Annotated in this window: 207 protein-coding genes, 12 pseudogenes and 1 riboswitch (1 of these 220 only partly in view); of the genes and pseudogenes, 129 read left to right on the forward strand and 90 right to left on the reverse strand. The window is 70.0% G+C overall.

Translation table 11 applies throughout. From position 1 onward, the window contains the following. Positions 1 to 461: 461 nt before the first annotated feature. From ACH4TV_RS12475 to ACH4TV_RS12485, 3 genes are all read right to left on the reverse strand, one after another. Positions 462 to 830, reverse strand: coding sequence for a DUF805 domain-containing protein (locus ACH4TV_RS12475; protein ID WP_398397079.1), 369 nt, complete (start codon positions 828 to 830; stop codon positions 462 to 464). Between the two features lie 564 nt (positions 831 to 1394). Further along, positions 1395 to 2312, reverse strand: coding sequence for an NADP-dependent oxidoreductase (locus ACH4TV_RS12480; protein WP_398397081.1), 918 nt, complete (start codon positions 2310 to 2312; stop codon positions 1395 to 1397). A gap of 342 nt (positions 2313 to 2654) precedes the next feature. Beyond that, complete coding sequence (locus tag ACH4TV_RS12485; protein ID WP_398397083.1) at positions 2655 to 4136, reverse strand: aldehyde dehydrogenase; 1482 nt, start codon at positions 4134 to 4136, stop codon at positions 2655 to 2657. 105 nt (positions 4137 to 4241) lie between these two features. Here ACH4TV_RS12485 and ACH4TV_RS12490 point away from each other — a divergent pair, with 105 nt between their 5' ends. Then, positions 4242 to 4862, forward strand: coding sequence for a TetR/AcrR family transcriptional regulator (locus tag ACH4TV_RS12490; protein ID WP_398397085.1), 621 nt, complete (start codon positions 4242 to 4244; stop codon positions 4860 to 4862). Positions 4863 to 5286: 424 nt separating this feature from the next. Here the strand turns inward: ACH4TV_RS12490 and ACH4TV_RS12495 are convergent, their stop codons facing one another. Next, the gene (locus tag ACH4TV_RS12495) at positions 5287 to 5961 is read right to left on the reverse strand and encodes an SDR family NAD(P)-dependent oxidoreductase (protein WP_398397087.1); all 675 of its coding nucleotides are present in this window, start codon (positions 5959 to 5961) and stop codon (positions 5287 to 5289) included. A 164-nt stretch (positions 5962 to 6125) separates the two neighbouring features. Here ACH4TV_RS12495 and ACH4TV_RS12500 point away from each other — a divergent pair, with 164 nt between their 5' ends. Both ACH4TV_RS12500 and ACH4TV_RS12505 read left to right on the forward strand, forming a co-directional pair. Beyond that, positions 6126 to 6845, forward strand: a complete 720-nt coding sequence (locus tag ACH4TV_RS12500) for a TetR/AcrR family transcriptional regulator (protein ID WP_398397089.1) — start codon at positions 6126 to 6128, stop codon at positions 6843 to 6845. Between the two features lie 97 nt (positions 6846 to 6942). Then, complete coding sequence (locus tag ACH4TV_RS12505) at positions 6943 to 7830, forward strand: LysR family transcriptional regulator (RefSeq protein ID WP_398397092.1); 888 nt, start codon at positions 6943 to 6945, stop codon at positions 7828 to 7830. On the opposite strand, the gene ACH4TV_RS12510 is transcribed toward ACH4TV_RS12505, so the two are convergent. The 6 genes from ACH4TV_RS12510 to ACH4TV_RS12535 form a co-directional block, all read right to left on the reverse strand. After that, on the reverse strand, positions 7767 to 8519 hold the full coding sequence (locus ACH4TV_RS12510) for an SDR family NAD(P)-dependent oxidoreductase (protein WP_398397094.1): 753 nt from the start codon (positions 8517 to 8519) through the stop codon (positions 7767 to 7769). The genes ACH4TV_RS12505 and ACH4TV_RS12510 overlap by 64 nt on opposite strands. A 94-nt stretch (positions 8520 to 8613) precedes the next feature. After that, entirely contained in the window at positions 8614 to 9531 is a 918-nt protein-coding gene (locus tag ACH4TV_RS12515) for a hypothetical protein (RefSeq protein ID WP_398397096.1), read from the reverse strand. Continuing rightward, on the reverse strand, positions 9528 to 11627 hold the full coding sequence (locus tag ACH4TV_RS12520) for a PEP/pyruvate-binding domain-containing protein (protein ID WP_398397097.1): 2100 nt from the start codon (positions 11625 to 11627) through the stop codon (positions 9528 to 9530). Before ACH4TV_RS12520 ends, ACH4TV_RS12515 begins: the two co-directional genes overlap by 4 nt. 3 nt (positions 11628 to 11630) lie before the next feature. Further along, a complete protein-coding gene (locus tag ACH4TV_RS12525; RefSeq protein ID WP_398397099.1) occupies positions 11631 to 12326 on the reverse strand; it encodes a DedA family protein in 696 nt (231 codons plus the stop codon). Between the two features lie 5 nt (positions 12327 to 12331). Further along, complete coding sequence (locus ACH4TV_RS12530) at positions 12332 to 13168, reverse strand: hypothetical protein (RefSeq protein WP_398397101.1); 837 nt, start codon at positions 13166 to 13168, stop codon at positions 12332 to 12334. A gap of 380 nt (positions 13169 to 13548) precedes the next feature. Continuing rightward, complete coding sequence (locus ACH4TV_RS12535; protein ID WP_398397103.1) at positions 13549 to 14814, reverse strand: cellulase-like family protein; 1266 nt, start codon at positions 14812 to 14814, stop codon at positions 13549 to 13551. Positions 14815 to 14890: 76 nt separating this feature from the next. Here ACH4TV_RS12535 and ACH4TV_RS12540 point away from each other — a divergent pair, with 76 nt between their 5' ends. After that, positions 14891 to 16927, forward strand: a complete 2037-nt coding sequence (locus tag ACH4TV_RS12540) for a glycoside hydrolase family 2 protein (protein WP_398397105.1) — start codon at positions 14891 to 14893, stop codon at positions 16925 to 16927. A gap of 122 nt (positions 16928 to 17049) precedes the next feature. Here ACH4TV_RS12540 and ACH4TV_RS12545 read toward each other — a convergent pair. From ACH4TV_RS12545 to ACH4TV_RS12560, 4 genes and pseudogenes are all read right to left on the reverse strand, one after another. Next, positions 17050 to 17210, reverse strand: a pseudogene (locus ACH4TV_RS12545) (beta-galactosidase); the annotation flags it as partial. A gap of 34 nt (positions 17211 to 17244) precedes the next feature. Further along, positions 17245 to 18177, reverse strand: coding sequence for a carbohydrate ABC transporter permease (locus ACH4TV_RS12550; protein ID WP_398397107.1), 933 nt, complete (start codon positions 18175 to 18177; stop codon positions 17245 to 17247). Beyond that, positions 18174 to 19079, reverse strand: coding sequence for a carbohydrate ABC transporter permease (locus ACH4TV_RS12555; protein ID WP_398397109.1), 906 nt, complete (start codon positions 19077 to 19079; stop codon positions 18174 to 18176). The genes ACH4TV_RS12550 and ACH4TV_RS12555 overlap by 4 nt, the downstream gene beginning before the upstream one ends. Positions 19080 to 19143: 64 nt before the next feature. Beyond that, positions 19144 to 20493 carry an ABC transporter substrate-binding protein gene (locus tag ACH4TV_RS12560; RefSeq protein WP_398397111.1) on the reverse strand — a complete coding sequence of 450 codons (1350 nt, stop codon included), beginning with the start codon at positions 20491 to 20493 and terminating at the stop codon, positions 19144 to 19146. A gap of 168 nt (positions 20494 to 20661) precedes the next feature. Here ACH4TV_RS12560 and ACH4TV_RS12565 point away from each other — a divergent pair, with 168 nt between their 5' ends. The 6 genes from ACH4TV_RS12565 (at position 20662) to ACH4TV_RS12590 (ending at position 25907) form a co-directional block, all read left to right on the forward strand. After that, positions 20662 to 21405: an SDR family NAD(P)-dependent oxidoreductase gene (locus tag ACH4TV_RS12565; protein WP_398397113.1), complete on the forward strand. Its 744-nt coding sequence runs from the start codon at positions 20662 to 20664 to the stop codon at positions 21403 to 21405. Between the two features lie 70 nt (positions 21406 to 21475). Beyond that, positions 21476 to 22216, forward strand: coding sequence for a FadR/GntR family transcriptional regulator (locus tag ACH4TV_RS12570; RefSeq protein WP_398397115.1), 741 nt, complete (start codon positions 21476 to 21478; stop codon positions 22214 to 22216). Continuing rightward, on the forward strand, positions 22213 to 23358 hold the full coding sequence (gene dgoD / locus ACH4TV_RS12575) for a galactonate dehydratase (RefSeq protein WP_398397117.1): 1146 nt from the start codon (positions 22213 to 22215) through the stop codon (positions 23356 to 23358). Before ACH4TV_RS12570 ends, dgoD begins: the two co-directional genes overlap by 4 nt. 49 nt (positions 23359 to 23407) lie before the next feature. Continuing rightward, entirely contained in the window at positions 23408 to 24043 is a 636-nt protein-coding gene (locus ACH4TV_RS12580; protein WP_398397119.1) for a bifunctional 4-hydroxy-2-oxoglutarate aldolase/2-dehydro-3-deoxy-phosphogluconate aldolase, read from the forward strand. Further along, positions 24040 to 25005, forward strand: coding sequence for a sugar kinase (locus tag ACH4TV_RS12585; protein ID WP_398397121.1), 966 nt, complete (start codon positions 24040 to 24042; stop codon positions 25003 to 25005). Before ACH4TV_RS12580 ends, ACH4TV_RS12585 begins: the two co-directional genes overlap by 4 nt. Before the next feature lie 14 nt (positions 25006 to 25019). Beyond that, positions 25020 to 25907, forward strand: coding sequence for an SMP-30/gluconolactonase/LRE family protein (locus ACH4TV_RS12590; protein ID WP_398397123.1), 888 nt, complete (start codon positions 25020 to 25022; stop codon positions 25905 to 25907). A 25-nt stretch (positions 25908 to 25932) separates the two neighbouring features. Here ACH4TV_RS12590 and ACH4TV_RS12595 read toward each other — a convergent pair whose 3' ends face one another. The 4 genes from ACH4TV_RS12595 to ACH4TV_RS12610 are packed head-to-tail and all read right to left on the reverse strand — an operon-like array spanning position 25933 to position 31208. Continuing rightward, the gene (locus tag ACH4TV_RS12595) at positions 25933 to 27948 is read right to left on the reverse strand and encodes a beta-galactosidase (protein ID WP_398397125.1); all 2016 of its coding nucleotides are present in this window, start codon (positions 27946 to 27948) and stop codon (positions 25933 to 25935) included. A 50-nt stretch (positions 27949 to 27998) separates the two neighbouring features. Continuing rightward, entirely contained in the window at positions 27999 to 28883 is an 885-nt protein-coding gene (locus tag ACH4TV_RS12600; protein ID WP_398397127.1) for a carbohydrate ABC transporter permease, read from the reverse strand. Continuing rightward, positions 28880 to 29860 (reverse strand): carbohydrate ABC transporter permease, encoded by a 981-nt coding sequence (locus ACH4TV_RS12605; protein ID WP_398397129.1) that lies wholly within the window; start codon positions 29858 to 29860, stop codon positions 28880 to 28882. Before ACH4TV_RS12605 ends, ACH4TV_RS12600 begins: the two co-directional genes overlap by 4 nt. Before the next feature lie 37 nt (positions 29861 to 29897). Further along, positions 29898 to 31208, reverse strand: a complete 1311-nt coding sequence (locus tag ACH4TV_RS12610) for an ABC transporter substrate-binding protein (protein WP_398397131.1) — start codon at positions 31206 to 31208, stop codon at positions 29898 to 29900. Between the two features lie 530 nt (positions 31209 to 31738). Here ACH4TV_RS12610 and ACH4TV_RS12615 point away from each other — a divergent pair. From ACH4TV_RS12615 to ACH4TV_RS12625, 3 genes are all read left to right on the forward strand, one after another. Next, the gene (locus ACH4TV_RS12615) at positions 31739 to 32776 is read left to right on the forward strand and encodes a LacI family DNA-binding transcriptional regulator (protein ID WP_398397133.1); all 1038 of its coding nucleotides are present in this window, start codon (positions 31739 to 31741) and stop codon (positions 32774 to 32776) included. 241 nt (positions 32777 to 33017) lie between these two features. Next, positions 33018 to 35078, forward strand: coding sequence for an RICIN domain-containing protein (locus ACH4TV_RS12620; RefSeq protein ID WP_398397135.1), 2061 nt, complete (start codon positions 33018 to 33020; stop codon positions 35076 to 35078). A gap of 117 nt (positions 35079 to 35195) precedes the next feature. Continuing rightward, a complete protein-coding gene (locus tag ACH4TV_RS12625) occupies positions 35196 to 37322 on the forward strand; it encodes a glycoside hydrolase family 2 protein (protein WP_398397137.1) in 2127 nt (708 codons plus the stop codon). A gap of 329 nt (positions 37323 to 37651) precedes the next feature. On the opposite strand, the gene ACH4TV_RS12630 is transcribed toward ACH4TV_RS12625, so the two are convergent. From ACH4TV_RS12630 to ACH4TV_RS12640, 3 genes are all read right to left on the reverse strand, one after another. Next, positions 37652 to 38668, reverse strand: coding sequence for a zinc-binding dehydrogenase (locus tag ACH4TV_RS12630; protein WP_398397139.1), 1017 nt, complete (start codon positions 38666 to 38668; stop codon positions 37652 to 37654). A 14-nt stretch (positions 38669 to 38682) separates the two neighbouring features. Continuing rightward, positions 38683 to 39543, reverse strand: coding sequence for a fumarylacetoacetate hydrolase family protein (locus ACH4TV_RS12635; protein WP_398397141.1), 861 nt, complete (start codon positions 39541 to 39543; stop codon positions 38683 to 38685). Positions 39544 to 39635: 92 nt separating this feature from the next. Next, a complete protein-coding gene (locus tag ACH4TV_RS12640; RefSeq protein ID WP_398397143.1) occupies positions 39636 to 40466 on the reverse strand; it encodes an IclR family transcriptional regulator in 831 nt (276 codons plus the stop codon). Positions 40467 to 40515: 49 nt separating this feature from the next. On the opposite strand from ACH4TV_RS12640, the gene ACH4TV_RS12645 reads away from it, so the two are divergent. Continuing rightward, positions 40516 to 42228, forward strand: coding sequence for an IlvD/Edd family dehydratase (locus tag ACH4TV_RS12645; RefSeq protein WP_398397145.1), 1713 nt, complete (start codon positions 40516 to 40518; stop codon positions 42226 to 42228). Between the two features lie 54 nt (positions 42229 to 42282). Here the strand turns inward: ACH4TV_RS12645 and ACH4TV_RS12650 are convergent, their stop codons facing one another. After that, positions 42283 to 42807, reverse strand: a complete 525-nt coding sequence (locus ACH4TV_RS12650; RefSeq protein ID WP_398397147.1) for a GNAT family N-acetyltransferase — start codon at positions 42805 to 42807, stop codon at positions 42283 to 42285. Between the two features lie 55 nt (positions 42808 to 42862). On the opposite strand from ACH4TV_RS12650, the gene ACH4TV_RS12655 reads away from it, so the two are divergent. The 7 genes from ACH4TV_RS12655 (at position 42863) to ACH4TV_RS12685 (ending at position 47776) form a co-directional block, all read left to right on the forward strand. Continuing rightward, entirely contained in the window at positions 42863 to 43441 is a 579-nt protein-coding gene (locus tag ACH4TV_RS12655) for a helix-turn-helix domain-containing protein (RefSeq protein ID WP_398397149.1), read from the forward strand. Between the two features lie 86 nt (positions 43442 to 43527). Further along, the gene (gene paaA, locus ACH4TV_RS12660; RefSeq protein ID WP_398397151.1) at positions 43528 to 44496 is read left to right on the forward strand and encodes a 1,2-phenylacetyl-CoA epoxidase subunit PaaA; all 969 of its coding nucleotides are present in this window, start codon (positions 43528 to 43530) and stop codon (positions 44494 to 44496) included. Continuing rightward, a complete protein-coding gene (gene paaB, locus ACH4TV_RS12665) occupies positions 44493 to 44789 on the forward strand; it encodes a 1,2-phenylacetyl-CoA epoxidase subunit PaaB (protein WP_398397153.1) in 297 nt (98 codons plus the stop codon). The genes paaA and paaB overlap by 4 nt, the downstream gene beginning before the upstream one ends. 22 nt (positions 44790 to 44811) lie before the next feature. Continuing rightward, positions 44812 to 45693, forward strand: coding sequence for a 1,2-phenylacetyl-CoA epoxidase subunit PaaC (gene paaC, locus ACH4TV_RS12670; RefSeq protein ID WP_398397155.1), 882 nt, complete (start codon positions 44812 to 44814; stop codon positions 45691 to 45693). Next, positions 45687 to 46199: a 1,2-phenylacetyl-CoA epoxidase subunit PaaD gene (gene paaD, locus ACH4TV_RS12675; RefSeq protein WP_398397157.1), complete on the forward strand. Its 513-nt coding sequence runs from the start codon at positions 45687 to 45689 to the stop codon at positions 46197 to 46199. Before paaC ends, paaD begins: the two co-directional genes overlap by 7 nt. Continuing rightward, on the forward strand, positions 46199 to 47305 hold the full coding sequence (gene paaE, locus ACH4TV_RS12680; RefSeq protein ID WP_398397159.1) for a 1,2-phenylacetyl-CoA epoxidase subunit PaaE: 1107 nt from the start codon (positions 46199 to 46201) through the stop codon (positions 47303 to 47305). The genes paaD and paaE overlap by 1 nt, the downstream gene beginning before the upstream one ends. Before the next feature lie 72 nt (positions 47306 to 47377). Next, positions 47378 to 47776: a ferredoxin gene (locus ACH4TV_RS12685; protein WP_398397161.1), complete on the forward strand. Its 399-nt coding sequence runs from the start codon at positions 47378 to 47380 to the stop codon at positions 47774 to 47776. A 49-nt stretch (positions 47777 to 47825) separates the two neighbouring features. Here ACH4TV_RS12685 and ACH4TV_RS12690 read toward each other — a convergent pair whose 3' ends face one another. Further along, positions 47826 to 48410, reverse strand: a complete 585-nt coding sequence (locus tag ACH4TV_RS12690; protein ID WP_398397163.1) for a histidine phosphatase family protein — start codon at positions 48408 to 48410, stop codon at positions 47826 to 47828. A gap of 157 nt (positions 48411 to 48567) precedes the next feature. Beyond that, positions 48568 to 48650: riboswitch (cobalamin riboswitch) on the forward strand. 60 nt (positions 48651 to 48710) lie between these two features. On the opposite strand from ACH4TV_RS12690, the gene ACH4TV_RS12695 reads away from it, so the two are divergent. The 3 genes from ACH4TV_RS12695 to ACH4TV_RS12705 all read left to right on the forward strand — a co-directional run bounded on the left by ACH4TV_RS12695 (position 48711) and on the right by ACH4TV_RS12705 (position 51082). Beyond that, positions 48711 to 48932: a CbtB-domain containing protein gene (locus tag ACH4TV_RS12695; protein WP_398397165.1), complete on the forward strand. Its 222-nt coding sequence runs from the start codon at positions 48711 to 48713 to the stop codon at positions 48930 to 48932. A 25-nt stretch (positions 48933 to 48957) separates the two neighbouring features. Further along, positions 48958 to 49734: a CbtA family protein gene (locus ACH4TV_RS12700; protein WP_398397167.1), complete on the forward strand. Its 777-nt coding sequence runs from the start codon at positions 48958 to 48960 to the stop codon at positions 49732 to 49734. 169 nt (positions 49735 to 49903) lie between these two features. Then, positions 49904 to 51082 carry an acyl-CoA dehydrogenase family protein gene (locus tag ACH4TV_RS12705; RefSeq protein ID WP_398397168.1) on the forward strand — a complete coding sequence of 393 codons (1179 nt, stop codon included), beginning with the start codon at positions 49904 to 49906 and terminating at the stop codon, positions 51080 to 51082. On the opposite strand, the gene ACH4TV_RS12710 is transcribed toward ACH4TV_RS12705, so the two are convergent. After that, complete coding sequence (locus tag ACH4TV_RS12710; protein ID WP_398397170.1) at positions 51079 to 51729, reverse strand: CBS domain-containing protein; 651 nt, start codon at positions 51727 to 51729, stop codon at positions 51079 to 51081. The genes ACH4TV_RS12705 and ACH4TV_RS12710 overlap by 4 nt on opposite strands. 50 nt (positions 51730 to 51779) lie before the next feature. Next, positions 51780 to 52244, reverse strand: a complete 465-nt coding sequence (locus ACH4TV_RS12715; protein ID WP_398397172.1) for a cyclic nucleotide-binding domain-containing protein — start codon at positions 52242 to 52244, stop codon at positions 51780 to 51782. Between the two features lie 223 nt (positions 52245 to 52467). Between ACH4TV_RS12715 and ACH4TV_RS12720 the strand changes: the two genes are divergently transcribed. The 4 genes from ACH4TV_RS12720 to pflA all read left to right on the forward strand — a co-directional run bounded on the left by ACH4TV_RS12720 (position 52468) and on the right by pflA (position 57382). Beyond that, positions 52468 to 53376, forward strand: a complete 909-nt coding sequence (locus ACH4TV_RS12720) for a universal stress protein (protein ID WP_398397174.1) — start codon at positions 52468 to 52470, stop codon at positions 53374 to 53376. A 53-nt stretch (positions 53377 to 53429) separates the two neighbouring features. Continuing rightward, positions 53430 to 54230 (forward strand): universal stress protein, encoded by an 801-nt coding sequence (locus ACH4TV_RS12725; protein WP_398397177.1) that lies wholly within the window; start codon positions 53430 to 53432, stop codon positions 54228 to 54230. Between the two features lie 150 nt (positions 54231 to 54380). Continuing rightward, complete coding sequence (gene pflB, locus ACH4TV_RS12730) at positions 54381 to 56639, forward strand: formate C-acetyltransferase (protein WP_398397179.1); 2259 nt, start codon at positions 54381 to 54383, stop codon at positions 56637 to 56639. Beyond that, positions 56636 to 57382, forward strand: coding sequence for a pyruvate formate-lyase-activating protein (pflA, locus tag ACH4TV_RS12735; RefSeq protein WP_398397180.1), 747 nt, complete (start codon positions 56636 to 56638; stop codon positions 57380 to 57382). The genes pflB and pflA overlap by 4 nt, the downstream gene beginning before the upstream one ends. Here the strand turns inward: pflA and ACH4TV_RS12740 are convergent. After that, positions 57376 to 59097: a SulP family inorganic anion transporter gene (locus tag ACH4TV_RS12740; protein ID WP_398397182.1), complete on the reverse strand. Its 1722-nt coding sequence runs from the start codon at positions 59095 to 59097 to the stop codon at positions 57376 to 57378. The two genes, pflA and ACH4TV_RS12740, sit on opposite strands and share 7 nt — an antisense overlap. A 210-nt stretch (positions 59098 to 59307) precedes the next feature. On the opposite strand from ACH4TV_RS12740, the gene ACH4TV_RS12745 reads away from it, so the two are divergent. The 4 genes from ACH4TV_RS12745 (at position 59308) to ACH4TV_RS12760 (ending at position 62947) form a co-directional block, all read left to right on the forward strand. After that, complete coding sequence (locus tag ACH4TV_RS12745; RefSeq protein ID WP_398397775.1) at positions 59308 to 59937, forward strand: hypothetical protein; 630 nt, start codon at positions 59308 to 59310, stop codon at positions 59935 to 59937. A 160-nt stretch (positions 59938 to 60097) separates the two neighbouring features. Beyond that, a complete protein-coding gene (locus ACH4TV_RS12750) occupies positions 60098 to 61003 on the forward strand; it encodes a universal stress protein (protein WP_398397184.1) in 906 nt (301 codons plus the stop codon). Between the two features lie 22 nt (positions 61004 to 61025). Next, positions 61026 to 62048, forward strand: a complete 1023-nt coding sequence (gene adhP, locus ACH4TV_RS12755) for an alcohol dehydrogenase AdhP (protein ID WP_398397186.1) — start codon at positions 61026 to 61028, stop codon at positions 62046 to 62048. A gap of 5 nt (positions 62049 to 62053) precedes the next feature. After that, positions 62054 to 62947: a universal stress protein gene (locus ACH4TV_RS12760; protein WP_398397188.1), complete on the forward strand. Its 894-nt coding sequence runs from the start codon at positions 62054 to 62056 to the stop codon at positions 62945 to 62947. A 14-nt stretch (positions 62948 to 62961) separates the two neighbouring features. Here ACH4TV_RS12760 and ppk2 read toward each other — a convergent pair whose 3' ends face one another. After that, a complete protein-coding gene (gene ppk2 / locus ACH4TV_RS12765; RefSeq protein WP_398397190.1) occupies positions 62962 to 63768 on the reverse strand; it encodes a polyphosphate kinase 2 in 807 nt (268 codons plus the stop codon). A gap of 47 nt (positions 63769 to 63815) precedes the next feature. Between ppk2 and ACH4TV_RS12770 the strand changes: the two genes are divergently transcribed. The 4 genes from ACH4TV_RS12770 (at position 63816) to ACH4TV_RS12785 (ending at position 70369) form a co-directional block, all read left to right on the forward strand. Next, positions 63816 to 66200 carry a phosphoketolase gene (locus ACH4TV_RS12770; protein WP_398397777.1) on the forward strand — a complete coding sequence of 795 codons (2385 nt, stop codon included), beginning with the start codon at positions 63816 to 63818 and terminating at the stop codon, positions 66198 to 66200. 208 nt (positions 66201 to 66408) lie between these two features. After that, positions 66409 to 69102, forward strand: a complete 2694-nt coding sequence (locus ACH4TV_RS12775; RefSeq protein WP_398397192.1) for a GNAT family N-acetyltransferase — start codon at positions 66409 to 66411, stop codon at positions 69100 to 69102. 13 nt (positions 69103 to 69115) lie between these two features. Then, complete coding sequence (locus ACH4TV_RS12780) at positions 69116 to 69850, forward strand: CBS domain-containing protein (protein ID WP_398397194.1); 735 nt, start codon at positions 69116 to 69118, stop codon at positions 69848 to 69850. 21 nt (positions 69851 to 69871) lie between these two features. Next, positions 69872 to 70369 (forward strand): flavodoxin domain-containing protein, encoded by a 498-nt coding sequence (locus ACH4TV_RS12785; protein ID WP_398397195.1) that lies wholly within the window; start codon positions 69872 to 69874, stop codon positions 70367 to 70369. Between the two features lie 71 nt (positions 70370 to 70440). Here ACH4TV_RS12785 and ACH4TV_RS12790 read toward each other — a convergent pair whose 3' ends face one another. Together ACH4TV_RS12790 and ACH4TV_RS12795 are read right to left on the reverse strand one after the other, a co-directional pair. Further along, positions 70441 to 70908: a universal stress protein gene (locus ACH4TV_RS12790; RefSeq protein ID WP_398397197.1), complete on the reverse strand. Its 468-nt coding sequence runs from the start codon at positions 70906 to 70908 to the stop codon at positions 70441 to 70443. 299 nt (positions 70909 to 71207) lie between these two features. Continuing rightward, positions 71208 to 71579, reverse strand: a complete 372-nt coding sequence (locus ACH4TV_RS12795) for an STAS domain-containing protein (protein WP_398397199.1) — start codon at positions 71577 to 71579, stop codon at positions 71208 to 71210. 278 nt (positions 71580 to 71857) lie between these two features. On the opposite strand from ACH4TV_RS12795, the gene ACH4TV_RS12800 reads away from it, so the two are divergent. From ACH4TV_RS12800 to ACH4TV_RS12830, 7 genes are all read left to right on the forward strand, one after another. After that, on the forward strand, positions 71858 to 72925 hold the full coding sequence (locus ACH4TV_RS12800; protein WP_398397201.1) for a zinc-dependent alcohol dehydrogenase family protein: 1068 nt from the start codon (positions 71858 to 71860) through the stop codon (positions 72923 to 72925). A 19-nt stretch (positions 72926 to 72944) separates the two neighbouring features. After that, positions 72945 to 73619 (forward strand): pyridoxamine 5'-phosphate oxidase family protein, encoded by a 675-nt coding sequence (locus tag ACH4TV_RS12805; protein WP_398397203.1) that lies wholly within the window; start codon positions 72945 to 72947, stop codon positions 73617 to 73619. A 15-nt stretch (positions 73620 to 73634) separates the two neighbouring features. Next, positions 73635 to 74075, forward strand: coding sequence for a pyridoxamine 5'-phosphate oxidase family protein (locus ACH4TV_RS12810; RefSeq protein WP_398397205.1), 441 nt, complete (start codon positions 73635 to 73637; stop codon positions 74073 to 74075). Positions 74076 to 74223: 148 nt separating this feature from the next. Then, positions 74224 to 75054, forward strand: coding sequence for a universal stress protein (locus ACH4TV_RS12815; protein WP_398397207.1), 831 nt, complete (start codon positions 74224 to 74226; stop codon positions 75052 to 75054). A 328-nt stretch (positions 75055 to 75382) separates the two neighbouring features. After that, positions 75383 to 76261 carry a universal stress protein gene (locus ACH4TV_RS12820; protein ID WP_398397209.1) on the forward strand — a complete coding sequence of 293 codons (879 nt, stop codon included), beginning with the start codon at positions 75383 to 75385 and terminating at the stop codon, positions 76259 to 76261. Positions 76262 to 76308: 47 nt separating this feature from the next. Then, complete coding sequence (locus ACH4TV_RS12825) at positions 76309 to 77061, forward strand: HAD family hydrolase (protein WP_398397779.1); 753 nt, start codon at positions 76309 to 76311, stop codon at positions 77059 to 77061. Beyond that, complete coding sequence (locus tag ACH4TV_RS12830; protein WP_398397211.1) at positions 77058 to 79445, forward strand: glycoside hydrolase family 65 protein; 2388 nt, start codon at positions 77058 to 77060, stop codon at positions 79443 to 79445. The genes ACH4TV_RS12825 and ACH4TV_RS12830 overlap by 4 nt, the downstream gene beginning before the upstream one ends. 9 nt (positions 79446 to 79454) lie before the next feature. Here ACH4TV_RS12830 and ACH4TV_RS12835 read toward each other — a convergent pair whose 3' ends face one another. Continuing rightward, complete coding sequence (locus ACH4TV_RS12835; protein ID WP_398397214.1) at positions 79455 to 80111, reverse strand: hypothetical protein; 657 nt, start codon at positions 80109 to 80111, stop codon at positions 79455 to 79457. A 243-nt stretch (positions 80112 to 80354) separates the two neighbouring features. On the opposite strand from ACH4TV_RS12835, the gene ACH4TV_RS12840 reads away from it, so the two are divergent. After that, positions 80355 to 81248, forward strand: coding sequence for a universal stress protein (locus ACH4TV_RS12840; RefSeq protein ID WP_398397216.1), 894 nt, complete (start codon positions 80355 to 80357; stop codon positions 81246 to 81248). Positions 81249 to 81254: 6 nt separating this feature from the next. Here the strand turns inward: ACH4TV_RS12840 and ACH4TV_RS12845 are convergent, their stop codons facing one another. The 5 genes from ACH4TV_RS12845 to ppdK all read right to left on the reverse strand — a co-directional run bounded on the left by ACH4TV_RS12845 (position 81255) and on the right by ppdK (position 86893). After that, positions 81255 to 81719 carry a pyridoxamine 5'-phosphate oxidase family protein gene (locus tag ACH4TV_RS12845; RefSeq protein WP_398397218.1) on the reverse strand — a complete coding sequence of 155 codons (465 nt, stop codon included), beginning with the start codon at positions 81717 to 81719 and terminating at the stop codon, positions 81255 to 81257. A 177-nt stretch (positions 81720 to 81896) separates the two neighbouring features. Further along, on the reverse strand, positions 81897 to 82619 hold the full coding sequence (locus ACH4TV_RS12850; protein ID WP_398397220.1) for an oleate hydratase: 723 nt from the start codon (positions 82617 to 82619) through the stop codon (positions 81897 to 81899). Positions 82620 to 82834: 215 nt separating this feature from the next. Further along, positions 82835 to 83560 carry a CBS domain-containing protein gene (locus ACH4TV_RS12855; protein ID WP_398397223.1) on the reverse strand — a complete coding sequence of 242 codons (726 nt, stop codon included), beginning with the start codon at positions 83558 to 83560 and terminating at the stop codon, positions 82835 to 82837. Between the two features lie 116 nt (positions 83561 to 83676). Continuing rightward, positions 83677 to 84090 (reverse strand): hypothetical protein, encoded by a 414-nt coding sequence (locus ACH4TV_RS12860; RefSeq protein WP_398397225.1) that lies wholly within the window; start codon positions 84088 to 84090, stop codon positions 83677 to 83679. A 115-nt stretch (positions 84091 to 84205) separates the two neighbouring features. After that, positions 84206 to 86893 carry a pyruvate, phosphate dikinase gene (ppdK, locus tag ACH4TV_RS12865; RefSeq protein ID WP_398397227.1) on the reverse strand — a complete coding sequence of 896 codons (2688 nt, stop codon included), beginning with the start codon at positions 86891 to 86893 and terminating at the stop codon, positions 84206 to 84208. A 224-nt stretch (positions 86894 to 87117) separates the two neighbouring features. Between ppdK and ACH4TV_RS12870 the strand changes: the two genes are divergently transcribed. The 3 genes from ACH4TV_RS12870 (at position 87118) to ACH4TV_RS12880 (ending at position 90892) form a co-directional block, all read left to right on the forward strand. Beyond that, a complete protein-coding gene (locus tag ACH4TV_RS12870; protein WP_398397781.1) occupies positions 87118 to 87813 on the forward strand; it encodes a response regulator in 696 nt (231 codons plus the stop codon). Positions 87814 to 87947: 134 nt separating this feature from the next. Beyond that, positions 87948 to 88976: a type I glyceraldehyde-3-phosphate dehydrogenase gene (gap, locus tag ACH4TV_RS12875; RefSeq protein WP_398397229.1), complete on the forward strand. Its 1029-nt coding sequence runs from the start codon at positions 87948 to 87950 to the stop codon at positions 88974 to 88976. A gap of 131 nt (positions 88977 to 89107) precedes the next feature. Then, positions 89108 to 90892, forward strand: coding sequence for a GAF domain-containing protein (locus ACH4TV_RS12880; RefSeq protein WP_398397230.1), 1785 nt, complete (start codon positions 89108 to 89110; stop codon positions 90890 to 90892). 18 nt (positions 90893 to 90910) lie between these two features. Here the strand turns inward: ACH4TV_RS12880 and ACH4TV_RS12885 are convergent, their stop codons facing one another. Together ACH4TV_RS12885 and ACH4TV_RS12890 are read right to left on the reverse strand one after the other, a co-directional pair. Further along, the gene (locus ACH4TV_RS12885; RefSeq protein WP_398397233.1) at positions 90911 to 92089 is read right to left on the reverse strand and encodes an MFS transporter; all 1179 of its coding nucleotides are present in this window, start codon (positions 92087 to 92089) and stop codon (positions 90911 to 90913) included. 100 nt (positions 92090 to 92189) lie between these two features. Continuing rightward, positions 92190 to 93392 carry a globin domain-containing protein gene (locus ACH4TV_RS12890; protein WP_398397235.1) on the reverse strand — a complete coding sequence of 401 codons (1203 nt, stop codon included), beginning with the start codon at positions 93390 to 93392 and terminating at the stop codon, positions 92190 to 92192. A gap of 256 nt (positions 93393 to 93648) precedes the next feature. Here ACH4TV_RS12890 and ACH4TV_RS12895 point away from each other — a divergent pair. Next, positions 93649 to 93963 (forward strand): annotated as a pseudogene (locus tag ACH4TV_RS12895) (hypothetical protein); the annotation flags it as partial. 705 nt (positions 93964 to 94668) lie between these two features. Here the strand turns inward: ACH4TV_RS12895 and ACH4TV_RS12900 are convergent. Beyond that, the gene (locus ACH4TV_RS12900) at positions 94669 to 94881 is read right to left on the reverse strand and encodes a hypothetical protein (RefSeq protein WP_398397796.1); all 213 of its coding nucleotides are present in this window, start codon (positions 94879 to 94881) and stop codon (positions 94669 to 94671) included. A 232-nt stretch (positions 94882 to 95113) separates the two neighbouring features. On the opposite strand from ACH4TV_RS12900, the pseudogene ACH4TV_RS12905 reads away from it, so the two are divergent. The 3 genes and pseudogenes from ACH4TV_RS12905 to ACH4TV_RS12915 all read left to right on the forward strand — a co-directional run. Continuing rightward, positions 95114 to 95593: pseudogene (locus ACH4TV_RS12905) on the forward strand (TetR/AcrR family transcriptional regulator); the annotation flags it as partial. 443 nt (positions 95594 to 96036) lie between these two features. Further along, positions 96037 to 96915 (forward strand): alpha/beta fold hydrolase, encoded by an 879-nt coding sequence (locus ACH4TV_RS12910; RefSeq protein WP_398397237.1) that lies wholly within the window; start codon positions 96037 to 96039, stop codon positions 96913 to 96915. A gap of 104 nt (positions 96916 to 97019) precedes the next feature. Further along, complete coding sequence (locus ACH4TV_RS12915) at positions 97020 to 98696, forward strand: CocE/NonD family hydrolase (RefSeq protein ID WP_398397239.1); 1677 nt, start codon at positions 97020 to 97022, stop codon at positions 98694 to 98696. Positions 98697 to 98987: 291 nt separating this feature from the next. Here the strand turns inward: ACH4TV_RS12915 and ACH4TV_RS12920 are convergent, their stop codons facing one another. Beyond that, positions 98988 to 99779 (reverse strand): IclR family transcriptional regulator, encoded by a 792-nt coding sequence (locus tag ACH4TV_RS12920; protein ID WP_398397241.1) that lies wholly within the window; start codon positions 99777 to 99779, stop codon positions 98988 to 98990. 118 nt (positions 99780 to 99897) lie between these two features. Between ACH4TV_RS12920 and ACH4TV_RS12925 the strand changes: the two genes are divergently transcribed. The 5 genes and pseudogenes from ACH4TV_RS12925 to ACH4TV_RS12945 all read left to right on the forward strand — a co-directional run bounded on the left by ACH4TV_RS12925 (position 99898) and on the right by ACH4TV_RS12945 (position 104337). Then, the gene (locus tag ACH4TV_RS12925) at positions 99898 to 100851 is read left to right on the forward strand and encodes a 5-dehydro-4-deoxyglucarate dehydratase (protein ID WP_398397242.1); all 954 of its coding nucleotides are present in this window, start codon (positions 99898 to 99900) and stop codon (positions 100849 to 100851) included. A gap of 38 nt (positions 100852 to 100889) precedes the next feature. Further along, positions 100890 to 101033 (forward strand): annotated as a pseudogene (locus ACH4TV_RS12930) (glucarate dehydratase); the annotation flags it as partial. Between the two features lie 202 nt (positions 101034 to 101235). Further along, a complete protein-coding gene (locus ACH4TV_RS12935; RefSeq protein ID WP_398397245.1) occupies positions 101236 to 102255 on the forward strand; it encodes a tripartite tricarboxylate transporter substrate binding protein in 1020 nt (339 codons plus the stop codon). A 3-nt stretch (positions 102256 to 102258) separates the two neighbouring features. Further along, a complete protein-coding gene (locus ACH4TV_RS12940; protein WP_398397248.1) occupies positions 102259 to 102696 on the forward strand; it encodes a tripartite tricarboxylate transporter TctB family protein in 438 nt (145 codons plus the stop codon). A gap of 24 nt (positions 102697 to 102720) precedes the next feature. Continuing rightward, complete coding sequence (locus ACH4TV_RS12945) at positions 102721 to 104337, forward strand: tripartite tricarboxylate transporter permease (RefSeq protein ID WP_398397250.1); 1617 nt, start codon at positions 102721 to 102723, stop codon at positions 104335 to 104337. A 66-nt stretch (positions 104338 to 104403) separates the two neighbouring features. Here ACH4TV_RS12945 and ACH4TV_RS12950 read toward each other — a convergent pair whose 3' ends face one another. Beyond that, positions 104404 to 104646, reverse strand: coding sequence for a hypothetical protein (locus ACH4TV_RS12950; RefSeq protein WP_398397252.1), 243 nt, complete (start codon positions 104644 to 104646; stop codon positions 104404 to 104406). Positions 104647 to 105107: 461 nt separating this feature from the next. On the opposite strand from ACH4TV_RS12950, the gene ACH4TV_RS12955 reads away from it, so the two are divergent. After that, a complete protein-coding gene (locus tag ACH4TV_RS12955) occupies positions 105108 to 105434 on the forward strand; it encodes a hypothetical protein (RefSeq protein ID WP_398397798.1) in 327 nt (108 codons plus the stop codon). A 17-nt stretch (positions 105435 to 105451) separates the two neighbouring features. Here the strand turns inward: ACH4TV_RS12955 and ACH4TV_RS12960 are convergent. Both ACH4TV_RS12960 and ACH4TV_RS12965 read right to left on the reverse strand, forming a co-directional pair. Continuing rightward, a pseudogene (locus ACH4TV_RS12960) lies at positions 105452 to 105589 on the reverse strand (protocatechuate 3,4-dioxygenase); the annotation flags it as partial. Positions 105590 to 105601: 12 nt separating this feature from the next. Further along, positions 105602 to 105868 (reverse strand): hypothetical protein, encoded by a 267-nt coding sequence (locus ACH4TV_RS12965; protein ID WP_398397800.1) that lies wholly within the window; start codon positions 105866 to 105868, stop codon positions 105602 to 105604. Between ACH4TV_RS12965 and ACH4TV_RS12970 the strand changes: the two genes are divergently transcribed. Further along, a complete protein-coding gene (locus ACH4TV_RS12970; protein WP_398397783.1) occupies positions 105791 to 106234 on the forward strand; it encodes an aldehyde dehydrogenase family protein in 444 nt (147 codons plus the stop codon). The genes ACH4TV_RS12965 and ACH4TV_RS12970 overlap by 78 nt on opposite strands. Here ACH4TV_RS12970 and ACH4TV_RS12975 read toward each other — a convergent pair. Further along, complete coding sequence (locus tag ACH4TV_RS12975) at positions 106173 to 107117, reverse strand: superoxide dismutase (protein ID WP_398397255.1); 945 nt, start codon at positions 107115 to 107117, stop codon at positions 106173 to 106175. The two genes, ACH4TV_RS12970 and ACH4TV_RS12975, sit on opposite strands and share 62 nt — an antisense overlap. 365 nt (positions 107118 to 107482) lie before the next feature. Between ACH4TV_RS12975 and ACH4TV_RS12980 the strand changes: the two genes are divergently transcribed. From ACH4TV_RS12980 to ACH4TV_RS12990, 3 genes are all read left to right on the forward strand, one after another. Further along, positions 107483 to 109087 (forward strand): aldehyde dehydrogenase family protein, encoded by a 1605-nt coding sequence (locus ACH4TV_RS12980; protein ID WP_398397258.1) that lies wholly within the window; start codon positions 107483 to 107485, stop codon positions 109085 to 109087. 300 nt (positions 109088 to 109387) lie between these two features. Next, complete coding sequence (locus ACH4TV_RS12985; protein ID WP_398397260.1) at positions 109388 to 110194, forward strand: SGNH/GDSL hydrolase family protein; 807 nt, start codon at positions 109388 to 109390, stop codon at positions 110192 to 110194. Positions 110195 to 110594: 400 nt separating this feature from the next. After that, complete coding sequence (locus tag ACH4TV_RS12990) at positions 110595 to 110978, forward strand: hypothetical protein (RefSeq protein ID WP_398397262.1); 384 nt, start codon at positions 110595 to 110597, stop codon at positions 110976 to 110978. Between the two features lie 162 nt (positions 110979 to 111140). Here the strand turns inward: ACH4TV_RS12990 and ACH4TV_RS12995 are convergent, their stop codons facing one another. Then, on the reverse strand, positions 111141 to 111716 hold the full coding sequence (locus ACH4TV_RS12995; RefSeq protein WP_398397264.1) for a PadR family transcriptional regulator: 576 nt from the start codon (positions 111714 to 111716) through the stop codon (positions 111141 to 111143). Between the two features lie 126 nt (positions 111717 to 111842). On the opposite strand from ACH4TV_RS12995, the gene ACH4TV_RS13000 reads away from it, so the two are divergent. Together ACH4TV_RS13000 and ACH4TV_RS13005 are read left to right on the forward strand one after the other, a co-directional pair. Continuing rightward, positions 111843 to 112235, forward strand: coding sequence for a nuclear transport factor 2 family protein (locus tag ACH4TV_RS13000; protein WP_398397266.1), 393 nt, complete (start codon positions 111843 to 111845; stop codon positions 112233 to 112235). A gap of 251 nt (positions 112236 to 112486) precedes the next feature. Further along, complete coding sequence (locus ACH4TV_RS13005) at positions 112487 to 112693, forward strand: hypothetical protein (protein ID WP_398397802.1); 207 nt, start codon at positions 112487 to 112489, stop codon at positions 112691 to 112693. Here ACH4TV_RS13005 and ACH4TV_RS13010 read toward each other — a convergent pair. Further along, positions 112669 to 112764 (reverse strand): annotated as a pseudogene (locus tag ACH4TV_RS13010) (hypothetical protein); the annotation flags it as partial. The gene ACH4TV_RS13005 and the pseudogene ACH4TV_RS13010 sit on opposite strands and share 25 nt — an antisense overlap. 133 nt (positions 112765 to 112897) lie before the next feature. Between ACH4TV_RS13010 and ACH4TV_RS13015 the strand changes: the two are divergent. Continuing rightward, positions 112898 to 113128, forward strand: coding sequence for a DUF6308 family protein (locus ACH4TV_RS13015; RefSeq protein WP_398397785.1), 231 nt, complete (start codon positions 112898 to 112900; stop codon positions 113126 to 113128). 346 nt (positions 113129 to 113474) lie between these two features. Here ACH4TV_RS13015 and ACH4TV_RS13020 read toward each other — a convergent pair whose 3' ends face one another. Next, on the reverse strand, positions 113475 to 114104 hold the full coding sequence (locus ACH4TV_RS13020; protein WP_398397268.1) for a TetR family transcriptional regulator: 630 nt from the start codon (positions 114102 to 114104) through the stop codon (positions 113475 to 113477). A 122-nt stretch (positions 114105 to 114226) separates the two neighbouring features. Here ACH4TV_RS13020 and ACH4TV_RS13025 point away from each other — a divergent pair, with 122 nt between their 5' ends. The 6 genes and pseudogenes from ACH4TV_RS13025 to dnaB all read left to right on the forward strand — a co-directional run. Then, a complete protein-coding gene (locus tag ACH4TV_RS13025; protein ID WP_398397269.1) occupies positions 114227 to 115219 on the forward strand; it encodes an aldo/keto reductase in 993 nt (330 codons plus the stop codon). A gap of 93 nt (positions 115220 to 115312) precedes the next feature. Next, entirely contained in the window at positions 115313 to 115723 is a 411-nt protein-coding gene (locus ACH4TV_RS13030) for a transposase (RefSeq protein ID WP_398397787.1), read from the forward strand. Positions 115724 to 116498: 775 nt separating this feature from the next. Continuing rightward, positions 116499 to 116975, forward strand: coding sequence for a hypothetical protein (locus ACH4TV_RS13035; RefSeq protein WP_398397271.1), 477 nt, complete (start codon positions 116499 to 116501; stop codon positions 116973 to 116975). 149 nt (positions 116976 to 117124) lie between these two features. Beyond that, positions 117125 to 117280: a hypothetical protein gene (locus tag ACH4TV_RS13040; RefSeq protein ID WP_398397273.1), complete on the forward strand. Its 156-nt coding sequence runs from the start codon at positions 117125 to 117127 to the stop codon at positions 117278 to 117280. Then, positions 117277 to 117846, forward strand: a complete 570-nt coding sequence (locus ACH4TV_RS13045) for a DciA family protein (RefSeq protein WP_398397275.1) — start codon at positions 117277 to 117279, stop codon at positions 117844 to 117846. Before ACH4TV_RS13040 ends, ACH4TV_RS13045 begins: the two co-directional genes overlap by 4 nt. Positions 117847 to 117991: 145 nt before the next feature. Continuing rightward, a pseudogene (dnaB, locus tag ACH4TV_RS13050) lies at positions 117992 to 119302 on the forward strand (replicative DNA helicase); the annotation flags it as partial. Between the two features lie 24 nt (positions 119303 to 119326). Here dnaB and ACH4TV_RS13055 read toward each other — a convergent pair. Continuing rightward, positions 119327 to 120787 carry a PLP-dependent aminotransferase family protein gene (locus tag ACH4TV_RS13055; RefSeq protein ID WP_398397278.1) on the reverse strand — a complete coding sequence of 487 codons (1461 nt, stop codon included), beginning with the start codon at positions 120785 to 120787 and terminating at the stop codon, positions 119327 to 119329. Positions 120788 to 120902: 115 nt separating this feature from the next. On the opposite strand from ACH4TV_RS13055, the gene ACH4TV_RS13060 reads away from it, so the two are divergent. From ACH4TV_RS13060 to ACH4TV_RS13070, 3 genes are all read left to right on the forward strand, one after another. Continuing rightward, positions 120903 to 121496, forward strand: coding sequence for a TIGR03086 family metal-binding protein (locus tag ACH4TV_RS13060; RefSeq protein WP_398397280.1), 594 nt, complete (start codon positions 120903 to 120905; stop codon positions 121494 to 121496). Then, entirely contained in the window at positions 121490 to 121969 is a 480-nt protein-coding gene (locus ACH4TV_RS13065) for a hypothetical protein (protein ID WP_398397282.1), read from the forward strand. Before ACH4TV_RS13060 ends, ACH4TV_RS13065 begins: the two co-directional genes overlap by 7 nt. Before the next feature lie 102 nt (positions 121970 to 122071). Next, entirely contained in the window at positions 122072 to 122194 is a 123-nt protein-coding gene (locus tag ACH4TV_RS13070; protein ID WP_398397283.1) for a hypothetical protein, read from the forward strand. Here ACH4TV_RS13070 and ACH4TV_RS13075 read toward each other — a convergent pair. The 5 genes from ACH4TV_RS13075 to ACH4TV_RS13095 form a co-directional block, all read right to left on the reverse strand. Beyond that, a complete protein-coding gene (locus ACH4TV_RS13075) occupies positions 122170 to 123156 on the reverse strand; it encodes an aldo/keto reductase (RefSeq protein WP_398397285.1) in 987 nt (328 codons plus the stop codon). The two genes, ACH4TV_RS13070 and ACH4TV_RS13075, sit on opposite strands and share 25 nt — an antisense overlap. 224 nt (positions 123157 to 123380) lie before the next feature. Then, positions 123381 to 124340 (reverse strand): amidohydrolase family protein, encoded by a 960-nt coding sequence (locus ACH4TV_RS13080; protein WP_398397288.1) that lies wholly within the window; start codon positions 124338 to 124340, stop codon positions 123381 to 123383. A 56-nt stretch (positions 124341 to 124396) separates the two neighbouring features. Continuing rightward, positions 124397 to 125983, reverse strand: coding sequence for a Na+/H+ antiporter (locus tag ACH4TV_RS13085; protein ID WP_398397290.1), 1587 nt, complete (start codon positions 125981 to 125983; stop codon positions 124397 to 124399). Positions 125984 to 126123: 140 nt separating this feature from the next. Further along, positions 126124 to 127140 carry a zinc-dependent alcohol dehydrogenase family protein gene (locus ACH4TV_RS13090; protein ID WP_398397292.1) on the reverse strand — a complete coding sequence of 339 codons (1017 nt, stop codon included), beginning with the start codon at positions 127138 to 127140 and terminating at the stop codon, positions 126124 to 126126. Positions 127141 to 127201: 61 nt separating this feature from the next. After that, entirely contained in the window at positions 127202 to 127534 is a 333-nt protein-coding gene (locus ACH4TV_RS13095; RefSeq protein ID WP_398397294.1) for a carboxymuconolactone decarboxylase family protein, read from the reverse strand. A gap of 278 nt (positions 127535 to 127812) precedes the next feature. Between ACH4TV_RS13095 and ACH4TV_RS13100 the strand changes: the two genes are divergently transcribed. Then, on the forward strand, positions 127813 to 128685 hold the full coding sequence (locus tag ACH4TV_RS13100; protein ID WP_398397297.1) for a helix-turn-helix domain-containing protein: 873 nt from the start codon (positions 127813 to 127815) through the stop codon (positions 128683 to 128685). A 123-nt stretch (positions 128686 to 128808) separates the two neighbouring features. After that, on the forward strand, positions 128809 to 129678 hold the full coding sequence (locus tag ACH4TV_RS13105) for a helix-turn-helix transcriptional regulator (protein ID WP_398397299.1): 870 nt from the start codon (positions 128809 to 128811) through the stop codon (positions 129676 to 129678). A 76-nt stretch (positions 129679 to 129754) separates the two neighbouring features. On the opposite strand, the gene ACH4TV_RS13110 is transcribed toward ACH4TV_RS13105, so the two are convergent. Continuing rightward, a complete protein-coding gene (locus ACH4TV_RS13110; protein WP_398397301.1) occupies positions 129755 to 130948 on the reverse strand; it encodes an FAD-dependent monooxygenase in 1194 nt (397 codons plus the stop codon). Positions 130949 to 131128: 180 nt separating this feature from the next. Between ACH4TV_RS13110 and ACH4TV_RS13115 the strand changes: the two genes are divergently transcribed. Next, a complete protein-coding gene (locus tag ACH4TV_RS13115; protein WP_398397303.1) occupies positions 131129 to 131908 on the forward strand; it encodes an IclR family transcriptional regulator in 780 nt (259 codons plus the stop codon). Positions 131909 to 132057: 149 nt separating this feature from the next. On the opposite strand, the gene ACH4TV_RS13120 is transcribed toward ACH4TV_RS13115, so the two are convergent. The 8 genes from ACH4TV_RS13120 to ACH4TV_RS13155 all read right to left on the reverse strand — a co-directional run bounded on the left by ACH4TV_RS13120 (position 132058) and on the right by ACH4TV_RS13155 (position 138229). Then, positions 132058 to 132990, reverse strand: a complete 933-nt coding sequence (locus ACH4TV_RS13120) for an NADP-dependent oxidoreductase (RefSeq protein ID WP_398397305.1) — start codon at positions 132988 to 132990, stop codon at positions 132058 to 132060. A gap of 230 nt (positions 132991 to 133220) precedes the next feature. After that, positions 133221 to 134090: a helix-turn-helix domain-containing protein gene (locus tag ACH4TV_RS13125; protein ID WP_398397307.1), complete on the reverse strand. Its 870-nt coding sequence runs from the start codon at positions 134088 to 134090 to the stop codon at positions 133221 to 133223. Between the two features lie 193 nt (positions 134091 to 134283). Then, complete coding sequence (locus ACH4TV_RS13130) at positions 134284 to 134982, reverse strand: type 1 glutamine amidotransferase domain-containing protein (RefSeq protein ID WP_398397309.1); 699 nt, start codon at positions 134980 to 134982, stop codon at positions 134284 to 134286. Between the two features lie 24 nt (positions 134983 to 135006). Continuing rightward, positions 135007 to 135399 carry a nuclear transport factor 2 family protein gene (locus ACH4TV_RS13135; protein ID WP_398397311.1) on the reverse strand — a complete coding sequence of 131 codons (393 nt, stop codon included), beginning with the start codon at positions 135397 to 135399 and terminating at the stop codon, positions 135007 to 135009. Positions 135400 to 135454: 55 nt separating this feature from the next. Further along, positions 135455 to 136054 carry a flavodoxin family protein gene (locus tag ACH4TV_RS13140; protein ID WP_398397312.1) on the reverse strand — a complete coding sequence of 200 codons (600 nt, stop codon included), beginning with the start codon at positions 136052 to 136054 and terminating at the stop codon, positions 135455 to 135457. Positions 136055 to 136249: 195 nt separating this feature from the next. Beyond that, on the reverse strand, positions 136250 to 137161 hold the full coding sequence (locus ACH4TV_RS13145; RefSeq protein ID WP_398397314.1) for an alpha/beta hydrolase: 912 nt from the start codon (positions 137159 to 137161) through the stop codon (positions 136250 to 136252). Between the two features lie 251 nt (positions 137162 to 137412). Then, positions 137413 to 138009 carry a TetR/AcrR family transcriptional regulator gene (locus ACH4TV_RS13150; protein WP_398397316.1) on the reverse strand — a complete coding sequence of 199 codons (597 nt, stop codon included), beginning with the start codon at positions 138007 to 138009 and terminating at the stop codon, positions 137413 to 137415. A gap of 43 nt (positions 138010 to 138052) precedes the next feature. Continuing rightward, positions 138053 to 138229: a hypothetical protein gene (locus ACH4TV_RS13155; protein WP_398397318.1), complete on the reverse strand. Its 177-nt coding sequence runs from the start codon at positions 138227 to 138229 to the stop codon at positions 138053 to 138055. Between ACH4TV_RS13155 and ACH4TV_RS13160 the strand changes: the two genes are divergently transcribed. From ACH4TV_RS13160 to ACH4TV_RS13180, 5 genes are all read left to right on the forward strand, one after another. Further along, positions 138228 to 139022, forward strand: a complete 795-nt coding sequence (locus ACH4TV_RS13160) for an alpha/beta fold hydrolase (protein ID WP_398397320.1) — start codon at positions 138228 to 138230, stop codon at positions 139020 to 139022. The two genes, ACH4TV_RS13155 and ACH4TV_RS13160, sit on opposite strands and share 2 nt — an antisense overlap. A gap of 179 nt (positions 139023 to 139201) precedes the next feature. Beyond that, entirely contained in the window at positions 139202 to 139996 is a 795-nt protein-coding gene (locus ACH4TV_RS13165) for an SDR family NAD(P)-dependent oxidoreductase (RefSeq protein WP_398397322.1), read from the forward strand. 48 nt (positions 139997 to 140044) lie between these two features. Further along, positions 140045 to 140437, forward strand: a complete 393-nt coding sequence (locus tag ACH4TV_RS13170; protein ID WP_398397324.1) for a pyridoxamine 5'-phosphate oxidase family protein — start codon at positions 140045 to 140047, stop codon at positions 140435 to 140437. Positions 140438 to 140490: 53 nt separating this feature from the next. Continuing rightward, complete coding sequence (locus ACH4TV_RS13175; protein ID WP_398397325.1) at positions 140491 to 141438, forward strand: zinc-binding alcohol dehydrogenase family protein; 948 nt, start codon at positions 140491 to 140493, stop codon at positions 141436 to 141438. Between the two features lie 230 nt (positions 141439 to 141668). Further along, positions 141669 to 142247 (forward strand): TetR/AcrR family transcriptional regulator, encoded by a 579-nt coding sequence (locus ACH4TV_RS13180; protein WP_398397327.1) that lies wholly within the window; start codon positions 141669 to 141671, stop codon positions 142245 to 142247. Positions 142248 to 142294: 47 nt separating this feature from the next. Here ACH4TV_RS13180 and ACH4TV_RS13185 read toward each other — a convergent pair whose 3' ends face one another. After that, positions 142295 to 143995, reverse strand: a complete 1701-nt coding sequence (locus ACH4TV_RS13185; protein WP_398397329.1) for an FAD-dependent monooxygenase — start codon at positions 143993 to 143995, stop codon at positions 142295 to 142297. A 420-nt stretch (positions 143996 to 144415) separates the two neighbouring features. Here ACH4TV_RS13185 and ACH4TV_RS13190 point away from each other — a divergent pair, with 420 nt between their 5' ends. The 10 genes from ACH4TV_RS13190 to ACH4TV_RS13235 all read left to right on the forward strand — a co-directional run bounded on the left by ACH4TV_RS13190 (position 144416) and on the right by ACH4TV_RS13235 (position 155108). Next, a complete protein-coding gene (locus ACH4TV_RS13190; protein WP_398397331.1) occupies positions 144416 to 145063 on the forward strand; it encodes a VOC family protein in 648 nt (215 codons plus the stop codon). Further along, the gene (locus tag ACH4TV_RS13195) at positions 145060 to 145899 is read left to right on the forward strand and encodes a fumarylacetoacetate hydrolase family protein (RefSeq protein WP_398397333.1); all 840 of its coding nucleotides are present in this window, start codon (positions 145060 to 145062) and stop codon (positions 145897 to 145899) included. The genes ACH4TV_RS13190 and ACH4TV_RS13195 overlap by 4 nt, the downstream gene beginning before the upstream one ends. 110 nt (positions 145900 to 146009) lie before the next feature. Continuing rightward, positions 146010 to 146753: a methyltransferase domain-containing protein gene (locus ACH4TV_RS13200; RefSeq protein WP_398397335.1), complete on the forward strand. Its 744-nt coding sequence runs from the start codon at positions 146010 to 146012 to the stop codon at positions 146751 to 146753. A 79-nt stretch (positions 146754 to 146832) separates the two neighbouring features. After that, positions 146833 to 147825 carry a hypothetical protein gene (locus tag ACH4TV_RS13205; RefSeq protein WP_398397337.1) on the forward strand — a complete coding sequence of 331 codons (993 nt, stop codon included), beginning with the start codon at positions 146833 to 146835 and terminating at the stop codon, positions 147823 to 147825. Then, on the forward strand, positions 147822 to 148922 hold the full coding sequence (locus ACH4TV_RS13210) for a zinc-binding dehydrogenase (protein ID WP_398397339.1): 1101 nt from the start codon (positions 147822 to 147824) through the stop codon (positions 148920 to 148922). Before ACH4TV_RS13205 ends, ACH4TV_RS13210 begins: the two co-directional genes overlap by 4 nt. Before the next feature lie 67 nt (positions 148923 to 148989). Further along, entirely contained in the window at positions 148990 to 149886 is an 897-nt protein-coding gene (locus ACH4TV_RS13215) for an SDR family oxidoreductase (RefSeq protein WP_398397341.1), read from the forward strand. A gap of 137 nt (positions 149887 to 150023) precedes the next feature. After that, entirely contained in the window at positions 150024 to 150668 is a 645-nt protein-coding gene (locus ACH4TV_RS13220) for a (2Fe-2S)-binding protein (RefSeq protein ID WP_398397343.1), read from the forward strand. 5 nt (positions 150669 to 150673) lie between these two features. Beyond that, positions 150674 to 151654, forward strand: a complete 981-nt coding sequence (locus tag ACH4TV_RS13225; protein WP_398397344.1) for an FAD binding domain-containing protein — start codon at positions 150674 to 150676, stop codon at positions 151652 to 151654. After that, positions 151651 to 153837 carry a xanthine dehydrogenase family protein molybdopterin-binding subunit gene (locus tag ACH4TV_RS13230; RefSeq protein ID WP_398397346.1) on the forward strand — a complete coding sequence of 729 codons (2187 nt, stop codon included), beginning with the start codon at positions 151651 to 151653 and terminating at the stop codon, positions 153835 to 153837. Before ACH4TV_RS13225 ends, ACH4TV_RS13230 begins: the two co-directional genes overlap by 4 nt. Before the next feature lie 131 nt (positions 153838 to 153968). After that, the gene (locus tag ACH4TV_RS13235) at positions 153969 to 155108 is read left to right on the forward strand and encodes an XdhC family protein (RefSeq protein WP_398397348.1); all 1140 of its coding nucleotides are present in this window, start codon (positions 153969 to 153971) and stop codon (positions 155106 to 155108) included. Positions 155109 to 155156: 48 nt separating this feature from the next. On the opposite strand, the gene ACH4TV_RS13240 is transcribed toward ACH4TV_RS13235, so the two are convergent. The 4 genes from ACH4TV_RS13240 to ACH4TV_RS13255 form a co-directional block, all read right to left on the reverse strand. Continuing rightward, positions 155157 to 155822, reverse strand: a complete 666-nt coding sequence (locus ACH4TV_RS13240; RefSeq protein ID WP_398397350.1) for a response regulator — start codon at positions 155820 to 155822, stop codon at positions 155157 to 155159. After that, the gene (locus tag ACH4TV_RS13245) at positions 155819 to 157090 is read right to left on the reverse strand and encodes a sensor histidine kinase (RefSeq protein WP_398397352.1); all 1272 of its coding nucleotides are present in this window, start codon (positions 157088 to 157090) and stop codon (positions 155819 to 155821) included. The genes ACH4TV_RS13240 and ACH4TV_RS13245 overlap by 4 nt, the downstream gene beginning before the upstream one ends. Before the next feature lie 64 nt (positions 157091 to 157154). Beyond that, entirely contained in the window at positions 157155 to 158000 is an 846-nt protein-coding gene (locus ACH4TV_RS13250) for an ABC transporter permease subunit (RefSeq protein WP_398397354.1), read from the reverse strand. Then, complete coding sequence (locus tag ACH4TV_RS13255; RefSeq protein WP_398397356.1) at positions 157997 to 158935, reverse strand: ABC transporter ATP-binding protein; 939 nt, start codon at positions 158933 to 158935, stop codon at positions 157997 to 157999. The genes ACH4TV_RS13250 and ACH4TV_RS13255 overlap by 4 nt, the downstream gene beginning before the upstream one ends. A gap of 435 nt (positions 158936 to 159370) precedes the next feature. On the opposite strand from ACH4TV_RS13255, the gene ACH4TV_RS13260 reads away from it, so the two are divergent. Further along, positions 159371 to 161797: an MFS transporter gene (locus ACH4TV_RS13260; RefSeq protein WP_398397788.1), complete on the forward strand. Its 2427-nt coding sequence runs from the start codon at positions 159371 to 159373 to the stop codon at positions 161795 to 161797. Positions 161798 to 162099: 302 nt separating this feature from the next. On the opposite strand, the gene ACH4TV_RS13265 is transcribed toward ACH4TV_RS13260, so the two are convergent. From ACH4TV_RS13265 to ACH4TV_RS13275, 3 genes are all read right to left on the reverse strand, one after another. Further along, entirely contained in the window at positions 162100 to 163074 is a 975-nt protein-coding gene (locus ACH4TV_RS13265; protein ID WP_398397358.1) for an Lrp/AsnC family transcriptional regulator, read from the reverse strand. 112 nt (positions 163075 to 163186) lie between these two features. Then, on the reverse strand, positions 163187 to 163642 hold the full coding sequence (locus ACH4TV_RS13270) for a MarR family winged helix-turn-helix transcriptional regulator (protein WP_398397359.1): 456 nt from the start codon (positions 163640 to 163642) through the stop codon (positions 163187 to 163189). 91 nt (positions 163643 to 163733) lie between these two features. After that, positions 163734 to 164189 carry a MarR family winged helix-turn-helix transcriptional regulator gene (locus ACH4TV_RS13275; protein WP_398397361.1) on the reverse strand — a complete coding sequence of 152 codons (456 nt, stop codon included), beginning with the start codon at positions 164187 to 164189 and terminating at the stop codon, positions 163734 to 163736. Between the two features lie 72 nt (positions 164190 to 164261). Between ACH4TV_RS13275 and ACH4TV_RS13280 the strand changes: the two genes are divergently transcribed. The 5 genes from ACH4TV_RS13280 to ACH4TV_RS13300 all read left to right on the forward strand — a co-directional run bounded on the left by ACH4TV_RS13280 (position 164262) and on the right by ACH4TV_RS13300 (position 168162). Next, positions 164262 to 165053, forward strand: a complete 792-nt coding sequence (locus ACH4TV_RS13280) for an SDR family NAD(P)-dependent oxidoreductase (protein WP_398397363.1) — start codon at positions 164262 to 164264, stop codon at positions 165051 to 165053. Between the two features lie 213 nt (positions 165054 to 165266). Then, positions 165267 to 166457, forward strand: a complete 1191-nt coding sequence (locus tag ACH4TV_RS13285) for an amidohydrolase family protein (RefSeq protein ID WP_398397365.1) — start codon at positions 165267 to 165269, stop codon at positions 166455 to 166457. 60 nt (positions 166458 to 166517) lie between these two features. Continuing rightward, the gene (locus tag ACH4TV_RS13290) at positions 166518 to 167438 is read left to right on the forward strand and encodes an NADP-dependent oxidoreductase (RefSeq protein ID WP_398397367.1); all 921 of its coding nucleotides are present in this window, start codon (positions 166518 to 166520) and stop codon (positions 167436 to 167438) included. A 2-nt stretch (positions 167439 to 167440) separates the two neighbouring features. Continuing rightward, positions 167441 to 167719, forward strand: coding sequence for an aldehyde dehydrogenase family protein (locus ACH4TV_RS13295; protein ID WP_398397369.1), 279 nt, complete (start codon positions 167441 to 167443; stop codon positions 167717 to 167719). Positions 167720 to 167775: 56 nt separating this feature from the next. Continuing rightward, the gene (locus tag ACH4TV_RS13300) at positions 167776 to 168162 is read left to right on the forward strand and encodes a fumarylacetoacetate hydrolase family protein (RefSeq protein ID WP_398397371.1); all 387 of its coding nucleotides are present in this window, start codon (positions 167776 to 167778) and stop codon (positions 168160 to 168162) included. Here ACH4TV_RS13300 and ACH4TV_RS13305 read toward each other — a convergent pair. Then, a complete protein-coding gene (locus tag ACH4TV_RS13305; protein WP_398397373.1) occupies positions 168108 to 168479 on the reverse strand; it encodes an antibiotic biosynthesis monooxygenase family protein in 372 nt (123 codons plus the stop codon). The genes ACH4TV_RS13300 and ACH4TV_RS13305 overlap by 55 nt on opposite strands. 140 nt (positions 168480 to 168619) lie before the next feature. Further along, on the reverse strand, positions 168620 to 169414 hold the full coding sequence (locus tag ACH4TV_RS13310; protein WP_398397375.1) for an alpha/beta fold hydrolase: 795 nt from the start codon (positions 169412 to 169414) through the stop codon (positions 168620 to 168622). Positions 169415 to 170030: 616 nt separating this feature from the next. On the opposite strand from ACH4TV_RS13310, the gene ACH4TV_RS13315 reads away from it, so the two are divergent. The 5 genes from ACH4TV_RS13315 to ACH4TV_RS13335 all read left to right on the forward strand — a co-directional run bounded on the left by ACH4TV_RS13315 (position 170031) and on the right by ACH4TV_RS13335 (position 175004). Continuing rightward, the gene (locus ACH4TV_RS13315; protein WP_398397377.1) at positions 170031 to 171182 is read left to right on the forward strand and encodes an amidohydrolase family protein; all 1152 of its coding nucleotides are present in this window, start codon (positions 170031 to 170033) and stop codon (positions 171180 to 171182) included. Positions 171183 to 171352: 170 nt separating this feature from the next. Then, a complete protein-coding gene (locus ACH4TV_RS13320; protein WP_398397379.1) occupies positions 171353 to 171565 on the forward strand; it encodes a hypothetical protein in 213 nt (70 codons plus the stop codon). A gap of 47 nt (positions 171566 to 171612) precedes the next feature. Further along, the gene (locus tag ACH4TV_RS13325) at positions 171613 to 172317 is read left to right on the forward strand and encodes a response regulator (protein WP_398397381.1); all 705 of its coding nucleotides are present in this window, start codon (positions 171613 to 171615) and stop codon (positions 172315 to 172317) included. Positions 172318 to 172339: 22 nt separating this feature from the next. Beyond that, positions 172340 to 173470, forward strand: coding sequence for a sensor histidine kinase (locus tag ACH4TV_RS13330; protein WP_398397382.1), 1131 nt, complete (start codon positions 172340 to 172342; stop codon positions 173468 to 173470). Positions 173471 to 173939: 469 nt separating this feature from the next. Next, on the forward strand, positions 173940 to 175004 hold the full coding sequence (locus tag ACH4TV_RS13335; RefSeq protein ID WP_398397384.1) for a zinc-binding alcohol dehydrogenase family protein: 1065 nt from the start codon (positions 173940 to 173942) through the stop codon (positions 175002 to 175004). Between the two features lie 169 nt (positions 175005 to 175173). Here ACH4TV_RS13335 and ACH4TV_RS13340 read toward each other — a convergent pair whose 3' ends face one another. After that, entirely contained in the window at positions 175174 to 175617 is a 444-nt protein-coding gene (locus tag ACH4TV_RS13340) for an FCD domain-containing protein (RefSeq protein ID WP_398397385.1), read from the reverse strand. A 169-nt stretch (positions 175618 to 175786) separates the two neighbouring features. On the opposite strand from ACH4TV_RS13340, the gene ACH4TV_RS13345 reads away from it, so the two are divergent. From ACH4TV_RS13345 to ACH4TV_RS13355, 3 genes are all read left to right on the forward strand, one after another. Continuing rightward, positions 175787 to 175993: a nuclear transport factor 2 family protein gene (locus ACH4TV_RS13345; RefSeq protein WP_398397386.1), complete on the forward strand. Its 207-nt coding sequence runs from the start codon at positions 175787 to 175789 to the stop codon at positions 175991 to 175993. A gap of 191 nt (positions 175994 to 176184) precedes the next feature. After that, the gene (locus ACH4TV_RS13350) at positions 176185 to 176376 is read left to right on the forward strand and encodes a hypothetical protein (protein WP_398397387.1); all 192 of its coding nucleotides are present in this window, start codon (positions 176185 to 176187) and stop codon (positions 176374 to 176376) included. Beyond that, complete coding sequence (locus ACH4TV_RS13355) at positions 176373 to 177476, forward strand: hypothetical protein (protein ID WP_398397388.1); 1104 nt, start codon at positions 176373 to 176375, stop codon at positions 177474 to 177476. Before ACH4TV_RS13350 ends, ACH4TV_RS13355 begins: the two co-directional genes overlap by 4 nt. 379 nt (positions 177477 to 177855) lie before the next feature. On the opposite strand, the gene ACH4TV_RS13360 is transcribed toward ACH4TV_RS13355, so the two are convergent. Further along, positions 177856 to 178689, reverse strand: a complete 834-nt coding sequence (locus tag ACH4TV_RS13360; protein ID WP_398397389.1) for a PIG-L family deacetylase — start codon at positions 178687 to 178689, stop codon at positions 177856 to 177858. A gap of 560 nt (positions 178690 to 179249) precedes the next feature. Then, positions 179250 to 181592 carry an MMPL family transporter gene (locus ACH4TV_RS13365; protein ID WP_398397390.1) on the reverse strand — a complete coding sequence of 781 codons (2343 nt, stop codon included), beginning with the start codon at positions 181590 to 181592 and terminating at the stop codon, positions 179250 to 179252. A 163-nt stretch (positions 181593 to 181755) separates the two neighbouring features. On the opposite strand from ACH4TV_RS13365, the gene ACH4TV_RS13370 reads away from it, so the two are divergent. The 6 genes from ACH4TV_RS13370 (at position 181756) to ACH4TV_RS13395 (ending at position 190729) form a co-directional block, all read left to right on the forward strand. Beyond that, positions 181756 to 182403 carry a TetR/AcrR family transcriptional regulator gene (locus ACH4TV_RS13370; protein ID WP_398397392.1) on the forward strand — a complete coding sequence of 216 codons (648 nt, stop codon included), beginning with the start codon at positions 181756 to 181758 and terminating at the stop codon, positions 182401 to 182403. Positions 182404 to 183132: 729 nt separating this feature from the next. Beyond that, positions 183133 to 184431, forward strand: a complete 1299-nt coding sequence (locus ACH4TV_RS13375) for an SNG1 family protein (RefSeq protein WP_398397394.1) — start codon at positions 183133 to 183135, stop codon at positions 184429 to 184431. Positions 184432 to 184497: 66 nt separating this feature from the next. Then, positions 184498 to 185067: a TetR/AcrR family transcriptional regulator gene (locus tag ACH4TV_RS13380; RefSeq protein ID WP_398397396.1), complete on the forward strand. Its 570-nt coding sequence runs from the start codon at positions 184498 to 184500 to the stop codon at positions 185065 to 185067. Between the two features lie 679 nt (positions 185068 to 185746). Beyond that, positions 185747 to 186646, forward strand: a complete 900-nt coding sequence (locus tag ACH4TV_RS13385) for an oxygenase MpaB family protein (protein WP_398397398.1) — start codon at positions 185747 to 185749, stop codon at positions 186644 to 186646. A 57-nt stretch (positions 186647 to 186703) separates the two neighbouring features. Then, positions 186704 to 188935, forward strand: coding sequence for a tetratricopeptide repeat protein (locus ACH4TV_RS13390; protein WP_398397400.1), 2232 nt, complete (start codon positions 186704 to 186706; stop codon positions 188933 to 188935). Between the two features lie 180 nt (positions 188936 to 189115). Then, positions 189116 to 190729, forward strand: coding sequence for a phytoene desaturase family protein (locus ACH4TV_RS13395; RefSeq protein ID WP_398397402.1), 1614 nt, complete (start codon positions 189116 to 189118; stop codon positions 190727 to 190729). Between the two features lie 30 nt (positions 190730 to 190759). Here the strand turns inward: ACH4TV_RS13395 and ACH4TV_RS13400 are convergent, their stop codons facing one another. After that, complete coding sequence (locus ACH4TV_RS13400; RefSeq protein WP_398397403.1) at positions 190760 to 192544, reverse strand: serine hydrolase; 1785 nt, start codon at positions 192542 to 192544, stop codon at positions 190760 to 190762. An 84-nt stretch (positions 192545 to 192628) separates the two neighbouring features. Between ACH4TV_RS13400 and ACH4TV_RS13405 the strand changes: the two genes are divergently transcribed. Both ACH4TV_RS13405 and ACH4TV_RS13410 read left to right on the forward strand, forming a co-directional pair. Further along, the gene (locus ACH4TV_RS13405) at positions 192629 to 193741 is read left to right on the forward strand and encodes a nitronate monooxygenase (RefSeq protein WP_398397405.1); all 1113 of its coding nucleotides are present in this window, start codon (positions 192629 to 192631) and stop codon (positions 193739 to 193741) included. Then, positions 193738 to 195330, forward strand: coding sequence for an acyl-CoA synthetase (locus ACH4TV_RS13410; protein WP_398397407.1), 1593 nt, complete (start codon positions 193738 to 193740; stop codon positions 195328 to 195330). The genes ACH4TV_RS13405 and ACH4TV_RS13410 overlap by 4 nt, the downstream gene beginning before the upstream one ends. 73 nt (positions 195331 to 195403) lie before the next feature. On the opposite strand, the pseudogene ACH4TV_RS13415 reads toward ACH4TV_RS13410, so the two are convergent. Further along, a pseudogene (locus ACH4TV_RS13415) lies at positions 195404 to 196294 on the reverse strand (penicillin acylase family protein); the annotation flags it as partial. Between the two features lie 272 nt (positions 196295 to 196566). Between ACH4TV_RS13415 and ACH4TV_RS13420 the strand changes: the two are divergent. The 4 genes and pseudogenes from ACH4TV_RS13420 to ACH4TV_RS13435 all read left to right on the forward strand — a co-directional run. After that, positions 196567 to 196752, forward strand: a complete 186-nt coding sequence (locus tag ACH4TV_RS13420; RefSeq protein ID WP_398397408.1) for a hypothetical protein — start codon at positions 196567 to 196569, stop codon at positions 196750 to 196752. Between the two features lie 36 nt (positions 196753 to 196788). After that, complete coding sequence (locus ACH4TV_RS13425) at positions 196789 to 196992, forward strand: hypothetical protein (RefSeq protein ID WP_398397410.1); 204 nt, start codon at positions 196789 to 196791, stop codon at positions 196990 to 196992. Next, positions 196993 to 197316 carry a transposase gene (locus tag ACH4TV_RS13430; protein WP_398397412.1) on the forward strand — a complete coding sequence of 108 codons (324 nt, stop codon included), beginning with the start codon at positions 196993 to 196995 and terminating at the stop codon, positions 197314 to 197316. It abuts the gene before it with no gap. Between the two features lie 340 nt (positions 197317 to 197656). Continuing rightward, positions 197657 to 198426 (forward strand): annotated as a pseudogene (locus tag ACH4TV_RS13435) (transposase); the annotation flags it as partial. A 217-nt stretch (positions 198427 to 198643) separates the two neighbouring features. Here ACH4TV_RS13435 and ACH4TV_RS13440 read toward each other — a convergent pair. Continuing rightward, positions 198644 to 199390, reverse strand: a complete 747-nt coding sequence (locus tag ACH4TV_RS13440; protein ID WP_398397414.1) for a DUF1963 domain-containing protein — start codon at positions 199388 to 199390, stop codon at positions 198644 to 198646. A gap of 126 nt (positions 199391 to 199516) precedes the next feature. On the opposite strand from ACH4TV_RS13440, the pseudogene ACH4TV_RS13445 reads away from it, so the two are divergent. Continuing rightward, positions 199517 to 200327: pseudogene (locus ACH4TV_RS13445) on the forward strand (transposase); the annotation flags it as partial. 7 nt (positions 200328 to 200334) lie between these two features. Here ACH4TV_RS13445 and ACH4TV_RS13450 read toward each other — a convergent pair. Further along, a pseudogene (locus ACH4TV_RS13450) lies at positions 200335 to 200766 on the reverse strand (DDE-type integrase/transposase/recombinase); the annotation flags it as partial. 5 nt (positions 200767 to 200771) lie between these two features. Between ACH4TV_RS13450 and ACH4TV_RS13455 the strand changes: the two are divergent. Continuing rightward, positions 200772 to 200996 (forward strand): hypothetical protein, encoded by a 225-nt coding sequence (locus ACH4TV_RS13455; protein ID WP_398397416.1) that lies wholly within the window; start codon positions 200772 to 200774, stop codon positions 200994 to 200996. 576 nt (positions 200997 to 201572) lie between these two features. Here ACH4TV_RS13455 and ACH4TV_RS13460 read toward each other — a convergent pair. The 3 genes and pseudogenes from ACH4TV_RS13460 to ACH4TV_RS13470 all read right to left on the reverse strand — a co-directional run. After that, a complete protein-coding gene (locus ACH4TV_RS13460) occupies positions 201573 to 201854 on the reverse strand; it encodes a hypothetical protein (RefSeq protein WP_398397418.1) in 282 nt (93 codons plus the stop codon). 333 nt (positions 201855 to 202187) lie between these two features. Next, positions 202188 to 202310, reverse strand: coding sequence for a hypothetical protein (locus tag ACH4TV_RS13465; RefSeq protein WP_398397419.1), 123 nt, complete (start codon positions 202308 to 202310; stop codon positions 202188 to 202190). Between the two features lie 269 nt (positions 202311 to 202579). Beyond that, positions 202580 to 204128, reverse strand: a pseudogene (locus ACH4TV_RS13470) (penicillin acylase family protein); the annotation flags it as partial. 112 nt (positions 204129 to 204240) lie between these two features. Here ACH4TV_RS13470 and ACH4TV_RS13475 point away from each other — a divergent pair. After that, complete coding sequence (locus ACH4TV_RS13475; RefSeq protein WP_398397421.1) at positions 204241 to 205740, forward strand: acyl-CoA synthetase; 1500 nt, start codon at positions 204241 to 204243, stop codon at positions 205738 to 205740. A gap of 45 nt (positions 205741 to 205785) precedes the next feature. Here ACH4TV_RS13475 and ACH4TV_RS13480 read toward each other — a convergent pair whose 3' ends face one another. The 3 genes from ACH4TV_RS13480 to ACH4TV_RS13490 form a co-directional block, all read right to left on the reverse strand. Then, a complete protein-coding gene (locus tag ACH4TV_RS13480; RefSeq protein WP_398397423.1) occupies positions 205786 to 206364 on the reverse strand; it encodes a cysteine hydrolase family protein in 579 nt (192 codons plus the stop codon). A 108-nt stretch (positions 206365 to 206472) separates the two neighbouring features. Continuing rightward, positions 206473 to 208551 (reverse strand): sulfatase, encoded by a 2079-nt coding sequence (locus ACH4TV_RS13485; protein WP_398397424.1) that lies wholly within the window; start codon positions 208549 to 208551, stop codon positions 206473 to 206475. Positions 208552 to 208723: 172 nt separating this feature from the next. Further along, positions 208724 to 210343, reverse strand: coding sequence for an acyl-CoA synthetase (locus tag ACH4TV_RS13490; protein ID WP_398397426.1), 1620 nt, complete (start codon positions 210341 to 210343; stop codon positions 208724 to 208726). A gap of 194 nt (positions 210344 to 210537) precedes the next feature. Between ACH4TV_RS13490 and ACH4TV_RS13495 the strand changes: the two genes are divergently transcribed. The 6 genes from ACH4TV_RS13495 to ACH4TV_RS13520 all read left to right on the forward strand — a co-directional run bounded on the left by ACH4TV_RS13495 (position 210538) and on the right by ACH4TV_RS13520 (position 215760). Beyond that, the gene (locus ACH4TV_RS13495) at positions 210538 to 211338 is read left to right on the forward strand and encodes a crotonase/enoyl-CoA hydratase family protein (protein ID WP_398397428.1); all 801 of its coding nucleotides are present in this window, start codon (positions 210538 to 210540) and stop codon (positions 211336 to 211338) included. Positions 211339 to 211582: 244 nt separating this feature from the next. Then, positions 211583 to 212545 (forward strand): Zn-ribbon domain-containing OB-fold protein, encoded by a 963-nt coding sequence (locus ACH4TV_RS13500; protein WP_398397430.1) that lies wholly within the window; start codon positions 211583 to 211585, stop codon positions 212543 to 212545. Further along, positions 212542 to 213600: a thiolase domain-containing protein gene (locus ACH4TV_RS13505; RefSeq protein WP_398397432.1), complete on the forward strand. Its 1059-nt coding sequence runs from the start codon at positions 212542 to 212544 to the stop codon at positions 213598 to 213600. Before ACH4TV_RS13500 ends, ACH4TV_RS13505 begins: the two co-directional genes overlap by 4 nt. Next, the gene (locus ACH4TV_RS13510) at positions 213590 to 214756 is read left to right on the forward strand and encodes a thiolase domain-containing protein (RefSeq protein ID WP_398397433.1); all 1167 of its coding nucleotides are present in this window, start codon (positions 213590 to 213592) and stop codon (positions 214754 to 214756) included. The genes ACH4TV_RS13505 and ACH4TV_RS13510 overlap by 11 nt, the downstream gene beginning before the upstream one ends. 84 nt (positions 214757 to 214840) lie before the next feature. Further along, a complete protein-coding gene (locus tag ACH4TV_RS13515) occupies positions 214841 to 215083 on the forward strand; it encodes a DUF397 domain-containing protein (RefSeq protein WP_398397435.1) in 243 nt (80 codons plus the stop codon). Between the two features lie 179 nt (positions 215084 to 215262). Continuing rightward, positions 215263 to 215760, forward strand: a complete 498-nt coding sequence (locus ACH4TV_RS13520) for a hypothetical protein (RefSeq protein WP_398397437.1) — start codon at positions 215263 to 215265, stop codon at positions 215758 to 215760. A gap of 68 nt (positions 215761 to 215828) precedes the next feature. On the opposite strand, the gene ACH4TV_RS13525 is transcribed toward ACH4TV_RS13520, so the two are convergent. After that, positions 215829 to 217808 (reverse strand): N-acetylmuramoyl-L-alanine amidase, encoded by a 1980-nt coding sequence (locus ACH4TV_RS13525; RefSeq protein ID WP_398397439.1) that lies wholly within the window; start codon positions 217806 to 217808, stop codon positions 215829 to 215831. A 215-nt stretch (positions 217809 to 218023) separates the two neighbouring features. After that, positions 218024 to 219169: an aminoglycoside phosphotransferase family protein gene (locus ACH4TV_RS13530; RefSeq protein WP_398397441.1), complete on the reverse strand. Its 1146-nt coding sequence runs from the start codon at positions 219167 to 219169 to the stop codon at positions 218024 to 218026. Between the two features lie 233 nt (positions 219170 to 219402). On the opposite strand from ACH4TV_RS13530, the gene ACH4TV_RS13535 reads away from it, so the two are divergent. Beyond that, the gene (locus tag ACH4TV_RS13535; protein WP_398397442.1) at positions 219403 to 220899 is read left to right on the forward strand and encodes a hypothetical protein; all 1497 of its coding nucleotides are present in this window, start codon (positions 219403 to 219405) and stop codon (positions 220897 to 220899) included. Between the two features lie 38 nt (positions 220900 to 220937). Here ACH4TV_RS13535 and ACH4TV_RS13540 read toward each other — a convergent pair whose 3' ends face one another. Then, complete coding sequence (locus ACH4TV_RS13540) at positions 220938 to 222380, reverse strand: PP2C family protein-serine/threonine phosphatase (protein WP_398397444.1); 1443 nt, start codon at positions 222378 to 222380, stop codon at positions 220938 to 220940. A 486-nt stretch (positions 222381 to 222866) separates the two neighbouring features. On the opposite strand from ACH4TV_RS13540, the gene ACH4TV_RS13545 reads away from it, so the two are divergent. Next, a complete protein-coding gene (locus tag ACH4TV_RS13545; protein ID WP_398397446.1) occupies positions 222867 to 223307 on the forward strand; it encodes an SsgA family sporulation/cell division regulator in 441 nt (146 codons plus the stop codon). Between the two features lie 14 nt (positions 223308 to 223321). Here the strand turns inward: ACH4TV_RS13545 and ACH4TV_RS13550 are convergent, their stop codons facing one another. Both ACH4TV_RS13550 and ACH4TV_RS13555 read right to left on the reverse strand, forming a co-directional pair. Beyond that, positions 223322 to 224437, reverse strand: coding sequence for a chemotaxis protein (locus ACH4TV_RS13550; RefSeq protein WP_398397448.1), 1116 nt, complete (start codon positions 224435 to 224437; stop codon positions 223322 to 223324). Positions 224438 to 224493: 56 nt separating this feature from the next. Next, positions 224494 to 226080, reverse strand: coding sequence for an alpha/beta hydrolase (locus ACH4TV_RS13555; protein ID WP_398397449.1), 1587 nt, complete (start codon positions 226078 to 226080; stop codon positions 224494 to 224496). Positions 226081 to 226307: 227 nt separating this feature from the next. On the opposite strand from ACH4TV_RS13555, the gene ACH4TV_RS13560 reads away from it, so the two are divergent. Beyond that, positions 226308 to 227198 carry a GNAT family N-acetyltransferase gene (locus tag ACH4TV_RS13560; protein ID WP_398397451.1) on the forward strand — a complete coding sequence of 297 codons (891 nt, stop codon included), beginning with the start codon at positions 226308 to 226310 and terminating at the stop codon, positions 227196 to 227198. A 20-nt stretch (positions 227199 to 227218) separates the two neighbouring features. Here ACH4TV_RS13560 and ACH4TV_RS13565 read toward each other — a convergent pair whose 3' ends face one another. Continuing rightward, positions 227219 to 227263, reverse strand: the final stretch of a protein-coding gene (locus ACH4TV_RS13565; RefSeq protein WP_398397453.1) for a nucleoside deaminase. The gene runs 447 nt beyond the window's last position; the window shows 45 of its 492 coding nt (coding positions 448-492); its start codon lies off the right edge, out of view — the gene reads right to left on this strand; the stop codon is at positions 227219 to 227221.

Genomic DNA, 227263 nt, shown 5'->3' on the forward strand with positions numbered 1-227263 from the left:
TTAACCCTTAGCGTTTTTTTTTTTGTCCTCCCATTCGGCGGTGTTAAAACCCGGGCGCGCTATGGCCCCCCCCCGGGGGGGCCCCCCCCGGGGGGGGGCACCCCCGCCCGACAGACCGTTACCGTACGGCTCCGGCCAGCCGTTCGATCTCGTCGAGGTCGTCACTGGTCGGGTAGGCGTGCCCGTAGTGGACCGCGGTCTTCGCCGCGCCGCAGACGCTGTGGCCCGGCACGACGTTGTTGTTGAAGAGCTTGTCGATGTGTTCGTCAGCGATGTCTTCGAGCCCGGCCGCTTCGGAGGCCCCTGGCGTTCGCGACCAGTGCGTCGTTCCGGCGGCCGTTGTCGTGCACGGTGCCGTACGACCGGTCGAGGTCCGTGGGGCTCGACGCGTCGTTCTGGTGGGCGCAGCGGCAGCCGCTCGGTGTCCACGGTCCGCGCGGCCTCGAAGCCACGTGACCGGCTCAGCCGACGGGCTGGCCGACAGCCTTGGGGGAGGGGCCGTACTGGTTGGTGCCCGGGGTGCTGTCCACTGTCATGCCGACGAGGTAGAGGATGGGGCCGACGGCCGGGATCAGGGCGATGAGCATTCTCCAGCCGGACTTGCCCGTGTCGTGCAACCGGCGGACGGAGACGCTCAGCATCGGCACGATGAACGGCATCAGCAAGACGCTGAGCAACGGAACCTCGATCGCGAAACTGACTCGGGTGATCACGGCGGCGGCGCCCATGTACAGCGCCGAGAACCACCAGTACTCCGCGCGCCGTGCACGGCCGGAGAGCGTGGCGAACTTGAAGGTGAGGCACGTGCGTGCAGCATCGGTGAACGACATTCTGATCACAGCGGTCCTTTCGCGGAAGCGATCCGGATAGGGCGATCCGTTTAGTCGTGGTAGCGTAACACGGAAAGTGGATAAGGTGTTCCGATTACTGGGGATGGAGTTACCACTTGACCGAGGTCCTGGAGCTCCGCCGCAACTGATCCACGCGCCGACGCCGGCTTCGCCCTCGATGCCTGGTGCCGCAGCCGACGTTGCTACGACCAGGCGACGAGCACACCTTGCTCCCGAGGCCGCCGGCGCAAGCCTGTCGCCGGCCACGCCGGTGCGGACTGGCGCGATGGCGGCCGGCGCCGGACCGCCAGGTGCTCGATCTCCGGCAACGTGAAGTCCTGCCTGTTTCTCTACCGGTCGGCCATGCTGCGAGAGCTGTTCACGACGCGCCCTTCTCGCACCCGTCCGAGCGTCGGCGACGGGGATTTCTCGTGGCGCTGGTACTCCGTCACCGGCGGGCGACCGGCGGGGGTCCGCCGACGGGTGACTCCGCGACGTCCTTCGCCAGGCACGACGAGTCTGTGGACGCCGCGGAAACCCGGCGGGCCGGTTACACCCTGTCCGTTACCGCACTTTCAGGACGGTCTTGCCCAGGGCGTGGCCGGCTTCGACAGCGGCGAGAGCCGTCGCTGCCTCGGCGAGGGGCACGACCTTGGTGACGTGGGGGTCGAGGGCGCCGGATGCGACCAGTTCGGCGAGAGCGGAGAGCGCCTCCCCGTTCTGCTCCACCTGGAAGTAGCCGCCGCCGAGTTCGGACGCTGCTGTCGGATCCACAGCGGTGATGATCCCGGACTTGTCCGCGGCGAGATGGGCGACGGCGTACAGGGCTTCGCCGCCGACCAGGTCGAGGATGGCGTCCACGCCGAGCGGGGCGATTGCGGCAACCCGGTCGGCTACTCCTTCGCCGTAGGTGACGTGGGTGGCTCCGAGGGAGGAGACGAGCTCCGCCTTACCCGGACTGGCGGTGCCGATCACGGTGGCGCCCAGGTTGCGGGCGATCTGTACGGCGGCAACGCCGACACCGCCACCCGCCCCGTTCACCAGGACGGTGGCATCGGGCTTGAGGTTCAGCAGGCCTATGCCCTGGTGGGCGGTGGCCGCCGAGACCGACAGGGTCGCGGCGTCGGTGAACGACACGGAGGCCGGCTTGTGTGCTGCGGCCTGGACCGGCAGCAGCGCGTATTCGGCGTAGCCGCCGGCAAACGGCAGGGCCCCGAAGACCTCGTCTCCGATGGCGAACCCCTCGACCCCGTCGCCGATCTCTTCGACGACACCGGAGACCTCCGTGCCAAGGGTCGCCGGCAGCGTCAGAGGAAGGACCTCCCGCACGTAGCCGGCGCGCAGCTTCCAGTCGACCGGGTTCACCCCGGCCGCATGCACCGCGACCAGAAGCTGACCCGGCCCTGGAACGGGCCTGGGCAGGTCGACGAAGGTCTGTGTCTCTGGACCGCCGTATTCGGTGAAGATGTATGCCTTGGGCATGATGGCTCCTTGTTCTGTTCGATGTCGGGGCAATGCTTGGGAGAAGGGGCGGCCGCTTGGGCGTGGCCGTCGGGAGGCCCTCCGGGCCGAGGGCATCGCGGCCCACGGCGGCGTCACGGCGATGATCATCGTGGTCCGCCTCGACCTGGTCCGGCTGCTGCCGGTAGGGCGGCGGTGGAGGAATTCCCGGCGGCCGAGCCGCCGTTCGGAACTCGTCTCGGGTTTCTCGAACGCTCGCCGGGCGCGCCGGAGGCCCTCCGGACTGAGGAGCCTTCGGTGTGGTGGCGTGCGGTTGGCCGGGGCCCGTCTCCGTGTTGTCGGGCCTGGGGCGTTCGGATGACGCTAGAGCGTCCGGATCGGTTCGCCGTCGAGGAAGATCGTGTGCGTGTTGTAGAACGCGTCGAGGCCTTCGGGGCCGAGTTCGCGCCCGTATCCCGACTGCTTGACGCCGCCGAACGGCACCGCGAGATCGAGGGTGAGGCCGTTGTTGATCGAGACCGTGCCGCTGCGGATCTTGCGGGCGACCTCGAGCGCGTGCTGCTCGTCGCTGCCGTAGACGGCGGCGTTGAGTCCGAACTCGGTGTGGTTGGCCAGCCGGATCGCTTCGGCCTCGTCGCGGTAGGTGAGCACCGTGGTCACCGGGCCGAAGATCTCCTCCTGTGCGACCCGGGAGTTGGGCGACACGTCGGTGATGATGGTCGGTGAGACGTAGTAGCCCTTGTCGAACCCGGGCGCGCGGCCACCGCCGACGGCGATTGTCCCGCCTTCCTGTCGGGCCGTCTCGAAGAAGCCGAGGACCTTGTCGTAGTGCGCCTTGTTGATCATCGGGCCGACCATCGTGTCCGGGTCGTGCGGATCGCCGACCGTGACCCCTGCGAACGCTTCGGCCAGCGCCCCGACGATCTGGTCCTTGCGGCTTTCCGGAACGATCAGCCGGCTCGGGACCATGCAGGCCGCGCCGTTGTTGTTGCAGACATTGACCGGCAGCGTGGCGACGACCCGGTCGAGGTCCGCGTCCGGCAGGATCAACGCCGGTGACTTGCCGCCGAGTTCGAGCGTGACCTGCTTGAGCGTGGGCGCCGCGGCAGCGGCGATCTTGCGCCCGACGCCCGTCGATCCGGTGAACGTCACCTTGTCCACGCCCGGGTGGCTGACGAGCTCCTGGCTCTGCTCGGGACCGGCGGTCAGGACGTTGATCACGCCGGCCGGCAGTCCGACCTTGAGTGCCGCGTCCGCGATGTAGCCGGCGCTCAGGGGGGAGAAGTCGGACGGCTTCATGATGATCGTGCAGCCGGCCAGGAGGGCCGCGGGAATCTTGAAGGCGGCAAGGCCGAGCGGCGCGTTCCACGGCACGATCGCGGCCACGACACCGACGGGCCGCTTCTCTATGCGCGCGGTGACGCCGGACAGGCCGGTGCGGACCTCCTGGAGTTCGGTGGAGTCGGAAAGGCTCGCGTAGTAGCGCAGCAGGCCGGCGAAGGCCTGCGGGTTTCCGCGTGCGGCGCCGATGGCCAGCCCGGTCTCGGCCATCACCAACTCGGCGATGGCGTCCGTGTGCTGCTCGATCTCGTCGGCGAGCGCGAGCATGTAGTCGGCTCGCTCCTTCAAGGACAGCTGGGGCCACGGCCCCTCGTCGAACGCCGTCCGTGCGGCCTGCACGGCGGCATCCACGTCGGCACTGGCAGCCAGTGCGACCCTGCCGAAGGGCTCTTCCGTCGCCGGGTTGATCAGCGACTCCGAGCGGCCGTCCGAGCTCGGGCGCCACTCGTTGTCGATGAACAGGTCCCGCTCGACCACGGGGGCCGGATGACTCTGCAGTGCCATGGAGAACTCCTGTAGGTAGCAGCAGTTTGGACTTTTTCATCCAGTAAATTGTACGTCTGCATCCAAAATAACAGATGATTCCGTCCAGAACGGTAGGCTGGGTGCATGAGCACTCCAGAGGGCCTCACGCGCAAGGGACTGGCCACCCGCGCCCGCATCGTGGAAGCCGCCGCGGAGCTCGTCCTGGAACGGGGCGTCAACGCGACGACACTCGAGGACATCCGGGCCGCGACAAGGACGAGCAGGAGCCAGCTCTTCCACTACTTCCCCGAAGGGAAGCCCGACCTCGTCAGCGCGCTGTCGCAGTGGCAGGGGGCGCGGGTGTTCGACGCGCAACGGCCCTACCTGGACGAACTCGACTCCTGGGAGTCGTGGCAGAAATGGAGCCAGGCGATCGCGGCCTTCTATAGTGAGCAGCCCTGCTGGGGCTGCCCCATCGGTTCGATGGTCAATGAGCTCGTCGGCAGCCACGACCAGGTCGCCGCGTCGGTCGAGAACGTGTGGGCCGAATGGCAGCGCCTGTTCCAGGCCGGGGCCGAGCGCATGATCGCCGCGGGCCTGCTCCGGGCCGGCACCGACCCTCAGCGGCTCGGCCGCTCGATCCTCGCAATCCTGCAGGGCGGCCTGCTGATGACCAAGACGACCCGTACCGAAGAGCCGCTCCTCGACGCACTCGACGCGATCTTCCTCACTCTGCGAGCACACGCCGTCGATCCCCCACGCTGAGGACGACGAACCCCAAGCGGCGATCGGGCTCCGGCCGGCCCCGCCTGCCGCGCACGCCCGTTGTGCGTCGTGAACCGGAAACGCCCTCGAGTGCTCGGAGCGGATCAGTCGGTACCGAGCCGAGGCCGGGTTCTCGCGTCAGCCCAGGTCCATGCGGTCGAGAACGAATCGGTAGCGGGCATCACCACGCTCCGGGCGCGTGAGCGCCTCCTGGGCACGGGGCGATTGGCGTGTAGCTCATGGAAGTCGGCGAATACGCCGCTCACCCACGGCGGGAGCTGAGCTGCTTGCGGGACTCGGTGGCCTGGATGACGTCGGGAGCCGCGAGCTCGGCGGGAACCCTCGTCCGGATCGCGCCGCCGCAATGGGAAGCGCGGTGGCGCGATCCGGCTCTGATGGACGAGGGCAAGGCCCTGGCGCGGTCTCAGAGACTGAAGACGAGTTCGGCCTGGTCGCGCTTGGTGGTGTGCAACTCCCAGTAGACGGGGGAGATCTCCTCGGGCTGGGCGGTCGGGAAACCGGGGACGGCCGGTGTGCCGATCGACACGTCGATGCCGATGTGGGCGGCCTGGACGCCGGTGCCGTCCAGCTCCTTGTGCAGGTTGATCGCCCAGTTGCGCAGCGCGGCGGCTGCCGCGTTGACGTTGCCGACCTGCGGCACGGGATCGATGGAGCCCGCGCCGGTGGTGAAGAGGAGCGTGCCCGCGCCGGCCTCCCGCATCGCGGGCAGCACCGCCTTGGTGGCGGCGATGGCACCGTACAACTGGAACTCGATCTCGTGCTGTACGTCAGCCGGTTCGGCCGCGACCGGGGTGGCCAGCGCGGTGGCGAAGCCCGCGACCGGGGAGTACTCCAGGACGTCGACGCTGCCGAACTTCGCGGCGGCGTCCTTGAGGGACTGGGTGAGGGCGCCGCGGTCGAGGACGTCCGCGGGGAAGGCGGCGGCGGTGATGCCCTCGGCGGTGAGCTTGCCGACGAGATCGTCGAGCTTGTCGCGGTTGCGGGAGATCAGGGCGACGTCCAAGCCCTGGGAGCCGAAGGTGCGGGCGATGGCCAGACCCAGCTGGGGGCCGGCTCCGATGATGGCGATGCTGGTCACAGCGATCCCTTTCCTGCCTGAAGGCTGGTCGAAAATGCTGGTCAAAAGAAGCAGACATTCGGATAGGCCTATCCATATCAAGATCCGGATAGGTCCTTCCGGTCCGCTGTCGCCACCGTACCACCAAAAGTGGATAAGGTAATCCGGTTGCTAGACTCCCCGGTATGACCTCTGGCGCCCAGCATCCCGACGGCCCCGCCGCCCAGCCCCTGCGCAGCGACGCCGAGCGCAACCGTGAGCGGATCATCGCTGCCGCGCGCAAGGTTTTCGCACGTGATGGCCTGGGTGCCTCGATGGCCTCCGTGGCCCGCGAGGCGGGGGTGGGAATCGCCACCATGTTCCGTCGCTTCCCCGCCAAGGAGGAGCTGGTCGACGCCGTCTTCTTCGACCGTATGGACGCCTACGCCGATGCGGTCGCCGTTGCCCTGGACGACCCCGATCCCTGGCACGGTTTCGTCGGCTACATCGAGACCGCCTGCGCGATGCAGGCCGCCGACAGCGGCTTCGCCGATGTCCTGACCACGACCTTCCCCGCTGCGAAGGCCCTGGAGCGGCGCCGTAACGAGGCCTACGAGGGCATGGTCGAACTCATCGGCCGGGCCAAGGCGGCCGGCCGGCTGCGCGAGGACTTCGACTCCTCGGACCTGGTGCTGCTGCACATGGCCAACGCCGGTGTCGTCAACGCCACCGGCGACGCCGCCCCCGACGCCTGGCGGCGCGTCGTCGCCCTGCTGGTCCAGTCGTTCGAGACGCCTGCCCGTGGCCCGCTGCCCGCCTCGCCCGAGCATGACGCCCTCTACAGGGCCATGCTCCGCGCCGGTCCGGCGGTTGTTGCGGCGCCGGAGTCGGAGTCAGAGGCGGATGCGGTTGAGGGGAGCAACTGACTTGGGGTGCGCAGGGTTGAGGCGTTCCGATTGAAGTAGTATCAAGTGGAACGAGCATCCCACTTGGGCTCGGGCAACTGATGGGTGGCTTGCAGCAATGGAACGGCCGGAAACACGCGAGCTCGAGTACTTCGTCGCGGTCGCCGAGGAACTGCACTTCGGGCGGGCCGCGGAACGGCTCGGGATCGCGCAGCCGCCGTTGTCCAGGGCGATCGGCAGACTGGAACGCCGGATGGGCGTTCAATTGCTCACGCGTACCAGTCGTCGGGTTCTTCTCACGGAGGCAGGCGCGGAGTTCCTGGCCGAAAGCCGGAAAGCGTTGACCGCGGTGGACGTCGCGGTGTCCCGCGCCCAACGCGGCGGCCGCTCGCACCGGCTGGTGGTGGCCGCGCGACAGGGCACCGGGTCCGGGCTGCTGGCCAGGGTGGTGTGCGCTTATCGTCGCCTGCCCGGTGCGGCCGAGGTCGAGGTCGTGTTCAGCCGGGACCAGGTCGATCTGGTGCGAAACGGCGCGGCGGACATCGCGTTGATGTGCGGCCACGTCCCTCTTGACGGACTGGAATTCTCCGAGCTCGCCGAGGCGCCGACGGTCGCGCTGCTGCCGCTGGACCATTCCCTCGCGGCGAAACGGGCTGTTTCGGTTGCCGATGCCATGCAGGACGAGCTTTTCCGGCCGCTGTGGCCAAAGGACGCGCGGGAGATCGCGCTCGACGAGATCATCGAGCAGGTCGCGATGGGCGAACTGATCGTGACGTTGGGGGCGAGCGCGACCGACCGGATCGGATCCGCCGTCGTGGCCGTTCCCGTTGCCGACTCGCCACCGACACGGGTGATCCTTACCTGGCGGCAGGACGTCCCGGCCGCGACGCGCGACGCGTTCGTGCGTACCGCCCAGAGCGTGGCGGCCGGGATGTGGCCCTCTCAGCCGAAGACGCCCAGCTGGGTGGCGCCACCGTCGACGACCAACTCGAAGCCAGTGATGTAGGTGCTCTCGTCCGACGCCAGGAACAGGATCGCGTCGGCCTGCTCCTCCGGCCGCCCCCACCGGCTCAACGGGACCTGAGACGCGAAGTTCGCCATGAACTCGCGCCTGGTGTCGTCATCGGCCCCCTTCCCGATGCCGGGAGTGTCCGTGGTGCCCGGTGCCAGCGTGTTGACCCGGATCTTCCGCCCCTTGAGCTCGGCTGCCCATCCCCGGGCGAACGAGCGGACCGCGGCCTTCGACGCGCCGTAGACGCTGAACCCCGGCGCCGAGGTGCTTCCCGACACCGAGCCGACCAGCACGATCGACGCCCCGTCGTTGAGCAGCGGAAGGGCCTTCTGGACGGTCTTCAGCGTGCCTTTGACGTTGATGTCGAAGGTCTTGTCGAAGTGCTCGTCGGTGACGTCTTCGAGCTTCGCGACTTCGGCGGTCCCGACGTTCGCGACCAGCACGTCGATCCGGTGGCCGTCGCCACGCACGGTGTCGTACAGCCGGTCGAGGTCCGCGGGGTTCGACGCGTCGCCCTGGACGGCGATCGCGCCCACCTTCGCCGCAGCGGCTTCCAGCTCCTGCTGCTTGCGGCCGGTCATGTAGACCACCGCGCCCTCTTCGATGAATCGCTGCGCCGTGGCGAGTCCGATACCTGAGCTGCCGCCGGTGATGACAGCGACCTTGTTACTGAGCCTGTTCATGCCCTGAGTCCAACACCACTGACCTGCGGGAACAATGACGGTTTCGGTATCGCAGCGGTACCCGGCCGGTATCGGTTGTGCGTGGTCGTGGTGTTCAGCTCCGGTGTTCGTCCTGTCCTTCGCCCAGGACGACGGCGCTGGTGCGGTGGGTGTTGGCGTCCTGGAGGCAGCCGCGCAGCCGCAGCACGTCGTGCGATGTCAGGGCGGGGCGGATGACGCCGGTGTAGATGCCGTCGTCCATGCGGTTCAGGGTGGCGTTGTCGTTTCGGGCGGCGGTGGAGCGGCGGCAGGTCTCCCACAGGTCGGTCGCGGCGAGCTGGACAGCCGGGGCGCTCTGGTCGCCATGGGTCTGGACGCGGAAGACCATGGTCGTGCTCGCCGCGTCCGGCGCCTTTTCGGCCCGGGTCTGGGTCGCGTCCGCCAGGGCGGACCACAGCAGGGGTACCAGGAGCAGGCCGCCGACGGCCACCGCGACGGCGAGTGCCTTGCGGCCGGTGCGGGCCGGCGGTACGGCCGGGAGGCTCTCCAGGGGAGCGGTCGCGGTGAGCGGCGGGGCGGTCAGGGCCGCCAGGCGTCCGGCCAGGCGGCGTTCCGCGCCGGGTCGTGCGGTGGCTCCGGCCACTTTCTGGATGACCAGGGCGATCCCGGACAGGGCCGCGCCGGCCACCATGAGGACGGGGACGAAGACGAACGTGCGCTGTGTGCCGTTCAGTTCCGTCCGGTCGACGGCGGCCAGCCAGTTGAAGTGGTTCGGTACCGGGTCACGGGTCTGTTCGAGACGCTTGCGCACCTCCTCGACGCGGGCGTCGGAACGCTCCAGCCGGTCCTCCAGCCGGCTCAGGCGGGTGAGCAGCACGACGGTGGCGAGGAAGACCTCGATGACGATGAGCAGGGCGGCGGAGATCAGGGCCCGCTGCCATTCCCAGCGGGTCAGGTAGAGCACGGTGTAGTAGCCGGCGTAGACGGCCGACAGGCCGCCGAAGGTGTAGCCGATCAGTCTGATGGTCTTCATGCCGCCGACTCCTCACGGATCGATGTGGACTGCGGTGCCGCGCCGGTGCTGTCGTCGGCGCTCACCTCTCCTGTTCCGCCGTCCACGGTCAGCGGCGTGCCGGCGGGGAAGCGGTCGACCGCCCCTGGTACGCCCACCGCGGTGGGCACCCGGTATTCGCGGGCCAGCACGGCGAGGTGGGACAGGGCGCTGCCGGTTTCCGCGACGAGCCCGGCCAAGCCCGGCAGCAGCGGTGCCAGGGCCGGGTCCAGGGAACGGACCACGAGGACGGGGTGGTCGGGACGGTCGCCGTGGCCGTCCCACGCCGTACCCGCGCCGAAGCCGCCGCCGGCACCCTGGCCCTCGCCCGAGGCCCGGTGTCCGGGCGGGAGTTGGGCCACGGGACGGCCGTCCGCCAGGCGGAACGCGGTGGGCAGCACACCGGTGTCCTCCCGGGGCAGGCGCTCGTCGAGATCGGCCGGCAACCCCTTGCCGTCCGCCGCGTCGACCAGTTCCCCCCAGCGCAGCAGCACCAGTCGGGAGGACCCGAACCCGCACTCACCGGCGTCGACGCGTTGCGCGAGTTCCCGCACCATCTGCGCCTGCATCTCCTGCACCCAGCGGATGCGCAGCCGTAGTCCTTCCCGTACGGGCAAGGCGCCCACGCCCCGCGGCGCTGTCGTCCACCCGGTCTGTGCGGGCAGCGGAGGGCGGTCGCCGAGGGTGGGCGGCAGCAGGGCCAGCAGAACAGGGTGACGTTCCAGGAGCTGATCGTCGCTCAGGCCCCGCCTGCGGCCCTCCGTCAGTTCCGCGAGCGCTTCGCCCGCCGCGGTGGCGCCGCTGCCCGTGCCGAGCAGCGCGCCGGCCAGGGACTCCTGGGCGTGCAGGGACGACAGGACGTGCCGGCCCCACGCGACGGCGTCCAGCAGCTGACCGCTGAGCATCTCCCCGGGCGCAGGGAAGTCGGCCAGCTGCCGGTCCACGTCCGCCATCAGGTCGACGGCCAGCAGCGGCAGCGCCGAACGCAGCCGCCCGATCCGCCAGGCCGCGCCCGCCCGGCGGGCCCCCGGTGCCGGGTTGACGAAGTCCAGGACCGGGTGCGTAGACGGGATGGCGCCCAGCAGCCGCAGATCGGCGGCAGCCCGTCCGCCCACGGTGGTCACCACAGGCAGCTTGCGCAGCTGACGCCGGGACGCGGCGCCGGCGATGTCGAGGGCGAGGGTGAGGCCGTGGGACATCGGAGCCACCCACAGGTCCTCCTCCAGCGGCTGGAGCACCCCGGGCAGGGTCTCGGCGACCGGACCAGGGCCCAACAGGCGTGCACCATGCGGCGGTCGAGTCGCCATCGCGGTGATGGGCCGGGCCTGGAACAGCCACAGCTTTCCGTCGGCGTCGAAGCCGAACTCCATGTCCTGGGGTCTGTCGAACGCCCGCTCGGTCTTCTTGGCCAGGTCCACCAGCCTCACCCGCCGCCGGTGGGACAGGAGCCGGTGGCCGCGTGCTTCGGCCGGCTCGGTGCGCACCAGGCGGGCGAGGCGGGTCAGTTGATAGCGCACGCCCTGGGTGCTGCCGTCGACGAGTTGGTGCGGTCCGCCGGGCACCGCGCTGACGAGGATCCGGTCGGTGCGGCCCTCGACCGGGTCGGCGCCGAACATCACGCCCCCGACGGCGGATTGGAGCATCGGCTGCACCAGCACCGCCATTCCGTCACCGTCCGGGATGTCCTCCGGTGGGCGCAGCGGTCGTACCCTCCCGGCGGAGTCGAGGACGATCTGCACGGCGATGGTGAACTCCTCCCAGCCCCGCACATCCAGCACCGACTCGAACCGCCCCGCCATCGAGGAGTCCTCGGTGTCCTCGTGCGCGGAGGAGGAACGTACGACCAACGCCCGCTCCTCCGGGCCGGCCAGCGCCCGCCAGGCGGAACGCACCGCGTCCTCCCCGGTGGCCGCCCAGGGCGCCCGGCCGGCGGGCACCAGGACGAACCCCGGCAGCACGGGCAGCCCCGCCACGGCAGCACGGGCCAGATTGGCGGCCTTCGCGCCGGTGGCGGCCGCGTCCTCGGCTTGTTCGGCGTCCAGCGGTACGACCGCCAGTTCCGCACCCTCGAATCCCATGGGTCACTGCTCCTTCGAAGAGGTGATGAGGTGGATCGGCTCCTGTTCACGGAGCCGAAGGGCGGCGGCGGAGGCTACTGCGGCCGACGGCGCCCGCGCACCGGCGCGGCGACGCCTGAGCAGCCACACGAGACCGAGCAGTGCCACAGCCACGGCGGCGAGCACCGTCGCGCCGATCAGTCCGGCCTCGTGCAGGAAGTCGGTGGCGGCGGCGCCGGCGAAGTAGCCCAGAAGCACGTTGCCGATGCCCCAGATCAGCGAGGCCACCGTGCTGAAGAGGAAGAACCGGCGGTACGGCATGCCGGACGCCCCGGCGGCGAAGGGCAGGAAGGTCCGTACGAATCCGATGAACCGGCCCGCCACGACCGACGCCCCGCCGTGACGCGTCAGGAAGTCCTGGGCCTGCCCGATCCGGCTGCCGGGCCGTATTCGCTGGGTCAGCCGGGAGTTCGGGCGTCGCCCGTACCAGCGCCCCAGGGCGTAGCCGAGGCTGTCGCCGGTCATGCCACCGGTCACGACGAGGGCTGCGAGGAGCACAGGGTCGAGATCGCCTCGGCCCGCGATCGCGGACGCGAGGAGGATGACGGTCTCGCCGGGCAGCAGCACACCGATGAAGGCGCCGGTCTCGCCGGCCGTCACGGCGAACACGACGATGTACGTCCACCATCCGGCCGCCTCGATCAGGGCACCGATGTCCATGGCCGTCAGCCCGCTCGTCGCAGCGGGGCGGGTTCCGGGGTGTTCGTCGGCTCCGGCGTCCGGGTGCGTGTCCGCAACGGCAGCACCCGTTCCCGCGAATCCCCGGCGGCCAAGGCGTTCGCGCTCCCGTGGGCCTGCTTCTCCTTCTCGTGCGGGAGGTGTCCTGCGGTACACCACGCCAGAAGAGGTACGACCACGGCCGGCAGCGCAGCGAGCCAGGCGCTGCCCCCGGTCGACGCCGCCGCGACCGCCGCGAGCAGCGCGGTCAGCAGTACAGCTACCCGCGGCCAGATCTTCGAGGTGGCGGCGCTCACCGCCGGCACCATCAGCACGTACCAACCCGCCCGTACACCGGGCAGCGCCAGGTAGTCACCGAGCAGGGACGTCTCGTGCACCGGCCATCCCCGCGCGACGGCGAAGATGCCCAGACCGGCCGTGCCTGACAACCACAACGCGATGGCGAGACGCATGTAGACCCGCTGTTCCCGTCGGGCCAGCCAGAGCAGACTCAGCACCGCCAGGGGCAACGGGGCGAGGGCGAGGATCCAGGTCAGTGGCTGTGCCACAGCGTGGACGAACGCCGCTCCTTGTTCCGCTGCTTCGGTCCCGTAGGGGCGGAGACGGTCGGCGGCGGACGACGTCCAGCCGACCTCGGCGAAGGACCCCTCCTCGCGGACGGACACGGCGAGGAGGCCGGAATACACGAGCAGCGTCGCCGCCAGGCCCGCCGACGCGCGCCGCATGTTCCGCCGGACGTGCGCCGCCTTCGGCGTGGTCGGGCCGAGAACCGGCGCGCGCCGGGAGCCGCGGCTGCGGAGACCGCAGGCGGCGACGCAACTCACCGGGCCCCTCCGGCGTCGTGCGCCAAGCTCCTCGGGCGCTGCGTCCTGGCCGCTTCCCACAGCGGCATGACGCGTCGTTCGGTCTTCTTCCTCGCCGCGCTCGGCTGTGGGGAAGCGTCATCCCGAAGCGATACGGACTGGATCACGGCAGCCTCCTGACCAGTCGGGGGCGCGTCATCCGGGAGCGCGTCGACTGTTCCTTCTCGTTGATCAGGAGAAGTGGGAAGGTCGGTCCATTTATTTCTCGCACCGAGTGTGACGTGTGTCACGCGGCTGGGAGGGGCGGCGAACGTGCGCCTCGCCGAGGCCCTCGGCGCCTGGACGCAACCCCGTCCCGTCCAGGCGCCGGCGTGGACGTCCGCGTCCCCGCGGGGGCGTGTTCAGCCCCCGGTGACACGGGCGTTGACCCGTCGCATCCAGTCCCGGTCGGTGTGCCACATGGGGTGGTGCGGGGCTGCGTTGGAGGTCAGGACGACGCCCTGGAATCCCGCCGCGAGGCAGCGGTCGACGACGAACTCGGCGAGGTCCTTGCCGACGGCGTCCTCCTCGAAGCGTGTCAGGAGCGGGGTGTATCCCACGACGCCTTCACCGAGGACGGCGGGGACACCGCGGCGCCGGGCGAACTCGGCGACGGAGTCGACCCACCCGGCCAGCGTCTCCCGCATGGCGTCCCGGTGCGTCGCGTAGTTCTCGTAGAGCCACAGGTCCCAGCGGTCGGGGTCCACCCAGTCGTGTGCGTAGAACAGTTCGCGCGGGATCCCCGTGGCGGCCAGCCGCCAGGGCTCGTCCGGCTGGTAGTCGGCGAAGGCGGGCGCGTCGGGGCGCAGCATGGAGGCCAGTTCGGGGGTGGGCCAGGCGGCCGTCTCGGGCGCCGCCTCGGTGCCGTGGCCGAGTCCCACCGCCTCGTACAGCGCGCCGAGCACGCCGTAGACGTAGAAGTGGAAGTGCGCGATCTGGGCCTGCTCCGGCAGGTCGTCGAGCTCGTCGGGCCAGGGCTCACCCAGCGAGTAGGTGACGGGGATGTCGGGGTGGCGCGCCTGCAGCAGCTTCACCGCGCGTTCGAGAGGGCCACGCAGCCGGGCGTAGTGGCCGGGGGTGCCGTCGGCCGGCACCAGGTCGCAGTTGTCGACCTCGTTGTGCACCTCGACGTAGGCGACGCTGTCGGTCAGACCCCGCTCGGCGAGGAAGTCCAGCAGTCCCGCCAGCCCCTCGGCCACCGCCTCGGCGCGGTCCGGGCCGGGGACCGCGGCCAGGGCGCGGTGCCAGGCGTCGGTGTCGGCGAAGCTGGGGGACTGCTGGTACTCCCAGGACGACACGATCACCTTGCAGTCGTGGCGGGCGGCCGCCTCGAACAGCTCGACGAGGCGTCGGCGGCCGTCCAGCGGATAGCCGCCGCGCACGTTGTACCAGCGGGTGCGCTGCCCGAACTGCTCACCCAGGCCTCGGACTTGGAGCGAGTCCGGCTCGTCGACGCGCCCGGAGAACAGGAGGAAAGGCATCGCGCAGATGCGCACGGTGTTGAAGCCCCGCTCGACCGTCTCGGCGAACGCGCGGTCCAGGTCGGCGAACGCCTCGCCGGGGCCTGCCTGTGTGTACCAGCTGAAGTCCCACAGGGTGATGGCCATTGTCTGCTGCTGTGTGGTCATGGGAGCACGCTAGCTCAATTCATTATTTATGAATAATGCTTGACAGGGGTGGCGGGACTGCTCAGGCTCATGTGCCATGACCGAATCCATCCGTCCGTCCCGGCGTACCGTCGTGACGGCACTCAGCGCCGCCGCCGTCGTCGTCGCTCTGCCCGCCTGGCCCGAGACCGCGCACGCGGCGACCGCCACGGCAGGCCCGGTGCTCGACACCCATCCGGCCACCGAGCCCTCCGGCACCCATGTGCGTGACGTCGGCGGCACCAACGTCGTCTTCCAGTACGGCGCGGTCCTCCCCGCCTTCGACGGCTGGCGCACCCATGAGCCCACCCGCGACTACCTGTCCCTCGACAGGAAGTGGCGCTTCCGCTTCGACCCGGCCGGTCAGGGCCTCGGCGAGGGCTGGCAGTCCGCGCACCACGACGACCGGACGTGGGGCCGCATCGACGTCCCGTCCGCCTGGGACCTGCTGGACACCCCCGGATTCGGCTCGGAGGACGGCCCCTTCGCCCAGGGCACCGCGTTCAACGACGGCTATGCCTGGTACCGCACCACCGTCGACGTACCCGCGTCCTGGCGTGCCCGGCACGTACGCATCGCGTTCCTCGCCGCCGGGTACAGCGCCGAGGTCTGGCTCGACGGCAGGCATCTCGGCAAGCACGAGGGCGCCAACTCCCCCTTCGCACTTCCGGTTGCGGGGGCGCTGAGGCCGGGAACGCGTCAGACGATCGCCGTCCGCGTCTTCCGCAAGGCCAGCTACACCGACTACACGGCCTCGCCGCCCCAGCCGGTCACGGACGACCACGAACTGCCGTACAAACCCGTCGACTACTGGCCCTACGCGGGCCTGACCCGGTCGGCCTGGATCGAGGCGGTCCCGCAAGTCACCGTGGCCAAACTGCTCGCCGTCGGCGCGGATGGGCGCCTTGAGGCACGCGCGGTCGTCGAGAACCACGGCGCCACCGACTTCGACGGCCGCCTCACCCTGGATCCCGGCCGGGGGAGCGGTGGCCGGCCCGTCGTGGTCGCCGCCCGGATCGCGGCCCGGTCGGTAGGCGTCGTACGCGTCTCGGTCCCGATACCCAAGGCCCCGCGCTGGAGTCCCGCCTCGCCGCACACGCTTACCGCCCGCGCCACCCTGGCCGCCGGGAGGCACGCGGGCCCACGGGTGGACACGCTGTCCACCCGCTACGGCGTGCGCGAACTGACCATCGCCGACGCCCAGTTGAAGCTGAACAACAAGCCGCTGTTCCTCAAGGGGCTCAACTGGCACGAGGAGACCGCCGCGCACGGCAGGGCGATGACGCCGGCCGAGTACGACCGGGAACTGGGTCATGTGAAGGCGGTGGGCGCCAACCTCATCCGCAACTGCGTCTACAACCGCCACCCGTACGTCTACGACTGGGCGGACGAGCACGGCGTACTGGTGATGGACGACATCGACACGATGTGGCTCAACACCGCCCAGGAGAAGCTCCAGACCGAGCGCTACGGCCTCGCCCGCGCCCTTGCCCTGACCATGGCGTGGAACCAGCACAACCACCCCTCGGTGATCCTCTGGTGCCTCCAGAACGAGTCGGAGATCGACGCCGCCGGCGCCCCGGTCTACCGCGCCTGGCTCGCCGACCTCAAGGCGGCCGTGAAGGCGGTCGACCTCACCGCCCGCCCCGTCACCTGGGCCTCCAACACCAGCAACGACCCCGCCTTCGACCTCGCCGACGTCATCGGATTCAACGAGTACTTCGGCTACTTCTACGGCAAGGACGCCGACCTCGGCCCCACGCTGGACACGGTCCACGCGAGGTACCCCGACAAGCCGATCCTGATCACCGAGAACGGCACCTGGTCCGAGGCAGGCACCCACGGCCCCGACACCACGCAGGGCACGGAGGAATGGCAGGCGGCGAGCTTCACCGCCCACTGGGACCAGGTGACCGCGCGCAGCGACTTCGTCGCCGGGTTCACCTACTGGGTCCTCAAGGACTACAAGCAGCGGGCCGGGTACAACCAGGCCTACAACGGCATTTCCGTCATGGGTCTGCTCACCTTCGAGGAGGAACGGCCCAAGCTCGTCTACGACGTGTTCCGGAAGGCGGTCATGCCCGCGGGCAGGTGATGCCAGGCAGGTGATACCGAAGGGGAGGGGCGATCTGCCCCTCCCCCTTGTGTTGGCGGCGAGTACCTCGCCCTGGGTCAGGGCGTCGGTCATCGGCTCGGAGAGCCTGGTTTCCTCCTCAGCACGAGGGCGACCTCGGCAGCGGAACGGGTGCCGGCGATCTGCGGCACGGAGGCCAACTCGCGGCCCAGTTCGCGTACTTCGCGGACGGTGCGGGGATGTCGGTGCCGCCGTGCGGGAGCATCGCCGAGTGGTACTTCTCGGCGCCGCCCCGGGACTGGCGGCAGTCGCCCGACCACCTGGAAGCCCCTGGCGGCTCAGCCCTTGACGCTGCCCTCGGTCAGACCGCTGCGCCAGAAGCGCTGCAGGGCGACCATGGCGATCATCAGCGGGACGACGGAGACGAAGGCGCCCCCAACGGTCAGCTGATAGAGCTGCGGTTGGCGGTCGGCGAAGGACTGCCACGACGTCAGGCCGAGGGTGATGGGGTACAGCTTGGAGTCGGAGAGCATGACCAGCGGCAGGAAGTAGTTGTTCCAGATGCCGACGAACTGGAAGAGGAAGATCGTCACCAGGGCGGGGGTCATGATGCGCAGAGCAACCACCCTGAAGATGCGGATCTCTCCCGCGCCGTCGATGCGGGCCGCCTCCAACAGCTCGTCCGGTATGGATGCCGCGGCGTAGATCCGGCACAGGTACACACCGAAGGGGCTGACGAAGCTCGGCAGCAGTACGGCCCAGTAGGTGTTGGCCAGGCCTGCCTCGCTGAACAGCAGGTACATGGGCAGCGCCAGCGCCGTGGCAGGGATCAGGACGCCACCCAGCACGATGTTGAAGATCGTGTCGCGGCCGGTGAAGGAGAACTTGGCCAGCGCGTAGCCGGACATCGCGGCCAGAAGCGTCGCCACGCCCGCGCCGACGCCTGCGTACAGCACGCTGTTGGCGGCCCAGCGCAGATAGATCGCATCGTCGTAGGTGACCACCTGGTGCAGGTTGCTCAGGAACTGGGGATGGGAGAACCACAACCCGAAGCTGCCGAACAGGTCGCCGGTGGACTTGGTGGACGCCACGACCAGCCAGTACACCGGGAGCAGGAAGTACCCGGCGGCCGCCACCAGCAGGCCGGTGACCAGGATGCGACTGCGAGTGGTGATCCCGGTGATGCCGCCGCGCGGCCTCGTACCGCCGTCGTCGGAGGCCGGCTTCTCCCCCCTCGGCGGGACTGTGCGGGCCGGTGTCTGGAGACTCACGCGTCCCCACCTCTCTTGTTGATCAGCCGCAGAAAACCGAAGGAGAGCACGAACGCGGCGAGGGCGAGCAGCACTGCCTCGGCAGCGGCGAGGTGGTAGTTGTTGTTGGTGAACGCCTCGTTGTAGGCGCTGAGATTGGGGGTGTAGGCGCTGTCGATACTCGATGAGACGGGCTTGAGCACCAGCGGTTCTGCGAACAGCTGCAGCGTGCCGATGATGGTGAAGACCGTGGTGAGGATCAGCGCCGGGCGCAGCAGCGGCAGTTTGACGTGCCGGACCGTCATCCACGCACTGGCGCCGTCGATGCGGGCGGCCTCGTACAGCTCCGCGGGGATGGTGCGCAACTGGGCGACGAGAACCAGCACGTTGTAGCCGGCGAACTGCCACGTGACGATGTTCGCGATGGACCACAGGACCGTGTTTCCGCCCAGCAGGTCGACCGACACCCCCAGATGGCGCATGCCGTCCACAAGAGGGCTGACTCCCGGTACGTACAGGAAGCCCCACAGGATGGACGCGATGACGCCCGGCACGCCGTAGGGCAGGAAGAAGGCGGCGCGGAAGAACCGCACGCCTCTGGCCGAGGCGCTGTCCAGCAGCAGCGCGAGCCCGGCGGACAACGCGACCATCACCGGCACCTGGACGGCCGCGAACACCAGCACGCGACCGATGCTGCGCACAAAGGCCTGATCGGACAGCGCGTCGGAGTAGTTGCGCAGCGCTACGAAGACGGTACGGCTGCCGCCGAGCCCCAGGGCTCCGGTGTGCTCGACGTCCATGACGCTCTGGTAGACGGCGTAGCCGATGGGGAGGGCGAAGGTCAGCAGGAACAGCAGGAGGAACGGCGCGACGAAGACGACGGGCGCCAGATTTCTGCGGCGGCGGGGCGCTCGGGTGGGCATCAGGGTTCTTTCTGGAGTCCGGAGGGGAGAACGGCAGCGGCCGTGTCGCGCCCTCCGGAGGTGGTCACTGGCCGGTGGAAACCTTCAGACCCTTCCCCTTCAGGTCCTCGACGGTCTGCTTCTGCGCCTGCTTGACCGCGGAGACGAACGTGCCCTTGCCGGCCAGGGCGGCCTGGAAGCCGTCGTTGAGGTGCTGGTAGGTGGCGTCGATCGTCGGTATCCACTTCCATGAGTTGTCGATGCTCTTGTCCGCCTCTGCGAAGACCTCGTTGTACTTCTGGCCTCCGTAGAACGGTGACGGCTTGTCCAGGGAGGAGCCCTTGTACCCGTCGGCCGCCGCGGGCCAGCCGTATCCGCCCTGCAGCAGCAGGTCGACGCTCGCGGGGTCGGTGTTGAGCCATTCGGCGAACTTCAGGGCCTCGGGGATGTGCTTGGCGCCCTTGAGGACAGCCGTGGAGGATCCTCCCCAGTTCGCGGACACGTTCGCGCCCTTTGTCCACTGCGGCATGGGCGCGACCGCCCATTTGCCGGTGGTCCGAGGAGCGTTTCCGCTGATGATGGCGTCGCCCCACTGGGCGCTGACCCACGAGGTGATGCCGCCGGTCTGCAGGTCCTTGTACCAGCCGTTGGCGAAGTCGGGTTCGGTCTTGATCACTTTCTTGCTGCGCAGGTCGTCCCAGAAGGCGGCGACCTTGAGGGTCTGCGGGGAGTCGATGTTCACCGTCCAGGTGTCGCCGTTCACGCCGAACCACTTGGCGCCGGCCTGCCATGCGAGCGCGGTGAACCAGGCGGAGTTGCCGGCGGGGAAAGTGCTGATGTACGCCTTCGGGTCGGCATCGTGGATCTTCTGCGCGGCCTGGGCGAACTCGTCCCAGGTGGCGGGCGGTGTGATGCCCCACTTCTTGAACAGGTCGGCGCGGTAGAACAGGCCCATCGGACCGGACGCCTGGGGGATCGCGTAGACAGCCTTGTCGAAGACTCCCTGCTGCCACTGCCAGTCCACGAACTTCGGCCGGGCCTTGTCCGCGCCGTACTGGGACAGGTTCACCAGGCCGTTGTCCAGCAGGAACGAGGGGATCTCCTGGTATTCCACCTGTGCCAGGTCGGGCGCGTTGCCGCTCTTGAGTGCGGCGCGCATCTTGGCGTAGCCGCCGCTGCTGCCCGCCGGGATCTTCTCCAGTTTGACCTGGATGTCCGGGTGGGTGGCGTTCCACTTGTCGACAGCCTTGTCGACACCGGGAACCCATGACCAGAAGCGCAGGTCGACCTTCTGGCCGGGCTTGACAGGTGCCTGGACCGCGGGGTCCTTCGAACCTGTCGAACCCCCGCAGGCGGAGATGAGCAGGGAGGCGGCGGCAAGGGTCACTGCGAGTGCGCCCCGGCTTCTGCGGAGGTGTGTGGTGCGGCGGCTCATGGGAGGAGGTCCTTCCTGGCTTCGTACTGGGGGTGCCTGGTGCATGCCGGTCAGTCTTGGAGCGGTGTCGCCACCCCGTCAAGATATATTCATAATTAATTGAAACAGCTATGGTGGGTGCGTAGACAGCCACGAGGGGAGACACACGCGATGACGGAATGCCGCAGGATGAGCGGGCGCGTGGCGGTGATCACCGGCGCCGCCCACGGGATCGGCGCGGCCACCGCTCACCGACTCGCGGCCGAGGGGGCCCTGGTGGTCGTCACGGACGTGGACGACACCGCGGGCAAGGAGGTCGCGGCCGCCATCACCGGCCAGGGGGGCCGCGCGGAGTACGTACGCTGCGATGTCACCTCGGCTGCCGACTGGGAGCACCTGGCCCGCCACGTCGAGCAGCACCACGGACGGCTGGACGTGCTGCACAGCAACGCCTTCGCCCAGGTCAACAAGCCCGCCCACGAGTTGAGCGAGGCCGAGTGGGACGGTCAGATGGCTGTGCTGCTCAAGCCGGCCTGGCGCGGGATGAAGACCTTCGCGGCCATGCTGCGCGAGGCGTCGGGCTCCGTCGTCCTCACCTCCTCGGTGCACGCGGTCATGGGCCTGCCCGGCCACGCCGCCTACGCCGCCGCGAAGGGCGCGCTGTGCTCACTGGGCCGGCAACTGGCCGTCGAGTACGGGCCGGACATCCGGGTCAACACCGTGCTGCCCGGGCCCATCCTCACCGCCGCCTGGGACGGCATCCCGGAGGCCGACCGGGCACGCAGTGTGGCCGCCACGGCCGCGAGGCGCTTCGGGCAGCCGGAGGAGGTGGCCGCGGCTGTCGCCTTCCTGGCATCGGCGGACGCCTCCTATGTGACCGGGGCGAGCCTGGTCGTTGATGGAGGATGGAGTGTCATGAAGGAGTCCTCGTGAGAGGCACGCACCCCGCGACGGGCCGTGCGCGGTCTCGGCGAACAGGACCGGAACGGAAACGGAGAACACGGTGATCCATCCCGGTAGGGGGCTGCACGGCCAGGCAGTTGAGGAACTGGGCCGACGCATCATCCGCGGCGACTACCCCCCGGGCTCCGTGGTGGACCCGACCAACTTCGAAACAGAACTGGGCGTCAGCAAGACCGTGGTCCGCGAGGCCATGCGCGTCCTCGCGTCCAAGGGGCTGCTGGAGTCACGGCAGAAACGCGGTACGACCATCCGGCCCCGCGCCGACTGGAACCTGCTCGACAGCGACCTGTTGCGCTGGCAGGGCAGCAGCGCGCCGACCGACGGCTTCCTGGAGGACCTCGCCGAGGTCCGCGCCATCGTCGAACCCGCCGGCGCCCGGCTCGCCGCGGCCCGCCGTACCCCGGCCGACCTGGACGCCATGCGGCAGGCACTGGCCGCGATGGCGGAGGCGGGTACCGACGCGGCGGCGATGGTCGAGGCGGACCTGGCCTTCCACCGCGCGCTGCTGGACGCCGCCCACAACGAACTGCTCAGCCGTATGGAGGTCGTCATCGAGGCCGGCCTGCGCGTCCGCGACCGGATCGTGCACGGCGCCCAGCACTTCTCCGACTCCATCCCCGTGCACCAGGAACTGGTCGACGCTGTCGAAGCGGGCGACCCGGACGCGGCCGTGGCGGCCGTCGAGTCCCTCCTGGCACAGGCCACCGACGATCTGGCGGCCGTAAGGGCGCGGACCGAGCAGGACGTCGCGACCGACACGCTGCCGAAGGAACTTCCTTGAAGATAACCGGACTTGAGACGTTCCTCGTGGCTCCGCGCTGGCTGTTCCTGCGCGTCGCCACCGACGAGGGCGTCACCGGCTGGGGCGAACCCGTCGTCGAGGGCCGCGCCGACACCGTACGCGCCGCCGTCCACGAACTCGCGGACTACCTCGTCGGCCGGGACCCGCTGCGCATCGAGGACCACTGGCAGGTGCTCACCAAGGGTGGTTTCTACCGTGGCGGGCCCATCCTCTCCAGCGCCGTCGCCGGCATCGACCAGGCCCTCTGGGACATCGCCGGCAAGACCTACGGCGTCCCGGTGCACCGCCTCCTCGGCGGCCCGGTTCGCGACCGCGTCCGGATGTACGCCTGGATCGGCGGGGACCGCCCCAGCGAGGTCGCGGAGCTGGCCGAGGAGCAGATGAAGGCGGGTTTCACCGCCGTGAAGATGAACGGCTCGGCCGAACTCGCCCCGATCGACACCCCGGCCCGCACCGCCGAGGTCGTCGCACGCGTCGCCGCCGTCCGCGAGGTGCTGGGCGACGAACGGGACATCGCCGTCGACTTCCACGGCCGCGCCTCCACCGCCATGTCACGCCGCCTCCTGCCCCAACTGGAGCCGCTGCACCCGCTGTTCGTCGAGGAACCTGTCGCGCCGGAACACTCCGCCAACCTGCGCAGCCTGGTGGAGTCCACGAGCGTTCCCCTCGCCACCGGCGAACGCCTCTACTCCCGCTGGGACTTCCGCGACGTCCTCGCCAGCGGCATCGCCGTCGCCCAGCCCGACCTGTCGCACGCCGGCGGCATCTCCGAGGTCCGCCGTATCGCGGCCATGGCCGAGACGTACGACGTCACCATGGCCCCCCACTGCCCCCTCGGCCCGATCGCCCTGGCCGCGAGCCTCCAGATCGCCTTCTCCGTACCGAACTTCCTCATCCAGGAACAGAGCATGGGCATCCACTACAACCAGGGGTCCGACCTGCTGGAGTACGTGATGGATCCCGAGCCCTTCCGGTTCCAGAACGGCTACGCCGTCGCAAGCCCCCGCCCTGGCCTTGGCGTCGAGATCGACGAGAAGGCGGTACGCCACGCCGCCGAGACCGGACACCGCTGGCGCAACCCCGTATGGCGGGGAGCCGACGGGGCGTTCACCGAGTGGTGACCGACCGTCAGGCCGCCCCGCACCCCACGCACAAGGAGAGCCCGCTCCCATGAACCTGGCGGAATCGAACCTGGTGGAATCGCTCCGAGCCCACCGCCTGTTGGCGATCGTCCGAGGCAAGGACCCCGCCGCGGCACTGCGCACCGTACGCACCCTCGCCGAGGAGGGCATCGCCGCCATCGAGGTGTCGCTCACCACCGCCGACGCCCTGACCGTCATACGTCAGGCCCGCAGCGAACTGGGCCCCGACGCCCTCCTCGGCGCCGGTACCGTGCGCTCGGCCGCGGACGCCGCCCGTGCTGTCGACGCCGGTGCGTCGTACCTCGTCACCCCGGCCCTGGTCGACGGACTGGAACAGTACGGCGTACCCGTGCTGATGGGCGCCCTGACGCCGAGCGAGATCGAAGCCGCCCTCGCCCGGGGCGCCGCCGGAATCAAACTCTTCCCCGGCTCCTTCGGCGGCCCCGGCTATCTGAAGGCCCTGCGCGACCCGTTCCCCGAGGTGCCCTTCGTGCCCGTCGGCGGAGTCGACGCGCAGGCCGCCCGCGACTACCTGGACCGGGGCGCCATCGCCGTCGGCGTCGGCTCACCCCTCGTCGGGGACGCGGCCGACGGCGGCGACCTGGACCAACTCCGCACCCGCGCGGCCGAGTTCCGCAAGGTAGTGGCGGGGGAGACGCCGTGACGGCCCTGGATCCACCCGAGGTCGTGACCTTCGGCGAGACCATGGCGGCGCTGCGGGCCCAGGGCGCGCTGCGGCTCGGCGGCAACCTCGGGCTGTCGGTGGCGGGAGCCGAGTCCAACGTCGCCATCGGTCTCGCCCGGCTCGGGCACCGGGTGCGCTGGGCGGGCCGGGTCGGTGCGGACGAACTCGGCGCGCTGGTACTGCGCACACTGCGCGCCGAGGGCGTCGACACCACGTACGCGGTCACCGACGACTCCGGCCGCCCGACAGGGCTGCTGCTGACCGAACCCCGCCTGGGCACGCTCACCCGCGTCAGCTACTACCGCGCCGGTTCCGCCGGTTCGGCCGTCTCACCGGCCGACGTCCTGCCCGCGCTGGCCTCCGGATCCCGCATCCTGCACCTGACCGGCATCACACCGGCGCTGAGTCCGTCGGCGGCCGAGGCCACCCTCGCCGCCGCCAGGGCAGCCCGCGAGGCCGGCATCACCGTGTGCCTCGACGTCAACTACCGCACCCGGCTGTGGTCCACCGACCGCGCCCGCACAGCTCTCCGGCCACTGCTGGCCCACACCGACCTGCTCATAGCCTCCGAGGACGAGCTGCCGCTGGTGCTGGAACGATCCGGCGCGGACGAATCCGAGGCCGTGAAGAGCATCCTGGCCGCAGGTGTCGCCGAGGTGGTCGTCAAGCGCGGCGCACGCGGCGCGACCAGCTTCACCGCCGACGGGGCGACCGACCGCGCGGCGCGACAGGTGGACGCCGTCGATCTGGTCGGCGCGGGCGACGCCTTCGTGGCCGGCTACCTGTCCGGCGTCCTCGACGGCGCGGACATCCCGGCCCGGCTGCACCGGGCCGTCACCACCGCGGCCTTCGCCGTCGCGACCCGGGGCGACTGGGAGGGCCTGCCGACGCGGGGCGAACTCGGCCTGCTCGACGAGCCCGACGGTACGACCATTCGCTGACCAGGAGACCGAACATGACATCAACGGCAGTGCCTGCGGCGGTCCTTGTCGACGGAGGCTACGAACTCGCCGAGGGCGGCCGCTGGTTCGACGACAGGTATGTGTACGTCGACATACTCAGCGGCCGGCTCTTCGAACTTCGCGACGGCACCGGACCCACGACCCCGCGCCAACTGGCCGCACTCGACGTGCCGTTGGGTGCCGTCGCACCGGTCGCAGACACTCCGGGCGCCTGGATCGCCGCCGCGGGCACCGGCATCGCACTGCTCACCGCGGACGGCGCCCTGGAATGGCTGGACCGGCCCGAGGACCGTACGCCGGTCCCCAGCCGGATGAACGACGGTGTCGCCGACCCCGCCGGCCGTTTCTGGGCGGGCAGCATGGCTTACGACGGCACTCCCGGCGCCGGCTCGCTCTACCGGACGGACGCCGACGGCACGGTCGTACGCGTCCTCGACGGCCTGACCATCGTCAACGGTCCGGCGTTCACCGCCGACGGCACGACCATGTACGTCGCCGACACGGCCGTCGGCACCATCTTCCGCTTCCAAGTCGACCCCGCCTCCGGCGACCTCGTCGGCGCCCCGGAGATCTTCGCCCGACTGCGCGACGGCGAAGGCAGCCCCGACGGGATGACCGTCGACCAGGAGGGCTGCCTGTGGGTCGCGATGTGGGGCGCCGGCGCGGTCCGCCGCTACCACCCCGACGGTCATCTGCTCCACACCCTGACCGTGCCCGCGCCGCATCCCACGTCGGTGTGTCTGCACCCTGGCGACAACCGTCTTTACGTCACCACGGCCCGCTACGGGGTGACGAACCCGACCGCGGCTTCGGGCGCGGTGCTGAGCGTTCCCGTACCGGTCGTAGGAACAGCGGCTTGCTCCTGGCGTGTTGGGCACTGACGTACTCTCCCCACCGGCAGGTGGATCAGCGGGGCTCGCGGACGACGGCGACGCCTCCCGGTGGGACGGTGACGGTTCCGGTGACCGGTGTGCCGGTGAGGAGTTCGACGCCTTCGGCAGGTGCTTCGGCGCCCTTTCCGGTGTGGTCGATGAGGAACAGGAAGTCGGCCTCCGTGCCCCGGCGCCGGACGACCTCGATCCCGGCGGGTGCGTCCCGCTCCGGTGTGACGCCGGCCTCCTGGCGGATACGGTCGAGCAGGGCTGCGAGTGTGTCCTGGTCGGGGTGGGTGCCCAGATACCAGGCGGTGCCGTCGCCGTGCCGGTGGCGGGTGACGGCGGGGTGGCCGGCCAGGGGGCCGTCGGCGTGGGAGACGACGGCCTGTGCGCCGGTCAGCCGTATGCGCTCCGACCACAGGTCGGCCGTGGCGCCCGAGGCCACGTCGCCGGTCAGGCCGGTCGTCTCGCCCGGAAGCAGCGGGAAGAGCTCGTCGGTGACCACGCCGAGGACGTCGCGGAACGCGCCGGGGTAACCGCCCAGATACACGTGGGTGTTCTCGTCGACCATGCCGCTGTGGAAGCCGACGGCCAGCGTGCCCCCGCGTTCGGCGAACCGGGCGAGGTTCGCCGCGGCTGCCTCCGTGATCAGGTACAGCGAGGGTGCCAGGACGAGTTCGTAGCGGTCGAGTTCGGGGTCGTCGGGGCGTACGAAGTCGACGGCGACGCCGGCCCGCCACAGGGGGGTGTACCAGTCCCGGACCAGGTCCTGGTAGCGCAGCTCGCCGCTGGGCTGGGAGGGCAGTTCCAGTGCCCAGCGGGCGTCCCAGTCCCACACGATCGCCACCTGTGCCGTGCTGCTGGAGTCCCGCACTTCGGCCAACGCCCTCAGGTCCGCGCCGAGTTGTACGACGTCCCGCCAGATCTGGCTGTCGGTGCCGGCGTGCGGCAGCATCGCCGAGTGCCACTGCTCGGCGCCCGCCTTCGCCGCCCGCCACTGGAAGAACGCGATGCCGTCGGCGCCGTGAGCCACGTGCGCGAGCGCGTTGCGGCGCATCTCCCCGGGCTGCTTGGCGCGGTTGACGGGCTGCCAGTTGACGGCACCGGTCGAGTGCTCCATGAGGAACCACGGGCCGCCCGCGAGCGAGCGCATCAGGTCGCCGTGGAGGGCGATGTCGACCTCGGCCTCCGGGTCGTCGGACAGCAGGTAGTGGTCGTTGGAGAGGATGTCCAACTCCGGTGCCCAGCGCCAGTAGTCGAGGGCGTCGATGGTGCGCAGGACCAGGAAGTTGGTGGTCGCGGGGATCTCCGGAGCGGCCCGGCGCAGCACCTCGCGTTCGGCGGTGCACAGGGAGAGCAGTTCGTCGGAGCAGAAGCGGCGCCAGTCCAGCTGGTGGGTGGGGTTCGGGGGAGCCGCGGTGGCGCGGGGCGGCAGGATCTGGTCCCAGTCGTAGTACCACTGGCTCCAGAACGTGGTGCCCCAGGCGTGGTTGAGGGCGTCCAGGTCGTCCTCATAACGGGCGCGCAGCCAGGTGCGGAACGCGGCGGCGCTGGTGTCGCAGTAGCAGGCGTCGTTGTGGCAGCCGTATTCGTTGTGGATGTGCCACATGGCGATGGCCGGGTGGGTGGCGTAGCGCTCGGCGAGGGCTCCGGCGATCCGGAGTGCTGCTCGGCGGTAGGCGGGGCTGGACGGGCAGAAGGTCTGGCGGCTGCCGTACGACAGTGTGCGGCCGTCCCGGTCGACGGGCAGTGCCTCCGGGTGCGCCTTGAAGAACCATGCCGGCGGGCAGGCGGTCGGGGTCGCCAGGTCGGCGGCGATGCCGTTCTCGTGGAGCAGGTCGAGGATCTTGTCCATGCGGGCGAAGTCGTAGACGCCCTCGGCCGGTTCGAGCAGCGCCCAGGAGAAGATGCCGACGCTGACCATGGTCACCCCGGCCTCGCCCATCAGGCGCATGTCCTCGGCCCAGACCTCCTCCGGCCACTGCTCGGGGTTGTAGTCACCTCCGTAGGCGATGCCGGGAATGCGAAGACGGCGTGCGGTACTCACTGGTGATGCTCCGGAAGGGGTGTTGTAGGGGAGGGGCAAGTGGGGGTGTGTCAGCCCTTGTTGGCGCCCAGCGTGAGGCCGCTGACGAACTGGCGCTGGAGCACGAAGTAGACGATCAGGGTGGGGATCGCGGTGAGCAGGGCACCGGCGGCGACCAGGTTGGGGTCGGTGAAGTACGCCCCGGTCAGGTTGTTCAGTGCCGAGGTGATCGGCATGTTCTCGCCGGTGGAGATGAGGACCAGGGCCCAGAAGAAGTCGTTGTAGATCCAGATGGACAGCAGCGTGCCCAAGGCGGCCATCGCCGGCCGGCACAGCGGCAGCACGATCTGCCAGTACATGCGCCACACCGAGGCGCCGTCGACCAGGGCGGCCTCGGTCAGTTCGTGCGGGAGCGAGCGCATGTAGTTGGCGAGCACGAACGCGCAGAAGCCGGACTGGAACGCGACGTGGATGAGGACCAGACCGAGCGCGGAGTCGTACAGCTTGCCGGACATGGTGATGCCGGGCAGGTCGATGAGCAGGTACAGGCGGTACAGCGGGGTGATGATGACCTGCTGCGGCAGCAGGTTGCCCGCGGTGAAGACCAGCAGCAGGGCGAGGTTGAGGCGGAAGTCGAAGCGGCTGACGTAGAAGGCGACCATCGACGACAGGAACAGGGTCACCAGCACCGCCGGCACGGCGATGATCATCGTGTTGACGAAGTAGTGCCCCATGTCCGACTGCGTGAACGCGTCCGTGAAGTTGTCGAAGCTCAGCTTGTCGGGCCAGGAGACATACCCCTTCTCGCTGGTCTCCGCGTACGGTCGCATCGCCGAGTACATCGCCCACAGCAGCGGTGCGAGCCAGGCCAGCGCCGCGCCCCCGAGGAAGAGGTGCAGCAGAACCCGGGCCGGGCGCAGGGGCGTACGGACCTTGGTCATGACGGTGGTGCTCATGCGCGCCGCTCCTTCCGGAAGGTGGACACCAGGTACGGGATGATCACGACGAGGGAGATCAGCAGCAGTACGACGGCGATGGCGGAGCCGTATCCGATGCGGCTGGACTCGCCGATGATGTTGTTGGTGACCAGGATCGAGAGCAACTCGGTGCCCTCGGCGCCCTTGTTGAAGACGAAGACCAGGTCGAAGGCGCGCAGGGCCTCGATGATGGTGACGACCAGGACGATGGTGTTGGTGGGGCGCAGGGTCGGGAAGATGACGTTCTTGAACGTCTGCCACTCGTTGGCGCCGTCGAGCGAGGACGCCTCGCGCAGGGACGGGTCCACGCCCTTGAGGCCGGCCAGATACAGGATCATCATGTAGCCGGTGTGGCGCCAGGACGCGGCGACGAGGATGGCCCAGAGGTTGAGGTCCGGGTCGCCGATCCAGTCGATGTACTTGCCCGGCTCGTTGGCCCCGATGATGCTGTTGATCAGGCCGGTGTCGGGGTTGTAGACGAGCTGCCAGACGAAGCCGATGACCGCCATGGACAGCACGACGGGCAGGAAGAACGCCGTCTGGTAGACGCGGCTGAACCGGATCTTCTTGTCCAGTTGCACGGCCAGGAACAGGCCGAGTGGCGTGGGGATCGCGATCAGGACGAGGAACCAGATCACGTTGTGCTGAACGGCCGGCCAGAACTGCGGGTTCTGCTCGAAGAGTTCCTTGAAGTTCTGGAGCCCGACCCACTGGATCGAGTCGAAGCCGATGCCGTCCCAGGTGGTGAAGGCGAGGGCGATGGAGGCGAGGGCGGTGACCCAGACGAGGGCCACGTGCAGGATTGTCGGCACGCCGGCCATCAGGCCGAGCGCGATCCGGTCGCGGCGGGTCAACAGGCGCTGGTGGCCCTGCGGAACCCGCCTCTTCGGTGTCGGGGCGCCCGGAGGCGGCACCGCGGCCGCCTCCGGGATCTTCGTGGTCGTTTCGGAGCTCATGGTGTCGGTGTTCATCCGCTTCAGAAGGGGGACGGGCTCAGCCGGACGCGAAGATCGTCTTCTTCTGGCGCTCGATCGAGGACAGCAGGCTGTCGATGCCCTTGGGGTCGCGGATGAACTTCTGCAGCGCGGGCTGCATCACCGTGGCGGTGAAGTCCGGCCGGCTGTCACGGTCCATGAACTGGGTGAGGTGCTTCGCCTGGCTGATCATCTCGTAGCCCTTCTTCTGCAGGGCGCTGTAGCCGGAGGTGTCGGCCTTCGTGGAGGCGGCGATGAGGCTCGGGTCGGCCCTCAGGTAGATCTCCTCGGCCTGGGCCGTACCCAGGAATTCGAGCAGCTTGGCGGACCCGGCACGGTTCTTGGGCTTCTTGCTGAGCATGATGCCGTCGGTCGGCGCCTCCACGGTGTCCTGCCCGTGCGCCGGGTCGATCTCGGGGAAGGCGAAGAAGTCGAGGTCGTCCAGGTCCGCCTTGTCGCTGAACTGCTGGGCCACGAACATGCCGAGCATGTACATACCCGCCTTCTTCGAGGCGAGCGTCTGGGCCGCGTCCTGCCAGGTGCGGCCCGTCGAGCCCTCCTGGTGGTAGGGGAGGGTCTCGGCCCAGGTGTCGAAGACCTTGCGGACCTTCGCGTCGGTCCACGATGCCCTGCCCGCCATCAGCTCGACGTGGAAGTCGTAGCCGTTGAGGCGGAAGTTGATCTGGTCGAAGGAGCCCATCGCCGGCCAGGCGTCCTTGTCGCCGTACGCGATCGGGACGAGGCCGTCCTTCTTCATCTGCTTGCACAGGGCGACGTACGCGTCCCACGTGGTGGGGACCTCGTAGCCGTACTGCTGGAAGACGCTCTTGCGGTAGAAGACCGCCCACGGGGACGTGGTGAGGGGCACCAGGTAGTACTTGCCGTCCTGACCCTTGCTCAGGTCATGCATGGCGCTGGGGAAGTTGGCCCCGATCGTCTTCCACACGTCGTCGATCGGGGAGGCGAGCCCCTTGGCCGCGAAGAACTGCATCCGGTAGCCGGCGAACCACTGGAACACGTCGTCAGGCGTGCCCTGGAGGTAGGTGTTTATCTGCTCCTGGAACGTGTTGTGGTCCTTGGTGTTGATGTCGACCGCGATCCCGGACTGCTTCGTGAAGGCCGCGTAGATGTCGCCGTACCCCTGCTTCGGGACGGCGTCGGACGCGTTGGAGCCCACCGTGACGGTCTTGGGGTCCGACGAGGCGGAACTGCCGGCGCAGGCACTCAGCAGAGGGATGCCGGCACCCAGTACGGCGGCTCCGCCGAGTCCGCGGAGTACGGTGCGGCGGCTGTTTCCAGGCATGGACAGGCCGGGGGAGGAACGGTGCATTTCGGCTCCTACTGGGCTGGCGGTGCCCGGGTATGGCACGTCAGCCGGACGGGGGTATGACGGAGAGTGGGTCGTCGAGGGACCGCTTGAGGGTCGGTCGAGAACCGGAATCCAACACAATCGAACAAACGCGATCGTCGGACGCCAGGAAGCGTGAACGCTCCGTGGACTCGCTGTCAAGACTTTCCGTCCGGAAATCGATGATGGCCAGGGTCTGGCCGCGAGCCCCACGCTCCGGTAACCGGACCGGACGGGCGGGGCCGGCATGGCCGGCCATCGAACCGTCCAGGTCCCCTTAATGGCCGCTTGAGCTGCAGGAATGCATGCCGGGCATGCCTTCCTCGGAAGCCTCCGGCATCTCGCTCCGCGAGGTCGCTGCCCTCGACGGCGGTCGCACCGGAGGCAAGTGGTGCTGCGAGAACTCTTGACGTGCGCTCGCCGGATGCGTAGACATTGACCGCGCGGTCAGACCGCGCGGTCATGTAAGTGACCTCGTTCGATGGAGAACACACGGCCATGGGGAGACCTTCATGACAACAGGGCTGGAGCGCGGTGCCGGCTCCTCCGCGCCGCGAAGTGAGGACGTGGCCAGGCTGGCCGGCGTCTCACGCAAGACGGTCTCCCGGGTCCTCAACAACGAGCCGTACGTCTCCGAGGAGTCCCGACGACGCGTCCTGGCGGCCGCCGAGGAACTCGGCTACCGGCTGAACCACGCTGCCAGGGCGCTCGCCTCCGGCCGTACCCGCTCCATCGGTGTGGTCGCTCTGGGGACGGCCGGGTACGGAACCGCCTCGCTGCTCGTGGGCATCGAACAAGCCGTACGGGACGCCGGTTACGCGCTTCGCGTGCTCAACACACCGGACGGCGACCCGCGAAGCATCGCCGCCGCGCTGGAATCCCTCCTGGAGCAGGGCGTGGACGGCATCGTCGTCTCCGAACCCATTGTCGAAGGTGAGGTCCCGCTCGGGGTCGACGTGCCGGTCCTGTTCCTCGGAGCACCACCCGCCTTCAGCGCCGCCCGGACCCTGACCGCCGGCGTGGGAGCCCATCAGCTGGCACGCGCGGCCACCGATCACCTCCTGGACCTGGGACATCCGACGGTCCATCACCTCGCCGGGCCACGGCGGTGGTACGCCACCACCGACCGCATCGCGGGATGGCGGGCGGCGCTCGCGGCCCGGGGCGCGCATGAACCACCCGTACTGAACGGCGACTGGTCGGCGGCCTCCGGGTACGCCGCAGGTCGCGCGCTGGCCGCGGACGGCTCGGTGACCGCGGTGTTCGCCGGGGGCGACGAGATGGCCATCGGCGTGATCCACGCCCTGCAGGAAGCCGGCTGCCGGGTCCCGCAGGACATCAGCGTCGTCGGTTTCGACGGAAACCCCGTCTTCGCCTACGTCTCCCCGCCGCTGACCACCGTCCGTCAGCCCTTCGAGGCCGCGTCACGGGAAGGAATCCGGCTCCTCCTGCACGCCATCGAGAAGCCCGACACCGCCTTGCCGCCGGCGAACGACCCACCCGTCGAACTGATCGTCCGCGGCTCGACGGCGCCTCCGCCCTCCCCCTGACCAACCCACCCCGCACCACTGCTCCGGCGCACCCACACGCCGGGGCGCCCCACCCCTTCTGTTCCGCCTCTTCTGTTCCGCGCCTGTCGCGCTGCGCCCCCGCGCTCGCGAGCCGCGCCCGGCGGCGTCGTCCGGTGATTCCTCCCGGACGACGCGCCCAACGAACTCCGCCGCGTCACTCCGGGCCGTTCCGAGCCGGCGGACACCGAAACACACCTTCCCCTTTCCCCTGGGAGCCGCAATGTCCCCGACGCAGACAGGCGCCAGATCCGGCGCCGCTCCGCGTTCCCGTCCCCTCTCCCTCGTGTCCCTGGCCTTCGTCCTGCTCGTCGCGGCGATGACCATGGTCCTTCCCACCGGCCGGGCGGACGCCCTGTCCCGCCCCTCGCAGACCATGTACACGCCGCCGTCGGACGCGCCCTCACCCGGGTCGTTCTATCCGCGGGCGATGCGTCTGCAGTACAACGGCGCGGCCAACGGCACGATGCTCGCCACCTTCGAGCAGTACACCACCGGCACACCGGTGCTCCCGATCTACCGCAGCACCGACAACGGCAACTCCTGGACGAAGATCTCCGAGGTCGCCGACACCCAGAACGGCTGGGGCATGCGCTGGCAGCCCGAGCTGTTCGAACTGCCCACGGCGATGGGCGGCTTCCCGGCAGGAACCATCCTCGCCGCCGGAGCTTCCGTCCCCGCCGACCGCTCGGCCATCAAGATCGATGTCTATGCCAGCACCGACCGCGGACAGAACTGGAGCTTCGTCAGCAACATCGCCACCGGCGGCCCGGCCTTCGACCAGAACGGCAATGGCAACACTCCCGTGTGGGAGCCGTTCTTCCTCGTCTCCGGCGGCAAGCTGATCGTCTACTACTCCGACCAGCGCGACCCCGACCACGGGCAGAAGATCGTCCACCAGGTCTCCACGGACATCCGCACCTGGGGCCCGGTCGTGGACGACGTGGCGATGCCCACCTTCAGCCAGCGCCCGGGTATGGCCACCGTCGCGAAGCTGCCCAACGGCAACTACATCATGACGTACGAGTACGGCGGCTCCCCTGCCGGCAACTTCGCCGTCTACTACAAGATCTCCGCCGACCCGGAGGCGTTCGGCTCCGTCACGGGCGTTTCACTGAGATCGACGGACGGCCTGGTCCCCACCAGCACTCCCTACGTCACCTGGCTGCCCACCGGCGGACCGAACGGCACCCTCGTCGTCGGCGCCTACAGCACGGCCGACCTGTTCCTCAACACCCAGAACGGCGCCGCGAACGCCTGGACACGCATCAGCTCCAACGTCGTCGGCGGATACAGCCGGGGCATGCTCCCACTGACCGACGGCCACAGCCTGCTGGTGCTCAGCGGGGGAAGCGGCGGCAGCAACGTCCGTAACCCTGTCACGTACAGCACCATCGACCTGGGCGGCGGCATCTCCGACGGCGCCACCTACACCCTGTCCAACGCGGGCAGCGACCTGAACCTCACCATCGTCGGCGGCTCCACCACCAACGGCGCCGCAGCGACCCAGCAGACCACGACCAACGCCACCGACCAGCGGTGGCGCTTCGTCCAGCAGGCGTCCGGCTACTTCAAGATCTTCAACGTGGCCAGTGGCAAGGTCCTCGGGGTGGAGAACCAGTCCACCGCCAACGGCGCCAGGATCCTGCAGTGGGACGACAACGGCACCCTCGACCACGAATGGGCCGTCGCCCCCCACCCTGCCGGTGGCTACACCGTCACCAACCGCGTCACCGGCAAGCTGCTGGAGATCCCCAGCGCCTCCACCGCCCCCGGCACCACCGCCGTCCAGTGGAGCGGCACCAGCTGCGGCTGCCAGCGCTGGGACTTCACCCAGACCGCTCTGCCTCCCCTGGGCACCGGCCAGTACATCCTCGTCAACAAGAACAGCGGCAAGTACCTCGACATCCCCCAGGGCTCCACCGCCACCAACACCGCGGTCAACCAGTGGCGCAACTCCGCCTGTGTGTGCCAGCTGTTCACCTTCCAGTCCGCGGGCAGTGGCGCCTGGAACATCAAGAACGTCAACAGCAGTCTCAACCTCGACATCCGCAACTCCGCCGGCACGGCAGGGGCGGCCGTCGTCCAGAACACCGCCTCCAGCGCCGACTCCCAGAAGTGGACCCTCACCGACGCCGGTGACGGCTACTACCGGCTCCGGAACGTGAACAGCACCCTTGTCGCCGGTGTCGCCGAGTCCTCCACCGCCGACGGTGCCGGCGTCGTCCAGTGGAACAGCGTCGCGGTCGACGACCAGCTCTGGAAGATCGTCCGCATCAACTGACCAGGACAACTGACCAGGAAAGGCAGAGCAAACCACCATCCCGCCTGCCGGGTTCGCGGGCCAAGCCGACGAGCCCGGCAGGCAGTGTCCTGCACAGTTGAGGAAGTGAGTTCTGACATGGCAGGTTTCCCCACTCGCCGGCAGCTGCTGAGCGGGACGACTGGAGGAGTGCTGGTCTCGTTGGCAGGGATTCCGCAGACCAATGCCGCCTTCGCGGCCACGACGTACACGGCACCGGATCCGCGTGTGTGGATCCACCTCAACAACGGGTGGCGATTCATCAGAGCGGACGCCACAGGGGCGGAGGCAATCGGATTCAACGACTCCGAATGGACGTCGGTGAACACGCCCCACACCTGGAACGCCGTCGACGGTGCCGACGGCGGCAACAACTACTACCGCGGAGTGGGCTGGTACCGCCGCCACTACGCCGTGCCGTCCGAACTGGCCGGGAAGCGGCTGTACCTGCAGTTCGCCGGGGTCAACCAGGTCGCCGACGTCTGGGTCAACGGCACGTACCTCGGGCAGCACGAGGGCGGGTACTCCCGCTTCAGGTTCGACGCCACCGCCGCGCTGGTCCCGGGAGGGGACAACGTGATCGCGGTGAAGGTGACCAACGCCCGCGACACCGACATCGCCCCGGTGGGCGCGGACTACACTTTCCAGGGCGGCATCTACCGCAACGTGAGCCTGTGGGCCGTCGACGACCTTCATGTGCGGATGACGGACTACGCGGGCCCCGGAATCTACCTGCGGCAGAGCAACGTGACCGCGGCGTCGGCCACGGTGACCGTGACGACGAAGCTGTGGAACGACAGCAGCACCACCAGATCAGTGGTCGTCCGCAGCGTCGTCGCCGACAAGAGCGGGGCCGTCGTCGCGGAGACCAGCAGCACCGCGCAGACCGTCCCCGCAGCCACCGGCGCGGAGATCCGGCAGACCGTCCGCATCGACAACCCACGCCTGTGGAACGGCCTGGCGGATCCCTACCTCCACAACGCGAGCGTCGAGATCCATGACGTCACCGCGGGCGCGGACAGGATCGCGGACGTGGTGACCGAGCGCCTGGGCCTTCGCTCCATCGCCGTCGACGCCGACACCGGCTTCCACCTCAACGGCAGCCATCTCGGCCTGCACGGCGTCAACCTGCACCAGGAGCGGACCGGTAAGGGCTGGGCGATATCCGACGCCGATCACACACAGGACTTCGACCTCATCCAGGAGATCGGCGCCAACGCCATCAGGATGGCGCATTACCAGCACGACCAGAAGGACTACAACCTCGCCGACGAACGCGGGCTGCTCCTGTGGGCGGAGATCCCGCTCGTCGACATCGTCACCGACTCGGCCGCCTTCACCACCGGCACCCAGACCCAGCTGCGGGAGCTGATCCGGCAGAACTACAACCACCCGTCGATCGTCTTCTGGGGCATCGGCAACGAGCAGCTCGACTACGACGGCACCGCCACGAACAAGCTGCTCGCGTCACTGGCCGGCATCGTCGAATCCGAGGACCCGGACCGTCTCTCCACCTACGCGGTGCGCGGCGAAGACCCCGACAACGCGCAGGCGGGGCTGCACACGCAGACAACAGGCTTCAACAAGTACTACGGCTGGTACTACGGTTCGAAGGACGGCGAACTCGGTGCCTGGGCCGACAACCTGCACGCGAACTCCCCGTCCCGCAGGATCTGCATGTCCGAGTACGGTGTCGGCGCCAACCCCGCCCAGCACGCCCTGAACCCGCCCAAGCCCGCACCCGGTGGTTCCTGGCATCCGGAGGAGTACCAGGCGCTGTTCCACGAGGCGGCCTGGAAGCAGCTCGCCGCCCGTCCGTACATCTGGGGCTCGTTCGTCTGGGCCATGTTCGACTTCGCCTCCGACGGCCGCAACGAAGGAGGCCGTCCGGGAATCAACGACAAGGGCCTGGTCACCCGTGACCGGCAGATCCGCAAGGACGCCTTCCACTGGTACAAGGCCAACTGGGCGAGTACTCCGACCCTTTACCTCACCAGCCGTCGCTGGACGCAGCGAACCGATGCCACCACCGAGCTGAAGGTCTACTCCAACGCGGACGAGGTCACCGCGACCCTCAACGGCACCTCCCTGTCCACTGTGAGCAGCGGCGACCGCATTTTCAGGTGGGCCGGCGTCACTCTGAAGCCGGGCCGGAACACGGTGGTGGTGACCGCGACCATCAACGGCTCCACGTACACCGACAGCGTCGACTGGACCCTCGCCTGAGAACCTCGTCCCGCGCCGTCCGTCATGCCCTCTGGGGAACGTCAGACGCCCCGAGGCTTGCGGCTGTTGCCCGGATGGTGGGGTGGCGGTAGAGCTGGCGGAGGGCGAGGGTGGTGAGGTCGTCGGCGGGGGCTGTGTCCGCGTTCGGCGGGCGGTGGGTGCGGGGAGGCGTGCCGCGTCGAGTCTGCCGTTGGGAGGGAGCGGGAGGGTTTCGAGTGCGGTGACGGTGGCCCGTTGACGGACGGTGGCCTGTTCTCCTCCGGAGGAGAGGACGACGTACGCGTCGATTTCGACGGCATCACCGCACCCTGACCACACCCCGCACGGCCTCAGCCCAGGCGCGGGTCGACATGGATCTTCGGCCCAGGACCCGCGCCCACCGGGCGCTCACCCGCGAGGACGGCCCCGACCTCGTGCAGGCCCACCGTCGCGGCGACGAGCGGCCTGGGGTCGACCGAACCCTCGGCGTACGCCCGGATGGTGGCGTCGAGACCGGGGGAGGCGGACAGCACGCCGACCGCGGTGACGTCCTTGAGGACGAGGGTGCGCGTGTCGACACGGCTCGGGACACCGGACAGGCCTATGTAGACGACACGGCCAGCCGGTTCCACCAACTCAAGGGCCAGTTCGGGAAGATGGGCCGCGTTGGAGGCGTCGACGACAGCGTCGTACGGGAGATCCGGGACGGAGTCCTCCCGCCAGGCGTGCTCGAAGCCCAGCTCCCGGGCGAAGGCGAGTGAGGCGTCCGTCGCCCCCATCAGGTGGACCTCCGCGCCGGCGGCGCGGGCGAACAGGGCAACCAGGAGCCCGATCGTCCCGGGGCCGAGGACCAACGCCCGGTCTCCGGGGCGCAGTTCGGCGGCCCGGGCGGCGCGCAGGGCGTTGCCGCCCGGCTCCACCAGGGCCCCGAGCACCGCGTCGACGGTGTCGGGCAGCTCGTGCAACGACGAGACAGGGACGGCGAGTTGCTCGGCCAGCGCGCCGGCCCGGCCGCCCCGGATGCCGACCTCCTGCCGCTGCTCGCACACGTGCTGGTGGCCCCGCAGACAGCGGCGGCAGGCGCCGCAGCCCAGCATGGTGTCGCCCATGACCCGGCGGCCGACCCAGGCGGGGTCGACGCCCTCGCCGACCGCCGCCACACGCCCCGCCCACTCGTGGCCGAGGCGCATCGGATAGGAGGAGTGGCCCTGGTGCAGATAGGCCATCGCACCGGTGCAGAACTCCATGTCGGTGCCGCACACCCCGACCCGCTCGACGTCGACGACGGCCTCGCCGGGGGCCGCCACCGGAACAGGGACCTCCTGGACCTCGTACTTCCCCGGGGCCGTCAGGACGAACGCGCGCATGAGGCGACGGGTGCTCACCGGGGGCCGAGGACGTGCTGGCGCTGCGTGCCGAGGTGATGGATGCCGAGCTCCATCACGTCCCCCGGCCGCAGCCACACGGGCGGGTCGAAGCCCATGCCGACGCCGGGCGGGGTACCGGTGTTGATCAGGTCGCCGGGTTCCAGGACGAGGAACTGGCTGAGGTAGTGCACGATGACGTACGGGTCGAAGATCATCGTCTTGGTGTTGCCGTTCTGGCGGCGCACCCCGTTGACGTCGAGCCACATGTCCAGCGCGCGGACGTCGTCGATCTCGTCGGTCGTGGCCAGCCAGGGACCCGCCGGGTTGAAGGTCTCGGCGGACTTGCCCTTCGCCCACTGCCCGCCCCGCTCCAGTTGGAAGGCGCGTTCGCTGACGTCGTTGACGACGACGTATCCGGCGATGGCGTCGCGTGCCTCCTCGACCGAGTCCAGGTAGCTGGTGCGGCGGCCGATCACGATGCCGAGCTCCACCTCCCAGTCGGTCTTGGCGGACCCGCGCGGGATGCGCACATCGTCGTTCGGGCCGACAAGGGTGTTGGGCGACTTGGTGAACAGGATCGGCTCGTCCGGTACGGCCATCCCGGCCTCGGCCGCGTGGTCACGATAGTTGAGGCCGATGCACAGGATCTGGTGCGGGCGGGCGATCGGGGCACCGATCCGCTCCCCGGCGAAGCGGGACACCTGGCCGGCGGCCGTCCGTTCGTCCACGACGGGACGGACACGGTCGAGGCCGCCCGACCCGAAGAACGCCTCGTCGAAGTCCGTGACGACGTCGGAGAGGTCGACGTACGTCTCGTCGTCGATGCGGGCGACGGGCTTCTCGGCGCCTGCGGCACCGATACGCATGAGGTACACGGGGTCAGTCTCCAGTTCGGCCGGCGGGTCGGTCAGTCAGTCGGTCGGTCAGTAAGTCAGTCAGCCAGTAGAGGTTCATGGCCTGCTCGCGCTCATCGGTGCGGCTCCGCCAACGGGCCGAGCAGCGCCCGGATCTCGTCGACCGCGTCGACAAGGGTGCGCAGGGGCGTCCGGTATGTCAGCGCGCTGACACTCACGGCACCCGAGGGCGTCGTCGGCGAGGTCGCGTACACGGGCAGGGAGAGGCAGTTGACGCCTGGCTCGTTCTCCTGGTCGTCGATCGCGTAGCCCCGGTCGCGGGTGGTCCGCAGGTCGCCGTGCAGGGCGGCGGGCGTGCACAGGGTTGCCGGTGTCCGGCGTTCGAGCGGTGTGTCGCCGATCCACGCCTCGACGTCCGCCAGGGAGGTCAGCCGGGGGGCCAGCAGGACCTTTCCGACGCCGGTGGCGTGGGCGGGGTTTCGGCCGCCCACCTCCGACGTCAGCCGGACGGCGCCGGTGGGCGGGTCGACCTTGGCGCGGTAGACGACCTCGCGGCCGTCGAGGACCGCGTAGTGCGCCGTCTCGCCGAACCGGTGGGCCAGCGCTTCGAGTACAGGACGTATACGGACCTGCTCGGGACGCGCCTCGTGGTGGGCGAAAGCCATCCGCAGGAACTCGTCGCCGAGGACATAGCGGCCGCGGGTGCCCTGATCGGCCAGCCCGGCCCGGCGCAGGGCGCCCAGCGCCCGGTGCACGGTGGGTTTGGGGCTGCCGATCACCCGGGTCAGTTCCTCAAGACCCACGCCGTCGGGATACCGGGCGAGCTCCTTGAGCACGGCGAGCACCCGGTCCGAGCCCACGAGACGCGCGGCGTCACCATCGCCTCCGGCGACTTCCCCGGTCACGGGGGCTGACGAGCCGTCGTGGATCTGCATATGCTTCATGGCGTTCCGAAGAGTAGACCGTTGTGCCGATTATTGGAAAGGGTCGACGGTGGAGCTTCGCAGTGCACAGTGGTACGAGGGGCAGGGGCGCAACGCCTACATCCACCGGGCCTGGATGCGCCGGGGCGCACCGGACGACGCGTTCACGGGCCGGCCGCAGATCGCCATCGCCAACACCGCCTCGGACCTGACCCCCTGCAACGCACACCTCAACGAGGTGGCGGCCTCGGTCCGCAACGGCGTCTACGAAGCGGGCGGCATCCCGCTCGACCTGCCCGTGGTGTCGCTCGGCGAGACCCAGGTGCGGCCCACGGCCATGCTCTGGCGCAACATGGCGGCGATGGCCACGGAGGAGATGCTGCGGGCCAACCCGATCGACGGCGTCGTCCTGCTGGGCGGCTGCGACAAGACCATCCCGTCGCTGCTCATGGCCGCCGCCTCGGTGGACCTGCCCGCCGTCGTCGTGCCCGGCGGGCCGATGCTGACGGGGACTTTCCGCGGTACACCGCTGGGCTGCGGCACCGACGTGTGGCGGCTGTCGGAGGAGGTACGGGCCGGCACGCTCTCCCAGGACCAGTTCACCCGCTCCGAGTCGGCGATGATCCGCAGCCGCGGACACTGCAACACCATGGGCACCGCCTCGACGATGGCTCTGGTCGCCGAGGCGCTGGGCACGGTCGTCCCCGGTGTGGCCGGCACCCCTGCTCCGGACAGCCGGCTGCTCGAAGCCGCCCACGGCACCGGCAAGTTGGTGGTCGACATGGTCGCCGCGGACCGCAGGCCGGGCACCTTCCTGACCAAGGCGTCCTTCCACAACGCGATCGTCGCTCTGGCCGCCATCGGCGGTTCCACCAACGCGGTTGTGCACCTGCTGGCGATCGCGGGCCGACTCGGGATCGACCTGTCGCTCGACGACTTCGACCGCATCGGCTCCCGCGTCCCGGTCCTGGTCGACCTCCAGCCGGCCGGCCGCTTCCTCATGGAGGACTTCCACCGCGCCGGCGGCCTGTCCGCCGTCCTGCGCGAGGTACGCGACCTGCTCGACCCCGACGCCCTGACCGTCACCGGCGAACCGCTGGTCGGCCACCTCGACGACGCGCCGATCTGGGACGCCGAGGTGATCCGCACGCGCGCGAAGCCGCTGGTCGCCGAGGGTGGCATCGCCGTCCTGCGCGGCAACCTGGCCCCCCGCGGCGCGCTCATCAAGCCCGCGGCGGCTTCCCCGCACCTGCTGCGCCACCGTGGCCGGGCGGTCGTCTTCGACTCGATCGAGGACTTCCACGCCCGCATCGACGACCCCGACCTCGACGTGGACGCCGACTCCGTGCTCGTCCTGCGCGGCTGCGGCCCCAAGGGCTACCCGGGGATGCCCGAGGTGTCCAACATGCCGCTGCCGAAGAAACTCCTCGAACAGGGCGTCCGTGACATGGTCCGCGTCTGCGACGGCCGGATGAGCGGCACCGCCTACGGCACCGTCGTCCTCCACGTGACCCCGGAGGCCGCGGCCGGCGGCCCCCTCGCCCTCGTACGCACCGGAGACGTCATCGACCTCGACGTCGAGGCCCGGCGCCTCGACGTCGACGTACCCGACGGTGAACTCGCCCGCAGGACGGCCAACGAGGCCACCGTGACCGGCTTCGCCAACCCTCGGCGCGGCTGGGAACGCCTGTACGTCGACCATGTCCAGCAGGCCGACACGGGCGCCGACCTGGACTTCCTGGTCGGCTCCAGCGGCTCGGAGGTGAGCCGGGAATCGCACTGACGCGAGCCCCGCGCGAGACGTGACGTCTACGGCATCAGCGGCGGACGGGACCCCCTACTGACCGTCGTCCGCCGTCAGGGTCCGTTGCAGCAGGAGGGTGTCGATCCAGCGGTCGTGCTTGTAGCCGACGTGGGTGAGCCGCCCGGCGTCCGTGAAGCCGAAGCGGCGGTGCAGGGCCGCCGAGGCATCGCTGCCGGTGTCGGCGATCACGGCGATCATCTGTCGCATGCCGGCCCGGGCCGACTCCGTCACCAGCGCGCCGAGCAGGGCGGCGCCCAGGCCCCGGCCGGTGGCCTCGGGCGCGAGATAGATCGTGTCCTCCACCGTGTACCGGTAGGCGGGCTTGGGGCGCCAGGGCCCCGCGTACGCGAAACCGGCCACGGTGCCGGAGATCTCGGCGACGAGGAAGGGCAGCCCGCGCCCGGCGAGATCGTCCAGCCGCAGCTGCCAGTGGGCAACGCTGGGCGGGGTCTCCTCGAAGGTGGCCACGGTGTGGAGTACGTAGTGCGTGTAGATGTCGGCCGCGGCCTTCAGGTCCTCGGGTGTCGCGGGCCGGATGGCCGCCTCGGGCGCTGTCACGTTCGGCTCGTTTCTCGAATTCCTCTATAGCGAAATGAATGACTATTATAGTGTAATGCTAGATCTCGTGGAGCTGGGCAGACGCGTTCAGGGGCTGCGGCACGACCGGGACCTGACCCTTCAGCGACTGGCCGACGCGGCCGAGGTGAGCGTGAGCATGCTGTCCTCGGTCGAGCGCGGACAGAAGGCGCCCACCGTCGTCGTCCTCGCCCGCATCGCCGACGGACTCGGTGTTCCGCTCGCCCACCTGGTGGACCCGCCCGGCGACAGCCGGGTCGTCGTGCGCCGCGCCGCCGACCAGGACGTTGTCGACGAGCCGGGCGGATGGCGGCGGACGATCCTGTCGCCGGTCGTGCCCGGAGTGAACTTCGAGTGGATCCGCACCACCCTGCCTCCCGGGTGCGACGCCGGCGCGTTCCCCGCGTACGCGCCCGGATCCCACGAGTTCGTCGCGATCGAGTCGGGGACCCTGCGGCTGACGCTCGCGGAGCGGACCGTGGACCTCCATGCGGGAGACTCCGTGTACTTCGCCTCCGACGTCACGCACGCCTACGCCAACCCGGACCCGACGGCGCCCTGCACCTACCACGTCGCCGCGCTCGTCATGCGGGCCCGGACGCGCCGGGCGCCCTGATCCGAACTCCGCCCGACGCCTTGTGCGGGCGGAGAAAAGTCGTCACACTGATACCGAACGAATGGTCGGTTGGGGAGCGGGTATCGATGACGACGACACACTCCGCCGCCGAGGGGCTGCTCCAGGAGCACTTCGAGGCGACGATCGCGCGGGACCGGCGGATCGAGCCGCGCGACTGGATGCCCGAGGGCTACCGGAAGACGCTGATCCGCCAGATCGCCCAGCACGCGCACTCGGAGATCATCGGCATGCAGCCGGAGGGCGAGTGGATCACGCGCGCGCCCTCACTGCGCCGCAAGGCCATCCTCTTCGCGAAGGTCCAGGACGAGGCCGGGCACGGGCTGTACCTGTACTCGGCCGCCGAGACGCTCGGCGCCGACCGCGCGGACCTCACCGAGCGGCTCATCGAGGGCCGCCAGAAGTACTCGTCGATCTTCAACTACCCGACGCCGAGCTTCGCCGACGTCGGCGTGATCGGCTGGTTCGTGGACGGCGCCGCGATCTGCAACCAGGTACCCCTGTGCCGGAGTTCGTACGGCCCGTACGCACGCGCGATGGTGCGGATCTGCAAGGAGGAGTCGTTCCACCAGCGGCAGGGTTACGAACTGCTGATGACGATGATGCGCGGTACGGAGGAACAGCAGGCGATGGTCCAGGACGCCGTCGACCGCTGGTGGTGGCCCTCCCTGATGATGTTCGGCCCGCCCGACGACGCCTCGCCCAACTCCGCGCAGTCCATGGCCTGGAAGATCAAGCGGCACACCAACGACGAACTGCGTCAGCGCTTCGTCGACATGACCGTCCCGCAGGCCGAGAAGATCGGCGTGACCCTGCCCGACCCGGAACTGCGCTGGAACGAGGAGCGCGGACACCACGACTTCGGCACCCCCGACTGGGACGAGCTGATGCGCGTCATCAAGGGCGGCGGCCCCTGCAACACCGAACGGGTAGCACGGCGTCGGACCGCCCACGAGGACGGCGCCTGGGTGCGCGAGGCGGCCACCGCACACGCCGCCAAACAGCGCGCCCGGGCCGCGAAGGAGACAGTGGCATGAGCAACGACCTGTCCAACGAGTGGCCGCTGTACGAGGTGTTCGTCCGGGGCAAGCGCGGCCTGAACCACGTACACGTGGGCTCGCTGCACGCGGCCGACGACCGGATGGCGCTCACCCACGCGCGCGACCTGTACACGCGGCGCAACGAAGGCGTGAGCATCTGGGTGGTGCGCTCCGAGCACATCGCCGCCTCCTCGCGCGACGAGAAGGACCCGTTCTTCGAGCCCAGCGCCGACAAGGTCTACCGCCACCCGACCTTCTACGACATCCCCGACGACGTCCCGCACATCTAGCCCGAGGAGAGGAGCAGCAGACATGAGCGCCGACACCGGCAACCACACCGGCAGCAACCTCGACGACGACCACGTCTATCTCTCCCTCGCCGAGGGACACGACGACGGCAGTGACGCCCGCTGGGCCTTCGGTACCGGGTTCGAGGACCCGCTGTACGGCGTCGACACCACCGTGCCCGAGGGCGTCGACGCCGGTGAACTGGCCGCGACCTGCGTCGCGTTGGCCGACGACGCGCTGGTGTCGGCCCAGCGGCTGGCCGAGTGGTGCACCCGCGCCCCCGAGCTGGAGGAGGAGGTCGCGCTCGCCAACATCGGCCTCGACCTGCTCGGCCAGGCCCGTCTGCTGTACGCCCGCGCGGGCCAGGTCGACGGCACCGGGCGCGGCGAGGACGCGTACGCCTACGTCCGGGACGCCGGCGACTTCCGCAACGTACAGCTGGCCGAACTGCCCATCGGGGACTTCGCGTTCTCGATCGCACGGCTGCTGGCGCTGTCCGGCTGGCGGCTCGCGCACCTCCAACGGCTCATCTCCCACCCCGACCCGGTCCTGTCCGCGATCGCCGCGAAGGGCGTCAAGGAGCTGACCTACCACCGGCAGTACGCGGCCGAGTGGGCCGTCCGACTCGGCGACGGCACCGAGGAGTCGCACCGCCGGATGAGCACAGCCATGAACCAAGTCGCCCCGTATCTCGGCGAGTTGTTCACGGCGTACGACGTACAGGGCGAGGTGCGGAGCGAGGTCGTCGAGGTGTTGCGGCAGGTCACCGAAGCCGCCGGGCTGCCCCTGCCCCGCGTCGGACCGTCGAACGGCGGCGGGCGCGACGGGCAGCACACCGAGCATCTCGCGCCGCTGCTCGCCGAGTTGCAGAGCGTGGCCCGCGCCCACCCGGAGGCGACATGGTGACCGGGACCGGGACCGACGACGTCCGGCGCGCCCGGAGCATCGCCGAGCGCGTGCCGGACCCCGAGTTGCCCATGCTGACCCTGGCCGACCTCGGCGTCCTGCGAGGCGTGGAGATGACCGGGGACGGGACGGTGGTGGCGAGTCTGACGCCGACCTACTCGGGCTGCCCGGCGATGGCCGAGATGCGCGCCGGTGTCGCCACCCGGCTGCGGGCGGCGGGGTACGCGCGCGTGGAGATCCGCACCGTCCTGAACCCGCCGTGGACCAGCGACTGGATCACCGAGTCCGGGCGCCGCAAGCTCGCCGAGCACGGCATCGCCCCGCCCGGCGCCGCACCCCGTGGCCCGGTCGCCCTGACGCTGTCGCCCGTCCGGCGCACGGTCGCGTGCCCGCGCTGCGGCTCGGCGGACACCGAGGAGACCTCCCGCTTCGCCGCCACTTCTTGCAAGGCCCTGTGGCGGTGCCGCGCCTGCCGCGAGCCGTTCGAGTACGTCAAGGAGATCTGATGGCCGCGCCCGTCTCCCCGCCCACCACCACGCCCGTCGCCCGCCGGCGCCCGGTCTTCCACGCCCTGAAGGTCGCCGACGTACGACGACTGTGCGCGGACGCCGTCGCCGTCGCCTTCGAGGTGCCGGCCGACCTGGCCGACGCGTACGCCTTCGCGCCGGGTCAGTCGCTCACCCTGCGCCGGGAGTTCGGGGGACACGAGGAGCGCCGGTCGTACTCGATCTGCGCCCCAGCCGGCGAGCGGCCCCGCATCGGCGTACGGCTGGTGCCCGGGGGCCTGTTCTCGTCGTGGCTCGTCGACGAGGTGCGCCCCGGCGACCTGGTCGACGTGATGACCCCGACCGGCGCCTTCACCCCCGACCTGACCGCACCCGGCCACCATGTGCTGATCGCGGCGGGCTCCGGCATCACCCCGATGATGTCGATCGCCGAGTCGGTCCTGGCCGCCGACGACCGCTCACAGGTCACCCTCCTGTACGGCAACAGGCGTACGGACACCGTGATGTTCGCCGACGAGCTGGCGGACCTGAAGGACCTGTACCGTACGCGCTTCCAACTGGGGCACGTACTGTCGCGCGAGCCGCGCGAGGCGGAACTGCTGTCCGGCCGACTGGACGCCGAACGGCTCGCCGCGCTGCTCGCCGGCCTCGTCGACGTCCCGGGCACCGACCACTGGTGGCTGTGCGGCCCGCACGGCATGGTCCGCGACGCGCAGAAGCTGCTGGCCGAGCTGGGCGTGCCCGCCGACCGCGTCCACCAGGAACTCTTCTACGCCGACGACCAGCCGGTCCGCACGGTCCAGCACCCGGACACGGTGGCGAAGGGCCCGGTCAGCCGGGTCACGATCACCCTCGACGGCCGCTCGACCACCACCGCGCTGTCCCAGGAGGTGACCATCCTGGACGGAGCCGCCCGCACCCGCCCGGACCTGCCGTTCGCCTGCAAGGGCGGCGTCTGCGGCACCTGCCGTGCACTGGTCACCTCGGGCGAGGCGGACATGCGCCGCAACTACGCCCTCGAACCCGCCGAGGTCGACGCGGGCTATGTGCTGACCTGCCAGTCGTTCCCGGTTTCGGAGACGCTGACGGTCGACTACGACAGCTGACCCGGGTTTGACGGGCCCTGCTGCGGCAACCCGATCGACGTGACTCCCAGGACTTCTACGACCTCATCCACGATGTCCCAGCAGGAGCTCTTCCGGTTCTTGGAGGACCGCTTCGCCTGCGCGCAGTCCTGCACCGAGTGTGCGCGGGCGTGCGCCCTGTGTGCGAGCCTCGTGGACCCGGACGGGCCCGCCGACCAGGCCCTCGCGCGCCGCAAGGGCATCCTGTGCGCGGAGGTGTGCGATGCGACGTGCCGGATGCTCTGCGAGCAGGGCGACCAGAACGAGACGGCCCTCCGCGTCCAACTGGAGTGGTGCAGCACGGTCTGCCTGGAGTGCGCCGACATCCTCGACGACCAGCCGGGTGGCGAGACCGCGGCGAAGGCGTGCCGGGAAAGCGCACAGGCGTGCGCGGACTTCAGCCGGGCGCTGGGGACCCCGGAGGCGACGGCGGGTGGCACAGGGCCGCGATGATCGGGCCTGTCCTCCTCCCGCACGCTAACGACCCCTCACCCCTCACCCCTCACTCCTCCTGCGCCGGCCCCAGTTGCCACCCCACCCGCACATTCCAGCGCCCCGCCCGACCGCTCAACTCCGTTGCCGTCAACGGCGGTACGTCGATCCGCCAGAACGCCGACTCCGGAGCCCCGAGGGCCCGTACCGTCGCCGCTCGGACGACCTCCGGCTCGGCCACCACGACGGACCGGCCCGTGACCTGTGCAGCCGTGTCGTCCAGCCAGCGCGCGACCCGGTCGCACAGTGCGCGCACCGACTCGCCGCCGTGCGGGGCGGATTCGGGGTCGGCCAGCCACTGGGCCAGCGCCTCCGGTTCCTTCTCCGCCACCTCGGTGAGCGTCGAACCGCGCCAGCGGCCCGCGTCCAGTCCGGCCGGACCGGAGGCTGAGCCGGCGTCGAGACCCAGCGCCTGAGCCGTCTCACGGCAGCGCGCGGTGGGGGAGACCCAGACCCGGGATACGGAGGGGAGCACGTGAGCCGCCGCCCGGGCCAGTCGCAGACCCGACGCGTCCAGGGGACAGTTGTCGTCGAAGCGGGCCTCCCGCAGGGCCGCGCTGATCGCCGGTGAGATCAACATCACTCGGCTCGTCATCCGGTCACTCCCGTGCTCGCCCTCGGCTCGATTTCCTTGTCATGTACGGAACTTGAGGCAGCGTACGGCGCACCGGCGCTCCGTACGCCGTCCCGTGCGCCCTTGGCCGCACCGCTGCTTCGCGGTACCTTCTCGTCGATATTGACGACAGTTCGACGGAAGCCGGTGGGAATCCGGCACGGTCGCGCCACTGTAAGCCCCGTACACACCTTCCTGGTGAGGTCCGGGGGCAAGTCAGACCCGTGACTGTCGTCCTCTGCACCACCGATACGGGACGCGAGTTCCCCAGGAGGTCCTGTCATGGCACAGTCCGCTGTTCAGCCGACCGCTGCTCCCACCGCCGAACCCATGAAGCTGCCGATCGGCGCGATCGCCCCCTGGGCGGTCTTCGTCGGCGTGCTGATGCTGGTGCTGCTCTACTTCGTGGGCGCCGAACAGGGCGCCACCTCCCTGGTGTCCGGCGAGGGCGTGCACGAATGGGTGCACGACGCCCGCCACCTGCTCGGCTTCCCCTGCCACTGACGACGACAGGGGAACGTACGAACTCATGAACTCCACCACTGTCAGAAACCTCCTGGTCCGCGGCATGCTCGCGGGCCTGGTCGCGGGTGTGCTCGCCTGGGGTGTCGCGTACTTCCTGGCCGAGCCGCTCGTCGACGACGCGATCGCGTTCGAGGAGGCGCACGCCGCGCACGAGCACGGCGGCGAGGAACTCGTCACCCGAGCCCTGCAGTCCACCGCGGGTCTGGGCACCGGTGTCCTCGTCTACGGCGTCGCGTTCGGCGGTATCGCGGCCCTCGCGTACTGCTTCGCGCTCGGCCGGATCGGCCGCTTCGGGCCGCGCGCGAGCGCGCTGCTCCTCGCGGGGGCCGGGCTGCTCGCCGTCTACGTCGTCCCGTTCCTGAAGTACCCCGCCAATCCGCCCGCCGTCGGGGACGCGGACACCCTCAACCAGCGCACCGCGCTGTTCTTCCTGATGGTCGCGCTGAGCGTGCTGCTGGCCGTCGGCGCGGTGATCCTGGGCAAACGCCTCGCGCCGCGCCTGGGCAACTGGAACGCCACCCTCGCCGCGAGTGCCTTCTTCGTCCTCGTCGTCGGACTCGCGTACGCGTTCCTGCCGTCGTTCACCAACGAGGTCCCGGAGGGCTTCTCCGCGAGCCTGTTGTGGCAGTACCGGGTGGCCACGCTCGCCATCCAGGCGACGATGTGGACGGCGTTCGGCCTGGTCTTCGGGCTGCTGGCGGAACGGCTGCTGGTCCCGAGGGCGGCAGCGGCCGTCGGCGGCAGCGGCGCCGAGCCACAGGCAACTCCCGTGGCGCACTGAGCGGTTCGCCGCACTGCCCTGAGGGGGTCCCGGATGTCCGGGACCCCCTCAGGTATGTACGCACCCACCCACTCACGTACCCGTGCACGCACCGCCATTCACAATTTCTGGAACACGTTCTACCGTGTGCGCCGACAGGTCCGGCCTTGGGGAGCCAGCAGGAGGCGCCGTGCATCTCGAATACACGCCCGAGCAGCAACGGCTGCGCACCGAACTGCGCACCTACTTCGCCGAGTTGGTGCCGGACCGCGCCTACGCGCGCTTCGGCGAACCGGCGTTCCAGAAGCGCTTCTACCGTGAGACCATCCGCCGCCTCGGCGCCGACCGCTGGCTCGGCGTCGGCTGGCCCCAGGAGTACGGCGGACGTGGGCTGACCCCGATGGAACAGTTCATCTTCTTCGACGAGGCCGCCCAGGCGGGCGTACCGCTGCCGCTCATGGCGCTCAACACCGTCGGCCCGACGATCATGCGGTACGGCAGCGACGAGCAGAAGACGTACTTCCTGCCGAAGATCCTGGCCGGCGAGATCGACTTCGCGATCGGCTACAGCGAGCCGGACGCGGGCACGGACCTGGCCGCCCTGAAGACACGTGCGGTGCGGGACGGCGACGAGTATGTGGTCAACGGCCAGAAGATCTGGACGACGAACGGCGACACGGCGGACTGGGTGTGGCTGGCCGTGCGCACGGACCCCGGAGCCCCGCCGCACAAGGGCATCACCATGCTCCTCGTGCCGACCACCGACCCCGGCTACTCCTGCACCCTCATCCGCACCATCGCCTCGCACGACACGACCGCCAGCTACTACGAGAACGTCCGCGTCCCCGTCGCCCACCGCGTCGGCGAGGAGAACCAGGGCTGGCGGCTGATCACCAACCAGCTCAACCACGAGCGCGTCACCCTCGCCGCGCACGGCACGATGGCCATCCGCTCCCTGCACGACGTACAGCGCTGGGCGATGGAGACCAAGCTCGCCGACGGCCGCCGCGTCGTCGACCTGCCGTGGGTCCGCCGCCGCCTGGCCCAGACGCACACCAAGCTCGACGCGATGAAACTCCTCAACTGGCAGATGGTGAACGCCGTCCAGGAAGGCACCCTCACCCCGCAGGACGCCTCCGCGGTCAAGGTGTACGGCTCCGAGGCCCGCCGCGAGGCCTACGCCTGGCTCATGGAGATCGTCGCCGCCCCGGGCACCCTGAAGGAGGGCTCCGCCGGTGCGGTACTGCACGGCGAGTTGGAGCGCGGCTACCGCTCGGCGGTGATCTTCACCTTCGGCGGCGGCAACAACGAGATCCAGCGGGAGATCATCTCGTGGATCGGGCTGGGGATGCCGCGGGTGCGGCGTTAGCGTCCGTGCCCGGCGAGCTCGAACTCCACGTCCACCACGCCCTCGACGGCGCGCACCAGGCGCGCGGCCACGGGGACCAGGGACGTGTCCCGAACGTAACCGCCGAGCTTCACGACTCCGTCCCGGACCTCTGTCCGGACACCCGACGCGGGCGTGGGGAAGAGGTACGACACGATCTCCCTGCGGACCTCCTGCGCGATCTCCTCGTCGTCCCGGAGGAACACCTTCAGCAGGTCGGCGCGGCTGATGATGCCCTCCAGCATGCCCAGGTCGTTGACGACGGGAAGTCGTTTGACCTTGGCCCGGGCCATGGTCCGTGCTGCCCGGGCGAGTGTCGCGTTCGGGTGGGTGGTGAGAGCGGGAGCGGTCATCAACTCACCGGCGGTCACCGCACCGGCCTTGGCGAGGTCGGACAGGCGCCGCAGCTGGGTGTACCGGTCCGGGTCGCTGTCGCGGAACTCCTCCTTGGGCAGGAGGTCGGCCTCGGAGACGACCCCGACGACGCGGCCCTCGCCCTCCAGCACGGGCAGGGCGCTGACTTTCCAGTCCTGCATCGTCCGCACGATCTCCTTGAAGCCTGCCTCGCGGCCGACGGCGGTGACCGTGTGGGTCATGACATCGCTCACGATGTGCGGCGTGCCGTGCATGGTGGCTCCTTGGTCGCATCGGGTCGGCCGTGCCGGGTTCTCAGATGCGGTCACAGGGTGCTGCCGCTGCCGTATGGGGCGTACAGGTCCAGCAGGCGGGTGCGGGCCGAGCGCAGCCGGTGGGCGAGGATGTCGCCCACCCACTGGGTGACCGCGTGGCCGAGGGCGGGGTCGTCCTGGCACATCGCCCGTACGGCTACGGCGTCGAACTCGTACGCACGTACAGGTGTCGTGGTCTCGGCTCCGAGGTGCCAGGCGTGTGGTGCGAACAGCCAGGACCAGCCGACGAGTTCGTTGTGGCCGAGGTTCTCGATGACAGCGGCCCGGCGGCCGGGGACCCGCATGTCGAGGTCGATCGTGCCCGTACGGATGATCCAGAACCGGTCGGCGTGTCCGCCTTCCTCGAAGAGGCGGATTCCCTGCGGGAACGACACCTCGCGGGCGATACGCATCAGCCGGTGCCGGTGCTCGGCGGGCAGTGCCCGCAGCATGCTGTGAGTGGGTGCATCGCTCATGACGGGCCTCCAGGAAGGGCGTACTCACCTGCCATGTCCAGCGTGCGCCCGCACTCCGGTGTGAACCATGGGCCGTCCGGCCCCACGGTCGGGCCACCCGGCACCGCACGGGAGCCCTTCGGCACCCTGTGCCGCTGCTTGTCCCGGTGTTCGATGAGGACAGGTGTTTCCTGACAAGGCTCGGTAGAGATCGGGCAGAACCGGACACAGGAGGTGCCCAACCATGCTTCGGCACATCACCACGGGAATCGACGGATCCACCGAGAGTCTGGCCGCCGCGCACTGGGCGGCGCGTGAGGCGCTGCGTCGCGGCGTCGCGCTGAACCTCGTGCACGCCTGGACGCTGCACCCGCGCCCCGCTCCCTCCGTCCCCGCGGACCGGAGCGAGCGTGGCTGGGCCGAGGAGACCCTGGATACGGCGGTGGGCAGTATCCGTGCCGCGCACCCCGGGCTGCGGATCGTCGAGCTGCTGGTGCGCGACTCCCCGGTGGACGCCCTTCTCGCTGCGGGCGAGGAGGCGGAGCTGCTGGTGCTCGGGTCCCGCGGTCTCGGCGGCGTCGCGGGATTCATGACCGGCTCGGTGTCCCAGAGGATCGTGGCCAGGTCGGCCTGCCCCGTTGTGCTTGTCCGGGCGGGCGCATCCTCCTCCGCCGAACACCTTCCGGCTCCGGGCGGAGTTTCGCCGGACGAGATTCCTGAAACCCCGTACCGCGATGTCGTCCTGGGGCTGGACACCGGGCATCCCTGCGACGAACTGATCGACTTCGCCTTCACGTCCGCCCGGCGCCGCAACGCCGCGCTGCACGTGATCCATGCCTTCAGCGCCCCGCCCTTCCACATCGCCGACGGCGGGCCCGTCCCGCCCACCGGCCCCGAACTGCTCGCCTTCCAGGAGCACTCCGTGGTCGCGGCGCTGCGCCCGTGGGGCGAGAAGTATCCCGAGGTCCGTGTGACCGAGACCGTCTCCGAGGGACGGGCCGCCACCGCGCTGGTGCGGGCGTCGGCCGGAGCGTCCCTCGTCGTCGTGGGGCGCCGGACACGGGACAGCCGCTTCGGCGCGCACGTCGGCGCCGTCACCCACGCGGTACTGCACCACGTCGGCCGCCCCGTGGCCGTCGTCCCGCACGACTGAACAGGCGCCGGGACGGTGCTCCGGGCACCGGCGGCTCAAGGGAGGGAAGAGTCATGATCGCGCGTCACGTCGTCGTCGGTGTGGACGGCTCCGTCACCGCCGTGCGAGCACTGGACCTGGCCGCCGACGAGGCGGCCCTGCGCGCCACCACTCTGGAGATCGTGTACGCCGTGCCCGACCTCGACGAGGCCGGCCCGGTGCTGGCGTCCGCCGCCTCACGGGTGGCCTACCGCCACCCGGGCCTGCCGGTCGCCACCGTCCCCGCCCAGGGACACTCGGTGGCCGTCCTGGCGGATCGCGGACGTGAGGCCGCGCTGACCGTCGTCGGCCGCCGGACCCCCGGCGTGCTCGCGGGCGCGGTGCTCGGCTCGGTGAGCCGGCGCCTGGCCGCGCACGCTCACGGTCCGCTGCTGGTCGTACGCGGCGACTCTCCGCCGCACCTGTACAACGAAGTACTGGCCGTCCTCGATGCCGAGGACGACGCGGACACGGCCGCGTACGCCATCCACGAAGCGGGACTCCGCAGCGCGGGGCTGCGAATCTTCCGGTCCCCGGCGCGTCGGAGCCCTGCCTCGGTGCCGGTGCCGGTGCCGCACCGCCGAAGCGAAGCCGCCGCGGCACACGTCCCGGCCGGCGATGTGCTCAGGAAGACCCAGGACGCCGGCGCCGCTTCGACGCAGGCCCTGCTGGAGGCCACCCGTACGGCCGACCTCGTCGTCATCGGCTGCCGTCCGGGTCCGGGCGGCCACGGACGTCACCTCGGTTCCGTGGCCCGTACGGTGCTGAACAGAGCCCACTGCCCGGTGCTGGTGGTCACCACCGGTCAGGAGAGCACCACGCCCTCCCTCTCGTGAAGGAACGCGCGCCGACATGGGCCGAACGGCCCCACCGGGCCGGGACGGACGGCGAGGTCCGGGTGCCTGCCCGGCCCTCCCGGCGGCCGTCGCGCGTGACAAGTATCGGAAGCGAGGCATTCCCGTGCGAAGCGAGGGAGAGAACCGGCGATGACGGTAACAACGACGGCCGGAACCCGGGCACCCGGGGCATGGCGTGGCTTCGCCGGGACGAACTGGCGCGAGCGAATCGACGTACGCGACTTCATCCAGGCCAACTACACGCCGTACGAGAGTGGTTCGGCCTTCCTGGCCGGTCCCACGGACCGCACCCGAGCTGTTTGGGAAGCGGTCAGCGCCCTGTTCCCGGAGGAACGGCGCCGGGGCATCCTCGATGTCGACGCCGCGACTCCGTCGACGATCACCTCGCACGCGCCCGGATACATCGACCGTGAGCGGGAGCTGATCGTCGGCCTGCAGACCGACGCCCCACTGAAGCGCGCGATCATGCCCAACGGTGGTCTGCGGATGGTGGAGAACGGGCTGAAGGCGTACGGGTACGAGCCCGACCCGTTCGTGACGCGGGTGTTCGGGACCTACCGCAAGACCCACAACGACGGCGTCTTCGACGCGTACACCGCCGAGATGAAGGCCGCCCGCAGGGCCGGGATCATCACCGGTCTGCCGGACGCCTACGGCCGGGGCCGGATCATCGGCGACTACCGGCGCGTCGCGCTGTACGGCACCGACCGGCTGATCGAGGCCAAGCGGGCCGAGAAGGACCTCCTGGACGCCCGCCCGTCGACCGAGCACGTCATCCGTGACCGCGAGGAACTCGCCGAGCAGATCCGGGCGTTGGACGAGCTGACGCGGATGGCCGCCACCTACGGCTGTGACGTGACCCGGCCCGCGACCACCGCCCACGAGGCCGTGCAGTGGCTCTACCTCGGCTATCTCGCCGCGGTGAAGGAGCAGAACGGCGCGGCGATGTCGCTGGGCCGCACCTCCACCTTCCTGGACGTCTACCTCCAACGGGACCTCGACGAGGGGATCCTCGACGAGTCCCGCGCCCAGGAGCTGATCGACGACTTCGTGATCAAGCTGCGGATCGTACGGTTCCTGCGCACCCCCGAGTACGACGCGCTGTTCTCCGGCGACCCGACCTGGGTGACGGAGTCCATCGGCGGCATCGGAAGCGACGGGCGCCCGCTTGTCACCCGTACCTCCTTCCGTTTCCTGCAGACCCTCTACAACCTCGGCCCCGCCCCGGAACCGAACCTCACCGTCCTGTGGTCGCCCCGACTGCCCGCCGGGTTCAAGGAGTTCTGCGCCCAGGTGTCCATCGACACCAGCGCGGTCCAGTACGAGTCCGACGAGCTGATGCGCCCGAGCACCGGTGACGACACCGCGATCGCCTGCTGTGTCTCCGCCATGGCGGTGGGGAAGCAGATGCAGTTCTTCGGCGCCCGGGTCAACCTCGCCAAGGCGCTGCTGTACGCGGTCAACGGCGGCCGGGACGAGATGACCGGCGAGCAGATCGCCCCCGAGGCGCCCGCACTGACGGGCGAGTACCTGGACTACGAGGAGTTGTCGGCGGCGTACGACCAGGTCCTCGACTGGCTCGCCCGCACCTACGTCAACACGCTCAACGTCATCCACTGCATGCATGACAAGTACGCCTACGAGCGCATCGAGATGGCCCTGCACGACCACCCGGTGCACCGCTTCATGGCCTGCGGCATCGCCGGACTCTCCGTCGCCGCCGACAGCCTGTCCGCCGTCAAGTACGCGCGGGTGAAGGTGTTCCGCGACGCCGACGGCCTCGCCGTCGACTTCCGCACCGAGGGCGACTTCCCGGCGTACGGCAACAACGACGACCGTGCCGACAGCATCGCAGTAGGCCTGGTCGAGGCCTTCATGGCGAAGGTGCGCGAGCACCCCGCCTACCGGGACGCCGAGCACACCCAGTCGGTGCTGACGATCACCTCGAACGTCGTCTACGGCAAGCACACCGGCAACACCCCCGACGGCCGCCGAGCCGGACAGCCCTTCGCGCCCGGCGCCAACCCGATGAACGGCCGTGACCGGCACGGGGTCGCCGCCTCCGCGCTCTCGGTCGCGAAGCTGCCGTACGAGCAGGCCCGCGACGGAATCTCGCTGACCACGACGATCACACCGGAGGGCTTGGGACACGTGCCCGCCGAGCGCGCCGGCCACCTCGTCGGCATACTCGACGCCTACACGGCCTCGGGCGGCTTCCACATGAACGTCAACGTGCTCGACCGCGCCACGCTTGAGGACGCGATGGAACACCCGGAGAAATACCCGGAGTTGACCATCCGGGTCTCCGGCTACGCAGTCAACTTCGTCCGCCTCACCCGTGAGCAGCAGCTCGACGTGATCAGCCGCACCTTCCACGGAGCGTTGTGAACACCGCGACCGAGCCGGTGGCGGGCCGGATCCACTCCTGGGACCTTTCCACCGGCGTGGACGGTCCCGGGACCCGGTTCGTGCTCTTCGTCAGCGGCTGCCCCCTGCGCTGCCTGTACTGCGCCAACCCCGACACCTGGCACATGCGCGACGGCCGGGAGGCCACGGTCGGCGAGGTGATGACGGAGATCGAGAAGTACCGCGCCTTCATCACCACGGCCGGCGGCGGGGTGACGCTCACCGGCGGAGAGCCGCTGCTCCAGTCCGCCTTCACCGGCGAGATCCTGCGCCGCTGCAAGGAGGCGGGACTGCACACCGCCCTGGACACCTCCGGCTTCCTCGGCACCCGCGCCACCGACGAACTCCTCGCCGACACCGACCTGGTCCTCCTCGACATCAAGTCCTTCGACGTCAACACCTACCGGAAACTGACCGGCGGCCGGCTCGCCCCCACGCTCTCCTTCGCCACCCGCCTCGACCGGCTCGGCATCCCGATGTGGATCCGATACGTCCTGGTCCCCGGCTGGACCGACGACCCGGAAGCCGTCGACGGCCTCTCCCGGTTCGTCGCCGGTCTGGGGCACGCCGACCGGGTGGACGTCCTGCCGTTCCACAAGCTGGGCGCCGCGAAGTACGAGGCCCTCGGCATCCCCTTCCCGCTGCGCGACACCCCCGTCCCCGATCCCGTGCTGACCGAACGGGTGCGGGAGCAGTTCAGGGAACAGGGTGTCGCGGCCTACTGAGCGCGGCCCCACTCCCGGTACGCGGCCACGGCCGTCGGCAGGGTGGGGAAGATCAGGTCGGCTCCGACGGACTCCGTCAGGCCGTACGCGTCCAGCTCGTCCCGTAGATCCTGCTTCACGCGGGCGAGGGCGAAGACGATGCCGCGGCCGGTCAGTTCGAGACGCAGCGCGTCGACGGCGTCCAGGGCGGTGATGTCGACCTCCACGTTCGCCTCCGCGTTGAGGACGAACCAGCGGACCGGGCCCTCCTGTTCGTCGACTCCATCGACGGCGGCCAGGGCGCGGCGGCGGAAGTTCTCCGCGTTGGCGAAGAAGAGCGGCGAGTCGTAGCGGTAGACCAGCAGCCCGGGGATCGTACGGGCCTTCGGATAGTCGTCCACGTCGTGCATGCCGGCCACCCCGGGGACCACGCCCTCGACCGCGTCGTGCGGGCGCGCGACCCGGGTCAGCAACTCGGCCACCGACAGAGCGACGGCGACCAGCACCCCGTACAGGATGTCCAGGGCCAGCACCCCGGCCAGGCAGCCGAGCGCCAGCAGCAGTTCCCGGCGACGGAAGGACGCCAGCCGGCGGAAGCCCGCCAGGTCGATCATGCGGACGGCGGCGTAGACGACGAGCGCGCCCAGCACGACCGACGGGGTGCGGGTCAGCAGAGGGCTGAGGAAGAGCAGGACGGCGAGGACGGCAGCGGCGGCGACCAGGGAGTACACCTGGGAACGGGCGCCCGCCGAGGAGGCGAGCGCGGTCCGGCTGGCGCTGCTGCTGACCGGGAAACCGTGGACCGCGCCGGCGCCGAGGTTTGCCGCGCCCAGGGCCAGCAGCTCCTGGTTGGCGTCGAGCCCGGGGCCGTCGTCGGCGCGGTCGGTGAAGGCCCGCGCGGTGAGGATGAAGTCGGTGTAGCCGACGAGGAGGACACCGAGGGCGGGCAGCACCAGGTGCGGCAGCTCGGTCAGCTCCGGGACGGCGAAGCCGGGCAGGCCCGCCGGGACGTCGCCGATCACCTTGATGCCGTGGCGTTCGTCGAGGTCGAACACGGCCACGGCCGCCGTGGCGAGGACCACGGCCAGGAGGGGGCCGGGGACGGCGGGGAAGAATCGGGCCACGGTGAAGACGAAGGCGAGCACAGCCGCGGCGAACAGCAGCGTGGCCAGGTGAATCTGCGACAAGTGCCGTACGAAGGACCAGAGTTGGGGGAAGAAGGCCGAGCCCGTCGTCCGTACCCCGGTGAGCTTGGGCAGCTGGTCCGCCATCATGATCAGCGCCACGCCCGCCAGGTAGCCGACCAGGACCGGCCGGGAGAGCAGGTCCGCGACGAAGCCGAGCCGTACCGCCCAGGCCACGACGCACAGCAGCCCGACCGTGATCGCGAGCGTGGCGGCCAGGGTGGCGTAACGGCTGGGGTCTCCGACCGCGAGCGGGCCGACCACGGTCGCCGTCATCAGCGCCGTCGTGGACTCGGGCCCGACCGACAGCAGTCGCGAGGACCCGAGCACCGCGTACAGGACGAGCGCGGGCAGGATCGCCCAGAGCCCGGCGACCGGAGGCAGCCCGGCCACACCCGCGTACGCCATCACCTGCGGGACGAGATACGCGGCCACCGTCACTCCGGCCAGCAGGTCGCCGCGCAGCCAGGCACGCCGGTAGCCGAGGAGCGGGCCGAGCCCGGGCAGCAGGCGGCGCCACACCGGAACGGTTCTGCCCGAGCTCTGGGACATAGGCCTCCTTCTTCTGCCGAGTGACCTCATGATCCACGGACGGGAGGGCCAGTGACACCCGGGCTCGCCTCCCGCACCCCAACCGGCCTTCAGGATGGGGCCGTTCAGCCCTCCGGTCGCGGACCTTCGGCATCCGGCGGTACGCCGCCCGCGCCACGAGAGTAAGTGGTGTCAGGCACCGCCCCGACCGTCCCCGAAGGGATCACCACCATGGCCGTGCACGAGCACCCTCACCGGAGCCCGGGCTTCCACCTGCCGTCGCTGCGCAGGAACCGGACCGCCTCCGCGCCCGAGTCCGCCGTGTCGGCACGCACCGACACGCACACCGGGCAGGCCTACGCCCTCGCCTCCCTGCGCCTGCTCACCGGGTTCGTCTTCCTGTGGGCCTTCCTGGACAAGACCTTCGGCCTCGGTTATGCGACATCGTCGGGCAAGGGCTGGATCGACGGCGGTTCGCCCACCATGGGCTTTCTGGGCAACGTGGCCGTCGGGCCGATGGAGTCCACGTTCCACTCCTGGGCCGGGGACACCTGGGCGAACTGGCTGTTCATGCTCGGCCTGCTCGGTATCGGCCTCGCCCTGGTCAGCGGCATCGCGCTGCGGCTCGCCGCCGTCGCCGGCACCGTGATGATGGCGCTGATGTGGATCGCCGAATGGCCGCCCGCCAAGCACCTGTCCGACGGGTCGATGAGCATGTCGACCAACCCGTTCACCGACTACCACCTCGTCTACGCCGTCGTCCTCATCGCCCTCGCCGCCGTGGGCGCCGGCGCCACCTGGGGCCTCGGCAGGCAGTGGGCCAAGCTCCCGTTCGTCAGCCGCAACCGCTGGCTGCGCTGACCGCGGGAGGGGCGGCGGGGTCCGGAGGGCCCCGCCGCCCCATGGGGCCGGTCGGCCCCGGCCGGGGACCTGCGGCCCCTGCCCCTCGCACCCCCTCGAAAACGACGCTGGAATCAGGCCCCCGATTCGGGCGGCCCCCTCAATCCGGGAGTTGGACACCATGCCCCGCACCGTCACCGTCGGCCTCGACGGCTCGCCCGAAAGCCGTGCCGCCGCCGAATGGGCGGCCCGTGAAGCCGCGCTCCGCGGCCTGCCGCTGAAGATCGTCCACGTCTGGGAGCCGGTCCCGGCCCCCATGGCGCAGGCCCCGCTCCTCGGCCCCGAGACACAGCAGCACTGGAGTGAACGCATTCCGCGCGAGTCCGCCGAGGGCCTGCGCCTGCGCCACCCCGGCGTCGAGATCATCGCGGAACAGATCCCCGGCGGGGCCGGCGAGGTCCTCTCGCGGCTGCCGGAGGACACCGAACTGCTCGTCCTGGGCTCCCGCGGCCTGAGCGGGATCGGCGGATTCATGGTCGGTTCCGTCGCCATGAGCGTCGTGGCCCACGCCACCCAGCCCGTGGTCCTGGTCCGGGCCGGCGAACAGGCCGCCGACGAGCACGAGTTGGACCCGGCGGGCATCCCGTCCGCCGCGGCTCCCTTCCGGCCCGTCGTCCTCGGCCTGGACACCGGCAGCCCCGACGACTCCGTCATCGAGTTCGCCTTCGCCGAGGCCGCCCGCCGACACACCTCCCTGCGGGTCGTCCACGGCTGGAACCCGCCGCCGTACTACGCGTACGGCCTCGCCGCCGACCTCGAACTCCACAACGAGCTGAGCCGGCAGCAGGCCGCCGCCCTGGCCGAGGCCCTGCGCCCGTGGCGGCAGAAGTTCCCCGCCGTCGAGGTCACCGAGGAGTCCCGCTTCGGACAGGCGGCCAACCATCTGGTCGACGCCTCCCACGAGGCATCCCTCGTGGTCGTGGGCCGCCGCATCCGACGCAACCCCTTCGGCGTCCACATCGGCCCCGTCACCCACTCCGTTCTGCACCACGCCACGGCCCCCGTCGCCGTCGTCGCGCACGGCTGACCCACCCTGAGGAGCAGACATCATGAAGGCAGCGGTCGTACGGGCCTTCGGTGAACCCCTGGTCATCGAGGAACGCCCCGACCCCGAGCCCGGCCCCGGCCAGGTCCGGGTCCGAGTGGAGGCCTCCGGGCTGTGCCACACCGACATCCACGCCGCCCACGGCGACTGGCCGGTCAAGCCGAACCCGCCGTTCGTGCCCGGCCACGAGGGCGTCGGCCTCGTCGAGAAGCTCGGTGACGGCGTCACCCATCTCTCCGTCGGGCAGCGGGTCGCCGTGCCCTGGCTGGGCAAGGCGTGCAGGCGGTGCGAGCACTGCTTGTCCGGCTGGGAGACGCTGTGCGAGCAGCAGATCAACACCGGGTACGGGTGCGACGGCGGGTACGCCGAGAAGATGCTCGCCTGGGCCGACTACGCCCAGCCGGTGCCCGACGGGATCAGCGCCCTCGAAGCCGCCCCGCTGACCTGCGCCGGCGTCACCACGTACAAGGCGCTGAAGGTCGCCGAGGTCAAGCCCGCGCAGCTGGTCGCCGTCTCCGGTGTCGGCGGGCTCGGGCATCTGGCCGTGCAGTACGCGAAGATCGCCGGGGCGACCGTGGCGGCCATCGACGTCAGCGACGAGAAACTGCGGCTCGCGACGGAACTCGGCGCCGACCTCGTCATCGACGCCCGCAAGGAGGACGTCGGCGAGGTGCTCCAGCGGCACGGCGGGGCCCACGCGGCCATCGCGCTCGCGGTGAACGAGGCGGCGTTCGCGTCCGTCAACTCCGGGCTGCGGCGCGGCGGAAAGCTCGTCATGGTGGCGCTTCCGGCGCACGGCACGATCCAGGTCCCGATCTTCGACACCGTCCTGCGCGGCACCTCGGTCATCGGCTCCATCGTCGGCACCCGTCAGGACCTCGCGGAGGTCTTCCAGCTGCACGCGGCCGGCCGCACCAGGGTCATCTACGAGACGCGTCCCCTCGCGTCCGTCAACGAGTCCATGGAGGAGGTCCTGCGCGGCTCGGTCAAGGCCCGCATCGTCTTCGACCTGGGCGCGGGGGAGTGAAAAGGATGAACAAGTCCATGACGGACCTGCCCCTGGTGGTGGGCGTCGACGGCTCCGAGCAGAGCTACGGGGCCGTGGACTGGGCGGCGGACGAGGCCGCCCTGCGCGCAGTGCCGCTGCGGCTGGTGTACGCCTCGCTGTGGGAGCGGTACGAGGGTGGCGCCCTGGCCCACGGCCTCGGCAGGACCACCGAACAGATACTGGCCGACACGATCGTCGAGGCCGCGGCCGAGCGCGCCCACCGCCGCCAGGCGGACCTGAAGGTCACCACTGAGGTACTGGCCGAGGGACCCGTACCCGTACTCCTGCGCGAGGGACGCGACGCCTCGGCGCTCGTCCTGGGGACGCGCGGTCGCAGCGGTGTCACCGAGCTGCTGCTCGGCTCGGTGAGCCTCGCGGTCGCCGGTCGCGCCGAGTGCCCGGTGATCGTGGTGCGCGGCGGCCCCGGGCGCCGGATCAGGACCCGGACCGAGCAGCGCGTCGTGCTCGGCGTCGGCGCCGAGCCGAACCCGGCCGCCGTGGACTTCGCCTTCCAGGAGGCGGCGGACCGGTACGCGACGCTGCGGGCCGTACGCGCCTGGCGGTGCCCGGCACACGAGAGCACCGACCACCCCCTGCTCGCCGGTGAGCCCGCCCGACTGCACGAGCAGCAGGCCGCGGAGATCCTGGAGGAAGCGCTGCGCACCGCCGCCGTGGAACATCCGTCGGTGCGGGTACGCCGGCAGACCGTCGAAGGACCGGCGCGCAAGGTGCTGGTGGAGGCCTCGGCCACCGCCGACCTCCTGGTCGTCGGCGCCCGCCGACGCCACGGACACCACGGACTCCAGCTCGGCCCGGTCGCCCATGCGGCCCTGCACCACTCCGCCTGCCCCGTCGCCGTCGTGCCCCAGCGGGCGTGAGGACCGTGGCCGGCTCAGAGACCCGCCGCGTGATCGGGGACGTACGTCTGCAGATCACGCGGCGGGCGCACGTACCCCGTCGACGGCGGCCGGTGCGGCAGTTCCAGCACCGGCGGCGGGACCTCGTGATAGGGGACCGTGCTCAGCAGATGGGCGATCATGTTGAGGCGCGCCCGGCGCTTGTCGTCGCTCTCCACGACGTACCAGGGCGCCTCCGAGATGTCCGTGTGGACCAGCATCTCGTCCTTGGCCCGGGAGTACGCCTCCCAGCGGGTGATCGACTCCAAATCCATCGGCGAGAGCTTCCAGCGCCGGGTCGGGTCGTCGAGGCGCTGACGGAACCGCTCCTGCTGCACCGCGTCACTCACCGAGAACCAGTACTTGCGCAGCAGGATGCCCGCCTCGATCAGCATCCGCTCGAAGATCGGGCACTGCCGGAGGAAGAGCTGGTGCTCCTCCTTTGTGCAGAAGCCCATGACGTGCTCGACGCCGGCCCTGTTGTACCAGGAGCGGTCGAACAGCACGATCTCCCCGGCCGCCGGCAGCTGCTCGACGTACCGCTGGAAGTACCACTGGGTGCGCTGGCGCTCGGTCGGCTTCGGCAGAGCCGCGATCCGGGCCACTCGCGGATTGAGGTGTTCCGCGACACGCTTGATGGTGCCGCCCTTGCCCGCCGCGTCCCGTCCCTCGAACACGATCACCACCCGGGCGCCTTCCGCCCGCACCCACTCCTGAAGCTTCACCAGCTCCGTCTGCAGGCGCAGCAGCTCCGGCTCGTACACCTTGCGCGGCAGGGTCGCCGCCGCCTTCTTGCCGGCCATGCCGCCTCCACCGTCCGAGACCCACGTCGATGACTCAGGGAGTCATGATGCCCCAGGGCGAACACCAGGACAGCAGCACCGTAGTGACCGACGACGAACTGCGTACCCTGCACGCCCACTGGCGGGCCGCCAACTACCTGGCCGCCGGACAGATCTACCTCATGGCCAACCCCCTGCTGACCGAGCCGCTGAGGCCCGAGCACATCAAGCCGCGCCTGCTCGGCCATTGGGGGACCTCGCCCGGCCTCAACCTCGTGTACACCCACCTCAACCGGGTGATCAGGGCGCGCGGGCTGGATGCGTTGTGCATTTGGGGGCCGGGGCACGGCGGGCCGTCCGTGGTCGCCAACTCCTGGCTGGAGGGCAGCTACAGCGAGACCTATCCGGACGTCAGCCGGGATGCGGCGGGGATGGACCGGCTCTTCCGGCAGTTCTCGTTCCCTGGTGGGATACCGAGCCATGTGGCTCCGGAGACGCCCGGCTCGATCCACGAGGGCGGTGAGCTGGGCTATGCGCTGTCGCACGCGTACGGGGCCGCTTTCGACAACCCGGGCCTGCTGGTCGCCTGCGTGATCGGCGACGGCGAGGCGGAGACCGGACCGCTGGCCGCCGCCTGGCACTCGAACAAGTTCCTCGACCCGGTGCACGACGGCGCGGTCCTGCCGATCCTGCACCTCAACGGCTACAAGATCGCCAACCCGAGCGTGCTGTCCCGCCTCCCGGAGTCCGAACTCGACCAGTTGCTGCGCGGGTACGGTCACATCCCCATCCATGTCACTGGCGACGACCCCATGCAGGTCCACCGCGCCATGGCCGCCGCCTTCGACCAGGCACTGGAGCACATCGCGCTGCTGCAGGCCTCGGCCCGCGAGGACGGCGTGGCCGAACGCGTCCACTGGCCCGTCATCGTGCTGCGCACCCCGAAGGGCTGGACCGGTCCGGCGGAGGTCGACGGCGTTCCGGTGGAAGGCACCTGGCGGGCGCACCAGGTGCCGCTGTCCGGGGTGCGCGAAAACCCGGAGCACCTGCGGCAGCTGGAGACCTGGCTGCGCTCGTACCGCCCCGAGGAGCTCTTCGACGCCGACGGGCGGCCCAGCGCCGACGTCCTCGCGTGTGTCCCGGAGGGCGCCAAGCGCCTGGGCTCCACCCCGCACGCCAACGGCGGGCTGCTCGTCCGCGACCTGCCGATCCCGTCCCTCGACCGTTTCGCGGTCCCCGTCGACAAGCCGGGCACGACGCTGCACGAGCCCACCCGGATCCTCGGCGACCTCCTTGAACAGGTCATGCACGACACGGCGGCGCGTCGCGACTTCCGTGTCGTGGGCCCCGACGAGACGGCCTCCAACCGGCTGCAGGCCGTCTTCAACGCGAGCGGCAAGGCATGGCAGGCCGAACATCTGCCGGTCGACGAGCACCTGGACCGGCACGGCCGGGTGATGGAGATCCTCTCCGAACACACCTGCCAGGGCTGGCTGGAGGGCTATCTGCTCACCGGCCGGCACGGACTGTTCTCCTGCTATGAGGCCTTCGTCCACATCGTCGACTCGATGGTCAACCAGCACATCAAGTGGCTGCGCACGTCGCGGGAGTTGGCGTGGCGGGCTCCGATCGCCTCCCTCAACTACCTGCTGACGTCGCACGTGTGGCGCCAGGACCACAACGGCTTCTCCCACCAGGACCCCGGCTTCGTCGACCACGTCCTCAACAAGAGCCCCGAGGTCGTACGGGTCTATCTGCCGCCGGACGCCAACACCCTGCTGTCGGTGGCCGACCACGCCCTGCGCAGCCGCGACTACGTCAACGTGATCGTCGCGGGCAAGCAGCCCTCCTTCGACTGGCTGTCCATGGACCAGGCCCGCGCCCACTGCGCGCGCGGCGCCGGGATCTGGGACTGGGCCGGTACCGAGAACGGCGGCGAACCGGACGTCGTGCTGGCCTGCGCGGGTGACGTACCGACGCAGGAAGTCCTCGCCGCCGCACAGCTGTTGCGCCATCACCTGCCGGAGCTCTCCGTCCGGGTCGTGAACGTCGTCGACCTGGCCCGGCTGCTGCCCCGTGAGGAACACCCGCACGGGATGAGCGACTTCGAGTACGACGGCCTGTTCACCACGGACAAGCCGGTGATCTTCGCCTACCACGGCTACCCCTGGCTGATCCACCGGCTCGCCTACCGCCGCACCGGCCACCACAACCTGCATGTCCGCGGCTACAAGGAGTCCGGCACCACGACCACACCCTTCGACATGGTCGTCCGCAACGACCTCGACCGCTACCGCCTCGTCATGGACGTCATCGACCGCGTCCCCGGCCTCGCCGTACGCGCGGCCGCCGTACGCCAGTCGATGGCCGACGCCCGCACCCGCCATCACGCCTGGATCCGCGAACACGGCACCGACCTGCCCGAGGTCGCCGACTGGACCTGGAACGCCTGAGACACACAGACAGCGGTACGGCTGTGCCCCGCGGCTCGTGGGGACAGCCGTACCGCTCTTTGCGCTCCGAACCGACGATCGCTGTGCCCGGGGACGACCAGCAGGATTTAGGGCCGACCGGCCCTCGGCCGAACCCCGGACAGCCCATGGGATCACCCGCCGATCCGCTGGATGCTCAAGGTATCGAGAGGCATGGAGGAGACCCGCGATGACGCCCGACGTACTCAGCCGCCCCCCTGTCCACGCCCTGCTGTCGGACGGCACCACCGTGTGCATACGTCCCGTGACACCGGGGGACCACCATCAGCTGCAGGGGCTCTACGAGGAGATGTCTCCCGAGAACCTGCGTCTGCGGTTCTTCGCGGCGAGCCGGCGGTCGGCCGCCATGGCCGCCGACCGGGCCTGCGCGCCGGCACGAACCGGATACCGGGCCCTGCTTGCCGAAGTGACGGGCCAGGTGGTCGGTCTCGCCGAGTACGACACCGCCGGCACCGACGACTCGGCCGAGATCTCCATCGCCGTCGCCGACGGACTGCACCACCGCGGGGTCGGCACACTGCTGGTCGAGCACCTCGTCTCGGCGGCCCGGGCGGAGGGTATCCGGACCTTCACGGCCGACGCGCTGAGCGAGAACCACGAGGTGCTCCGCCTCTTCACCGACCTCGGCCTGCACATCGACCGGCGCTTCGACGGTCCGGAGACGAGCTGTACGGTCGCGCTCGACGAGGACGACACCTATCTCTCGGCCGTGGAAGCCCGCGGCCGGACTGCCGACGTCGCCAGCCTGGAGCCGTTGTTGCGCCCGCACACCGTCGCCGTCGTCGGAGCGGGACGCAGGCCGGGGTCGGTGGGCCGGGCCGTTCTGCACCACCTGCACGCGGGCGGATACACCGGGCGCCTGTTCGCGGTGAATCCCCGTGTCACCTCGATCCTCGGTGTGCCGTCCCATCCGTCCATCGGCGCGCTGCCCAAAACCCCCGATCTCGTGATCGTGGCGGTGCCCGCCGCAGCGGTCCCGGCCACCGCCGAGGAGTGCGGCAAGGCCGGCGTACGGGCGCTGCTCGTCGTCTCCGCCGGATTGGACAGCGCGCAGGCCGGGGCGTTGCTGGCGGCCTGCCGGATGTACGGCATGCGTCTCGTCGGCCCCAACTGCCTGGGCATCTCCAACACCGACCCCGAACTGAGGCTCGACGCAACCTTCGCGGCGGACCATCCGCGCCCCGGCACGGCGGGCGTCGCCGTGCAGTCCGGCGGCGTCGGCATCGCCCTCCTCGACGGGCTGTCCCGGCTCGGCATCGGCGTCTCGTCCTTCGCCTCCCTCGGTGACAAGTACGACGTCAGCGGCAACGACATGCTCCAGTGGTGGGAGAGCGACGGCCGCACCGAACTCGCCCTGCTGCACCTGGAGTCCTTCGGTAATCCGAGGGCCTTCTCCCGTACCGCCCGCCGGGCGACCCGCCGGTTCCCCGTGCTGACCGTCGACGCGGGCCGCACCGACGCGGGCCGCCGCGCCGCCGCCTCGCACACCGCGGCCGCCGCCACCCGCACCATGACCCGGCAGGCCCTGTTCACCCAGGCCGGTATCACCGCGACCCGTTCGGTCGGTGAACTCCTCGAAATCGCCGCCCTGTTGCACTCCCAGCCGCTCCCGACGGGCACCCGGGTGGCCATCGTCACCAACGCGGGCGGCGCCGGCGTCCTCGCGGCCGACGCCTGCGCGGAGGCCGGGCTCGCCCTGCCCCCGTTCACCCCGGAGGCCGTCGACGACCTGCTTGCCGTACTGCCCGACGGTGCCGCAGTCGGCAACCCCGTAGACGCGACCGCGGCGGTTACGGAAGAGCAGCTCACCGAGTGCGTGGACCGGATCCTGCGATACCCGGGCATCGACGCCGTCCTGCTGGCCCTCGTTCCCACCGCGGTCGCCGCGGCGACCGGCGACGACCTGGTCCGGGCCCTGACCTGCGGCCCGGCACGCCGGGCGCGACCGATCGTCGCGATACGCCTGGAACAGGGCGAGCCGGTCAGGCTGCTGCCCGCCGCCGACGGCGGCACGATCCCCTCGTACGCCGAACCCCAGGCGGCGGCACGGGCGTTGGCCCACGGCGCCCACCGTGCGGCCTGGCTGAGCCGGCCCGCCGGAACGATCCCGGACCTCGAAGACCTCGACCCCTCACGCGCCCACGATGTCGCCGAAGCCTTCCTGGCCGCGCACCCGGACGGAGGCTGGCTCGACCCGCGCACCTGCGCCGACCTCCTCTCCTGCTGCGGCATCCCCCAGCTTCCCTGGGCCTGGGCCGAGACAGAGGACGAGGCCGTCGCTGCCGCCGACCGGCTGCGCGGCGCCGACGGACGGGTCGTCATGAAGGCCCACTGGCCAGGTCTGGTGCACAAGAGCGAGCAGCGCGCCGTCCACCTCGACCTTCAGGGTGACTCCCAAGTACGCGCCGCCTTCCGGGACTTCGAGACCCGCTTCGACGGGCTGCTCACCGGCGTACTCGTACAACCGCTCGCCGCACGCGGCACCGAACTGTTCGCGGGCGTCGTCCAGGACGAGGTGTTCGGTCCGCTCGTCCTGTTCGGGCTCGGTGGGACGGCGACGGAGGTGCTGGCCGACCACGCCGCCCGGCTCGCCCCCCTCACGGACCATGACGTACGCGACCTGATCACAGCCCCGCGCTGCGCGCCGCTGCTGTTCGGCGTGCGCGGCAGCGGGCCGGTCGATCTCGACGGCCTCGAACAGCTGCTGCTACGGCTGTCCCGCATGGCGAGCGACCTGCCACAGCTGGCCGAGGCCGACTTCAACCCCGTGCTCGCGACACCGGGCGGAGTCAGTGTGCTCGACGCGCGTGTACGTCTGCTGCCCCGCAGGCCCCAGGACCCCTATCTGCGCCGACTTCGGTGAGGAAGGAAAAGTCATGAAGCACAACAGGGTCGGCTCCGTGATGACGACGGAAGTCGTCCGGGCCGAGTACGGCACTCCGTTCAAGGAGGTGGCGCGGCTCCTCGCCGACCACCGGATCAGCGGACTGCCCGTGGTCGACGAGGACGATCACGTCATCGGTGTCATCTCCGAAACGGACCTGATGGTGCGGCAGGCGGCGACCTCGGACCCGTACGAACCGTCGAGGCACCGCTTCGGGCTCGCCCAGCTGACGCGCGGTGCCAGGCGGCGGGCGGCGAAGGTGAAGGCCCGCACCGCAGGACACCTGATGACCGAGCCGCCGGTCGTCGCACACGCCGACGACACCATCGTCCAGGCCGCCCGGACCATGGCGCAGCGCCGCGTGGAACGACTGCCGGTGCTGGACGAGGCGGGCCGGCTCGTCGGCATCGTCACCCGGCGCGACCTGCTTCAGGTCTTCCTGCGGCCCGACGCGGAGATCCGCACCGAGGTGATCGACGAAGTGCTGGTCCGCACGCTGTGGCTGGCGCCGAGCGGCGTCGACGTCTCTGTGACGGAAGGCGTCGTCACGCTGGCCGGCCACATGGAGCGCAGGACCGAGACCGAGATCGCCGTTTCCATGACCAGGCAGATCGACGCCGTGGTCGGCGTGGTCGACCAGCTCACCTACCGGCTGGACGACGCGCACCTTCGACTCGACGAGCCGACCGTGCACGGCGTGGCCGACGACTGGCTGCGCAAGCTCTGATGTGAAAGGAGGCGGATCGCCATGCCCAGCAGCGTGTTGGTCGCCTACGGAACGACGAACGGATCGACCGCGGAGATCGCCGCGGCCGTGGCCAGGGTTCTGCGCGAGGACGGGCTGACGGTCGACGTACTGCCCGCCCAGTCCGTGGCGAGCGTGGCGTCGTACGAGGCCGTGGTGGTCGGAGGCGGCGTGTACGCCGGGCGCTGGCAGAAGGATGCCCGCCGCTTCCTCCGCCACCACCGTCGGGCACTGGCCGGACGCCCGCTGTGGATGTTCAGCAGCGGCCCGCTCGACGCCTCGGCCTCGGAACGGGACATCCCGCCCGTGCCTGGCGTGAAGCGGGCCATGGTCCGGCTCGACGCCAGGGGGCACGTCACCTTCGGAGGGTGCCTCGAAAGGGGAGCAAAAGGATTCATCGCCCGGAAGATCGTCTCCTCGGGCAAGGGGGGAGACTTCCGGGACTTCGCCGAGATCGAGGCGTGGGCGAAGCGCGTCGCGGGTGAGTTGGCGCTGGTATAGAAGGGACGGTTCTGCCGGGTCCGTGCCGGCCGATCGGCACGGACCCGGCAGAGTTCGTTGAGGGTGCGGATTCACCAAGGAACCACGGCGACAGGGCACGAGGAATCCCGCAGAAGGGCCCGTGCCACGCTGCCGGCCCGTTGTCCGATCACCACGAGAGCGGCACTCGCGGACCTGCGTATCAGGGCATGCTCCGGGGCGAACAGCACGACGTCTTCGAGTACCCGTACCTCGGGGTACCTCGCGCGCCACGGCCGCAGGGTGTCGGCGAGCAACTGCACCTCGTGGTTCTCCCAGGCGCCCCGGTCCTCCTCCGGTATGCCGAACGGCAGTTCGGCGGCGCAGGTGGGGAGTCGCCAGGCGTGCACGGCGTGCAACCGGACATCCTTCAGCAGAGCGGTCCCGAAGGCGAAGCCGATGGCCGCGTCCGCCGGGTCACGCGCGTCCACGCCGAGGGCGACCTGGTCGTGGCGGTGCGACGGAAGGCCGCCGGTGGGTGCACCACGCCCTGGGACCGGCGTGAGATATGGGCGTGCCATGGACGGCGCTCGGTCCGCGGGACGCCCGCGAACACCTCCCCGTGCGTGATTTCACCGCACAGCGCCATCCCGAGCGGCTCGTCGCCCGGCCCTTCGAGAGGACCCGGTCATCGCCGTGCCGGCCACCGAGCACGACCGCCGTACCGACTGGCTGCGCGCCGGGCAGGCGCTCCAGCACGTCTGGCTCCTCACGACGGCCCACGGCCTGTGTCTGGGACATGAGTCCGGAAGGCGCCGCCACCCCTCGGCGCACCCCGGACCTCGTGTTCGGTGACGGGACGCCGAACGGGTAGGCCGGGTCAGCCCGTCGTCGGTGTACGCGCCGGCCCCTCGGGAAGGTGAGGGTGCACCTCGAAGACGCCGGACAAGCCGGCATGGCGGAGAACCCGCAGGAAACGGCTGCTGTCGGTGATCAGCTGCAGCCGGCCCTGCCGTGCCAGGGCCCGGCTCCGCGCCCGACACAGAATGCCCAGGCCCGTGCAGTCGATGAAGGACACGCGGCGGAGATCCAGTACCAGATCCGGTCGGGAGTGTGCGGTCAGAGCGTCGAGGCGTGCCGAAAGGGACGGCGCCGTGACGAGGTCGATCTCGCCACGTAGTTCCAGGACGGTCGCTTGGCGGGCGGGTTGTTCCGTGAGGTGCGGTACGGACCTGTTGTGGGTCTTCGACATGGTGAGAGAAAAGCGTGTTCGGCCACGCGAACGGAAGGGCCGGTCGGCCCCTGTCGCACCGGTCCGAACGGCGTTTCGAGGCACGCTCGCGCCCCGGGCGACGACGCCGAACGGCCTGGCGATGGGTACCGACCGGCCCAAGCGGGGCCCACGGGCGCGGGACAAGCTGGACCTGCGGGGCAGATCCCGGCGCCGATCGCGCGACGCTCGGCCCAACTGGCTGTCGCCGAACCGCCGGGGCCCGAGACCCGCAGGCGAACACGAGAGAGAGGTGCGCCATGAAGGGCTTCGTCTTCCACGGCCCCGGACAGTCCGCCTGGGAGGAGGTCCCGGATCCCGCCGTCAAGGAGCCCACCGACGCGATCGTGCGGGTGGACACCGTCACCATCTGCGGGACGGACCTGCACATCCTCAAGGGCGATGTACCCGAGGTGAGCCCGGGCACGGTGCTCGGGCACGAGGCGGTCGGCGAGATCGTCGAGGTAGGCAGCGACGTGCGCACCGTGCGGCCGGGGGACCGGGTACTGGTCTCCTGCATCAGCGCCTGCGGGCGGTGCCGCTACTGCCGGGAGAGCATGTACGGGCAGTGCCAGGCCGGCGGAGGCTGGATCCTCGGCCATCTGATCGACGGAACCCAGGCCGAGTACGTCCGGGTCCCGTATGCCGACCTGTCCGTGCACGCTCTGCCCAGCGCGGTGGACAGCAAGGACGCCGTACTGCTGGCCGACATCTTCCCCACCTCCTACGAGGTGGGCGTGCTCAACGGGCGGGTGCGGCCCGGGGACACCGTCGCCGTCGTCGGCGCCGGCCCCATCGGGCTGGCGGCGATCGCCACGGCCCGGCTGTTCTCGCCTGAGCGGATCGTCGCCGTCGACCTGGCCGCTGCCCGGCTGGAGGCGGCCAGGCGGCTCGGAGCCGATGCCGTGGCCGACGCCCGTGAACATCCGGAGCAGCTGGTCGCCGACCTCACGGACGGACTCGGCGCGGACGTCGTCATCGAAGCGGTGGGCGTGCCGGAGAGCTTCGAACTGTGCACACGCATGGTGCGCCCCGGCGGACACGTGGCCAACGTCGGCGTGCACGGCAAGCCCGCGACCCTGCACCTCGAAGACCTGTGGATCAAGAACGTGACCATCACGACCGGGCTCGTCGACACCTACTCGACGCCCACGCTGTTGCGGATGGCGGCGGCCGGCCGGCTTCCCACCGCGGAGATGGTCACCCACACCTTCCCGCTCGACCGCATGGAGGAGGCATACGACGTCTTCTCCCGGGCCGCCGACACCGGCGCGCTCAAGGTGGTCCTCGGCGGGCCGCAGCACGAGGTCGCCGTCCGTGCGACGTGACGAGAGGAAGTGGCGGGCCATGGGTGAACAGGTGAAGCCGGACGGGGCGGAAAGATCCCCGATGAGTGATCTCGGACGTCGTCTCACCTGGCGTCGCGAGGAACTCGGCCTGTCCCGAAGGGAAACGGCCGAACGAGCGGGCATGGCACCCGGCTACCTCCAGTACCTGGAGGAACAGCCCGCCCCGGTACCGGGCGTGAGCGCCCTCCTCAGGCTGGCCGGTGCCCTGCACACCACCGTGGGGGATCTCACCGGCGGCGCCGTGGATCTGCCGCCCGGCACTGGACGGGCGAGCCCCCACCCCGAGTTCACCGAGCTGAGCGAACAGGAGTGCCGGGCCCTGCTCGCCACGCACGGCGTGGGCAGGGTCGCGGTGCCCACCGAGTCGGGGCCCGTGGTCGTCCCCGTCAACTACAGCGTGGTCGAGGGCGCGGTCGTCTTCCGTACCGCGGACGGCACCACGCCCGCGCAGGCGGCTGGCTGCCACGTCGCTTTCGAGGTCGACCGCATCGACGAGGCGTTCAGCCAGGGCTGGAGCGTGCTGGTGCGCGGCCACGCGCGGACCGTGACGGACCCGGACGACGTACGGCTCCTCACAGAGCGCGCGTACAGCCTGCCGTGGGTCGGTGGCGAGCGCGACGTGTGGGTGCGCATCGACCCGCTCGCCCTCACCGGGCGCCGGATCACGGTGTGACGGCGGATGTGCCCGATGTACGCCAACGACGGATTTCGGGAACTCGAACGGCAGGAGTGCCTGCGGCTGTTGGCGAAGGTGCCGGTCGGCCGCATCGTCCACACACGTGGTGCCCTGCCCGCGGTTCTGCCGGTCAACTTCTCTCTGGACCACGACGGTTCGGTGCTCCTGCGCACCTCGGCGGCCTCGGAGCTGGTGCGGGCGATCGACGGGGCGGTGGTCGCCTTCGAGGCCGATGAGGTCGACTCGGCCACCCACTCCGGCTGGAGCGTTGTCGTCACCGGAGGGGCGACCGTGGTGACCGACCTCGCCGAGCAGGAACGGCTGACCCGGACCGGCCCGCGCTCCTGGGTGCCCTCGCCCCAGGAGGTCTTCGTCCGCATCGCGCCCGAGCTGGTGACCGGACGGGAACTGGTCGGTGGGCGCACCCTGTACGGCGTGACTCCGGAATTTTGACGGACCGACACCGGCGTGAAGCCGAACGGCCCTGCGACCAGGGGCCGTTCGGCGTGGCGACGGGTCCAGGCGGGCCCTGCCCCCAGCGTCCGTGGACGGCGAGCGTGGACTGCGAAGCCGCCGCGACACCCGAAGGGAAGCAGGAGCCATGACTCTCCAACACGTGGTCGTAGGAATGGACGGTTCGCTGGTCGCTGTACGGGCGTTGGACTGGGCCGCGCGCGAGGCGGTGCGCCGTGGAGCCGGCCTGCGCGTCGTGTACGCCGTACCGGACCGGGACGAGGCCGGCCCCGTGCTGAGCGCCGCGGTGGCACGGGTGAGTGAACGGCACCCCGGTCTGCCGGTCGTGACAGCGGCCGCGGAGGACGGCACCGTACAGGCGCTGGTACGTGAGAGCGAGCATGCGGCTTTGACCGTCGTGGGCACGCGCGGCTTCGGCGGCCTCAGGGGCCTGCTGTTCGGCTCGGTGAGCCTGCGACTGGCCGCGCAGGCGCGGGGCCCGCTGCTGGTCGTACGCGGGGACCATCCGTGCGACAACGGCCGGGACGTGCTGCTCGGTCTGGAAAGCGGCGCGGACGCGGATGCGGCCGCCTACGCCTTCCAGGAAGCCGAACGGCGCGGTGCCCAACTGAGTGTCCTGCACTTCCGGACCCACCCGCAGGTGACCCCCGAACTGCCGTCGCTGGTGCCCGCGACGAGCCCGGGACAGGAGCGGCTCGCCCGGCACGACGGGGCCGAGGAGGCCGTTCCGCGCTTCGCCCTGACCCGGTTGCGGGACCAGCACCCTGGCGTGGCCGTCGAGACCCGCACGGTCCGCACCGGCGCGGCGCATTCGCTGCTGGAGGCCACGCGGGAGGCCGCGGTCGTCGTCATCGGTGTGCACCGGCACAGCGGGCCGGGAACGCGGTTGGGACCGGTCGCGCACGCCCTGTTGCACTGGTCCCACTGCCCCGTGGTCGTCGTGCCCGCCGGCGTATGACCGGACGGCAACCACCTGGCCGGATGCGAAGTGGGCAGTTGTGACGCGCGCGTCCTGGAACGGCGGCGCCTGGCCGAGTGGGAGGCGGAGTGGGCGCGGGTCGGTCCCGGGTGGAGGAAGCGGATGCTCGGCTGACAGTGGCCGACCGGATCCGGGTACAGGGCCGGTCGGCCCACGCATGTCCGGCCGCCGCGCGGCACGCTGGAAGTGAGAAACGTCCCCGACAGGGACCGAACCTCCCCTCGTGCCGCCCGGCAGCCGGTGGGACGGTGAGAGTGGACCTCCGTTCCGCACCACTGGGCACTCCGACGAAAGGCGGGTGGGAGAGATGGAGCTTCCTCTGGTCGTAGGTGTCGACGGATCGGATGTGAGCCTTGCGGCGGTCGACTGGGCGGTGGACGAGGCGGCCCGACGTGGTGTTCCGCTGCGGCTGGTGCACGCCTCGCTCTGGGAGCGCTATGAAGGCGCCCCGCCCTGGCACGGTGTTGAACAGCCGTCTGAAAGGGTGCTGGCGGAACACGTCGTCGCCTCGGCGGCGGAGCGTGCCGCACGGCGCAACCCGGAGGTGAAGGTCTCCACGGGGATCGTCATGGAGGAACCCGCCGACGCCCTTCTGCGTGAAGGCAACAACGCCTCCGCCCTGGTCACCGGATCGCGTGGCCGCGGTGAGCTGAAGGGGATGCTCCTGGGATCGGTCGGCCTGGCCGTGGCGGCCCGTGCCCACTGCCCCGTGATCGTGGTCCGCGGTGACAAGGCCGCCCTGGCCGGGACCCACGAGCGGATCCTGCTCGGCCCCGGGGATCCGGCTACGAGCGGCGAGGCCGTACGGTTCGCCTTCCGCGAGGCCGAAGCACGCGCGTGCACCCTTGACGTCGTACGCGCCTGGCGCTGCCCCTCGTACGAGATCTCCGAGAGTCCTCAGACCGTGGTCGAGGAACTGGCGCACCACCACGAGGAGCGGGCCTCCGCCCTGCTCGATGCGGTGCTCCACGACGCGATGGCAGACCGTCCGGGTGTCCGGGTGCGCCGCGCGACGGTCGAGGGACAGGCCCGCAAGGTGCTCCTGAGCCGCTCGGCCGCCGCCGACCTCGTGATCATCGGGGCGCGGCGCAGGCAGGGCCACTTCGGCCTCCAGCTCGGCCTGGTGAGCCATGCGCTGCTGCACCACGCCGACTGCCCGGTGGCGGTCGTGCCGCAGCAGGCGTGAGGGCGACTCGCGCTACTCGCCTACCTGGGAATGGAGTGCTCGTGACCATGCAGTCCCGCATCGAACTCGTCCCCGCGTTGCGGGACGTCCGGGCCGTCGTCCTCGACACCGACGGGGTGATCACCGACTCGGCCCGGGTGCACGCCGCCGCGTGGCAGACCGCCTTCGACGCCTTCCTGCGCACGCACCCGCCCGAAGATCCCGGCGCGCGGCGCCCGTTCGACGTTCGCGAGGATTATCTGCGGTACGTGGACGGGAAGTCCCGCCTCGACGGCGCCGCCGCCTTCCTCGTTTCGCGCGGCCTCGACCCCTCGGACGCGACGGTGCGCGCTGTCGCCGCCGACAAGGAGCTGCTGTTCACCGAGCGGCTGCGACAGCACGGCGTGGACGCGTATCCAGGGACGGTACGGCTGGTGCGTGCCCTGCGCCGGGCGGGGGTTCCCGTGGCCGCGGCTTCGGCGTCCCGGCACGCAGGTGAACTCCTCACCAGGGCCGGGGTGTTGGGCCTCTTCGACGCTCTGGTCGACGGCGCCGAGGCGGCCCGGCTGGGGCTGGCGGGCAAGCCGGAGCCCGACCTCTTCCTGGAGGCGGTGTGCCGGCTCGGCGTCCCCGCCGGGCATGCCGCCGTCGTGGAGGACGCGCTGGCCGGTGTCGAGGCGGCCCGTCGCGGTGCGTTCGCCGTCGTCGTCGGCGTGGACCGGGCCGCCGGTGCGAACACCGCGGCGAGACTGCTGCGGCACGGCGCCGACATCGTCGTACGAGACCTGGGAGAGCTACTCGTGGGAGGGGCACCGCAGTGACGGAAGAGGCGGCAGGGACGGGCTGGAGCTGGGAGTACGACGGTTACGCACCCGGGGACGAGCGCCTCAGGGAGTCCCTGTGCACGCTCGGCAACGGCTACTTCGCGACCCGGGGGGCGCTGCCCGAATGCGTCGCCGACGACGTGCACTACCCGGGCACCTACGCGGCCGGTTGCTACAACCGGCTCACCTCGGACGTCGCGGGACGGCGGGTCGAGAACGAGGACATGGTCAACCTGCCGAACTGGCTGCCGCTGCGCTTCCGGCCGGCCGGCGGTGAGTGGCTCACGCCGGACACCGCGCAGGTGCTCGACCACCGACAGGTGCTGCACCTGTCCTCGGGGCTGCTGGAGCGCCGGACGCGGTACGCGCTGGGCGAGGGGCGGGCGCTGTTCGTGCGGCAGCAGCGGCTCGTGCACATGGGGGACCCGCATCTGGCGGCCCTGCGCACCGAGTTCACCGCCGAGGGCTTCGCCGGCGAACTGGAGGTCGAGGCCGCGCTCGACGGCGGCGTCACCAACTCCGGGGTCGCACGCTACCGCGACCTGGACGGCCGCCATCTGACCCACGTGCACACCGGCAGCGCCGGGCCCGACACGGTGTGGCTGCGCTGCCGGACCCGCACCTCGGACATCCGGATCGGCATGGCGGCCCGACTGACCACCGGCACGCCGGTCTCGGACCCGCCCGACGCGACACGTGCCGTCCAGCGGGTGCTCGTGCACCTGACCCCGGGCCGCACGGTCGCCGTCGACAAGACCGTCGCCCTGCACACCTCCCGCGACCCCGCGATCAGCGACCCGCTGGCGGCCGCCGTCGACCGGGTGGGCGCGGCCCCCGGCTTCGAAGAGCTCCTGGAGGGCCATCTCACGGCCTGGGACCAGCTGTGGCGCCGGGCCGACCTCGACGTCCCCGGGGAGGCGGGCCGCATCCTGCGGCTGCACCTCTTCCACGTCCTGCAGACCCTCTCCCCGCACACCGGCGACCTGGACGTGGGCGTGCCGGCCCGGGGACTGCACGGTGAGGCGTACCGGGGGCACGTCTTCTGGGACGAGCTGTTCGTGCTGCCGTACCTCAACCTGCACTTCCCTGAGGTGTCCCGCGCGCTGCTCACCTACCGTCACCGGCGCCTGGACGGGGCCCTTGCCGCGGCGCGGGCGGCCGGTCTGCGCGGTGCCATGTATCCGTGGCAGAGCGGCAGCGACGGCCGGGAGGAGACACAGGAGCTGCATCTCAACCCGCGCTCGGGGCGCTGGCTGCCGGACCTCTCCCGGCTTCAGCACCACGTCGGTTCGGCGATCGCCTACAACGTGTGGCAGTACTGCGAGGCGAGCGGTGACACCGAGTTCCTGCACACCAAGGGCGCCGAGATGCTGCTGCAGATCGCCCGCTTCTGGGCGGACGCGGCCACCTACGACGAGGACCTCGGACGCCACCGCATCCGCGGCGTGGTCGGCCCCGACGAATACCACGACGCCTACCCCGACGCGTCCGAACCCGGCCTCGACGACAACGCGTACACCAACGTCACCGCCGCCTGGGTGCTCACCCGCGCACTGGAGGTGCTGCGGGGCCTGCCCGAACCCCGCCGCCGCGAACTCCTGGAGCGCACCGGCCTGGACGGCGGCGAACTCGAACAGTGGGAAGACGTCTCGCGCACCCTCCACGTGCCCTTCCACGCCGGTGTGATCAGTCAGTTCGAGGGCTACGGCGACCTCGCCGAACTCGACTGGGAGGGGTACCGGAAGCGGTACGACGACATCCGGCGCCTCGACCGGATCCTGGAGGCGGAGGGCGACACCGTCAACCGTTACCAGGCGTCCAAGCAGGCCGACGTGCTGATGCTCGGTTACCTCTTCGGGCCGGCCGAACTCCGGGCGCTCTTCGGCCGCTTGGGGTACCGGCTCGACGAGGACACCTGGCGGCGCACCGTTGACCACTACCTGGACCGGACCAGCCACGGCTCGACGTTGAGCGGTCTGGTCCACGGCTGGGTCCTGGCCCGGGCCCGGCGCGCCGAGGCGTGGACGTTCTGCCAGGAGGCACTGCGGGGCGACATCGCAGACCTGCAAGGCGGCACCACGGGTGAGGGCATCCATCTGGGTGCCATGGCGGGCACCCTCGACCTGGTGCAACGCGGACTGACCGGACTGGAGACCCGCGGCGGGGCCCTGTGGGTCGACCCCGTGCCGCTGCCGGAACTGTCCTCGTACGGGTTCGCCATCCGCTACCACGGCCACTGGGGAGTGCGGCTGCGGCTGGAACGGGAGCGGCTGGAGATCGCGGTGCCGTCGTCCGGCCGTGACCCGATCGACGTCCGGCTGCCGGACCGCGCGGTGTCCGTCCAGCCGGGGGAGACGCGCCGACTGGTGCTTCCGGACTGACCTGCGTCCTCACGCCGGGACGACGGCGAGCGGGCACCTGGTGTGCCGCGCGACGGTGTACGCGACGCGACCGAGTCCGCTTCCGCCCCCCTCACCCCGCCACCAACAGCTCGGCGTTGCCCGAGGTCCGGACGAGCGCCTGCGCGGGATCGAAGAGGACGACGTCCTCCAGTACCCGCACGTGCGGGTACTGGTCACGCCAGGGCCGCGACGCGTCGGCCACCGCCGAGGGTGAACGCGGCGTGGGTCCGGTCTCTCCGGCGGGATGCGGTCCGGCGTGCAGTACGTGCAATCGCCGTCCGCGCAGGCTGCCGTGTCGACGGCGAGCGTCACCTTGTCGGGCCGGCGTCCCAGGCTCGTACAGGCGAGTCTGCTCGGCACCAGGACGATCAGGTAGACCGCATCCCCGGCGAAGGCCGGTGCCGTCGACCCCAGCGACAGGCCTGCGCAGCCCCATTCGCCGCGCGCACCCAGGACGATCATCTCCGCGTCCCGGCTCTGGAACAGCAGCGCGGGCGCCGCCGCCCCCGCGAGCCGCACGCTCTCGACGCGCAACGCCGGGTGGCGGGCCGCGAGTTCGGCCGCCACGCGCGGGGCCACGGCATCCGGGCGGTACGGCCACGCCCTGCCCCGGCGCCCGGTGACGGGAGCGCTCAAGCCGAGCACGACGCCCTCCCGGGCCGCCGTATCGCCACGCTGGAAGGCCTGGATGGGGGAGCGAGCGGGCCGTCCAGCACTCCCGGTGACGACCACGAACGACAACCAGGCGAACCGCAGGACACACTCAACCGAGGCACAGAACTCCTCCGCCACAGGGACCGGCCGGTCAGCACTCCGGGACCTACGGTCCCTCGTGTCGCAGGCGCGCAGACACAAGAGTGGGAGCACATTCTCGAAGGAGGCCCACTCATGTCGCGTACCGTCACCGTTGGTCTGGACGGCTCGAACGAAAGCCTTGCCGCGGCCGAATGGGCCGCGCTGGAGGCCGCGATGTGCGGGATTCCCCTCCGCGTCGTGCACGCGGGCGAGCAACAGCCCCACGAGTACGTGCCGTTCGCCGGCGAGCGGGTTCCCCCGCCGGGAGCGGACCGGTCCGCCCGCCTGCTGGTCGAGGCGAAGGCCCGGCTGGCCCACCGCCACTCCGGTGTACAGGTGACCGCCGAGCAGATCGCCGGCCATCCGGTGAACGCGCTGATCGCCGCCGCGGGGAAGGCCGAAGTCCTCGTCCTCGGATCACGGGGCCTCGGCAGGATGGCGGGTGTCATGCTCGGCTCCGTGGCGTTGGCCGTGGTCGCCCGAGCCGAGCGGCCGGTCGTCCTGGTCCGCCCCGCCGAGGACACCGGGCAGGAACGCCGACCGGACGTGTTCGAGGAGTCCGACAGGGCCACCCCGTACCGTGATGTGGTGCTGGGACTGGACCTGCGCGCCCCCGACGACCACGTCCTGGAATTCGCGTTCGACGCCGCGGCCAGGCGCGTCACCAGGCTGCGGGTGATCCACGGCTGGGGCGGCGTGATCTCGTCCTCCGCTTTCGCAGGTGACGGTGGTCCGGCCCGGGACGGGCAGACAGTGGCGGCCGGAGTGCTCCGCCCCTGGCGGGACAAGTTCCCTGGCGTCGAGGTGGCGGAAGAGGCCGTGATCGGAGACGCCGGTGCGCACCTGGTGGACGCCTCGCACGACGCCTCGCTGATCGTCGTCGGGCGCCGCAACCGCACGGGCTCGCTCGGCTCGCACATCGGTCCGGTGGCCTGCACGGTCCTCCAGCACGCGGTCGCACCGGTCGCGGTGGTGCCGCACGACTGACGGCGTTCACGCCAACGGGGACGGGGCGTGGGCCGTGAGCCGGAGCCCGGTGATCAGATCGGGGTGGATGCGGATGGCGTGATCCATCCGCTGCATCACCCAGGGGCGCAACAAGGCCCGGTAGCGGGCCAGTTCACGCGGATCGGTGACCAGCCACGCATACCCGGTGACGACCACGCTCCACCCGGTGTGCGTATCGGGGTCGATGACGTCGGCCTCGTAGGCGACGACGGCCCCCGCACCCCCGGCCTGCCGGGTGTACCGGGCCAGCGCGGCGTCACCGTGGGTACGAATGACGATGTCGCCGTCGACCAGGACGTGATTGACCGGGCGGACGGTCGGCAGCGCGTGCCGGGTGAAGACGATCCGTCCCAAGGACACGCTGCCCAGCAGCCGCAGCGCCTCGACGCCGTCGAGCTCGACACTCGTGTGCGCTCCTGAGGAGTTCGACGGGTCGTCGTCGCCGGCCATGGCAGGTTTCCGTATCGTTCGGTCACTCACAGTTCATGTCTCCCGGAGTCAGGCGTGGGCCTGATCGGGCCATTCGAACCGCGCGGGACCATCTCGCACCAGGGCCGTTCGGCCTCGGTCGGAGTCCGGTGGTCCCTGTCCCGCGCGGCTGGGGGTGTATCAACCTGTCCGGGTGGGTCACCGGCGGTGCATGGTCTCCAGAGCGGAGGCCAGTACGCGGGGGTCGTGGTGGCCCTTGTAGACCTCCGGCGGGTGCCTGTCCAGCTTCAGGAGCCGCGCCACCGCCGTCCAGGCGGTGCGCACGGAGTACTCGACGGTGAAGACGACATCGTCGGGCACCTCCGCGAACTGGCCGATGAAGGCGAGGTTCACCGATCCCTCGGGCACCACCCGGGGCCGGTCGTCGCGGCGACGGGCCAGGAACTGGCTGGTGATGTACGGCATCACACAGGGCACGACCGTAGAGGTCTCCAGGATTCGCGCCGCTGTCCGCTCGTCGAACGGGAAGTGGTGCAGGACCTCTTCGAGGACCTCGCGGCCGGAGCACATCGTCATCGGCTTGGGTGTCTGGTTGCCGGCCCGGCCGGGAAACAGGCCGTAGCCCCACCGGACGGACACGTCCTCCGGCTGGTCGCGGTAGACGGGCTGCCGGTGGGCGACGACGGTGACGAAGACACCGCGCCCGGTCTCCTCCACCGCGAGCCGCGCGAGCGCGGTGTGCTGGTCCAGGGCGGCGACCGACGCCTTCTTGACGATGTGGTCGACCTGTTCCTGGGTCAGTGACTCGTAGTCGGCGAGCGACTTCAGGCCGGCCGTCACCAGCCGGTCCACCGCGACGGCGATGTCGGACGGCGCGCCGGCGCCGGCCGCGGCCTCGGTTCCGACGTCGTGACGGGTCATGAGTGGGCCTCCGTTGTCGAGGGCCGCCGAGGCTGACCGGCGGCTTCCGGTCGGAGCGGCACCGCGGGACCGCAGCCGCTCCGGTTCCCACTCTTGTCCGCGCGGCTTGCCGGCTTCTTGTGCTGAAGGTCCTTCGTCGGGGCCTGACCGGCCCTGGTCCGGGCGGGCCGAGCGGACCGTCAGGACGAGAGCGTCGGACGGTGAATCGGCGCTCGTCACTGTCCGGGCAGTCGGCGCCGAGTGATCCCCCGGGAGGAGCTCTGCTCGGTCTGGCGCTCATCGTCGAGACGGAAGGTCAGGCTGCTGAACACTCCGACGACCCCGTCCACCTGCCAGGTCGACCGGACGACGCGGGCGATGTCGGTACGGCTTTCCAGGCGTCCTTCGAGCGTGACCAGGCCGTCGCGGACCGAGACGACGACGGCGTCGGGCGGCAGGCCGGGAGCAGCGGCCAGGATCTCGTCGGTCACCTGCCGGTGGATGTCCTCGTCCGTGCGCAGGAAGACCCGCAGCAGGTCCCGGCGGGTGGCGATACCGATGAGCCGGTCCTCCTCGTCCACCACGGGAAGCCGCTCGATTCCGTGACGCTCCATCACCCGCGCGGCATCCGGAACAGGTTGCTCCGGATGCACTGTGATCGCGGGTGTGGACATCAGATCCCCGGCGGTGGCGGCACGCGCCCCGGCAGCCGCTCGGTGCCCCGGACGCTGCAGGCGCGGCAGCCGGTACCGGCGATCCCGGCGCTCACCGGCCCGGGCCGCCTGACCGCGCACCAGGTTGGTCCCGGAGACGACCCCGACCACCTTGCCGTCGTGGTCGACGACCGGCACCCCGCTGATCCGATGGGCATCCAACAGTCGGACCACTTCCTTGAACGGGGTCTCCCGGTGCGCCTGGACGACCTCGTCGGTCATCACGTCGCCCACGGTGTGGATCTTCACGGTGTGTTCCTCCTTCACCGGCGGGAGAAGGGACGGAGTCCTTCCAGGACCCGCCGGGTGACGGGGCTCCGCCCACAGTCACCCGGCGCATCCGGGTCCATTGCGCCCCGGCCTCTTCAGCCGTCCGTCGCTTCGGTCTGTGTCGGCCCGACGGGCGGCCCGCCCCGCCACGGCGGGGGTGTGGCCGACCTGCGGGCCGCGTCCGCGCGGTGCGCGACCTGGTCGGCCTGGCCGCGCAGCCGCTCCTGCAGCCGGTCGGCGAGCTCGTGCGCGGTCGCTTCCCGGGCGTGCACCACCACGAGGGTGCTCCCCACGGTGATCTCGGCCCCGGCGGACCACGGCTGCTCGGCGTGGTGCGCCGGGGCCCTGGTGATCCGCACCTCGCCGCTGACGGCCGGCAGTCCCGGCCGGCCCAGAGCCGCGTCGACCTTGGCGCGGACGTATGCGAGGGCTTCCTCGTCCACGTCGCCCTCGGCCCGTACACGCACCGCGTCGGTGGTGACGTGGGTTCCGGTGTCCCTGGCAGTCATGTGCTCAACTCCTTCTGAACTTCTCATCGTTCGGACCGCGGCTCCAGACTGCTGTGCGCGCCGGCCCCCGGCCCAGGGCCATCCGGCACCCGGAGCGGGGCCGGGTGGGCCGGCCTCACCTGCTGTCGCTCGTCCCCAGCTCGGTGAGCGCGGCCCGTCCCGCTTCCAGGCGGGCGACCGGGACGCGGAACGGCGAGCAGGAGACGTAGTCGAGTCCCGCGCTGTGGAAGAAGTGGACGGAGTCCGGATCCCCGCCGTGTTCGCCGCAGACGCCGATCTTCAGGTCGGGGCGGGTGGCGCGGCCTTCGGCGACCGCGATGTCGACCAGGCGGCCGACGCCCGCGCGGTCGATCGTCTCGAAGGGCGAGGCGGCGAAGATGCCCTTGTCGAGGTAGGCGGAGAAGAACGCCGCCTCGACGTCGTCGCGGGAGAAGCCCCAGGTGGTCTGGGTGAGGTCGTTGGTGCCGAAGGAGAAGAACTCCGCCTCCTCGGCGATCCGGCCGGCGGTGAGCGCGGCCCGGGGCAGCTCGATCATCGTGCCGACCGGGCAGTGGACAGGGATGCCGGTCTCCTCGGCCACCCGGGCCAGGACGCGTTCCACCACCTCGCGTTCGATGCGCAGTTCCTCGACGGCGCCGACCAACGGCACCATGATCTCCGCCTCGGGGGAGCCACCGGCCCGGATGCGTTCGACGACCGCCTCCGCGATCGCCCGTACCTGCATGGCCACCAGGCCGGGGATCACGAGGCCGAGGCGCACGCCGCGCAGGCCGAGCATCGGGTTCTCCTCGTGCATACGGCTGACGGCTGCGAGGAGTTCGGTGTCGTGCGGGTCGGGCGCGGCACCCTGGGCCTCGGCGGTGGCGACGCGGACAGCGAGGTCGGTGCGGTCGGGCAGGAACTCGTGCAGCGGCGGGTCGAGGAGGCGGATGGTGACGGGCAGGCCGTCCATCGCCTCCAGGATCCCGGTGAAGTCCTGGCGCTGGAGCGGGAGCAGGGCGTCGAGTGCACGCTCTCGGGCGGCGTCCGTGTCGGCCAGGATCATCTCCTCGACCAGCTTGCGGCGCTCGCCGAGGAACATGTGCTCGGTGCGGCACAGGCCGATGCCCTGGGCACCGAACCGGCGGGCCCGCGCGGCGTCCTCGGGGGTGTCCGCATTGGCGCGCACCTCCAACCGCCGTACACCGTCGGCCTGTTGGAGAGTGCGGGCCACCGACTCGACCAGCCCTGGCGACCCTTCGCCCGTCTCGAAGTATCGCATCAGCGCGGAGTCGACCAGCGCGGCCGCACCGGCGTACACGGCACCGGCGGAGCCGTCCACCGAGATGACCGTGCCCTCCTCGACGACGGTGCCGTCACCGGTGGTGAAGCGGCGGGCGTCGGTGTCCACGGTGAGTTCCTCGGCACCGCAGACGCAGACCTTGCCCATGCCCCGGGCGACGACGGCCGCGTGACTGGTCTTGCCGCCCCGGCTGGTCAGCACGGCCTGGGCGGCGACCATGCCGGGCAGATCGTCGGGGGTGGTCTCCTGGCGGACCAGGACGACCTTCTCGCCGGCCGCGGCGCGCCGTACGGCCTCGGCGGAGTCGAAAACGGCCGAGCCGACCGCGGCACCGGGCGAGGCCGGCAGGCCGTGGGCGAGCGCGTCGCCGGTCGCGGAGGCGTCGAAGCGGGGGAACATCAGCCGGGCCAGCTGCTCCCCGGTCACGCGTGCCAGGGCTTCGTCCGGGGTGACGATCCCCTCGTCGGTCAGCTGGGCGGCGATGGAGAAGGCGGCCTCGGCGGTGCGTTTGCCGACGCGGGTCTGCAGCATCCACAGGGTGCCGCGCTCGATGGTGAACTCGATGTCGCACAGGTCCCGGTAGTGCCGCTCCAGGGTCTCCATATGGTCGCGCAGCCGTCCGTACGACGTCGGGTCCAGCCGTTCCAGCTCGGCCAGGGGCACGGTGTTGCGGATGCCGGCGACGACGTCCTCGCCCTGCGCGTCGGCCAGGTAGTCGCCGTACAGGCCGGGGCGGCCGGTGGCCGGGTCCCGGGTGAAGGCGACGCCGCTGCCGGAGTCGGGGCCCAGGTTGCCGAAGACCATGCGCTGCACGGTGACCGCGGTGCCCAGATCGTCGGGGATGTGCTCGCGGCGTCGGTAGAGGCGGGCGCGTTCACCGTTCCAGGACCGGAAGACGGCGAGGACGGCGCGGCGCAACTGTTCGGCGGGGGCCTGCGGGAAGGTCTCACCCGTCTCGTCGGCGATGAGGTTCTTGTACATCTCGACGAGTTCGGCGAGGTCGCCCGCGTCCAGGTGCAGATCGTCCGTGACGCCACGGATCTCCTTCAGCAGTCCCATGGCCCGCTCGAACAGTGCGGAGTCGACACCCATCACCGTACTTCCGAACATCTGTACTAGTCGGCGATAGGAATCCCAGGCGAAGCGTTCGTTCCCGGAGGACTTGGCCAGGCCCAGGACGGATTCGTCGTTCAGTCCGATGTCGAGGATCGTCTCCATCATGCCGGGCATGGAGAAGCGCGCGCCGGAGCGGACGGAGAGCAGCAGCGGGTTGTCGGGCTGCCCCAGCAACCGCCCGGCGGCGGACTCCAGGCCGGTGAGATGCCGGGAGATCTCCTGGGACAGGCCGTCCGGCTCCGCGCCGGTGGCCAGGAAGGCCCGGCAGGCCTCGGTGGAGATGACGAAACCCGGCGGGACAGGGAGCCCCAGCCGGGTCATCTCGGCCAGGTTCGCGCCCTTGCCGCCGAGCAGGCCGGCCAGATCACGGCTGCCCTCGTGGAAGTCGTACACGTAACGGACCATGACGCCGTGCTCCTCAGCTTCGTACGATGGCTGCGCGGGCTTCCTGCCCGTTCCAGCGTCGGTCGGGCGCCGATCGGACGGCAGGTGCCGGCAGTCCCGACCCGGGCGGGAATCAGGGCCGACCGGCCCTGGTCCTTCGGCCCCGGGACGAGAAGGATCTCGGTGTGGAGGCCGATTCCGCGCACGGGCGGGCATCGGCGCGGACGCGCGACGAGGAGCAACTGATGGCGGACAGCGAGCGGCCTGGCACCGACGACGGCGCGATCCGGGTCTTCCTGCTGGACGACCACGAGGTGGTACGGCGCGGAGTGCGCGACCTGCTGAACGACGAACCGGACATCACCGTGGTCGGCGAGGCCGGCACCGTCGAGCAGGCCCTGGTGCGGGTCCCCGCGCTGCGCCCTCAGGTGGCCGTCCTGGACGTCCGCCTGCCCGACGGCGACGGAGTGACCGTGTGCCGGGAACTGCGCTCGCGCATGCCGGACCTGGCCTGTCTGATGCTGACCTCGTTCGACGACGAGGAGGCACTCCTCGACTCGATCATGGCCGGGGCGTCCGGGTACGTACTGAAGCAGATCCAGGGCTCGGACCTGGTCTCGGCCGTGCGCACGGTGGCCCGGGGACAGTCCCTGCTCGACGCGAGCGCCACCACCAAGCTGATGGCCCGTCTCCGCGAGGGGCAGCAGCCGGCGGAGGCGCCGGAGGCACTGCCGGGCCTGACCGACCGCGAGCGGGAGATCCTGGCCCTGATCGGCGAGGGGCTGACCAACCGTCAGATCGGTCAGCGGCTGTTCCTCGCCGAGAAGACGGTGAAGAACCACATTTCCCGGCTGCTGGCGAAGCTCGGCGTGGAGCGGCGCGTCCAGGCCGCCGTCATCGCCACTCAGGCCGAGGACCGGCTCAAGCACGAAGGCCGCTGAATCCGCCGGACGAGTTGTGGGGCCGAACGGCCTCCGGCTCGCCCCCGTAGGGCCCAAGTGCCGTCCGGTGCGCCACCCGCAGGCTGGGCAGCGCACCCGGACTTCACCGGGCACCGATCGGGAGGACGACGGACATGACCGTGCGTGTGGGAATCAACGGCTTCGGGCGCATCGGGCGCAACTACCTGCGCTGTGTGCTGGAGCGCGCGGAGACAGCGGCCGGTACGCCGGTCGAGGTGGTGGCGGTCAACGACCTCACCTCCGCGGCCGCGCTCGCCCATCTCCTGGAGTACGACTCGACCTACGGCAGGCTGCACCGCACGATCGAGCACGACGACACCTCGATCACGGTCGACGGCCACCGCATCGCCGTGACCGCCGAACGCGACCCCGCCGCCCTGGACTGGGCCGGCCTCGGCGTGGACGTCGTCATCGAGTCCACCGGACGCTTCCGCGGCCGCGAGGACGCCGGGCTGCACCTGAAGGGCGGGGCCCGCAAGGTGCTGCTGTCCGTACCGGGCAAGGGAGTTGACGCCACCGTCGTGATGGGCGTCAACGAGGGCACGTACGACCCGGAGACCGACCACGTCGTCTCGAACGCCTCGTGCACCACCAACTGCGTGGCGCCGATGGTGAAGGTCCTCGACGACGCCTTCGGCATCGACAAGGGTCTGATGACCACCATCCACGGCTACACCAACGACCAGGTCGTCCTGGACGGCCCGCACAAGGACCTGAGGCGTGGCCGGAGCGCCGCCGTGAACATCATCCCGACCAGCACCGGAGCCGCCCGCGCCGTGGGCCTGGTCCTGCCGGAGCTGGCCGGCACCCTCGACGGCCTCGCGGTCCGCGTCCCCGTCGAGGACGGCTCGCTGACCGACTTGACCCTCGTACTGGACCGGGAGGTGACCACCGACGAGATCAACGCCGCGTTCCGGACGGCCGCCGACGGGCCGCTGAAGGGCATTCTGCGGGTGTCCGACGCCCCGATCGTCTCCCGCGACGTCGTCGGCGACCCCGCCTCCTGTGTCTTCGACGCCCCGCTCACCATGGCCCACGGAAACCTCGTGAAGGTGTTCGGCTGGTACGACAACGAGTGGGGGTACACCAACCGGCTCCTCGACCTCACCGAGTACGTGGTGGCCCGGCTTCCCCAGCGGTGACTGCCCGCGACAGCCTTGGCCTTGACAGCCGTACGTGATCCAGTACCGCCCCCTCCGACGGACCGATACCGTGGCACCCAGAGCGCTACGGCTGGTTGCCCGTGCGTCGTAGGGGACCTGGAGGAACGTCGGTGGGAAGCCCTAAGCAGCCCAGGGAAGCCCGCGTCAAGCTCCCGCAGTTGAGGCTGGACGAACTGCTGGAGGAACTCCAGGCCCGTCTGGACGCGGCCCGTGGCACCCGTGACCGGGTGCACAGCCTGCTGGAGGCGGTGCTCTCGGTCGGCCGCGAACTGGACCTCGAACAGGCGCTGCGCAGCATCGTGGAGGCCGCGGCAGTGCTGGTCGAGGCCCAGTACGCGGCCTTGGGCGTGATCGGGCCCGACGGCAGGCGGCTGTCGGAGTTCCTGACTGTCGGCATCGACGAGCAGCAGATCGCGGCGATCGGTCCCTACCCGGAGGGCCACGGCATCCTGGGCGAAGTGATCCGTCACCCCGAGCCGCTGCGCCTGACGAAGATCTCCGAACACCCCAACTCCTACGGTTTCCCGCCCCACCATCCGCCGATGAACTCCTTCGTGGGCGTGCCGATCCGGGTGCGGGACCAGGTCTTCGGCAACCTCTACCTGACCGAGAAACGGGACGGCGCGCAGTTCGACGAGGAGGACGAGTCGGTCCTGTCGACGCTGGCCGTCGCGGCCGGCGTGGCGATCGACAACGCACGCCTGTACGAGGAGTCGAGGCTGCGCGAGCGCTGGCTGCGGGCGAGCGCCGAGATCACCCACACCCTGATGTCGGGCAGTGACCGTGGTGAGGTCCTCGCGCTGATCGCCGAACGGGCCCGCGAGGTCACCGGCGCCGCGCTCGCGGTGGTGGCGGTGCCGATGGAGGGCACCGACTCCCTCACGGTGGAGCTGGCCATCGGGGAGGCGGCGGAGGCACATCGCGGGCTGGTCCTGCCCGTGGACGACAGCCTGATCGGCAAGGCCTTCGCCTGCGCCGCCCCCGTCACCAGCCCGGACGTCTCCCGTGAGGAGCCAGGGGCTTCTCCGGGCGAATGCACCGAAGGCATCGGGGGTGCAGAAGACCAGGGAAGCGTCCCGGCCGGGGGTCCCGCGCGGTTCACCGGGCTCGGCCCGGCCGTCGCCGTGCCCATCGGTACCACCGGCGGGGTACGGGGCATCGTCCTGCTCGTCCGCGAGGCGGGCCGTACGGTCTTCACCGAGAAGGAGACCGAACCGCTCCAGGGCTTCGCCGCACAGGCCGCCGTCGCGATGGAACTGGCGGAACGCCGCGCCGACGCCGCGCAGATCGCCGTGCTCCAGGACCGCGACCGGATCGCCCGCGACCTCCACGACCTGGCGATCCAGCGGCTGTTCGCCACGGGTATGACCCTGCAGAGCGCGGGCCGCTTCATCGACCACGCGGAGGCTTCGGAGCGGGTGCTGAGGGCGGTGGACGACCTGGACGAGACCATCAAGATCATCAGGTCGACGATCTTCGGGCTGCGGGCGCGTGACGGAGTCTCCGGACCGGGCCTGCGCGCCCGGGTGGTACGCGCGGTCGGCGAGGCCGCGCCCGTCCTGGGCTTCGCGCCCGGCCTGCGCATGGACGGCCTCCTGGACACCCATGTGCCCAAGGAGACCGCCGAGCACGTGGTGGCGGTGCTCTCCGAGGCCCTGACCAACGTCGCCCGCCATGCCCGCGCCGGCCGGGTCGGAGTCGCCCTCGAGACCGACGGCCGTGAGGTACGGCTGACGGTGACCGACAACGGCGTGGGCACCCCGCCCGACGGCCGCCGCAGCGGCCTGAGCAACATGGCCGAGCGGGCCCAGCAGCTGGGCGGAGAGCTGGAGTTGAGCAGTCCGGCGACCGGGGGCACCACCCTGGTGTGGCGGGTACCGGTGACGGAGGGGTAAGGGCGCGTCGCTGCCGGATCAGTGCGACGGCCGCGCGGCCACGGCACGGTGGGCGACGGCGCCGCGGATGCCGGTGCCCGTGAAGACGAGGGCGCCGGCCGCCACCGCGGCCAGCAGCATCAGGCCGAGGCCGTACGAGCCGTGGGCGCCGTACAGGGAGCCCATCACCAGCGGCGGTACGAAGCCGCCCAGGCCGCCCGCAGCCCCGACGACGCCGGTGACCGCGCCGGTCTTGTCGGGTGGGGCCAGCAGGGCCACGAAGGCGAACGTCGCTCCGCTGCCGGCGCCCAGTGCGGCGGCCATGGCGAGGCAGGCGAGTGTGCCCAGCGGCGCGAGGGACGGCGTGAAGGACTGCACGAGCGCGCCCGCGACCACCACCGTCAGGGCCCAGGCCAGGACCCGCACCGGGCCGACGCGGTCCGACAGCCAGCCACCGAGCGGTCGCATGGCCACCGCGAGGAGCACGAACCCGGCCATGCGGTTGGCGGCGTCGGCCTGGGTGAGGCCGTAGCCGGTCTTCAGACAGGTCGGCAGGTGGACGGAGAAGGCGACATAGCCGCCGAAGGCCACCGCGTGCAGGGCGGACGCCTGCCAGGTGATGCCGAGGCGGAGCGTGGCGACCAGGCGGCGGGCCGGCGGCTCCGAGGGCGCCGTACGCCCGGGGGCGTCCCGCAGGAACACCACGGCTGTGACCGCGTACAGAGCCAGCGCTCCGGCGGTGAGGAGGAACGGGTTCGCCATGCCGTGGGCGTCCACCAGCCTGACGGTGGACAGGGCGCTGACCGCGGTACCGCCCATGCCCATGCCGAAGACGCCGATGGCCAGCCCGCGCCGCTCGGGAGGGAACCACGCCCCGACAAAGGGCACGCCGACGGCGAACGCGGTACCGCCGACGCCGAGGAAGAAGCCCCCGGCGAGCAGGGCGCCGAGCGAGGGGTGGCCCGCCAGGCCCAGGTACAGCACCGGCACGATGGTGGCGGCCGACACGATCGGGAACATCACCCGTCCGCCGAACCGGTCGGTCAGCGCGCCGACCGGGATACGGCCCAGGGAGCCGACCACCACCGGTACCGCGACCAGCAGGGACTGCTGGAAGGAGGTCAGGCCGAGGGAGTCCTTGAAGCGGGGGCCGAGCGGGCTGAGCAGCGCCCACGCCCAGAAGTTGACGGCGAAGCCGGTGGTGGCCAGGGCCAGCATCAGCCAGGCCCGGCCCGGAACGAGGGCCGGCGCCTTCCCAGGGGCTGGAGCATGGTTCTCGTTCCCTTCTACGGGTTCTACGGGGCGTGCCTACGGGCCGTCAGGACGCGTCGGGCAGCCACAGGTCGGGGCCGAACACCTCGTAGCGGATGCGGCGCGCGGGCACTCCGCGGTCCAGCAGCTGGGTGCGGACGGCGCGCATGAAGGGCAGTGGGCCGCACAGGTACACGGTGGCGTCGGCGGGGACGTCCACCCTGGTGAGGTCCATCAGGCCGGTGCGGGCGTCGGGTTCGGCGGTGCCAGGCCGCTCGTACCAGCAGACCTCGCTCGCCTGCGGCAGCCGGTCCGTCAGCTCGTGCGTCTCGGCGCGCAGGGCGTGTTCGGCGGGGGAGGCGTCGGCGTGCAGGACCAGTACCGGGCGGGTGGAGCCGGTCGCGGCGAGGTGGGCGAGCATGCCGACCATGGGCGTGGAGCCGATACCGGCGGAGGCGAGGACCAGCGGGGTGCCCGCCTCGTCGAGGACGACGTCCCCGAAAGGCGCGGACAGCGTCAGCTCGTCGCCGGCGCGCACCGTCCGGTGCAGGAGCGTGGACACCTCGCCGTCCGGTGCGCCGTCGTCGCCCGCGACCCGCTTGACGGTGATGCGGCGCAGGTCGCCGCCGGGGTCGGAGGACAAGCTGTACTGCCGCAGTTGGTGCACACCGTCGGGCATGCGCAGCCGGACACTGACGTACTGGCCGGCCTTCGCCGCGGGGGCGGGCCCGCCGTCGGCGGGACGCAGCAGGAACGAGACGACGTCGGCGGTCTCCTCGCGGCGTTCGACGACGGTCCACGGCCGCCAGATCTCGCCCGGCGTGACGCCCGCCTCCTGGTAGATACGGGCCTCCTGGGCGATGAGGGCGCCGGCCATCAGCCAGTACACCTCGTCCCAGGCCGCGGCCACCTCCGGGGTGACCGCATCGCCCAGCACCTCGGCGATCGCACCGAACAGGTACTTGTGGACGATCGTGTACTGGTCCTCGGTGACCCCGACCGCCGTGTGCTTGTGGGCGATCCGCGCCAGCAGGGCGTCAGGACGGACCTCGGGGTCGGCGAGCAGCGCGCTCGCGAAGCCGGCTACCGACCCGGCCAGGGCCCGGCGCTGGGCGCCGCTGGCCTGGTTGCCGCGGTTGAACATCCCGTCCAGCAGCTCGGGGCGGTCGCGGAACATCGCGCCGTAGAAACGCGTGGTGATCTCGTCGAGCGCTCCGGCCACGGCGGGAAGGGTGGCCCGTACGACGGCGGCGGACTCTTCGGACAGCATGAAGCCTCCCGGGAAAGGGACCAGATACGGAGGGGAGAGAAGGGCCGCGCTCCCATGGGGCGGCGAACCCTGTATAGCAAGGCGAGCCGGTGATTTCGGGGGTCGCAGAGCCCTGTGGGACAGAACGGGACCAGCGGCCCACCGAATCGGGACCTCCGGTACGCCCCGACCGCTCGTCGCAGGGTCGGACGGGCGTGGGTACAGGGCCGTTCGGCCCAGGGCGCGGGTGTCGGCGCCCCGCCTAGCGTTCGCGCCCATGGAGAACGACGAGACCACGCGGCACGACCGGCGGGGCGACGGGGAGGGCCGGCCGCTGGCCGCCCGCAGGCTGGTGACACGCAACGAGGTGTCCCCCGACGGACGCGCCGTGATCGGCGAGGGCGATCCGAAGTGGGAGCGTTTCTACCGGGACTGCTGGGCGCACGACAAGGTGGTGCGCTCCACCCACGGCGTGAACTGCACCGGTTCCTGCTCGTGGATGGTGTACGTCAAGGACGGCATCATCACCTGGGAACACCAGGCCTCCGACTCCCCCCCCTGGTGCGTGACGAGGGCCACGGGCAACGATTGTCGGAGGGCAAGGCACTGAGCCATGGAGTGACTGAGCACCTCGCTGCTTGTACCGGTGGCAGACCTATCTTGCGAGAAAGACTCGGACGCTGTGCGGAGCGGCTCGTGCAGTGGTGCGACGCGCAGCGCGTGGCGTCGAGCGTGAGCTGACTGCCGTCCCTGCGGCTCCCCACTCGTGGACGTCGCCTGCCGTGCGGGGTGCCCACCGTCGGACGTCCCGCAGCAAGCAGCCCCGCCGCCGGAGATCGCTCGGTAATAAGGTCACCCCGGCTTGCTCGCCCACGCGCAGCCGGATGGAGCGTGACCCGTGCTACCGCGTCTCGTGCGAGCTTGTCCTCACCGACCAGGTGGCCAACAGTCCATCGAGTAGGCGCCGCCCCTCGTCGCTGTCGACCTCGACTTGTCGACGCTCTCCATACGAAGAGAGCTTCCCGTACGGAGCGCAGCTGGCTCCTTTGCTCCCGTTTACTCCGGGCGAAACACCCCGTGAGCTGCGGTGTACCAAAGTGCCAACTATCTCTCCGATTCCGTACCTCCAGTTGTTGAACCTAGTTGGCATCAGCGCAGGTCGTGAACGTTGCCTGATGCCAACTAAGAATCCTGGTCACAGTCGTGTGACCACAGACGTTAGTTGTCACATACTGAACTTGTTCCGCTTTGACGGACACCATCGGTGTGGCGGTCAGACACCCCATGTCATTTGAGGTCAAGTGGCAGGGGTGTGGGCGTGGTGTGACCAGGCGGTCGCTTCGTCGTAGAGGGTGCGGGTCTTGAGGCATCCGTGGAGGATGCCGACGAGGCGGTTGCCGAGCTGGCGGAGGGCGTAGAAGGCGGTTCGGGAGACCTTCAGCAGTTCACACGCGCGCTGGACGCTGTGGCCGCTCTGCTTCTCCGCCTCGATGAACGGGTGCACCGTCACCGGGTCTTTGCGAAGAAGGCCGTCGCACGCTTGAGGACCTCGACCCGTGATGGACATCCTCCCTACGACAGCTGAGGCGACGATGACCCTCGTTTCGAAGACGCCCAGTCATGGGCACACTGCGCCGGGACCGACAGCACATGAACACGCTGGACACCGCCGCACAGGACCGGCGAAGGAGCTCGTCGAGCATGAACTGCGTCTTCTACGTAGGTATTGAAGGCGGTCGCCGCAACGTTTGTGCAAGGCGGCGGGGGTGTCGAAGCGTTCCCTGTATCAGCTGTTCGAGAGCAAGGATGAACTGCTGGCGGCGAGCCTGGGGGAACGCGCCTCTGTCTTCGCGGCCGGGCTCCTGCCGGCGGCGGACGACGGCCGTGCACGCCGCGAGCGGATCCTGCACGTCTTCGACCAGCTGGAGGAGCAGGCGGGTGCGCCCGACCTCCAAGGCTGTCGGTGCCTGGCTGCTCAGATCGAGCTCAAAGACCGTAGGCACCCTGCAAGCCAGGTGGCCCACCGCGTCAAGGAGAACCTCACAGCCTTCTTCCGTTCCGAGGCCGAACAGGGCGGGGCAAGCCATCCCGACCTGCTGGCCCGGCAGCTCGGCATGGTCTTCGACGGCGCCAGTGTCCGCGCGGGGATCGGAGCCGACGAGCTGACCGGGCTCGTCACACTCACGATGACCACCCTGCTCGACGCGGCATGCGTGCGCTGACGCATCCCCTTTCGAGCAGGCGCTGTGACCGTGTGGTCCCCGGGCTGATGGCTCCCCGCCCCTCGGGCGTGCCGCGCGCCAGGAAGACCGTCGTCTCGTCGACATCAGCATCCAATAGCAGGTGCGCGGTTCCCCAGAGCCTCATTCAGCCGGCCCGGACCACTTCGCCGCATCACCCTGGCCGCGGCGGCTGGCCACGGCGGCGTGCCCTACACCTGCAGCTGGAGCGCTTAGAGGTGCCGTAGTAGCCCTTGAGTGCGGAATCGGCGACCGCTGTGCGGATGGCAACCTCAGCCTTGCGCTCGGAAACCGATCGGTTTACGATGATGGAAACCGGTCGGTTTCTCGATGAATCCAAGGCTGGTCCGTGGTCACGACCCCTTCGGGCGGGCCCTGTCCGAATCACCCGTCCGCAGCAGTTCACACAAAGGGAAGCCAGCGAGATGCCCAGCCCAGAGTCACGTCCCACGATTCACATCCCGGGGACCACCAGCCACACCATCGCCCCGCGCACAGGACGCCACAGCCGTGAGGGAACACTGCGCTACCTCAAGGCGGGCACCGGTGCTCCCGTGGTCCTGCTGCACACCGTGCGCACGCAGGCCGAGCACTTCCGCTCCCTCATCCCCCTGATCGCGGACCAGTACACCGTGTACGCCCTCGACCTGCCGGGGATGGGCTACTCCGAGATCGTGCCCGGTGCGTCGTACGACGAGCCAGCCATGCGCGCGGGCGTCAAGCGGCTCCTCACCGAACTCGACCTCCACGACGTGACCCTGGTCGGGGAGTCCATGGGGGCGGTGCTCGCCCTGACCACCGCGGCCGATCTCCCGGAGCGGGTACGGCGCGTCGTCGCGGTGAACACGTACGACTTCCCCGGCGGGATCGCCCGTTCCAGTCTCCTCGCTCGTGTGGTGGTCACCGGTGTCCTCGCTCCGGGGGTGGGCCCGGTGGTCGCCGGGGTGGAGCCCAAGGCCGCCCTTCGCAGGATCCTTCAGGGCGGGCTGGTCGACAAGGCCGCTTTGCGGGCGGACTACGTCGACGAACTCCTCCAGGTGGGCAGCCGCCCCGGCTACTCGACCGTCGCCCGGGCCGTGTACCAGAGCTTGCCCAGTCTCATCGCCGCCCGCTCGCGCTACTCCGAGGTCAAGGCACCCGTCCACCTCGTCTACGGGGAGAAGGACTGGTCCCGTCCCTCGGACCGGCAAGCCGACAAGGAGCTGCTGCCGGATGCCGATTTCACGCAGGTGCCGGGAGCAGGCCACTTCATCGCCTTGGAACGGCCCGACCTGCTGGCCGACTTGCTGAACGCGGTGGCGTGACGGCCCCGAGAGCGCCGTAGTCACCCCCGTTCGGGTGTAGTGCGGGACGGGGGCCAGGTTCGACCATGTGCCTGACAGCGTCGTCGCATGCAAAGGAGCAGCGCGTGGCGGAGATTCAGATCGAGTTCGATGTTCCGGCTCAGATGCGTGACGGCACGGTGCTGCGCGCCGATGTCTACCGGCCCGGGGGTACGGGGCCGTGGCCGGTGCTGCTGAGCCGGCTGCCGTACGGCAAGCAGACGCCCATGATGAGTGTCGTGCTCGATCCGCTGGCGGCGGCCCGGCGCGGCTTCATGGTGGTCGTCCAGGACACGCGGGGCCGGTTCGCTTCCGAGGGGGAGTGGGAGCCGTGGACGTATGAGGAGAGCGACGGGTACGACACCGTGCGGTGGGCCGCTGCTCTGCCCGGCGCGAGCGGCTCGGTCGGCATGCTGGGCGCCAGCTATTTCGGCAACACGCAGTGGATGGCGGCGTTGTCGAAGCCGCCGGAGCTGAAGGCGATCGCGCCGATGGTCACGTGGTCCGATCCGGACGACGGGCTGTGGACGCGCGGCGGTGCGATCGAACTCGGGATCACCGCCCCCTGGACACTCATCATGGGTGCCGACGCGCTGATGCGCCGGCACAGCACCGACCCCGGCGCGCTCGTGGGCAGTCTCGGCACGCTCGTGCAGGATCTCGACGGCCTGGCAGACGGCGGCTACGGGGAACTGCCCGCTGGGCGGTTCCCCGCGTTCGCCCGGCACGACTTGCCCGAGCTGGGCTACGAGCGGTCCCGGCGGGAGCCCCGCTGGGCGACGTCCTGCCGGGTCGCAGGCCGACACGACGAGGTGGACCTGCCCACCTTCCAGGTCGGCGGCTGGTACGACATCTTCAGCCAGGGCACGCTCGACAACTTCACCGCCATGCGCAGCGCCGGCCGGTCCGCCACGCTGATCATGGGCCCGTGGAGCCACGCCAACCAGCAGCACGTGGTCGGCGACGTCAACTTCGGGTTCACCGCGAACTCCGCCTTCATGGGCATGCGCGGACGCCTGCACGACCTGCAACTCGACTGGTACCAGCGCACGATCGGCGACGGCGAGGCCCTGGAGCCGGACACCGGCAAGGTGCTGCTGTTCGTCATGGGCATCAACCAGTGGCGCGAGGAGACGGAATGGCCCCTGCCGCGGGCCGTGGACACCCACTTCCACCTGCGCGCGGACGGACGCCTGACCCCTGAGCCGCCGTCCACCGCCGAGCAGCCCGACGAGTTCACCTACGACCCGATGAACCCGGTGCCCACCACCGGCGGAGCGCTCCTGCTGTCTGACGAGTTCCGTCCCGGGCCGCTCGACCAGACGGCCGTGGAGGCGCGCGAGGACGTCCTGGTCTTCACCACCGAACCGCTCACCGAGGACGTCGAGGTGACCGGCCGCGTGCGGGCGGTGCTCTTCACCGCCACGGACGGACCGTCGACCGACTGGGTGGCACGCCTGTGCGACGTCGACGAGACGGGTGTCTCCCGCAACGTGGCCGACGGCATCGTGCGGGTACGCGCGGCGACACCGGGCGAGCCAGCCGAGCACGTCGTGGACCTGTGGTCGACCAGCATCGTCTTCCGGGCAGGGCACCGCATACGGGTCCAGGTCACCTCCAGCAACTTCCCCCGCTGGGACCGCAACCTCAACACCGGCGAACCCGAGGAGACCGCGACCACGGCCCGAGTAGCCCGCCAGCAGGTCTTCCACGCCCCCGCCCGGCCCTCCCGCATCATCCTGCCCGTGGTGCCTGCGGCCTGATCACAAGCGACGGGAAGGCCGACCGATCGGGTCGTGGCGCTGCCGGATCTCCAGATGGGTGGGTAGTCCCAGGTCGGGTGCTTCCGCAGCTGCCGGCGGTTGCAGCAGGTCTCGAGGACTCCGTTGCCCAATTCGAGGGATTTTAGATTGATCACCCTCCCGATGGTCATCCAGAGGGGCGATCCTGCTGGTCAGGGGCGGTCCGGATGGATCGAAGCGGCCCCTTTTCGAGCTGGGGGTGACGGCGATGTCGATGGGGGCGACTCGTGGCTGTCCCGTCGGGTGAACGCCCTACGGCATCGTGTGGTCGATCGGCGCCATCCGCTCGATCGACAGCCGGGTGTGCCGCATGGCCTCGATGAGTTCCTCGGTCCTCGCGGGGTTGAGCCGGTCGATGGGGATCGAGCAGCTGATCGCGTCGATCGGGGGTGTGGTGAACCGGAGTGAGAATCCGTAACAGACGACGCCGGCGAAGTTCTCCTCGTTGTCGATGGCGTATCCGCGCTCGGTGGTGGCCCGCAGGTCCTTGATCAGAGCGTCGTGGTCGGCGTGGGTGTTCGGTGTGAGGGGCTTCAGCGTGTCGGGGACATGGTCGGCCAGGTCGGTGTCCAGCCGCTCGGCGAGCAGCGCCTTGCCCAGTGCCGTGCTGAAGGCCGGGAGCCGGCGGCCGACCCGGCTGAAGGGGCGGAGGTACTGGCTGGACTCGTGAGTCGCCAGATAGACGATGTCCGTGCGGTCCAGTCGCCCGTAGTGGATGGTCTCGTCGAGCCTGGCGCTCAGACCGTTGATCAGTGGCTGGACGATGCGCAGATAAGGGTCCGCGTCCAGGTAGGTCGTCCCCGCGAGGAGGGCGCGGATGCCGACGCTGTAGAGCGTGCCGGAGGGATCGGTGCGGACCCAGCCGTGTTCCGTCAGGGTCCGCAGCAGAGCGTAGACGCTGCTGCGCGGGGCGCCGAGGGCCTCGCTGAGTTCGCGCAGCCGGGCGGGCCGGTTCTGCCGCGCGGCCAGGAGCTCGAGCAACTCGACCGTACGGGCTGCCGACTTCACGCCCCGTACGCCACCGACCGCTTCAGGCTCACTCATCGCCACCCCTTCCGAACGCACTCGAAGAATTCTTGCACCGATGCTTGACGGTTATCAGCCATGTAGCCATGCTCTCCACCACAAGACGACTGTCTACATACGGAGACAGGTGGCGCACATGGAGACGACTCGGGATATCGAGCGCGACCGCGAGACGGCGGATCGGCTGCGCAAGGGGACGGCGCAGGGTGTCCTGTCCTTCCCGCTGACATCGTTCGACGCCGAAGGCGGCCTCGACCTCGACGGCTTCCGCACCCACCTGGCTGCGCAGCTCGCCGCCGGCCCGGGTGCCGTGTTCGTCGCCTGCGGAACCGGTGAGTTCTTCTCGTTGTCCGCCGAGGAGTACCAGGCCGTCGTACGCACCGCCGTCGAGGTCGTGGCGGGACAGGTCCCGGTGGTGGCGGGCGTCGGGTACGGCTGGTCGCTGGGGCTGCAGTTCGCCCGGCTCGCGGAGGGGGCCGGCGCGGACGCCGGGCTGCTCATGCCGCACTACCTGATCTCCGCCCCGCAGCGCGGGTACGTGGATCATGTCCGCGCGGTGGCGGGCGGCTCGCCCCTTCCCCTGATCGTCTACCAGCGCGGGCAGGTCAAGCTGAGCACCGCCGCGGCCAGGGAACTGGCCACGGTCGACGGCGTCGTCGGCCTCAAGGACGGGCACGGCGACCTCGACCAGATGCAGCGGCTGCGGCTGGTGGCGCCCGGCGACTGGCTGTTCTTCAACGGCGTGGCCACCGCCGAGATGCAGGTACGGGCGTACGCGAGCATCGGCATCCCCGCCTACTCCTCGGCGGTCCACGCCTTCGCACCCGAGATCGCGGGCGCCTTCTACGCGGCGCACCGGGCCGGAGACCACCCAAGAATGGAACACCTGCTGAGGGAGTTCTACCTGCCCCTCGTCGAACTGCGCGACCAGGGCACGGGCTATGCGGTGTCCCTGGTCAAGGCGGCGGCCCGGCTCCGCGGAGCCCCGGTCGGCCCGGTCCGCGCGCCCCTGATGGAACCGGCCTCTGACCACCTGGCGCAACTCGAGGCCCTCCTGCACACCGGCCTGGCGCTCGCAACGTGCACGTGAGGAAGTGAGGGAACGTCGTGCTCAGCAGCGCGCCTCGCATCGTCGAGGTGACCGTCACCCCCGTCCTCATCAGTGACCCGCCGCTGCTCAACATCCTTGGTGCGCGTCAGCCGTACACACCCGGCAGCATCGTCGAGACAGAGACCTCCGACGGCGTCGTCGGCATCGGTGAGACCTACGGCAGCCGCGACCACCCCGCCGAGGAGATCACGGCCGTCCACGCCCTGGTGCCGGCCCGCCTGCACGAACGGTTCAACCGGACGCCGCAGTGCCACAACCGCGACGACGTCGCGGCCATCCGGCGCAAGCACCCCGACTGGACGCAGCCACCGCTCCCGCGGTGGTGACCCCGGCCGGCCAGAACCCCACCCATGAAGGAGAACAATGATGTTCCAGGCCCGACTGCGTCAGGGCCGGCACCTCGCCGGCGCGGCTGTCTGCGCCGCCGCTCTTCTCACCCTCACCTCGTGCGGAGGGGTCCAGGGCGGCGGGGGCAGCGGCGAAGACGCCGAGAACTATCCCACCAAGACCGTGGAGTGGACCGCGCCTTCCGACCCGGGCGGCAGTACCGACCTGATATCGCGCGCCGCCGCCAAGGCGTTGGAGGACCCCCTGGGGCAGTCCGTTGTGGTGGAGAACAAACCCGGCGCCAACGGCGCCGTGGGCGGCAAGGAGATCCTGGGCCGCGAGCCCGACGGCTACAGCCTGGTCATGCTCTTCCAGTCGCTCATGTCGATCGGCCCGCACACCGTCGTCGACGATGACCCGATCAAGATGTCCGACATGGACGTCATCTCCGGGCTGACCGTGGAGGACTACGTCCTCGTCGTTCCGGCGCAGTCGGACATCGAGACCCTCGACGACCTGCTCGCGAAGAAGTCGGTCAAGTACGGCACCACAGGCGCCGGCACCGGCAGTGAGCTGGCCCAGGCCCTCCTCTTCGGCGACGCCGGCGTCAAAGCCGGCGGCATCCCGTTCGACGGCGGCGCGCCCACAGTGACCGCGCTGCTGGGCAGCCAGGTGGACGTCGGCGCCGTCCATGTGGCCGAGGCCGCTCCCCATCTCACGTCCGAAAAGCTGCGTCCACTGGCGGTTTTCGCCAAGGAGCGCATCGACCTCCTGCCCGACGTGCCCACCGTTGTCGAGTCCGGCCACGACGTCGTCGTGGACCAGCGCCGCTGGGTCGCCGGCCCGGCCGGACTGCCGGCCAACGTCGTCTCCGAGCTGCGAGCGGCGCTGAAGAAGGCCTTCAAGGACCCGGAGTACGGCAAGTTCCTGGAGAACAACTACATCGGCCGCTGGGAGGCCTCGCCGGACGCCGTCGTCAAGCAGGTCGAGACCGCCAAGAAGCGCTACGGCGAGCTCATCGACACGTTCGATCTGGACCTGAAGAGCGAGGGCTGAGGCATGAGGACCCAGGCACGGCTGGGGGCGCTGGTGCCGCTCGGCATCGGCGCCCTCGCCGCCCTGGCGGCCGTATCGATGGGACTGGGATCGCCCGCCGACCCCGGCCCCGGGCTGTGGCCCCTGATCGTGAGCCTCGCCATGGTGACGCTGTCCGCCTCGCTGCTCCTCAATCCCGGCGCGGACACCGAGCAGGAGCCGTTCAGCAGGCAATCCGCCGTGGTGGCCCTGGGAGCTCTGTCGCTGGTCGCGTACACCCTGCTCATCGAGCAGGTGGGGTTCGAGGTCATGACGGTGCTCCTGCTGGTGCTGTGGATGCGCGGCTTCGGCCGGGACAGCTGGCGGCTCAGCCTGGCCGTGGCGCTGGCCGCGTGTGCAGCGTCCTATCTGCTCTTCATCGTCGCGCTGGGCGTCTCGCTGCCTCATCTCGTCGCGTTCTGATCCCTCGACACCTGTGAGAACTCGATGGACTTCCTCACTCCCGCACTGGACGGCTTCGGCGTCGTCTTCGAGCCGCAGAACCTGCTGTACTGCCTGATCGGGGTGACCCTCGGCATGCTGGTCGGCGTGCTGCCCGGCCTCGGCCCGGCCGCCACCATCGCCATCCTGCTGCCGGTCACGTACACCCTCGAACCGGCCTCGGCGATCATCCTGCTCGCCGGCATCTTCTACGGCGCCCAGTACGGCGGCACGGTCACCTCGGTGCTGCTCCGCCTGCCCGGAGAGGCCTCGACGGTGGTGACCGCCATCGACGGCTACGAGATGGCCCGCACGGGCCGGGCCGGATCCGCGCTCGGCATCGCCGCGATCGCCTCCTTCATCGGCGGCACCGTAGGCATCGTCGCACTGACCGTCGCGGCCCCGTTGGTGGCGGGCTGGGCTCTGGCCTTCGGCCCGCCGGAGTACGCCGCGCTCGCGCTGCTCGGCATCCTGATGATCTCCACCCTGAGCACCGGATCCCTGCGCCGCAGCCTCCTTGCCGGCAGCATCGGGCTGCTGCTCGCCACCGTGGGCCGCGACCCGCTCCTGGGCAGCGCTCGCTACACCTTCGGCAGCGACCACCTCGCCGACGGGCTCGACTTCGTCATCCTCGCCATGGGCCTGTTCGGCATCGGCGAGATCCTGCACAGCCTCGAACGCCTCCGCCAGGGCGCCCCGCCGAAGCCCCGCGTCGGCCGGGCCCGGCCCAGCCGGGCGGAGTTCCTGCAGTCCAGGTGGGCGATCGCCCGGGGGACAGTGGTGGGCTTCTTCCTCGGCATCCTTCCCGGCGGCGGCGCCACGATGGCCTCGATGGTCGCGTACACGGTCGAGAAACGCTCCTCCAGGACGCCCGAGCAGTTCGGCAAGGGCGCGATCGAGGGGGTCGCGGGCCCGGAAGCGGCCAACAACACCGCCGCCACCTCCTCGTTCATCCCGCTGCTCACCCTCGGTATCCCGGCCAACGCGACCATGGCCGTCATGTTCGGCGCCCTGCTGCTGGCGGGCGTGACCCCGGGCCCGCAGATGATCGACGAACATCCCGAGGTGTTCTGGGGCGTCATCGACTCCATGTACATCGGGAACCTGTTCCTGATCATCCTCAGCATGCCGCTGATCGGGCTGTTCGTCCGCGTGCTGCGCGTGAGGGCCAGCATCCTGGCGCCGCTGACCGTACTCATCACCATGATCGGCGTCTACACGATCCGCTCCAGCATGTTCGACATGCTCGCCGTGGTCGTGCTCGGCGTCGTCGGCTACCTGATGAAGAAGGTCGGACTGCCACCCGGCCCGCTCGTCCTCGCCTTCGTGCTCGGCAACCTGCTGGAGACAGACTTCCGGCGCTCGATGCGGATGTTCGACGGCGACGTGACCGGCTTCCTGGGCCGCCCCGTCTCCGCCACGCTGCTCGCCTTCGTCGTCGTCTTCACGGTCGCCGTACCCCTCCTCAGCCTCCGCAAGAAGCTCCGGCAACCCGGACCTCCCGACACCCCCGCGACCGTCCCCCACCCCGACACCACGACCACCCCGGAGCGAACCCCGGACCATCCCCGCACGGCGGCCGAACCCGGCGGCCACAGCGAGGAGCCACAGCATCCGGGCTGAGCCCTGGACCGGCCAGGCTGCTGTAGGGCACCGGGTGGCCGTGGGCATCAAGCCGCTGGCACGCGACTACGAACACCAGCCCTGCACCTCCGAGTCCCGGGCGCCGGACGGCCGCGGACCGGGCCGCCCGGCAGGCGGCCGACGCCCGCCTCGCCGTCCGGAGTAGGCGGCCGGGGTCTCGGAGAAGCGGATCGGGTGCCGTGGGGTGGGCACGGCCCGGTCGCCTTCGCCGACTTCCACGACCGGGTCGAGCCCGAAGCGTTCCGCCAGCACGACCCCGCCGTCGACGGTGTTGATTGCCCCCTCCACGCGTCAACAAGCCGCGTCCGGACTCCAAACCTCTCGTGGGACACGGCAGAATTACTTGAAACTTCACATTGACATGGGTGTGGTAATCCCACAAGCTGATGATCTATCGCATCCCCCACTACGCGAAGGAATCAGCGCAGCCATGCAACGACTCATCACCAAGGTCCTGGCCACAGCCGTGGCCACCGCCGCCCTGATCGTCACAGCCGCCGGCATCGCCTCCGCCACGGAAGGCTGGGGCGGCTGGTAGAGACCACGGACTCCGTCGGCGGCACGGTCGGCTCCTCCGGCCGCCCCCGCTGACGCGACGGCGAGGGGGCGGCCGGTGCACGGCCGCCCCCTCGCCACGGGGCTCAGTGGTTGTGCGGGAAGCCCAGGTCCACGCCCCCGCTTCTACACCCGCGGCAAGGTCGTCACCACCCGGCGGACGACCCGGCGGTTCCGTCGTTGCCGTAGATGTGGTGGTCGCCGAAGGGGACCTCTTTGTCTCCAGCCCCGACGAGGTCGCGCACAAGCTACGGGTCCTGCGCGACCACTGCGACGACGTCGGCCGCGACTACGCTGCCATCCGCAAGACCGTGCTCTACATGGACCCCAGCGGTACGCTCGACGGCTTTGCCGAGGCCATGGCCGAGTACGCCGAGCTGGGCATCGGCGAGGCCATCGTCGCGACGCCGGGCGGGGCTCCCGACCAGTGGATCGAGCGCCATGTCGCCCCCGCGGCACGGGCGTTGGCCGGGCTCGAACAGCACCATCCCGCCGCCGTGTCGGACGCCGGTACGTCGTAAACCTCGTGCACACGGCGGATCCGGGGTCCCAGCGCGCCGCGCATGATCAGCCACATGATCACCTCGATGCCCTCGGAACCGGCCTCGCGGATGTACTCCTCGCAGGTCAGCGCGGCCAGTTCTTCCGGGTCGTGCTCGATCGCGTTCAGGAACATCCGGTCGAAGTCCTAGTTGATCAGTCCCGCGCGGGCGCCGGCGAGTTGGTGGGACATGCCGCCGGTACCGAAGACGGCCACCCTGAGGTTCTCGGGGGTTGCCGAGGCGGCCGGCGCCGGAGCCGTGCCCTGGCCCCCGGTGCGGCCACCTCCAAGGGCCACTTCCTGCGCCCCACGCTCGTCCTCGACCCGGCCCCCGGCCTGAGGATCGTCACCGAGGAACAGTTCGGCCCCGCCCTGTCGATCCTCCCCTTCGACGACGTCGACTCCGTACTGCACCAGGTCAACAATGACTGGTCGGGGCTGTGCTCCTCGGTGTGGAGCGGCGATCCCGCCCGCGCGGCCGCTTTCGCGGAACGCCTGCGTACCGGTACCACCTGGATCAACCACGCCAACGCCGTCGCGTGCGACGACCGGGTTCCTTTCGGCGGCTTTTGCCAGAGCGGCATCGGGCGAGATGGGCCCCGAGGGCCTGCTCTCCTTCACCGAAGCGCACACCATCGACGCACGGATAGAAACGGCACGTACGGCTGGACCCCGCCTGCTTCAAGCGGGCGGGGTCCAGCCCTTTTCCGGCCGTACGTCACACCAGCGGCACGGACACCGCGTTGTAAGGGGTGTTCTGATCCCGGTCCGGGGTGGTGAAGCGGGAGTTGGGAAGGTACAGCCGACCCTTGTACGCGGCGGCCGTGGTGGGCAGGTCGAAGCGGTCGTCCCTGATCACCCCGATCGCGGTGCCCCTTGTGCCCGACCGGTTGAGCCGGATCACGTCCACCTGGTTGGGGTTGGGCTGGACCACGTAGAGAGTGCGGCCGATGAGCATCAGCCCGTCGCCGCTGGGCAGCGCCGTGTCACCCAGGTCCACCTTGCGGGCCACGCCGGTGCGGGGGTTGACGCGCATCAGCGAGCCCCCGCCCGCGGCCGCGTTGGTGACAAGCAGGGCGCTGCCGTCGGGGGTGAGCGAGATGCCGTTGGACGTGAAACCGGACTGCACCCAGTCACCGCTCAGCGCGAGGCTCTCCGGGGCGCCGATGTGGCCCTTCGTGCCCAGCGGCAGCCTGAAGAGCTGTGCGCTGAACGACTCGGTGAACCAGGCGGCGTCGCGGGTGAGCAGGACGTCGTTGACGAAACTGTTCTCTCCGGCGACGACGTGGTTGGCGAGCAGCGCACCACTGTGGGCGTCGACGACCCGCAGTTCACCGCTACTGCCGCCCGCCAGGAACAGCCGCGCCCAGGAGTCAGCCTTCAGCCCGACCGTCATGCGTCCCAGGCCGCGGTGGACGACTTTGCCCTTGCCATTCGTGAGGTTCACCCGGTAGACGCCGCCGGTGGCGATCGATCCGAAGTAGGCGTACGGCCCGGAGCCGATCGCGACGCCCTCCGGCCCCCAACCGTTGGGCAGCGAGAACTCCTTGGGCCAGGATCTGGTGGTGCCCGGGGCGGCCTGTGCCGTACCGCCGACCAGGGCGGTCGCTCCCAGGGCGATGCCCGCGCCGAGAATCTGCCTACGTGCGGGAGAGCTTGTCATCGATCGTCCTTCCTCGGAAACCAAGACGGGCCGCCGGTTCGGCTGGGCGCCTGGGTTAATTATTGATAGTTCAAGTATTCGGGTACAGCGACGAATGTCCTGACTGTCTTCGGTCCATCGGACGGAGCCGCCGGGGCGGTGCGAGCGCGGACCGTTGAGGCGGGCCATTCGACAGCAGGCCGACCTGGCAAGGCCGAACGTCGTGCGGGGGATACGTCATTCGTCCTTACTTCCGGCCCCCGCCTCCCGGCTCTCTGTCCAGGCGGTCACCGCTGGGCCATCATCCGAAAACCTGCCGGTCGCAGTGGCGCGACCGGCGTGTGCACGGTGACGGCCGCGCGCCGCACCGAGAAGGCGAGCGGGCCATGAGCGTGCAGCGACCGCACATCGAACCCGGCAGTCTCTTCATCGGTGGAACCTGGCGGGACGCGGAGTCCAAGGAGCGGCGCGACGTCGTCGACCCGTCCACCGGCAGAGTCGTCACCACGGTCGCGGAGGCCGACGGGGCGGATGTCGCCGCCGCGGTGGCCGCCGCCCGCGAGGCCTTCGATACGGGGCCCTGGTCCCGGACACCGGCCCGCGAGCGCGCCCGCGTGCTGCATCGGGTGGCCGATCTGGTGCGCGAACGGGCGGACGAGATCGCCGCTGTCGAGAGCCTCGACGTCGGCAAGCCCGTCTCGTTCAGCCGGGGGGTGGACGTGGAGACCGTGGCCGAGACGTACGAGTACTACTCGGCGCAGGCGCAGAGCCTCGACGGGGCCACGCGGCAGCTCCCCATACCCGCCCACGCCTACACCCGCAGGGAGCCCGTCGGCGTGGTGGGAGCGATCACTCCGTTCAACTTCCCGTTGATCCTGAGCACGTCGAAGTTCGCCCCCGCCCTGGCGGCCGGCAACACCATCGTCCACAAACCGGCCGACGAGACCCCCCTCAGCGCGCTGCTGATGGCGGAGATCCTCGCCGACGCCGGCGTTCCCGCGGGAGTGGTGAACGTCGTCACCGGCAGCGGCCCCGTCCTGGGAGAGGCACTGGTGCGTCACCCAGGCATCGACAAGATCGCCTTCACCGGGTCGACGAGGGTCGGCCGCCTGGCGGCGAGCGCGGCCGGCGAACAACTCAAGCCCGTCACCATGGAGTTGGGCGGCAACGCGCCGCACATCGTCTTCGAGGACGCCGACATCGGGAAAGCGATCGGCGCGATCATCAAGGCCTTCGTCTTCAACACCGGACAGTTCTGCATGGGCGGGCCCCGGCTCCTGGTCCACCGGTCCCTGCACGACACCACGTTGGGCATCCTCGCCGACGCGGTTCCAGCGGTCCCCGTCGGCGACCCCTTCGACCCGGCCACCGTCGTCGGGCCGATGGCCGGCGAGCGGCACCTGGAGAACGTCGAGCGCTTCGTGAAAGCGGCCGTTGAGGACGGCGGCCGCATCGTCGTCGGCGGTGAGCGCATGGAACTCAACGGCGGTTACTACTACAAGCCCACCGTCATCGCCGGCCTGGACAACGACGCCCGCACCGTCCAGGAGGAGATCTTCGGCCCGGTGCTGACGGTTCAGCCCTTCGACACCGAGGAAGAGGCAATCGCGCTGGCGAACAGCACACCGTACGGACTCGCCGCAGGTCTGCAGACCTCCGACCTGGCGCGCGCCCATCGGGTCGCCGCGCGACTGGACGCCGGCATCGTCTGGGTCAACGACTGGGCCATGCTCGATCCCGCCGTGCCCTTCGGCGGCGTCAAGCAGTCCGGCTACGGACGCGAATCCGGGCCGGAGGCGCTGCAGGCGTACACGAGGACCAAGTCGGTCGTCATCTCCCTTGCCTGCCCCCCCGACATTGCTCGCTCCGAGCCGGAGGTGGGCCGGGGGAATGGCGGCCTGGTGGTAGGCGTTGTCGCCCGGGCCGTGGACGCCACCGTTGAAGGTGACCCCGGTACGGGCGGTTCGGCGCGAAACGGCGGGCGGTGGTGAAGCCGACCGCGTCCTCGTTGTGCATGCCGTTGACGACCCGGGCGCTCAGGTGCCGGCGCAGACCGTGGTCGGTGCTCTGGTCTGAAGAGGGAATGGGCGGTGAGGTCGGCGCGGGACCAAGGCGGTGGACCGAAGTGGTGGACCGCCCTCGAAGGCCTCAGCCTGCCTGAGCGGCGTCACTTTGCAGGAAGGTGAGCCCGCAGCTATCCTCACACTCAAAAATGCGACTAGGTGCCTAGTTGTTTAACGATGGCCGTGGGCCACTTCCATCAGCAGCGTTGACGAGAGGCGGTCGGCCCCGTGTCGAGCAGTGGGTATCTGCGCTATGTCGCCCTGGGTGACAGTCATACCGAGGGGCTCGGGGACGGCGACGACGTCCGTGGTCTTCGTGGCTGGGCGGACCGGCTCGCCGAGCAGGTCGCCCGCCACAGCCCCGGCCTGCTCTACGCCAACCTCGCGGTGCGCGGCCGTAAGGCCGGACAGGTGCGCGCCGAGCAGCTGGCTCCGGCTCTCGCGATGCGGCCCGACCTCGCCACCGTGGTGGCTGGGGTCAACGACGTGATGCGCCCGGGCTGCGACCTCGACGAGGTGGCCGGCCATGTCGAGGCGATGTTCGCCGCCCTCACCGCGCAGGGCGCCACCGTCGCGACCCTCATGGTTCCCGATGTCGGGCGCATCACGCCGTTGGCCCGCCCGATCGGTCACCGTGTTCTCGCACTCAACGCGCGCATTCGGGAGGCCGCCGACCGCCACGGCGTAGTAGTGGCGGAGACGGCCGCGCACGCGGCGGCGACCGATCCGCGGTTGTGGAGTGCTGACCGGCTGCACGCCGGCCCGCTGGGACACGAGCGCATCGCGGCTGCCGTGGCCCAGGCGCTCGGTCTGCCGGGCAGCGACGACAAGTGGACCCTTCCCCTTCCGGCCGAGGGGACAGACATCTCTGTCTGGAGGACCGTGGGTGCCGAAGCACGTTGGGCCGGCACCTTCCTCGGCCCTTGGGTCGGCCGCCGCCTGCGTGGCCGCTCCTCCGGCGACGGCCGCCAGGCCAAGCGGCCGGCGCTGCTTCCGGTGGCCGCGTCCGCTGGGGACACCTCCCCAGCGGTGTGATGCTCTGGATTGCGACGGCGCCGGCGGCTCCTCGTGCTCCCTTCGCGTACTGCGCGCGAAGCGTCTGCGGATCGTCAACGACGTGGTCGTAGGCGTCGGGGGCGAAGGCCGGTGGCAGTAGACCGACCTCGGAGTGCGGATCGTCCGGTCGATCAAAAGTCCTCCCAGGGTGGAGACAGGATTGACTGGAAGGTGGTGGACGAGAAGGAGACGACGAAGGAGCTCGGCAGCGCAAGCTGTTCGGCGCGCTCGTCGCCCCGCGATTTCACCTCCACCGTCGCCGCACTCACCAGCCCCGAGGCGGCGCGCAACGCCTCCGCCCGACACTCACCGTGCTGGCCAGTCGGCCTACGCGCAGGTAGGCAGGGAGCTGACCGCTCAGGCAGAGCTGGCCGTTGCCGTGCTCCTGCTGCTGACCGACCCGACCGTGGCACAGGTCGGGGACGCACATCCGCTCGACTCCCACAGCGGCCTGGGCCTGAGTGCCTTGTCCTACTCGCTTGTCCTCGTCGTCTGCGGCACGCTCGCCGCCAATGTCATCAGCGGCCAGGTGGACCACGCCCTCGGCTGCACCCACAGCGACATGGGCACGCTGCGGATCCACAGCCCGCTACTGCGGGCGACCCGGGTACGGACCCTGGCCCTCAGCAGCACGCTCATGCCGGGGATGACTGTTCATCACGATCTTCTACAACGCCATGGCGGTACCGACGTCCGGCGCCACGGTCAGGGTGATTTCTGGGCTTGGGACTCGCGGTCGCGTGCTTCTTCGGCTTCGGCGTGACCCGGTTCTACGACCGCAAGGGACCGCATCGCAATCCCGCCGACAAGGAACCGCAGCCGGTCCTCGCTCGGACACAGGCCGACGATCCCTGAGAGGTCGGGCTGCTCAACACCGTACAGCTACTAACTTTGCTGACTAACTGTGTGGGTGGGACCGCCGCAGTCAGCCGTCGGCTCGGAGCGCGGCCGTGCGCTGTTCGAGCCTGCGCAGCGCCATGTCCCCCCACTGGAGGTTCTCCCGCTCGAACGACATCCCGCGCAGCAGGGTGAGATACGGGCCGATGCGCTCGGCCTCGGCGAAGTACGCCTCCTCAGAGCGCCCGTCGAGCAGGCGCTGCCGGAGTCGCTCGTAGCGGGCCAGCTTGGTGGTGGCCCATTCCATGCGCTCGGTGATGGCGGTCCGGACCGCTTCCAAGTCGCCCGAGTCCAGGCACTGCACCTTGACAAGCAACTCGTCCCGGATCACCGCCGGTTTACCCAAGGGCTCGGCGGTGTAGGCGTGGACGGCCTTCCGCCCGGCCTCCGTCAAGGAGAACAGTCGCTTGTTGGGGCGGCGCTTCTGCTCGACGACACGGGCCGTGACGAGTCCTTCGGCCTCCATGCGATCCAGCTCCCGGTAGAGCTGCTGAGGCGTCGACATCCAGAAGTTGGCGACCGTCGCGTCGAACGCCTTCGCGAGGTCGTACCCGGACGCCTCGCCCTCCAACAGTGCGGCCATCACCGCGTTCCGCAAAGCCATGGATTGCACGCTAGCAGATTAATCAACAACATGACTAACAGTCCCTCTTCCCTGTAGACAAGCCCCAACGTGCCCTCTAATCTCCACCACACCTATTAACTTTTCTGAGTATCAGAGGGTGGGCTCATGCATCCCTTCCGCAAGGCCGTCGAGAGCGGCGACCTGGACGCCGTGGCCGCTCTGCTGGCCGACGACGTCGTCTTCACCAGCCCCGTCACCTTCAAGCCGTACCCGGGCAAGGCCATCACTGCCGCGATCCTGCGCGGCGTGCTCCGGGTCTTCGAGGACTTCACCTACATCCGTGAGATCGCCAATGCCGACGGCCGCGATCACGCCTTCGTCTTCACCGCCACTGTCGCCGGCAAGCAGATCCAGGGATGCGACTTCCTGCACTTCGACGACGACGGGAAGATCGACGAGTTCACGGTGATGGTGCGCCCGCTCTCCGCCGCCCAGGCGCTCGGCGAGGCCATGGGCGCCCAGTTCGAGCAGATCGCCCGAGAGGCCGCCGAACAGTAACCACGACGACGGACTTCGACGGACTGCGCACCCTCCTGGAGGAGCGCCACAATGTCCCCGGCGGCTGCGCCACCTCCTTTCGACGAGGCCGCTTCGAGTTCGAGACGGTGCTGCACCGGCTGTCCGGAGTCGGCCTGGAGGTCCAGCCGTACACGCTGCGCGGGCTGTTCGAGAAGCTGGGCGTCGCTGACTCGCTGTAGTTCGTCCAGGAGCACGACCTGTATCGCGCCGTGGTACCCGGTCGGCACGATGTGACCCTGCCCGCCGACCGGGCCCGCGCCGTGGACGCCCTGGAGGACGCCTTCCCCGGCAACCGCGCCCGCGTCGAGCGTTTCTTCGCGCTCGCCAGGGACGTGACGGAGCCGACACGGCACACGACCTCGACGCCCGGATGCTCGCGCAGCCAAGCTTCCAGCGTGTCGGCGGTGCGGTCGGGCGGCACGTCGATCCGCTCATAGGTCTCGGCGTCGATCACCACGGTGGCACAGCGGTGCCGCCGGCGCAGAGCGAAGTCGTCGACGCCGATCACGCGGGGCGCCCGCCCGGTGGGCAACGGGATGCGCAGCAGGGCGCGCAGGGCCGTGTGGTGAGCAGGCCCGCCGCGAGTATCGCCGGCACATGAGATCCCGCCCGGCCCGCTAACTCCTTCACCACAGCCTTGACTGCCCGTCTACGATCAGGTCGTTCGATACGTCCTCGGCCGGCCCAAGTCTTTCTGGCTCGACCTGCATGCCGCGCTGCGCGTCGACAACTGGGCGCTGCATCACGAGTTGATGGCCCTACGGCAGGCCGCAGACCTCCCAGAGACCGCCAGTGCGCTACGGGTCTGTGACGTGGTGCTCTGGATGCATCACCGTACGGATCATCAGCAGGGGAGTTGTACCGGGATCTGAAGTCCGTCGGCCGCGCACAAGGGAGCCTTACGCCCGGAGGGCTGGATTTCCTGCTCCGGTGACACGCCTTGTGACCTGCGCTGTACCAAAGTGCCCACCATCTCTCTGATTTCGTACCGACGGTCTCTGAACATAGTTGGCATCAGCGCAGGTCACGAACGTGCTCTGGCGCCAACTAGCGATCCTGGTCACACGTCGTCGTCGGATCAAGAGGCCTGGCAGCGATTGCCGGCCGGAAGGTCGCCATGGCGGCACCACCACGCTGAGGGCTGGGCCAGTGACAGCTGAACAGTCCGGGGGCGGTGGCTCGGCGTTCGGTCGCCGTCTTCCTCGGCCTGCCGGCGTCTCAGCTTGAGCGGGGGAAGAGACTTTGGACGGCCGTCACGACGGCGGCGCGGCGGGCGGCGGTGGTGGGGTCAGCGGCGTGTTCGGCCGCGGATGCGGTGAGTTCGGGCTGACCTGCCCAGGTCATGGCGATCTGGTTGACGAGGGCGAGGATGTCGACCGGGTCCCAGGCGGCGGTGAGCCGGCCGGCCTGTTGTGCCTGGCGGAGCTGGTCCACTTTGCGAGCGATGATCGCCTGGGTGGGGTCGTCGTCGGTGGCCCCGGAGCCTGACAGTTCGAGGCGGCCCCAGGCGATCAGGCGCTGGTGGTCGGGGCGCGCGGTGAAGTAGTCGAACAGGCGGCCCGCGTAACCGGGAAGGTCGGCCGGGGTCATCCGGGTGGCCTCGGCGATGACGGCCAGTTCGCGCTCGGCGAGGTGTGCGTAGAGCGCCTCCTTGCCGCGGAAGTGGGCGTAGACGCGCTCCTTGCTGGTCCTGGCGAGCTTGGCGATGCGGTCCACACGGGCGCCGGCGATGCCGTGGCGCGCGAACTCCTCCATGGCGGCCGTGAGGATCCGCTCGCGCGTGGTGTCGCCACCGTCGGGCGCGGGTTCGGGTGCCGCAGTGGGGCCGGAGTCGAGGGGGCGGGACATAACCACAGGATAAGCCACCGAACTGTTCGGTTTGGTGCCGTGGGTCCGCATGGCCTAGACTCCAAACCAAACAGTTTGGTTCGGTCTTTGGCCGCACCGGCGAGCACTGAGGAAGTGAACTCATGCAGCACCGCAATCTGGGCTCTCAGGGCCTGAGCGTCTCGGCACTGGGCCTCGGCGTGATGGGGATGTCCATGGCCTACGGGGCCTCGAACGACCAGGAGGGCATCGCGACCATCCGTCGCGCCCGCGAACTGGGGATCGACTTCTTCGACACGGCCGAGCTGTACGGCGCCGGCACGGGCAGCAACGAGATCCTGCTCGGCAAGGCGGTCAAGGACTTCCGCGACGAGGTGGTCCTCGCCACCAAGTTCGGCTTCGACCTGGCCGCCGACCCGATCGGCTCCGGCGTCGACAGCCGTCCGGAGAACATCCGCGAGGTCGCCGAGAACAGCCTCCGCTACCTCGGAACCGACCGCATCGACCTCTTCTACCAGCACATCTCCGACCCGGATGTGCCCGCCGAGGAGGTCGCGGGCGTCGTCGGCGACCTGATCACCGAGGGCAAGGTGAAGTACTTCGGCCTGAGCAACGTCGGCCCGCAGTACATCCGCCGCGCCCACGCCGTCACCCCGGTCTCCGTGCTCCAGTACGAGTACTCGCTCTTCGAGCGGGAGGTGGAGGAGAAGACGCTGCCCGTCCTGCGGGAACTCGGCATCGGCCTGGTGCCCTACTCGCCGCTCGGCCGCGGCTTCCTGACCGGCGTCGTCAAGCCCGCGAGCGAATACCCCGCGGACGACATGCGCAGCTGGGACGAGCGCTGGCAGGGCGAGAACTACACCTACAACCTGGGCGCCACCGACCAGCTGAAGGAACTGGCCGAGGCCAAGGACATCACCTCCGCCCAACTCGCGCTGGCCTGGCTGCTCGCCCAGGGCGACGACGTCGTCCCCATCCCCGGCACACGCAGCGCCAGGCGCCTCGCCGAGAACGCAGGAGCCGCCGACGTCCAGCTCGACGACGCCGACCTGGTCCGTATCACGGAGATCCTTCCCCACGGCTCGGCCGGCAGCCGCTACCCCGCCGCGATGCTGGCCGGGTTCTCCACCGACTGAGCTTGACGTTCAAGGTCCGGCGTCGAACGCGGCTCGAAAGCCGTGGTCGTGGGTCTGGGGTGTCAGGGCGTCCTGCGGGATGCGTTCGCGGAAGTGCCGTGCCTGCGGACGGAGTTGTACTCGTGCCCGACCGCTCGGGCCGATGCACTGTTCGAGTTGTGCGACGCGTTGTTGTGCACGGACGGGCCGGTGTGGACGCCGGTGGACCTGGCGCTCGCGCCGGAACACCGCCGAGACCACGGGGCTCTCTGTGGCGGCCTCAACCAGGGACGGATCGACTTCGCCCGGCTGCGTCGTGCGCTGGCCTCGGTCCCGTTACCCAGGGCTGCAGACGGTCGAATCGTGCTGGCTGTGGACGTCTCCCCATGGCTCCGGCCGGGCGCCAACACCTGCCCTGACCGGTCCTTCTGCCACCCCTTTGACCGGGGTGAGGGCAAGCACCAGATGGTGCCGGGCCGGCCGTACTCGATCGTGGCCGCGCTGGAGACAGGCCCACACCCCTGACGGCAGCGCTGGACGCGGTCCGCTGGAGCCCGGCGCTGATGTCGCCGCGGTAACCACGGTCCAGCTCCGCGAGCTGGTCGCGCCGCTCGTCGCCGTCGGCCAGTGGAAGCCGGGCGATCCGGAGGTCCTGGTCGTGCTGGACCCCGGATACGACGCACCCCGCGTCGCCTACTTGTTCAGCGCTCTGCCCGTCGAGATCCTCGGCCGGCTCCGCTCAGACCGTGTCATGCGACGGCCGAGACCGCCGCGGGTCTACGACCCGAAGGGCGGCACCCCCAAGCACGGCGGAGAGTTCATCTTTGGCGACCGAGCCACCTTGGGCACCGAGCAGGCCGTGACGTGCGGCCTGGCTCAACCATCGAAGGCACCGTCATCCGGCTGGTCGTGGAGAAGCTGCCCAGCGGTGGGCTGAACAAGCCAGTCTGGCTGTGGTGGTCGGGCACCGGCGCCACCACGAACGACGTGGACCGCCGCTGGCAGTCCTTTCTCCGCCGCTTCGACCTGGGGCACACGTCCCGTCTGTTCAAGCAGACACCCGGTGGACGAAACCACAGCTTCGCAGTCCGGAGGCGGCCGACCGGTAGACATGGCTGGTGATCGCCGCCGATGCCCAGCTCCGGCTCGCCCGTCCACCTCCGTACGAAGACCGGCTCCCCAGCCGGTGCACCCAAACCGACGCGTCTCGGTCTCGTCCGTCCCGCCACATGAGGGGGACGAAGCCTCGGCGAACGGCATAGAGCAGCAGCGCATGGCTTCTCCTCGCAGAATGAGCCACATGGCCGTAGACAAGGACACAGCGTTCACACTGCCGCGAGGCGCCACGGGCTTCTTCCAGCCCGAGGGCGGGCTGCTACCGGAAACCGACCAGCGGACGTTCCGGGCAGCGCTGTATGCAGCCGCCCGGGCGGCCAAAGGCCAGGTGGGCGAGATAGAGGAACAGGGGTATCCCCGTACGTTTCACACCGCGACGGTCATCGAGGGCACAGGTGAGTGCGTCATCCTGTGTCACGCCTACCATCCCTGGGTCGCATTCGCTCAGGAACGCCGGGACTGGTACACCGAGGAGTTCCTCGCACCGCCGCCGTGGGCCCATGCCTTTGCCGATCTGGGGTTTGTCGTGCTTGAACTAGCGCAGCTCACTCTGCCGCTCTCGGACATCGACACCTCGGTCCTCACCCGGGGCGAGTGGAGCGAAGTTCGCTTCTACGGCATCACCACATTGGGCGGAGTGCTCTTCAACGCATGGGACTGACGTCCAAGCAAGACCGACGCTGGACGATGGATGTCAAGCTCAGCGGGCTGTCGACATGTCAGTTCCCGTCAGTATCCTGGGAGTTACTCCCGGTGATGTGCCCGGTGCACGTCGGCCGGACAGGGGCTGGACTCGGAGGCTGAGCGGACGTGCGTGTTCCTTCCCCGCAGTGGCCGGGCGACGAGCTGGTGCCGCAGTACCAGGGCCCGGAGGCCGCATCGGCCTACCGGCTGGTGTACGCCTTCACCGACCACGGCGTCGTCCGGGTCTGTGCTACCCCGACGCTTCGCCGGGCCGAACTTTGAACGACCAGCAGCGCCCGGGTACCGAGGCACGCGTCGATCTGGCGCTGCTGGCCCTGCGCCGGGCTCGTGAGGACGCCCGGCGGGGGCGCTTCACCGAGCGGGCCCCCGCCGCCCGCCGCCGGCGTGCGCGGGGACGGACCCCGCCTGTCCTCCTCGCGCGAGTCCTGTTTGACCTGTTCGCCGTGTCCGAGGCCTCGCCGCTGCCGGCCTGGCATTCGGTCGCCGGCCCTCTGGCCGAGCATGTGGTCCCCACCGCCTTCGACTCCGAGACCGGGACGCTCACGCTGGCGGGGACCTCGGTGGCCTGGCTGACCAACGCCCGGCTCCTGGCTGGGCGCCTGATGCAGGGGCTCAATGACGCGCTCGGTGCGGGCACGGTGCGCCATATCCGTCTGGTGAGGAGGGCCCCGTCCACGATTCTTCCGCTGCCCACGATGCCGGACGGCCCACGCGCATCACAGCCGGAGCCGACAACTGGGCCGTCCGACCCCGCCATCGAGGCGGCCCTGAACCGTCAGGCACGGCAACTCCCGCGCGAAGCAGTTCAGTTCACCCTTCCGGAGTGAGCGAGCCGAAACCGTGATCATGCGGGCCGGGCCGCGGCTACGCTGACCTGATGCCGCGAACTGCGGCCAGCGGGACCTGGGGAAAGGACATGGGGGAGGGGGAACCGGGGTGACCAGCGACGACAACGACGCGGCACTGCACCATCCGCACGATCTTGAAGCGGAGAAGGGGGTGCTGAGGGCGATGCTGCTGTCCAACGACGCGATCGCCGACATCGTCGACACCCTCCACGGGCACGACTTCTACCGGCCCGCCCACGAACTGATCTATACGACGATCCTTGACCTGTACGGGCGAGGCGAGACCACCGACCCGCTCGCCGTAGCCGCCCAGCTCACCCAGCAGGGCAATCTGGACAACGTCGGCGGCTCCGTCTACATCACTGCCCTCGTCAACGGGCCTTCCTCTGCCCGAAGCTGGCAGATCAACGCCGACCGCGTACAGAACACGGCCATGCTGCGCCGCACCAAGATCGCCGCGATCCACATCGAAAACCTGGCCTCCGACGCCGACCCGGACGCCGTTGCCCGCATTGCCGACCAGGCACAGGCGGAGATCTTCGCCGCCACCACCCGGCGCCCCCTGCTCCCGCCGGCCAGCCCGCTCAGCGACGTCATGGAGAACACCCTCGACTGGATCGAGGCGACCGGCGGCCGCAACGCCACTCTGCCTGGTGTGCCCACCGGCTTCACCGACCTGGACTCCCTCACCGGCGGACTCCACCCTGGCCAACTCATCGTCATCGCCGCCCGCCCCGCCATGGGCAAGTCCACCCTCGCCCTCGACATCGTCCGCTGCGCCAGCATCAAACACGCCCTGCCCAGCGCCGTGTTCTCCCTCGAAGCCGACCGCAACGAGATCGGCATGCGCCTGCTGTCCGCCGAAGCCCGCGTCGCACTGCACCACATGCGTTCCGGCACCATGACCGACGAGGACTGGACCCGCCTCGCCCGACGGATGCCCGACGTCAGCGCCGCTCCGATCTACATCCAGGACGGTGCCTACTCCAACGTCCACGACCTGCGCGCCCACTGCCGCTACCTGCAGGCCCGGGCAGGCGTACAGCTCATCGTCGTCGACCCCGTTCACCTGCTCACCTACGGCACCAGACCGCTCGGCTCCCGCTACGAGGAGATCTCCGAGATCGCCCGCTGCCTGAAACTCCTGGCCAAGGAGCTCCGCTTGCCGATCGTCGCGATCTCCACCCTCAACCGCAGTCCCGAGCAGCGCACCGACAAGAAGCCGATGATCAATGACCTTCGGGACTCCGGCGCCATCGAGGACAACGCCGACGTGGTGATCCTCCTGCACCGTGAGGACGCCTACGAGAAGGACTCGCCCCGAGCCGGCGAGGCCGACTTCATCGTCGCCAAGCATCGCCACGGGCCCACCGCCACCATCACGGTCGCCTTCCAGGGCCACTACTCCCGCTTCGTCGACATGGCTCAGACATAGCCCTGACCTCTATAGGTTCGCATTTCAGGCGTCCTCTTCTCCCTGAGGCGGGCCGAGTACGCGGTGCAGGCCCGGCTCGATGTCCGGGGCGCTGATCGAGCCGTAACCGAAGACGAGGCCCGGGCGCGCGGAGCGGTTCGCGGCGACCTCCGCCAGGGTGTAGACCGCCACGCCGGATGCCCGGGCCCGGACAGCCCGGTTCGCGAGGGCGTCGGGCTCGGCGAGATGGCCTCGGGTGAATGTGGTCACGTGCAGGCCCGCGGCGGACGGCACCAGCTCGGCCAGGTCCGCGAACTGGTCGGTGAGCGCGTGGGTGATGGCTTGATGCCGGGCCGCGTACATGTGCTGCATCCGGCGGATGTGCCGGGCGAGCAACCCGTCGTCGACGAAGCGGGCGAGCGCCGCCTGCGTGGGGACCGCTGTGTGCCAGTCGACGGTGTACTTGGCGGTGCGCAGCGCTGTGCGCAGCGGGGCGGGCGCCACCAGGAAGCCGACGCGCAGGGAGGGCAGCATCACCTTGGAGAACGACCCCACGTAGATGACGTGTCCGTCCCGGTCCAGACTCTGCAGCGTCTCGACCGGCCGCCCGCCGAACCGGAATTCGCTGTCGTAGTCGTCCTCGATCACGGCCGCACCGTGCTGCCGCGCCCATCGCAGCAGTGCCGTTCTGCGCCGCAGGGACATCGGCATGCCGAGCGGGAACTGGTGGGCGGCGGTGACGTACACGGCGCGGGTGTCCGGCGGGATGGCGTCCACCAGCAGGCCCTCGGCGTCCACCGGGATGCCCGTGACCTCGGCGCCCTGCGCCAGGAACGCCAGCCGGGCCGGTGGGTAGCCCGGCTCTTCGACGGCCACCCGGTCGCCCGGTTCGAGCAGCACCCGCCCGATGAGGTCCAGGGCCTGCTGCGTGCCGGTGGTCACCAGCACGTCGTCCGGGCCGGTCCGCACACCGCGGGAGAGTCCGATGTGCCGGGCGAGTGCGGCCCGCAGCCCGGCGTGGCCGGCCGGATCGCCGTATCCGACCGCCCCGGCCGCCGAGAGGCGTAGTTCCCGGGCGATCAGGGGACGCCAGGCGTCGTACGGGAAGAGCCGGGCGTCCGGCAGACCGACCCGGAAGTCGTGGGCCGCCGTGGTCGGTCCCGTGGTCTCCGGAGATGCCCAGGGGGACAGGTCCGCCCACAGGGCGCGCGGGCGCAGTCCCGGGCCGGTGGTGTCGGTGGCGGGCGCGGCCTCGCGCGTGGGCAGGCCCGTCGTACCCACATAGGTTCCGGAGCCGACCCTGCTGTCCGCGTAGCCCTCGGCGACGAGCCGTTCGTAGGCGACGCCGACGGTGTTGCGGGCCACCGCCAGGCGGCGGGCCAACTCCCGGGTCGGGGGCAGCGGATCGCCGGGCCGTAGCAGCCCGTTGTGGATCGAGGCGCGCAGCTGGCGGTAGATCTGGCCGGACAGGTCGCGCTGCCCGTCGAGCCTGACGTGCACGTCCATCCCGGCCTTCCGCTTTCGGCTCGGCTGTTGTCGGCTTTCAGCCCGGCAATTGGCTCAATCACTTGGCAGCTTATTGGCTCTGGAGCTGAACCACTGGGGACTTTACGCTCCGGCCATGGACCTACGACGACTGGATCGCCAGGCGCTGTTGCTGACCGGGGAGGTGGTCTCCCGGGTGAAGACCGACCACTTGAGGATGGCGACGCCGTGCGCGGACTGGACCCTGTACGGTCTGCTTCGCCATCTGGTCAGCCAGAACGAGGGGTTCGCCGCCTCCGCCCGCGGCGCGGGTGAGCCGTGGGCCGTATGGCGCGACGGCGACCTCGGAGACGACCCGGTAAGAGCGTATGAGGCGTCAGTCGGCAAGGTCACCGCGGCGTTCGCGGAAGACGACGTGCTGGAGCGGCGGTTCGCGCTACCGGAGGTGGGCGAGGGCTTCGCTGTCCCCGGACGGACAGCGATCGGCTTTCACCTGCTCGACTACGTGGCGCACGCCTGGGACGTCGCGGTGACGATCGGCGCCCCGTGGGAGCCCGCCGCAGAACTCACCACCGCCGCGCTGCGCGTCGCCGCCCTGGTCCCGGACGAGGGCCGCGGGGCCGGTGCCGCGTTCCGCCGGCAGATCGCCGTTCCCGACGAAGCCCCGCAGGGCGACCGGTTGCTCGCCCTGCTCGGCCGCGACCCGTCCTGGACGCCGGGGCCATGCTGAGGAGCCGCTGGTGCCAGGGCCCGGCCGGGGACTTCCTTGGCGACCGCGCCGCGGCGAACGGCGTCGACAGCGGCATGCACGGTCGCCGCAGCGGCCCGCTGATCGTCAGCGTCACCGACTTCACCAGCGACGCATACCTAGACTTGCCCGGCATCGCGCGTCGCGGCTTCGCGCTGCGGCGCCACTGGCCGCATCTCGACGGCGCGGTCGGAATGTGGCTGTGGGCCGCGCCGGTGGCCCGGCGCTGCGGATCGGTCTCGGTGTGGACCGGACGGCGAGCCCTGGCGGAGTTCGTACGCCTGCCGGAGCATGTCGCGATCATGGACGAATACCGTGAGCGAGGCACGATCAGGTCGGTGATCCGGGAGTACGAGAGCTTCGACGCGCCGCGGATCCGGCGCGACGCGGAGGCATGGCTGATGCCGGACGATCGCCGCCGTGCCGCGCGGGGGGCGCCACGGCAGGGCGGCTGACACCGGCCCACGAGTGGGACAGAACCAAGGCCCAAGGTCAGGGCACCGATAGAGGCCAGAAGAAACGAGAACCTACCTCCTCCGCTGGGCGGTTGGAGCCCGATGTCCGACACTCCCGTGTACCGATCGCCGTCGGCGGAACTCGCCCAGAAGCTCTCCGCCCGCACCGAGTACTGCGCCCTGGCACACGGGTTCGTCCGCTACTTGTCGACCAGTGACATGTGATGTTCGTTGTAGCGGTCTCCCTGTACCCCCACTCGACCGGCAAGTTGGTTGAGGTCCGACAGTTCGTCTGCGGAAAGGGGCAGTTGGGTGGCACCGACGTTCTCCTCGATGCGCGCGATGCGCCGCGTTCCGGGAATCGGCACGATCCACGGATGCTGGGCGAGCAGCCAGGCGATCGCGACCTGTCCCGGTGTGGCGTCCTTGGTCTGCGCGAGCGTGGCGATGTGGTCGACGAGGGCCTGGTTGGCCGCTCGGTTCTCGGCCGTGAACCGTGGAATGGTTGTCCGGACGTCGCCGGTGGCGAACGACGTCGAAGCGTCCACAGCTCCGGTCAGGAAGCCCTTGCCGAGTGGGCTGAAGGGCACGAATCCGATGCCGAGTGCCGCGCACGTCGGCAGGACCTGTGACTCGGGATCCCGGGTCCACAGCGAGTACTCGCTCTGCACTGCCGTGACCGGGTGGACCGAGTGAGCGCGGCGGATGGTCTCCGCACCGGCCTCCGACAGTCCGAAGCAGCGGACCTTGCCCTCCTGTACGAGTTCGGCGACCGTGCCGGCGACGTCTTCGATCGGTACCTGTGGATCAACTCGGTGCTGGTAGAACAGGTCGATCGTCTCCACCCCGAGCCGTTCGAGGGAGGCCGTGGCGACGGCACGGATCTGCTCGGGCCGGCTGTCGAGTCCGACTGACGCACCGTTTTCGATGCGGAATCCGAACTTGGTGGCGATCACCACTTGGTCACGTACCGGAGTGAGGGCCTCTCCGACGAGTTCCTCGTTGACGTAGGGGCCGTACACCTCTGCGGTGTCGAAGAACGTGACCCCGCGGTCAACGGCCCCACGGAGCACGGCGATCATGTCGCTTCGATCGCCGGGATTGGGGCCGTAGCTCTGGGACATACCCATGGCGCCGAGGCCGATGGCGGAGACCGACAGGTCTTGCCCGAGCGTTCGGGTGTGCATCTTTTCTCCATCCGGTGTCGTTCGTGATGCTCGAAATCGGATCGAGCGTGCCGTCGACCCTCGGCCCTTGGTCGGCCGGAACCCTGACCGGACAAGCCCGAGGATCGGTGGAGTACTCGGTCCCGTGTGGACTGCCGAAGCCGGCAGCCAGACCTACAGGGCGTTTCTCTGACTGCTGGGATCGAGGTGGCACCGGGAGGGCTGGACGGCGCCGACTGACCCGTTCACCGCGCTGTTCCCGGGAACAGGCGTTTGGCGTTGGCCGTTGTGAGGGAACGCCACGTGGTCCCCTCTACCGGTGACTCGGCCGCGTCGATCGCCGCGATGTGGGCGTCGGCCAGCGGGGGAGGTGTCCAGCAGTAGTCGCTGCCGAACAGCACGCGCTCCGGATCGACGAGCTGCAGCAGCGCGGGGACCTGGCGTGGGAAGGCTGTGCCCGCCATGTCGTAGTACAGGCCCTGTAGTTGCTGCACGGCGTCTAGGGAGGGTGACTTCTCCGAAGGCAGGAACAGCCTCATGAACTCGTTGATGCGGTCGGCCAGGACGGGAACCGCGCCACCGCAGTGCGGAACGATCACCTGCATGTTCGGATGATGCGTCAGGACGCCCGCCATCACCAGGTCCGTGACGGCACGGGCCGTGTCGAGGATGAACTCGACCATCGGCCGCGGTCTGCCGAGTGCTGACCGTTCCCAGCACACCGGGGAGGTGGGGTGCAGGAAGACCACGGCCCGGCGGCGGTCGAGTTCCGCGAAGACCCGGTCGAGGCGCTGGTCGCCCAGGTACACACCGTGCGTGTGCGTCAGCAAGGCCACGCCGTCGGCGTCGAGTTCGTCGAAGGCGAAGGCGATCTCCTCCAACGAGCCGTCCACGTCCGGCAGGGGAAGCGACACGAAATTGCCGAAGCGGCCGGGATGGTCACGGGTCAGCTCGGCGGTGTACTCGTTGACGCGCCGGGCGAGGAGACGCGCCGCCTTGTCGTCGCCGAAGTGCACGCCGGGGGAGGACAGGGAGAGCATCGCGGTCTCGATGCCGTTGCGGTCCATCAGGTCCAGGTGGGTTTGCACGGACCACGTGGGCCAGCCGCCCATGCCGTCGGGGTGGGCATGGCCCGCCGGTGTCGCCTCCTGGACGTAGAAGTCGGGCAGGAGGTGGGCATGGACGTCGATGAGGCCGGAGGACATGGCAGGGGGATCCCTTCTGTCGGGTCTTGTGCGGAGGCAGGGTGCCGGGGCCCGGCTCACTCCACCGGCTCGCGTCCGGCCAGCCGCACCTCTTCGCTGTCCAGGGCGGCTTGAAGCCGACGCAGCACGGTGTCGTCGATCTCTCGCTCGTCGCGCAGGCGGACGACGGTTGCGCGCTTGTGCGCGATCAGGGCGAGGCGGAGGTCGGTGTAGTGGCGGTTGTGGAGCAGAGCGGGATCGTCGTCGGTGCCCGCGCCTCTGGCCCGTACGGTCGCCAGGTGGGCCTCGTACTCCTGGCGCAGCCACTCCATGACCTTCGGGGTGGTGCCCAGTTCGGAGGCGAGTCGCGGCAGCGCTGTGAGGGCGTCCTCGGTCGCCGTGGTCTCGGCGAGGACGTGCTCCTCGTCGACGGAGGTGTCGCGCGGCAGCCGGGCCCAGCGCACCACGCCCGGCAGCAGCAGTCCCTGCACCACGAGGGTCACCACGATGACGCCGGAGGTGACGAAGACGATGAAGTCGCGGTCGGGGAAGGGCTCACCCGAGTCGAGGGCCTCCGGTACGGAGAGCGCCACGGCGAGCGACACCGCTCCACGGAAGCCTGCGAAACCGCTCACGACGCGGGCCCGGTGACTGATTCTTCGCATCCGCTGCTCGGGACGCCGGTCGATCACGCGGATCAGGTAGGCGGAGGAGAACAGGAACGCGCACCGGACCGCGACCAGCACCACGCTGACCACCCCGATCGCGATCAGGGCATCGCTGAGGTCGGATCGGCTCAAGTGGCGGAACGCGTACTGGAGTTCCACTCCGACCAGGACGAACAGCGCGCCGTTGATGATGAACGTGACCAGGGGCCAGAAGGCCAATGCCTGGCGGCGGTGCTCGGCACGGATGAGGCTCGGTGCCACCTGGGCCATGATCAACCCGCTCACGACGACCGCGAGGACCCCGGAGGCGTGGATCAGTTCGGCGAGCAGATACGCCGTGAACGGGGCCAGGATCATGACGAGATTGCCGAGCAGGGGATCGTCCAGGCGGCGTCGCAGGTTCATGTTGATCCAGGCGACCAGCACGCCCACAGCGGCCCCGCCGCCGTACGCCAGGAGGAACAGCGCTCCGACGTGCGGCAGGGTGAGGTGTTCCTCGCCGACGGTGATACCGACCGCCAGGCCGAAGATGACCAGGGCGGTGCCGTCGTTGACGAGGCTTTCCGCGCGTAGCACGGTGATCTGACGGCGCGGCAGGGAGCCGGCCAGAGCGCCGACCGCTGTGGCATCGGTGGGAGCCACGGCCGCGCCCAGCGCCCACGCCGGTCCCCAGGCCAGTCCGAGCGCGTGCCCTGCGACGGCCACGATCCCTGCGGTGAGGATCACCAGAACCGTGCTGAGCAGGACGATGCCGCGCAGGTTCGTACGGATCTCCCGCATGGACGTGGTCAGGCTCTCCCAGTACAACAGCACCGGAAGGAAGAGCAACAACACCACTTCGGGAGGGAGTTGGGTCTGGCGGACGGCCGGGACGAGGCCGAGAAGCACGCCCACGACGAGCAGTACGACGGGCGGTGCGACGCGGAAGCGCTGCCCGAGGACGTTGCCCAGCAGCACCGCCGCACCCAGGGCGACGACGAGTTCGAGACCGAGCATGGCGCTTACTCCTGTGCGGGACCGGATGTCGGTGGGGGCGCAGCGGCTTCCCAGGGATCGTCACGTTCATCGGGGGACCAGCCGCAGTGTTGCCGACGCCGCTGGTTGGTGCCGGCGCCCACCGCCGCCAGGAATTCAGGTCACGGACGTAGCAGCGTCTTGATGGCGCGGCGCTCGTCCATGGCCTTGTAGCCTTCGGCGGCCTCGTCCAGTGGCAGGGTGAGGTCGAAGACCTTGCCCGGGTTGATACGGCCGTTGAAGACGCGGTCGATCAGGTCGGGAAGGTAGGCGCGCACGGGGGCGGGGCCGCCGCGCAGGCCGACGTGGGAGAAGAAGAGCTGCAGGCCGTCGATCTGCACGTCGTGCGGCATACCGACGAAGCCGACGTTGCCACCCGGGCGGGTGGACTGCAGGGCCTGCTGCATCGACTCGGCGGTTCCGACGCACTCCAGGACGGAGTCCGCGCCGACGCCGTTCGTCAGTTCCTTGACACGGGCGATGCCTTCCTCGCCGCGCTCGGTGACGATGTCGGTGGCGCCGAACTCGAGGGCCAGCTTCTGCCGGGACTCGTGGCGGCTCATGGCGATGATGCGCTCGGCGCCCAGCTCCTTCGCGGCGATGACGCCGGACAGGCCGACCGCGCCGTCTCCGACGACCACGGCTGTCGAACCGGGCCTGACCTCGGCCGCCTTGGCGGCGTACCAGCCGGTGCCCATGACGTCGGACAGGGCCAGCAGGTCCGGGATCAGTTCCTCGGCCGGCTGCTCCGGGGTGGCGACCAGGGTGCCGTCGGCGAGGGGGACACGGACGTACTCGGCCTGGCAGCCGGTGACCCACTGCGCGTGCCGGCAGGAGGTGTGGTAGCCGGCCTGGCAGATCGGGCAGGTGTTGTCGGAGGCGACGAAGGAGCCGATGACGAACTGGCCCGGCTTGACGCTCGATACGTCGCTGCCGACCTCCTCGACGATGCCGACGTACTCGTGGCCGATCGGCTGCGGCTCGGTGACCGGCAGGACACCTCGGTAGCTCCACAGATCGGAGCCGCACACGCAGGCGGCGACGGTGCGGATGACCGCGTCCGTCGGTGCCGTGATCTTCGGTTCCGGGGCGTTCTCCACCCGGATGTCCCCGGGGCCGTGAATGATGGTTGCTCGCATGATGCTTCCCAGGTCTTGTCGGGTGCGTGGTGTGTCGGGGGCGGATACGGCTCGGCGGTGCTCAGCCGGACTGTTCGGCCTTGTCCACGATCTCCTTGAGCTGGGTCATCGCGGTCATGGCGTTGGGCCATCCGGCGTAGAAGGCCAGATGCGTGAGGGCCTCGATCAGCTCGTCCTTGGTCACACCGTTCTCCAGCGCCTTGCCGAGGTGGAAGCTGAGCTGGTCGCCCCGGTACAGGGCGGCGAGAGCGGTGACGGTGACCAGACTGCGGTCGCGCGGGGACAGACCCGGCCGCTCCCAGATGTCGCCGAACAGGACCGTGTCGGTCACCTCCGCGAGTTTGGGGGCGAATTCCTGGATCGCGGGCGGCGCGAACTTCTTCCGTTCGGACATGGGGGGTGCTCCTAGCGTGCGTTCAAGGTTCGGGCCCTGGCTTCGGTCGGGGGCCGCCCGAGGGCCGCACTTCCTTCTCGTCTCCTCCGCCTGACGCATGAAATACCGAATATCGCTGACGTTGGGAAACAATGACGGACCCGAGGCCGGCCGCGGCATCGACCCTGTCACCGTCGTGCGAACCCGCAAAGGGGAGAATTTCGTCCTGGGAATTGCTTGTCCAGGGTAGGAATCCTTACCCCCCCTCGTGAACACCGAGCAGTGCGAGACTGACCGTCATGACCAGCGACGCGCATCTGAACAAGCTGGGAGAATTCCTCAAAGCGCGGAGGGCTGAACTGAGCCCGCGCACCGTCGGCCTGCCCGACACCGGTGGCCCCCGGCGGGTGCCCGGCCTGCGCCGGGAGGAGGTCGCCCTGCTCGCCGCCATCAGCACCGACCACTACACACGGCTGGAGCAGGGCCGCATCCAGCCGACCGCCCCGGTGCTGGCGGCTCTCGCGCAGATCCTGCATCTGGGCAACGACCAGCGCGACCACCTGTTCGAGCTGGTGGGCCGACAGACGGCGCGACCCCGCCGCCAGGCCGCGCAGAGGGTGCAGCCACAGTTGCGCCGCCTGCTCGACGACCTCGTCGGGACACCCGGCGTGGTGATGGGCCGCCGTATGGACATCCTGGCGTGGAATCCGCTGGCCGCCGCCCTGCTCACCGATTTCGCGACGGTGCCGGAGAAGAGGCGGAACCACGTCCGTATCCTCTTCACCGACCCCTCCATGAGGACGTTGTACGCGGACTGGCGGACCGTCGCCCGTGCGTGCGTGTCCCATCTGCGCATGCTGGCCGCCAGGTACCCGGACGACCCGCGCCTGACCAGTCTGGTAGGCGAACTCTCCGTGCGGGACAAGGACTTCGGGCAGTGGTGGGGAAGCCATCACGTGCCGTCCCGCACCATCGGCGCGAAGAGGTTCCACCACCCCGTCGCCGGCGAACTCACCCTCGACTGCTCCACCCTGACCTGCGGCACGGATCCGGATCAGGAACTCGTCGTCTGGACGGCGGAGCCCGGCACGCCGTCGTACGACGGACTGCGCACCCTCGCCTCAGGGGCCGCCCGTCGGCTCGGCGGGTCCGCAGCCGGCCGGGTCGCCTGACCGACTGGCATTCATGGCCTCGCCCAGGGAAAAGCAGCTCAGGAAAAAGCAAGGATATTGTCCCGAGCCTGGGAGGAAACTCTCCCCCTTACTTTTCGGTTCAGCGCTGCGACACTAGCTGCTATGTACAGCAAAGCGCGATCGCCTGAACTGGGAGAATTCCTCAAGGCGTGCCGGGCGCAACTCGGTCCGCGCACCGTGGGTCTGCCCGAGTCCGCGGCGCCCCGGCGGGTGCCGGGGTTGCGCCGGGAGGAGGTCGCCCAGCTCGCGGGTATCAGCACCGCCTGCTACACGCGGTGGGAGCAGGGGCGTGCGTCCGTGCCGACGTCGGTGCTCGCCACGCTTGTCCGTGTCCTGCGTCTCGACGATGACCAGCGTGACCACCTGTTCGAGCTGGCGGCGAGAGACGAGTACGCGCCGCGCCGCCGACCGGCGCAGAAGGTCCAGCCGCACCTCAGACGTCTCCTGGACGAACTGACCACGACCCCCGCACTCGTGCTGGGTCGTCACATGGACATCCTGGCCTGGAACGCTCTGGCAGCCGCTCTGCTCACCGACTTCGAGCGGGTACCGGAAAAGAAACTCAACTACATCCGGCTGATCTTCACCGACCCCGGCTTCCGGGAGCTCTACCTCGACTGGAGGACGATCGCCCGGAGCTGCGTCGCCCAACTATGGGCAGAGGCCGCCAAGTGCCCTGGAGACCCCGAGTTGACCGCACTCGTCGGCGAGCTGTCGGTGGCCGACGCCGACTTCCGGCAGTGGTGGGCAGGCCGCCAGGGGCCCGGCCTGAGGGTCGGCACGAAGAGGCTGCGCCACCCGGTCGCCGGCGACCTCGTTCTCGACTGGGACAGCCTGACCTCAACAGCCGACCCTGCTCAGCAATTGGTGGTCATGACTCCTGAGCCCGGGACCCCGTCCCATGACGGACTGCGCTTCCTCGCGTCGTGGACTGCCGCCCCGTACCAGCGGGTGCGGGATGCGACAGCTTGACCGGAACGAGGCAGGCGGTTCGCGTCATCGTGCACCCGGTGGGAGGGCGTGCAGGTACCGCACCAGGCTCGTTGGTTCACGAGGTGGGTGCCTCCTCGGCGTCGTAGCCGTAGATCCAGCCGTTGCCCACCAGCGGATCCGATCCGGCGAGTGCGGCGTCGCGAGCCTGCTGCTCGGGCCCGTCGGGCAGATGGTTGATCTCCCTGCGGGCGTGACTGATCTCCTGCAGGCGCGCGGTGCGTTCGATCCGCGCCGCCTCGTACTGCTTCAGCGCCTGCTCGGGGTCGTTCGCATACGCGGCCAGGCAGCGAGCCAGAACCGCGGCGTCCTCGATGGACTGGGCCGCGCCCTGGGCGAAGAAGGGGAACATGGGATGCGCGGCGTCACCGAGCAGGGTGATCCTGCCCCGGCTCCAGCGACGTAGGGGCGCCCGGTCCAGCATCGCCCAGCGCCCGGGTACACCGCCGGCGGTGATCAGGTCCGTCACCCGCGGGTCCCAGTGGGCGAACTCGGCATGGAACTCCTCGATCGTGGCCGTCGTACTCCAGGACTCGTCGGTGTGATCCCCGGCCGGGGCGAGGGCGACGACATTGACGGCCTGTCCACCGGCGACCGGATAGTGCACGAAGTGCCGTCCGGGCCCGAGCCAGAGGGTCTGGGCATGGCGCAGCGCGAAGTCGGGTGCGGCTTGGGCCGGCACGATCGTGCGGAAGGCGCAGATACCGGAATACGTCGGCGGGGAGGGCTCGGTCACCGCGCTGCGGACGACGGAGTGCACTCCGTCGGCGCCGATGACGATGTCCGCCTCGGACTGGTTGCCATCGGCGAAGCGGAGCAGCACGACGTCCTTGCGTGCGTCGACCGCCGTGCAGCGCGCGCCGAGGCGGACCCACTCATCGGGCACAGCCGCCCTGAGCGAGTCCAGCAGGTCGGCCCGGTGCACGGCATAGGTGCGCTCGCCGTAGAGCCGCTCGCAGACATCGGTCAGCTTCTCGACCGAGAGCACCCTCCCGTCCGTCCAGCGGCGGAATTCCCAACCCCAGTCCAGCGGTACGGCCCGGTGGAGGAACCGGTCCATGACGTCGAGGCGCCGCAGCAGCCGTACGGCGTTGGGAGCCATCACGAGCCCGGCGCCGACCTCGGTGAGTGCGGGCGCCTGTTCGTAGACGGTGACCGTGAACCCGGCGCGGCGCAGGAAGGCACCGGCGGCCAGACCACCGATGCCACCCCCGATGACGGCAATGCGCGGACCCGGCATGGTGGCAGGCACTGATGGACTCCTCTGGCTCATCGAGGGCAGTCGAGGGCCGACGAACCGGCCACCGCAGATCCTGACCGGCACCCTGCGCCGCCGGAACGGCTGTGTTCATTGAATGGACAGCCCTTTCGAAGTCGCGGCTAAGCTGCGGCGGCACGACGAGCGGTGCCGCACAGCGAGGAGCTGGTATGTATGCCCCGGACCAGCGAGCCCGGCAGGACGGTGGGCTCCCGCCTGCTGGAAGTACTGTTCGCGTTCCAGCCGGGGCACAGTGCGCTCAGCCTCGCCGACCTGGTGCGTAAGACGGGCATGCCGCATGCCACCGTGCGGAGACTGGCCGTGGAACTCACCGGCTTCGGCGCGCTGGATCGTCGGCCGGACGGCAGATTCACGGTGGGACTGCGTCTGTGGCAACTCGGGACCCTGGCCCCGCTCACCGAATCACTGCGCACGCTGGCCCAGCCGTTCCTCGAGGATCTCTTCACAGCACTCCACCAGCACGTTCAACTGGCGGTCCTGGAAGGCCAGGAAGCAGTGATCATCGAGAGACTCTCAGCGCCGGAGGCACCCGAACTCGTCTCCCAGGTCGGTGGGCGGCTTCCACTGCACTGCACGGGGGTGGGCAAGGTGCTGCTCAGCCACGGCGGTCCGGAACTGATCGAGACCGTGCTGTCGGGCGAGCTCCGGACATACTCGTCGCGAAGCATTGTGGCACCGGAGGTGCTGCGCAAGGAGATCGGCGACTGCCGTCGCACGGGGACCGCCACGGTGCGAGGAGAACTGACCCCCGGTGCCGATTCGGTGGCGACGCGCATCGTGAACGCCGAAGGCCGGGTCGTAGCGGCGCTGTCCGTGGTCGTGCGCACTGACTCGGTGAAGCACCAGGCGGTGCTTCCGTCGGTGATCGCGAGCGGTCTCGGCATCTCCCGCCTCCTCGGCTGGCGCCCTGGCGTCAAGGTCCGCAACAGCTGATCACCTGCTCGTTGTTCCATGGATGGACAGCGGCGTTGTGCGGGCCGGACGGCCTTCGGATACGCGCCTGCCGCCGCGAGCCAGTCACGGGAGGTCCGGTGACGCCGGAGCCGTAGCGCCACCCGTCGCCTGCCCCTGCGTCGCCGTGCTCAGAACGTGAGGATCAGTCGGCCACGGAGTCCGCCTGCGGCGAGGAGCCGGTGAGCTTCGGCGGCCTGTTCCGCTGGAAGTGCCTTCGCTACCCGCAGCGTGATGCGGCCCTCCTCCACCTGCTGCCGGAGCCGGTCGAGCTTGGCGCGCTCTCCGGCGTAGCGGAACACGACGATCGGCTCGAAGACGACGTCTCGCTCGCCGGGGCCGTCGAAGCCGCGCAACGTCACCACTCGGCCGCCGTCGCGGACCGCCCGAGCGGTGAGTTCGCCGAGCGACGCGGCGTCGACGAGTCCGTCGACGCCGTCAGGGATCTCGGCGCGTACCCGGTTCGGGTACGCGGCGCCGCGGCGGAGTACGACGTCGGCACCCAGTTCCTTGATCAGCGCCTCGTCCTGCTCCGAGGCGTCGGCCACCACCCGTAGACCGTCCGCCTTCGCCAGTTGGACGGCATAGCCGCCGACCGCGCCGGCCGCGCCGGTGATCGCGACGGTCTGCCCGGTCTCCAGGCCGAGCGTGTCCAGGGCCAGGCGCGCGGTCAGGCCGTTCATCGGGAGGGACGCGGCCTGCGCGTCGGTCGCGTCGTGAGGAGCGCGGACGACCGAGTCCACCGGCACCACGACTTGCTCGGCGTAGGCGCCGTGCCGGCCGTTGGGGAGCACGAGGGCCATCACGCGGTCGCCGACTCTCAGATCCGTGTCCGCACCCGGGCCTATCTGGTCCACGACCCCTGCGGCTTCCATGCCGGGCACGTACGGTGGCCGCGCGTCCGGCGGTCCGGAGGGTCCGGTCCGCTGCAGGGTGTCGACCGCGTTGACGGTCGCGGCATGCACCCGGATCCGCACTGTGCCCGGACCGGCCTCAGGGGCGGGCAGCTCCAGGACCTGAAGCACCTCCGGACCGCCGAATTCCGTGAAACCTACAGCCTTCATCGAATTACCCCATTGCTCGGCCTGCGGTCGTTGAGGTTTCCGACATTCGCGCCTCGGGCACGTCGGCAAAAGAGGAAGGCTCTTGGCTGGGATATGCGTATGGGGGGGGAAAGATCCTCCCCCCCCATACCACCGGCGGGAGTCGGAGTGGGCCTCGTGACGAAGGCCGTGTCGAGCCTGCCGCGCGTCGTGCGGTCGGCCGGCCCGTCGGGCCGCGAGGGCACGGAGATCTACGCGACGGTGTCGGACGCCGTCCGCTTCTGGTCCGCGGCCCAGGAGGCCAGGAGACGCAGCCCGTCGTGGGACGGGGAGCCGGGTTCGGCGTTCCACACGATGATGTGCTGGTCGGGGTCCGTGCCACACGTGAGCGTGTTCCAGTCGAGTGTCAGCTCGCCCACCACAGGGTGACGGAGCTTCTTGACACCCTTGCCCCGCATCGCGACGTCGTGCGCCGTCCACCACTCCCGGAACTGTGCGTCACGGGCGGAGAGCTCCTCGACCAGCGCGACAAGGCGGTGATCGCCGGGGTAGCGCGCGCTCTCCATACGCAGCTGGGCGATGGCCAGCCGGGTGACCTCCTCCCAGTCGGCGTACAGCTCGCGCATCCAGGGTTCGGTGAACAACAGCCGGACGAACACGCGCTCCTGCTCCGGGTAGCGCCCGAAATCGGCCCACAGGGCGGCGGCGAGCTGGTTCCAGCCCAGGATGTCGGTGCGTCGGCCGATGACGAAGGCAGGGGAGGCGGTGAGATCGTCCAGCATGCGCTGCAACTGCGTGTCCACCTGCTGGCGGTCACCTGACGCAGGCGGGCGCACTCGCTCTTTCGCCGCGAGGTCGAAGAGGTAGGTGCGCTGGTCCTCGTTCAGGCGGAGCGACTGGGCGATTTCGTCCAGCAGGGGAGCCGACGCCTGGAGTCGGCCCTGCTCGATCCGCGTGTAGTACTCCGTGCTGATCGACGCGAGAAGGGCCACTTCCTCACGGCGCAGTCCGCTCACACGTCGCCGTTGCCCGCCGCGGAGTCCGACCTCGGAAGGACTGACCTCGGCACGGCGGGCCTTGAGGAACTCACCCAGCTCGTTCAGATGAGGGTTGCGATTCATGATTTGCAGCCTCGCACAAAAGTGCGGCGGTTGTGAGGGGGAGGAATTCTGCCCATGCCGACTTGGCTCGTGTACGAAAATTGCATCGTTATCAACCCGCATGTCAGCAGGCGGAAACCGAAGAGGACTCGGCGGCCCGGAGTGCGTACCGGGCCGCCGAGAGATCACACAGCTGTGGCGGCCCAGTGCCTCGTCAGCCCAGTGCCTTGACCAGCTCATGGGCCAGCGGGACCGCCGAGCCCGGGTTCTGGCCGGTGTACAGATTGCGGTCGGTCTCGACGTGCGGCGCGAACGGCTCGGTCTCGCGGTAGTCCGCGCCGAGTTCGCCCACGAGACGGTCCTGCAGCAGCCACTTCGCGCGGTCCGCGAGGCCGTTCAGCTTCTCCTCGGCGTTGGAGAGGCCGGTCAGGCGGTAGCCGGCGAAGGGGGACGTCCCGTCGGGGCGGATGGTGGCCAGCAGCGCCGCGGGGCCGTGGCACACCAGCGACACCGGCTTGCCCGAAGCGAGCCACTGGGTGAGCAGCCTGCCGGACTCGGCGTTGTCGGGCAGGTCTTCCATCGGGCCCCAGCCGCCGGGGTAGAAGACGGCCACGTAGTCGTCGATGTCCACGTCCTCGATGCGCATCGGGTGCGCCAGCTCGGTCGCCTCGCGCAGGGCGGTACGCATGCGCTGCGCGCCTTCCTCGCCGCCGTTGAACTCCGCGGTGAGGCTGAGCGCGTCCGCTGTGGGCGGGACGCCGCCGGGTGTCGCCGCCGCGATCTCGTATCCGGCCTCCTTGAAGACCTGGTACGGGCCGATGGCTTCCTCGGCCCAGAAGCCGGCCGGCTGCCGGGTTCCGTCTGCCAGCGTCCAGTGGTCGGACGCGGTGATCACGAAAAGGATCTTCGCCATGGGGGGTCTCCTGGTCGGGGGTCTTCAGCCCTTGAGGGCTTCTTGGAGGACGTGGCTGTCGGCGGCCTGCCGCATGCTGACGGCCTTGCCGTCACGGACGGTCCACAGGTGGATGAACCGGACGTCGGCCTTGTTTCCGGTCTTGGTCTCGGCGTGGTAGTGCCCGAACACGAAGACATGGCCTTCGTCGTCCGCGTAGAACTCCTCGGGCCCCGCGCCGAAGGACACGATGTTCGGCATCGGTGTGCCGAAGAAGTCCTTCGCCACGCTGTCCCAGCCGTGGTAGACGCCGCTGTTCGGAAAGCCCGGGGTGATGTCCCAGACGAAGTCCGGGGCCATGACCTCCGTGGTCACCTCGGGCGCCATTCGGGACTCGTAGACCCGGCGGATGAGGGCGAGGTCGGGGGAGTCGGACATGGTGTGCTCCTTGCAGAGATGAGGGAGTCGGATGCGGGAAAGGAGGGCCTGGTGATCAGGCGGGGAGGGCGGCCCGCCCGGCCCGGAAGATCGCGGCCTGGCGCGCGACGCGCGCACCCAGGTGCTCCGCGGTGGCGATGTCCGACTTGTGGACCGCTTCCGGACCGGCATCGGTCGGGCTCTGGGCGCCGGCACCCATGAAGAAGCCCAGCCGGTTGATGTCGTCCTCGCTGCCCGTGGTGGAATCCCAGCCCGGCAGCAGGCCCAGGCTGATCCAGTGCATGCCGTGCTGGGCGGCCAGGGTGGCGAAATAGCCCAGGGTGGATGACTTGTCGCCGCTCTTGGCACCGGAGTTGGTGAAGCCCGCGGCGAGCTTGTCCGCCCAGACAAGCGAGAACCAGCGCCTGCTGCTGGCCTCGGCGAACGTGTGGAAGGCCGCGGAGGCGGTGCCCATGTACGTGGCGGCACCGAAGATGATCGCGTCGGCGGTGTCCAGCTGCGCCCACTGCTCGTCGGTGATGGTGTCGACGGAGATCGAGACCACCTCGGCGCCGGCTCCCGCTGCGCCACGCGCCACGGCGTCGGCGACGACGGCTGTGTGGCCGTAGCCCGAATGGAAGGCAACGGCGATTGTGGGGCGGCCGGAATGAGGCATGGTGATCGGGCTCCTCGAATGTATTCGCTCAGTTCGTGACCAAGCTTTGCACCGGAAGAGCGCGCTGTGAGGGGGAAGAAAATTTCCCCTGCCTACCGTTCTCCGGGTAAGCGGTTCTCCCACTCGGCCGAGGTCGGCTCGGACGGGTGGGAGCGGTGCCCGGGTCAGTGGTCGTGGTCCCGGGTCTCGGCGGTACTAAAGGACAGCGAAGAACTCCACCATCTTGGTGATCGCTTGATCCACGTACTCGGGCACGTCGTACATCGCGATATGAGTCGCGCCTTCGACGACGAACAACTCCTTCGGCCCTTTGGAAAGCTCGTATGCCTGGTCGCTGAACACCTTTGTGTCCGCCTTGCTCCCCGCGATGAGGAGCATCGGTTGGGTCAGCAACTCTGGAATTTGGTCGAACGTCGAGAACGCGAACATTTTGTCCATGCTGGTCAGCAGGAAGCGGCCCTTGGAATGGGGATGTTGGCCTCGGGGCGTCCTGTAGTAGTCGTATCCTTCTCGCAGGAGATCCGGTGTGTTCTCGTCGATCTCCTCCAGCGTTTCTGGGACGAACGGGGCGTAGAGGGGTGCGTCTCCTCTTGCTTCCGCCGTGCGCTGCTTGGCAACCATCTCCAGCGTTCCGATCTGCTCGGCCACCGGGGACATGTGCCCCAGGAAGCCTCGGGAACCTTCGCCCATGGGAGCTGCGCTGACGGTGGCTACTGCGTTGAAGCGGCGTTCGGTCTGTGCCGCGCTGATTGCATAGCCGCCTCCGGCGCAAATGCCGAAAACTCCCATTCGTTCGGAGTCGACGAACGGAAGGGTGGTAAGAAAGTCGGCTGCGCAGCGTGCGTCTTCCACCCTGATCGTAGGGTCCTCCAGGAGGCGAGGTTCGCCGCCGCTCTCCCCCTGGTAGGAGGAGTCGTATACCACGGTGACGAATCCCTGCGCTGCGAGCCTCTTGGCATAGGTGCCGATGGTCTGTTCCTTTACCCCTCCAGCCGGATGAACACCGACGAGGGCCGGATATTTCTCGTCGTCCCTGAAATCGTCCGGCAGGTGAAGGTGTCCCGCAATTTCTACTTCCTTGTTCCTGAAGGAAACAGTTCTGACCATGATTTCTGCCTCTTTCTCGGCCTTGGTCCGCCGCCGGGCGGTCCTTCCGCCATGGTTCGCGGAAGCCGAGAAGATGTCTACTCATGGTGAGGGGGAAGAAACTTTCCCCTGGATATCAGTTTCGGGGTGGGCGATGTGTCCCTGAAGGGAGGCGAGCCTCCCGCAGAGAATGCCCGGCGAGGATCAGGTCGAGGTACCGCACGTGGAGTTCGCTCACCGCGCCGGACACGCACTCCGTCGGCCAGAGGTGATCACTCCACCCGCGGTGCGTCGGCGCACTGCAGGTTGGTGAGCCACTGAGCGACGACCGCGTCGATGAAGGCGTCGGTGACCTCGCCGCGATCCAGGAACAGTCGGGCGAGGACAGGCCCGTACAGCAGGGCGAACTCGTCGTCGCTGGGACGGATGCCGGAAGGCTCCAGCAGCTTGTTCAGGTCCGCGTGGCGGTCCTCGCTGATACGGACGAGTGCCTGGGCGCTGTCGGGGTCGTGGTCGGCCTGGGCGGCGATGGCCAGTACCGCGCTGCGCACGGCCGGGACGCTGACACCGGCACGCATGCTCTTCAGCCAGGCCGTGGCAACGGCGCGCACGTCGCTGCCGGGCTGGGGGTAGGTGCCGGGGTCGGGACCTTGGAGGACGAGGTCGAAGAGCAGTGCGGCTCGGGTGGGCCAGTGCCGGTAGAGGGTCTGGCGGGTGACGTCCGCCCGCTCGGCCAACAGGGCATAGGTCAGCTCGGCGGGTCCGACCTGCAGCAGCAGTTCGCGCGCGGTGGCCAGCACGTGGTTGCGGGTGCGCTGCACGCGCGGATTGCTCAGGGTCGGCTGACGGCGGTGGGCGGGCTGCTTCATGCCACCACCCTACCGGCAAATCATACGGTTCGTGTGATTGAGGTCACAACCCGATCTGAATCATCCGCCATGCATGATAAAACAAGAAGGCAATCACACGCAGCGGATGATTGTTCGGTTCGCGTTGCCGGACCGGCCGTTCGGCGAGCGGAAGCGCTACCGAGCGGCTCGACGGTCGTCCACCTTGATCACTGCGCATCTGAAGAAGAGGAATGGCCATGTCATCTCACACCATGCCCGAGCCGTCGTTCGCTCGTACGCGTCTGGGTTCCGGCCCGGGTCTGCTCCTCGCCCACGGGGCCGGCAGCAGCCTGGCCGGCACCTACGGCCCCGTCCTGGAAGCCCTCGCCGCCCGCTACACCGTCGTCGGCATCGACTACCCCGGCAGCGGCGACACCCCCCGCTCCACCACCGCGCTGTCCGTCGACGACCTCGCCGACCAGCTCATCGCCGCCGCCGACGCGGAAGGCCTCGACCGCTTCGCCGTCTCCGGCTTCTCCCTCGGCGGCCCCGTCGCCATCCGCGCCGCCACCCGCCACCCCCAACGCGTCACCGCACTCGTCCTGACCGCCGCCTTCCCCCACCGCGACAACCGCCTCGCCCTCGCCTCCTCCGTCTGGAGCAAGATCGCCGCATCCGGCGACCGCGAACTCCTCGCCGAATTCCAGCTCATGATGGCCCTCGGCACCCAGGCACTCGAATCCATGCCCACCGACCAACTGCGCCAGACCCTCGCCTACGCCGCCGCCGGCGCAGCCGACGGCAGCCCCGAACAGACCGACCTCGTCGGCCACCTCGACGTCCGCGACGACCTCCCCACCATCACCGCCCCCACCCTGATCATCTCCACCACCGACGACCGCCTCACCTCCACCACCCTGCACCGCCAACTCGCCGACACCATCCCCGGCGCCCACCTCACCGAAATCGCCACCGGCCACCTCCCCATGCTCGAACGCACCGACGAATGGCTGCAGCTCACCACCGACTTCCTCGCCAAGCACCACGCCTGAACGCACACCACCGGCATGGCCACACGGTGAACAGCGGTGTGGCCACTCGGCCATGGCCCGATCGCCCGCCGCAGCCCGTCCGCCGCTCCGGTTCGCCGTTTCGGACACGGGAAGAGTAAATTACCTTGCGTGACATCAAACGCTTGATAGTTGGCAATCTGCTGAATTATCATGTCGTCATGACTAGGCCCCTTGCTCTGATAACAGGTGCTTCCTCAGGTATCGGCACCGCCTACGCCCGTCTCCTCGCAGCGGACTCGGACTTCGTCCTGGTGGCCCGCCGTGCCGACCGGCTGCGGGATCTGGCGGAGGAGCTGCGTAAGGACGGTGCCGAGGTGGAGGTTCTTCCCGCCGATCTCGCCACCCGGGAGGGCATCGCCGCGGTGGCGGAGCGCCTGGGTACCGGGGATGTCCGTGTCCTGATCAGCAATGCCGGTGTCGGCGGCTACGCCCCGCTCGTCGACGTCGATCCGGCCAGGATCGATGATCTGCTCACCCTCAACGCTGAGGCGCACGTCCAGCTCGTCCGCGCCGCGTTGCCCGGCATGCTCGCCGCCGACGAGGGGACGATCGTCACCGTCGCCTCGCTGCTCGCCTTCAGCGCCGGTCAGACCGGCCCACGCCCGCCCCGCCGCACCCTGTACGCCGCGGCCAAGGCCGCCCTCGTGGCGTTCACCCGGACCCTGGGCCACGAACTCGCCGGCACCGGGATCCGTACGCAGGTGGTCTGTCCCGGCCCGGTGGCCACCGAGTTCCATCAGGGCATCGGGCAGACCGTCCCGGTCGCCATGACCGCCGAGGACGTCGCGCGGGCCAGTCTCGCAGGGCTCCGTCTGGGCGAGGCGATCTGCGTCCCGGGCCTGGAGGACCAGTCCGCGGTACTCGACGCATTGCTGGCTGCCGAGAGCGCCGTACTGTCCGGCGGCCGCCGTTCGGACCTCGCCTCCCGCTACCGGCAGCCGCTGCCGCAGTGAGTCGACGTTCCGTGGACGTCGGAGCCAATCAACGAAACGGAGATCGACATGGGTAGGTTCAACACGCAGGAAGTCGCTTACCTGAACGAACACATCCTTGGGCGGCTCGCCACGACGGGTACGTCCGGCAAACCGCACGTGGTGCCCATCAGGTACCACTTCGATCCCGAGCGCGAGGTCATCAAGATCGGGGGCCACGTCCTGGAAGGGCGCGGACAGGACCGGCTCTACATCCGTCACCTCAAGGTCAACCCGCAGGCGGCATTGGTGGTCGACGACGTGGCGGACGGGCAGACCTGGCAGCCGCGCGGGATCCTCATCAAGGGAACAGTGGTCCTGCACACGGAGGGCGGCGAAGTGTTCGGGCCGGGCTTCGGTCCCAATTGGGTCGAGGTGGTACCCGACTTCGTCACGTCCTGGAGCATCGATATCCCTGCATGACAGTCCACCGCCTGCAGCTGTGCGTGAATCCCTCCGGAACTGAGATCGGTGACATGAGTGAAGCAGTGGTAGCGAGCGCGTACGGAAACCCCGAGGTGCTGTCGGTGATCGATGTCGCCGTCCCGGAACCCGGGCCGGGCCAGGTGCGTATCGCGGTGCGTGCCGCCGGGGTGAACCCCTTCGACCACAAGATGTACAGCGGTGTCTTCGGGACCGATCCGGGGAAACTGCCGATGCGGCTCGGCGCCGAGGCGGCGGGTGTGGTGACCGCGGTGGGCGCCCACGCGACCGGTCCAGCAGGTCCGGTCGAGGTCGGTGACGAGGTGATCGCCTATCGTGCGCCAGGCGCGTACGCCGCCGAACTCGTCGTCCCGGCCTCGTCGGTGGTGCCGAAGCCCGCCGCGCTGTCCTGGGAGCAGGCCGGAGGCCTGATGGTCGTCGGCGTCACCGCAGCACACGTCCTTGAGGTGATCGGCCTGCGCAAGAGCGAGTCGGTGCTGATCCACGGCGCCGCTGGGGGAGTCGGCCTGATGGCCGTGCAGCTGGCGGTGGCGCGCGGCGCCACTGTCCTGGGAACGGCAAGCCCCGGCAAGCACGACCTGCTGCGCGAGCTGGGCGCGGTGCCGATCGCGTACGGGCCCGGTCTGGCCGACCGGGTACGCGCGGCAGCGCCGGAGGGCGTCCACGCGGCGGCCGACCTGGTGGGCACCGACGAGGCGGTGGACGTCTCCGTGGAACTCGTGGCGGACCGTTCCCGCATCGCCACCATCGCGGGGTTCGCGCGCGGGGCCCAGGCCGGCATCAAGCTCCTCGGCGGCGGGCCCGGCGCAGACCCGGGCACGGACATCCGCGCCGCCGCCCGCCTGCGGCTCACCGAGGCCGCGGAGGCAGGGCGACTGCGGGTCCTGATCGCCGGCAGCTACCCGCTTCACGAAGTCGCTGCCGCCCATCGCCAGGTCATGACCGGTCGCACCAGCGGGAAAATCGTCCTGGTGCCCTGACTCGACCAGACCCGTGTTGTCGACCGAGGGCCTCACTGACGCCGAAGCTCCGGGTCAGCAGACCGAGGCGGCTGTGTCCCCCTGCCGCAGGCAGGGGGACACAGCCATGTCCACGCTAGCGGTGCCCGGCGCGCCGCTCTCTCGGCAAGAACCCTTCGTTGCCGTCAGGCGGGTTCAGCTCGCTGTCTACACTCAGTTGGGACGAGCTGAACACATCAGAGGAGCCCGGGATGCCGCGGAACCGCCAACAGATCCCCCGTGAAGAGCGGACAGGTGATCTGCTGGCCGCGGCCACCGAGCTGTTTCTCGCCAAGGGGTACGACAAGACCACGATGGCGGACATCAGCGCCGCCGCCGGGGTGGCCAGGGGCAACGTGTACTGGTACTTCGACTCGAAGGACGACATCTTCGCCGCGGTGATGGACCGGATGCTCAGCCGCGAGATCCGTACCCTCAGCGCGGAGCAGGCGGGCGCCGACCCGCTGAGCCGGCTGGTGCGGGGGCTGTCCGACATGCGCTATTCCCGGCCGCTGCACCAGGCCATGCACGACCGGCTTCCGCATTCCGAGGCGGTTCGGGCCGCCCACAACACCTTCCTGGCCTGGATCGTCGGACTGGTCGACGAGGTCATGGCCGAGCACGGCCTCGACGGCGACCCCGACATCGATGCCACGCTCCTCCGCGATACCGTGGTCACCGTGTTCGAAGGCGCGCACGTGCCCAACGACCGGAACAGACCGGCACACGAGATGCTCCGCTTCCTGATGGAGTCCGTCCTGGCCGGGCGTTCACCGGTCAAGAGGGCGTGACCGCCGGTCGCGACGGGTCCGTGTGGTGGCGGTGAGGCTTACGGCGGTCAGAGCGGGCGAGTGGCGACTCCCGCCGGCGCCGCCCGCGTCACCATGACCGAACCCGCGGCCGAATCCCCTGCCTCCGCCCCGCGCAGCCGGTCGAGCACCGCGACGCAGTCGGCCGGAGCCTGCTCGCCCCGCCACCCGACATGCCCGTCGGGGCGGACCAGCACCAGCGGCCTCTCGTACAGCCTCGCCGCGGCCGGATCGACGAGGCGCAGTACCGTCAACGGCACCCCACGGCGGTGCGCGGCCTTCACCAGCGTGGACGGATCCGCCGACCCCGAGACCACGAGCACGAACCCGCGGCCGAAGTGGTCGATCACCGAGCTGCCGTCGGGCAGCCATACGTGCGGTGCGCGGCAACCGGGCCAGGTCGACGGGACGTAGTCGTCCGGTTCGTCGGGCGGCTCCGGGGTGCCGTCCGGCACGCAGATCGGGGAGCCGCTGTAGCGGTAGCCGAGCTGGACGCCCGTACAGCGGAACTCCTTTCCCCTCGACCGGCGGATCGTCTCGCCCGCCGCACCGCGGGCCCGGTCGCCCTCCGCGTCCGCGCGGCCGAGTGCGGCGTCGGGCAGGAGCTGGGAGTCGGACCGCCAGTTGTTCGACGCCTCCGTGACGTTGCGGACGGCGATCGGCCGCCGCTCCAACTCGTAGCTGTCGAGCAGCGCGGGGCCTGCCCAGCCCTGAAGGACCGCGGCGAGCTTCCAGCCGAGGTCGACGGCGTCGCCGATCCCGGTGTTCGCACCGAAGCCTCCCTTGGGCCACAGCAGATGCGCCGAGTCACCTGCGAGGAACACCCGCCCCGCGCGGTAGCTGCGGGCCACGACGCAGTGCCCGCTCCAGGGCTGGGCGGCGAGTATCTCCACGTCGACGGGCGCACCGACGGCTTCATGCACCCATGCGACCGCCTCCCCGGGCTCCGGCTCCTGCTCCAGGTAGACCGAGAGCCGCCACTCGTCCATGCCGTTGACCACCGTGATGTACGGCCTGCGCGCAGACGACAGCGTGTGGATCTGCACCGCCGGGCCGCCCAGCCGCTCCCGGAGCAGGGCCTGCAGGAGCGGCGCGCGGAAATGCACCGCGAAGTTCTGGCCCTGCGCGAACCTGCCCTCGAACTCGACGCCCAGCGCCCGCCGGACGCTGCTGCGGCCACCGTCGCAGGCCACGAGGTAATCGCCGGCCAGTGTCTCGGAGGCGCCGCTCTCCAGGTCACGCACCACGGCGAGGACACCGTCGGAGTCCTGCTCGAACGTCTCCAGGCGCGTGGCGAACCTGATCTCGACCGAGGGCAGGCCTCGCGCCGTCCGTTCGAGCAGCGGCAGGAACGAGAACTTGGACAGGAACGCGGGGCCCTCCGGCGTCAGCGGGCCGTACGCGCCGGGAGACCGGTTCGTGACCCCGTAGTCGAATTCGGCGAGTACGTGTCCCGTCACCGACGTGGCGAAGACCGTGCGGTGCGGATAGTCCGTGGGTGGTGCCGCCTCCTCGCGTGCCTCTTCCGCACAGCCCCAGCGCCGCAGGTGTTCCATGGTGCGGGAGAAGATCGCCTCGCCCGCCGGGAAGGGCACGCGGCCGTCGCCTTGGTCGATCACCGTCACCGGCACACCGCGCCACCCCAGTTCGATCGCGAGCGAGAGGCCCACGGGGCCCGCCCCCACGACCAGGACACGCTGAGATCCGGCTCTTTCGTTGCGGTCGGACACAGGGGACCTGCCTTCCTGAACACGGGTTGGGTCAGTCGCGACCCCATCTCTTGAACCCGAGTCAGGTTCGCATGTCCAAGCTTCTCAATGGAAGAGCAAGTCAGATCAGGTACCTGTCGACAAGGTGGGTGCGGTGATACTCTGACCCCAGTTCAAGAGATAGCGGGAACGTTTGGTGTCTCCGGCCGATCGAAGCGACGCTGTGGGCCACTGCCGTGCCCTGGTCGTGAGCTACCACCGCGACATCGACAGCGGCCGGGACGACGAGCTGCACGTCCGGCAACCTGGCGGCGCCTGTCTCTTGGACCGCGTCCTCAACACCGTTCACCGGTTCCGCCACTCCGGCGGGGAGCGGCGGATCACACACCGCACCCAGAGGCCGCTGTACCCCACCGTCCGACGGGCAAGGAGGCCCTCACGATGACGACGACCCCCCAGAGCACGGCCGCCCCCGCGGCCACCGAGACACAAGCCGTCGCGCTGCAGATAGCCGAACTCGTGCTCAAGACCGGCCGCTACGACGACATGGCCGCCTTCTACACACACGTACTGGGACACGGCCCGTTCTACGAGCGGACCCCGGACCCCGACGCCCCGCCGCGTCCCGCGGGGATGCCCGAGCGGGCGGTCGATGTCCGACTGGGTTTCTTCCGTGTGCATGACGCCCCGCACGGCAGCCAGGTCCTCGCGCTGTTCGGCATCGACAGCCTGATCGGGATCGACGCCTCCGGGCCGGGCCTGCATCACTTCCAGTTCGATGTGGGCTCGCTGGGTGAACTGGTCACCCAGCACGAGCACATGGCGTCCACGGGTGCGCGCCCGCACCGTGCCGCCAACCACGGCCAGGCCACCAGCTTCTACTACCGCGACCCGGACGGGAACATCGTCGAGTTCTCCTGCGCCAACTTCGCCACCACCGAGGAGGAGGTCGCCTTCATGTCCGGCCCCGTCTTCGCGGCGAACCCCTCCGGCCTGGAGCTCAACCCCGAGCGCTTCGTCGCCCGCTACCGCGCCGGTGACCCCAAGGACGAGCTGCTGCGCCTCGACAACCAGGCGGTGGCCCTGTGACCAGGCTCGTCAGCACGGCCAAGGGGATCGGCAGACTGGAGGACGACGGTGAGACCGTCGCCCTCCTCGACCTCGACGCGACCGACCTCGGTGCCGCCCTGCAGTCCGGCCTCGACATCGCGTCCATCGCCACGGCCGCGGTCCGCGACCGGGTCCCCATGGCCCAGGCCCAGCTCGTCGCGCCCGTCCCCAGACCCTCCAAGATCTGGGCGGTGGGTTACGCCTACGCCGGTCACCGCACGGAGGTGGGGTACGCCGGAACGTCGGAGGATCCGGTCATCTTCCTGGAGGCCCCGTCCTCGGTGATCGGCACGGGAGAGCGGATCCGCTTCCCGAAGGCGGCCCCGGACGAGGTCGACTACGAAGGCGAACTCGCGGTCGTCATCGGCAGGCGCGCCACCGACGTGTCGGAGGCGGACGCGTACTCGTTCGTCGCCGGCTTCACGATCTGCAACGACGTCAGCGCGCGCGATGTCCAGAAGGGGCGCGTGCCCGGCAGAGCCGCCAACGTCACCGCGGCCAAGAGCTTCGACACCTTCACCCCCATGGGTCCCGCCCTGGCCACGCTCGACGAGTTCACCGACCCCGATGACCTGCACCTGCGGACCTGGGTCGCAGGCGAGCTCCGCCAGGACGCGCGTACCTCCCAGCTCATCCACCCGGTTCCCGCTCTGGTCTCCTACCTGTCGCGGCAGACGACCCTCGAACCCGGCGACGTGATCGCCACCGGAACCCCGGCCGGGGTGGGGCACAAACGAGGCCTGTTCCTGCGGTCCGGTGACGAGGTCCGGATCGAGATCGAGGGCATCGGCACCCTCGCGAACACCTGCGCCTGACGCGCGGAGGCCATCCTGAGGATGCCGGAGCCGTGGCGTCCCAGGAGTCGGGAAAAGTCAATTCTGTCGGCCGTCGCATGTGCGAGGGCCCATTCGCAGGAGGCAACCAGATGAGCAGCGACCCCGAGAGCGGTTTCGGCGGCGGAAACCCGTGGGACCACGTCCAGCCGTGGGACGAGGAGATGTTCGGGAAGGAAGTCCACGACAGCACCCTGCAGCACAAGTGGGGGACCGCGGTGTCGATCGCCGGCGGGCTGCCCTACATCTGGAGGGAGCTGGCCCGGCCGATCTCCGAAATCGTCTATGGCCTTCTCGAACTCCGAGCCGGAGACAAGGTCCTGCTCATCGGCGAGGGCATCGCCCCCGCGGGGTGGCTGGAAGACATGCGAAAGCTCGTGGGACCGGACGGTGCCGTGGACGAGGTGGAGATCATCCACGACGGGCGGAAGGCGGTCCTGGGCCGGCTCCCCGGACGGAACGGCCAGACCGGCTGCTGGCGCTGGGACTACGCCGACTCGAAGGCCGACGAGCAGTACGACTGCGTCGCGGTGCTCCAGGCGACCCAGCACTGCGACGACTGGGAAGAGACGGCCAGGGACCTGCTGCGCGTGATGAAGCCGGGCCGCCGCATCGTGCTGGCCGAGTCGGTCCTGAAGGGGCCGACGTTCACCGCGCGCATCAACTCCGACGTCCATCTCCGGCAATGGTTCGACAAGCTGTTTCAGCAGGTCCCGGTGGAGGACATTCCCTACTGGTCCGGCGAAGAGGTCCGCGAGGCATTCGGGGACACCGTCGACAGCCCGCAGTTGATGGAGTGGCGCGGGATCGAGATGTTCTGGGGACGAAAGAAGTAACAGCGCCCGCAGCGCCGAAATCGTTCCGAAAAGACCCCGATCCCGCATTACGCGACGCACCCCGAACGAGGAGGTTGCCGTGAGTGTCAACGAGGACCTCATGGTCATGGCATCGGACCAGCCCCTGCAGAGCGTCGTCCGCGACGAGCACCTGCTGCTGTCGCCGCCGCATCCGTCCAAGGTGCCCATGAAGCTGTGGGGCGAGCAGCCGCCACTGACCGTGGTGCACTACCCGCAGGAGTACCAGGCAGAGGCGTTCGCCCCGCCGCGCGGTGTGTACGAGAACGACGAGCTCCGCGTCGAGTGGCAGAAGCTGGACGGTCGGCAGCCCTTCTATCACCGCAACTGCGACGTGGACGAGCTCTCCTACCAGATCGCCGGCGAGCGCACCCTGATGACCGAACTCGGCGTGGTCGAGCACCGGCCCGGCGAGTTCTCCCGCATCCCGCGGGGCGTGGCCCACGACAACTACGGCCGCGCCGGAAGCCATCTGCTGTTCTACATCCCCGCGCCGGTCGCCGAGCTGGTGCCGGCCCAGCGCGAGTCCCAGGCGGTGTTCCCGCCGTTTCCCGGCTGGCAGCCCGCCCCGGCCAACGAAGCCGTCAGCTGGAACCTGGGCGCACCCGGCCGCGACATCACCCTCTTCGGGGTCGATGAACAGCAGCTGCTCGAACATGTTCACAGCGACGACCGCCGGATACGGGTACTGCGCCCCGACCGTTCCCAGGACACCACCTGGCTGTACGGCACGGACCGCGTCCGTATCGGCCTCGTCACCACCGTGCCCGGCGGTGAACGCCGCTATCGCCGCACCCTCGATGCCGACGAGATCCAGTACCAGGCCAACGGCCACCGCACCCTGATCACCCAGCACGGCCTCGTCGACCTCGAGCCCGGCGATTTCGTGCGCATTCCGCTCGGGATCTCGCACGCCGACGTGGCGACCGAGGCAGGCGACTATGTCAGCCTGCTCTCGCGCAGCGAGGTTCCGCAGGTCGCCAGCACCTCTCGTACCGCCGCCCCTTACTCAGCCGAACGGCTCGCGGCCCTCGACGTGGAGGTCCACGCATGACCACGATGCTCGCCCTGCGCGCCCATCGCGACGCCGACAGCCTTGTCCTGGAGGACATCCCCGTCCCCGAGCCCGGTCCGATGGATGTCGTCGTGCGGGTCGCCTCCGCAGGCCTGGCCCCGGGGATCATGCGCCTGCTCAAGATGGGCGCCTTCAAGCATCTGCCCACCACCCTCGGCTTCGAGGCCGCCGGCACCATCGCCGCCGTCGGCAACGACGCCACCGGCGTCCGCATCGGTGACCGGGTCAGGGTGCACACGCTCCTGAACTGCCGCACCTGCGTCTACTGCCGTACCGACCGCGACATGATGTGCCCGCAGCAGTCCATGATGGGCTACGCCGCCTTCAACGACGTTGCGATGCCCCTCTACGACGAGTACCACAACGGCGTGCTCGCGGAATACGTACGTCTCCCGTACTGGCTGGTCGACCCGCTGCCGGAATCGGTCAGCTTCGACGTCGCCGCCAAGGTTCTCACCATGGCCAACGCGGTACGCGCGCTCAAGCGGGCCGAGCTGCCGATGGGATCCACGGTCGTGGTCACTGCCGCGACCGGTGCCATGGGCAGCGCGACGGTCAAGCTGGCGAAGCACTTCGGTATCGCCGACCTCATCCTCGTCGGCCGCCACAGAGACCGGCTCAAGGCTGTCGCCGGGTTGTCCGGTGGCATCCCGACCAGCGTCGTCGCCCTGGACGAACTCCCCGACGACTGGGCGACCACCGGCGCGCTCACCGGCCGGCTGCGCGGACTGGCACCCGGCGGAGCACACGCGGTCCTCGACTACGTCCCCGACGGGCCGGTCACCGGTCAGGCCATGGCCGGGCTCGCGGCCGGCGGCGCACTGGTGCACCTGGGAGGCAATACGACGCCGCTGCCGCAGTCGCCGATGGCACTCATGCTGAACATGTGGCGGTTCGTCGGGACCCGCGCCTGTACCCGCAACGACGCACTGGAAGTCCTGCGCCTGCTGGAGACCGGCGCCCTCACCGCCGACGAGCTCATCACCCATCGGTTCCCGCTCAGCGACGCGATGGGGGCCGTCAATGCCGTCCAACGCCGCGACGAACCCATGTGGATGCCCGTGATCAACCCCTGATCCCGGGCACGAGTCCGTCGTCGTGTTCCGCGGCGCCATCGAGGATCCATCGAGAGGAATCCGGAGAGTGTCCGAAAGGGAAGCCGTACGCAGCGAAGAGCCGCCCTTGCTCGCGGTGATCGGGGCGGCCGGGCTCTGTGGCAGGTACCTGTTGGAGGCGGCGCGGCGGGCTCCGTTCAGGGTCCGTGCGGTGGTGCACGGGCCGGAGGGCCGTGAACGGGTGGCCGCCCTGGGCGCCGACGAGATCGTCGAGGCCGATCTCGCGGAACCCGACTCCGTCCGCCGAGCGGTGAAGAACGCAGACTCCGTGTTCATGATTCCGCCGGCGTTCCACCCGGAGGAGCACGTCTTCGCGATCAGGGCGCTGGAGGCGGCCGAGCACGCGGGCGCGCGCCGGTTCGTGTACCTGTCCGTCCTCCACCCGCACACCCCCGGTCTCCGCCATCACCTGCGCAAGGCGAACGCCGAGGCCGCCGTACGGAGTTCGGGCCTGGACTGGACGATCCTCCAGCCCTCGATGTTCGCCCAGATCGTCCTGTCGACGTGGGGGAGGGCTCCCGCCGGGCCGGTCGACGTACCGTTCGACGTCAATCACCGGTTCTCCTTCATCGACTTGCGCGAGCTCGCGCAAGTCGGCGTCAAGGTGCTGTCCGAGCAGGGCCACGACTCGGCGACCTACGAGCTGGCGGGCCCCGCCACCACGCCGGCCGAGGCCCTGCGCATCGCGGGACGTGCACGAGGCGTGGAGCTCGAGGCGAGGACGGTCGACTGGGCAGAGGCGCCGCTCCCGCCAGGAGTGGCCGACGATCCGTCCCGGGGCCCCGACATGCGTGCCATGTGGCAGGACTACGACCGGCACGGCCTGCGCGGCAACAGCAACGTCCTGCGGATGCTGCTCGGCCGCGAACCCGCGTCCTTCGAGGAAGCGGCCGCCGGCGGACCGCCAGAAAATCCACTTGATTAATGTAAAGATGCTTGATGCAACAACGCTTGCTTGATGTGTGACAGGGGTTAATGCTTGGCAGGTGTTCCGAACCGCGGAAGCCGGAAAGCCGTCGGACGCCCTTGACAACCACCCGTGCCACCTGAGGGAGAGTGGACATGTCCACCGAACGTCCCTTTCAAGCTGCGACTTCTCCCGTCGAGTCCCCAACACCACCCAGCCGCCGCACTTTCATCGCCACGACCACCGCTGTCGGAGGAGCCGCCGCGGTCGGCGGCCTGGCCGTGGGGCCGCCCGCGCTCGGCGCCGAGGAAGCGGTGGCCGCCGAGGCGTCGCCCGGCAGCAAGGTCTCCTTGACGGTCAACGGGGTCCGGTGCACCGTCACGGTCGACAACCGCACCTCGCTGCTTGACCTGTTACGCGAGCACCTGGGGCTGACCGGTTCGAAGAAGGGCTGCAACGCCGGTGCCTGCGGGGCCTGCACGGTCCTGGTCGACGGGCGCCGGGTCAACTCCTGCCTGACGCTGGCGGTTCGCCTGGAGGACTCCGAGGTCACCACGGTCGAGGGACTGGCCGACGGCGACCGACTCCACCCTCTGCAGCAGGCGTTCATCGACCAGGACGCGTTCCAGTGCGGCTTCTGCACCCCGGGCCAGATCGTGTCCGGCGTCGGCTGCATCCAGGAGGGCCGCACCAACTCGCCGGAGGAGATCCGGGAGTGGATGAGCGGCAACCTCTGCCGCTGCGGCTGCTACGTCAAGATCGAGCGTGCGGTCGAGCAGGCCGCCGGCCGGAAGGGCTGATCCCCGTGTATCCCTTCACCTACACCAAGGCCGCGGACACGCGTGAGGCCCTCAACGCAGGCCGCAGCGGCGGGCGTTACATCGCCGGGGGCACCACGCTCGTCGACCTGATGCGGGAGACCGTCGAACGCCCTGAGGCGCTGGTCGACATCAGCGCGCTGCCGCTGCGCGAGGTCACCGTCACCGAACGCGGTGGCCTGCGCATCGGCGCCCTGGTGCGGATGGCCGAGGCCGCCGCCCACCCCAAGGTGCGCTCCTTGTATCCCGTCATCTCCCAGGCGCTGGAACTGAGCGCCTCCGCCCAGTTGCGGAACATGGCCTCCATCGGCGGCAACATCATGCAGCGCACCCGCTGCACCTACTTCCGCGACGTGAGCGCCGACTGCAACAAACGCGAGCCCGGCTCCGGTTGTGCCGCACTGCACGGCTACAACCGCACTCACGCGATCCTCGGCACCTCCGACGACTGCGTGGCCACGCACCCCTCCGACGTCGCCGTCGCCTTCGCGGCCCTGGAGGCGACCGTGCACCTGCTGGGCCCGGAAGGGGAGCGCCGTGTCGCCTTCGCCGACTTCCTGCTGCGGCCGGGCGACACCCCGCAGCGTGAACAGGCCGTCAGACAGGGCGAGTTGATCACGGCGGTCGAGATCCCGGCGCTTCCGCGCCCGCTGAAGTCCGGCTATCTGAAGGTCCGCGACCGGCAGTCGTACGAGTTCGCCCTCACGTCGGCCGCCGTCGCACTGCACGTGCGCGGGGGCGTGATCCAGGAGGCGAAGGTCGCCGCCGGGGGAGTGGGCACGGTGCCGTGGAAGCTCCCCGCTGTCGAGCTGTATCTCGTGGGTGAACGTCCCTCGAAGTCGTTGTGGGCGGCCGCCGCGCAGCAAGCCGCAGTAGGGGCCCGCCCCCTTGCGCACAACGGCTTCAAGGTCGAGTTGCTCCAACGGACCGTCGAACGCCAGCTGAGCACCGTAGGAGGCATGAAATGAGCCAGCCGCAGGCAGCGGTCGGTGCGGCGGCGCCCCGGGTGGACGCACGGTTGAGGGTCACCGGGAAAGCGAAGTACGCCGCCGACAACAGCCCCGACGGGGTCGTGCACGCAGTCATCGTCGACGGCAGCGCCGGCTGTGGCCGGATCACCGGCGTGGACACCCGTGCCGCCGAGGCCCAGTCCGGCGTCCTGAAGGTGATCAGTCATCTCAACGCACCCAAGCTGCCGCCCGTCCAAGGGGGATTCCCGCCGGGCCGGCGACTGCGTGCCTTCCAGGACGACCGCATCCGGTTCTTCGGTCAGCCCGTCGCGGTCGTGGTGGCGACCACCCTGGAGATCGCCCAGCACGCCGCGAGCCTGGTGGCGGTCTCCTACGATGCCGAGTCCGTCTCGACCGACATCAGCGTCGCCGAACCCGACGACGACCCGGAGACCTATGCGCGCGGCGACGCCGACGGTGCCCTGGAGTCCGCCCCTGTCCGGCTGGACCTGACGTACCGGATGGCCCGCAACCACCACAACCCGATGGAGCCGCACGCCACCGTCGCCCGCTGGGACGGTGACCGGCTGACCGTCTGGGAGAAGACCCAGAATGTGGTGGGCACCGTGCGCACCCTGGCCGGTGAGTTCGGCATTGCGCCCGGCAACGTCCGCGTCATCTCGCCGTTCGTCGGCGGCGCCTTCGGCAGCGCCGCCCGTACCCACGTGCACGCCGTCATCGCGGCCCTGGCCGCCCGCGAAGTGAAACGCCCCGTGAAACTCGTACTCACGCGCAGGCAGTTGTACTTCGGAGTGGGATTCCGGCCCGCATACGAGTACGAACTGAGCCTCGGCAGCAACCGGCAGGGCCGCCTGACCGCGTCGGCGCACGACATCCGCACCGAGAGCTCCCGCTACGAACGGCACAGCGAACACGTCCTGGAACCCGGCCGGATGCTCTACAGCACGCCCAACGTGCGCCAGGCGTACCGCCATGTCCCGCTGGACGTGAGCACGCCGTGGTTCATGCGCGGCCCCGGCTACGCCAGCGGCGTCTTCCCCGTCGAGTCGGCGATGGACGAACTCGCCCACGAACTGGGCCTGGACCCGATCGAGTTGCGGCTGCGCAACGAACCCGCCGCCGACGAGTCCACCAATCTGCCGTTCTCCACCCGCCGCCTGCGCGACTGCTACCGCGCGGGCGCCCGCGAGTTCGGCTGGCACCGGCGCAACCCCGAGCCCCGCTCGACGCGTGACGGTGACTGGCTCATCGGTATGGGGATGGCCGCCGGTGTCTACGACACCCAGCGCAGCGCGGCCCAGGCCTCGGTCCGGCTCGACGCCGACGGCACCGCCCTGGTGCAGTCCGCGACCAGCGACATGGGCCCCGGCACAGCCACGTCCATGTCCCAGGTCGCCGCCGACGCACTCGGCCTGACCATGCGCCAGGTGACCTTCCGCCTCGGCGACTCCCTCATGCCCCCGGCTCCCGTCCACGCCGGCTCGCAGACCATGGCCAGCGTCGGATCCGCCGTCCAGGACGGCTGCGACCAGCTGCGCAAGCAGGCGATCACGCTCGCGGTCGAGGACGAGGGATCACCGCTGCACGGCGTCGACCCCGCCGACATCGTCGTACGAGGCGGCAGGCTGTACGCGAAGGACCGGCCCACCCGCGGGGAGACGTACCAACGGCTCCTCGCCCGCAACGACCGCACCCACCTCGAAACGCTCGGCACGTACGCCGGTGCGCCCGAATCGGAGAAGTTCTCCTTCTACGCCTACGCGGCGACCTTCGCCGAAGTGGCCGTCGACGCCCGTCTCGGCCTGGTACGGGTCCGTCGCATGGTCGGCGTGTACGACGCCGCCCGGATCATCAACCCGAGGCTCGCCGACAGCCAGGCCATCGGGGCCATGGTCGGCGGTATCGGTCATGCCCTCCTGGAGCACACGGTCACCGACCATCGCGACGGCCGGATCGTCAACGCCAACCTCGCCGACTACCTCGTGCCGACCCACGCCGACATGCCCGACATGAAGGCGATCTTCATCGAGGGTGAGGACTACGAAGCCGACCCGATCGGCGTCAAGGGGCTCGGCGAGATCGTCATCGTCGGAGTGGCGCCCGCCATCGCCAACGCGGTCTTCAACGCCACCGGCCGCCGGATCCGCGAACTGCCCATCACGGCCGAATCACTGCTCTGAGCCGCCGGGCGGCCCCCAGCGCCCGGCGGCTTGCGATGCCGCGCCGCCGGGCATCGGGTCCGCCGTCGCGTCCTCTCCCCCAGGACGCGGCGGCGGACCCCTCAAGTCACCCACCTCATGGAAAGCCCACCATGCTGAACATCGCGGACACGTTGCAGCAGTGGTGCAGTGAGGGCCGCCCCTTCGCCCTCGCCACCGTCGTCCATGTCAGCGGCAGTGCGCCCCTGCCCGTCGGCACCGCCGTCGCCGTCGACACGGACGGCACCGCGGTCGGCAGCATCTCCGGCGGCTGTGTCGAAGCGGCGGTCTACGAACTGTGCCAACACGTCCTCGCACACGGTGGGTCAGCCGCCCGCGCCAGCTTCGGCTACTCCGACGACGACGCCTTCGCCGTCGGCCTGACCTGCGGCGGCGAGATCGAGGTCCTGGTACAGCGCGTGGAGCCCGCCGCCGAACCCCACCTCGGCACCGCCCTCGAAGCCGTGCTCGCGGGACGCCCCACAGCCGTTGCCCACATCGTCGACGGCCCCGGCGAACTCGTCGGCCGTACGCTCCACGTCCCCGGCGAGGGTCCCCACGACGGCACCCTCGGTTCCGGGAGTGAGGACCGGCAGGTCGTGGCGCACACCCGTGCGCTCCTGCGGGCGGGCCGGACAGCCCGCGTCGAAGTGGGTGGCGACAGCGGCACCTGTCCCCGGAAGCTGACCGTCCTCGTCCACGTCCACGCGTCCCGCCCCCGCATGCTGATCTTCGGTGCCGTCGACTTCGCCGCCGCCCTCAGTCAGACAGGCCGCTTCCTCGGCTACCGGGTCACCGTCTGCGACGCCCGCCCGGTCTTCACCACCGCCGCCCGCTTCCCGTACGCCGACGAGGTGGTCACCGACTGGCCCCACCGCTATCTCGCGGCCACCGAGACCGACGCCCGCACCGCCGTCTGTGTCCTCACCCACGACGCCAGGTTCGACATCCCCCTGCTACGCCTGGCCCTGAGCCTCCCCGTGGGCTACGTCGGCGCGATGGGCTCGCGACGCACCCACGAGCACCGACTCGGCCTCCTCCGGGAAGCCGGCGTCTCCCAGGACCGCCTGGCCCGTCTGCACTCACCGATCGGCCTGGACATCGGCGCCCGTACTCCCGAGGAGACAGCGATCTCCATCACGGCGGAGATCATCGCCCATGCCGGCCGTGGCACGGGCCTGCCCCTGTCGCACGGCAGCGGCCCCATCCACCGTCCCGCGCAGCCTCTGCCCGGCCTGGCGGTGGTGCCGTAACACCCGCACGCCGACGGGCATCCGGCGCACCGAGTGGTGTGCGGTCGGTCATGCGCCGGGGTGGGCGTAGCCGTTCTGGTAGGCGATCACGACGAGTTGGGCGCGGTCGCGGACGCCGAGCTTGGTCATGATGCGGTTCACATGGGTCTTGGCGGTCGAGGGCGAGATGTGGAGCTGTTCGGCGATGGCGTCGTTGGAGAGCCCGGCGGCCACGAAATGGAGCACCTGGCGCTCGCGGTCGGTCAGGGCCGTCAGCTCCGGGGTCGGAGTGCCCGTCCTGTCGGGTGAGGCGAGGTAGTGGGCGATGAGTGTCCTGGTCGCCCTGGGTGACAGCAGCGCCTCTCCGCGGGCGACCAGCCGGATGGCGTCGAGGAGGTAGGAGAGCTCCACGCTCTTTCCGAGGAACCCGCTGGCCCCGGCACGCAGCGCGTGGAAGACGTGCTCGTCGGCTTCGAAGGTCGTCAGGATCAGCACCCGTACGCCCGCGAGGTCCTCGTCCGCCGAGATGGTGCGCGTGGCGGCGAGGCCGTCCATGTCCGGCATCCGGATGTCCATCAGCACGACGTCGGCCCGGGTGCTGCGGGCCAGCGCGACCGCCTCCTCGCCCGTCGCCGCCTCTCCGACGACCTCCAGGTCCGGCTCCGACTCGATGAGCATGCGGAAGCTGGTGCGGACGAGGGCCTGGTCGTCGGCGAGCAGAACGCGGATGCTCATCCGTGCCTCCCTTCGGCGGCGGTCGCGGGCAGGGCCGTGCCCGGCCGGTCCAACGTGCGAGTGTCGGTCGGTGGTCCGGACGCGGGCAGCGGTAGGTGTACAGCGAGACGAAAACGACCGTCGGCGTCCGCACCGGCGTGGAGGCTGCCGCCGACCGCGTGAGCGCGCTCGCGCATGCCGGTCAGCCCGTGTCCGGTGCCCGTCGCGGCCGGCGCCGGATACGGGCCGGAGTCCAGTGGGTTGGTGATCCGGATGTGCAGTTCGTCGGGCCCGTAGTCGACGAGCAGGTCCGCCTCGGCGGTCGCACCGTGCTTGTGTGCGTTGGTCAGACCCTCCTGGACGACGCGGTAGGCGGCCAGGTCGATGGCGGTCGGCAGGGGACGCGGGTGGCCGGCCTGCCGGTGGCGGACGCTCAGCCCGGCGGCGGTCAGCGATTCGAGGAGCCCGCCGAGGCGGGACAGGCCGGGCACGGGTTCGGTCGGCTGCGTCTCGTCCGTCGTCTCGTCACCGGACTGGCGCAGTACGTGCAGCAGCGGGCCCAGTTCGTCCAGGACCGTTCGGCCGGCGGCACGGATGTGACCGAGCGCCACCTCCGCCTGATCCGGCCGGCTTGGCAGGAAGTGACCGGCGACCCCGGCCTGAATGGTGATCAGGGCGATGTGGTGGGCGATCACGTCGTGGAGTTCCCGCGCGATGCGCAGCCGCTCTTCGGCGACCCGGCGGCGTGCCTCTTCCTCCTTGGTCGCCTCCGCCCGCAGCGCTCGCTCCTCCATCGCGGCGGCGTAGGCGTGCCAGGTGCGGACGGTGGCCCCGACGGCGGCGAACATCCCGGTCCAGGCGAACACGGCGCCCGCCTCCGGGCCGGCGGCCGAATCCGTCGCATAGGTGATGACCGCGTACAGAGAGAGGGCCGTGACCGAGACGGCGATCAAGGCGGTCCGCCGGCGGACCGTTCGGGCCACGGTGTAGACCGCGATCAACGCGGCGATCTTCAGCACCCGTGACGGGTACGAGGCGAGGACGGTGAAGGCCACCTCCCCGAGCACTGTCAGCGCCAGGACGGGCAGCGGCGCGCGGCGGCGGGCCAGCAGAAGCAGGAACGCGGCCGCCGCGGCGACGGCGTCGGCGCCCGACGGCCGTACGCCGTCGGGCCACCGTCCGAAGAGCAGGGGCAGCAGGCCGATACCGCCCACGAGGGTGGCGAGGGCGGCATCCAGCAGGCGCGGGTGAGCGCCGGTGACCCGTTGCAGCGACGCCGGTCCGATCACGGCTTCACCGTTCCTTAGTGCAAGGCGTACGAGCGGGTCGACGGAGTGACTGCGGCAACCGGGGTCACGCGTCGCGTCGCTTGAACAGTATGGCCGCGCCGGCCAGAAGCACGACGATGTAGACGGCGAACACGGCGAGCCCGGCCCCGGGTGACAGCGAGTCGCCGGCTGTCCGCACTGTCATGACCGCGTTCGCGGCGTTCGACGGCAGGTACGGTCCGATGGCGTCGTTCCAACTGCTCGGCAGCAGCTGGATCAGGCCGGGCACCACGAACAGCGCGCCCACCACGAGGGTGATCGCTCCGGCGGTGTTGCGCAGCAGGACGCCGACTGCCAGTCCGATCAGCCCGGCTCCGGTGAGGTAGACCGCCGCGCCGACAAGTGCCCGGAACACCCCTGGATCGGACAGTCCTGTGGTGTCCAGACCGCGGGAGGACATGACCGACTGACCGGCCAGGTAGGCCCCCAGGACCGCGACGAACATGAGGACGAAGCTCACCGCGGCGAAGACGGTCACCTTGCCCCACAGCACCGGCAGGCGTGAGGGGACCGCGGCCAGCGTGGCGCGGATGGATCCGGTGGCGTATTCGCCGGCGCTCATCAGCACCCCGAGCACCGCGACGGCCAGCGCGGCGAGCATCACCCCGCCCAGGCTGATCGAGGTCGGGTCACCGAAGTCATCCTCTCCGGGGCCCTCTCCCGAACCGACCACACTGCTGAACAGCAGCCCGAAGCCGATGACCAGGGCCACGGTGATCGCCAGCGTGTAGAGGGTCGAGCGCAGCGACCGCAGCTTGATCCATTCCATGTGGACGACCCGCGGAAAGGTGACCCGCTGACCGTCCGCATGCCGACCGGCGGTCCCGGTCTTCTTCGGTGCGTCCTGTGTGTCGAGGGCGGTGGCGGTCATCGGTTCGTCCTTCCGGCGGTGGCGAACTCGGCGGAGGTGGCGTGGTATTCGACGGAGTCGCGGGTCAGCTCCATGAACGCCTCCTCCAGTGACGCCTCCTGAACGAACAACTCGTGCAGCACCAGCCCGGCGGCCGCGGCGCGTTCGCCGATCTCGGCGGCCTCCAGCCCCTCGACATCCAGCACGCCGGGCCGGCTGCTGCTGACCGAGACGCCGTCCCCCACCAGCAGGTCACGCAGGGACGCGGCCTGCGGCGACTGCACCCGTACGCTCCGGCCGGCGGACTGGGCGATGAAGTCGGCGAGCGGCCCCGCGGACAGCAGCCGGCCGCGCCCGATCACGATGAGGTCCTCGGCGATCAACGCCATCTCGGTCATCAGGTGGGAGGAGACGAAGACGGTCCGCCCCTGGTCCGCGAGGTCCTTCAGGAGGTTGCGGATCCACAGCACGCCTTCGGGGTCGAGGCCGTTGACCGGCTCGTCCAGCATGACGATGTGCGGGTCGCCGAGCAGTGCCGAGGCGATGCCCAGCCGCTGCCCCATGCCCAGCGAGAAGCCGCCCGCCCGCTTGCGGGCCACCTCCGTCAGGCCGACCATGTCGATCACTTCCAGCACCCGCTGCCTGCCGATGCCGTTGCTCGCCGCCAGCGCGAGCAGGTGGTTGTACGCCGAGCGTCCAGGGTGGATCGCCTTCGCCTCCAGCAGCGCCCCGATCTCCTGCAGCGGGGCCTTGTGCTGCTCGTAAGGGCGGCCGTTGACGCGGACGGTTCCGGACGAGGGCCGGTCCAGCCCCATCACCATCCGCATCGTCGTCGACTTGCCCGCCCCGTTGGGCCCGAGAAATCCGGTCACCACTCCAGGGCGCACGGTGAAGCTCAACGAGTCGACCGCGAGCTTGTCCCCGTACCTCTTACTGAGGTTGTTCACCTCGATCACCAGCCACCTCCGGGTTGCTTCAGGCCTCAAGGTTCGTGCAAGAGGGGCTGCTTTTGCGTCGCCCTGCGGCGGTCACTGCCTGTACCACGACCGCGGTACGCCGCTGCCGGCGACAGCAACCCTGGGGTGACGTTCGTCCTGGCCCGCTGTGATCGAAATTCCTGGGCGGGCCCGGAATCAGGCCGACGGCTTGCGCGCCGCGCTGCCGAGCCGTCGGCCTGTAGGCCCGTCAGCCCGTCGGAAAACCCCTGCGAGACCGCTCCGGATGTCGGTTTTCCGGGTTCTGGAGACCGTGGCTGGCCGAGGAGGCAGAAGTGGCCGGAAAGTGTCGACGTTGTCAGCCCAGTGCGGCCCCGCCGCGCCACAAGGGAGAGTTCCGTGAACGTCGCACCATCGGTGAACGAGCCTCGAGAACGGCAGGTGGCCACACTGGTCATGGCCTGTCTCGGGATGTTCGCCGCCTACCTGCCGGTGACCACCGTCTCGGTGAGCCTGCCGGCCATCCAGAGCGCGTTGCACGCGTCGACCTCCCAACTGACCTGGGTGTCGTCGGCGTTCCAGCTCCCCATGGCCGCTTTCATCCTGACCGCCGGGGTCTTCGGTGACGTACACGGCCGAAAGAAGGTGTACCTGACAGGCCTCGCGTTGGCAGGCGCGGGAGCCGCGATCGCACTGTCGGCGCAGTCGATCGAGGTTCTGTGGGTCGGTCAGGCGTGCGCCGGGCTGGGCGCCGCCGCGTTGCTGCCGTCGACACTGGCGCTGATCAGTCATGCCGTACCCGATCCGCGCAAACGCGGCATGTTCGTCGGGCTCTGGGCGGCGTCCCTGATGGCCGCGCTGGCCGTCGGCCCGTTGATCGCCGGTGTGATCCTCGACCACACCAGCTGGCGCTGGATCTTCCTGCCGGCCATACCGGTGGCGGTCGTCACCCTGGCGGTCGCGGCACCCCTGGTGACCGACTCCCGAGCTCCCGGTGAGCGTCGGCTGGACTGGCCCGGTCAGATCACCGCGGCGGTGACGATCACCGCGCTGGTCTACGGCGTCATCGAGGGCGGTGCCGCGTCGTTCACGGAGGGCCGGGTGATCGCGGCTCTGTCACTGGCCGTGGTCGGCGCCCTCACCTTCGTCCTGGTCGAGCGGCGCAGCACCGACCCGATGCTCGACCTGTCGCTCTTCCGTAGCGCGGCCTTCAGCGCTACGGCTCTGATCGCCATGATCACGTTCCTGGGGCTGATCGGTTTCTTCTTCGTGCTCAGTCTCTACCTCGGCCTGGTGCAGCGCCTCGACACCCTGCACGCGGGTTACCGGTTGCTGGTCGTCAGCGTGATGTCCCTGGTCGTGGGCGCGCTGGCAGGCCGTCTCATGCACCGGATCCCGCCCCGAGCCATGATCACGACCGGCCTGCTGGTCACCGCGGGGTCGCTGTTGTCCTTGACCGCGATCGACGCCGGGACCGGATTCGGTCCGCTGGCCTGGCGGCTGGCCCTGCTCGGCCTCGGCCTCGGCCTGGTGATCACCCCGATGACCGCCACGGCGGTCGCGGCGGTGCCGCACCACTTGGCCGGTATGGCGGCGGCGGGCAACAACGCCTTCCGGCAGGTCGGCGCTGTCCTCGGCCCGGCCGTGCTGGGCACCCTGCTGACGACGAAGAGCGCCGACACCCTGCCCGGCCACCTGCGCGACGCCGGCCTCACCGGGCCGGTGGCCCAACGGATCACCGACGCCGTGGACGCGGGCGGCCTGGGAGCGGCGGCACGGGTGAACCTCGGCCAGGACACCGGCCGGGCCATGGGCGCGTTGGGTGAGGCCTTCCTCGACGGCCTCTATCTGTGCCTGATCGTGGCCGCGTGCCTGGCCCTGGTCGCCGCACTCGTCGGCGCGGTACTGCTGCGGACTCCGCAGCGCACCATGACGCCTGTGGCCGGCTCCGCGGATCAGGTGGCACGCGAGGACGCCGGGCCTTTCGTCGAGTCCGGGTCCGAGTTCGAGCCGGTGCTGGTCGGTGCTCATGCCCAGGGCCGGTCGGGCGGGCCTGATCAGCGGTTCGGCGCGGCCGGCTCCGCAACCGGTGATGACACGTTCGTCCCTGACGATGGGCGGGGTCCCGCCCTGTACGGCCGGATACTCGAGACGGGCGGGGAGGCCGTCGAGGGAGCCACGCTGACGCTGATCTCACTGGGCGGGCGACAACTGGGCCGGGCCGTGGCGCCTCCCGGAGGCCACTACCGTCTGGACGCACCGAGCGCGGGATCGTACGTGTTGATCGCGGCGGCCCAGGGCCACCAACCACACGCGTCCACCCTGGTGGTGGGGGAGGAGCCGCTGTCGCACGATGTCCTGCTGTCCGCGAACAGCGGGTTGGCCGGCACGGTCGTCACCGCCGGAGACGGGGTGCCCGTGCAGGGTGCGACGGTGGCGGTGACGGACGTGCGGGGAGAGGCGCTGGCCGCCGAAACGACCGACGCGGCAGGTGCGTTCGCGTTCGGAGAGCTGCCGCAAGGTGATGTCACGGTGATCGTGACCGCGGCGGGATTCCGGCCCGCTGCTCTGCCGGTGCGGGTGTTCGGCCCTCGACTCGCCCGTCTGGACGTGGCGTTGTGGCCGGGGGCGGTTCTTCGGGGCATCGTGCGGGCGGGCGCCGATCGCCGGCCGCTGACCGACGCGCGGGTCACGCTCGTGGACAAGGCGGGCAACGTGATCGGCACGGCGACCACCGGGTCCGACGGTGGCTATGCCTTCGCCGACCTGGACGCGGGCGACTACTCGGTGATCGCCGGCGGCTATCCGCCGGTTGCCATGCCGATTGCCGTGGACGGGCCGGGACGTGAGCTCGACCTGGAACTGGCCCATCCGGAGAGCTGAGCCGGCCACCTGACCAGCGGGCCCTTCCGAGAGGCAGGGCAGCCGAACGTACCGGACCGGGTCGCGGCGAGGGCATGGAGCGGCCGGTACCGGTATGGGGCGCGTCCGTGGGGACGGGAAGGCGCCCGCTCGTGGTGCCGGGCCCCCCCACCCCCCGGGGCCCCCCACCCCCCCCCCCCCCCCCCGCGCGGGGGGGGGGGGGCGGCGGGGGGGGGGGGGGGCCGCCCCCGGGGGGGCCCCCCCCCCCCCCCGGGGGCCCCCCCCCCCACGACACCCGACCTCGGCGCGAGCGAGGGCCGGGGTCAGCGGTTCGGTTCGTAACTGAGTTGCTTGACCTGGCGCAGGATGAGCGCCGACTCCACCGCTTGGATGCCGTCGAGGGCACCGATCCGCTCGCTCAGGTAGGTGTACAGCTCGCCGGGGCTTCGGAAGTGGACGGAGGCGACGATGTTGGCCTGGCCCGTGGTGGCGGACGCGAAATGCACCTCAGGGTGTGCGGCGAGGCTGCGGCCGACGTCGGCGAGCGCGCGGGGTGCCACGGTGAGCCAGAGCATCGCGCCGACACCCTGCCCGAGAGGCCCGTGGTCGTACTGCACGTCGAAATAGAGCACGCCGGTGGAGCGCAGGGTCTCGAGCCGCCGGGTGACCGCCGACTCCGACTGGCCTGTGGCCTTCTGCAGGTCGGTGAGAGTGGCCCGACCGTCGATGCGGAGCATCGCGAGCAGCGCCTTGTCGGCCGTGTCCAGAGTGACGGGGGCATCGAGCGACACCGGAGCCGGCAGTCGCAGAGCGGTCTCCTGGCCGGGGGTGAGCGCGTTGGACTTGTTCAGCCGGCCGAGTGGGCCGCCGTAGAAGGAGTGCAGCAGGCAGTGGGCGGTCACCGTGACGATCTGCGGGGTGCGCTGGAGCCGGTCGAAGAGCAGTTCGTCCCGCTCCTTTCGGCTGCGTGGTTTCATGCCGCACACGACCTCGGTGCCACCGGAGATGAGATTCACGTAGAGCGTGTCCGGGCGCTTGGCGAGTGCGTCCGCGAGCTGTTCCGCCACATCCGGGGTGCAGTGCATGCGTACGAGCCAGCTCTGGAGGCCGAGGCGGTTCTCGTCCGTCGCGCCGAGCACCCGCACGTTGACGGTGCCACGCAGCCGTCGGTACCGCCGGGCGACGGTCTGGTCGGAGACCCCGAGGACGGCGGCGATACGGCTGAACGGGGCGCGCCCGTCGAGCTGCAGCGCCTGCATGATCTGGAGGTCGAGAGGATCGAGTGTGGGGACGCCCACCGGTTCTCCTTCGGTCAGGGGCGGAACGCGCCGCGGGAAGCGCGGAACAGCACGAGCGGTGAGCAGCGCGTGCGGCGCACCCGGGCCCGCCTCCCCTCCGGAACGGGACCGGTCAAGGCTCCCGGACCGCGTCAGTCACCTCATCGAGGAGTGCCCTCAGCTGCGAGGTCTTCTCGCGACCGAGCTTCTCGGCGATCTGCTGTTCGATCTCCACGATCACGGCATCGGCATCGCGCAGGATCTCGCGGCCGGCGTCGGTGAGGTGCAGCTCCTGCACGTGGCGGTGGCGCGGGTGCTGTCGGCGTTCCAGGTGGCCACGCTCCTCCAGGCGGGCCACCTGGGAGGCCACTGCCTGCGGGGTGACGTTCAGGCGGCGGGCCAGTTCCGCGCCGGTCAGACCGGGATCGGAATGGACGTTGATCAACAGGGTGTACTGCGCGGCCGCGAGACCCAGTGGACGCAGCCGCTGGTGCTTCCAGGCCTGGGCAGCCCACTCCGCCCGCCGCATCGCCCAGGTCACCCGGTCCAGTGCGTCGGCAGCGATCGGCAGTTCGTCGTCGTGTCTCACGCCGCGAGAATACGACACCTGGGCAGACACCAAATGCCTGATCAAAGCCAACTACCTTACCGCTGGCTCTCCTTGAGGGACCTGCCGCGGCTCAGTCCTCGCGGACCGTCTCGCCCACCCGGTCGAGCAGTGCCCGCAGCTGCGCTGTCTCCTCCGGGCCGAGACCACCGACGATCTGGAGTTCGATGTCGGCGATCACTTTGTCGGCCGCGCGCAGTACCTCGCGCCCGGCATCGGTGAGATGCAGCTCCTGCACATGCCGATGGCGCGGGTGCTCGCGTCTCTCCAGCTGCCCGCGGCTCTCGAGCCGCGCCACCAGAGAGGCGACGGCCTGTGGGGTCACGTTGAGGCGGCGGGCCAGCTCGGCGCCGGTCAGCCCCGGGTCGGAGTGCACCGACATCAGGAGTGTGTAGTGCGAGGCCACCAGGCCCAGCGGGCGCAGCCGCTGCTCCTTGAGTGCTTGTACCGCCAGTTCCGTGCGGCGCAACGCCCAGGTCACCCGGTCAAGAGCGTTGGGCCCGATGAGCTCTTCATTGTTTCGTGTCACGGGAGGAGGATACGACACTTCATGACTATCAAGCGTTTGACATAACCCCAGTAGCTGAATAACACTGAACCCATGACTCGTACCATCGCTTTGATCACTGGCGCCTCCTCCGGCATCGGCGCCGCCTACGCCCGGCTCATGGCCGACGACCACGACCTCGTCCTGGTGGCGCGACGCGCCGACCGGCTCGCCGACCTCGCCGAGGAACTCCGCGCCCGCGGCGCAGCCGTCGAGGTGCTGCCCGCCGACCTCATGACCCACGACGGCATCACCGCTGTCACCGACCGCCTGGCCGCCGGGGACGTACACACGCTGATCAGCAACGCCGGCGCCGGCGGCTACGCCCCGCTCATCGACGTCGAGTCGGCCGACATCGACCGCCTGCTCACCCTCAACGCCGTCGCTCCCGTCAAGCTGGTGCACGCCGCACTTCCCGGAATGCTCGCGGCAGGCGAAGGTGCCATTGTCACCGTCGCCTCGCTCCTCGCCTTCAGCGCGGGTCTCAAGGACCCGCGAGCACCCCGGCGCACGTTGTACGTCGCCGCGAAGGCCGCCACCGTGGGCTTCACCCGCACCCTCGCCAACGAACTCGCCGACACTGCGCTTCGCGTCCAGGTGTTGTGCCCCGGCGTTGTGGCGACCGAGTGGAACAGCGGTGCCGGTCACAACATCCCCTGGGCGATGACGCCCGAGGACGTGGCGTCGGCCAGCCTGGCCGGCCTGCGCCTGGGCGAGACCGTCTGCGCCCCCGGTCTGGAGGGTGGGGACTCCACCCTGGACGCCTTGCTCGCCGCGGAGACCGCTTTCGTCGCGGGCGGCAACCAGTCGGCACGCGCGGCTCGCTACGCGGATGTGCGCGCTTAGGGCAGTCGTGAACGGCGGGCAGGTGATCGCTTCCTGCCCGCCTGCCCCGAGTTCGGCGGCCTGCAGAGCTTTCCGAGCCGGATCCAGGACAGGTCACCGAGACCGCCGTTGGGCATCGGACCACTCCGGAGGAGTCGACGCGCACCTTCGCGGAGCGCGACAGAGATCGGCACGTCCCGACAATCACCGCGCCACCAACAAGGGAGAGCGGACATGTCCGACGAACGTCCCGTCCAAGCTGTGACTCCACCCACTGAGCCCCCGGCCGCAGCCACCCGGCGAAGGTTCATCGCCGCGACCGCCGCTGCCTCAGGAGCCGCCGTGGCCGGCGGCCTGGTCGCGGGACAACCCGCGTCCGCCGCCGAGGCAGCGCCCGGCAGCAGCGCCTCCATGACGGTCGACCGCTCGAAGGACCACCGGAACCCCACGAAGGAGAAGAAGATGCGCATCGTGGCCGTGGAAGAAGCGTTCGCCGTTCCTGGAGCCATCCGGCAGGAGGCGGCGATCCGTGAGCGCACGGACGTGCCGGAGGCGATCAAGCGGGAGTGGTACCGGCGCCTGGACGACATGACCGAGCTGCGGCTGGCGGACATGGACGCCAACGGCGTCGACATGCAGGTTCTCTCGTATGCCACGCCGGGTCTGGAAGTGATCGAGGACCCGGCGGAGGCCGTGGCCGTCGCGCGGCAGATCAACGACTTCCTGGCCCAGGCGGTCGCCCGTCGTCCGAACCGGTTCGCGGGCTTCGCGGTCCTTCCGCTGCAGGACCCGAAGGCCGCGGTCGTGGAGCTGCGCCGGGCGGTGAGGGAACTCGGGCTCAAGGGCGTGCTGTTCAACGACCATGTACGGGGGCACTATCTGGACGAGCCGCAGTTCAGGCCGGTATGGGCCGAGCTGGAGCGCCTGGGCGTGCCGCTGTATCTGCATCCGGCTGCGATTCCGGCCGACAACTGGCGTGTGTTCAACGGGTATCCCGTGCTGGTGGGGCCCTCCTGGGGCTGGACCGCGATGGTGGGCGCCCACGCGCTCCGGCTGATCTACGGCGGCGTGTTCGACCAGTTCCCGGGCGCGTCGCTGATGTTGGGACACATGGGCGAGCTGCTGCCGTTCCAGATGGCCCGGCTCGACAGCCGCTACTCCCAGGTGCCGGCCGAGCAGAGGGTGCGGCACCTGCCCTCGTACTACCTGCGGAACAACGTGTACATCACCACCAGCGGAGTCATGTCCCATGCCGCGCTGCTGGGAGCGGTCCATGCCGTCGGTGTCGACCGGGTCCTGTTCGCCATCGACTACCCGTTCGAGTCCAGTGCCGAGGCGGTGGCGTTCCTGCGCTCCGCACCGCACGCACCGGCCGACCTCGCCCGCATCGCGCACGGCAACGCCGAGCGCATCCTGGGGTTGTGAACCGGTAGCGACGACATAGCCCTGCGGTCCTACCCCCGCGGGCCGACGAGAGGGGGCACGATGCCCAAAGCAGTACGGTTCGCGGAGTACGGCGGCGTCGACGTACTGAACCTGGTCGAGGTCGAACGGCCCACGCCCGGTGCACGCGAGGTGCTCGTCAGGGTGGTGGCCGCCGGGATCAACCCCGGCGAGGCCATGATCCGGCGGGGGGTTCTGCACGAGAGGTTTCCCGCGACCTTCCCGTCGGGCCAGGGCAGCGACCTCGCCGGGATCGTCGAGGAACTCGGCGCAGGAGTCACCGGATTCGCCCTCGGTGACGAGGTCATCGGCTTCACCGACAACCGGGCCAGCCACGCCGAGTACGTGATCGTGGAGGAGAACCACCTCAGCCCTCGACCGGCGGACGTTCCGTGGGAGCAGGCCGGCGCGCTCTTCGTCGCCGGTACCACGGCGTACGCGGCGGTACACGCCGTCAAGGTCGGGCGTGGCGAGACCGTCGTCGTCTCCGGGGCCGCCGGCGGGGTGGGCTCCCTCGTCGTGCAACTCGCGCGGCAGGCCGGGGCCACCGTCATCGGTCTGGCAAGTGAGTCCCACCATGCATGGCTGGCCCGGCAGGGAGTGATCCCGGTGACCTATGGAGAGGACGTCGGCGAGCGCGTCCGCGCCGCGGCCGACGGCACGATCGACGCATTCATCGACACCTTCGGCGCTCCCTACATCGAACTGGCCCTGGAACTCGGCGTACCCGGTGAACGGATCAACACGACCATCGACTTCCCGGGCGCGGCGAAGCACGGCACCAAGGCGGAGGGCAGCGCGGCTGCGGCAAGGGCCGACGTCCTCGGGGAACTCGCCGCGCTGATCGCCGGCGGTGAGCTGGAAATCCCGATCGCCCGCGTCTACCCGCTCGACGAAGTCCGCGACGCCTTCGGGGAGTTGGAACGTCGCCACACGAGGGGAAAGATCGTTCTCAAGCCCTGACGGTGCCTCACCCCCCCGGTTACCGAATCTCTTCGCATACGGAGCATCCGACCGAGGCGCAGAAGCACCCAGGGGCGACTCCGGGAAGCAGCGACCACGGAAAACCCTGGTTCCAGGCGCGCTACTTCGGCGTGGAGGCGGCGATCGGGATCGTCGAGATGTTCGCGAGCCCGTGCGAGGCGATGCCGGACCAGCTTCACGACTCGGGGAACCTGCGGGATCTCTCGCTGCTTGAGCCCTACGGCGTCGTCGCCGCGATCAGGCCGTGGCAGGTGTTCTAGTGCGAGGCGGCCGCCCATGCCGGCGACAAGGTCTTCGAGATCGACAAGGGCGACCTGTGTCGGCGCGTGCCGCGGACGCCGTCGGCGAAGCGTACGAAGGCGCCCTGGATTACGCCCCCGTGGCCGTCGCGCCGGAGAAGGTGGTGTGCGGCCGCACCCACATTCTGGAGATGGATCGCGAACTGCCCTCACACCCCACGCTGTTCAACACGTACGTGCGGGCGCTGGTCGCCGCCTACGACGACGTGACCCTGTCCGCATCCGCCACACAGATGGACTGGGAGGCCGAACTCGGTGTCGTCATCGGGGCCGAGGTCCGGCACGCCGATACGGAGCAGGCGCACGTCGTGTGCGTGGCGAACGGCAGCCCGGAACAGGGGAGCGGTCGTCATTCCCCTTCGCAGACGCCCTCGACAGCGACCTTCTGGTACAGGTGCGGGTAGGCGACGGTCCCGGCAGGGTAGCCCTCCACGTAGGAGGCGAACTCCGGTGTGCCGAGCGCTGCACGGAGATGGTCGGTGGATTTCCAGACCGCGACGTTGGTGAACAGCCGGCTGCCGCCGATGCCCCGGTACAGCTGCACCGAGAGGAGGCTCCCCGACTCCTTCAGGTACTCCGCGTCCGCCGTCCAGGCGGCCACCACCTCGTCCTCCTTGCCTTCCGGGGCGACAATCGTGTTGATGACGGTGACCGGGCCGACCTTCTCCTTCTGCTGGTCGTGGACATGGGTGGACTCGTCGAGCTGTCCGAACTTGAGCATGATTCCTCCATGCAATCGAGGGGGAAGTGGGTCTACCGACCCACAGGGGATTCAAGTGATCCGGGACCGGACGGCGGCCCATCCGCGTGTTGGTGAGTCGTGATCAATGGGCGGTCCGCGTGAGGGCCGGTGGTGTGTTGTCAGGCGTGGTGCTTGGTGAGGAAGTCGGTGATGAGCTGCTGCCACTCCTCGGTCCGTTCCAGCATCGGCAGGTGGCCGGTGGCGATTTCGGTGAGGTGGGCGCCGGGGATGGTGTCGGCGAGTTGGCGGTGGAGGGTGGTGGAGGTGAGGCGGTCGTCGGTGGTGGAGATGACGAGGGTGGGGGCGGTGATGGTGGGGAGGTCGTCGCGGACGTCGAGGTGGCCGACGAGGTCGGTCTGTTCGGGGCTGCCGTCGGCTGCGCCGGCGGCGGCGTAGGCGAGGGTCTGGCGCAGTTGGTCGGTGGGCATGGATTCGAGGGCCTGGGTGCCGAGGGCCATCATGAGCTGGAATTCGGCGAGGAGTTCGCGGTCGCCGGATGCGGCGATCTTGCTCCAGACGGAGGAGGCGAGGGCGAGGCGGTTGTCGCGGTGGGGGAAGGCGGCGGTCAGGACGAGTGCGGTGACGCGTTGGGGGTGGCGGGTGGCGGCGCGGATGGCGACGGGGCCGCCGAGGGAGAAGCCGGAGACGGCGAAGCGGTCGAGGCCTTCCGCGTCGGCGGCGGCGATGAGCTGGTCGGCGAGGTCGTCGACGGACAGCGCGGTGGTGGAGCGGGGGGTGTCGCCGCTGCCGGGGTAGTCGATGCCGACGACGGTGTAGCGGGCGGCGAGGGCTTCCAGGACGGGGCCGTAGGTGCCGGCCAGGCTGCTGCCGGCCCCGTGGGCGAGGAGCAGACCCGGGCCGGAACCCAGACGCGTACGAGCGAACGACGGCTCGATCAGATTCCGAGATGACATGACGATTCACCTTTCACAGGTATAGCGGCCTGCACTAATCATCCAGTGCGTGTGATTACCCTTCATTTTTATCACACGCACCGTATGATTCGAACTGTGACGTCAATCACCCTCACTGTGTGATTCACCTCCGACCGAACCGCCCCATGCCCTGCTGGCCGAGTGGGCGTCGGTCTGGCGATCGGCTTCATGGAAGCTTCATGGGCTGAGTGCTACGTGCTTTATGAGGCGGCTGTTGCCTGGAGGGCATGCACGCACTCCTCGTCCGGCCGGTGGACACCGTTGCTCGCGGGTCCGCTCCGCAGCCGACCGCCGGCCGACGCGGCGACCTTGGCGCCAGGGGGTTCCCACACGTGAGCGCCGGATCGACCTGCCGGCGGCGACCGGCCGGGTCGAGGAACGACTTGGCCGCTTGCGCTCCTCGCTCGGCCTGGATCGCGCGCACGCCCGCCTGAGGGCAGAGCGGTCTCCATTACGGCGGGGACCATCGCCGTCCTGCGCAGGCCCTGCCCGGCCTGGCGGCGGCGCCATGACGCGCATACGTACGACCTGATTCGCACACAGAATGAAGAGGGGAACCAGAATGAACCTGCGACGGAACATCTCGCGTCGAAGGATGATCGAAGGGGCATCGGCCGCGGCGCTTGTCACGGCGGCGGCGGCCACGGTGCCGGCTGCCATGGCCAGTCCGGTGCCGGCATCGTCCGGTCCGGGGCTGCCGAAGGGCAACTGGCGTATCGATACCCACGCGCACTACTCCCCTGACGTGTACAACGACTACCTGCAGCGCTACGGCCTCCTCGGCGCCATCACCGGGGCGTACGGTCCGTGGTCGGTCGATCGGCACGTGGCCTTCATGGACCAGTACCGGATCCAGGCCAGCGTTCTGTCGTTCGGCGACCTCCAGGTCACCGTCGGCCCGGTCGACGACCGGCGCGCCACCGCCCGTGCGGTCAACGACTACGCCCGCGACCTCGTGCAGACCCGTGGTGACCGGTTCGGGATCTTCGCGGTCACCCCGATGCCCGACATCGACGGCTCGGTGGCCGAGGTGGACCGGGCGCTCGGTGAACTGGACCTCGACGGCATCTGCCTGCTCACCAACTACAAGGGCGTCTACCTGGGGGATCCTTCGTTCGCGCCTCTGTACGAGATCCTCAATGACCGCCATGCCTACGTCTACGTCCACCCGACGGGTCCGGAGAACAACCCGGCTCCCAAGCTCTGCTTTGGCCCCGACATCCCGGCCGGCAACAACGTCTTCGAGTACAACTTCGACGCGACCCGTGCGATGACGAGCCTGATCTACAACGGTGTCCTGCGGGACTACCCGAACATCCGCTGGCACTTCACGCACAGCGGCGGCGCACTGCCGTTCCTGGCCTTCCGGCTCGGGACACGGCACTCGGCGTTCCCGCCGTTCAACGAGGTGCTGCCGGAAGGCCCCTTCACGTACATGAAGCGGATGTTCTTCGACAACGCACAGGCGTTCACCGCCGCGCAGTTGCAGCCGCTGTCGTCCCTGGTGCCCGCCGACCACATCATGTTCGGCAGCGACTGGCCGGCGACCCGCCACCTCTACGCGGCGGACAACGTCGAGACGATGCCCTTCCTGAAGGGCAGTCTGCCGAATCTCAAGGCAGGCGACCCCGAACCGACCGTCGATGAGGTCTTCAGCCGGCGCGAGCGGATCGACCTCGAGCGGAACAACGCCCTCGCCCAGTTCCCGAAGCTGCGGGCGCGGATACGCCGCGCCGGCTCGCGCTGAGCCGCCGACCGCACACCAAGCCCGCCGCCCACCGCTCCGCCGCCCCACCGGCGGGCCGCGGGCGGCGCGCTGTGCAAAGGTCGCCGTCGGCCGACGGGAATGCCTCGCCCCGAGGACGACGTCGGCTGCCGGACGAACGCGGCCCGTAGGACGGGAGCCGGTTCGCGCGGGTGCGCTTCGCACGTGGCGGGTCGTCGCTCCTCTTTCCGCCCGGTGACGTGCGGGCCCTCGCCGACTCCCTCATGGAACTGCTCGACGACCCGGCGGCCCGGCGCCGGATGGGCGAGGCCGGCCGGGAGATCGTCTCCGGCCACGACATCCGCCGTACGCTGGCCGCATTCGAGGCCCTCCACCTCCGCGCCGCCTGTCACCCGCGGCCATGACGACCCTCCGCCTCCCTCTTCCCGCCCGGCGATGGAAAGCGAGCACGATGAGTACGCAGCGCGTTCTGGTCGTCGATGACGAACCCAAGATCCGTATGACCGTGCGCGGCTACCTGGAGGCGGACGGGTTCCATGTCGTCGAAGCCGCGGACGGACCGTCCGCCCTGCAGGCGGTCACCCGTGACCGGCCGGACCTCGTGGTGCTCGATGTGATGCTCCCCGGGCTGGACGGATTCCAGGTCCTGCGCCGCATCCGGGAGGCGAGCCAGATCCCGGTGATCATGCTCACCGCCCGGGACGAGGAGGTCGACCGGCTGATCGGTTTCACGACCGGCAGCGACGACTACGTCACCAAGCCGTTCAGCCCCCGCGAACTGGCACTACGGGTACGCGCCATCCTGCGGCGCACCGACAACCGCCCCGAGGCGGCCCACGAGGACGGCGTGCTGCGTTTCGACGGACTGACCGTCGATCCCGAGACACGGACCGTCCTCGTCGATGCCGACCGGACGGTGGAGCTGTCCGCTCTCGACTTCGATCTGCTGTTCGTGATGGCCCGGGTCCCCGGGCGGGTCTTCACCCGGCGCGGGCTGCTGACCCAGGTGTGGGGCGAGGACTTCTTCGGCGACGAGCGCGTCGTGGACGTGCACATCCGCACCCTGCGGCGCGCGCTCGGCGACGACGCGAACGCACCCCGGCTCGTCGGCACCGTCCGCACCATCGGCTACCGGTTCATCGGGCGCCCCGCCTAGCGGCCAGGAAGGACACACGCCCATGCCGCACTCCCGCTTCCCGGCCTACCGCAGGGGCCGTGCGCGGCTGCGCCGAATCCAGGAGCGGCTGTCGCTGCGCAACCGGCTGGTGCTCTCGCACGTCATGGTGCTCCTCCTGGCACTGCTGGCCATGGCGGCGATCAGCGCGCTGATCGAGGTGTGGCTCGGGCTCGACGACGTCGAAGGCGACGTGGTCCTGCAGGTCGGCCTCTTGTTCGGCTTGGCCGCGGCCTTCCCGGCGTCCGTCGCCCTGTCCCGGTTTCTGCTGCGTCCGCTCGACCGGGTGCGCGCCGCGACGCACCGGCTCGCCGAGGGCCACTACGACGACATCCTCGAACTCCCCAGCGAGCCGGGCCTGGCAGCGCTGGTCGAAGACGTCAACACGCTGGCGGCAGCCCTCGCGGACACCGAACGCCGCCGCGCCCGGCTGATCTCCGAGGTCGCCCACGAGATGCGGACCCCCATCACGCTTCTACGCGCCCAGATCGAGGGCATGGCCGACGGCATCCTCCTCCCCGACGAGGCAATGTTCGCCTCCCTCGCCGACGACCTTCACCGGCTGCAGCGCCTGGCGGGCGACCTCTCCAGCCTGTCCCGGTCGGAGGAGGGCGCCTTCGATCTCCACCACAAGCCCACCGACGTGGCCACACTGGCACGGACGACAGCCGAGCGGCTGCGCCCCCAGTACGACGACCAGACGGTGACCCTCACCGTGGACGCAGGCACCCCCGTCGGGGCCTTCTGTGACCCGGACCGGATCACCCAGGTCCTGGTGAACCTGCTCGGCAACGCACTGTCCGCATCCGATCCGCACGGGCATGTGGCGCTGTCCGTGCACACCGAACCGGCTCCCGTGCACCACATGATCGTCCGCGTCATGGACGACGGCATCGGCATCGCCGAACACGACATCGAGCGCATCTTCCACCGCTTCGAACGCATCGAGCATCCCGGCCGCCCCGCCGCCGCAGGCGGCAGCGGCATCGGCCTGGCCATCGCCCGGGGCATCGCCCGAGCCCACGGCGGAGACATCACCGCGGAATCCGCCGGCCTGGGCAAGGGGGCAACGTTCACCTTGCGCCTACCACAGGAACCCGCCCCAGGAGGCAGCATGCCCCCGGCCTCCCCCTGACTCCATCCCCCCCATCGACAACCAGCCGGCCCTCCAACAGGGAACCGGCCATGAACAGCCAGGCCTTCGGCCCGGGTTCGGGCGCAGCTGCAGGAGTGGGCGCCCGCGCGGAGAGCCTGGCTTCATGGAAGCTTCATACGCCCAGTGGTACGTGCCTTATGAGGCGGCTGTTGCCTGGAGGGCATGCACGCACTCCTCGTCCGGCCGGTGGACACCGTTGACCACCCCGCCGTGCGGCACCTGACTACGGCCGTTCACACCGCGCTGCATGAAGGAACGCAGGCCTGTTCACAGCCCGTGCGGGGCCGGGACCGAGTGGCCGACCGTCGGACCGTTCAGTTCCCGACCCAACCCTGGTAAGCCGCCCGGCCGAGGTCCGCTCGCCCACGATCTCACCGGGGCGGGCGGGACGCAGGCGGCTCCACAGAGCCCCCCGATGAACCGCGTAACGATCTTAAGGAACGTGAGAGTGGAACAGACCATGATGGCGGTCCGCCTGTTCGAACATGGCGGGCCCGAGGTGCTCAAGTACGTAGAAGCGCCGATTCCCGAAGTCGGCCCCGACGACATCCTGATGCGCGTGCACGCCACGGCCGTCAACAGCTGGGATCTGCGGTACCGCGCGGGCAACTTACCGCAGCCTCTCCCGGGACGGCCGCCATGGCCTCTGCCGTTCCAGCTCGGCCGGGACGCGGCCGGTGAAATCGTCGCCACCGGCGAGAACGTCACCAGATGGCGCTCCGGCGACAGGGTGGTGCAGCTTCCGCACCCGCCGTGCCGCAACTGCGCCCTGTGCGTACGCGGGCTCGAAAACCTCTGCATCGCCACCGCCTACCCCGGACACCAGGTCTTCGGCGGATACGCCCAGTACGTCGTGCGTCGCCACGACGCGATCCTGCCCATCCCCGACGGCGTCGACTTCGAGACAGCCGCAGCGACCATGTGGACCTACACCACCCCGCTCAACTGTGCGCGGCAAGCACCCGTCGGTCCCGGCGACACCGTGGTCATCACCGGCGCCAGCGGCGGGATGGCGATCGCCTGCGCACAACTGGCGAAGCTGAGCGGAGCCACCGTCATCGGCACCACCACCAAGCCCGACCGGGACGAAGCGCTCAGAAGGCTCGGCTACGACCACATCCTGCACTCCACCGACCCCCGACTCCCGGCACAGGTCAGGGAGCTGACGCACGGTCTGGGCGCCGACGCCGTCTGGGACTGTGTCGGCGGCAACGACTTCTTCCAGCTCTCCCTTTCCTGCATACGGCTCGGCGGCACGGTCATCGTCCTGGGCACACCGACCGACCAGGGCTCCCGGCTCGAGTTGGACGCACTCGCCCTCATCGGCGGGCAGGTGCGGATCGCCAGTGTGCGCGGCGCGACCCTGCGGGACCAGCAGCTGTGCCTGGAACTGCTGGCAGCCGCAAAGATCACCCCGATCATCGACCGGGCCTATCCGCTGGCCCAGGCGGCCGAGGCCCACACCTACCTGGAAAGCCACCGGCAGACCGGCAAAGTGCTCCTCCTGCCATGACACCCGGGTGAGTGTGCCCGGAGGGGGCTGCGGTCACAGGCGCGGCAGAACGGCCGAGGCTGAGCCTGTGGTCCGCTGTCCCCGTGGCTTCCGCTCATGACGCGGTACATGCCGAGGGACGGCGCGCGCATCCGCAGGCCGATCAGATGGTGGTCAGACCCTGGAGTTTCTACCGCAGTGATTCCTGGGAGTGGTGATCCATGATCTCGTAGGCCTGCTCGATGTCGAGGCGTCTCATGGCTGCCACAAGGTCCCGATGGTCCTTGATCTCGGCTTCCTCCGTGAGCCTGTTGCGGAGGCTGGGCACGAGGTAGTGCATGCGGCGGACCTCGTCGCCCAGGTTGGCCATCATGCGTTCGGCGCGCCGGTTCCCGGAGAGTGCGGCGATGTCGACGTGGAAGGCGGTCGCCGCGTTCAAGGCGGCCTCCGTGTCGGTCGCCGCCTCCTGGTCGTCGATGTGACGCTCCAGGGCGTCGAGTTGCTCGGGAGTGCTGCGCTTGGCGGCCTCGACCACCAGCGTCGGCTCACGGTGGCCTACGGCTCGTGCACCGTGACCGTCCACCCCGAGCGCGTCCTGCCCACGTACGGTGACCTGCCCGAAAGCACCTTCCACCCTGACGCCAAGCTGGTCGGCGGGAACCTGCTGCGGCTGGAGCGGAGCATGGTCTCCGCCGCCTGCCGAGGGCGTTCGAGTACGCCCGGCTCGACCGTATCGTCACCCGGTCGTTCAGGGACCGTATCGGCGGGCGTGCCACTTCGGCTGTTCTTAGGCCGCAGGGCGGGTGTTTCCGGAGACGGGTGTAACCATCACGCGCCTCGTCGCCGAAGGTGACCTGGTTTCCGTTCACGCGCGCTTCCGGGCCCCACCGGCAGACCCTGGCACCGTCATCGTCGACGTATACCGTGTGCAGAACAAGAAGATCGTCGAACACTGGGACGTCGTCCAGGCCGTCCCGGCCAACTCCGCCAACGACAACACCATGTTCTGACCGCCCCACTGGGTCTCGATGCCCGGCCGTCGTGGCACCGTACGCCTGATGCGCGCAGGCACGACAAGCGAGCGCGGCGGCTCGAACTGAACGCCTTTGACCTCACTTTCGGTGGTCGTCTCCCAGCCACCTGTCAGTAACCATCAACCACTTGAATTACACCGTTCGTTCACCCCCTTTAAGGAGCTTTCATGTCTTCGCCCACCGTGGTGGCCGACGGGTTGGATTTCCCGACCAGTCTGGCCTTCGATGACGACCACGGGGTGTATGTGGCCGAGTCGGGCCTGCCGTTCGGCGGTGCCGCACCAGGCGGGCGGATCTGGTATCTCGGCAGGGACGGCGCCGAACACCGTCTCATCGCCGACCCTTGGCCCCGCCGGTGACCGGACTTCTGTGGCACGAGGGCTTCTTGTACGTGTCCGAGGGCGGCGCCGGCCAGATCACCCGCATCGGTCCCGACGGGCAGCGCACCGTCATCGTCGACGGCCTGCCCGGGCCCGGCAACTATCACGTCGACATGGCGGTGGCGGGCCCCGACAACAAGCTGTACTTCGCGCAGGGAGCGATGTCCAACCTGGGGATCATCGGACTGGACGCGTACGAACTCGGCTGGCTGGGCCGGCTCCCGCATTCGTACGACCTTCCCGGTCTCGACATAGAACTGACCGGCGTCAACGTCACCACCCGCGACCCGCTGACCGACACTCCCGGCGCGCAGGCCGTCACTGGCGCGTTCGCCCCCTTCGGCACCGCCACCCGACCCGGTCAGAAGATCGAAGCCGCACTGCCCTGCTCCGCGGCCGTCATGCGCTGCGACCTCGACGGCGGGAACCTGGAACTGGTGGCCTGGGGCCTGCGTAACGCCTTCGGCATAGGGTTCCTGCCCGACGGCCGACTCCTCGCGGTGGACCAGGGAGCGGACGACCGCGGCAGCCGCCCCATCGGCGACGCGCCCGACCTGCTGTTCGAAGTACGCGAGGGAGCCTGGTACGGCTGGCCGGACTTCATCGGCGGTATCCCGGTGACCGACCCCAAGTTCAAGCCTCAACGCGGCCCCCAGCCGACGTTCCTGCTCGCCAACCACGACCAGCTTCCGCCCCCGGAGCAAGCCGTGCTGGACTTCGAGGCACACGTCGCGGCGACCAAGTTCGCCGTCACCCCGCCGGGTTCCCCGTCCGCCGGACAGGTGGTGATCACGCTGTTCGGGGACGAGGCCCCGATGACACTGCCACCGGGCGGACCGAAACTCGGCCGGCGCCTGGTGATGGTCGACCCGGACGACTGGTCCACCCGTGGTCTGCCGTTCGAGCCCGACCTGCACCGGCCCATCGATGTAGGGTTCACGCCCGGTGATCCGGCCCTGTACGTCCTGGACTTCGGCGAATTCGAGATGACCGACCACGGTGTCGAGGCCAAGGCCGGCACCGGCCGCCTCCTGCGCTGGGAGAACTGGGACCAGCCCACCGCCACCACCACTGACTGAGCCGGCCTGCAACCAACAAGGCTCCTGTGCCGGTGAGTTGAGACGTCGACACCTCCCTCAACGGCGTAGGAGCCTTGTCCGTTGCGGGCGGCGACATCGTCGCCCGATCAGTGGCCACTCCGAAAGAGCTCACTCCCAAGAAGAGATCATTGGGCGAGCTGGGTCTGACTGATCCGCGATCTCAACCCAGGAGCGGGTACCGGGCGACCATCCGGTACCGCGGAACCGAATCAGCCGGAGCTCTTTAGTACCGCGGTACCAAGCCCGCTCGGGACGGCGAAGCGCAGAACCTGGCTGATCCGTTCCAGGGCTCCGGCGCCGGTCCAGGTGCGCAGGCGGCGGTTCTCCGTGTGCCCGGGGGACGGCCACCGGCCGGAGCTCAGCGCAGGCCGGCGAAGAGGTCGTTCTCGGGCAGAGGCGCGTCGGTGGTGTCCTGGACCCGGACGAACGTCTCCACGCCCATGAATTCCGTGAACCTCTCCTTGCCCATCCGAAGGAAGAAGATGTTCTCACCCTGGCTGGCATGCGCGGCCAGTGCGTCGAACTTCTGGCCGCCGAACTCGGTGGCGTCCACCCACGTGGTGATCTCCTCGTCGGGCAGACCGATTTCGGGTTCCGCCCCGGCCTCGGACGGGTCCGGCTCCTCCCAGTCCCCGCCGAACTCGCGCACGAGCTTCCCGAACTCCTTCATCATCGAGTGCGGCATTGTCGTCCAGTACACCTTCGGCGCCATCCCGGTCAGCGACAGCGCTGCCGTCGTGATCCGGTTCGCCTGGATGTGATCGGGGTGGCCGTAGAACCCGTTCTCGTCGTAGGTCACGACGACATCAGGCTGGTAACGCAGCATCAGTTCGGCCAGCCGCGCGGCTGCCTCATCGACGGGCGTACTCCAGAACGATCCGGGCGCGGTGTTGGCCGGCCAGCCCATCATCCCGGAGTCGGCGTACCCGAGCAGCTCAAGGTGACCGACCCCCAGGACGTCACAGCTCGCTTCGAGTTCGCCTCGGCGCAGCACGGCAACGGCAGCCGGATCATGCCCGGGGTCGCCCGGCTTGGCACCCCCCGGACCGTCACCGCAGCCACCGTCGGTGCACGTGACGAGCACCGTGCGGATGCCCTCCGCGGCATAACGCGCCAGGACACCGCCTGTTCCCGTGGCCTCGTCGTCCGGGTGGGCGTGCACTGCCATCAGCGTCAAAGGCCGGTCAGTCATGAGATCCATCCCCTGGTCGGTCAAGCGATCGGTGCCAGTCTGCGGCACAGCGGTAGGTGACCGCCCGCAGCCCCCGAGTCCGTCCGGTGTCCGCGCCCGGGTTCCTGGCGGAGGGCGTCAGGTGCGAGATGCGGTCGCCGTATCTGCCGGCGAGCGTCGTCGCCACGCCGCGAGCCGGGACATCCGCGTCCGGTGACCGCGATGTGCAGTCGGGCTCGGTGGGTGGCCGAGAGTTCCGAAGGGCCTGGACGCGGCCCGTGCGCCCTTGGCGGCCAGGAACCATGGCCTGGCCGCCGTATCCGGCGCGAGGTACACGCGTCGGTCAGCTCTGGCGGACGACTTCCGCGGGGACGAGTCTGCGGCTTCGAACGGCCGCTCCCAGAGGATCAGATGTCGACGTTGTTCAGCGGCTCCTCAATACTGGCCACCTGGCCCTACCTGGTCGAAGAGCGGCGCGTGACGTCCAGAGGCCGTCCCGCGTCGCCGAGGATGACACCGGCACCGCGGCCGAGGACCGCGGGTTCGGTGTTGCCGGCAGGCACGTGTTCGTCGACGACGCGTCAGGTGTTCTGCGCTGTGGCGTGCTGTCGGGGAGCGGCAGGACGGGGAAGCGGGATCCTCTGCGCGAGTTTCTCGCCCTCGACATCCAGATCGGGCAGGAGACGGTCCAGCCACCCGGGAATCCACCAGGCCTTCTCCCGTGCGAGTGCCATGGTCGCCGGGATGAACGTCATGCGGATCACGAACGCGTCGATGAGGATGCCCACCGCCAAGGCGAATCCCGCCTGTTTGATCATGGGCTGGGCGTTGAAGATGAACCCGGCGAAGACCGAGACCATGATCGTGGCCGCGGCGATCACGACGGCGCTCGCCCGGGCGAAGCCGGAGACGGTCGCGTCGAGCGGATCGGCGCCGTGCATGCGGGCCTCGCGCATCGAGGTGACCAGGAACACCTGGTAGTCCATGGCCAGTCCGTAGAGCACACCGGTGACGATGATGGGCAGCAGGCTCACCACGGGTGCGCTCGAGTCGAGTCCGAACAGCGTCTGCAGCCAGCCCCATTGGAAGACGGCCGTGGTGATGCCGAACGTGGCGGCGATGCTGAGCAGGAAGCCGAGAGTGGCCATCACCGGGACGACGACCGAGCGGAAGACCAGGAGCAGGACGATCAGTGAGAGCCCGAGAACAGTGGCCACGTAGAGGGGCAGCACGTCCGCGAGGCGGTCGGACACGTCGATCGCGAGGGCGGTGAAGCCGGTGATGCCGAGGGTGACGCCATGGGTTTCGCGAATCTCCCGGCTCGTGTCCCGCACGGAGGTGACGAGGTCCTTCGTACCGTCGTCGTTCGGTCCGTCGCCGGGAACGAGGCTGAGGACGGCCACGGTGCCGTCGGTGTTCATACCCGCCAGAGAGATCGACGTGGCACCCTCGGTGTCCTTCAGCTCGGAGACGACCGCGGCGAGGGCCGCGGGAGTGAGCGGCCGCCCGCTGTCGGAGTCGCGGGCGACGAGCATGAGAGGGCCGTTGTAGCCGGGGCCGAAGGTGTCGCTGACCTCCTCGTAGCTCTGGCGCTGTGCGGTGTCGGGGTTGTAGCTGGCGCCGGACGGCAGACCCATCCTCATGTCGAGGGCGGGCAGCGCCAGAACCAGGGGAATCAGGAACGCCGCCGCGAGAGCGGGGTACTTGTGGCGGACCAGATGTGATCCCCAGCGGGTGGTCCGTGTCCGTGCGGCGGCGGAGGCTTGCTGTTGCGCCTTGCCTCGGGTCCCGGCCGAGCAGATGCGCTCCTTGACCAGGCCCAGGAGCGCCGGCAGCAGGGTCAGGGCGAGCAGGACGGTGATGGCGATCGTGGCCGCGGCGGCGAGGGCCATGGTGCTGAGCAGCGTGATGCCGACGACCAGCAGTCCTGCCAGCGCGATGATGACGGTGCTGCCGGCGAAGAAGACCGCGCTGCCGGCGGTGCCGATGGCCCGGCCGGTCGCCTCGTGCGCGTCCAGACCGGTGTCCAGGATGAGGCGTCGTTGCCGGTTGACGATGAACAGGGCGTAGTCGATGCCGACGGCGAGCCCCAGCATCAGGGCCAGTACGGCGGTGAGCGAGTGGATCTCGAAGACGGTGGAGAGGGTGAAGGCGCCGCCGACGCCCACCGTGACGCCGAACAGAGCGATGGCCAGGGGCAGGCCCGCCGCCACGACCGATCCCAGGGTGACGAGCAGGACGATGGCCGCCACGACGACGCCGACGATCTCACCGACGCCCACGATCTCGGGTATCTCCAGCATCGCCGCCGACGGCAGGACGTCGAGGTGGGCTCGTCCGGCCTGCTCCTCGGCGGCCTCGACGGTGCTGTCGATCGTGCCGGAGGGCAGCTCGTAGGTCTGCTCGTCGAACTGGAACTGCATCAGGGCGGTGGAGCCGTCGGCGGAGACGATGACCCCGGGCACCGGTCGGCCGTCCTGCAGGAGCGGGGCCGGCGTCTTGCCTCCCGTCGGCTGCCCGGCGGCTTCGGCCACCGCCGCCTGGGCCCGCAGCAGCGGACTCTTCTCCCCCTTGGACAGCTCGACGGCGAGGACCCTGCGGGCGTCGATGACGTGGTCGTGGCGGTAGACCGTGTCCACCGCGGCGACGAGGGCGGCGCGGTTGTCCTCGCCGTCGATCCGCGTCCCGTTCTGCGCGCGGAACACCAGCATGCCCTGGCCGCCGGACGCCTCCGGAAGGGACTTCGCCAGATCGTCGATGACCTCCTGGGCGGGGGTGCCGTCGATGCGCACCTCGTTGCTCAGCTTGACGGGGTTGACCACGAGCAGCGCCACCACGGCGGACACCACCGCCAGCCAGCCGGCGATCACATACCAGGGCCTGGCGTAGGCGAAATGCCCCAGCCGGTACAGCAGAACAGACACAGCCTTCTCCCGTCTCCGGCGCACCCTGCGGGTACGCGCATCCGAACGAAGTGAGAGGGTACTACCAAAATGATAGGTGACTATCAAAGCGATAGTGAACTATCATTGCGTAGGTGGCTGAGCGGATTGAGTAGTCTGCGGTGCAGAAACGGGAGGGTCAGAGATGCCGAACGCCGCACCGCGCACACCCCGGCTCCGCAGGGTTGACGCCCGCTCCAGCGTGGAGCGCATCACTGCGGCCGGACGCAATGTCCTCGGCGCCGGTGAGGGTTCCTTGGAGCAGATCGCCGCCGAGGCGGGCGTGGGCATCGCCACGCTCTACCGGCACTTCCCCAACCGGGAAGCCATCGTCCGGGCCGTTCTCGACGACATCCTCGAGACCGACCTCCTCCCGCTGATCAACGACGCCGCGGCCTCCCGCCACCCGCGCCAGACCCTTCTGGACATCGCCACCCGGCTGCTCGACCTGATCACCGAGGAGCGGGGCCTGGTCGCCTTCGCCGCCAACTTCGCCGATGTCGCCGTGGACGCACTCCAGCGCTTCAGTGAGTCCCTCCGCCCCCTCCTTGAGCACGCACAGGAGCAGGGCGAGATCCGTACCGACCTCACTGCGGACGACATTCCGCACTTCCTCGTCATGGGCATCGCAGGCCTCGCGCTACCCGGCACCGCACCGTCCATGCGCGCACGCTTCATGGCCCTGCTCTTCGACTCGCTCAACCCCGCCGGCGCGTCCCCTCTCCCGTCGGTACGCGCGGAAACGGAAGATGGCGACCTCCGCGCCGCGATCAGCGGCGTCGTCCGGGACTGACGCCCCCGCTGTAAGGCCGTCCATGCCGGACAACTGCCGCCGCCGCAGGGCGACGCGTAACCCGCCCGGGTCGTTCGGGGTGGCCTCGATCGCCTGAGGCGTCGAGCGCCATGGTCCGCGCGGTCCGTCGCACGGGCCGGTGGGTCGGGCTGTCGGAGGTTGGTGTGCTCGGCCGGCGGTGGGATGTGGGATGGGGGTCCGGCCAGGCAGTTGCCCGGCGTGCCCCGGCAAGGCCTGTCCCGCTCGGCACCTGGCGGTGGAATCCGCAGGTGACGGCCCGCCCTGCGAGCCGATGGTGGTCAGTCGGGTAAAGATGGCCGTCTCGCCGAGGTTCGCCGACACCGCCTGCTGAATTCGTCGGTCCAGTCGCGATCGCCGGAGGCGGGCGCACGACTTCGATTGCCGCCGACGTCGGCTGAAGTGACGCCGCTCCACTCGCGGTTCCCGGTTCGAAGCGCCCCGGCGATCGGGCGGCGCCGGTATGCGGCTTCCAGGCGCTGCTGGGGCATGGGCCGGTGTCTCGACTTGGAATTTGAAAACCGGTCGGTTTACGATGAGCTGAAACCGACCGGTTTCGCAGTCGGAACCCGACAGGGATCTGAATCCACCCCCACGGTGCCGCGTCGGCGGCCGTGCGTGCCGAGGTTGAACGTTCCGAGGGTCGCCGGCCCGCAATGAAGCTGTCCGGCCTCCTCCTGATGCGCTGTGTTGTCGAGACCGGAGTAAGTCATGAGTGGCATTCATCCCTTCCGCGTACTGCGCGCCAAACCTCTGTGGATCGCCAACGGCGTCATCACGGGCGTCCTCGCGCTGCTGTTCACCGTGTTCTATGTCGGTGCCAACATCGATCCCGTCGATCACATGACCAAGCTGCCCGTCGGTCTCGTCAACGCTGACAAGGGCGCCACCGCCGGTGGCCAACAGGTCAACCTGGGGGTGCAGATCACCGAGTCGATCAAGAAGTCCACCGCGAGCGGCGGCAAGATCGACTGGAGGGTGATGGACGAGAAGGGGATGAAAGAGGAGTTGGGTGAGGGCAAGTTGTACGGCGCGCTCGTCGTCCCCGCCGACTTCACCGCCTCCGCCACCGCGCTGACCGGCTCCGCGACCTCCGGGGCCCCGGCCCGTCCGACGCTGACGGTGGTGACCAACCAGTCCGCCGGCAGTATGGGATCCAGTCTGGCCCGGACGGCGACGACGCAGGCGGCCCAGAATGCCTCGCTCCAGGTGGGCAAGCAGCTGACCGCCCTGAGCGGGGCCGGGCAGGCGGAACTGCCTGTCGCGGCACGCGTCCTGCTGGCCGATCCGGCCGCCGTCATGGTCGAGGACGGTCATCCGCTCGACTCGCACAGCGGCCTGGGCCTGACGGCGTTCTACTACGCGCTCGTCCTCGTCGTCTGCGGCATGCTCTCCGCCAACGTCATCAGCGGCCAGGTCGACCACGCCCTCGGCTACACCCACAACGACATGGGCCCGCTGCGCCTGCACCGCCCGCTGATCCGGGCGACCCGCGTGCAGACCCTCGCCATCAGCAGCACCCTCATGGCCGGTCTGTCCCTGCTGATGGGAACCCTGGTCATGGTGGGCGCCGTCGGCCTCATGGGCATGGACGCCGCCCACCTGCCGCTGCTGTGGCTGTACTCGGTGTGCGCCATCGCGGTCGCCGGGATCGGCGCCCTCACTCTCCTCGCCGTCTTCGGCACACCCGGCATGCTGGTGGTCACGCTGGTCTTCATCGCGATGGCGGTGCCGACAGCCGGCGCCACCACCCCTATCGAGGCGCTGCCGGGCTTCTACCGCTTCCTCTCGGAGTTCGAGCCCCTGCGGCAGATCACCGGCGGTCTCCGCTCGATCCTCTACTACGACGCCCAGGGCGACGCGGGTCTGACCCGGGGCTGGGTGATGATGGCCGTCGGCCTCGTGGCGGCCGTACTCTTCGGCTTCGGCGTGACGGGGTGGTACGACCACAAGGGGCTGCATCGCATCCCCGCCGAGACGAAGCCCGAGAAGACCGCCGTCCCGGCGTAGCCGAACGCGACCCATCCTGGAAACCGATCGGTTTTTATTCTGTCCGATTCGAGTTAACCTCGTGCTATGACCACTGAAGTGAAGCCAAGTACGAGAGAGCGACTGCTGGAGGCGGCGGCCACGCTCACCTACCGAGACGGGGTCGGCATCGGCGTCGAGGCGCTGTGCAAGGCGGCGGGGGTGTCGAAGCGCTCCCTGTACCAGCTGTTCGAGAGCAAGGACGAACTGCTGGCCGTGAGCTTGAAAGAACGCGCCGCCGCCTTCGCGGCCGGGCTCCTGCCGGCGGCGGACGACGGCCGCTCGCCCCGCGAGCGGATCCTGCACGTCTTCGAGCGGGTGGAATCGCAGGCGGGCATGCCCGAGTTCCAAGGCTGCCGGTACCTGGCTGTGCAGATCGAGCTCAAGGACCAGACCCACCCCGCGAGCCGGGTGGCCCATCAGATCAAAGCGAACCTGACGGCCTTTTTCCGTGCCGAGGCCGAACAGGGTGGGGCGAGCGATCCCGACCTGCTGGCCCGGCAGCTCATCCTGGTCTTCGACGGCGCCAGCGCCCGCGCGGGCATCCGGGCCGACAACCTGACCGGGCTCGTCGCGCCCACGGTGACCACCCTGCTCGACGCGGCAGACATGCGCTGACGCACCCCGTTGTTGAACGGGCCCGTGGATCGTTGCGCTCCTCCGGTTTGGCACCGGTCTCCGGCGGCCGGAGCGGCGCCCACGGCTTCAGGCTTCTGGCCGTAAGCGTGTTGCCGAGTGTGTCGTAGGTAAAGGGGCTCGCGGTTTCGTGGGGATCTGCCCCCGGCGACAGGTGCACGGCTTCCCGCAGTCTCATCCGGTCGGTCCGGGCGGGCTCGCCGATCAGGTCGTCGCGCCGCGCCTCGGGGCCGCCGCGACGGCGTATCCCTGCATCAGGAGCGTCTCGTGGTGCGCCGCGATTCAGTCACGCGTACTCCTCCGTCATGGAGCGTAGGGGGCCTGTTCGCCGCCCGCCCCCCGTCGGCCGCCCGCTCAGAAGTCGCAGTGGCCAGCGGGGCCCTTGTGCATGGAAACCGATCACACCGCGAAGGAAACCCGCGCTTGCGCCGGTCATGGCGGGTTTCGAAGACCGCGACCACGCCACGAGTGGCCCGCCAGCAGGTCTTCCACGACCCCGTCCGCCCCTTCCGTATCGTCCTGCCGGTGGTTCCGGCCTGACAAGAAGCGCCGGAGATCCACGCGGCGGGAGTCCGCGCCCCCTTCGAGCGAATGATCGAGCGCCGCTCTGGGAAAGATGCGAGATGCTCGGTTGCGGGCAGCCGGGGGAAGGAGAGGTGTCATGTTCCGGAGACATCCAGCGGCTGGGGCCGCAGCTGACCACGTGGAAGGCCAACACGCAGGTGACCCGGGGCTTTTTGGTCCTGATTCCGTGACGTGGCAGCTGCACAGTGACCCCATGATGTGGGTCGCCGGAGTCCGCGCGCTGTACTTCCAGGCGCTGCATCCGCGCGCGGTGCGCGGAGTCACGCAGAACTCGGACTTCGGGAAGGAAGCCTGGGGTCGGCTGATACGCACCGCGAGTTTCGTCGGCACGACGACCTACGGGACCACGGACGCGGCCGAGAAGGCGGGCGCCCGGGTGCGGAAGATCCACCGCATGCTGTCCGCCGTGGACCCGGACACGGGGGAGCGGTACGGCGTCGACGACCCCGAACTGCTGCTGTGGGTGCACTGCGCCGAGATCGACTCCTATCTGCACATCATGCGCTGCTCCGGATACCCGATCACCGACGCCCACACCGACCGGTACATCCGCGAGCACCTGGTCAGCGCCCGGCTGGTGGGCCTCGACCCCGCCGACGTACCCGCGAACCAGGCCGAGATGACCGCCTACTTCGAGAAGGTCCGGCCCGAACTGGCCGTCGGAGCCGAGGCACACGAAGTGGACGACTTCCTGCTCCGTCCCCCGACGCATCCTCTGCTGGTCCCGGCGCGTGAGGTGCTGTGGCGGCGCGTGTCGCAGCTGGCGTACGCCTCTCTGCCGCCGTACGCCCATGAGTTGTACGGCAGAGCCGCACCTGAACCTGCCACCGTCACCCGGCAGTTGCGTGTCACCGGCACCCTGCTGCGCTCCGTTCCCGCACGTCTTCGCTGGCAACTGCCGCCCAAACACATCCTGCGGGCCATGTCACGGCTCGGGCCGGGCTCGCGCCCCGCGCCGTACAAACTCGGACGATAGCTCGCCATACTGGACGAGCCAGGGGAGGGCGGACAGGACCGGGGGCGGCAGCAGGAGATGGTGGACACCAGACTGATCCAGGGCCGGTACCGGCTGCTCGATCTGATCGGGCGCGGGGGCATGGGGGAAGTGTGGCGTGCGCGCGACGAGTCGCTGGGGCGGCAGGTCGCCGTGAAGTGCCTGAAGCCGCTCGGGGCACACCACGACCACTCGTTCACGCGCGTCCTGCGGGAGCGGTTCCGCCGCGAGGCACGGGTGGCCGCCGCGTTGCAGCACCGCGGGGTCACCGTCGTGCACGACTTCGGCGAGTCCGACGGGGTGCTCTATCTCGTCATGGAGCTGCTGGAGGGGCGCAACCTCAGTCAGCTCCTGGAGGACAACAAGCATCATCCGCTACCCGTCCCGGACGTCGTCGACATCGCCGACCAGGTCGCCGCCGCTCTTGCCTACACGCACCAACAGGCCATCGTCCACCGTGACTTGAAGCCCGCGAACATCATGCGGTTGACCGACGGTACGGTGAAGATCTGCGACTTCGGCATAGCCCGCCTCGGTCACGACATCGGCTTCACCTCCCGGCTCACCGGCACCGGCATCGCGATGGGGACTCCGCACTACATGTCGCCGGAGCAGATCAGCGGCGGCGAGGTCGACCACCGGAGCGACCTGTACTCGTTCGGGTGCGTGCTGTACGAACTGGCCACCGGAGTACCGCCGTTCGACCTCGACGATGCCTGGGCGGTGCTCGTCGGACACCGTGACACCCCGCCCGAGCCGCCGCGCAGCCACCGCTCCGAGGTGCCCGAGTTCCTGGAGCGGGTCATCCTGGCCCTCCTCGCCAAACTCCCGGAGGAACGCCCGCACGACGCACGGGAGTTGGCCCGCAGGATCAGCGCGGGCCGGGCCACCCCGCTGTACGTGCCGACCCTCGTCACCCCGCAGCCCCAGCTCCGGCCGCCGGAGCCCGCCGCACGTGAACCCCGGCTGCCGTCCTGGACCCGGGGCATGACCACCGGCCACAAGGCGACCGGCGCCGGGCTCGACACCACGCCTCCGGACCCGGCGGCGGGCCTCACCGGCGACTGGATCGCCCGCCCGGTCACCGGCCGGCCCGAGCCCGTACCGCAGCTGCCGCCCGCCCCCTCGCCGCAGACGCTCACCGCGCTGGCCGGGCGGCACAACGCGGGCCTGAGCCTGGGGCGCCTCGGACGCTGGGCCGAGGCGGGCGAGGTGCACCGCGCGGTCGCCGCCGAACGCGAGCACGTCCTCGGCCCCGCCCACCCCGAGACCCTCGCCAGCCGCTACGAGGTCGGCTTCACCCTCAGTCGCACCGGCCGCGCCGCCGACGCCCTGGGCGAGTACACCCATGTGGCCCGGGAGCGGGAGCGGATCCTCGGCGCCGAGGATCCGGACACCCTGGCCGCCCGTCAGGAAATGGCGTACGTCCTGGGGCAGTTGGGCCGTCACTTCGAGGCGCACCAGGCGTACACGACCGTCCTGGCCGCCCGGGAGCGCACGATGGGCCCCGACCATCCGGACACCCTGCGCTGCCGCCACAACCTCGCCTTCAACCTGAGCCGGCTGGGGCGCCTGGAGGACTCGTACCGCATGGCCTGCGAGGTGGCGGCGGCGCGCGCCCGGGTGCTCGGCGCCGCGCACCCCGACACGCTGGTCACGCAGTACGAAGTCGCCTACGCACTCGGCCAGTTGGGGCGCTGGCCCGAGGCCCTGCGGACGTACCAGGGGGTGGCGGAGGCGCGTGCCCAGGCGCTCGGCCCCGACCACGCGGACACCCTCGCCGCCCGTTACGAGGTCGGTATCAGCCTCGGACGGCTGGGCCGCAGCGCGGAGGCGCTCAAGCTGTACCGCGACCTGATCGACGACCGCACCCGCGTCAACGGCCCCGCGCACCCCGAGACCCTGCGCGCCCGGCACGGTCTCGGCGTCAACCTGGGCCGACTCGACCGCTGGGAGGAGGCGCTCGCCGAGTCGCGCGACGTGTGCGCGATCCGCGAGCGGGTCCTGGGCGCCGACCACCCGGACACGCTGGTCAGCCGCCGTGAGGTGGCCGTCGGACTGGGCTGGCTCGGCCGCTGGCCCGACGCCCTGACCGAGTACCGGCGGGTGGCCGCCGCCCGCGAGCAGGTGCTCGGCGCCGACCATCCCGACACCCTCGCCAGCCGCAACGACGAGGCCCACTGCCTGGAACAGCTCGGCCGGGGCGCCGAGGCCGTCGAGCTCTACCGGAGGGTGGCGGTACTGCGGCAGCAGAGGGCCTCCGGTCACTGAGAAGTGCCGCCAGGTGTTGTCGGTTCGCTGCGGCGCCGTCGTGGCTGGTCGCGCAGTTCCCCGCGCCCCTTTGGGGCGCGGCGGAGCCGCACATCGATACAGCCCTGCGCCCCCTTGGGCCTGCGGCTCTTCGGCCGTACAGCTCTGGCCCGGGTCGATCATCACGTGTTACGAAGGACCATGCCCGCACCCGAGCGCCCCGAGCGCACTGACCGACACGACCGGCAGGACCGCCACGTCCTTCGGGCCCGATACGACGCGGTGATCGTCGGCGGCGGCCACAACGGCCTCGTCGCCGCCGCCTACCTGGCCCGTGCCGGGAAGTCGGTGCTGGTCCTGGAACGGCTGGCCGGCACCGGCGGCGCCGCCGTCTCGACGCGCCCGTTCGCCGGGGTCGACGCCCGTCTGTCGCGCTACTCCTACCTGGTCAGCCTGCTGCCCCGGAAGATCGTGCGGGACCTCGACCTCGACTTCCGCGTGCGCGGGCGCACCGTCTCCTCGTACACCCCCGTGGAACGGGACGGACGGCCCACCGGCCTGCTCGTCGGCGGCGGCGCGCGCCGCACCCGGGAGGCCTTCGCACGCCTCACCGGAGGGGAACGCGAGTACGAGTCCTGGCAGTGCTTCTACGCCATGACCGGCCGCGCCGCCGAAAAAGTGTTCCCCACGCTCACGGAGCCCCTGCCCGCCCGCGACGAACTCCGGCGCCGCATCGACGACGAGGACGCCTGGCGCACCCTCTTCGAGGAGCCGATCGGCGCGGCCGTCGAAGCGAACTTCGCCGACGACCTCGTACGCGGTGTGGTCCTGACGGACGCGCTGATCGGGACCTTCGCCGACGCCCACGACCCCTCCCTGCGCCAGAACCGCTGCTTCCTCTACCACGTCATCGGCGGCGGCACCGGCGCCTGGGACGTTCCCGTGGGTGGCATGGGCGCACTCACCGACGCGCTGGCAGGCGCCGCCCGGAACGCGGGCGCCGTGCTCGCCACCGGCCACGAGGTCGTACGGGTGGACACGGACGGCCGGGCCGCCGAGGTGACGTACCGGACAGCCGACGGGGAGGGCACGGTCGGCGCCCGGCACGTCCTGGTGAACGCCTCGCCGCAGGAGCTGGCCGCGCTGACGGGGGACGCGCCGCCAAGTCCCGCCGAGGGCGCCCAGCTCAAGGTGAACATGCTGCTCACCCGGCTGCCCAGGCTCAAGGACACATCCGTCGACCCGCGCGAGGCGTTCGCCGGGACCTTCCACATCGCCGAGGGGTACGAGCAACTGGCCGCCGCCCACGCTCAGGCGACGGCCGGTGAACTGCCCGCCGCGCCGCCGTCGGAGATCTACTGCCACTCGCTCACGGACCCGACGATCCTCGGCCCGGAGCTGGTGGAGGCGGGGTACCAGACGCTGACCCTGTTCGGCCTGCACACGCCCGCACGGCTGTTCGCACGCGACAACGACGCCGTACGGGACGAGCTGCTGAAGTCGACCCTCGCTCAGCTCGACGCCCACCTCGCCGAACCCCTCGCGGACTGCCTCGCCACCGACGCCGACGGGCGCCCCTGCATCGAGGCGAAGACCCCCCTCGACCTGGAACGCGACCTGCGCCTGCCGGGCGGCAACATCTTCCACCGCGACCTGACCTGGCCGTACGCCCAGGAGGGCACCGGACGGTGGGGCGTGGAGACCGGGCACGCCAACCTCCTGCTGTGCGGGGCGGGCGCGGTGCGCGGGGGCGGGGTGAGCGGGGTGCCGGGGCACAACGCCGCCATGGCGGTGCTGGAGTCGGACGAAGGCTGAACAGGCCGCCGGGCGTGGGCGGTTCGCCGGTCAGTTCGCGGTTGCCGCCCAGCCCGCCGCCTCGATGCGTGCCGCGTCCGCCGGGCGCGTCTCGTCGAAGACGGCGCCGTCATCGCCGCGTACGGCCAGGCCGTCGACGTATGCTCCACGGCCCACGTACTGCCGGTCGGTCGTGTAGCGCCAGCGCAGGACGAGGGTCGACGCTGCGGGAAGGTCTGCCGAAAGGCGGTGCCAGACGCGCCCCGACCAGCCGGTGACCGAACCCGCCGGATGCTCCTGCTGGGTGCCGTCGGCGACTGCGGTCGTGAACGGGACCGGTTGCCAGGTCGCGCCCCCGTCGGCCGAGGCCTCCAGGAACAGGGCGTCCGACTGCGGCTCGGTGTCCCACCACAGGGCGCAGCGCAGCCGGGAGCCGGCGGTGGTGGCGAGGGGCGGGAGAGTGAGCGTCGCCGTCGTCGCGCCGGCCATGCCGGAGAACCAGGCCGTACGTCCATGGCGTGGGCGGACCGGTACCGCACGGGCCAGGTTGTTCGCGGCGGCGACCCGGGGCGCCGAGCCGGAGCGCCAACTGCGCACAGGATGCACGGAGTTGCCGAGGACGACAAGGAAGGAATCGGTCGTCGGGTCGAGGACGAGGGAGGTGCCGGTAAAACCGGTGTGCCCGGCGGTGCGGGGCGTGGCCATCGCGCCCATGTACCAGTGCTGGTAGAGCTCGAAGCCGAGACCGTGCTCGTCCCCGGGGAAGGCGGTGTTGAAGTCGGTGAACATCAACTCGACCGAGGCGGGCGACAGGATGCGCGCCCTGCCGTACGCACCGCCGTTGAGCAGCGTACGGCCGAGAACGGCCAGGTCCCAGGCCGACGAGAAGACACCGGCATGGCCGGCCACCCCGCCGAGGCTGTACGCGTTCTCGTCGTGCACCTCGCCCCACACCAGGCCCCGGTCGAGTCCGGACCAGGGCGCGCGGGCGTCCTCGGTGGCGGCGATCCGCGGTTTCCAGGAGGCGGGCGGGTTGTAGCGCGTGCGGTGCATGCCGAGCGGAGCGGTGATCTCGTCGTGGAGCTGGGTGTCCAGCGGAAGACCGGTGACCTTCTCCAGGACCAGCTGGAGCGAGATCAGGTTGAGGTCGGAGTAGAGGTACTTGGTGCCCGGCGGGTTCAGCGGCGCCTCGTTCCAGATGAGTTCGAGCTTCTGCTCGTACGTCGGCGCGTTGTAGAGCGGGATCCAGGCCCGGAACCCCGAGGTGTGCGTGAGGAGTTGACGGATCGTCATGTTCTGCTTGCCCGCCCGCGCGAACTCCGGCAGATATGCGGCGACCTTTCCCTCCAGCGTCAGCGCGCCCCGCTCCAGTTGCTGCACGGCCAGGATCGAGGTGAACAGCTTGGAGACCGAGGCGAGGTCGAACACCGTGTCCTCGGCCATCGGGATCTGCTCCGCGGCCGGGAACTCGACCCCGGTGTCCGTCTTCTCGTCGTACGCCGCGTAGCGCACCGCCATGCCGATCGGCTGATGAAGTGCCACGGTGGAGCCACGCCCGGCGAGCAGCACCGCCCCCGCGTACCAAGGGTGCTTGGGGGAGGGGCCGAGGAACGCCTTGGCGTCCGCGACCAGTTGGCGCAGGTACTGGGGGAGGAGACCTGCGCGTTCGGGTGAGCCGGGGCGCAGGGTCGGGTGATGCCCGGTTGCCCTGGGCGTGGCTGCTGCGACCGAACCCGCCGGGAGGGAGGCGAAGGTCAGGGCGCCACCCAGAGCCAGTGTGCGTCTGCCAAGCTGACGACGCGTCAGTTCCGGTCCGTCCGTTGCGTCTTCTGTCATGGGGCGAGCCTCCCACAGTCAAGAATCTGACGGTGTATCAGAAAAGGTCTTCCCTCGTCCGGAGGACTGCGGCATCCTGCGGCCATGCAGACGGAGCTGAGCAAGAAACTGGGAATCGAGCACGCCGTCTTCGGCTTCACGCCGTTCCCCGCCGTCGCCGCGGCCATCAGCCGGGCCGGCGGTTTCGGGGTGCTCGGAGCGGTCCGCTACACGGCGCCGGACGACCTCAAACGCGACCTGGACTGGATCGAGGCACATGTCGAGGGCCGGCCGTACGGGCTGGACGTCGTCATGCCCGCGCGGAAGGTCGAGGGGGTGACCGAGGCCGAGGTCGAGGCGATGATCCCCGAGGGGCACCGCCAGTTCGTCCGGGACACCCTGGCCAAGTACGGCGTGCCCGAACTGGCCGAGGGCGAGGCATCCGGGTGGCGCATCACCGGGTGGATGGAACAGGTCGCCCGCAACCAGCTCGACGTGGCCTTCGACTACCCGATCAAGCTGCTGGCCAACGCCCTGGGCTCGCCGCCCGCCGATGTCGTCGCCCGCGCGCACGATCAGGGCGTGCTCGTCGCGGCCCTCGCGGGCAGCGCCCGGCACGCGCGCAAGCACGCCGAGGGCGGTATCGACATCGTCGTCGCGCAGGGCTACGAGGCCGGCGGCCACACCGGCGAGATCGCCTCCATGGTGCTGACCCCCGAGGTCGTCGACGCCGTCGATCCGCTGCCGGTGCTCGCCGCCGGCGGTATCGGCAGCGGACGGCAGGTGGCCGCCGCGCTCGCCCTCGGCGCCCAGGGGGTCTGGCTGGGCTCCCTGTGGCTGACCGTCACCGAGGCCGACATGCACTCGCGGGCGCTCACCGAGAAACTCCTCGCGGCCGGCTCCGGCGACACCGTCCGCTCCCGCGCCCTGACCGGCAAACCCGCACGTCAGCTCCGCACCGACTGGACCGACGCCTGGGACGCCACCGAAGGGCCCGGCACCCTCCCCATGCCCCTGCAAGGACTCCTCGTCGCCGAGGCGGTCTCCCGCATCCAGAAGTACGAGGTCGAGCCGCTGCTCGGCACCCCGGTCGGCCAGATCGTCGGCCGGATGAACAGCGAGCGCAGCGTCCAGGCCGTCTTCGACGACCTCACCAGCGGCTTCGAGCGCGCGGTGGACCACATCAACCGCGTCGCGGGAAGGGGCGACCAGTCGTGAGCGAGACAGTGAGCGGGACAGGGAGCGAGACCCCCAACGGATTCTGGGCGCAGGCCGCCACCGACCCGGAGCGTACGGTCCTCATCGCGCCCGACGGTGAGCAGTGGACCGCCGGACGACTGCACGTCGCCACCAACCAGCTGGTGCACGGGCTGCGCGCGGCCGGACTCGGACGCGGTGACGCCTTCGCCGCGGTCCTGCCCAACGGTGTCGAGTTCCTCGTGGCGTATCTGGCCGCCTCCCAGGCCGGGTTCTACCTCGTTCCCGTCAACCACCACCTCGTCGGACCCGAGATCGCCTGGATCGTCGCCGACTCCGGCGCCAAGGTGCTCATCGCACACGAGCGGTTCGCCGACGCGGCCCGCGCCGCCGCCGACGAGGCGGAACTCCCGGCGGAGCGGCGGTACGCGGTCGGTGAGGGCGGCGAGGGCGGCGATGTCGACGGGTTCCGCCCGTACGCCCAACTCCTGGACGGACAGCCCGAGTCGCCGCCCGACGACCGCACCCTCGGCTGGGTCATGAACTACACCTCGGGCACCACGGGCCGCCCGCGCGGCATCCGGCGCCCGCTGCCCGGCAAGCCGCCCGAGGAGGCGTACCTCGGCGGGTTCCTCGGCATCTTCGGCATCAAGCCCTTCGGCGGCAACGTGCACCTCGTCTGCTCGCCGCTCTACCACACGGCCGTACTCCAGTTCGCGGCCGCGTCCCTGCACATCGGGCACCGGATCGTGCTGATGGACAAGTGGACGCCGGAGGAGATGCTCCGCGTCATCGACGCCCATGGATGCACGCACACCCACATGGTCCCGACCCAGTTCCACCGCCTCCTCGCCCTGCCGGAGCGGGTGCGACGGGCGTACGACGTGACGTCCATGCGGCACGCCATCCACGGCGCCGCGCCCTGCCCCGACCATGTGAAACGCGCCATGATCGACTGGTGGGGCGACTGCGTGGAGGAGTATTACGCAGCCAGCGAGGGCGGCGGGGCCTTCGCGACGGCCGAGGACTGGCTGAAGAAGCCCGGCACGGTCGGCAAGGCCTGGCCGATCAGCGAACTCGCCATCTTCGACGACGACGGCAACCGACTGCCGCCCGGCCAACTCGGCACCGTGTACATGAAGATGAGCACCGGTGCCTTCGCCTACCACAAGGACGAGACCAAGACCCGGAGCAACCGCATCGGCGACTTCTTCACCGTCGGCGACCTGGGCCTCCTGGACGAGGACGGCTACCTCTTCCTCCGGGACCGCAAGATCGACATGATCATCTCGGGCGGGGTCAACATCTACCCCGCCGAGATCGAGGCCGCCCTGCTCGCCCACCCCGCGGTCGCCGACGCCGCCGCCTTCGGCATCCCGCACGACGACTGGGGCGAGGAGGTCAAGGCGGTCGTGGAGGCGGCGCCCGGACATGTGCCGGGTCCCGGCCTGGCGAACGAGATCCTCGGCCACTGCGCCCGCCAACTCGCCGGGTACAAGCGGCCGAAGAGCGTCGACTTCATCGAGGCGATGCCCCGCGACCCCAACGGCAAGCTGTACAAGAGGCGGTTGCGCGACCCGTACTGGGAGGGCCGCACCCGGCCTGTGTGAGGTGTGCTGTGGTCCCCGCCCCGGAGACGGGGCGGGACCACACCGGACCGACCGCACGTGCGTAGTCAACCCGTCAGTTGTGCACCCGGATCACCCGCAGCGCGGGCGACGACAGGATGTCCTTCTCGCAGAACCGCGTGCTGACCCACTTCCTGGCCGAGAACAGCCGCGTCTGGTCCGCGAAATGCGGCGAGTTCGGATTCGACGACTGGGAGTACGTCAGCAGCGTGCGGGCCACCGGGCAGCGGCTGCCGTCCCAGCCCACGGCCTGGACGTGGCTGGACCCGAACGAGGTGTCCCGGTAGCCGCCGTTCGCCGTGTCCCACACGGGCTCGATCTTGTTCCACACGCCCAGGGACTCGGTGCCGCCGCCGACGGGAAGGCGCTGCCCCTTCCGTACGACGTACTGGTGGTCCCCGAGCCGGGCGTTCAGCGGGATGCCGGCCGCGCGCAGCTCCGTCACCGCATCGGCGAGGGCCCTGGTGAACCCCGGCGCGTCGGTGTTGAGCGTGTTCGGGGTGCCGACCGGGTCCGCCGCCGAGAACGGCACCTTCCAGCGCTGCGGGGGCGGTACGGCGCCGAGCAGCTTCCGCCAGAACCGGTCGAAGAGCAGTGCGCCCCGGCTGTCGCTGTTCATGGTGCGATCCCAGGACGCCAGCACGCCGCACGCCTGACCGACGTCAACTGGCGTTCCGCCACTGCCGGTTGCCTTGCCGTCCGGCAGTGCCTCGCACGCCCGCGCCGCGTCGGCGGCGGCCAGCGCGCCCGACGTCGAGCGGTTCGCGAACTGCTGCCGCTGGAGATCCCCGACGGTCAGCCCGCCCTTCGCGGCGAGCGCCGCCACATCCGCGACGGCCCCGCGGGTCCGCGGCGAGACGGCCGTGCGGACCGGGCCGAAGATCCGCTCGTAGCCGGTGATCGGCTGGTCCAGGTTGGTCAGCCACGCACTGTCGTTGGAGTTATCCGTCAAGTACGTGTACCGGTACCCGTCGAGCCTTAGCTGCACCGGAGGTCCTGCCTTCATGCGCCCACCCGGCCGAAATCACCCGACCAGGCAACCCGTTCGACACCTTCACTGACTCCGGACCAATTGGCTCCTTCGCCGATGTGGTGGACCCGACGTTGCCCTTGCCGAATACCTCATCCACGCAGGTGGGATCGGGTTTGGGCGTTGGTCGAGGCCGATCGAGTCGCCGGTATCGCGCGGCGCCGGTTGGCGCGGCATGATGATCGGTCGTGCTGCTGAGACTGGCGTACCTGGGTGTGACGAACGCGTTCGCGATGCTGCGACTGCTGCCGATGAGCGACCGGGAGAAAGATGTCGAGATCCTCTCTCTGCGCCACCAGATCGGCGTTCTGGAACGGCAGTTGAACGGGCAGCAGGTCTGGTTCCACGCGGGCGAGCGGGCGTTTTTGGCGTAGCTCCTCCATGGCCTGCCACGGGAAGTGCTCCGCCGGATGCGGCTGCTGGTGCGGCCGGACACGGTACTGCGCTGGCACCGCGACGTCATCGCCCGCCGACACGCTTCCCGGTCCCGGCCGAAGCGCGGAGGCCGGCCCCGCACCGTGCACTCGATCCGGGCGCTGGTGCTGCTGGCCAGGGAAAATCCGAGTTGGGGCTATCGGCGCCTGCACGGTGAGCTGCTCGTACTGGGGGTGTAGGTGGCAGCATCCACGGTCTGGGAAATCTTGGAGGAGGCCGACGTCGACCCGGTGCCCGAGCGGGCCTTGAGCACTTGGGCGGAGTTCCTGCGCTCCCGGGCCGACGCGCTCTGGGCGTGCGATTTCCTCGAGGCCGTCACTCTGTCCGGGGCCCGCTTGTACGTGTTCGCCGTGATCGAGCACGCGAGCCGCTGGATCCGGATCCTGGGCGCGACCGCGCACCCGACCGCGTCCTGGGTGGAGCCCGCTTCAGGAATCCGGCAGCCCTCAAGTAGCGCACACCGCCCGGCGCGGGACTGCCCACGCTGGACGGGAACCCGCTGAACAACGGGCACTTGCGAATGTCAAAGCCTAGCGACGCCAGCACCACGACCGGGGGCACGACAGTGTCCTGGCGTCGATGGCATCGGACACGAAGGAGCGACCACGGGGGCAGGTCCAGGCGTCGCGGACGCGACAGGTAGTCGGACGGTTCGGGCGGCTTATCGGCGGGCCGACGGTCGACTGATCGAGGCCGAACTCGACAGGGTCCCGATAAACGAGGTAGCCAGCGGACAGCCGGTACGCGAGTTTCGTTGGTGCCGGGGCCGCAAGCACTCCCGATCTGTTCCTCGGGTCTGATGCAGGTTCGGGTGAGGTTGACCTGCCCCACCTCTCAGGTTCCAAGATCCTGCTGGACGTGGCCCTGGCGGTCGCGCTGGGCGGGGACTGCCTCGCGGATGTCGCCATGCTGCGGGCCGAGCCGGCCGTGTTCGGGCCGGTGGCCTCCGACCCGACGGTCTCCCGCCTCGTCGAGGCCCTGGCCGCCTCCGGGGAGAGGGCCCTGCGGGCTATCCGTGCCGCGCGGGCTGAAGTCCGCCGACATGTCTGGCGGTTGGCCGGCCAGCGCCTGACGCGGGCGGGACGGTGGCCGTGGACCTCGACGGGGTGCTGGTGATTGCGCACTCGGACAAGGAGGACGCCACACCCACGTGGAAGCGAACCTACGGCCATCACCCGCTGATGGGGTTCGTCGACCACGGAAGCGGCGGCACGGGTGAACCGGTCGCGGCCCTGCTCAGAGCAGGCAACGCGGGATCGAACACGGCCACGGACCACATCACCGCCGCCCAACTGGCCCTGGCCCAGGTGCCGAAGAGGTACCGGAGAGGACGGCAGACCCTGATCCGCTGCGACTCTGCGGGCGGCACCCACGAGTTCGTGGCCTGGCTCGCCCAGCGCGGACGCTGGCTGTCCTACTCCGTCGGCATGGTGATCACCGAGGCCATCCACCAGGACGTTCTCAAGATCCCGGCATCGGGCTGGACCCCGGCTGTCGAATCGGACGGCGAGGTCCGTGACGGAGCGTGGGTCGCCGAACTCACCGGCCCCGTCCTTGAGCGCTGGCCGAAGGGCATGCGGCTGATCGTCCGCAAGGAACGGCCTCAATCTGGACGATCTCGAGCCAGATCTTGTTCTGCGCGGTGTCATGCAGGGGGCGCGATGGCTTTCGGGCCGACTGAGGCCACACCGGGACGCCATTCCATCCATGGCAGTCGCTGATGAAGAACGTGCACGGCCGCCCGCCTCGGCTTCCTCCTGTTGGTGTGGCGGTGCGCCTCCTGATGGTGCTCCGCGAACTCCATGCGGAGGTGAGCGTCGTGCGGTGGTGTCACATGTATGCCTGGATGTCGAGCTGCACGTTTTCGAAGTTTCTCCCGGCCAGGTCCCGAGGGTGGATCAACCAGGACGCGGCGCAGCTGAAAGAAGGGGTGTCCACGAAGTGGTAGTCGGCGTGTGCCAGCAGGATGAGTGCATCGTCGCCGGTGGCGGGCCAGGGGGCCGGGTCATGTTGTATCGCGCTGGCGTATCCGCCCAGGGTGAGTTCGCCGTTCATGGTCTCGTCCATGTAATCCAGCACGTACGGGTCGATGAGACGCAGGGTGTCCTGGTCCGCGACGGCGTTGTTGGTGTCCGGCATGAACCGGTCCAGCCGGCCTCGGAGCGGGTATTGCTCGAAGGTGTAGGACGCGTTCTCGTCGGAGGGGGCCCGTTCCGTCGTTGCCGTTCCGGCCGGGACGTAGAGCACCCGGCCATCCTCGGTGGGCTCGGGATCGTAGCTCGGTTCGCTGTTGTCGGCGAAGAACAGCAGATGCCCGTCCTGCGGCAGTTGGATATCCAGGTCGCCGACCGGGACCGCGGCGCAGTCGACCGATGCGATGAAGGCCGGGAAGCCGGACCATTCAACGTCCGGGGGAAGCTGGGGACGGCCTCCGTACTGGCCGACGACGGGAGCGTCGGCGTCGTCCATCGACCGCAGTTCCAAGCGCGGGCGGGCGAGGCGCAGCGCCTGGTCGAGAAGGTGCTCGGGCACGTCTCGCTTGCGGGCCGCCGCGCGGTACTCGTCAAGTGCGTTCATGGGCCACAGTCTGCCTCAACGGTCTGACACACCTCGGCGGTCCCTGCGGAGCAACGGGCGGACCAACCGTGCGAGGGTGTGCGTGAGTTGGCGGCCGGGTCAAGGTTTTGGTGTCACCATGCGGGCGAGGTGCTGGGACGGATGCGCTCCGACCGCGTCATGTGACGGCCGATGCCCTCGCTCAAGGAGTATGCCCTGTCCTATCCTCAGGGCGGGCGACCGCCGAAGCACGGCAAGGAGTTCCGCTTCGCCAAGCCGGACACCTGGGGCGAGCCTGACGCGGCCACGACACAGGTCACCAACCGGTACGGCACCGCCCACGCGATGGCCTGGAACCGCATTCACCCCCGCCTGACCACCCGCTACGCGTGGATCGACCACACGGGCGAACTCCCCATCATCGAAGGCACCCTGATCCGCCTCCAGGTGGACCATCTGCCCGGCGGTCATGACCCGCTGCCGGTCTGGCTGTGGTCCTCCAAGACCGGCATGACCAGCGAGGGCGTCGACGTGCGCTGGCAGGCGTTCCTGAGGCGCTTCGATCTTTAACATACTTTCCGTTTTGTGAAGCAGGCGCTCGGCTGGACCAGTCCCGGGCTGCGTACTCCCGAGGCCGCAGACCGCTGGACGTGGCTCGTGATCGCGGCACCCACCCAGCTCCGGCTTACCCGCGAGGCCGCAGCCGATCTCCGCCGCCCCTGGGAGAAGCGGGCCGAGCCTGCCCGGCTCACCCCGGCCCGCGTCCGCCGCGGGTTCAGGAACCTCCGCCCTCACCTGCACAGTCCGGCCCGTGCACCCAAACCCTCAACGCCCGCCTCAGGACGCCTACTTGGATCGAAGAACCGGCAACCCGCCACCCGTTACGACGTGGGCAAATCGACTAGACGGGCCTGAAAGCATCGCTGAACGTAATCAACTCAAAGCTCACAAACCATAAAAAACAAGCCGAGGGTCTGGGCGAACAGCTGGGGCCTGTAGCAGGAGCCATTGTCTGTGAGGACGCATTCGACAGTGATGCCGTGGGCGGTGAAGAAGGCGTTCGCACGCTTCCAGAAGGAGGCGGCGGTCTCCTTGCGCTCGTCGGTCAGCACCTCGCTGTAAGCGAGCCGGGAGTGGTCGTCGACGGCTGTGTGGACGAAGCTGTAGCCGATTATGGGACTGCCGCCCTTGCGGGCGCTGGTTGTGGCCTGCCGATTCCCGGCGGCCTGCTGGCGGGGCATGATTCGATGTCCGCCACCGTCAGGGATGTTGCCGAGTTTCTTGATGTCGACATGGATCAGTTCGCCGGGGCGCTCTCGCTCGTAGCGGCGGATGACCTGGCCGGTAGGCCGGTCCATCCAGCGCAGCCGGTTCAGCTGGGAGCGGGTCAGGACGCGCCTGTGTGCTGGCCGAACTGGTCCGCAGCCCCGATGTTGTCGAGGGCCGGCTCACCCCGGAACAGATGCACGCCCTGCTGCCTGTGGCTGTCCGTGGCGACTTCTCCCTTCTCGATTTGAAGGACTTCCTTGGTGTCTGCCAACGCGCCGGTGTCGCCGACGTCTCCGAGGACGGCACCGCAGCCGTCCGACCCGAGGCTCAGGCACGCTTCCGGGTCACTTTCCTGTGAGACAGGGGGCGTTCACCGTCGGAGCCAGCCGACCACAACGCGGGAACCGCCCTATGCGGAAGGCCGCTCGACGTCCAGGGTGGCGAACCGGCTGACTGCTCCCGCGCCGCTGTTCCGCGTCGGGGACTGGGCGTACTCGTGTCGGGCCGTCAAGGGCTTTGGTGGAGGCCGATGCGTGTCCCGGCTGGTGCATTGACGTATCTCATCGGTGTCTTGCTCGGGGCTTCGGCGATCAGCGGCGTTGGCGCGTCCGGCTGGTGGCAGTAAAACGTCTCCTCAGGGACACCATCGGAACTCGAAGATGTCCATGGCGAGACGCCGACGTATCAATCGGGTAGGAGGGCCGGGTGGCCGGCCCTCCTACCCGATTGATGCTCCGTCAGAAGAGCAGCTCAGGCTCAATTTCCGAGAAGAATCCCCGGCAGTCATGTACAGCGAGGACCCGGGGACGACCGTCGTTCACTCCCAGTCGGCGAAGAGCACGACGACACCGACTGCCTGCGCTGACCTGAGCGCACACATGAAAACGCCCCGGCGAGACGGGGCGTTTTTCGTTGCATCAGAGGTCGTGTCGGGTCAGGGGTCGGTCAAGAGGCGACCGAGCTCGACCCTGCGCTCCTTGGGGAGTTCCGGCCAGCTCGCGACGAGTTTCGCGGCCAATGCATTGAGGTCGTCTCTGGCCTGTTCCCCTGCCTGTTCATCGGAGCGGAAGACGATGACCGGCATGGCTGGCGGCTGCGGGTCCGGCCCGCGTGTCTTCCGCTTGCCGCCGACCCGGACAGCAGGGATCTCGCCGTCGGTCATCCGCTTACGGATCGCGATCGAGTGACCGTCGTTCGCGTCCTGCAGCTCGCGCATGTCGCACAGGCGCTCGAGAGTCGATGGGGTCGGCATCAGAGACCTCTCGTTCATCGATGAGTTGTCTCGTGTGTCCGCGCTCTGCGCGGCGAGCTCCGATCGAGTCCGTCCCTCGTCCCGCCACCCTTCCGGGTCTTCAGCGGTCTGGCATCTGCCTTACCCCCAGGCTACGAGGTCTTCCTGCGACTGCCAGGTGGCGGTATGGGTGCTGCGCGTTCGGCACCGCATCTGACTCGCCGCGAACTGTGCGATCAACTTCGAAGATCGCCTTGCAGCATTGATGGCGTTGTGAGCGACCGTGTACACCGCGAATCGTGCAGGGTCCGCCAGGCCTCAGCGCAGAACGATGTTCTCGTCGTCCAGCCATATCCCGCTGTGCCGGTCCTCGGGCCACCACGAGGTGTGGCCCCGGCCCACGGCGTCGTGCGCGGTAGCGCGGGGCGGTGCAGATCTCATGGGCCGAACGGCGGGCGAGGAGCGTCCGTGAACCGGTCTGGTGGAGGGGCCTTGAGGGGATGGGCGGCGTGCGGCGGAGCCGGTGCGCGTGCTCAGGATCAGTCAGGAGCTGGGCGAGGTCGCGGAGGCCCTTCTCGGCGCGCTCGGTGCCAACCCGCGGAAGGGCGCCTCGACCGGGGGGCGTGTCGAAGGAGCTCGCACTAAACTGGCGGAGCTGGGTCTCCCGACAGGTCAGCGACGCACGTTAGTCACGCCTTGATCATGGTCTTGGAGTTCTCGACGTACGGCGTGTCCTTCAGCGTCGGCATCCGCGCGGGCCCGAAGATACCGGGCGCCACGGCGTCCGGGTCGTCGCCGATGGCGCAGTCGGTGCGCGAACCGTCGAGGACCGCGATCCCCGACGCCGGATAGGTGACCCTGCCGAGCGCCGTCGAGCAGGCCGCGGCCAACTCGTCGGCGATCCGGGGAAGTACCTGTGACTGGGCGAACAGGGAGTGGCCCGAGGAGTCGGCGGCGACCGTGTTCACCCAGGGGATGCCCTGGTGCCGGTCGAGGGAGTCGAGGACGTCGGCAGTGCCGCGCGCCTTGCTGAAGCCCAGCGAGGTGTCGTAGAAACGCAGGTTCGTCGCGTTCGGGTCGTTGAGGGCGTACGCCGTCGTCGTGGTCCAGGGCAACGGGAGGCCGCCGCCGGGGGACAGGACGACCGGGCCGTAGCGCGTCCACCACTGGGTGCGGGTGACCGGCGCGCCGTCCTGCACCGGGACGGTCACCGTCCGGCGCGTCATCGGCTCCGGCTTGCCGTCCACCAGATAGGACGTCGGGTCGGCCGGGTCCAGTTTCAGCTGGTGCAGGCTGAGCGGCACACCGGTGGACACGGTGTGGCTCCACGCCACGTTCGCGTTGTACCCGATGGAGATCGTCGGCGCGCCGAGCAACGACCCGCCCGCGACGTTCAGTTCGCCGGGGATCGTCTGCTGGGACTGCCAGAACCGGCGCCCGCCCTGCCACGGGTAGTGCGGGTTGCCGAGCAGCAGGCCACGGCCGTTGGCCGTCGTACTGCCGTTGAACGCCACGGCGTTGGAACCCATGTCGGTGATGCCGAACAGCTCACGCGCGCCCTTGGCGGCGGAAGAGGCATCCGGCAGGGCGGAGCCGGTGGCGGCAGCGGCGCCGGACGCGGCCGGCGGCTGCGCGGCGGCGATCGCGTCCACGAGGCCGCCCTGACCGCCGAGCACCGCGAGGGCGTACGCGCGGGTGGCCACGTCGAGACCGGTCACGGGCCGCACCCAGGCGGCGCCCGCGCAGGCCGGGTCGCTCACCCGGTTCTTCTTCAGCCAGGCGTTGTAGCCGGCCGCCCAGCCGTTCATCAGGTCCTTGACCGCGCGGCTCGGGCCCTGCGGCGTGGGTCGGGCGAGCAGTCGCTCGACCGTGCCGGTGTCCCGCACCCCGCGGAAGTACAGGTCGCTGGTGAGGTTGTCCGAGGCGTCGGAGAGCGAGAAGTCGGGTGCGGCATCGGGCCCGAAGTGGCGCGAGCGGTCGCCGCGCAGGGTCACGAAACCGTCGGCGAGCACACACACCTGGTCGGCGGCCTGCGCCCAGCCGCTGCCGAAGCCGAGGTTCGCGTAGTCCTTCGCGACGATGTGCGGAATGCCGTACTCGGTGTAGCGGATCACGGCGGACAGACCACCGTGGGAGGGATGTTGCTGTGATGTTTCTGCCGGCTGTCCGGCCCGGCTCTGCGCGGTGGCGGCGGGCAGAGCTGTCGTGGCGGTGAGTTGCGGCGGCCATGACGACGAACTGTCTCAAACGGGTGCGCATCGTGCCTCCCAACGTCATTGAGGGAAGGAGCGGTTGAGCGTACCAACGGGTATGTGCGCTGACCTCCTCCAGTGCTTGACCTCCTCCGGTGGCGGAACCAGGATCATGGGTTATGACGCAGCAACACGGGAGCACGGTTGACGGGGCGGTACGGCGCAGCGCCCAGCGCGTTCCGGCACGCGTCGCGGTCGAGTACCGCGAACGGGCCTGGACGTACGAGGAACTCGACGAGGCCGTCTCCCGGGCGGCGGGCGTGTTGCGCGGCGAGGGGCTGGCCTTCGGCGACCGGGTCGGCGCCTACGGCCACAACTCGGACGCCTATCTGATCGCCTTCCTCGCCTGCGCCCGCGCCGGACTCGTGCACGTCCCGGTCAACCAGCACCTGACCGGCGACGACCTCGCGTACATCGTGGAGCAGTCCGGCAGCACCCTGGTCCTGGCCGACCCCGACCTCGCGGACCGGCTCCCCGACGGCGTACGGACCCTCCCGCTCCGCGACGCCGACGACTCCCTCCTCGCCCGGCTGCCAGACACCCCGCCGTACGACGGTCCCGAGTCGCGCACCGAGGACCTGGTGCAGCTGCTCTACACGTCCGGGACCACCGCCCTGCCCAAGGGCGCGATGATGACCCACCGCTCCCTGGTGCACGAGTACCTGAGCGCGATCGCCGCCCTCGACCTGAGCGCCGGCGACCGGCCCGTGCACGCGCTGCCCCTCTACCACTCCGCGCAGATGCACGTGTTCCTGCTGCCGTATCTCGCGGCCGGCGCGACGAACATCATCCTTGACGCACCGGACGGCGACGCGATCCTCGACCTCGTCGAGGCCGGCCGGGCCGACAGCCTGTTCGCGCCGCCGACCGTATGGATCGGCCTGGCCAACCGCCCCGACTTCGCGACCCGGGACCTGACCGGACTGCGCAAGGCGTACTACGGGGCGTCGATCATGCCGGTCCCGGTCCTGGAACGGCTGCGCGAGCGCCTCCCCAAACTCGCCTTCTACAACTGCTTCGGCCAGAGCGAGATCGGCCCCCTCTCCATGGTTCTCGGCCCCTACGAGCACAAGGGGCGCCTGGACTCGTGCGGGCGCCCGGTGCTGTTCGTGGACGCGCGGGTGGTCGACGAGGACGGCGAGGAGGTGCCCGACGGCACGCCCGGCGAAGTCGTCTACCGGTCCCCGCAGTTGTGCGAGGGCTACTGGGACAAGCCCGAGGAGACGACCGCCGCCTTCCGGGACGGCTGGTTCCACTCCGGCGACCTCGTCGTCCGGGACGCCGACGGCTACTACACCGTCGTCGACCGGGTGAAGGACGTCATCAACTCCGGTGGCGTGCTGATCGCCTCACGCCAGGTCGAGGACGCCCTCTACACCCATGACTCGGTCGCCGAGGCGGCCGTCATCGGCCTCCCCGACGAGCACTGGATCGAGGCGGTCACCGCGGTCGTCGTCCCCCGCGGCGAGGTGACCGAGGCCGAACTCATCGCTCACGCCCGCGAGAAGCTCGCCCACTTCAAAGCGCCGAAGCGGGTCGTGTTCGTGGACGAGCTGCCGCGCAACGCGAGCGGGAAGATCCTGAAGCGGGAGCTGAGGGACCGGTTCGCGGGTTCCTAGCAGCCGACCGACGACGGCATTCGTAGCCGCCCGGAGGGCGCGCGCTCAGGCCTCGCTGGTGGCAGCGGTATCGGCCGTGAAGGTCGCCTCCGCCGTGCTGACGGTCCCGGCACGGCGTCCGGGGGCGGTCTGGAACTGCCAGTAGAGGTTGGTGTGCGCGATCACCTCGGCCGGGGCCGGAGCGCCGTACTGCGTGAGGTCCTGCGTGGTGTGGGCGTCTCCGACGAGCGTCACGTCGTACCCCCGCACGAAGCCGCCGTGCAGGGTGGCGCGGACGCACGCGTCGCTCTGGGCACCCGTGACGACCAGCCGGCCCACCCCGTGCTCGGCGAGGAGTTTCTCCAGGTCGGTGTCCTCGAAGGAGTCGCCGTACTTCTTGTGGACGACGGGCTCGGTGTCGCGGCGGACCAGTTCCGGCACGTACTCCCAGCCTTCGCTGCCGGGTTTCACCTCGTCGCTGGAGTGCTGCACCCAGACCACGGGAGTGTCCTGTGCGCGCGCCTTGTCCACGAGGATGTTGATGTTCGCGATCACGCCGTCGCGGTTGTGGGCGCCGTCCACCACGGCGTTCTGGACGTCGATGACGAGCAGCGCACTGTTCGGGCGGTCGGGCAGAGTCGTCATGGGAACCTCTTCGTCTCCTCGGCGGATCCTTCTCTCACCGTCCACACTAGGACGGACCACTGACAACAGCCCCTGACCTGTCAGCCTCGCCGCAGACCGGACTTCGCGCTACTTCGTGTCCGGGCCGTACGCCGTCATGAAGCGGTCGCGGAACTGGTCCATGCCCCACGCCGGGACGTCGGCCGAGGGCTTGAGCCCCTCCGTCCAGCCCCAGTCGGAGACGCGGTCCAGCACCTTCGGGTCGCGGGCGACGATCGTCACCGGCACGTCTTTGTTGGTGCTGCCCCCTGTGACCGTGGGGACGGGCTGGTGGTCGCCGAGGAGGACGAGGACGGTGTTGTCGTCGCCGTAGCGCTGGACCCACTGGATCAGGCTGTCCAGGGAGTACTGGATGGCCTTGCGGTACTCGGTCCGCACCCGCTTGCCGCTTTTCCAGACCTCCGTGGGGTTCGTGCCCTCCTTCTTGATCTTGTGGAAGACCGAACCGTCCCCGAGGTCGTCCCAGTCGACCATGCGGGCGATCGGGGACCAGGGGTTGTGGCTGGAGGCCAGAATGATCTCCGCCATGATCGGGTCGCGGTCCTTCTTCCCGTGTTCCAGCTTCTGGAAGGCCTCCAGGCTGAACTGGTCCGGCACCGGTGTCCAGCTGAAGTACGGACCCTGGTAGCCGAGGTGCGTCGAGTCGTAGATGTGGTCGAGGCCGAAGTACTTGCCCTCGGGCCAGGCCTTCCGTACGCCCGGGACGATGCCGACCGTGCGCCAGGCGCCGGTCTTCTGGAAGTAGCTGGTGAGGGTGGCGCGGTCGCTGGTGGTCACGGTCCGGTACCGCTGCTGGTTCTTGATCCACAGACCGGACAGGAACGTCGAGTGGGCGAGCCAGCTGCCGGCGCCCGTCACGGGCGACCTGAGCCAGCCGCTGCGCGCCGCGAAGCCGGCGGACGTGAGCCTGGCGTCGCCCTCCTTGAGCGTCGCGTCGATCTCCGGAGCCATCGTCGGATCGTCGATCGCCACCCGGCCGTAGCTCTCGACGAAGGTGAACAGCACGTCCTTGCCACGCAGTCCGGCCAGGAGCTGGTCGGAGGGGGTGTTGGCGAAGGCGTCGACGGTGAGCTGCTTGTCGAAGACCTCGGCGTCCCCGAGGCCGTCGCGGACGTACTGCACACGGTTGGAGAGGTACTGGCTGTAGCCCTTGGTGGCGATCGCCACACCGCCTGCCTGCACGCCCATGGTGGAGCAGACGATCCACGCGGTGCCGACGACCAGCGTGCCGCGTACGGCCACGGGACGCTGCCGGGCCATCACGTCGGCCAGCCGCACCATCGCGAGCGCGCTCACCACGAGCACGGCGATCAGCAGGACGATCACGCCGATCACCGCGAGTACCTGACCCGAGCGACCGAGCGAGTCCTTCAGGAAGTCCACCGCGTTGCTCAGCAGGATCCAGTCGAAGACCAGGTCGAACGGCCGGGCCAGCGTCTGGTAGAAGCCCATGTCGAGAGATTTCAGGACCGTGGACAGTCCGAGGAGCACTCCCAGGCCGGCGGCCGTGATCCGCCGCGCCTTCGCCGGCAGTACGAGCAGGACAGCCGCGAGGAAGACCGCCTCGACAGGCAGGCGGAGGAACGACTCGAAGGTGATCCGATCGAGGCGGTTGGGCACGAGGAGCACACCGAGCACCAGCACACCGGCCAGGACACTCGCGCCCACCCGCACGGCACGTGCGGCGCGGGGGAAACGACGGCGCCAGCCGAACCAGCCGGGACGGGCGGCGGAAGAGGCGGCGGCGCTGCTCGGGGCGGGTTCCTCGGGGGACGCGGGATCGGAGGCCGCAGCATCGGCGGATTCGTCGCCGGCGGAAGCCGGGCGGGGGACGAGGGCCTCGGCGGGTGCCTTTTGGTCCTCTGCTCGGTCCTCAGCGTCCTCGGCCGCGTCGGCGGCCGTCTCCTCCGGCGCGGGGCGTGCGCCTCCGGGCCCGTCCGCCTTCGCTTTCGCCTCCGCGTTCGTCGTCGGCCCGGTGGCTTCGTCCGTCGCGCCGGCCGTCGCCTCGTCCGTCGGCTCCATGTCCGCCGGGGCGCCGGGCTCGGTGTCGTCCACCGCGGAAGCGGTCGAGGCTTCCTCCGGTGTGGTCCTGTCCGGCGCGTCCACGTCCGTCTGAGGCAGTTGACGAGGGGGCGTGAGGTGCGACACCCGTGGGTCCTTCCGTGCGAAGCCGCTGATGACACGGCGCACCGGGCCCGCAGGGCAGGGCCGCCAACCTCGCGTACGGGCCTGCGTCACCCTCCGTTCAAACACCCGGTTCGACCGCGCTCAGAGTACGCTGTCGCCCCCGTCCGACCCACCGGCGAGTCGCGGCCTCCGCCTACCGGTCCGCACCGACCGCCACCTCCTGGGCCCACCGGTAGTCCGCCTTGCCGCTGGGCGACCGCTGTATCGCCTCGGTGATCACCAGCTGCCGAGGGATCTTGTAACCGGCCAGATGCGTACGGCAGTAGGACTGGACGTCCTCCAGCGAGGGCTGTGGCGCCCCCTCGCGCAGCTGCACCACCGCCGCCACATGGTTGCCCCACCTCGCGTCGGGAACGCCGGCCACCAGAGCGTCGTACACGTCCGGATGGGACTTGAGCGCCTGCTCGACCTCCTCCGGATACACCTTCTCGCCGCCGGTGTTGATGCACTGCGAGCCCCGGCCGAGGACGGTGACGACACCCTCCTCGTCGACCGTCGCCATGTCACCGAGCAGCACCCACCGCTCGCCGTCCTTCTCGAAGAAGGTCTCCGCCGTCTTTCGCGGGTCGTTGTAATAGCCGAGCGGTACGTGGCCGCACTGGGCGATCCGGCCCACCTCGCCCACGGGCACCGGCTCGTGGGTGGCCGGATCCACCACCTGGGTACGGGAGTTGACCTGGATACGGAAGCCGCGCTCGGGACCCGAGTCCGCCGTCGCCGTACCGTTGAAGCCGGACTCCGACGACCCGAAGTTGTTGAGCAGCATGACGTTCGGGACGAGAGCCTGGAACTGGGCGCGCACCGTCTCCGACATGATCGCGCCGGACGACGAGACGCTGAACATGGACGAGCAGTCCGTGCCCTTCATGGGCCCGTTGAGTGCGTCGATCAGCGGACGCAGCATCGCGTCGCCCACCAGGGACATGCTCGTGACCTTCTCCTTCTCGATCGTGCGCAGCACGTCCTCGGGCGCGAACCTGCGGTGGATCACCACCCGTTGGCCGAAGTTGAAGGCGATGAGCGCGGTCAGGGTCGAGGTGCCGTGCATCAGCGGGGGAGTCGGGAAGAAGGTGATCCCCGCGCCGCCGGCCGCGACCCGCTCGGCCAGCTCCTGGGGGGACTTGACCGGCTCGCCGGTCGGGGCGCCACCGCCCAGACCCGAGAAGAACAGGTCCTCCTGGCGCCACATCACGCCCTTCGGCATCCCGGTGGTACCGCCGGTGTAGATGATGAACTGGTCGTCGCCCGAACGGGCCGGGAAACCCCGCTCCGGTGACCCGGAGGCCTCGGCGCCGGTGAACGGCACCGCGTTCAACTCGGCCGACTCCGGGGCCGGTTGCCCCACCCGGATCAGGTGCCGCAGCGCCGTCGCCCGTGGCCGTGCCGCCGCCACCCGTTCCGTGAACTCCGCGTCGAAGACCAGGGCGACGAGGTCGGCGTCCCGGTAGAGGTAGATCAACTCCTCTTCCACGTAACGGTAGTTGACGTTGACCGGCACGATCCGCGCTTTCAGGCACCCCAGCAGCGTCTGGAGGTACTCGATCCCGTTGTAGAGATGGAGGCCCAGATGCTCGCCGGGCCGTATCCCGCTGTCGATCAGATGGTGGGCGACACGGTTGGCGGCGGCATCCAACTCCGCGTAGGACAGGCGCCGTTCGGCGCCTGTGCCGGGGTGGTCGAGGTAGGCGAGGGCCTCACGGCCGGGCACCACGTCGACGATCGACTCGAACAGGTCGGCAAGGTTGTACTCCACCGCTCCTCCTGACCCCGGGTATCCCTGGCGGTTGTCGGCTCGCGGTCATCAGAGCAAAGGGGGCGCCAACTGTGAAGGGGCCGCGCCGAAGAAATCTGACTACCTGTCAGAAAACCCTTGAAGTGCTTCCTCCGCTCCTGCAACCTGTTCTCGTTCTTTCACCTGTTCTCGTTCTTTCAGAGGGGAGACGGTCGATGGGTGGCACGGAACACCTCACCGTGCGGCGCGAGAACGCCACACTGGTACTCACGCTCAACAGGCCGGAAGCCAAGAACGCGCTCTCGCTGCCGATGCTGGTCGGTCTGTACGACGGCTGGGTCGAGGCCGACGAGGACGACGCCGTGCGCTCCATCGTGCTGACCGGTGCGGGCGGCGCGTTCTGCGCGGGGATGGACCTGAAAGCCCTGGCCGGGAGCGGTATGGAGGGTGAGCAGTACCGCCACCGGCTCAAGGCCGACCCGGACCTGCACTGGAAGGCGATGCTGCGTCACCACCGCCCCCGCAAACCGGTGATCTCCGCGATCGAGGGCTACTGCGTCGCCGGCGGCACCGAGATCATCCAGGGCACCGACATCCGGGTCGCGGGCGAGTCGGCGACCTTCGGGCTCTTCGAGGTCAAACGCGGCCTCTTCCCGATCGGCGGCTCCACGGTCCGCCTCCAACGCCAGATCCCACGCACCCACGCCCTGGAAATGCTGCTGACCGGCCGCCCCTACAGCGCCCAGGAGGCCGCAGCGATCGGCCTGATCGGACACGTCGTCCCCGACGGAACGGCACTCGACAAGGCGTTGGAGATCGCCGAGCAGATCAACGCCTGCGGCCCGCTCGCCGTCGAGGCGGTCAAGGCGTCCGTCTACGAAACCGCCGAACTGACCGAGACCGACGGTCTCGCCGCCGAACTCAAACGCGGCTGGCCCGTCTTCGACACCGACGACGCCAAGGAAGGCACCCGCGCCTTCGCCGAGAAACGCCCGCCCGTCTACCGGCGTGCTTAGGGCCTGCCCGGCGGGTCATGCCGCAGACACGGGGTTTGGCACGCCCGTCTGCGGCGTTGTCGTCGGTTGCCGACTCCCCCACGCTCGGCTGCGTTCGCGCGGGGGGACCCCCATCGCGTTGACGCCCTCCTCCGCCTTGCAGCCAGACGCACCAAACCCCGCTCACCTGCGTCGATTACGCGCCGCCGATTCCCTGCGACCTGATCCGCCGGACAGGCCCTGACCCCGCGAAGGAGCACCCCGGATGACCGCCGAAGCCGAAGTCCTCAAAGCACCCCTGGTCGTCGAATTCCCCTTCACCCGCTCCCTCGGCCCCGTCCAGAGCGCCTTCCTGACCGGTCTGCGCGAACAGGTCGTCCTCGGTGTCCGCACCGGCGACGGGCGTGTGCTCGTGCCGCCCGTCGAGTACGACCCGGTGACCGCCGAGGAGATACGCGACCTGGTCGAGGTGGCCCCGACCGGCACCGTCACCACCTGGGCCTGGAACCACGCCCCGCGTCGCGGCCAGCCCCTCGGCACCCCCTTCGCCTGGGTCCTCGTCAGGCTCGACGGCGCCGACACGGCCCTGCTGCACGCCCTCGACGCCCCCGGCCCCGACGCCGTGCACACCGGAATGCGCGTCCGCGTCCGCTGGGCGCCGGAGCGCTCCGGCGCCATCACGGACATCGCCTGCTTCGAGCCGTACGACAGTCACGACAGTGCGGAGGGCAGCCAACCCTCCGCGCACGACGGGCAGTTCGAGGACATGGTGACCGGCATCGTCGCCCCCGCCCGCCTCGACTACACCTACTCACCCGGCCGCGCCGCGACCGCCTACATCAACGCCCTCGCCGACCGGCGGATCGTCGGCGAGCGCTGCCCGTCCTGCCGGAAGGTGTACGTCCCGCCGCGGGGCGCCTGTCCCACCTGCGGCGTCGCCACCTCCGAGCAGGTCGAGGTGGGCCCGGGCGGCACGGTCACCACGTACTGCATCGTCAACATCAAGGCGCGCAACCTCGACATCGAAGTGCCGTACGTCTACGGGCACATCGCCCTCGACGGCGCCGACCTCGCCTTGCACGGCCGGATCGGCGGCATCCCCTACGACCAGGTGCGCATGGGGCTGCGGGTCGAGCCGGTGTGGACGGAAGGGGGCCGCTACCCCGACCACTACCGGCCCGCCGGCGAGCCCGACGCGGACTACGAGATGTACAAGGAGCTGCTGTGACACGCGAGATCGCCGTCGTCGCCTTCGCACAGACCGATCACCGGCGCACCAGCGAGGAGCTCTCCGAAGTCGAGATGCTCATGCCGGTACTGCACCAGGTTCTCGACCAGACCGGGCTGAAGACCAGCGACATCGGCTTCACCTGCTCCGGCTCCTCCGACTACCTCGCCGGCCGCGCCTTCTCCTTCACCATGGCCCTCGACGGCGTGGGCGCCTGGCCGCCGATCTCCGAGTCGCACGTGGAGATGGACGGGGCCTGGGCGCTCTACGAGGCGTGGACCAAACTGCTGACCGGCGACGCCGACACGGCACTCGTGTACGCGTACGGCAAGTCCTCGCCCGGCTCGGTGCGTGACGTCCTGACCCGGCAGCTCGACCCGTACTACGTGGCCCCCTTGTGGCCGGATTCCGTGGCCCTCGCCGCGCTCCAGGCGCAGGCGCTCATCGACTCGGGTGAGGCCGACGAACCCGCCCTCGCCGGCGTCGCCGCCCGGAGCAGGGCGGACGCGCGCTCCAACTCCCATGCCCAGCTGCGGGGTTCGGTGCCGCACGGGGACTATGCGGTACGTCCGCTGCGCACCGGGGACTGTCCGCCGGTCGGCGACGGGGCCGCCGCCGTGATCCTCGCGGCCGGTGAACGCGCCCGGCACCTGTGCGAACGGCCCGCCTGGATCCGGGGCATCGACCACCGCATCGAGGCACACTCGCTCGGCGTCCGCGATCTGACCGACTCACCGTCGACGCGGCTCGCCGCCGAGAAGGCCGGCGCCTTCGAACGCCCCGTCGACACCGCCGAGTTGCACGCGCCGTTCACCTCGCAGGAGGTGGTCCTGCGGAAAGCGCTCCGGCTCGGTGACGGGGTGCGTGTGAACCCCTCGGGGGGAGCCCTCGCCGCCAACCCGGTCATGGCCGCCGGGCTCGTCCGCATCGGCGAGGCCGCCGCCCGTATCCACCGGGGCGAGTCCGACCGGGCCCTCGCCCACGCCACCTCCGGGCCCTGTCTCCAGCAGAACCTGGTCGCCGTACTCGAAGGGGAGCCCCCGCATGTCCAGTGAACCTGTGGCGGTCGTCGGGATCGGCCAGACCAAGCATGTCGCCGCCCGCCGGGACGTCTCCATGGCCGGGTTGGTGCGTGAGGCGGCTCAACGGGCGCTCGGGGACGCCGAGTTGACGTGGGCCGACATCGACGCCGTCGTGATCGGTAAGGCGCCCGACTTCTTCGAGGGCGTCATGATGCCGGAGTTGTACCTCGCCGACGCGCTCGGCGCGGTGGGCAAGCCGATGCTGCGCGTACACACGGCCGGCTCGGTCGGCGGGTCCACGGCCCTCGTCGCCACGAACCTCGTCAGGTCCCGCGTCCACGCCACCGTCCTCACCCTGGCCTACGAGAAACAGTCCGAGTCGAACGCCATGTGGGGGCTCTCCCTGCCGATCCCCTTCCAGCAGCCGCTGCTGGCCGGGGCCGGCGGCTTCTTCGCCCCGCACGTCCGCGCGTACATGCGGCGCAGCGGTGCCCCCGACACGGTCGGCTCGCTGGTCGCGTACAAGGACCGGCGCAACGCGCTCAAGAACCCGTACGCGCATCTGCACGAGCACGACATCACCCTGGAGAAGGTCCAGGCCTCGCCGATGCTGTGGGACCCGATCCGCTACTCCGAGACCTGCCCCTCGTCCGACGGCGCCGTCGCGATGGTCCTCACCGACCGCGCCGGAGCCGCCCGCGCACCGCGCCCGCCCGCCTGGCTGCACGGCGGCGCGATGCGCAGCGAACCCACCCTGTTCGCGGGCAAGGACGCCGTGTCACCGAGGGCGGGCCGGGACTGCGCGGCAGACGTGTACCGGCAGGCCGGGATCGCCGACCCGCGCCGGGACATCGACGCCGTCGAGATGTACGTACCGTTCTCCTGGTACGAACCCATGTGGCTGGAGAACCTCGGCTTCGCCGCAGAGGGCGAGGGCTGGAAACTCACCGAGTCCGGGGTCACCGAGCTGGACGGGGACCTGCCCGTCAACATGTCGGGGGGCGTCCTGTCGACCAATCCGATCGGCGCCTCGGGCATGATCCGCTTCGCGGAAGCAGCCCTTCAGGTCCGGGGGCAGGCCGGAGAACACCAGGTGGACGGGGCCCGCAGGGTCCTCGGGCATGCCTACGGAGGTGGCTCCCAGTTCTTTTCCATGTGGCTCGTCGGCAGCGAACCGCCGACCTCCTGAAGCATCCCCCTCACGTGGCCTGTCGGCGGCAGGAAGTGATGGCTAGGCTGACCGCGGACGACGAAGACCGGGAGGAGCACGGACGTGGCCGAGAGCACGATCCAGGAGCACCCGCTCGCGGGCTGGGACAAGCCGGAACTGGACCTCAGCAACGCCGACTGGCAGTCCAGCAGCCAAGGGCGGGGGGATGTCCAGATCGCCTTTGTCGAGGGTTTCATCGCAATGCGCAACAGTGGCAGCCCGCAAAGCCCTTCCCTGATTTTCACGCCCGCGGAATGGGGCGCGTTCGTGTCGGGGGCGCGAGAAGGGGAGTTCGACCTGACCTGAGACCGGCTACACCGTGACGTAAAGCCTCGGCAGGGGCTGCCCCGGGGAACCACAGGGCCGCCCCTGCGGTGCTCATGGATGCTGCCGGGCTAGGCGTCAGCGAGTCGGGAGACACCCCTCCGGGGTGAGAGCGGCGCCCGCGGGACATGAAGGTCCGGCGGGACCCGTACCATTGCCGTATGTCGTTCCTCCGCCGCCGCAGCGCCACTCCCGCCGGGCCCGACTTCGATGTTCTGGCCATGGATCCGGGCGACTGGCCCGGCAATCTGGGCGCGGGCCTGCTGCCCGCCCCCGATGGCAGCTGCCAGGGCGTCTTCCTGCGCTACGACCTGTTCGGCGGCCGTGGTCCCGCGATGGTCATCGGCAACCTGCCGGAGGGCTCCCCGGCCCGCGACCTCGCCGAGGGCGAGGTCCCGTTCGAGGTGGCCCAGCTGCTGCTGGCCCTGGAGAACGAGGAGGAGGTCACCGTCGTCGGCACCGAGGACATGCCGGTGATGCAGGGCGACAACCTCCTGATCGTGCGCCGCCTCAAGCTCTCCGAGAGCCGGATCGCCTGCGTGCAGTTCGACCGCAGCGACAACGTCCTGGTGACCATCGCGGCCTGGGACCGTCCGATCACGGACGATCTGTACGCCCTGCTGAAGCCGCTGCCGGCGGAGCTTTTCCAGACCAGCTGAGCGCTCCGCGTACGTGGGTGCACATCAGCACAGCCCCGCGCCCCTTTTGTGAGGCGCGGGGTCCTCGGCTAAACCGTCAGCCGCACGTCCGCGGCCCGCACGAACGCCACCCGGTGGCCGAACTGGATCTCGTAGTACAGATCCTTGCCGACCACGACCCGGTGCGCGGCCGTGTCGAAGGTGACGGCGTAGTAGTACTCGCCGGGCACCTTCTCCCCGGCCACGTACTTCTGGCCCGCGAGCAGCTTGTACGGCAGCGGCGAGACCGCCTGCGCCGGGATGCCCGCCGGATAGGCCGAGGCCTCCGGGTACGCCCTCCCGTACACCGGGATCTCCGTCAGACCGTCCTTCGGTGTCACGACCGCACCGGTCGCGCGCACTGCCGTCGGATTCGCGGCCGGGTTCCGGAACCAGGCCTTCTGGCCCAGGTACCAGATCGCCGTCCAGTCGCCCCGGCGCTCGGCGACGGCGTACTGCTGGCCGGTGGAGACCCGCGACCCGATGTCGTTGACGCCGATCGTCGAGACGCCCTCCGGGGGGTGCGTCCCGATGTCCTTCACGAGCGCGGACGCGGTGTCCGGCCGCGAGTACAGCCGCACCTCGCTCGACCCGTGGGCCGCGCAGGCCTGGCCCGCCGTGACGCAGCCCGTGTACGTCGGCCGGTTCGACGCGTAGTCCGGCCTGATCGTCACCACGCCGCTGTCGCCGCTCGCGCCCGGAGTGGGCTGGAAGGGGCGCCCCATCAGCGTGAAGTAGTGCTGCCAGTCCCAGTACGGGCCCGGGTCGGTGTGCATACCGGAGATCGTCGAGGTGGTCGGCCCCGGCACGTTGTCGTGGCCGAGGATGTGCTGCCGGTCCAGCGGGATGCCGTACTTGGCCGCCAGGTACGTCACCAGCCGGGCCGACGCCCGGTACATCGCCTCCGTGTACCAGGCGTCCGGGTTCGCCAGGAACCCCTCGTGCTCCAGCCCGATCGACTTGGCGTTGACGTACCAGTTGCCCGCGTGCCAGGCGACGTCCTTCGCCTTCACATGCTGGGCGATGTGCCCGTCCGTGGAGCGCAGCGTGTAGTTCCAGGACACGTACGTCGGGTCCTGCACCATGTTGAGTACGCCGTCCCAGGCGCCCTCGGTGTCATGGACGACGATGTACCGGATGCTCTGGCCGGTCGGCCGGTCGCCCAGGTCGTGATTGCCGTAGTCGCCCTCGCCGAACTGCTCGTAGGGCGCCGGAATCCACTCGCAGGACACCGTCGCCGGGCACTCGGTGCCCTCGGCGGACAGTGTGCGCAGCCCGGCCCGCCCCAACTGGGCGGTGTCCGGGGCCAGTTCGGGCTGCGCCGCGAGGGCGACCAGCTGTCCCCCGTCGGTCGTGCGCTTCTCGCCGCCGCGGATCACGTCGTACACGTCAGTGGCGTACGCCGCCGCTGTCGCGCTGTCGTCGGCGCCGGAGAAACGGGCCACCGCGCCGTACCAGTCCGCCGGGTCTGCGCTCAGCGGCTCGGCGAGGTCCCGCTGGGCGGCGGCGAGCAGTGCGGCACCGCCGGCCACATTGGCGGCCGGGTCGGTGCGGAGCTGCTCCGGCGGCAGACCGGTCAGTTCGGCAGCCTTCGTCAACGTACGTAGCCGGGGCGGGAGTTCGGCCGCCGTCGGCACCTCCGTGGTGGGGTGCAGAGCCGGGCGGGCACTGTCACCGCGCGCGTCCTCCGTGCCCTCGCTGTGGTGCGGGGCGTCGGCGAGAGCCGTACGGGCGTCGGTGAGGTGCATCGGGCCGTAGCCGCCGGTGACGCTGGGCGCCCCGGCGTGTGCGTCCCAGCGGGACTGGAGGTAGGAGACGCCGAGCAGCACGCTCTGCGGCACGTGGTACTCGGCCGCCGCCGATGCGAACGCGCGCTGCAGTCGGGCGGCCGAGGCGCCGCTGTCGGACGGGGCTGCGCCGAGCAGCGGCAGCAGCAGGGCCACCGAGGCGAGCGTTCCGGCGGCTCTGCGCACGCGGCTGCGTCTGTGTCCGGGGTCGGTGGGGTGGGTGGGGTCGGCGGATCCTCGCAAGGCGGCCTCCTGGGTCGGACGGGCATGTGGGGGGCGTGCGGGGCCGAACCGTGTGTCAGAGGTACCGGCTGCCCGACGATCCGTCAATCATGCCCAGAGACCGGAGACTTCCCATGTCAATGAGGGTGCGGGGCGCTGCGTGGCCACCCGCGTGCAGGCATGACGAAGGCCCGCGATGCGCCGCTGGTTGCGCGCATCGCGGGCCTTCGTCCCCGTCAGCGAGTGCCGACTGCCGCGCGCACGGCCCGTCGGGCCAGCTGGCAGTCGTCGTGCAGCCGCCTCAGCAGCAGCCGTTGTTCCTCGCCGGACGGCGCAGCACCCGGGTGGGCCGGTCCCGGTGCCGCCGGGGTCGTGTCGTGCATCGAACGCTGCACGGCCAGTTCGTACGTACGGATCTCGCGCGTCAGTACCAGCATCAGGTTCACCAGGAAGGCGTCCCGTGCCGCCGGTCCCGGCGCCTGCGCGAGTTGGCTGATCTGCCGTCGGGCCACCGGCGCGTCACCCAGAACCGCCCACAGCGTCGCCAGGTCGTACCCCGGCAGATACCAGCCCGCATGCTCCCAGTCCACCAGCACTGGACCGGCCGGTGAGAGGAGGATGTTGGACAGGAGAGCGTCGCCGTGGCAGAACTGGCCCATGCCCTGACGGCCTGCCGAGTGCGCGATGCCGTGCATCAGTTTCTGCAGGTCGCCCATGTCCCGGTCGGTGAGCAGCCCCAGCTCGTGATACCGGGAGATGCGCGCCGCGTAGTCCAGCGGGGCGCCGAACGTGCCGGTCGGCGGACGCCAGGCGTTGAGCCCGCGGATCGCGCTGAGCGCCGCCCTGATGTCCGCACGGGGCGGTGCCTCGGCCGGGTGCCGGTGCAGGGCCGCGACCCGGCCCGGCATCCGCTCGATGACCAGCGTGCAGTTGTCCGGGTCCGCCGCGATCAGCCGGGGCACCCGCACCGGTGGGCGGTGCCGCACGAACGAGCGGTATGCGGCTATCTCGTGCCGGATCCGCTCGGCCCAGGCAGGGGACTGATCCAGTAAACACTTGGCGACTGCCGTGCTGCGTCCGGTCGTCCCGACCAGCAGCACCGAGCGTCCGCTGCGGCGCAGTACCTGTACCGGGGCGAACTCCGGGCAGATCCGGTGCACCGACGCGATCGCCGTACGCAACTGGGCGCCCTGGGGGCCGGACAGGTCGAGTCTGCCGCTGAGCGGCTGGGTTCCGATCCCCGGCAGCCGTCGCGATCGGCCGGCACCGGCACCGAGTGCGGGGGCCGCCGGACGCGCGGGGTCGAGGTAGGGGCCGCTGCCACCCGGGCGGGGGTGCAGCGACCGGGGAGGGGCGGACACGGAGGACGATGCTGCGTACATGGGAGAAACAGATCCCTTCGTGTGCCTGCGGCGGTCATGCGCTACCCGGCCCGGCCTCCCTGGTGCACCCTGGGGAGTGTCCCTCGGAGACCGGGTCGGGGTGGCGCTTTCCTACCTGACACCCGTTGCCCAGTGGCACACCATCTGGCGCACCCTGGCGAACCCTGGCGAATAGTCGCTCAGCATCTGACAGACGGTTACTGTCAACTCAGCCGAGAACCTGGGGGCTTGACGTGAGCGGACAACCCAACACTCGTCTGTCGGACCTGTTCGGCCTGGCCGGCTGGTCCAAAGGCGAACTCGCGCGACTGGTGAACCGGCAGGCGGCGGCCATGGGCCACCCCCAGCTGGCGACCGACACCTCGCGGGTGCGGCGGTGGATCGACACGGGAGAGATCCCGCGCGATCCGGTGCCACGCGTACTGGCTGCCCTGTTCACCGAGCGTCTCGGCCGTGTCGTGACCATTGAGGACTTAGGTCTGGTCCGGCACGGGCGTGTGGGGAAACGGCCGGGCGCCGGGAGTGCGGAAGCTCCCGACGGTGTGCCGTGGACGCCCGGACGGACTGCCGCGGTCCTCACCGAATTCACGGGAATGGACCTCATGCTCAACCGACGCGGCTTGGTGGGTGCGGGCGTCGCGCTCACCGCAGGCTCCGCACTCAGTAGTGCCATGCACGACTGGCTGCACACCGACCCGACTCTCTCCGCCGACGCTCCCGACCTCGACAACCCCCTGCACGCCGATCCCGCCGGTTTCGACCGGTACGAGGCCGCCCCCATCGGGTGGCAGGAGATCGAGGAACTGGAAACCGCGGTCGAGGTGTTCCGGAAGTGGGACGCGGCCCGTGGCGGCGGGCTCCAGCGCAAAGCGGTGGTGGGACAGCTCAACGAGGTGGGTGGCATGCTCGCCTACCGCCATCCCGAACCCATCCAGCAGCGCCTGTGGGGCGTCGCCGCCAACCTTGCCGTTCTCGCGGGCTGGATGTCGCACGACGTCGGCCTGGAACCCACGGCCCAGAAGTACTTCGTCATCGCCGCCCACGCGGCCCGGGAGGGCGGCGACCGGCCGCGCGCCGGGGAGGCGCTCTCCCGGGCGGCCCGCCAGATGGTGCACCTGGGCCGGCCCGACGACGCGCTCGACCTCATGAAGCTCGCCAACTCCGGCTCGGGCGAGGAGACGCTGCCACGCACCCAGGCCATGCTGTACACCGTCGAGGCCTGGGCACAGGCGGCGATGGGGCACGGTCAGGCGATGCGCCGCACCCTGGGCCAGGCGGAGGACCTCTTCGTCTCCGACAAGGGCGATGTGCCGCCGCCGAGCTGGATGCAGATGTTCAAGGCGGAGGACCTGTACGGCATGCAGGCCCTGGCCTACCGCACCCTGGCCGAGCACGAACCGGCCGCCGCCGTGCACGCCCAGTACTACGCGGAGAAGGCCCTGGAACTGCGGGTCGACGGCCGGGAGCGGTCGAAGATCTTCGACTTCCTGTCCATGGCCTCGGCCTGCTTCATCGCGGACGACCCCGAACAGGCGGCCGGGTACGCGCGGTTGGCCCTGGTGTCGATGGGCTCGAACTCGTCCCGCCGTACCTGGGACCGGCTGCGCCAGATGTACCGGCTCACCGCCGAGTACTCCAGCTATCCGAAGATCAACGAACTCCGCGAGGAGATCAAACTGTCCCTACCGAAGCAGGCGAAGGGGAGGGGCGGCAACAACACGTGGGTATAGGCCGCCTGTAGCTGTTTTATTTACGGGCTGCAGCTGTCTTACGGGGCCACCCTGGCGATCAGTACACAGGCGTCGTCCTCGCGCTCGGTCTCGCCGAACTCCTCCACGACCGCCCGTACACAGTCCTGCGCGGTCCGCGCCGCACCGAAGCGTGGGGCCAGTTCGAGCAGACGGTGCGCGACGGCGGTACCTTCCCGTCGACCGGGCACCAGTCCGTCGGTGTGCAGGAGGAGCAGGTCGCCCGGTTCGAGGGTCTCCTCGGCCTGTCCGTAGACGGCGCCCGAGGTCGCGCCGAGCAGGACGCCCTCCGGTGGGGTCAGCACGCGCCCCGTCCCGTCGCGGAACAGCAGCGGGGCGGGGTGTCCTGCCTGCGCCCAGTTGAGGGTGCGGGTCTCGGGCCGGTAGCGGCAGCAGACCGCGCTGCCCAGGGCCGGCTGGGCGGTGGCGTCGAGCAACTGGTTGAGCCAGGACATGAGTTGGCCCGGCTGGGTGCCCGCCACGGCCATGCCGCGCAGCGCGCCGAGCAGCATCGCCATGTCCGACGTCACCGTCACCCCGTGCCCGGTGAGGTCGCCGACGCTCAACAAGGTGTCACCGTCGGACAGTTCGAGCGCGTCGTACCAGTCGCCGCCGATCAGCGCGCTCGTCGAGGAGGGAAGGTAGTGGGCGGCCAGGTCCAGGGTCTCGGGACCCTGGTGCGGGAGCCGCAGGGAGCCGCGCCACGGCGGCAGCACAGCTTCCTGCAGCTCGACCGCGAGCCGGCGCTCGGACTGCGCGTGGTGCCGGTGACGCTGCAACGAGTCACGGGTCTCGCTGACCGTCCTTTGGCTGCGGCGCAGTTCGCTGACGTCCCGCAGCACGGCCCACATGGAGGCGGTGCTGCCGTCGGCGTCGAGCACGGGCTCGCCCATCATGTGCACGGTCCGTACGCCGCCGTCGGGCCGCAGGATGCGGAACTCGCCGTCGATGGGCTTGGCGTCGATCAGACAGTCCGTGACCATCGCGGTGAGCCTCGGCCGGTCCTCGTCGAGGACCAGGGAGGGCAGCTCGTCGAGGGTGAGCGGGTCCGCGGCGGGGTCCCGGCCGAGGATCTGGTACAGCTCACCGGACCAACTGGCCTCGTCCGTAAGGAGGTTCCACTCCGCGCTGCCGACCCGGCTGAGGAGCGAGCCGCGCCGGGGAGCGGTCGGCACGACTCGGGCAGCGGGCACCGGCCCGGCGGCCCCGGGAGCCTCGGGCAGGGGCTGCGGGCCGTCCCGTAACTGGGCCAAGTGCTCGTCGAGGTCGTTGAGTTGATGCACCGCCAGGTCATAGAGGGCGCGCTGCCAGCGTCCCTGCGGGTCCGATCCGTCGCCCGGCGTGTCCCGTCGTACGGCGTCCACGTCGCCCTTGAGCTGTCGCGCCTGCGTGATGAGGGCGTCGACCGGGCCGCGCGCGGGCGGCTGGGCGGCTGGATGGTCCGCGGAGAGATGGGGCGGCATGACGCACTCCGATGAGGGGACGGTACGACCAGAGCTGGGCGGAAGGACCGGTTACGACTGTTGCACAGCCCGCGACGCGCTGTAAGGGATTTGGCAACACACGATACGGTGGTGCTTCTGGCATATGCCACAGTCTTCTCGGACGGTTTTCCTGGCACGAAAACCGTACGCGTCCGGTGTGTCAAGTCGTAGTCGGGGTACGCGACTTGGCGGATCGATGGAGATGAGTGGCAACTCATTCAGGCGCGTGTTCGACGGTCATTTGTGCGATGCGTGGCGATGTGTTGCCGGGGCACACCGTCAGGTTGCCCCCGATTCGCCCGACGGTCCGCGATCCCGGCGGAAACTTGCGCGCGTTAGTGATGCAGCTCACATTAAAAGCTGCGGATTCCGCGTAATCGGAGAGGCCATTTCGGGGTCGTAACACCACGTCGGCACAACGCGTCGGCATCACGATCGTCGGCCCGAACCGGAGCGGAGACTGCCATGGATGTCACCCTCGAACAGCCCGCGCGTGCACGTCTGATCACCTCGGAGGAGCAGGAGCTTCCCGTCCCCGCCACGCTCCGCTACGCCTCCACGGACCCGCTCGCTGTGCACATCGACTTCCCGGCCGAGGTCGCACTCGACGGGGAGGGGGTGAGCTGGACCTTCGCCCGGAGCCTGCTTGAGGAGGGCGTACGACGGCCCGCCGGGGGCGGTGACGTGCACATCTGGCCATGCGGCCCGGCGCGCACGGTCATGGAACTCCACTCGCCGCACGGCCTGGCCCTGCTCCAGTTCGACACACCGGCCCTGCGCCGGTTCCTGATCCGTACGTTCGCCGTCGTGGCGGCCGGGAGAGAGGATCTCGGCGACGCGGTCGACCGCGGGCTGTCCGACCTCCTCGGCGCCCCTTCGGCGGGGAGCGAGGGCAGAGAGCAGTGAGCGGTGCGCCGGGGTCAGTAGCGCAGCACCCCGGCGATCCCCGTCGCCTCGGTCAGCGTCCCGTCCGGTACGAAGCGGACCTCCGCCCCGGTGTCCAGGCACCGTTCCACGATCTCGTCCACGATGTCCTCGCGGGCGTCGAGGTCGCCGCCCGAGGCGGGCACCAGATGGTCGCCGCCGACGTCCCGTACCGTCACACGGAAGTTCTCCTCGACGGCAAGCAGCCGGATGCGGCCCTCCGCCGCGCTCTGCCACACCTCGTCCACGCCGGCGGCGAACTCCCGTCGGCCACGGGCCGTTTCGAGGTCCCGCCGGACCGCGTCGGCCTCCGCCCGCTGCCGGTCCGCGACGAGGGGGCGGACGGCCTGCCACACCGTGTCGGCGCGGGCGTGCCCGACGCCGCCGTGCGGGACGTGCGTCGCGTCCTTGGCGGCGCCGCCGACGTCCGCGAGGGCGGACAGGGCGGCCGGTTCGCCGGTCACGTACAGCGGACGCGGGTGTGCGCGCAGGACACGGCCCAGCGCGAGGTCCGCGTCGCGCAGGAACCTGCGGGTGTGCTCGTCCTGGAAGGTGCTCGGCAGATCGCCGACCCGCTCCTGACGCTCGGCGTCCGGGTCCTCCAGGCTCCGGCTCAGCGGAAAGCCCCCGGCGTTCTCTCCGGCTTCCTGGATCTCCTCGACGACACGGTCCGTACCGCCGCTCCACAGCGAGACACGGTCGGCGGAGACCGCCAGCACCCAGAACGGCCGCTCGGCGGCCTGTGCGGAGACCAGGTTGCGGGTCAGGAAGGTGTCCGAGAGGACCACCCGCTCGGGCACCGGCCGGGCCAGCGACCACACCTGGTGCTCGCCGGGCGCCGCGAAGATCACCAGACCGTCCTCGGCGTGCGCGAGATCCACGTCGGCGAGCGCCCGGTCGAGCTGGCCGAAGACATCGACGCGCCGTCGGCGGGTGACGGCCGGATCTGCCTCCAGCCGCTTCTTGGCCTCGGCCACGGCGTTGCGCAGCCGGACCGGATCCTGTGCGTTGTCGGGTTCACGACGGTGGGTCGGCGTCAGTACGGAGACCGCGGGATAGGGACGCGGGCGCCGCAGTTCGATGAGCGTTGCGGGACTGAGAGCGTGCTCCATATGTGCACCATAGGGCCGATTCGGGTGTAGGGCATTCGGAGTACACGCGGCCGCTTTCAGCCGTCGTCGTCGGCGCCGCAGGAGCTGCCGTCGGCGGGGAGGGAGCCGTACAGCAGGAAGGCGTCGACTTTCCGGTGCACGCACTTCGAGGACCCGTATCCGGTGTGGCCCTCGCCCTTGTTGTCGAGGACGACAGCCGGTGAGCCCAGCCGTTCGGCTGTCTCCGTGGTCCAGCGGTACGGCGTGGCGGGGTCGCCGCGCGTGCCCACCAGGAGCATCTTCGGGGTGTCCAGGTCCCGAACCTCGGTGCGGATGAAGTCCGTGCCCTTGGGGCGGCCGTAGCACATCAGGACCTCGGTGAGGCGGTAGCGGCCGAACACCGGGGAGGCCCTCTCGTACTTGGCGCGCAGGGCGGCGAGACCCTTGGTGATCCGGGCCGCGGTGGGGCGGTCGGGGTCGTCCGCGCAGTTGATCGCCATCAGCGCGGCGGGGAGGTTGTCGAGGGGCACCTCCGCCTCGTCGACGAGTCCGCCGCCCGAGTCCGGCGAGGGGCTCGGCCTCAGGGGGACGGCGGTTCGTCCGCCGCCGAACCCCATGACTCCTCTGGCGTCCCCGTCCTCGACCAGCGCGGCGAGGGCCCGCTCAAGGGACGGCCACATGCGCTCGCTGTAGAGCCCCTGGCCGATGGCGCCCGCGAGGTCCTGGCCGGAGAGACTGTCGCCGAAGCCCGTCGGCAGCGGGTCCTCGTCGAGCGCGCCGACCAGCTCGACGACCTGCTCGCGGGCGGTGCGCGCGTCCTGGCCGAACGGGCAGGCGATGTCCGTCACGCACCAGTTGAGGAATCCTTCCAGCGCGGTCTGCTGCCCGGCGGCGCCCGCGAGCCCCTGCTCGGCCAGCGACTCGGTGAGGGTGTCGACGCCGTCGAGGACGAACCGGCCGACCTTGTCGGGGAATTGGGCCGCGTACACCGCGCCGAGGCGTGTCCCGTACGAGAAGCCGAGGTAGTTGAGCTTCTTGTCGCCGAGGGCCTGGCGCATCACGTCGAGGTCGCGGGAGGCGTTCACGGTGCCGATGTGCCGCAGGACGGGCCCGGAGTGCCTGACACAGGCCTGGGCCGCCTTGCGCAGCTGTTCGAGGGCTGCGCGCGGATTGTCCCCGGCACCCTCTTCGGCCATGTCGGCGTCCGTGTCCGTACCTTCGCCGCAACTGACGGGGGAGGACCTCCCGACGCCTCGCGGATCGAAGGTGACGACGTCGTAGCCGTTGGTCAGGCCCATGAAGTCCTTGCCACCGTAAGCGAGTTGGCTGACGCCCGCGCCGCCGGGGCCGCCGAAGTTCAGCAGCACGGAACCCCGGGACTTCCCGGTCGCCCGGTAGCGGGCCATCGCCAGGTCGAGCGTGGCGCCGCGGGGCTCGGCGTAGTCGAGGGGGACGGTGACCTTGCCGCACTGGAGGTCGTCCGTCGGCAGGTCGTCCATCGTCGCCTCGTCGGCGCAGTCCGACCACGTGATCTTCTGGTGGGAGAAGCGGGACAGGTCGGGGCCGGTCTCGTCGTCCGCCGCGGCCACCGTCGGCGAACCCGTTCCCAGCAGGGCGAGTGCCGCGGCCGAGGCGAGCGCCCGGCGTCGGTACGCGGACCGCATGAGTGCCTCCAGGGGCAGGCCCCGGCTGTGGACCGGGGCGGTGCCCTCGATCACGATAAGCGGGCGGACAGGGCCTCGCCTCCCGGCGGGCGTGCGGCGGCGCGGGCTAGGTTGGGTGGTCGTGCCCCCTGCGAGATCCATGGTCGGGTGGGGTCTCAACCCCCTCCACGGACAGAACATGGACAGGGCTTGGGGGCAGAACTGGGGAACAGACAAGGAGCATGCCCATGACCTCCTCCGCCGGCCCGGCCTCTCCGGGGCCCGACGACCTCGTCGTCACCCGGGCAACGCTCGAAGACTGGCCGGTGGTCACCGGGTGGGCGGCCGACGAGGGCTGGAACCCGGGGCTGTCGGACAGCGCCGGTTTCTTCGCCCAGGACCCCGAGGGTTTCTTCGTCGGCAGGGTCGGCGAGGAGCCGGTGTCGGCGATCTCGGTCGTCAACTACGGGGATGCGTACGCCTTTCTGGGTTTCTATCTTGTCCGCCCCGACCTGCGCGGCCGCGGCTACGGCCTGACCACCTGGAAGACCGCGCTGGCCCACGCCGGAAGCCGTACCGTCGGCCTCGACGGAGTCGTGGCCCAGCAGGACAACTACCGCCGCTCCGGCTTCGAACCCGCCTACCGCACCGTCCGGTTCACCGGCACCGCCCCCGCTGCCGACACCCCGGCGGACGTCCGTCCCGTACGCCAGGAGGATCTGGCGGCGATCACGGCGTACGACGCTGTCTGTCACCCCGCCGACCGGCCCCGTTTCCTGGCGTACTGGCTGACGGGCCCCGGCCACCGGGCCTTCGTGCGCGAAGCCGATGACGGAACCGGCGGGAACCGTGTCGTCACCGGGTACGGAGTGATCCGCCCCGGCCGGGACGCGCTCCGTATCGGCCCGCTGTTCGCCGACACCGCCGAGGACGCGCGGGCGCTGTTCGCCGCGCTGACCGCCGACGCGGCCGGGGCGGAGGTCGCGATCGACGTGCCGGAGCCGAACACGGCCGCCGTCGCTCTGGTGGAGGAGGCGGGCTTCACGCCGTCCTTCGAGACGGCACGTATGTACACGGGCCCGGTACGGCCGTTCGCGCGGGACCGGGTCTTCGGGGTGACCACCCTCGAACTCGGGTAGCGGCGAACTCCCGCTCCCGGTCAGCCCTGTTGGGGTTGCCCGGCGTGGAACCGGCGGTGCAGGTC

The sequence above is a fragment of the Streptomyces sp. NPDC020898 genome, assembly GCF_044333925.1.
Taxonomy (GTDB): Bacteria; Actinomycetota; Actinomycetes; order Streptomycetales; family Streptomycetaceae; genus Streptomyces.

Coding starts and splice junctions, on each gene's coding strand:
- ACH4TV_RS13475 (WP_398397421.1), top strand. CDS start 204,241: ATGACGCAGCAACACGGGAGCACGGTTGACGGGGCGGTACGGCGCAGC.
- ACH4TV_RS12560 (WP_398397111.1), bottom strand. CDS start 20,493: ATGAGCCGCCGCACCACACACCTCCGCAGAAGCCGGGGCGCACTCGCA.
- ACH4TV_RS12805 (WP_398397203.1), top strand. CDS start 72,945: ATGGGTGAACAGGTGAAGCCGGACGGGGCGGAAAGATCCCCGATGAGT.
- ACH4TV_RS13070 (WP_398397283.1), top strand. CDS start 122,072: ATGTCCGACACTCCCGTGTACCGATCGCCGTCGGCGGAACTCGCCCAG.
- ACH4TV_RS12695 (WP_398397165.1), top strand. CDS start 48,711: ATGGCACAGTCCGCTGTTCAGCCGACCGCTGCTCCCACCGCCGAACCC.
- ACH4TV_RS13460 (WP_398397418.1), bottom strand. CDS start 201,854: ATGCGCGAGCTGCAGGACGCGAACGACGGTCACTCGATCGCGATCCGT.
- ACH4TV_RS12810 (WP_398397205.1), top strand. CDS start 73,635: ATGTACGCCAACGACGGATTTCGGGAACTCGAACGGCAGGAGTGCCTG.
- ACH4TV_RS12655 (WP_398397149.1), top strand. CDS start 42,863: ATGCTAGATCTCGTGGAGCTGGGCAGACGCGTTCAGGGGCTGCGGCAC.
- ACH4TV_RS13395 (WP_398397402.1), top strand. CDS start 189,116: ATGCCCGCACCCGAGCGCCCCGAGCGCACTGACCGACACGACCGGCAG.
- ACH4TV_RS12790 (WP_398397197.1), bottom strand. CDS start 70,908: ATGGCACGCCCATATCTCACGCCGGTCCCAGGGCGTGGTGCACCCACC.
- ACH4TV_RS12945 (WP_398397250.1), top strand. CDS start 102,721: ATGGACTTCCTCACTCCCGCACTGGACGGCTTCGGCGTCGTCTTCGAG.
- ACH4TV_RS12520 (WP_398397097.1), bottom strand. CDS start 11,627: ATGGGATTCGAGGGTGCGGAACTGGCGGTCGTACCGCTGGACGCCGAA.
- paaC (WP_398397155.1), top strand. CDS start 44,812: ATGAGCGCCGACACCGGCAACCACACCGGCAGCAACCTCGACGACGAC.
- ACH4TV_RS12850 (WP_398397220.1), bottom strand. CDS start 82,619: ATGACCCGTCACGACGTCGGAACCGAGGCCGCGGCCGGCGCCGGCGCG.
- ACH4TV_RS13560 (WP_398397451.1), top strand. CDS start 226,308: ATGACCTCCTCCGCCGGCCCGGCCTCTCCGGGGCCCGACGACCTCGTC.
- ACH4TV_RS12935 (WP_398397245.1), top strand. CDS start 101,236: ATGATGTTCCAGGCCCGACTGCGTCAGGGCCGGCACCTCGCCGGCGCG.
- ACH4TV_RS12745 (WP_398397775.1), top strand. CDS start 59,308: ATGGCCGTGCACGAGCACCCTCACCGGAGCCCGGGCTTCCACCTGCCG.
- ACH4TV_RS12910 (WP_398397237.1), top strand. CDS start 96,037: ATGCCCAGCCCAGAGTCACGTCCCACGATTCACATCCCGGGGACCACC.
- ACH4TV_RS13425 (WP_398397410.1), top strand. CDS start 196,789: ATGCGGCTGCTGGTGCGGCCGGACACGGTACTGCGCTGGCACCGCGAC.
- ACH4TV_RS13150 (WP_398397316.1), bottom strand. CDS start 138,009: ATGAAGCAGCCCGCCCACCGCCGTCAGCCGACCCTGAGCAATCCGCGC.
- ACH4TV_RS12600 (WP_398397127.1), bottom strand. CDS start 28,883: ATGAGCACCACCGTCATGACCAAGGTCCGTACGCCCCTGCGCCCGGCC.
- ACH4TV_RS12800 (WP_398397201.1), top strand. CDS start 71,858: ATGAAGGGCTTCGTCTTCCACGGCCCCGGACAGTCCGCCTGGGAGGAG.
- ACH4TV_RS12725 (WP_398397177.1), top strand. CDS start 53,430: ATGATCGCGCGTCACGTCGTCGTCGGTGTGGACGGCTCCGTCACCGCC.
- ACH4TV_RS12580 (WP_398397119.1), top strand. CDS start 23,408: ATGAACCTGGCGGAATCGAACCTGGTGGAATCGCTCCGAGCCCACCGC.
- ACH4TV_RS12630 (WP_398397139.1), bottom strand. CDS start 38,668: ATGCGCGCGTTCGTCCTGACGGCCCCGGGGAAGTACGAGGTCCAGGAG.
- ACH4TV_RS12565 (WP_398397113.1), top strand. CDS start 20,662: ATGAGCGGGCGCGTGGCGGTGATCACCGGCGCCGCCCACGGGATCGGC.
- ACH4TV_RS13510 (WP_398397433.1), top strand. CDS start 213,590: ATGTCCAGTGAACCTGTGGCGGTCGTCGGGATCGGCCAGACCAAGCAT.
- ACH4TV_RS12825 (WP_398397779.1), top strand. CDS start 76,309: ATGCAGTCCCGCATCGAACTCGTCCCCGCGTTGCGGGACGTCCGGGCC.
- ACH4TV_RS12555 (WP_398397109.1), bottom strand. CDS start 19,079: ATGCCCACCCGAGCGCCCCGCCGCCGCAGAAATCTGGCGCCCGTCGTC.
- ACH4TV_RS12535 (WP_398397103.1), bottom strand. CDS start 14,814: ATGACCACACAGCAGCAGACAATGGCCATCACCCTGTGGGACTTCAGC.
- ACH4TV_RS13065 (WP_398397282.1), top strand. CDS start 121,490: ATGCTGAGGAGCCGCTGGTGCCAGGGCCCGGCCGGGGACTTCCTTGGC.
- ACH4TV_RS13520 (WP_398397437.1), top strand. CDS start 215,263: ATGTCGTTCCTCCGCCGCCGCAGCGCCACTCCCGCCGGGCCCGACTTC.
- ACH4TV_RS12605 (WP_398397129.1), bottom strand. CDS start 29,860: ATGAGCTCCGAAACGACCACGAAGATCCCGGAGGCGGCCGCGGTGCCG.
- ACH4TV_RS13500 (WP_398397430.1), top strand. CDS start 211,583: ATGACCGCCGAAGCCGAAGTCCTCAAAGCACCCCTGGTCGTCGAATTC.
- ACH4TV_RS12610 (WP_398397131.1), bottom strand. CDS start 31,208: ATGCACCGTTCCTCCCCCGGCCTGTCCATGCCTGGAAACAGCCGCCGC.
- ACH4TV_RS13115 (WP_398397303.1), top strand. CDS start 131,129: ATGCCCCGGACCAGCGAGCCCGGCAGGACGGTGGGCTCCCGCCTGCTG.
- ACH4TV_RS13165 (WP_398397322.1), top strand. CDS start 139,202: ATGACTAGGCCCCTTGCTCTGATAACAGGTGCTTCCTCAGGTATCGGC.
- ACH4TV_RS13080 (WP_398397288.1), bottom strand. CDS start 124,340: ATGTCCTCCGGCCTCATCGACGTCCATGCCCACCTCCTGCCCGACTTC.
- ACH4TV_RS13145 (WP_398397314.1), bottom strand. CDS start 137,161: ATGGTCAGAACTGTTTCCTTCAGGAACAAGGAAGTAGAAATTGCGGGA.
- ACH4TV_RS13360 (WP_398397389.1), bottom strand. CDS start 178,689: ATGACTGACCGGCCTTTGACGCTGATGGCAGTGCACGCCCACCCGGAC.
- ACH4TV_RS12885 (WP_398397233.1), bottom strand. CDS start 92,089: ATGCTGGCCCTGGCCACCACCGGCTTCGCCGTCAACTTCTGGGCGTGG.
- ACH4TV_RS13095 (WP_398397294.1), bottom strand. CDS start 127,534: ATGTCCGAACGGAAGAAGTTCGCGCCGCCCGCGATCCAGGAATTCGCC.
- ACH4TV_RS13035 (WP_398397271.1), top strand. CDS start 116,499: ATGGCCGTAGACAAGGACACAGCGTTCACACTGCCGCGAGGCGCCACG.
- gap (WP_398397229.1), top strand. CDS start 87,948: ATGACCGTGCGTGTGGGAATCAACGGCTTCGGGCGCATCGGGCGCAAC.
- ACH4TV_RS12720 (WP_398397174.1), top strand. CDS start 52,468: ATGCTTCGGCACATCACCACGGGAATCGACGGATCCACCGAGAGTCTG.
- ACH4TV_RS13220 (WP_398397343.1), top strand. CDS start 150,024: ATGTCCACCGAACGTCCCTTTCAAGCTGCGACTTCTCCCGTCGAGTCC.
- ACH4TV_RS13000 (WP_398397266.1), top strand. CDS start 111,843: ATGCATCCCTTCCGCAAGGCCGTCGAGAGCGGCGACCTGGACGCCGTG.
- ACH4TV_RS13175 (WP_398397325.1), top strand. CDS start 140,491: ATGAGTGAAGCAGTGGTAGCGAGCGCGTACGGAAACCCCGAGGTGCTG.
- ACH4TV_RS12760 (WP_398397188.1), top strand. CDS start 62,054: ATGAACAAGTCCATGACGGACCTGCCCCTGGTGGTGGGCGTCGACGGC.
- ACH4TV_RS13140 (WP_398397312.1), bottom strand. CDS start 136,054: ATGCCTCATTCCGGCCGCCCCACAATCGCCGTTGCCTTCCATTCGGGC.
- ACH4TV_RS12740 (WP_398397182.1), bottom strand. CDS start 59,097: ATGTCCCAGAGCTCGGGCAGAACCGTTCCGGTGTGGCGCCGCCTGCTG.
- ACH4TV_RS12510 (WP_398397094.1), bottom strand. CDS start 8,519: ATGAACAGGCTCAGTAACAAGGTCGCTGTCATCACCGGCGGCAGCTCA.
- ACH4TV_RS12540 (WP_398397105.1), top strand. CDS start 14,891: ATGACCGAATCCATCCGTCCGTCCCGGCGTACCGTCGTGACGGCACTC.
- ACH4TV_RS13025 (WP_398397269.1), top strand. CDS start 114,227: ATGCAGCACCGCAATCTGGGCTCTCAGGGCCTGAGCGTCTCGGCACTG.
- ACH4TV_RS13240 (WP_398397350.1), bottom strand. CDS start 155,822: ATGAGCATCCGCGTTCTGCTCGCCGACGACCAGGCCCTCGTCCGCACC.
- ACH4TV_RS13370 (WP_398397392.1), top strand. CDS start 181,756: ATGCCGAACGCCGCACCGCGCACACCCCGGCTCCGCAGGGTTGACGCC.
- ACH4TV_RS12620 (WP_398397135.1), top strand. CDS start 33,018: ATGTCCCCGACGCAGACAGGCGCCAGATCCGGCGCCGCTCCGCGTTCC.
- ACH4TV_RS12795 (WP_398397199.1), bottom strand. CDS start 71,579: ATGTCGAAGACCCACAACAGGTCCGTACCGCACCTCACGGAACAACCC.
- ACH4TV_RS13555 (WP_398397449.1), bottom strand. CDS start 226,080: ATGCGGTCCGCGTACCGACGCCGGGCGCTCGCCTCGGCCGCGGCACTC.
- ACH4TV_RS12975 (WP_398397255.1), bottom strand. CDS start 107,117: ATGACAAGCTCTCCCGCACGTAGGCAGATTCTCGGCGCGGGCATCGCC.
- ACH4TV_RS12515 (WP_398397096.1), bottom strand. CDS start 9,531: ATGAAGACCATCAGACTGATCGGCTACACCTTCGGCGGCCTGTCGGCC.
- ACH4TV_RS12750 (WP_398397184.1), top strand. CDS start 60,098: ATGCCCCGCACCGTCACCGTCGGCCTCGACGGCTCGCCCGAAAGCCGT.
- ACH4TV_RS12775 (WP_398397192.1), top strand. CDS start 66,409: ATGACGCCCGACGTACTCAGCCGCCCCCCTGTCCACGCCCTGCTGTCG.
- ACH4TV_RS13305 (WP_398397373.1), bottom strand. CDS start 168,479: ATGCTCAAGTTCGGACAGCTCGACGAGTCCACCCATGTCCACGACCAG.
- ACH4TV_RS12590 (WP_398397123.1), top strand. CDS start 25,020: ATGACATCAACGGCAGTGCCTGCGGCGGTCCTTGTCGACGGAGGCTAC.
- ACH4TV_RS13135 (WP_398397311.1), bottom strand. CDS start 135,399: ATGTCCGACTCCCCCGACCTCGCCCTCATCCGCCGGGTCTACGAGTCC.
- ACH4TV_RS13105 (WP_398397299.1), top strand. CDS start 128,809: ATGTACAGCAAAGCGCGATCGCCTGAACTGGGAGAATTCCTCAAGGCG.
- paaA (WP_398397151.1), top strand. CDS start 43,528: ATGACGACGACACACTCCGCCGCCGAGGGGCTGCTCCAGGAGCACTTC.
- ACH4TV_RS12870 (WP_398397781.1), top strand. CDS start 87,118: ATGGCGGACAGCGAGCGGCCTGGCACCGACGACGGCGCGATCCGGGTC.
- ACH4TV_RS13350 (WP_398397387.1), top strand. CDS start 176,185: ATGTCTTCGCCCACCGTGGTGGCCGACGGGTTGGATTTCCCGACCAGT.
- ACH4TV_RS12780 (WP_398397194.1), top strand. CDS start 69,116: ATGAAGCACAACAGGGTCGGCTCCGTGATGACGACGGAAGTCGTCCGG.
- ACH4TV_RS13190 (WP_398397331.1), top strand. CDS start 144,416: ATGACGACGACCCCCCAGAGCACGGCCGCCCCCGCGGCCACCGAGACA.
- ACH4TV_RS12475 (WP_398397079.1), bottom strand. CDS start 830: ATGTCGTTCACCGATGCTGCACGCACGTGCCTCACCTTCAAGTTCGCC.
- ACH4TV_RS13230 (WP_398397346.1), top strand. CDS start 151,651: ATGAGCCAGCCGCAGGCAGCGGTCGGTGCGGCGGCGCCCCGGGTGGAC.
- ACH4TV_RS13210 (WP_398397339.1), top strand. CDS start 147,822: ATGACCACGATGCTCGCCCTGCGCGCCCATCGCGACGCCGACAGCCTT.
- ACH4TV_RS13090 (WP_398397292.1), bottom strand. CDS start 127,140: ATGCGAGCAACCATCATTCACGGCCCCGGGGACATCCGGGTGGAGAAC.
- ACH4TV_RS13160 (WP_398397320.1), top strand. CDS start 138,228: ATGTCATCTCACACCATGCCCGAGCCGTCGTTCGCTCGTACGCGTCTG.
- ACH4TV_RS13380 (WP_398397396.1), top strand. CDS start 184,498: ATGACCACTGAAGTGAAGCCAAGTACGAGAGAGCGACTGCTGGAGGCG.
- ACH4TV_RS12505 (WP_398397092.1), top strand. CDS start 6,943: ATGGAACGGCCGGAAACACGCGAGCTCGAGTACTTCGTCGCGGTCGCC.
- ACH4TV_RS13540 (WP_398397444.1), bottom strand. CDS start 222,380: ATGCCGCCCCATCTCTCCGCGGACCATCCAGCCGCCCAGCCGCCCGCG.
- ACH4TV_RS13390 (WP_398397400.1), top strand. CDS start 186,704: ATGGTGGACACCAGACTGATCCAGGGCCGGTACCGGCTGCTCGATCTG.
- ACH4TV_RS12700 (WP_398397167.1), top strand. CDS start 48,958: ATGAACTCCACCACTGTCAGAAACCTCCTGGTCCGCGGCATGCTCGCG.
- ACH4TV_RS13280 (WP_398397363.1), top strand. CDS start 164,262: ATGACTCGTACCATCGCTTTGATCACTGGCGCCTCCTCCGGCATCGGC.
- ACH4TV_RS13020 (WP_398397268.1), bottom strand. CDS start 114,104: ATGTCCCGCCCCCTCGACTCCGGCCCCACTGCGGCACCCGAACCCGCG.
- ACH4TV_RS13100 (WP_398397297.1), top strand. CDS start 127,813: ATGACCAGCGACGCGCATCTGAACAAGCTGGGAGAATTCCTCAAAGCG.
- ACH4TV_RS13400 (WP_398397403.1), bottom strand. CDS start 192,544: ATGACAGAAGACGCAACGGACGGACCGGAACTGACGCGTCGTCAGCTT.
- ACH4TV_RS13155 (WP_398397318.1), bottom strand. CDS start 138,229: ATGGCCATTCCTCTTCTTCAGATGCGCAGTGATCAAGGTGGACGACCG.
- ACH4TV_RS13545 (WP_398397446.1), top strand. CDS start 222,867: ATGGATGTCACCCTCGAACAGCCCGCGCGTGCACGTCTGATCACCTCG.
- ACH4TV_RS13440 (WP_398397414.1), bottom strand. CDS start 199,390: ATGAACGCACTTGACGAGTACCGCGCGGCGGCCCGCAAGCGAGACGTG.
- ppk2 (WP_398397190.1), bottom strand. CDS start 63,768: ATGGCCGGCAAGAAGGCGGCGGCGACCCTGCCGCGCAAGGTGTACGAG.
- ACH4TV_RS12820 (WP_398397209.1), top strand. CDS start 75,383: ATGGAGCTTCCTCTGGTCGTAGGTGTCGACGGATCGGATGTGAGCCTT.
- ACH4TV_RS13530 (WP_398397441.1), bottom strand. CDS start 219,169: ATGTACGCAGCATCGTCCTCCGTGTCCGCCCCTCCCCGGTCGCTGCAC.
- ACH4TV_RS12890 (WP_398397235.1), bottom strand. CDS start 93,392: ATGCTGTCCGAAGAGTCCGCCGCCGTCGTACGGGCCACCCTTCCCGCC.
- ACH4TV_RS13130 (WP_398397309.1), bottom strand. CDS start 134,982: ATGGCGAAGATCCTTTTCGTGATCACCGCGTCCGACCACTGGACGCTG.
- ACH4TV_RS13250 (WP_398397354.1), bottom strand. CDS start 158,000: ATGACCGCCACCGCCCTCGACACACAGGACGCACCGAAGAAGACCGGG.
- ACH4TV_RS12995 (WP_398397264.1), bottom strand. CDS start 111,716: ATGGCTTTGCGGAACGCGGTGATGGCCGCACTGTTGGAGGGCGAGGCG.
- ACH4TV_RS13120 (WP_398397305.1), bottom strand. CDS start 132,990: ATGAAGGCTGTAGGTTTCACGGAATTCGGCGGTCCGGAGGTGCTTCAG.
- adhP (WP_398397186.1), top strand. CDS start 61,026: ATGAAGGCAGCGGTCGTACGGGCCTTCGGTGAACCCCTGGTCATCGAG.
- ACH4TV_RS12490 (WP_398397085.1), top strand. CDS start 4,242: ATGAGCACTCCAGAGGGCCTCACGCGCAAGGGACTGGCCACCCGCGCC.
- ACH4TV_RS12615 (WP_398397133.1), top strand. CDS start 31,739: ATGACAACAGGGCTGGAGCGCGGTGCCGGCTCCTCCGCGCCGCGAAGT.
- ACH4TV_RS12925 (WP_398397242.1), top strand. CDS start 99,898: ATGGAGACGACTCGGGATATCGAGCGCGACCGCGAGACGGCGGATCGG.
- ACH4TV_RS13060 (WP_398397280.1), top strand. CDS start 120,903: ATGGACCTACGACGACTGGATCGCCAGGCGCTGTTGCTGACCGGGGAG.
- ACH4TV_RS12690 (WP_398397163.1), bottom strand. CDS start 48,410: ATGACGAGCCGAGTGATGTTGATCTCACCGGCGATCAGCGCGGCCCTG.
- ACH4TV_RS12940 (WP_398397248.1), top strand. CDS start 102,259: ATGAGGACCCAGGCACGGCTGGGGGCGCTGGTGCCGCTCGGCATCGGC.
- ACH4TV_RS13200 (WP_398397335.1), top strand. CDS start 146,010: ATGAGCAGCGACCCCGAGAGCGGTTTCGGCGGCGGAAACCCGTGGGAC.
- ACH4TV_RS13465 (WP_398397419.1), bottom strand. CDS start 202,310: ATGAGATCTGCACCGCCCCGCGCTACCGCGCACGACGCCGTGGGCCGG.
- ACH4TV_RS12980 (WP_398397258.1), top strand. CDS start 107,483: ATGAGCGTGCAGCGACCGCACATCGAACCCGGCAGTCTCTTCATCGGT.
- ACH4TV_RS13055 (WP_398397278.1), bottom strand. CDS start 120,787: ATGGACGTGCACGTCAGGCTCGACGGGCAGCGCGACCTGTCCGGCCAG.
- ACH4TV_RS13325 (WP_398397381.1), top strand. CDS start 171,613: ATGAGTACGCAGCGCGTTCTGGTCGTCGATGACGAACCCAAGATCCGT.
- ACH4TV_RS13480 (WP_398397423.1), bottom strand. CDS start 206,364: ATGACGACTCTGCCCGACCGCCCGAACAGTGCGCTGCTCGTCATCGAC.
- ACH4TV_RS13180 (WP_398397327.1), top strand. CDS start 141,669: ATGCCGCGGAACCGCCAACAGATCCCCCGTGAAGAGCGGACAGGTGAT.
- ACH4TV_RS12815 (WP_398397207.1), top strand. CDS start 74,224: ATGACTCTCCAACACGTGGTCGTAGGAATGGACGGTTCGCTGGTCGCT.
- ACH4TV_RS13290 (WP_398397367.1), top strand. CDS start 166,518: ATGCCCAAAGCAGTACGGTTCGCGGAGTACGGCGGCGTCGACGTACTG.
- ACH4TV_RS12715 (WP_398397172.1), bottom strand. CDS start 52,244: ATGAGCGATGCACCCACTCACAGCATGCTGCGGGCACTGCCCGCCGAG.
- ACH4TV_RS13235 (WP_398397348.1), top strand. CDS start 153,969: ATGCTGAACATCGCGGACACGTTGCAGCAGTGGTGCAGTGAGGGCCGC.
- ACH4TV_RS13170 (WP_398397324.1), top strand. CDS start 140,045: ATGGGTAGGTTCAACACGCAGGAAGTCGCTTACCTGAACGAACACATC.
- ACH4TV_RS12480 (WP_398397081.1), bottom strand. CDS start 2,312: ATGCCCAAGGCATACATCTTCACCGAATACGGCGGTCCAGAGACACAG.
- ACH4TV_RS13125 (WP_398397307.1), bottom strand. CDS start 134,090: ATGAATCGCAACCCTCATCTGAACGAGCTGGGTGAGTTCCTCAAGGCC.
- ACH4TV_RS13495 (WP_398397428.1), top strand. CDS start 210,538: ATGGGTGGCACGGAACACCTCACCGTGCGGCGCGAGAACGCCACACTG.
- ACH4TV_RS12770 (WP_398397777.1), top strand. CDS start 63,816: ATGCCCCAGGGCGAACACCAGGACAGCAGCACCGTAGTGACCGACGAC.
- ACH4TV_RS12860 (WP_398397225.1), bottom strand. CDS start 84,090: ATGACTGCCAGGGACACCGGAACCCACGTCACCACCGACGCGGTGCGT.
- ACH4TV_RS12710 (WP_398397170.1), bottom strand. CDS start 51,729: ATGCACGGCACGCCGCACATCGTGAGCGATGTCATGACCCACACGGTC.
- ACH4TV_RS13285 (WP_398397365.1), top strand. CDS start 165,267: ATGTCCGACGAACGTCCCGTCCAAGCTGTGACTCCACCCACTGAGCCC.
- ACH4TV_RS12640 (WP_398397143.1), bottom strand. CDS start 40,466: ATGAAGCATATGCAGATCCACGACGGCTCGTCAGCCCCCGTGACCGGG.
- ACH4TV_RS13075 (WP_398397285.1), bottom strand. CDS start 123,156: ATGCACACCCGAACGCTCGGGCAAGACCTGTCGGTCTCCGCCATCGGC.
- ACH4TV_RS12845 (WP_398397218.1), bottom strand. CDS start 81,719: ATGGCCGGCGACGACGACCCGTCGAACTCCTCAGGAGCGCACACGAGT.
- ACH4TV_RS12785 (WP_398397195.1), top strand. CDS start 69,872: ATGCCCAGCAGCGTGTTGGTCGCCTACGGAACGACGAACGGATCGACC.
- ACH4TV_RS13315 (WP_398397377.1), top strand. CDS start 170,031: ATGATCGAAGGGGCATCGGCCGCGGCGCTTGTCACGGCGGCGGCGGCC.
- ACH4TV_RS13385 (WP_398397398.1), top strand. CDS start 185,747: ATGTTCCGGAGACATCCAGCGGCTGGGGCCGCAGCTGACCACGTGGAA.
- ACH4TV_RS12625 (WP_398397137.1), top strand. CDS start 35,196: ATGGCAGGTTTCCCCACTCGCCGGCAGCTGCTGAGCGGGACGACTGGA.
- paaB (WP_398397153.1), top strand. CDS start 44,493: ATGAGCAACGACCTGTCCAACGAGTGGCCGCTGTACGAGGTGTTCGTC.
- ACH4TV_RS13405 (WP_398397405.1), top strand. CDS start 192,629: ATGCAGACGGAGCTGAGCAAGAAACTGGGAATCGAGCACGCCGTCTTC.
- ACH4TV_RS13310 (WP_398397375.1), bottom strand. CDS start 169,414: ATGTCATCTCGGAATCTGATCGAGCCGTCGTTCGCTCGTACGCGTCTG.
- ACH4TV_RS12485 (WP_398397083.1), bottom strand. CDS start 4,136: ATGGCACTGCAGAGTCATCCGGCCCCCGTGGTCGAGCGGGACCTGTTC.
- ACH4TV_RS12685 (WP_398397161.1), top strand. CDS start 47,378: ATGTCCCAGCAGGAGCTCTTCCGGTTCTTGGAGGACCGCTTCGCCTGC.
- paaE (WP_398397159.1), top strand. CDS start 46,199: ATGGCCGCGCCCGTCTCCCCGCCCACCACCACGCCCGTCGCCCGCCGG.
- ACH4TV_RS13085 (WP_398397290.1), bottom strand. CDS start 125,983: ATGCTCGGTCTCGAACTCGTCGTCGCCCTGGGTGCGGCGGTGCTGCTG.
- ACH4TV_RS13375 (WP_398397394.1), top strand. CDS start 183,133: ATGAGTGGCATTCATCCCTTCCGCGTACTGCGCGCCAAACCTCTGTGG.
- ACH4TV_RS12840 (WP_398397216.1), top strand. CDS start 80,355: ATGTCGCGTACCGTCACCGTTGGTCTGGACGGCTCGAACGAAAGCCTT.
- ACH4TV_RS13330 (WP_398397382.1), top strand. CDS start 172,340: ATGCCGCACTCCCGCTTCCCGGCCTACCGCAGGGGCCGTGCGCGGCTG.
- ACH4TV_RS12920 (WP_398397241.1), bottom strand. CDS start 99,779: ATGAGTGAGCCTGAAGCGGTCGGTGGCGTACGGGGCGTGAAGTCGGCA.
- ACH4TV_RS13260 (WP_398397788.1), top strand. CDS start 159,371: ATGGCCTGTCTCGGGATGTTCGCCGCCTACCTGCCGGTGACCACCGTC.
- ACH4TV_RS13550 (WP_398397448.1), bottom strand. CDS start 224,437: ATGGAGCACGCTCTCAGTCCCGCAACGCTCATCGAACTGCGGCGCCCG.
- ACH4TV_RS12525 (WP_398397099.1), bottom strand. CDS start 12,326: ATGGACATCGGTGCCCTGATCGAGGCGGCCGGATGGTGGACGTACATC.
- paaD (WP_398397157.1), top strand. CDS start 45,687: ATGGTGACCGGGACCGGGACCGACGACGTCCGGCGCGCCCGGAGCATC.
- ppdK (WP_398397227.1), bottom strand. CDS start 86,893: ATGGTCCGTTACGTGTACGACTTCCACGAGGGCAGCCGTGATCTGGCC.
- ACH4TV_RS12500 (WP_398397089.1), top strand. CDS start 6,126: ATGACCTCTGGCGCCCAGCATCCCGACGGCCCCGCCGCCCAGCCCCTG.
- pflB (WP_398397179.1), top strand. CDS start 54,381: ATGACGGTAACAACGACGGCCGGAACCCGGGCACCCGGGGCATGGCGT.